This window comes from Cellulosimicrobium sp. 4261, assembly GCF_040546915.1.
Taxonomy (GTDB): Bacteria; Actinomycetota; Actinomycetes; order Actinomycetales; family Cellulomonadaceae; genus Cellulosimicrobium; species Cellulosimicrobium cinnabarinum.
Genome location: NZ_JBEPOQ010000005.1, coordinates 1 through 229660 on the forward strand (window position 1 = coordinate 1; position 229660 = coordinate 229660).

Genomic DNA, 229660 nt, shown 5'->3' on the forward strand with positions numbered 1-229660 from the left:
ACTGCCCTGGAGACGGGGTGGGAGAGTAGGACGCCGCCGGACAACCCTTCACCGAAGGCCCACCCCACACGGGGTGGGCCTTCGGCATTTCCGCATACCCCCACACACCACGACGGATGCACCCGTCACGGGCTCGTGCCACCGCGTCGGTACCCGAGGGTCCTCCGGATCTCCGCTCGGGCGAGGTTCGGTCGTGCTGCGGGCCGGCCGGAGGCGGGCCATGGCGCGCGTCCCCACTAGAATGGGGTCATGTCCACCATCTCCCGTGACGAGGTCGCGCGCGTCGCCGCGCTGGCCCGCATCGATCTGCGACCCGAGGAGCTGGACCGGCTCTCCGGCGAGCTCGACGTGATCGTCGACGCCATCGCCAAGGTCAGCGAGGTCGCGACGCCCGACGTCCCCGCGACGAGCCACCCGATCCCGATGTCGAACGTCTTCCGTGACGACATCCCCGAGCCGCCGCTGCCCGTCGAGGACGTCCTCGCGGCCGCGCCCGCGGCCGAGGACGGTCGGTTCTCCGTACCGCAGATCCTCGGGGAGGAGTGAGATGACGGACCTGACACGGCTCTCCGCAGCCGAGCTCGCCGAAGGGCTCGAGGCGCGTGACTTCTCGAGCGTCGAGGCCACCCAGGCGCACCTGGACCGGATCGGCGCGGTCGAGGGCGCGGTGAACGCGTTCCTCCACGTCAACACGGACGAGGCGCTCGCCACGGCCCGCTCGGTCGACGACCGCCGCGTCGCGGGCGAGCCGGTGCACCGGCTCGCCGGCGTGCCGATCGCGGTGAAGGACGTCGTCGTGACGAAGGGTATGCCGACGACGGCCGGCTCCAAGATCCTCGAGGGCTGGGTGCCGCCGTACGACGCGACGCTCGTCGAGAAGATCCGCGCCGCCGGCCTGCCGATCCTCGGCAAGACGAACATGGACGAGTTCGCCATGGGCTCGTCGACCGAGCACTCCGCCTACGGCAACACCCGGAACCCGTGGGACCTCGACCGGATCCCCGGCGGGTCGGGCGGCGGCTCCGCGGCGGCGGTGGCGGCGTTCGAGGCCCCGCTCGCGATCGGCACGGACACCGGCGGCTCCATCCGTCAGCCCGGGGCCGTGACCGGGACCGTCGGCGTGAAGCCGACGTACGGCGGCGTCTCCCGGTACGGGCTCATCGCGATGGCGTCCTCGCTCGACCAGGCGGGCCCCGTCACGCGCACGGTGCTCGACGCCGCGCTGCTGCACGAGCTCATCGGCGGCTACGACCCGCGCGACTCCACGTCGATCCCCGGCCGCGGGCCGGCGCTCGTCGACGCCGCGGTGCAGGGTGCGACGGGCGACCTGTCCGGCCTGCGTGTCGGTGTCGTCAAGGAGCTCACGGGCGAGGGCTACCAGGAGGGCGTGAGCGCGCGGTTCGCGCAGTCGCTCGATCTCCTGCGCGGGCTCGGCGCGGAGATCGTGGAGGTCTCCTGCCCCCACTTCGAGTACGCGCTCGGCGCGTACTACCTGATCATGCCGTCGGAGGCGTCGAGCAACCTCGCGAAGTTCGACGGCATGCGCTTCGGCCTGCGCGTGGAGCCCGAGGAGGGCCCCGTGACCGCGGAGCGCGTCATGGCCGCCACGCGCGGGGCGGGCTTCGGCGACGAGGTGAAGCGCCGCATCATCCTCGGGACCTACGCGCTCTCGGCGGGCTACTACGACGCGTACTACGGCAGCGCACAGAAGGTCCGCACGCTCATCCAGCGGGACTTCGCCGCGGCCTTCGAGCACGCGGACGTCCTCGTCTCGCCGACGGCCCCGACGACGGCGTTCCGGTTCGGCGAGAAGCTCGACGACCCGCTCGCCATGTACCTCAACGACGTCGCGACGATCCCCGCGAACCTCGCGGGGGTCCCGGGGATGTCGGTGCCGTCGGGCTTGTCGGACGACGGCCTGCCCGTCGGGTTCCAGATCCTCGCGCCGGCCAAGGCCGACGACCGCATGTACCGGGTGGGCGCCGCGCTCGAGGCCGCCCTGGTCGGCTCGTGGGGCGGCCCGCTGCTCGACCGCGCGCCCGCGCTGCCCACGGCCACGAACGCACAGGAGGGCCAGGTCGGATGACCACCACGACCGTCGACCTCGTCGACTACGCCGACGCCACGCGCCGTTACGACCCCGTCATCGGGATCGAGGTGCACGTCGAGCTCGGCACGCTGACCAAGATGTTCTGCCCGGCCGAGGTGAGCTTCGGCGCCGAGCCGAACACCCAGGTGACCCCGGTCTCGCTCGGGCTCCCGGGCGCCCTGCCGGTCGTCAACGGCAAGGCCGTCGAGTACGCGATCCGCATCGGTCTCGCGCTCAACTGCCAGATCGCCGAGACGTGCCGGTTCGCGCGCAAGAACTACTTCTACCCGGACGTCCCGAAGAACTTCCAGACGTCCCAGTACGACGAGCCCATCGCCTACGACGGGTGGATCGACGTCGAGCTCGAGGACGGGACCGTGTTCCGCGTCGAGATCGAGCGTGCGCACATGGAGGAGGACGCCGGCAAGAACACCCACGTGGGTGGAGCGACTGGCCGCATCCACGGTGCCGAGTACTCGCTCGTCGACTACAACCGCGCCGGCATCCCGCTCGTCGAGATCGTCACGCGGCCGATCACGGGCGCGGGCGACCGCGCCCCCGAGGTCGCGCGCGCGTACGTGCAGACCCTGCGCGACATCTTCCGGGCGCTCGACGTGTCCGAGGCGCGCATGGAGCGTGGCAACGTCCGGGCGGACGTGAACCTGTCGCTGCGCCCGACGCCCGAGTCGCCGCTCGGCACGCGCACCGAGACGAAGAACGTCAACTCGTTCCGTTCCGTCGAGCGCGCCGTGCGCTACGAGGTGTCCCGTCAGGCCGCCGTGCTCGACGCGGGCGGCACGGTGATCCAGGAGACGCGGCACTGGCACGAGGACACCGGCATCACGACGTCGGGCCGCGTGAAGTCGGACGCGGAGGACTACCGGTACTTCCCGGAGCCCGACCTCGTCCCGATCGCGCCGCCGCGCGAGTGGATCGAGGAGATCCGTGCGGGGCTCCCCGAGCTCCCGGTCGCGCGTCGTCGTCGACTCCAGGGGGAGTGGGGCTACGCGGACGCCGAGATGCGCGACGTCGTGAACGCGGGCGCGCTCGACCTCATCGAGGCCACCGTCGCCGCGGGCACCAGCCCGGCCGGTGCGCGCAAGTGGTGGATGGGCGAGCTCGCGCGCCGCGCCAAGCAGGACGAGGTGGCGCTCGAGGCGCTGCCCGTCACGCCCGAGCAGATCGCCGCGCTGCAGGGCCTCGTCGACGCGGGCCGGATCAACGACAAGCTCGCGCGCCAGGTCCTCGACGGCGTCCTCGCCGGCGAGGGGGACCCGGAGGCCGTCGTCACCGCCCGAGGCCTCGAGGTCGTCTCCGACGACGGCGCGCTGCTCGCCGCGATCGACGAGGCGCTGGCCGCGCAGCCGGACATCGTGGAGAAGGTCCGGGGCGGGAACCTCGGGCCGGTCGGCGCGATCATCGGCGCCGTCATGAAGGCGACCCGCGGCCAGGCGGACGCAGGCCGCGTGCGCGAGCTCGTCCTCGAGCGGATCGGCTGACCGCCGTGACGCGCGGACCGGTCGTCCTGGGGGAGATGGTGCGCCTGCGCCCGATCGAGGCGCGGGACGCGGACCGCATGTGGGAGTCGCTGCAGGACCCGGAGGCGAACCGCCTCACGGGGACGACGGAGACCTTCACGCGCGACCAGATCGACGAGTGGGCGGCGACCGTCAGCGACCGGGACGGCCGGTACGACTGGGCCATCACGCCGGGCGCGGTGCGTGACGGGCAGCCGGTGAGCGACGAGCTCATCGGCGAGATCGTGCTCAACGACCTCGACGAGCACGCGCGCTCGGCGAACCTGCGGCTCGCGCTGCTCCCGAACTACCGCGGGCGCGGCTACGGTCGCGAGGCGATCTTCGAGGTGCTCCGGTTCGCGTTCGAGGGGTCGACGGACGTGGACGGCGTCCGGCACGAGGGACCGCGCCTGCACCGCGTGAGCCTCGACGTGCTGAGCATCAACCCCCGCGCGCGGATGCTCTACGAGTCGCTCGGCTTCCGCGAGGAGGGCCGCCTGCGCGACGTCTACCGCGACGGCGACGGGTGGGCGGACGCCACCGTCATGAGCATCCTCGAGGACGAGTTCCGGGCTGGGCTCGGCGCACCCTGAGCCGTCCGCGGACGACGCACGCGCACGACCGCACGAAGGGCCCGGCAGCATCCGCTGCCGGGCCCTTCGTCGTCCCCGGCGCCCAGGGCGTCCGGTGGGCGAGGCTCGCCGCCCGGTCCCCGAGCGTCGTCGTGGTTGACATCACCCAGCCCACGACGTACATTCATAAGACGGAAACAAACTTCCGAGATGTGGAATCCACTCCGAAGGTCGCGGCCATGCCGCTCGACCCGGTCGTCGAGAGGGAACGCAGCGATGACGCTGGACGAGTTCAACCGGTGGTCGCCGGACGAGGCGCGGGACGCGCTCCTCGCGTGCGCCCACGTGGGCCGGTGGGCCGAGGAGGTCGCGGCCGGTCGCCCGTACGCGACCGTGGACGCCGCCGCCGCGGCGGCGCTCGCCGCCGCCGACCCGTGGACGGACGACGAGATCGACTCGGCCCTGGCGCGCCACCCCCGGATCGGCGAGCGTGCCGAGGGGCAGGCGGCGGACGCGAGCATGTCGCGCTCCGAGCAGGCCGGCGTCGACACCTCCGACGGCGACGTGGCACGTCGCCTCGTCGAGGGGAACCGCGCGTACGAGGAGCGGTTCGGCCACGTGTTCCTCGTCCGGGCCGCCGGGCGCAGCGCCGAGGAGATCCTCGAGCAGCTCACCGAGCGGCTGGGCAACGACGCCGAGACCGAGCGGGCGAACGCCGCCCGCAACCTGCGCGAGATCGCCGCGCTGCGGCTGAAGGGAATGCTGACGGCATGAGCACCCACGCCAGCCACATCACCACGCACGTACTCGACGCGGCCAGCGGTAGGCCCGCCGAGGGGATCACCGTCCGCCTGGAGGCGGCTCCGGAGATCGCGGAGGGGACGACGGGGCAGGGCTGGTCCCTGGTGGCGTCCTCCCGCACGAACGACGACGGTCGCGTGCCCGAGCTCGGGCCCGAGACCCTCGTCCCCGGTACGTACCGGCTCGTGTTCGACACGGCCGAGTACTTCGACCGGCGAGACACCGTGTCCTTCTACCCGGAGGTCGTCGTCGTCTTCCGGGTGGCGAGCGCCGAGCAGCACTACCACGTCCCCGTCCTGCTCAGCCCGTTCGCCTACTCGACCTATCGAGGGAGCTGACATGAGCACCACCACGACTGCCGAGCAGTCGGCGGCCACGCAGAGCAGCGGGGCCATCGTCCTGGGCGACAACCAGTGGGGCAAGGCGGAGGTGCGCCTCGTGCGCGTCGACCGCTCCACGCCCCGCCACGAGATCACGGACGTCAACGTCTCCTCGCAGCTGCGGGGCGGGCAGGAGGCCACGCACCGCGAGGGGGACAACTCCCGGTGCGTCGCGACCGACACGCAGAAGAACACGATCTTCGCGTTCGCCCGTGACGGCGTCGGCGCGATCGAGGACTTCGCGATCCGCCTCGGGCAGCACTTCGTCGAGGACTTCGAGTGGATCGAGGGCGGGCGCTGGGAGATCGAGCAGTACTCCTGGAACCGCATCGAGACCTCGGACGGCGAGCACGACCACGCGTTCGTGCGCAACAACCAGGAGACGCGGACGACGGTCGTCCAGCGCGACGGCGACGAGGTCTTCGTCGTCTCGGGCCTCACGGACCTCGTCGTCCTCAAGTCGACGGGCTCGGAGTTCCACGGGTTCCCGCGCGACCGCTACACGACGCTCGTGGAGACCGACGACCGCATCCTCGCGACGTCGGTCACCTCGCGCTGGCGCTACACCACGACGGACGTCGACTTCGACGCGGTGTACGCGAAGGTCCGCGCGATCCAGCTCGAGGCGTTCGCGACGACGCACTCGCTCGCGCTCCAGCAGACGCTCTTCGCGATGGGCAAGGCGGTCCTGGAGGCCGTCCCCGAGATCGCGGAGATCAAGTTCTCGATGCCGAACAAGCACCACTTCCTCGTGGACCTGGCGCCGTTCGGCCTCGACAACCCGAACGAGGTCTTCTACGCGGCCGACCGCCCGTACGGCCTCATCGAGGCGACCGTCCTGCGTGAGGACGTCCCGGCCGAGCCGCGCGCCTGGGCGACCGTCACCGGGTTCTGCTGAGCCGACATGACGGACGGACGCGCCCTGCCCGGCCGCGGTGCGCCCGCGGTCCGGCAGGGCGCGCCCGCGTCAGGGCGCCGCGGTGATGAGCTCGCGCGTGAGCTCGCTCGCGACGCGGTGCAGCACCGGGACCGCGTGCTCGCCGAACTCGTACGTCACGCGAGCCGCAGGCCCGGAGACGGACAGCGCGGTGGGGGTCGGGGCGTCGGGCACCGCGACGGCGAAGCAGCGCACGCCGAGCTCCTGCTCGCCGTCGTCGATCGCGTACCCGCGCTCGCGGGTCGCGGCGAGCTCCGCGAGGAGCGCGTCGACGTCGGTGATCGACTGGTCCGTCGCGGGCGGCATGCCGACGCGGCCCATGATCTCGCGCACCGTCTGGTCGGGGAGCTGGGCGAGGACCGCCTTGCCGACGCCCGTGCAGTGCGTGTAGACGCGCCGGCCCACCTCGGTGAACATCCGCATCGAGTGGCTCGACGACGCCTGGGCGACGTAGACCGCCATGTCGCGGTCGATCATCGCGAGGTTCGCCGACTCGCCGAGGTCGTGGGCGAGGCGCTCGAGGTAGGGGCGGGCACCCGCGCCGAGCTGGCGGCCCGCCGACTCGCCGAGCCGGATGAGGCGCGGGCCGAGGGTGTACCGCCGCGACGGCGTCTGGCGCACGTAGCCCTGGGCGAGCAGCGTGCGGAGCAGGCGGTGGATCGTCGGCAGCGGGAGGCCCGCGTGCTGCGCGAGCTCGCTCAGGCCGGACTCGCCGCCGAAGTCGGCGAGCAGCTCGAGCAGCTCGATCGCGCGGTCCACGGACTGCACGCCCCCGGCCGGCTTCGCCGGCCTGGTGCTCGGGGCGGTCTCCGTCGGCTCCGTCGCCGAGGTCTCGGCCATCTCACCATCTCCTGTCCACCAGGTGCCGCCCGACGGCGGGCGCACCTCGCCTGAGCAGTGCGGGAACCTCCCGCGCTCCCTTCCGCATCACGGAAGACACGCATCAGCATACGAGAAGAAGGAACGAACATGACGTCCGAGACGAAGGCCCTGGAGACGCAGGCCGCGACGGCGAAGAGCGCCGCGACCAGCCCGAGCTACTCCATCACGCTCCGCGTCGAGGCCCCGAGCGGTCACCGCACGGCGAGCGACCTCGTCGCGGCGGTGAGCGCGACGGGCGCCTCGATCACGGGCGTCGACGTCTCGGAGTCGGGGGCGGACCGCCTCGTCGTCGACATCACGGCCGACACCGTCGACGCCGCGCACGTGGAGCGCATCCGGGACGCACTGGGTGCGCTCGACGGTCTCACCGTGCGGCACGTGAGCGACGCGACGTTCCTCATGCACCTCGGCGGCAAGCTCGAGGTCAACCCCAAGGTGCCGCTGCGCCACCGCGCCGACCTGGCCCGCGCCTACACGCCGGGCGTGGCGCGCGTGTGCCTCGCCATCGCGGAGCGGCCCGAGGACGCGCGCCGCCTGACGGTCAGGCGCAACACGGTCGCGGTCGTGACGGACGGCACCGCCGTCCTCGGCCTCGGCGACATCGGTCCCGCCGCCGCGCTGCCCGTCATGGAGGGCAAGGCCGCGCTGTTCAAGCAGTTCGCGGGCGTCGACGCCTGGCCGGTGTGCCTCGACACGACGGACACCGAGGAGATCATCCGCACGGTGAAGGCCATCGCACCCGTGTACGGCGGGATCAACCTCGAGGACATCTCCGCGCCCCGCTGCTTCGAGATCGAGCGCCGCCTGCGCGAGGAGCTCGACATCCCCGTGTTCCACGACGACCAGCACGGCACGGCGATCGTCGTGCTCGCGGCGCTGACGAACGCGCTGCGCGTGGTCGGCAAGGCCATCGAGGACGTGCGCATCGTCGTCTCCGGGGTCGGCGCCGCGGGCAACGCGATCATCGCGCTGCTCCAGGGCCAGGGTGCGCGGAACATCGTCGCGTTCGACCGCCAGGGTGCGATCCACCCCGGTGCGAGCCTCACCGACGAGCACCGCCGTCGTCTGGCGGAGACGACCAACCCCGAGGGCTTCACGGGCACGCTGCGCGAGGGCTTGGCCGGGGCCGACGTCTTCGTCGGTGTCTCGGGTCCGAACATCCTCACGGGCGACGACGTCGCGACCATGGCCGACGACGCGATCGTCTTCGCGCTGGCCAACCCGACGCCGGAGGTCGACCCGATCGCCGCCGCGCAGCACGCGACGGTCGTCGCCACGGGCCGGAGCGACTACCCGAACCAGATCAACAACGTGCTCGCCTTCCCGGGCCTCTTCCGCGGCCTGCTGGACGTCGGCGCGAGCGAGATCACCGACGAGATGCTGCGCGCCGCGGCCGTCGCCATCGCCGACGCCGTCGCGCCCGAGGAGCTCAGCGCGAGCTACATCGTCCCGAGCGTCTTCGAGCCGGCCGTCTCGACGGCCGTCGCGCGCGCCGTCGCCGAGGTCGCGGAGCGCGACCGCGCGGGCCAGGCTCAGGGGAGCAGCACGTCGGGCCACCACGTCGTGTCGGCAGCCCGGTCCTGACGCACCCTCGTCAGCCCGGCCCGCCCCGCAGAAAGGACACCACCATGACCACCACCACGGCCGTCGCCGTCCACGGACCCGCCGTCGAGCGGTCCGACGAGATCCTCACCCCCGGCGCGCTCGAGCTCGTCGCCGACCTGCAGCGCCGGTTCGGCGCCCGGCGCGACGAGCTGCTCGTCGCGCGGGCCGAGCGCCGCGAGCAGGTCGCCCGCACGGGTCGCCTCGACTTCCTGCCCGAGACCGCCGACGTGCGCGCGGGGGACTGGACGGTCGCCGGCGCACCCGCGGACCTCCGGGACCGCCGCGTCGAGATCACCGGGCCCCCGACGCCCAAGATGGCGATCAACGCCCTCAACTCGGGCGCGAAGGTCTGGCTCGCCGACCTCGAGGACGCGTCGACGCCGCACTGGAGCAACGTCGTCGGGGGCCAGGTCGCCCTGCACGACGCGACGCGCCGCACGCTCGCGTTCACGTCGCCCGAGGGCAAGCAGTACGCGCTGCGTCCCGAGACCGACGACGACCCGCTCGCCGTCATGGTCGTGCGGCCCCGCGGCTGGCACTTCGACGAGGTGCACCTCACCGTGGACGGGACGCCCGCCGTGGGCGCGCTCGTCGACTTCGGGCTGCACTTCTTCCACAACGCGGCGGAGCTCGTCGCGCGCGGCTCCGGGCCGTACTACTACCTGCCGAAGATGGAGTCGCACCTCGAGGCAGGCCTGTGGGACGAGGTCTTCACGCACGCGGAGCAGGCGCTGGGCATCCCGCACGGGACGATCCGTGCGACGGTCCTCATCGAGACGATCCCGGCCGCGTTCGAGATGGACGAGATCCTCTACGAGCTGCGCGACCACGCGTCCGGGCTCAACGCCGGCCGCTGGGACTACCTGTTCTCCGTGATCAAGTACTTCCGCGACTCCGGGCCGTCGTTCACGCTGCCCGACCGCGGGTCGATCACGATGACCGCGCCGTTCATGCGCGCGTACACCGAGCTGCTCGTGCAGACGTGCCACCGGCGCGGCGCGTTCGCGATGGGTGGCATGGCGGCCGTCATCCCGAACCGTCGTGAGCCCGAGGTCACCGCCCAGGCGTTCGAGAAGGTGCGCGCCGACAAGCAGCGCGAGGCCGGCGACGGCTTCGACGGGTCGTGGGTCGCGCACCCGGACCTCGTGCCGGTGTGCCGCGAGGTGTTCGACGGCGTGCTGGGCGAGCGCCCCAACCAGCTCGACCGGCAGCGCCCCGACGTCCACGTCACGGCCGACCAGCTGCTCGACGTGGCCTCCGCGCAGGGCGACGTCACCGAGGCCGGGCTGCGCAACAACCTGTACGTGTCCGTCGCGTACGTCGCGGCGTGGCTCGCGGGCAACGGTGCGGTCGCGATCCACAACCTCATGGAGGACGCCGCGACCGCGGAGATCTCGCGCTCGCAGGTGTGGCAGTGGGTGCGCTCGGGCGCGTCGTTCACCGCGGGCGAGAGCGCGGGCACGACCGTCACCGCCGACCTGGTCCGCACGCTCCTGCGCGAGGAGACCGCGCGGCTGCGCGACGACGTCGGGCACGAGGCCTACGACGCCGGGCCGTACGACCGGGCGGCGGCGCTCGTCGAGGACATCGCGCTCAACGAGCACTACGTCGACTTCCTCACGCTGCCCGCGTACGAGGACGTCGTCGCGCACGAGCGGGACGCGTCCTGATGCCGGCCGGTGGTGAGGCGGGCTCCGTCCGCGGCTTCAGCGAGGACGGCGTGGCGGCGCTGCACGCGTCGCTCGACGGGCTGCTCGCGCCCTGGGACGCCGAGCTCGCGGCCCGCTACCCGGGCGACGACGGCTCGCGCCAGCCCGTGCACACCGTCTACGTGCCCGGCGACCGGTACGCGGCCGGCCTCGCGCCGGAGTGGGCGGCCCGGGCGCGCGATGCGGTCGACGGCGCGGGCGGCGTGCGCCGGCTCGTGGATCTGCTGGGCGTCGGGGAGGGGGCCGGGGGCGACCTCGCGGACGCCGTCGCGGAGCGCGTGAGCGCGAAGCTCGCGGTCGAGGCGATCGAGGACCTCCGGATCGACTTCGAGGACGGGTTCGGCGACCGCGGCGACGCGGCGGAGGACGCCGCGGTGATCGCCGCGGCGCGCGAGCTCGTCCGGGCCGAGGCGCAGGGCACCGCGACGCCGTTCGCGGGCATCCGGATCAAGTGCCTCGAAGAGGCGACGCGCCGACGCGGCGTGCGCACCCTCGCGCTGTTCGTCGCGGAGCTCGTCGCGGGCCGCGCCGCGGCCGGCGCGCCCCGCGCCCTGCCGGACGGGTTCGTCGTGACGCTCGCCAAGGTCACGGCCCCGCAGCAGGTCGAGGCGATGGCGCGCGCGTGCGAGCACGTCGAGGACGCGAACGGCCTCGAACCGGGCACCCTGCGGTTCGAGGTCCAGGTCGAGACGCCGCAGGCGCTGCTCGCGGCCGACGGCACGGCGACGGTCGCACGCCTCGTGCACGCCGCGCCGGGCCGCGTCACGGCGCTGCACTACGGCACGTACGACTACTCGGCGTCGCTCGGCATCGCCGCGGCCTACCAGTCGATGGAGCACCCCGCGGCCGACCACGCGAAGTCGGTCATGCAGCTCGCCGTCGCGGGCACGGGCGTGCGGCTGTCGGACGGGTCGACCAACGTCCTGCCCGTCGGCGACCCCCAGGCCGTCGACGCGGCGTGGCGCCTGCACGGACGGCTCGTGCGCCGCTCGCTCGAGCGTGGCTACTACCAGGGCTGGGACCTGCACCCCGCGCAGCTCCCGAGCCGGTTCGCCGCGACCTACGTGTTCTACCGCGAGGGGGCGGCGTCGGCGCTCGCGCGCCTCGCGGCGTACGTCGGGTTCGTGCCCGACGGCGGGGGCGTCCTCGACGAGCCGGCCACCGCGAAGGCGATGGCCTGGTTCCTCGGCCGCGGCGTCGACTGCGGCGCGCTCACCGAGGCCGAGGTCCGCACCGCGACCGGGCTCGACCGCGCCGGGCTCGACGCGGTCCGCGTCTCCGGGCGCGCGCCGCAGCCCGTCGCGGGCTGAGCGCCCGCCCTCCCCACCCTCCCCGCCGGGCGCCGCGGCACCGCCGCCGGCCCGGCCCACGACCTCCGAGGAGCGACCCCATGACCCAGACCACCCCCTACTACACCCCGCAGGGTGGCCTGCCCGGCCAGACCGAGCTGCTCACCGACCGTGCGATCGTCACCGAGGCGTACACGGTGATCCCGCGCGGCGTGCTGCGCGACATCGTCACCAGCAACCTGCCCGGCTGGGAGAAGACCCGGCTGTGGGTGCTCGCCCGGCCGATCGAGGGCTTCGCGACGACGTTCGCGCAGTACGTCATGGAGGTCTCGCCCGGCGGCGGGTCGGACCAGGGCGAGGACGAGGAGACCGTGCAGTCCGTCGTCTTCGTCACCGAGGGCACGCTCGTGCTCACGCTCGCCGGGGTCGAGCACGTGCTGGAGCCGGGCGGGTACGCGTACCTGGCGGCGGGGGAGCGGTGGGCGCTGCGCAACCGCTCGGACGCGAAGGCCGCGTTCCAGTGGATCCGCAAGGTGTACGAGCCGATCCCGGGACACACCGCGTCGTCGTTCGTCACGCGCGAGCAGGACGTCGAGCCGCGCGCGATGCCGGACACCGACGGCGTGTGGGTGACGACGCGGTTCGTCGACCCCGACGACCTCGCGCACGACATGCACGTCAACATCGTGACGTTCCAGCCCGGCGGGTCCATCCCGTTCGCGGAGACGCACATCATGGAGCACGGGCTCTACGTGCTCGAGGGCAAGGCGGTCTACCGCCTCAACGGCGACTGGGTCGAGGTGCAGGAGGGCGACTTCATGTGGCTCCGGGCGTTCTGCCCGCAGGCCTGCTACGCGGGCGGCCCCAAGCCGTTCCGCTACCTGCTCTACAAGGACGTGAACCGGCAGGTCAGGCTCGACCGTCGGCGCTGACGGCCGTCTGACGGCCGTCGTCGACGTCACGCGAAGGGCCCGGTCTCCTGGAGGGACCGGGCCCTTCGTCGTCCGTGCGCACCAGGTCGACGACGGCGAGCGCTGTTGACGCCCGAGGAGTGCCGTGCCTACACTTCCATACAGCAGAAGAAAAGTTCCGCAGAATGGAATCGCAACGCAGCGAGACGCGGACGGACCCAGGGAGACGACGATGAGCCCCGCACCGACGTACACCGTCAACTGCTCGATCCTGCTCACGGACCTGCCGCTGCTCGAGCGGCCGGCCGCCGCCGCGGCGGCGGGGTTCCGGGGTGTCGAGTTCTGGTGGCCGTTCGCGTCGCCCACGCCAGCCCGCGACGAGGTCGACGCGTTCGTCGGCGTGATCGAGGCGGCGGGCGTGCAGCTCACCGGCCTGAACTTCGACGCCGGGAACATGCCGGGCGGCGACCGTGGTCTCGTGTCGTGGCCCGCGCGCTCGGCCGACCTGCGCGCGAACCTCGACGTCGTCACCGCGATCGGGGAGCGCACCGGCTGCCGCGCGTTCAACGCGCTCTACGGCAACCGCCAGGAGGACGAGACGCCCGAGGTGCAGGACGAGCTCGGCGCCGAGAACCTCGCGCTCGCGGCCCGGGCGGTGGGTCGCATCGGCGGCACGGTGCTCGTCGAGCCCGTGAGCGGCGCGCCGGCGTACCCGCTGAAGACGGCGGCCGACGCCGTGCGCGTCATCGACCGGGTCGCCGCCGACCACGGCGAGACGAACCTCGGCCTCCTGTTCGACGTCTACCACCTGGCCGTGAACGGCGACGACGTCGACGCGGCCCTGTCGACCTACCGCGGCCGCATCGCGCACGTGCAGGTCGCGGACGCGCCAGGGCGTGGCGAGCCCGGCACGGGCGACCTGCCGATCGAGCGCTGGACCAAGGACCTGCGCGCCGGCGGCTACGACGGCTGGATCGGCCTCGAGTACAAGACCGCAGCCGCCGACCCGTTCGCGTGGCTCCCCGTCGCCGAGCGCTGACGCGACCCCCGGCCGTCAACCGGCCGCGCGCCGACCGTCCGTCGGCCGCCCCGACCCCCGACCTGAACCACCCAGAGGAGCACACCATGGCCTCCATCGCCTTCATCGGACTCGGCATCATGGGCAGCCCCATGGCCGTCCACCTGCAGAACGCCGGGCACGACGTCGCGGGCTACAACCGCAGCCCCGAGAAGACCGCGCCGCTCGTCGAGGCGGGTGGTCGCGCGGCCGCGTCGGTCGCCGACGCGGTCTCGGGCGCGGACGTCGTCGCGATCATGGTCCCGGACTCGCCCGACGTGGAGGCGGTGCTCACCGGCGACGACGGCGTCCTCGCGAACGCGAAGCCGGGCGCGCTCGTCGTCGACTTCTCCTCGATCCGCCCGGACGTCACGGTCGCGCTCGCGCAGCAGGCGAAGGACGCGGGCCTGCGGATCGTCGACGCCCCCGTCTCGGGGGGCGAGCCGGGCGCGATCAACGCCGCGCTGTCGATCATGGTCGGCGGCACGCCCGAGGACTTCGAGGCGGCGAAGCCGTTCCTCGACGTCGTCGGCAAGACGGTCGTGCACGTGGGCCCGAACGGCTCCGGCCAGACCGTGAAGGCCGCGAACCAGCTCATCGTCGCCGCGAACATCCAGGCGCTCGCCGAGGCGGTCGTCTTCCTCGAGGCGTACGGCGTCGACACCGAGGCCGCGATCGAGGTCCTCGGCGGCGGCCTCGCGGGCTCGGCGGTGCTGAACCAGAAGGCGCGCAAGATGCTCGACCGCGACTTCGGCCCCGGGTTCCGGATCGAGCTCCACCACAAGGACCTCGGCATCGTCACCGCCGCCGCCCGCGAGGCGGGCGTCGTCGCGCCGCTCGGCGGCCTCGTCGCCCAGCTCATGGCGTCCGCCCGCGCGAACGGCGACGGCGGTCTCGACCACTCGGGCCTGTTCCGCGGCGTCGAGCGCCTGTCCGGCCGCGACGGCTCCTGACCTTCCCCCTGACGACGACGTCACCTCCAGCAAGGAGAGAAACCATGCCTCGTATGCGTGCGGTGGACGCCGCAGTGGCGATCCTCGAGATCGAGGGCGCGACCCAGGCCTTCGGCCTGCCCGGCGCCGCCATCAACCCCTTCTACTCCGCGATGCTCGCGCACGGCGGGATCGACCACGTGCTCGCCCGCCACGTCGAGGGCGCGTCGCACATGGCCGACGGCTACTCCCGTGCCAAGCCGGGGAACATCGGCATCTGCATCGGCACGTCGGGCCCCGCGGGCACCGACATGATCACCGGGCTCTACGCCGCGTGGGCCGACTCGATCCCCATGCTCTGCATCACGGGACAGGCGCCGGTCGCCAAGCTCGACAAGGAGGACTTCCAGGCCGTCGACATCGCGAGCATCGCCGCTCCGGTGACGAAGATGGCCAAGACCGTCCTCGAGGCCGGGCAGGTGCCGCAGGTCTTCCAGCAGGCGTTCCACCTCATGCGCTCGGGCCGCCCGGGGCCGGTGCTCGTCGACCTTCCGATCGACGTGCAGCTCACGGAGATCGAGTTCGACCCGGCGACCTACGAGCCGTTGCCCGTGCACCGCCCGACGGCGACGCGCGCCCAGGCCGAGAAGGCGATCGACCTGCTGCTCGCGGCGGAGCGTCCGCTGCTCATCGCGGGCGGCGGCATCGTCAACGCGGGCGGCGAGGACCTGCTCGTCGAGCTCGCCGAGACGCTCGGCGTCCCCGTCATCCCGACGCTCATGGGCTGGGGCGTGATCCCGGACGACCACGCGCTCATGGCCGGCATGGCCGGGCTCCAGACGTCGCACCGCTACGGCAACGCGAACCTGCTCGCGTCCGACTTCGTGCTCGGCATCGGCAACCGCTGGGCCAACCGCCACACGGGCGGTCTCGACACGTACCGGGCGGGCCGCACGTTCGTCCACGTCGACATCGAGCCGACGCAGATCGGTCGCGTGTTCGCGCCCGACTACGGCATCGTGTCCGACGCGAAGGCGGCCCTCGAGCTGTTCGTCGAGGTGGCGCGCGAGCGCCGCGACGCCGGCCGCGCGCGCGACTACGCGGGCTGGGCGGCTGAGTGCGCCGAGCGCAAGCGGACGCTGCAGCGCAAGACGCACTTCACCGAGATCCCCATCAAGCCGCAGCGCGTGTACGAGGAGATGAACAAGGCCTTCGGCCCCGAGACGCGCTACGTCACGACCATCGGGCTCTCGCAGATCGCCGGCGCGCAGTTCCTCCACGTGTACCAGCCGCGGCACTGGATCAACGCGGGCCAGGCCGGACCCCTGGGCTGGACCGGCCCCGCGGCGCTCGGCGTCGCGAAGGCCGTGCCGGGCGAGCCGGTCGTCGCGCTCTCGGGCGACTACGACTTCCAGTTCATGATCGAGGAGCTCGCGGTCGGCGCGCAGTTCAACCTGCCGTACGTGCACGTCGTCGTGAACAACTCCTACCTGGGCCTGATCCGCCAGGCGCAGCGGGCCTTCGACATGGACTACCACGTCCAGCTCTCGTTCGAGAACGTCAACTCGCCCGAGCTGGGCGGCTACGGCGTCGACCACGTCAAGGTGGCCGAGGGCCTGGGCTGCAAGGCGATCCGCGTGACCGACCCCGAGGGGCTCGGCGAGGCGTTCGCGAAGGCGCAGGCCATGGCGGCGGAGTTCCGCGTGCCGGTCGTGGTCGAGGTCATCCTGGAGCGCGTCACGAACATCGCCATGGGCGTCGAGCTCACGGGCGTCAACGAGTTCGAGGACCTCGCGATCTCGGCCGAGGACGCCCCCACCGCCACCGCGCTGCTCGACTGAGCACGCCGCACCCAGGGAGCAGGAGACATGACGGAGGGCGCGATGGGCACGGGTGAGGTGAGCGGTCGCGAGCACGAGTACGACCTCGTCGTGCGCGGCGAGCGCGTGCTCGTCGCCGGCGGGGAGCACCCCCGCGAGGTGGGTGTCGTCGGGGGAGTGGTCCGCGCGATCGAGCCGCTCGGCGCCGGGCTCGACGGCGCGCGCGTCGTCGAGCTGGAGCCGCACCAGGTGCTGGTCCCCGGGCTCGTCGACACGCACGTGCACGTCAACGAGCCGGGGCGCACCGAGTGGGAGGGCTTCGCGTCCGCGACGCGGGCCGCCGCCGCGGGCGGGGTGACGACGATCGTCGACATGCCGCTCAACTCGATCCCCCCGACGGTCGACGTCGAGGCGCTCGAGACCAAGCAGGAGGTCGCGCGCGACCAGGCGTTCGTCGACGTCGGGTTCTGGGGTGGGGCCGTGCCCGGCAACGCGGACGAGCTGCGGCCCCTGTGGGACGCGGGCGTGTTCGGGTTCAAGTGCTTCCTGCTGCACTCGGGGGTCGAGGAGTTCGGGTACCTCGAGCCCGACGAGCTCGAGGCCGACCTGCGCCTGCTCGCCGACTTCGACGGCCTCATGCTCGTGCACGCCGAGGACTCGCGGGCGATCGAGCGGGCGCCCACCCCGCACGGCGACCACTACGACACGTTCCTCGCGTCGCGCCCGCGCGGCGCGGAGAACGTCGCGATCGCGGCGGTGATCGAGGCGGCGCGCTGGACCGGGGCGCGCGCGCACGTGCTGCACCTGTCGAGCTCGGACGCGCTGCCGATGATCCGGAGCGCGAAGCGCGAGGGTGTGCGCCTCACGGTCGAGACGTGCCCGCACTACCTGGCGCTCGCGGCCGAGGAGATCCCCGACGGCGCGACGCAGTTCAAGTGCTGCCCGCCCATCCGGGAGATCGACAACCGCGAGCTGCTCTGGGAGGGCCTGCTCGACGGCACGATCGACTGCATCGTCTCGGACCACTCGCCGAGCACGCCCGACCTCAAGGAGCTCGACACGGGCGACTTCGGGACGGCGTGGGGCGGGGTGTCGTCGCTCCAGCTCGGGCTCGCGATCGTGTGGACGGAGGCGCGGACGCGCGGCGTGCCGTTCGCGCGCGTCGTCGAGTGGATGTCGGCTCGCCCGGCGGCCGTCGCGGGACTCCGGCGCAAGGGCTCGATCGCGCTCGGCTTCGACGCGGACCTCGCGGTGGTCGAGCCGGACACGGCGTTCGTCGTCGACCCGAAGGCCCTGCACCACAAGAACCCCGTCACGCCGTACGCCGACCGCGCGCTCTCGGGCGCCGTCGTCGCGACGTACCTGCGGGGCGAGGAGATCACCCTCGACCGCCCCACGGGCCGCCTGCTCGCGCGCGGCGACGCGTGAGGGGCTGAGACTCCCGTGCCCGGCCGCGGGGGCCGGGCACGGGGAACCACCTGATCCCGCACGACGAGGGGCGGCACCGCTGGTGGGTGCCGCCCCTCGTCGTGCACGAGACAGACCACCCCAGTAGGCCGAGGTAGAGCCATGGTCGGCGAAGTAGAGCCGTGGTCGTGACCACGGCTCTACCTCGGCGGACCGGGGCTCTCCCTCGGCGGGGTGGAGGGCGTGGGGGTCAGGACTGCGCGAGGAGCTCGTCGAGCTGCTCGTAGCCCTCGCGGACGCCGACCTCCATGCCGCTCGCGACGAAGCCGTCGCGACCCTCGAACGAGTCGACGAGCGACGTCGCGGTGAGCCGGCTGCGGCCGTCGGGCAGGTCCTCGAACACGAGGCGGTCGAGCGAGACGCCGTCGGGGAAGCCCTCGAACGTGAACGTCTGGACGACGAGCTCGTCCGGGCGCACCTCGTGGACGCTGCCGAAGAACGCGTACTCGTTGCCGTCCGGGTCGACCTGGACGTACCGGTACGCGCCGCCCGTGCGCACGTCCCACAGCTCGTTGCGCTGGGTGAGGTAGCGCGGGCCGTTCCAGCGCGCGAAGAGCTCCGGGTCGAGGTGGGCGCGGAAGACCTTCGCGGCGGGCGCGTCGAACTCGCGCACGATGCGGACGATCGGGAGGTCCGTGGGGACGACGATCTCGGTCTCGTGGGTGCCGGTGGTGGTCATGGTGCTGCTCCTGTCGTCGGGTCGTTCTCGGTGCTGCCCGGTCGGTCGGGCAGGTCGCGCAGGACGTCGTCGAGGCGGCGGTAGCGGTCCTCGGCCTCGCGCCGGTAGCGCTCGATCCACTTCGTCATGAGGTCCAGCACCTCCGCCTCGAGGTGCACGGGGGCGCGCCGGGCGTCCGTCGTGCGGGTCACCAGGCCGGAGTCCTCGAGCACGCGCAGGTGCTTGGACACCGCCTGGACGGACATGTCGTACGGCCGGGCGAGCTCGCCGACGCTGGCGTCTCCCGACGCGAGCCGGGCCACCATGTCGCGGCGCGTGGGGTCGGCGAGCGCCGAGAACACGCGGGAGAGCGGGTCGGCCGTCACGGGACCTCCTCGTGGGGCGCCGGGGTGCGGCGTCCGGTCATCAACTCATCGGTTGACGACGACGCTACGCCGCACACTCGGAGTCGTCAACCTTTTGGTTGATAAAAATGCGTCAGGCGCGCCGGGCCCGCTCGAAGTCGTCGAGCGAGACCTTCCGCTCGACGGCGTGGTCGACGATCCGCTCGGGGTAGCCGGCCGGCTGCTCGCGCAGCGTCCACGGCTCGTGGACCGCCCGGCCCTCGACCTCCCGCAGCTCCGGCACCCACCGACGCACGTACGTGCCGTCGGGGTCGAACTTCCTGCTCTGCGTGACGGGGTTGAAGATGCGGAAGTACGGCGCGGCGTCCCGGCCCGTCCCCGCGACCCACTGCCAGTTGAGCTGGTTCTGCGAGACGTCGCCGTCCGCGAGGTGCGCCATGAAGTGCGCCGCGCCGCGCTGCCACCGCACGTGCAGGTCCTTGACGAGGAACGACGCCACGACCATCCGCACGCGGTTGTGCATCCACCCCTCGGCGAGCAGCTGGCGCATCCCGGCGTCGACGAGCGGGTAGCCCGTGCGGCCCTCGGCCCACGCGGTGAGGTACGCGTCCTCGGCGGCGCCCTCCGCCCATGCGTCCTCGGGCACGACGTCGCGGAGCGACCGCTGCGCCGCCCCCGGGTGGTGGAACAGGACGTCGGCGTGGAACTCGCGCCACGCGAGCTCGGAGCGGTAGGCGAGGGCGTCGTCGGACGGCGCGCGCCCGTCGTGCAGAGCGTCCCGCACGTCGGCGAGGAGCGTCCGCGGGTGCAGCTCCCCCCACTTCAGCGGGATCGACATGCCCGACGTCGCGGGCCGGTCCGGGCGGTCGCGCTCGGTCGCGTAGCCTGCGAGGTGGTCCGCGAGGAAGTCGCGCCAGCGCCGACGGGCCGCGGCCTCGCCCGCCGGGGGGAGCCGGGCGTCGGTGCCGGGGTCGGCGGGGACGCCGTCCGACCGGAGCGTGGCCCACGGCACGTCGCGCGGCCGCGGCGCCGGGTCGCGCCAGCCGTGCTCGACCCACGCGTCACGGAAGGGCGTGAAGACCTGGAACGGGGTCCCGGTGCGCGTGCGCAGACGTCCCGGCGCGACGGCGTAGGGCGAGCCGGTGCGCACGAGGTGGGCGCCGCCGTCGGGCAGGGCCTCCTCGACCGCGGCGTCGCGGGCCACGCCGTACGGCTCGAACGACGCCGTGACGTGCACCTCGCGCGCCTCGACCTCGCGCGCGACGGCGGGCACGACGGCGCGCGGGTCGCCGTGCCGGACGACGAGCCGGCCGCCGGTCGCCTCGTCGAGCGCGGCGAGGCTCCGCGCGAGGTAGGCGCGGCGCGGGTCGCCCGCGGCGCCCCACAGGCGGGGGTCGAGCACGTAGAGCGCGACGACCTCGTCGTCCGCGTCCCGGGCGGCCTGCACCGCCGCCACGAGGGCCGGGTTGTCGGCGAGGCGGAGGTCGCGGCGGCACCACCAGAGCGTCGGCATCCGGCCACGCTAACGGTCGCAGGCGGTGCACGCCGGTGGGAGCATCGCAGGATGGGTGGTGACGACCGACGAGAGCAGGACGACGCGCGACGCCGCGCGCTCGGGCGCGAGGCGCGCACCGAGCCGGAGGCCGGGGCGGCGCCCCTCGGACCGGGGACGGCGGGCGGCGTGGGCGCCGCCGAGGGGCCCGCGGCGGGGGCCATCGAAGGGGATCACGCGTTCTTCGGGCACCCGCGCGGGCTGCTGACGCTCTTCACCACGGAGCTGTGGGAGCGGTTCAGCTACTACGGGATGCGCGCGATCCTGCTCTACTACCTCACGGACACCGTGGCGAACGGTGGCCTGGGCATCGAGGAGACGACCGGGCTCGCGCTCGTGTCGATCTACGGCACGAGCGTGTACCTGCTGTCCGTCGTGGGCGGCTGGCTCGCCGACCGCGTGATCGGGTCCCGGCGCTCGGTCCTGTACGGCGGCATCATCATCGCGGCCGGGCACGTGAGCCTCACGGTCCCCGGCACGGGCTTCTCGATGGTCGGCATCGCGCTCGTGGCGCTCGGCACCGGCCTGCTCAAGCCGAACGTGTCGTCGATGGTCGGCGAGCTGTACGCGCGCGACGACCCGCGCCGCGACTCGGGCTTCTCGATCTTCTACATGGGCATCAACCTCGGCTCGTTCGTCGCGCCGTTCCTCGTGGGTGCCGCGCGGGCCTGGGGCGGGTACCACGCGGGCTTCGCCGTGGCCGCGGTGGGGATGGCGGTCGCGCTCGTGTTCTTCGTCGCGGGCCGGCGCTACCTCGGCGAGGCGGGCGCGCACGTGCCCAACCCCGTCCGCCCCGAGGAGCGCGCGAAGATCGCGCGGATCTTCCTCCTCATCGCGGGCGGCGTGGTGCTCGTCGGCCTGGTCGCCGTCCTCGTCGCCGGCGGGTTCGAGATCTCGACCTTCATCGACACGATGTCCTACCTCGCGTTCCTCGCGCCGATCGCCTACTTCATCGTCATGTACCGCTCGCCGCGCGTGACGGACGCCGAGCGGCCCCGCGTCATCGCGTACATCCCGCTGTTCGTCGCGGCGATGCTCTTCTGGATGATCTTCGAGCAGGCGGCCACGACGCTCTCGGCGTTCGCGAAGGACCGCACCGACCTGACGTTCTTCGGCGTGGGCATCAGCCCCGAGTTCTTCCAGTCGGTGAACCCGCTGTCGATCATCGTCCTCGCGCCCGTGTTCGCGTGGATCTGGCTCAAGACGGGCGACCGCCCGACGACGGCCAACAAGTTCGCGATCGGCCTCGCCCTCGCGTCGGTGTCGTTCCTCTTCCTCGCGGCCGCGTCGGCCGTCGTCGGCGACGGCAAGGCGCCGTCGTGGGTGCTCGTGCTCGTCTACGTGATCCAGACGCTCGGCGAGCTGTGCCTGTCGCCGGTCGGCCTCGCCGCGACGACGCTGCTCGCGCCCAAGGCGTTCCGGTCCCAGGCGATGGCCCTGTGGTTCCTCGCGCCGGCCGCCGGCCAGGCCATCACGGCGCAGGTCGTGCAGGTCACCGAGGGCGCCTCCGACACCGCGTACTTCGGCGGGATCGGGGCGGTCACCCTCGTCTTCGCGCTCGCGCTGTTCGCGCTCGCGCCGTGGGTCACGCGGCACATCCGGCACGCCGACGAGCTCGAGGGCGCGCACACCGCCGGGGCCTGAGGGGCGGCGTCGCACGACGGCGCGGGGCCGCGACGTCGCGGCCCCGCGCTCGTGCTGCACGCGTGGTGGTGCCGGGCCTGTCGTGGTGCCGGGCCTGCGGCGGGTCAGCGCAGCCAGGCGGCCCGGCGCACGAGGGGAAGGGCCGCCCAGCGGCGGCCGAGGCCCCACGTGTCGCCCGCGAGCGTCGTCGCGAGGACGGCGAGGAGCAGGACGACGAGGACGTGCTCGTCGACGACGGGGTTGTTCGAGCCCGGCGCGACCGGCCACTGCGACAGCCACAGCATCGCGAAGAGGACGGTGCCGCTCACCGCGGCGACGCGCAGGCCGATCCCCAGCAGGAGCGCGAGGCCGACGCCCAGCAGCCCCAGCATGAACAGCCAGTCGGTGACGGGGCTCGCCATCGCGGCGAACGTGCTCGCGAGCGGGCCCTGGGCGCCGTTCTCGAGGTAGCCCTGCGTGGGTGCGCCCCCCGCGAGCCACGCGCGCTCGCGCGGGGTCGCGTACCCGAGGCCGACGAGCTTGTCGGTGAACGGCCACAGGAAGACGACGGCCGTGCCGATCCGCGTGAGCGCGAGGGCGTGGCGGGCCGACGAGCGCGTGACGACGTCGTCCTGCGTGACGGGGTCGGTGGTGCGGGCCGACGCGCTGCGCGCCGCCGACCCGGGGGAGGCGCCGGGCGGCGCGGACGTGGTGGACGTGGACATGGAGGTGCCCCCTCGGGGAGAGAAGTGGTCGGGTCGGTGCCGGCGAGGGCCTGCCCCGACCCGAGCGGTGTGCCGCTCCCCGTCGAGGCGTCGCGGTGGTCGTCCGGCCGTGACGTGCTCGCCCACGGTGGCAGGGGTGCGGGAGGCGGTTCAACCCTTACGTCCGGATCGCGTGGACATCCCGTAGGCCCGGCGGGGCTACGTACGTAGGCCCCCCGACCACGAGGCGGACGCCGCGGCCGACCACCCGCGACGAGGCGTAATGTGACCTGGCGGCCGGAGGATCGGTCGCAGCACCCCGTCGAAGGAGCTGACCCGGAATGAGCCGCCCCCTGCGCTCTCGGACGTCCACCCACGGCCGCAACATGGCCGGCGCCCGCGCCCTCTGGCGCGCGACCGGCATGGGCGCGGAGGACTTCGGCAAGCCGATCATCGCGATCGCCAACTCGTACACGCAGTTCGTCCCCGGCCACGTCCACCTCAAGGACATGGGAGACCTCGTCGCGTCCGCGATCCGCGAGGCCGGCGGCGTCTCCAAGGAGTTCAACACCATCGCCGTCGACGACGGCATCGCCATGGGCCACGGCGGCATGCTCTACTCGCTGCCGAGCCGCGACCTCATCGCCGACTCGGTCGAGTACATGGTCAACGCGCACTGCGCCGACGCCCTCGTGTGCATCTCGAACTGCGACAAGATCACGCCCGGCATGCTCAATGCCGCGCTGCGGCTCAACATCCCGGTGATCTTCGTGTCCGGCGGACCCATGGAGGCGGGCAAGGCGGTCGTGGCGAACGGCGTCGCGAAGACCCCGCTCAACCTCGTCAACGCGATCAACTACTCGGCCGACGACGCGGTCTCCGACGCGGCGCTCGCCCAGGTCGAGGAGAACGCGTGCCCCACGTGCGGGTCGTGCTCGGGCATGTTCACCGCGAACTCGATGAACTGCCTCACCGAGGCGCTCGGCCTGTCGCTCCCCGGCAACGGCTCGACCCTCGCGACGCACGCCGCGCGCAAGGAGCTCTTCCTCGAGGCGGGCCGCACGATCGTCGGGCTCGCGAAGCGCTACTACGAGGACGAGGACGACTCCGTCGCGCCCCGGTCGATCGCGACCAAGGCCGCGTTCTCGAACGCGATGGCGCTCGACGTCGCGATGGGCGGCTCGACCAACACCGTGCTGCACGTCCTGGCCGCCGCGCAGGAGGGTGAGGTCGACTTCGACCTCACCGACATCGAGCGCATCAGCCGCCAGGTGCCGTGCCTGTCCAAGGTCGCGCCGAACCACCCGAGCTTCCACATGGAGGACGTGCACCGCGCCGGCGGCATCCCCGCCCTCCTGGGCGAGCTCGACCGCGCGGGCCTGCTCGACCACGACGTCACGAGCGTGCACACGCCGACGCTGCGCGAGTGGCTCGACGACTGGGACGTCCGGGGCGGCAAGGCGACCGAGCAGGCCGTCGAGCTGTTCCACGCGGCCCCCGGGGGAGTGCGCACCACGCAGGCGTTCTCGACGTCGAACCGCTGGGAGTCGCTCGACACCGACGCGGCCGACGGCTGCATCCGCGACCTCGAGCACGCGTACACCGTCGAGGGCGGGCTCGCCGTGCTGCGCGGCAACCTCGCCGAGGACGGCGCCGTGTTCAAGACCGCCGGGGTCGACCCGGACGTCTTCCACTTCGTCGGCACGGCGCTCGTCTGCGAGTCGCAGGACGAGGCCGTCGAGAAGATCCTCACCAAGCAGGTCCAGCCCGGCCACGTCGTCGTCGTGCGCTACGAGGGCCCGGCGGGCGGCCCGGGCATGCAGGAGATGCTGTACCCGACGTCGTTCATCAAGGGCCGCGGCCTCGGCAAGGTCACCGCGCTCATCACCGACGGCCGCTTCTCCGGCGGGTCGTCGGGCATCTCCGTCGGCCACGTCTCGCCCGAGGCCGCCGCGGGCGGCGTCATCGGCCTCGTCGAGGACGGCGACGAGATCGAGATCGACGTCGACACGCGCCTCATCCGCCTCAACGTGCCGGACGACGTGCTCGCCGAGCGCCGCGCCAAGATGGAGGCGCGCGAGAACCCGTGGCAGCCGGTCGACCGCGACCGCTACGTGTCGCCGGCCCTCCAGGCCTACGCCGCCATGGCGACGTCCGCCGACCGCGGCGCCGTCCGCGACGTGTCGCTGATCAAGCGCCGCTGACCCGACGACGACGGGCCCGCACCTCGGAAGGTGCGGGCCCGTCGTCGTGCCCGACCGGGAGCGGCCCCCCGGTGCGGGTGCGGGTCAGCACTCCTCCTCGGACTGCTCCGTGACGACCCACCGTGGCCCGTGCGGCACCATGACGGCCGTGCCGCAGTCGCCGCCGTCGTAGACGACGGACAGCACCGTCGCGTCGGCGCGCTCCTCGCGGACACCGACCTCGACGTCCGGGACGTCGCCCACGGCGGCGTAGAGGCCGGCGGTGGTCGTGATCATCGAGGCGCAGTCCGTGATGCCGGGCCACCCCTGGGACGCCATCTCGGCGACCATCCGGTCGACGAGCTCGGGGGCGAGGTAGCCGCACGCGACGTCCACGTCCGGTGCACGGCTCGCGGCGAGCCACGCGCGGAACGACTCCTCGGGCGTCTCGGCCTGCTCCTGAGGGGCCTCCTCGGCGCGCGCGGTCTCCGTCGCGGCGTCGTCGGGCGTCCTCGTCGTCGCGTCCGGCGCCGGGGCGGACGTCGTGGGTGCGGGTGAGCCGGGGCTCGTGCCCGACGGCGCGGGAGCCGCGCACGCGGCGGTCGCGGCCAGGGCGAGGACGGGCAGGAGGGCTCGAGCGGCCCCGGGGCGTGTGTGCACGGCCCCATGATGCCGTGCGGGGTCGTGCCGCGGTCGGCCCGTCTCGTCCCGCTCGGGCTCGCTCCGGTCCGTGGCGTGCCGCGGCGTGTCCGGCGCGTCCCGCCGCGCCCCCCGCGGGTGCCGTTCCTAGAGTGGGGTCATGACTGGGCACACCTCGGGGTCCGACGCCGGACCCGACCTCAAGCCGCGTTCCCGCCAGGTCACCGACGGCCTGGAGGCGACGGCGTCGCGCGGCATGCTGCGCGCCGTCGGCATGGGCGACGAGGACTTCGCCAAGCCGCAGATCGGCATCGCGAGCTCGTGGAACGAGATCACGCCGTGCAACCTGTCGCTCGACCGGCTCGCGCAGGGCGCGAAGGAGGGCGTGCACGCGGGCGGCGGGTACCCGCTGCAGTTCGGGACGATCTCCGTCTCCGACGGCATCTCCATGGGCCACGAGGGGATGCACTTCTCGCTCGTGAGCCGCGACATCATCGCGGACTCGGTCGAGACGGTCGTCCAGGCGGAGCGCCTCGACGGGACGGTCCTCCTCGCCGGGTGCGACAAGTCCCTGCCGGGGATGCTCATGGCGGCCGCGCGGCTGGACCTGGCGAGCGTGTTCCTCTACGCGGGCTCGATCATGCCGGGCTGGGTCAAGCTCTCCGACGGCACGGAGAAGGACGTCACGCTCATCGACGCGTTCGAGGCGGTCGGCGCGTGCGCGCGCGGGCTCATGAGCCGCGAGGACGTGGACCGCATCGAGCGCGCCATCTGCCCCGGCGAGGGCGCGTGCGGCGGCATGTACACCGCGAACACGATGGCGTCGGTCGCCGAGGCGATGGGCATGTCGCTGCCCGGCTCGGCGGCGCCGCCGTCGGCGGACCGGCGCCGCGACGCGTTCGCGCACCGCTCGGGCGAGGCCGTCGTCAACCTGCTGCGGCTCGGCATCACGGCGCGCGACATCATGACGAAGGAGGCGTTCGAGAACGCGATCGCCGTCGTCATGGCGTTCGGCGGCTCCACCAACGCGGTGCTGCACCTGCTCGCCATCGCGCACGAGGCCGAGGTCGACCTGACGCTCGCCGACTTCGACCGCGTCGCGAGCCGCGTGCCGCACCTCGGCGACCTCAAGCCGTTCGGGCGCTACGTGATGAACGACGTCGACCGCATCGGCGGCGTGCCCGTCGTCATGAAGGCCCTGCTCGACGCCGGCCTGCTGCACGGCGACGCGCTCACCGTGACGGGCCGCACCGTCGCGGAGAACCTCGCCGAGATCGACCCGCCCGACCCGGACGGCAAGATCCTGCGTGCGCTCGACGACCCGATCCACCACACCGGGGGAATCACGATCCTGCACGGGTCGCTCGCGCCCGAGGGGGCCGTCGTGAAGTCCGCCGGGTTCGACGAGGACGTGTTCGAGGGGACGGCCCGGGTCTTCGAGCGCGAGCGCGCGGCGCTCGACGCCCTGGAGGACGGGACGATCACGGACGGGGACGTCGTCGTCATCCGGTACGAGGGGCCCAAGGGCGGCCCGGGGATGCGCGAGATGCTCGCCATCACGGGCGCGATCAAGGGCGCGGGGCTCGGCAAGACGGTCCTGCTGCTCACGGACGGCCGCTTCTCCGGCGGGACGACCGGCCTGTGCGTCGGGCACGTCGCGCCCGAGGCGGTCGACGGGGGACCCATCGCGTTCGTGCGCGACGGCGACCCGATCCGGCTCGACGTCGCGAACAAGACGCTCGACCTGCTCGTCGACGCCGACACTCTCGCCGCGCGTCGCGACGGGTGGGCGCCGCTCCCCCCGACGTTCACGCGCGGGGTGCTCGCGAAGTACGCCAAGCTCGTCCAGTCGGCGTCGCGCGGCGCGATCCTCGAGTGACCGCGGAGCGCGCGGACGTCGCAGGCGCGCACTAGCGTGGTGTCGCACCTCGCCGCAGCGACGCACCCCGGAGGACGGCCATGACCCAGACGGCGGACGACCGCATCACCGCGCGCCAGTTCCACGACAGCGACGGCGTCGAGGACTGGCGGTTCATCCTCAGGACGGTGCAGACGCTGTTCCGCACGGGGTCGTTCACCGCGGGGGTGGAGCTGGTCGACGCGATCGGCGAGCTCGCCGAGGCGGCGAACCACCACCCCGACGTCGACCTGCGGTACGGGTCGGTGACGGTCCGGCTGACGTCGCACGACGTCGGGGGCGTCAGCGCGCGCGACGTGGCCCTCGCCCGGCAGATCTCCGCGGCGGCGCGCGAGCTCGACCTCCGCGCGGACCCGACCGCGGTGCAGGACCTCGAGATCGCGGTCGACACCCTCGTCGGGACGGCGGTGCAGCCGTTCTGGCGCGCCGTCCTCGGGTTCGACGAGGGCGCGCCCGAGCTGCCCGCGCCCGAGCTCCGCGACCCGACCGCGCACGCTCCCGCGTTCTGGTTCCAGCAGATGGACGCGCCGCGCGAGCAGCGCAACCGCATCCACGTGGACGTGACGGTCCCGCACGACGTCGCGGAGGCGCGCGTCACCGCCGCCATCGCCGCGGGCGGGCACCTCGTCTCCGACCGGCGCGCGCCCGCCTTCTGGGTCCTGGCCGACGCCGAGGGCAACGAGGCGTGCGTGTGCACCTGGCAGGCGCGCGACTGACGCGAGGCGTCGCTCCCGGCCCGGCGGCGTGGCCTCCCACAGGGGGTCAGGCGCGCGCGACGACGAGCTCGTCGTAGCCGGGCACGAGCACCCGGCGCTTGGCGCGGCGGGACACGACGCGCAGGGGAGCGCCGTCGTCGTACAGCGCGTGCAGGAGCGCGGCGATCTCGGCGCGGGCGAGCGCGGCGCCGAGGCACAGGTGGCGCCCCGCGCCGAACCAGAGCTGACGCGTCTCGCGCACGTAGGGGCGGTCGGCGCGGAACGGCCCGGCCGCCGCGTTCGCCGCCCACGTGAGGATCATGACGCGCTCCCCGGCGCGCAGGGTGCGGCCCGCGACCTCGACGTCGGCCGACACGCCCCGGCCGATCACCGACGCCGGGCTCGTCACGCGCAGACCCTCGCGCACGGCGTTCTCGACGGCGTCCGGCTCGCCGGCGGCCCGCTCGACGGGGTGGGTGCGCTCGTCGGCCAGGAGCCGGAGCAGGCGGTGCTGCTCGCCGGTGTCGATCAGGAGCGCGGTGGTGCGGGCCATGGCCGACGCCGACGTCTCGGTGCCCGCGACCATGAGCAGGCTCGCGAGCCCGGTCGTCTCCTCCAGCCCGAGGCCGAGCTCGCGGCACCGGCCCAGCAGGCGGTCGGCCGGCGCGTGCCGCCACCCGTCCGGGACGCCCTGGGTCAGCTCGGCGACGATCTCCCGCGCCGCCGCGACCTGGTCCGGCGCGAGGTACGTCGAGCCGGCGCTGCCGAGCGCGATCGACGCGAGCCGCTCGCCCGTCGCGAAGGCCGTGAGCGCGTCGTCGTCCGTCGGGACGGCCTCCGGCGCCGCGCCCCTCCCGGTGCCCGCCCCTGTGCCCGCCCCTGTGCCCGGTACTGTGCCCGCCCCGGTGGCCGCCGAGGACGGGATCCCGAGCAGCGAGATCATCATCCGGCCGACGAGCACGCGCGCGAGCCGGCCGACGTCGACCGACCCGCCCGCGGCGAGGGTGCGGCGCGCGTCGTCGAGCGCGCGCGACCACGCGCCGTCGACCAGCGCCGCGGCGCTCGCCTCGGTGAAGAGCTCGCGCGAGCGGGTGCGCAGGTCGTGGTGGCCCGGGCCGTCGAACAGGTCGAGGACCCAGTCGCCGAGGATCTGGGCCCACAGGTGCCCGACCCCGCCCTCGCCGACGATCGTGAAGTGCCGGTGGTCGGTGAGGATGCGGCGGCCGACGGTCGGGTCGGCCGTCACCCACCCGAGGCCCGGAACCCGGCGCAGCCCTCCGCCCGGGCGCGGGCCGGTGAGCGCGCCGCCCACGAGGAGCACGCCGGCCATCGCGGGGCGCGCGGCGGTGAGGACCTGCAGCTCGCGCCGGGTCGTGGGCAGGGCGCGACGTCGCTCGCGGGTGGGCACGGGGCCGGTCGTGGTCGCAGTCACCGGGTCAGTGTGGCGCACCGGCGAGGCCACGGGGTGGCTGCGCCGCCGTCCGGGGATGGGCACTTCACCCCATCGGAACCTGTGGACGACCGCCGTCCGAGGGGGTCTGCTTGGCTACTGTGTCGCGCGTGCCAGAGAACCCGTCCCACCCGGTGGCCCCCGGGCCCGCTCCCGTGCGTCCTGCGGCGGTGATCGCCGCCGTCGGGGTCCACCTGCCCGAGCGCGTGGTCGACGTGCGCGAGGCGGAGCGCGCGCTCGCGGCGCGCAACCCGGGCGCGGCGCCGCGCGTGCCGATGGTCGCGCGCCTCACGGGCGTGCGCCAGGTCCACGTGCTCCCCGACGACTGGGACGCGTCCGACCTCGCCGTCGCGGCCGCCGAGAAGCTGCTGGCCACCCAGGGCCTCGCGCCCGACGACGTCGACCTGCTCCTCTTCGCGTCGGCGAGCCAGGACATGGTCGAGCCCGCGACGAGCCACATCGTCGCCGCGAAGCTGGGGGTCCGGGCGCCCGTCATGGACGTCAAGAACGCGTGCAACTCGGTGCTCAACGCGATCGAGGTCGCCGAGGCGCTCGTCGCGACGGGCCGCTACGGCACCGTGCTCGTCGCGTGCGGGGAGGCGCCGTCGCGCGCCGTGCGCTGGGACGTCCCCGACCGCGCGACGTACCTGCTCTCCGCCCCGGGCTACACCATGTCCGACGCCGGGGCCGCGGTCCTCGTGCGCCGCGCCACCCCGGCGGAGGCCGACGCGCGCGACGGCTCCGGCGCTCCCGCGCCCCGCGGCATCCTGGCGAGCGCGTTCGGCGCCGAGTCGACGCACTGGGACGTCGGCATGCTCCCCGGCGGCGGCACCGCGCACCCCCGCGACCTCGAGCGCACCTACTTCGAGATCGACGGGTCGCGGCTCCGGGACGCGTTCCTCGCCCTCGGGCCCGGGGTCGTCCTCGACGCGCTCGGCCGGGCGGGGCTCACGTGGGACGACGTCGCGCTCGTCGCCGTGCACCAGGTCGCCGTCGCCTACCTCGACGACGTGCACGCGGCGCTCGGCCTGCCGACCGGCCGCACGCTCGTCACCGTCGCCGACCACGGCAACGTCGCCTCCGCGACGCTCCCGCTCCAGCTCGCGACCGCGCTCGAGACGGGTCGGGTCGGGCCGGGCGACGTCGTCGTGCTCGTCGGCCTTGCGGGCGGCATCAGCATCGGCGCGACGGTGGTCCGGCTGTGAGCGCCCGACGGTTCACGCGCGGCGTGGCCAGCACGCAGCGGCTCGCGGTCGTGGTGCCCGCACGGGACGAGGCGCACGGGATCGTCGCGACGCTGGAGGCGCTGCGCGACCAGCAGGACACGGACTTCGACCTCGTCGTCGTGGACAACGGGTCGTCGGACGGCACGGGCGACCTGGTGCGCGCGACCGCGGCGGCGTGGGGCATGACGCGGTGGCGCGTCGTCGACGAGCCGCGGAAGGGCACGGGCGCGGCGGCCGACACGGGGATGCGGGCGGCGATCGCGCAGGGCGCGACGCACCTCGCGCGGACCGACGCCGACTGCCTGCCGCTGCCCGACTGGACCCGGCGCGTGCGCGCCGCGTTCGCGAGCGGGCACGACCTCGTCGCGGGGCGCCTCGTGCCGCGCACCGACGACCGCCCGGTCTCGCGCGTCCAGCAGGGCGTGCTCTCCGCGGCGGTGAGCGTCGCGAGCACGTTCGGGCGCTTCCGCCCCGGCAACCAGGACCCGTCCTACCTCGGCCCCTACGTCATGGCGCCGGGCTGCAACATGGCGATCACGGCGGCGCTGTACGAGGCGGCGGGCGGGTTCCCGCGCACCGCGATCGAGGACGTCCACGAGGACCGCGCGCTCGTCAACGCGGTGCGCCGCCTCACGCGGCGGTACGGCGCGCACCGCGACGTCGTCGTGCTCGCGTCCACGCGCCGGGCGCACGCGTGGGGCCTCGTCCGCACGCTCGGCTGGTACGCCGACCACCGCTACCGGCCCGAGCTCGTGGACATCCGATGAGCGGCACGGCGCTCGCGCCCGCACGTGCCGGGCTCGCCGCGGCGATGCGCTGGGAGGAGCGGGTCCAGCGCGGGGCGCACCCGCTCGTCTACCCGGCGATCCGGGCCCTGCGGCACCGCGGGCCGGTCGTGCGCGTCCCCGGGATCGGGGTGGTCGTGTCCGACGCCGCGACGGCACGCGCCGTGCTGCTCGACACCGAGCACTTCTCCAAGGTGGGTCCGGGGTCGCCGTCGGACCTGTGGACGCCCGTGCTCGGCCCGTCCGTGCTCCTCAACATGGAGGGCGCCGACCACGCGCGCCTGCGCCGGGCGCTGTCGGGCCTCTTCACGCCCCGCGCGGTGCGCGACCTCGTCGCGGTGAGCGTCCCCGACGTCCTCGCAGGGCTCGCCCCGCGGCTGCTCGCGGGCGAGCGCGTCGACCTCGTGGCACAGACGGCGACCATGGCGGGGACGGTCATCTGCGCGATGACCGGGCTGCCCCCGACGGACTCTGCCGTCCGCGACGCGATGACCGCCGCGCAGTCCGTGGTCGGGCTCGTGCGCCTGCACCGGCGCAGCCTCACGCCCACCCAGGTGCGGCACGCGCGCGCCGTCCTCGCGCGGCTGTCCGCCCCGGCGCGCGACGCCTACCGTGCGGGGGACCCGTCGACCGTGCCCGGGCGCATGCGCGAGCTCGGGCTCTCGGAGGACGAGGCGCTGGGCGCCGTCGGCGCGTTCGTGCTCACCGGCACCGAGACGATCCAGTCGTTCGTGCCGCGCCTCGTGGCGCTCGCCGCCGACACCGGCTGGCTCGACCGGCTCCTCGCGGCCGGTTCGGAGAGCGGGCACGACGCCGCGCTGCGCGGTCGCGTCGTGGAGGAGGCGCTGCGCGTCACGGCCCCCACGCCCGCCATGCTCCGTTCGGTGCGGGCCGGCACGACCGTGGGCGACGTCCGCGTCCGCGCGGGGGACCGGGTCGTCGTCGCGACGGTCTCGTGCTGCAAGGACGCGGGCCCCTTCGACCCGGACGCCCCCGTCGACCCGGCCGTGCGCCACCTGTGGTTCGGCGCCGGGCCGCACTTCTGCCTCGGCATGCCGCTCGCCCTCGCCCAGGTCGACGCGGTGCTGGACGCCCTGCGCCCGGTCGCCGCGGCGGGCCGGAGCCTCGAGGTCACCGACCGCGCCGTCGCGCGCGGCGTGCTCATCCCCGCGTACCGCTCGCTCGTCGTGCGAGCGAGGGAGGCGGCGTGAGCGTGCCCGACGGCGTGCCCCGCCACCTGCTCGCCCCGATCCTCGAGCGTGGCGTCACCGGGCACGCGTCCGCCGATGCCGTCGCCCTCCGGCGCTGGACGCGGCCGGGCCGCCGCGGCGCGCGCGTGCGCGAGGAGGTCACGTACGCCGACCTCGCGCGGCGCGTCGAGGCGACGGCGACGGCGCTCGCGGCCGGCGGTCTCGCGCCCGGGGACCGTGCCCTGTTCTCAGTGCGGCCCCGGCCGGCGGGCGTCGTGCTCGCGCTCGGGGTCGTCCGCGCGGGCAGCACGATCGTGTTCGTCGACCCGGGGTCGACCCCCGATCTCTTCGCGGCGCGCGTGCACGCGGCCGGGCCGTCGCTCGCGACCACCGAGTCGCTGCTCTACGCCGTCTCGCGCGGGCCGCTGCGCCGACTGGCCCGGTCGCGGGGCCTGCTGCTGCCCGACTACGCGAGCCTGCCGCTGCGGCACGTGCACGCGGGGCCGTGGCTCCCCGGGGTGCCGCGCGGCTCGCGCGCCGCGCGTCGCCTCGCCGCGAGCCCGGTCGACCGCGCGGCGCTGCCGCCGCTCGACCCGGACCGTGAGGCGCTCACCGTCTTCACGTCCGGCACGACGGCGCAGCCGAAGGCCGTCGTGCACACGGCCGGGTCGCTGCTCGCCGGCTGCGACCTGCTGCGCGACGTGTTCGCGCTCGCGCCGGGCGACGTCGTGCACACCGACCAGATGCTGCTCGGCGTCCCGGCGCTGCTCGCGGGTGCCACGTGGTCCGTGCCGGCCGACCCGCCGGGCCGCGACATCACGACCTTCGCGCGCCAGCTCGACGGCGCCGCGGGCACGTACCTCGTGCCCGCGGACGCCACGGCGCTGCTCGACGCGGTCGAGGCCGGGAGGGTGCCCGCGCGCGGGCCGCGCGTCGCGCTCGTCGGCGGCGCTCCCGTGACCCGCGCGCTCCTGGAGCGCGCGACGCGCGTGCTGCCCGGCACGCGGTGGGTCGCGGTGTACGGGATGACGGAGATCCTCCCGGTCGCCGTGGTCGAGGCACGGGAGAAGCTCGCGCACGCGGGCGACGGCGACCTCGTCGGCGCGCCGCTGCCGGGCACGGTCGTGCGGCTCGACCCGGTCGAGGGCGAGGAGCCCGAGGGCGGCCGGGACGGCGTGGGCGAGCCCGGGCGCGACGACGTCGTCGGGGAGCTCGTGCTGTCGGGGCCGTCGCTCATGGCGGGCTACCTGCACGACCTCGACGCCCCCGTCCGCGGCGCGGGCGCACGGGCCACGGAGCACCGCTCCGGCGACCTCGCGCGCGTCGATCACGCGGGGCGGCTCGTGCTCGTCGGCCGCACGCGGGACATGATCATCCGCGGCACGACGAACATCTACCCCGGCCTGTTCGAGCCCCGCATCGCCGCGCTCGACGGCGTCGGCGAGGCGCTGCTCGTGGGCGTGCCCCAGGTGGACGGCGACGAACGCGTCGCGCTCGTCGTCACCTCCACGGTGGGCGAGCGGCCGGGCGGGGCGGCCGGGCCCGGTCCGAGGGCCGACGCCGGTGCGGCGGTCCGCCTCGACCCGCACCACCCGCTCGTCGACCGGGTGCGCGCCGCGCTGCCGGGCGTGCTCGACCACGACGCGCTGCCCGACGTCGTGCTGCACGCGGACCGCGTGCCGCTCGCCGGCCGCTCGCGCAAGCCCGACCGCGCCGCGCTCTCGCGCGCCACCGCGACGCTGGTGCCCGCCGCGCCGCTCGCGGTCCCCGATCCGCGCGTGCCCGCCGCGCCGACCCCCGTCGGCCGAGACACCCCCGGCCCCCGCGCGTGAGGGTCGTCGTCACCGGGGCGTCGGGGTTCGTCGGGGGAACGGTCGCGCGCGGTCTGGTCGCCGACGGCCACGAGGTCTGGACGGCGTCCCGCCGCGACGCGACGGTCGACGGCGCCAGACACCTCGCCTGGGACCTCACCACCGGTCCGCTGGTCGACCCGCCCCCGGTGGACGCCGTCGTGCACGCGGGCGCCGCCGTGTCCGACTGGTGCGCGCTCGACGTCGCGCGTGCCACGAACGTCGCCGGGACGCTCGCGGTCCGCGACACGTTCCCCGGCGCCCGGTTCGTGCACGTCTCGTCCGGCAGCGTGTACGACCCGTTCCGCCCGAGCGTCCGCGCCCGCGAGCGCGAGGCACCGGTCGCGCGGTACCTCGACGCCTACGGCACGACGAAGGCGGAGGCCGAGCGCGCGCTGGCCCGTGACGTCGCGCGTCACCCGGAGCGGGGCGCCGTCGTCGTGCTGCGCCCGCACGCGGTCTACGGTCCCGGGGACACGACGCTCCTGCCACGCGTCGAGGCCGCCGTGCGGCGCGGGCGTCTCGTCCTGCCCGGCGGCGGGCGCGTGCTCCAGTCCCTGACCCACGTGGACACGCTGCTCGCCGCGGTGCGAGCCGCCCTGGTGCTGCCCGACGACGCGGCCCGCGCCACCGCGCCCGCCGTGGACCACCACGAGCAGGTCGCGACCCGGGGGCTGCTCGTCGCGAACGTCGCCGACGCCGAGCCGGTCGTGCTGCGCGACGCGCTCGTCGACGCGCTGCGCCGCCGCGGCACCGACGTGCGGGTCGTCGCCGTCCCGGTCCGCCCCGCCTGGGCGCTCGCGGGCGCGGTCGAGACCGTCGCCCGGCTGCTGCGACGCCCTGGGCCGCCGCGCCTCACCCGGTACGCGCTGAGCCACCTCGCGACGGAACGCACCTACGACCTCACGGTCCTGCGGGACGTGCTGGGCGTCGACCCGTCCCCGACGTCGTTCGCCGGGGCGCACGCGTGGTGAGCGCCGCACCGGTGCTCGCCCCGTCCTTCGACCCGGTCGTGGGGGACGTCCGTCCGGCGTGCCGGACGCGCGCCCCGCGGCGCGGTCGGGCAGGGTGAGGGACGAGACGTGGAGCAGAGAGGACCGACGATGTCGCAGCACGCCCGGACCGAGGCCGAGGACGCACGCCGCGGGGGGTGGCCCGGTGCCGAGACGCCGGCGGACGCGCCCTGGTGGACGCGCTCGGTCGTGTACCAGGTGTACCCGCGCTCGTTCCAGGACACCGACGGCGACGGCGTCGGGGACCTCCCCGGGATCACACGGCGCCTCGACCACCTCGAGAGGCTCGGGGTCGACGTCGTGTGGCTGTCCCCGGTGTACCGGTCGCCGCAGGCGGACAACGGTTACGACATCAGCGACTACGAGGACGTCGACCCGCTGTTCGGGTCGCTCGCAGACCTCGACGCCCTGATCGAGGGGCTGCACGCGCGCGGGATGAAGCTCGTCATGGACCTCGTCGTCAACCACACGAGCGACGAGCACCCGTGGTTCGTCGAGTCGCGCTCGTCCGCGCAGAGCCCGCGGCGCGACTGGTACTGGTGGCGCCCCGCGCGCGAGGGCATGGAGCCGGGCGCCCCGGGCGCCGAGCCGACGAACTGGCGCTCGTTCTTCGGGGGCAGCGCGTGGCGGTTCGACGAGGCCTCGGGCGCGTACTACCTGCACCTGTTCGACACCAAGCAGCCGGACCTCAACTGGGAGAACCCCGACGTCCGCGAGGCGGTCTACGCGATGATGCGGCGGTGGCTCGACCGCGGCGTCGACGGCTTCCGCATGGACGTCATCAACCTCGTCTCCAAGGACGTCGCGCCCGACGGCTCGCTGCCCGACGGCGAGGTGCACTGGGGCACCTACGGGGACGGGAGCCCGCACTACACGGACGGGCCGCGCGTGCACGAGTTCCTCGCCGAGATGCACCGCGAGGTGTTCGCGCCCTACCTCGCCCGCGGCCGGGAGATCCTCACGGTGGGGGAGACGCCGGGGGTGACGGTCGAGCACGGCGTGCGGTACACCGACCCGGACCGTCGCGAGGTCGACATGGTGTTCCAGTTCGAGCACATGGGCATCGACCACGGCGCGACCCGCTACGACCCGGTCCGGTGGGACCTCGCCGACCTCAAGGCGACCCTCGGCCGGTGGCAGGCGGGCCTCGCCCACCGGGGCTGGAACGCCCTCTACTGGGACAACCACGACCAGCCGCGCGTCGTCTCGCGGTTCGGCGACGACTCCCCGGAGCACCGCGTCGCCTCGGCGAAGGCGCTCGCCCTCCTGCTGCACCTGCACCGCGGCACGCCCTACGTCTACCAGGGCGAGGAGCTCGCCATGACGAACGCGCCGTTCACGCGGATCGAGCAGTACCAGGACGTCGAGTCGCTCGGGTACTTCCGCGAGCTCACCGGCCGCACGGGTGCTCCGCGCCTGCGGACCGACGGGGGGATGCTCGCCGTGCTGGCGCACGCGAGCCGCGACCACGCCCGCACGCCCGTGCAGTGGGACGCGAGCGCGAACGCGGGCTTCACGACGGGGACGCCGTGGCTCGAGGTGAACCCGAACCACACGACGATCAACGCGGAGGCGGCCTGGGCCGACGAGGACTCCGTGCTGCACTTCTACCGGCGCCTCGTCGCGCTGCGCCGCCAGGAGCCGGTCGTCGCGCTCGGCGACTTCCGCATGCTGCTGCCCGACCACGAGGCGATCTACGCGTTCACGCGCGCCCTCGACGCGCCCGGGCCCGACGGCTCGACCGTCCGGGACGAGCTCCTCGTCCTCGTGAACGTCGGCGGCGTGCCGCAGGACGTCCCGGCCGGGACGCTCACGGGCTGGGAGGAGGCGTCGGTCCTCGTGACCACGCACCCCGGGCGGGCCGACGACGGCACGCGGCCGGGCGTCGTCGGGCACCTGGAGCCGTGGGAGGGGCGGGTGCTCCGTCGCACCGGTCCGCGCACCGCACGTCCCAGTGCGTGAGACGGCCGCCTCGACACGTGACATCACCGGGACATGGGCGTACAGTCCCAGACGTGCAGACGATCCTCCTTGTAGTACTTCCTGAGCGCGCCGGCTGAGGCCACGCCACCAGGCTTCGTCAGCGCGCTCACCCCTCGTCCAGCCCGGCATCCCGGGTCCGAGGGGTTTTTTGTTGCCACCACAACGCCATCAGCACGGCAGACAGACCGCGGCGGGCCCACCCGGCCACCGCGAGCGCCGCACCCGCGAGACCCGCGAGGACCGGCACCCGCACACCGCGACCAGCACGACCGCACCACCACGGTCGGCTCCGGTTCCCGGTGGAGCGCCCCACGGGGCGCCCGCCGGGCCGAGGCCACGACACGCAGGAGACACCATGGCCCAGGGTCCCACCCCGGCACCTCCGCGACAGGGCGCCCCGGCGTCCGCCGCGGCGCCGAAGCCCGCCCCGACACCCGCGTCGGTCGCCCCGCGCGGCGACGTCCGGCGCGCAGCCACGGCTCGCCCGGCCGGCGCCTCGACCGGCGCCCCGACAGGCGAGGAGATGACGGGCGCGCAGTCGATCGTCCGCTCGCTCGAGGAGGCCGGTGCCGAGGTCGTCTTCGGCATCCCGGGTGGTGCGATCCTCCCGACGTACGACCCGCTCATGGACTCCCAGCGTCTGCGCCACATCCTCGTGCGCCACGAGCAGGGGGGCGGCCACGCGGCGCAGGGCTACGCCCACGCGACCGGCCGCGTCGGCGTCACGATGGCGACGTCGGGCCCGGGCGCGACGAACCTGGTGACCCCGATCGCGGACGCGAACATGGACTCGATCCCGCTCGTGGCGATCACGGGGCAGGTCGCCGAGTCGATGATCGGGACCGACGGTTTCCAGGAGGCGGACATCGTCGGCATCACCATGCCGATCACCAAGCACTCGTACCTGGTCACCGACCCGGACGACATCCCGCGCACCATCGCCGAGGCCTTCCACATCGCCTCGACCGGCCGCCCTGGCCCCGTGCTCGTGGACATCGCGAAGTCGGCGATGCAGTCCCGCACCACGTTCGCCTGGCCGCAGGACGTGCAGCTGCCCGGCTACCACCCGGTGACGAAGCCGCACAGCAAGCAGATCAAGGAGGCCGCGCGCCTGCTCGCGTCGGCCCGTCGTCCGGTCCTGTACGTGGGCGGTGGCGTGATCCGCGCGAACGCGTCGCCCGAGCTGCGTCGCCTCGTCGACCTGTCGGGCGCGCCCGTCGTGACGACGCTCATGGCGCGCGGCGCGGTGCCCGACACGCACCCCCAGAACCTCGGCATGCCCGGCATGCACGGCACCGTCCCGGCCGTGGCGGCGCTGCAGAAGGCCGACCTCGTCGTGTCGCTCGGCGCGCGGTTCGACGACCGCGTCACGGGCGCGCTGTCCAGCTTCGCGCCGCACGCGCAGGTGGTGCACGCCGACATCGACCCCGCGGAGATCGGCAAGAACCGCGACGTGGACGTGCCGATCGTCGGCGACCTCAAGGAGGTCATCACCGACCTGCTGCCCGAGCTCGAGCGCGAGCACGCGGCCAAGGGCAAGCCGGACGTCGAGGCCTGGTGGCGCCAGATCGACGACTGGCGCGAGACGTACCCGCTCGGCTACACGGAGCCCGACGACGGCCACCTCGCGCCGCAGCACGTCATCTCCCGCCTGGGCGAGATCTCCGGCCCGGAGTCGATCTACGTCGCGGGCGTGGGGCAGCACCAGATGTGGGCGGCCCAGTTCATCCGCTACGAGCACCCCCGGACGTGGCTCAACTCCGGCGGGCTCGGCACCATGGGCTTCTCGATCCCGGCGGCCATGGGCGCGAAGGTCGGCCGCCCCGACGCCACGGTGTGGGCGATCGACGGCGACGGCTGCTTCCAGATGACCAACCAGGAGCTCGCCACCTGCACGATCAACGAGATCCCCATCAAGGTCGCGCTGATCAACAACAGCTCGCTCGGCATGGTGCGCCAGTGGCAGACGCTGTTCTACGACCAGCGCTACTCGAACACGGACCTGCACACCGGCCACGGCACGGCGCGCGTGCCCGACTTCGTCAAGCTCGCCGACGCGTACGGGTGCGCGGGCATCCGCGTCGAGTCGATGGGCGAGGTGGACGCCGCGATCAAGCGTGCGATGGAGATCGACGACCGCCCGGTCGTCATCGACTTCAACGTCTCGCGCGACGCGATGGTGTGGCCGATGGTCGCCGCCGGCGTGAGCAACGACGACATCCAGTACGCGCGCGGCATCTCGCCCGCGTGGGACCGAGAGGACTGACCCGCCATGTCCCGCCACACCCTCTCCGTGCTCGTCGAGAACAAGCCCGGCGTGCTGACGCGCGTCGCGGGCCTGTTCGCACGCCGCGCCTTCAACATCCACTCCCTCGCCGTCGGCCCCACGGAGCACGAGGAGATCTCGCGCATCACCGTGGTCGTCGACGTCGAGGAGCGCCCGCTCGAGCAGGTGACGAAGCAGCTCAACAAGCTGGTCAACGTCATCAAGATCGTCGAGCTCGACTCGACCGCCTCGGTGCAGCGCGAGCTCCTGCTCGTCAAGGTCCGCGCCGACGGTGCCCACCGCACCGGCGTCCTCGAGGTCGTCAACCTGTTCCGCGCGAAGGTGGTCGACGTCGTGCCCGACGCCGTGACCATCGAGGCGACCGGCACGGGGGAGAAGCTCGACGCGCTGCTCGGAGCCCTCGAGCCCTACGGCGTGCGCGAGATCGTGAAGTCGGGGACCGTCGCCGTCGGGCGCGGGTCCCGTTCCATCACGGACCGCGCGCTGGAACGCGTCGTCCGCTCCGCCTGACCATCGCCTACCCTCGCACCGAGACCCTTGCGGGCGTCGGTGCGCACCGGTCGCCGTTCCGCGCGACACCGCAACAGACCCCTGCACCGCAACGAAGAACCGAGGAGATCCATCGTGGCTGAGCTGTTCTACGACGACGACGCCGACCTGTCCATCATCCAGAGCAAGAAGGTCGCGATCGTCGGCTACGGGAGCCAGGGTCACGCGCACGCCCAGAACCTGCGCGACTCGGGCGTCGAGGTCGTCGTCGCCCTGCGCGAGGGCTCCAAGTCCGTCGCGAAGGCCCAGGACGAGGGCTTCGAGGTCAAGTCCGTGGCGGACGCCGCGGCGTGGGCCGACCTGATCATGATCCTCGCGCCGGACCAGCACCAGCGCTCGATCTACAACGACGAGATCAAGCCGAACCTCGCCACGGGCAAGACGCTCGCGTTCGCGCACGGGTTCAACATCCGCTTCGGCTACATCGAGGCCCCCGAGGGCGTCGACGTCATCCTCGTCGCCCCGAAGGCCCCGGGCCACACGGTGCGCCGCGAGTTCGTCGCGGGTCGTGGCATCCCGGACATCATCGCCGTCGAGAAGGACGCGTCGGGCCAGGCCTGGGACGTCGCGCTGTCGTACGCGAAGGCGATCGGCGGCACGCGTGCGGGCGTCATCAAGACGACGTTCACCGAGGAGACCGAGACCGACCTGTTCGGCGAGCAGGCCGTGCTCTGCGGTGGTGTGTCGCAGCTCGTCCAGTACGGCTTCGAGACGCTGACCGAGGCCGGCTACCAGCCGGAGATCGCGTACTTCGAGGTGCTGCACGAGCTCAAGCTCATCGTCGACCTCATGTGGGAGGGCGGCATCGCCAAGCAGCGCTGGTCCGTCTCCGACACCGCCGAGTACGGCGACTACGTCTCCGGCCCGCGCGTCATCGACGCCCGCGTCAAGGAGAACATGCAGGGCGTCCTCGCCGACATCCAGTCGGGCGCGTTCGCGAAGCGCTTCATCGACGACCAGGACGCCGGCGCGCCGGAGTTCACGGAGCTCCGCGAGAAGGCTGCGCAGCACCCGATCGAGAAGGTCGGCAAGGAGCTGCGGTCGCTGTTCGCGTGGAAGCAGCAGGACGCCGACTACACCGAGGGCAGCGCCGCACGCTGACGCAGGCAGGGCGACGGAGGAGCTCTTGCCGGAGTCGGCGGGAGGTGTCTGCCCGACCGTAGGTACCGAGGGCAGCGCCGCGCGCTGACTCCTCCGCTACACCGGGGGTGGGTGACCGACTCGCGCGTTCCGCGCGAGGGGTCGCCCACCCCTTCGTCGTCCCACCGGTCTGGCCGGCCGTTCGTCGTCGCCGTCGTGACCGGCCGACGACCGGTGGGCGGGCGGTGCGGGTGGTGCGCGGCCCCGTGCGCCAGGATGGGGGCATGACCCGAGAGACGGACGAGGGAGACCCGGTGACGGACGACGTGACGGTGGACGAGCGGGCGGCGGAGATCCTGGCGTTCTGGGAGCTGGCCCGGCCCAGCGCGGGCATGGCGCGGCTCGGCGTCGTCACGGGGACCACGGTGTCCGAGAGCGTCCCGCCCCCGGCGTGGTCGTTCGGGGACAACCCGGCCCTGGCGGACGACCTGCTCATGGCCGTGCTCACGGGCGAGAAGACGGCGACGTCGTCGGCCCTGTGGGAGTACGAGGAGACGGGCGAGGCGGTGCCGCGGGTCGGCGAGCTGTCCATCCTGCTGGACGGTGCGGGCCACCCGCGCGCGCTGATCCGCACCACCTCGGTCGAGATCGTCGCGTTCGAGGACGTCGACGCGGACTTCGCGCACGCGGAGGGCGAGGACGACCGGTCGTTGGAGTCGTGGCGCGTCGAGCACGAGAAGTACTTCCGCCGGGTGCTGTCGCGCGAGTTCGCGCCGGACATGCCGTTGGTGTGCGAGCGGTTCGAGCTGCGCTACCCGCGCTGAGCGTGGCGAGGATGAGCGGTGGCCGGCCGTGCCACGGTCGGCCGGCCACCGCTCGCGAGGTAGGTGAAGAGGACTACCCCGGGACGGAGGGCGCGACGACCGGGTGGTCCGGTCGTCCCGCGGCGGCGAGCAGGAGGGTGCGCACGTCCTGCGCGACGACGGAGCGCGCGCCGCGCAGCACGGCGAGCTCGGGGACGACGCTCGCGACGACCGCTCCCGACCGCTGGTCGGTGCCGCGCAGGACGGCGGCGGTCGCCTCGGCGAGCGGTGCTCCGCAGGCGACGCCCGTGGGCCCGCCCAGCACGACGGCGTCGGGCTCGAGGATGGCGACGACGGGCTGGAGGACGACCGCGACGCGGTGCGCGAGGTCCTGGACGAGCTCGTGCACGGCGGTGCTGTCGCGGTGCGCGGCGAGGGCGGCGACGGCGTCGCCGTAGGAGGAGCCGCCCTCGATGATGCCGGGGACCCCCGCGCGGGCGCACAGCTCGACGAGGCGGAGGCCGCCGACGAGGTCCTGCACGTTGACGGAGTCGTCGATGCCGGCGGCGGGGACCGGCAGGTAGCCGATCTCGCCGGCGCCCCCCGCGGTGCCGTGGTGCACGCGGCCCTCGAGCCACGCGCCCATGCCGATGCCCTCGCCCAGCCACAGGAGCGCGAAGCTCTCCTCGTCGCGGCCGGCGTCGCGCTCGGCGATCGCGGCGAGGTTGACGTCGTTCTCGACGTGGACGTCGATGCCGAGGACGTCCTCGAGGTGCGTGCGCAGCCCGTGGCGCGGCCAGCCGGGGAGCTCGCCGACGAGGGCGATGTCGCCGGTGCGCGGCGCGACGGCGGCCTGCACGCCGACGACCGCGGTCGCGACGCGGGAGACGGGGATGCCGGCGTCGACGCAGGCCTCGTCGCGCGCGGCGAGGACGTCGGCGGCGGCCGAGCGCTCCGGACCGGCCGCCACGGTCGTCTCGCCGAGCGTGCGGCCGAGCGCGTCGACGACGCTGGCGCGCACGCCGGCGGGGACGACGTCGAGCGCGAGGCCCACGACGACGTCGGTCCGGGCGGCGTACTGGGTGGCCTGCGGGCCCCGCGCTCCCTGCACGGAACCGGTGGGCTCGATGAGCCCCGACTGCTCGAGACGTGCGACGATCTGGGAGGCGGTCGGGCGGGAGACGCCGGTGCGGTCGCCGATCTGGGACCGGGTCAGGGGTCCTCCGTCGAGGAGGAGCTCCAAGGCCGCGCGGTCGTTGATGGTGCGCAGGAGTCCGGGGGTCCCCGGAACCCTCGACGTGGCGGGCGCGGTCATGTGGTCGGTCCTTCGACGGGCTTTAGGAAAGTTTACTAATAGTGGACTCTGCGCGCCGGGAACGCAACTCCGCCCGCGTCCGAGACGTGAGACCACCGTCCCGAAGCGTGGCGGCGCGGCGTAGGCTCGCCGGCATGACGCGCACCATTGATCTGGCAGTCGTGGCCGGCGACGGCATCGGGACCGAGGTCGTCGAGCAGGGGCTCGCCGTGCTCGAGGCCGCCGTGGCCGGCTCGGACGTGAAGGTCTCCACGACGCCGTTCGACCTGGGTGCGCGGCGCTGGCACGCCACGGGGGAGACGCTCACCGACGCAGACCTCGACGCGATCCGCGGGCACGACGCGATCCTCCTGGGCGCGATCGGCGACCCGAGCGTCCCGTCGGGCGTCCTCGAGCGCGGCCTGCTGCTCAAGCTGCGCTTCGCGCTCGACCACTACGTCAACCTGCGCCCGGGCAAGCTGTACCCGGGCGTCACGTCCCCGCTCGCCGACCCGGGCGAGATCGACTTCGTCGTCGTGCGCGAGGGCACCGAGGGCCCGTACGTCGGCAACGGCGGCTCGCTGCGCACCGGCACGCCGCACGAGATCGCGACCGAGGTCTCGCTCAACACCGCGTTCGGCGTCGAGCGCGTGGTGCGCGACGCGTTCGCCCGCGCCCAGGCGCGTCCGCGCAAGCACCTCACGCTCGTGCACAAGCACAACGTCCTCGTGCACGCGGGGCACCTGTGGCGCCGCACGGTGGAGGCCGTCAACGCGGAGTTCCCCGACGTCACGACCGACTACCTGCACGTCGACGCCGCGACGATCTTCCTCACGACGAAGCCCTCGCGCTTCGACGTGATCGTCACCGACAACCTGTTCGGCGACATCCTCACCGACCAGGCCGCCGCCATCACGGGCGGGATCGGCCTCGCCGCGTCCGCGAACATCAACCCGGACCGCACCGCGCCGTCGATGTTCGAGCCCGTGCACGGCTCGGCGCCGGACATCGCCGGGCAGGGCAAGGCCGACCCGACCGCCACGGTGCTGTCGGTCGCGCTGCTCCTCGACCACCTGGGCCTCGGCGACGAGGCGCAGCGCGTCGAGGCGGCCGTCGCCGCCGACCTCGCCGAGCGGGGGAGCCGAGTACGCTCGACGGCCGAGGTGGGCCGCGAGCTCGCCGCTCGCGTCGCCGGCTGACACGCCGTCACGGGCCCCCGGTGGGCCCGGGCACCGGTTCGCCGCAGTCCCCGCACCTCGGTCGTCATCGCCCCAGGACCGGATCCCTCCCGTTCTGACCCGGTGACGCCCCGCGTCGTCGTGCCCTCGCGCGGATCCCCGCACGAGCCGCACCGGCGTGGAAAACTAGGCGGAGACCACCCGGGTCGCCAGGTGAAAGGCCTCATGATGAGCACCCTCGCAGCGCAGCACCAGCCGTCCTCCTCGGCGGAGGACCTCGTCGCCCTGTTCGACGTCCGCCCCACGGACAGCCCGACCCCGCCCGCCGAGCGTGAGGCCGCCATCGCGGCCCCGAAGTTCGGCACCGTCTTCACGGACCACATGGCGCGGATCAGCTGGAACTCGACCGACGGGTGGGTCGACCGCCGCATCGAGAAGTACGGACCGCTCCTCCTCGACCCGGCGACCGCCGTCCTGCACTACGCGCAGGAGATCTTCGAGGGCATGAAGGCGTACCGCCACGCCGACGGCTCGGTGTGGACGTTCCGGCCCGAGGCCAACGCCGCCCGGTTCGCGCGCTCTGCGCACCGCCTCGCGCTGCCCGCGCTGTCGATGGACGACTTCGTCGGGTCGATCACCGCGCTCGTGCGCACGGACGTGGACTGGGTCCCGACGGGCGAGGAGGCGAGCCTCTACCTGCGCCCGTTCATGTACGCCTCCGAGGCCTTCCTCGGCGTGCGCCCGTCGCTCGAGGCGGAGTACCTCGTCATCGCGTCGCCCGTCGGCCCGTACTTCTCGGGCGGCGTGAAGCCCGTGTCGATCTGGGTGGACCGCGAGTACAGCCGCGCCGGCGCCGGCGGCACCGGGGACGCCAAGTGCGGCGGCAACTACGCCTCGAGCCTGCTCCCGCAGGTGGTCGCGCAGCAGCACGGGTGCGAGCAGGTGTGCTTCCTCGACTCCGCGACGCGCACCTACCTCGAGGAGCTCGGCGGCATGAACGTGTTCGTCGTCAAGGCGGACGGCTCGGTCGAGACGCCGGAGCTCAGCGGATCGATCCTCGAGGGCGTGACGCGCTCGTCGATCATCCGCCTCCTCACCGACCGCGGGCACGAGGTCGTCGAGCGCCGCATCCCGCTCACCGACGTCCTCGCCGGGATCCGGGACGGTTCCGTGACGGAGGTGTTCGCGTGCGGCACGGCCGCCGTGATCACGCCGATCGGTCGGCTCGCCGGCTCGGACTTCGACCACACGATCGGCACCGGCGAGGCGGGCTCGCTGACCATGACGATCCGCACCGAGCTCACGGACATCCAGACCGGTCGGGCCGCCGACCGCCACGGCTGGCTGCGCCGGCTCGCCTGAGCCGGTCCGCACGACGACGGGGCGCCCCTCCCGCGGGAGGGGCGCCCCGTCGTCGTGCAGCAGCCGGGTGCCGTGCGGGCCCGGGTGCTCCGGGTCAGACGACGGGCGCGGGCCGCGCCACGATCGTCCGGCCCGCGACGCCCGCGAGCAGCGACCACACCGCGACGCCGATGAGCAGGTTGATGAGCCCGGACAGCGCGGCCGCGGTGACGTCGCTCGACCACGCGAACGGCAGGACCGCGATCGCCACGACGACGAGCGCCATGATCCAGCCGAAGAACGCGCGCGGCCGGGGCGTGCTGAGGATGAGCAGGTGCAGCACCCCGGCGGCGAGCAGCGCGAGGATCGCGCCGTCGATCGCCCACGCGGCCTGGCGCGACCCCGTGGCGAACAGGTCGGGCGGCGGGACGAGGGTGATCGCGAAGATGCGCTCGAAGATGATCACGCCGAGCAGCCCGATGAGGGCGGCGACGAGCGCGGTCGCGGCGGCACCCGCCCAGAACCGTCCGGCCTCGACCGTGAGGCGCGGGTCCGCCGGGCTCACCGGGGTGCGGGGCTCGGGGAACTGGGCCTGCGGGTCCGTCGGGCGGATCGCCGGGGGCGGGGACTGCGGGGGGACCGGCGGCTGGCCGTAGCGCCGTGTCGGAGGGTTCTGCGGGTCGTACCCGCCCGGGGTCGGGTCGCTCATCGTCACTCCTCGCTCGGTCGCCGTCGCGCCGACGAGCGGCGGGCGGCTCAGTGGATGGACGCTCTGGTCCATCCTGGCGGAACCTGTGGCACCATGTGCCCTGTGACACACCTCGTCTCCCAGCTCATTATCGAGTAGCGCGCCCGGTAGCACCCACCGGACGCGCAGACCTCCCGCACCCTCGGGGGGTTTTTTTGTTGCTGGGCACCACCTCCGCCCGGCGGCACGGACGCCGGGCCCACCGCCTCACGAGGGCCCCGCCCGGCGTCGGGAGACGCACCGCAGGGGCGGGCGCAGCGACGCCCGCGACACGACGAACGGCAGGAAGAGGCACCATGACCTCGGCGACGACCCCCGTGACCGGCCCCCACGAGCCCCGGGTCTTCCACGTCTACGACACCACCCTGCGCGACGGCGCGCAGCAGGAGGGCATGAACCTCTCCGTCGCCGACAAGCTCGCCATCGCCCCGCTGCTCGACGAGCTCGGCGTCGGCTTCATCGAGGGCGGCTGGCCGGGCGCGGTGCCCAAGGACACCGAGTTCTTCCGCCGTGCGGCCAAGGAGCTCGACCTGCGCCGGGCGGTGCTCGCGGCGTTCGGCGCGACGCGCAAGGCCGGGCTGCGCGCGTGGGACGACCCGCAGGTGCGGGCGCTCGTCGACTCCGAGGCGCCGGTCGTCACGCTCGTCGCGAAGTCCGACGTCCGGCACGTCGAGCGCGCGCTGCGCACGACGCCCGACGAGGGCCTCGCCATGATCACCGACACGGTGTCCTTCCTCGTGAGCGAGGGACGCCGCGTCGTCGTCGACGCGGAGCACTTCTTCGACGGCTACCGGTACGACGCCGCGTTCACGCGCGCGGCCGTGCAGGCCGCGTTCGAGGCCGGCGCCGAGGTCGTCGCGCTGTGCGACACCAACGGCGGCATGCTCCCCACGTGGGTCGCCGAGACCGTGGCGGAGCTGCGCGACGCCGTCGGGCTCCCGCACGGACGCGACGCGCTGCCGGGGGACGCGCTGCTCGGGATGCACGCGCACAACGACTCGGGCTGCGCCGTCGCGAACACGCTCGCCGCCGTCGAGGCGGGCGCCGCGCACGTCCAGGGCACGGTGAACGGGTACGGGGAGCGCACGGGCAACGTCGACCTGCTCACGGTCGTGGCGAACCTCGAGCTCAAGCACGGGGTGCGCACGCTCACGGGCGAGGGCCTGGAGGAGGCGACGCGCATCTCGCACGCGATCAGCGAGATCACGAACATCTCCCCGTACGCGCGCCAGCCGTACGTCGGGGCGAGCGCGTTCGCGCACAAGGCCGGCCTGCACGCGAGCGCCATCAAGGTGGACCCCGACCTGTACCAGCACATCGACCCGACGGCGGTCGGCAACGACATCCGCATGCTCGTCTCGGACATGGCGGGACGGGCGTCGATCGAGCTCAAGGGTCGCGAGCTCGGGTTCGACCTCTCGGGCCAGGGCGACCTCCTCACCCGCGTGACGAACCGCGTGAAGGACGACGAGGCGCGCGGCTACACGTACGAGGCGGCCGACGCGTCGTTCGAGCTGCTGCTGCGCGAGGAGATCGCGGGGGAGCGGCCGCCGTACTTCCGGGTCGAGAGCTGGCGCACGATCGTCGAGCGCGCGGGGTCGCGCGGCACCGAGGCGACGGCGGAGGCGACCGTCAAGCTCCACGCCGGGGGTGAGCGCATCGTCTCCACGGGCGAGGGCAACGGCCCCGTCAACGCGCTCGACCACGCGCTGCGGCTCGCGCTCGGGCGCGTCTACCCCGAGATCGACGTGTTCGAGCTCATCGACTTCAAGGTGCGCATCCTCGACACCGAGCAGGGCACGGACGCGGTCACGCGCGTCCTCATCGAGACGACCGACGGCTCGACGTCGTGGTCGACGGTCGGCGTCGGGCCGAACCTCATCGAGGCGGCGTGGGAGGCGCTCACCGACTCCGCGATCTACGGGCTCGTCCACGCGGGCGTCGAGCCGCGCTGAGCCGGAGGTGCGGGCCGTCGGGCTTAGGGTGGACGCGTGCGTGGTGAGTACAAGGTCCCCGGTGGCAAGCTCGTGGCGGTCGACGTCGAGGTGGAGGCCGAGCGGCTCGCCCGGGTCGCGGTCAGCGGCGACTTCTTCCTCGAGCCGGACGACGCGCTCGAGGACATCGACGGCGCCCTGACGGGCATGCCGGAGACGGCGACGGTCGCGCAGCTCGCGAGCGCCGTCCAGGCGGCGCTGGGCCCCGACGTGACGATGGTCGGGTTCTCGCCCGAGGCGGTCGCGATCGCGGTGCGCCGGGCGCTCGGCCACGCGACGGGCTGGGGCGACCACACGTTCGAGGTCCTGCACGAGGGGCCCGAGGAGCCGGCGATGCACCTGGCGCTCGACCAGGTGCTCACGGAGGAGCTCGACGAGGGCCGTCGCGGCCCCACGCTGCGGATCTGGGAGTGGGCGTCGGCCGCGGTGATCATCGGCTCGTTCCAGTCGCTGCGCAACGAGGTCGACCCGGAGGGTGCCGAACGGCACGGGGTGACGGTCGTGCGGCGCATCTCCGGCGGAGGCGCGATGTTCGTCGAGCCCGGCAACACGATCACCTACTCGCTGTACGTGCCGGGGTCGCTCGTCGAGGGGCTCAGCTTCGAGCGCTCGTACGCGTTCCTCGACGACTGGGTGCTGGGCGCTCTCGCCGACCTCGGCGTGGAGGCGACGTACAAGCCGCTCAACGACATCGCGTCGCCGGCCGGCAAGATCGCGGGCGCGGCGCAGAAGCGGCTGCGCGGGGGTGCGGTGCTCCACCACGTGACCATGGCGTACGACATCGACGCCGACAAGATGACCGAGGTGCTGCGCATCGGGCGCGAGAAGCTCTCGGACAAGGGCACCACGAGCGCCAACAAGCGCGTCGACCCCGTGCGCTCGCAGACGGGCATGGCGCGCGAGGACGTCATCGAGGCGTTCAAGGACCACTTCCGCTCGCGGTACCGCACGGTCGAGGGTGCGGTCACCCCCGAGGAGCGCGAGCGCGCGCAGGAGCTCGCGCGGACGAAGTTCTCCACGCCGGAGTGGACCGCGCGCGTCCCGTGACGCGCGAGTGGTGCGCCGGGACGTGCGCGGCCGGGGCGTGAGGACGACGCCCGCCCGCGCGTCGGGCCCCGCGGCCTGAGCGGTCGCCCGAGCCGGGCCACGCCCGGCGATTGTTAAGAACGTGCAACATCTGCCGTCGTGGCTTCCGTTCGCGCACGCGTGGCAGTAATCTCCACACATACGTCCACTGATGGAAGTAAGTTTCACACCGCGGGAGCCGACCGGCCGCGCGGGACCGTCAGGACACACGACCCGGCCGTTCCCCCGACGGCCGACCAGAAAGGAAGTGTCACGGCATGCAGCGACGCAGCACGGTGGCCGTCACGGGCACCCTCGTCCTCGCGCTCGGCCTGGCCGCGTGCAGCTCCGGCGGCGGGTCCGGCTCCGAGGGGACCGGTGGCGACGACGCGACCGACTTCTCGGGCGAGACCCTCACCGTCTGGATCATGGAGGGCACCAACCCCGACGCGGACGCGTTCTTCGACGAGGTGACGACCGCGTTCAAGGACGAGACGGGCGCCGACCTCCAGATCGAGTTCCAGCCGTGGGCCAGCGCCCACGACAAGTTCACGACCGCCATCGCCGGCGGCACGACGCCGGACGTCGCCGAGGTGGGCACCACCTGGACGGGCGAGTTCGCAGACGTCGGCGCGCTCGCCGACCTCTCCGACCGCATCGCGGACGCCGGCCTCGAGGACGACCTCGTCCCCGGGCTCGTCGAGTCCGCGACCCTCGACGGCGGCGTCTACGGCATGCCGTGGTACGCGGGCGTGCGCTCGGTCGTCTACCGCGCGGACCTCTTCGAGGCGGCGGGCATCGAGACCCCGACGTCGTGGGACGAGCTCGTCGCCGCGGCGGACGCGCTCAAGGCGGCGAACCCGGAGATCATCCCGTTCCCCGTCGCGGGCGACAGCCAGTACGGCGCCATGCCGTTCATCTGGGGCGCGGGCGGTGACCTCGCGGTGAAGGACGGCGACACCTGGACGTCGGAGATCAGCTCGCCGGAGTCGGTCGAGGGCCTCGAGTTCTACACCGGCCTCGCGACCGAGCACGGCTTCTCGACCGCCGCCGCGACGACGTGGAAGGAGACGGACCTCCTCGCCGCGTTCGAGCAGGGCCAGGTCGGCATGATGATCTCCGGCAGCTGGACGCCTGGCAAGATCCTCGCCGACGTCCCGGACATGGAGGGCAAGATCGGCGCCTTCCCTCTCCCGGGCCAGACCGAGGGGCTGTCCGACTCGTTCCTCGGCGGCTCGCACCTCGGCGTCTTCGAGGCCAGCGAGAAGCAGGACCTCGCGTGGAAGTTCGTCGAGATGATGACGACCGGCGAGTTCGCGCAGGCGTGGGGCGAGCAGTCCGGCTACTTCCCGGGCCAGACGTCGCTGCTCGAGAAGGTCATCGAGGAGGACGACCCGATCGTCGCGCCGTTCGCCCAGCAGATGGTGGAGGCCGGCCGCTCGGTCCCGGTCACGCCGCTCTACGGCCAGATCCAGGGCAAGAAGACGCTGGAGACGATGCTCCAGTCCGTCCTGTCGGGCAGTGCGACCGTCCAGGAGGCCGCCGACACCGCGGCCGCCGACATGGACGAGACGTTCGGTTCCTGACCTGACGCGTCCGGCCGCGGGCAGCACGCCCGCGGCCGGACGCCGCCCTCCGCCGGCGCCCCGACCGTCGGCGCCCGCACCACGACCCGCACCCCGCGACAGGACCTCTCCCATGGCAGACCTTCGAGCCGCGCCCGGCGCCTCGCCGGCCCCGGCCGCCCCGGCCGACCGGCCGCCGTCGAGCACCGCGCCGACCGCCGTGCGCCGCCGCCGCACGGGCCTCGGCCACCGTTCCCCGCTGCGCCCCTGGCTGCTGCTGGCCCCGGGACTCGTCGTCCTCGGCGTCCTGCTCCTGTGGCCGCTCGTGCGCGTCGTGCTGCTCTCGCTGCAGGACTACGGCCTGCGGCAGATCGCGAGCGGCGAGTCCAACTGGATCGGGCTCCAGAACTACGCCGACCTGCTCGGCGACAGCTACCTGTGGACGACGGTCCTGCCCAACACCGTGCTGTTCGCCCTCGCGTGCGTCGTGATCACGGTCGCGCTCGGGACCGCGGTCGCGCTGTTCCTCAACACGCTCAGCGGCTTCTGGCGGGGCGTCGGTGCGACGGCGATCATGGTCGCCTGGGCGGTCCCGGCGATCACGGGCACGTACGTGTGGGTGTGGATCTTCGACCCGCTGAACGGCCTCGTCGCCTCGGTGCTCGAGGGCGTGGGCGCGATCGAGCCCGGCACCGTCAACTGGTTCACGGAGCGCCTGTCGTTCTACGCGATCGCGACGCTCAACGTCGTGCACCACGGGTTCCCGTTCGTCGCGATCACGGTGCTCGCGGGTCTCATGACGATCCCGCACGAGCTGCACGAGGCCGCCAAGGTCGACGGCGCGACGGCGTGGCGCCGGTTCTGGGCCATCACCGCGCCCATCCTGCGCCCCGTGTTCGCGGTCGTGACGATCCTGTCGACCATCTGGGACTTCAAGGTCTTCACGCAGATCTACCTCATGCCCGGCGGCAACGGCGGGAACAAGGACGTCTTCAACCTCGGCGTGTGGTCGTACATCCAGTCGTTCGCGCAGGGCAAGTACGGCATGGGCGCGGCCATCGCGGTCCTGCTCACGCTCATCCTGCTCGGCATCACGCTCGTCTACATGCGCACCCTGTTCAAGGAGGAGGAGCTGTGAGCGCCGCCGTCGACACCCGCGCCACCCCCGGGCCCGGCGCCCGCACCGCGCAGGTGCTGCGCGCCCGCCGCCGTCGTCCCGGCGTGGCGGCGGCCAAGACCCTCGGTATCGTCGCCCTCCTCGCCTTCTCGCTCTTCCCCGCCTACTGGATGTTCTCCTCGGCGATCGACCCCGAGGCCGCCACGCGCGGCGCCCGGCTCCTGCCCGCCGGCGTCACGTGGGACAACTTCGTCACCGTGATCGACGACGGCGGGTTCGGCCACTACCTGCGCAACTCCGTGCTCGTCGCGCTCGGCACGGTGCTCGCGTCGTCGGTCGTGGCGCTGCTCGCGGCCGTCGCGGTGAGCCGGTTCCGCTTCCGGTTCCGCAAGGCGATGCTCGTGCTCATCCTCATGGTGCAGATGGTGCCGCTCGAGGCGCTCGTCATCCCGCTGTTCATCCAGATGCGCAACCTCAACATGCTCAACTCCCTCCTGGGCCTGGCGGTCGTGTACCTCGCGTTCGCGCTGCCCTTCGCGATCTGGACCCTGCGCGGCTTCGTCGCCGCGGTGCCGGTCGAGCTGGAGGAGGCGGCGTTCCTCGACGGCGCGTCCTGGGGGCGCATGTTCTGGAAGGTCCTGGTGCCGCTCGTCGCGCCCGGGGTCGTCGCGACGAGCGTCTTCTCCTTCATCACCGCGTGGAACGAGTTCATCTTCGCGCTGACGTTCCTCCAGCAGTCGAGCAAGTACACGGTGCCGATCGGGCTGCAGAAGTTCTTCGGCGAGAACACGACCGACTGGGGCGCCGTCATGGCCGCGTCGACGATCATCACGCTGCCCGTGCTCGTGTTCTTCGTCCTGGTGCAGCGCAACCTGTCGTCGGGCCTCACCGCCGGGTCGGTGAAGGGATGAGCGCCGTGACGCCCCCGACCGCAGGCTCGGGCGCGGCGGAGCGCGCCGTCGACGTCGTGCGCGCCGTGAACGGCGTGCTCCTGCCCGGGTTCACCGGCACCGACGACCTGCCGACGTGGCTCGTCGACGCGGCCCGCGACGGCCTGGCCGGGGTCGTGCTGTTCGGGCACAACACGCCCGACGTCGCGACCACCGCCCGGCTGACCGCGCGCCTGCGCGGCGCGTCGCCCGACCTGCTCGTCGCGGTCGACGAGGAGGGCGGGGACGTCTCGCGGCTGGAGGCGGCGACCGGGTCGAGCCTGCCCGGCAACGCGGCGCTCGGGCTGGTCGACGACGTCGCGGTCACCGAGGAGGTGGGCGCCGCGCTCGGCCGCCTGCTCACCGCGACGGGCGTCGACCTCGACCTCGCGCCCGACCTCGACGTGAACTCCGACCCCGACAACCCCGTGATCGGCGTGCGCTCGTTCGGCGCGGACCCCGCGCTCGTCGCCCGCCACGGCGCGGCGTTCGTCCGCGGCCTGCACGCCGGCGGCGCAGGTGCGTGCGGCAAGCACTTCCCGGGCCACGGTGCGACGAACGTCGACTCGCACCTCGCGCTCCCGGTCGTGGACGCGAGCCTCGACGAGCTCCGCGCGCGCGACCTGCCGCCGTTCGTCGCGACCATCGCCCCGGGCGGCGGGTCCGACGACGCGCTGCTCGACGCCGTGATGACGGCGCACGTCGTCGTCCCCGCGCTCGGCCCGCTGCCCGCGACGCTCGAGCCCGCCGTCGGCGCGCTCGTGCGCGAGCTCGGGTTCGACGGCCCGATCGTCACCGACGCGCTGGACATGGGTGCGGTCGCGACGTTCGCGGCGTCCGGCGCCCCGTCCCGCGCCGTCGGCGACGACACGGCGCCGCACGGCATCGGCGAGGTCGCGGTCCGCGCGGTCGAGGCGGGCGCCGACCTGCTGTGCCTCGGCACGACCGTCGGGCGCGACGACGAGGTCCTGTTCCGCCAGGCGCAGCGCGCGCTCGTGGACGCCGTCGCGTCCGGTCGCGTCGCGGTCGAGCGCCTGCACGCGTCCGCCGCACGCACGGCGCGCACCCTCGCCGCGGTCCGCGCGCGCCAGGCGGCGAGCGGCGTCGTCCCCTCGCCGGAGTCCGCGCACGCCGCGCTCGACGCCCTCGACCGGGTGGGCGCCCGCGTCGCGGCGCGCGCCGTCCGGTTCGCCGGCCCCGCGCCGCAGGATCCGCCCGTGACCGTGGCGCCCGACGTCGTCGACCTGCGCCTGCGGTTCGACCACGCCGCGGGCCGCACCGCGCAGCACGTCCAGCGCGCGCTCGACGACGCGTTCGGGCCCGACGTGCGGCACCTGCGCCCGGCCGACGCCGCGGCGTGGGCGCGCACGCTCGACGCCGTGCGCGCGGGCGATCGCCCGCTCGTCGTCCTCACGCGCGAGCCGGTCCCCGGCTCGGGCGAGCACGAGCGGCTCACCGAGCTGCTCGCCGCGCGGCCGGACGCCGCGGTCGTGCACACCGGGTTCCCCGGCGCCGTCGACGCGTGGTTCGGCGCGGACCGCACGGTCGTGGTCACGTGCGGGACGGGGCGCGCCAACGCGCGCGCCGCCGTCGCGCTCCTGCGGGGGACCGGCGCGGCCGCGGGCACCGAGGCGGGGACATCTCGCGACGACGTGCCCGTCGGCGCGGCAGGGGAGGGGGAGCGATGATCGTCCTGGGACTGTCCTCCGGCACGTCGGTCGACGCGATCGACGCGGCCGCGGCCGACCTCACGCTCGGCGACGACGGCGTGCTGCGCATGCGGCCCCTCGGCCACACGGAGTACGCGTGGCCGCGGGCCCTGCGCGAGCGCATCCTCAAGGCGTTGCCGCCCGCCGCGGTCGACGTGGCCGAGGTGGCCCAGCTCGACACCCTCATCGGGCAGGAGCTCGGCCGCGCCGGCCGGCGCGCGATCGACGACGTCGCCGGCGGCGACGTCGACCTCGTCGCGTCCCACGGCCAGACGATCTACCACTGGGTCGTCGGGGCGCGGGCCCGCGGGACGCTCCAGCTCGGCAACGCCGCGTGGGTCGCCGAGCACGTCAAGCGCCCCGTCATCAGCGACTTCCGCGTCGCCGACGTCGCGGCCGGCGGCCACGGCGCGCCGCTCGTCAGCGTGCTCGACGCGCTCTGGCTCGGGCGTGAGGACACTGACGGCGCGGGCACCGGGCTCACCGCGGCCCTCAACATCGGCGGGATCGCGAACGTGTCCCTCGTGGGGCGCGTCGACGACCCGGTCACCGGCTGGGACACGGGCCCCGGCAACTGCCTGCTCGACGTCGCGGTCGCGGCCCTCACCGACGGCCGTCTCGCGTACGACAGGGACGGCGAGCTCGCCGCGCAGGGCACGGTCGACCCGGTGGCGCTCGCCGCGCTGCTCGACGACCCGTACTTCGCCGCGCCCGCCCCGAAGTCGACGGGCCGCGAGCTCTTCGACACGACGTACACGGCCCGCCGGCTCGCGTCCGTGCGCCCGGGGCTGACGGGCCCCGACCTCGTCGCGACGCTCACCGAGCTCACCGCGGTCAGCGTCGCCGACGCGCTCGCAGGCCGCGACGTGCGCCGCGTCGTCGCGTCCGGCGGGGGAGCGCGCAACCCCGTGCTCCTCGACCGGCTGCGTGCGGCGCTCGCCGAGCGCGTGCCGCACGCGTGCGACGTCGTGACGTCCGAGGCGCTCGGCCTGCCCGTCGACGCGAAGGAGGCGTACCTCTTCGCGCTCCTCGGCTTCCTGTCGGCCCACGGGCTGCCGGGCACCGCCGCCGGCGAGCACCGCCGTCGGGCGACCGGGGCGCGCCGCGCGGTCGTCCTCGGCTCGCTCACGCCGCCCACGCCGCTGCCGTGGCCCGCGGCGAGCGGCCCGGTGCGCCGTCTGGCGCTCGCCAACACCCCGCACGGCCTGCACCCGGGCCCGCGCACCCAGGGTCCGCTGCCGGACCCGACGAAGGGAACCTCCCGATGACCGACCCGACCGTCGCCACGAGCACCGCCTCGAGCCCCGACGAGTGGCAGGAGCTCGTCCGCCTCGCCTCGCCGACCGAGGAGCGCAACCCGCGCACCACCGACGTGGACCTGCTCCCCACCGCGGACGTCGTGCGGCTCATCACCGAGGAGGACGCCGGGGTCGCGGACGCCGTGCGGGCCCAGCGGGACCGCATCGCCGAGGCCGTGGACCTCGCGGTCGAGGCGTTGCGCAGCGGGGGCCGGGTGCACTACGTGGGGTCGGGGACGTCGGGGCGCCTCGGCGTGCTCGACGCCGTCGAGCTCCTGCCGACGTACGGGGTGGGCGAGGAGTGGTTCGTCGCGCACCTCGCCGGCGGCGTGGGCGCGATGATGGTGGCCGTCGAGGGCGCGGAGGACGACGTGGCGCTCGGGCGGTCCGACGTCGACGCGGTCGGGCCGCGCGACGTCGTCGTGGGCCTCGCCGCGAGCGGTCGCACCCCGTACGTGCGCGGCGCGCTCGACCTCGCGCGCGAGCGCGGCGCGCGCACCGTGCTCGTCTCGGCCAACCCCCACGCCCCGCTCGCCGCGGGGGTGGACGTCGCGATCCTCGTCGACACGGGTCCCGAGGTCGTCACGGGCTCCACGCGCATGAAGGCGGCGACCGCCCAGAAGCTCGTGCTCAACACGTTCTCGACCGCGGCGATGATCCGCCTGGGCAAGACGTACTCGAACCTCATGATCGACGTGCGCCCGACGAACCAGAAGCTGCGCGCCCGCATCGTCCGGATGCTCGTCCAGGCGACGGGCCTGCGCGCGGAGGAGTGCGAGGGCGTGCTGCGCGCGGCCGACGGCGAGGTGCACGTCGCGCTCGTCATGCTCCTCGCGGGCGTCGAGGCCGACGCCGCTCGCGACGCTCTGGCCGGCGACGGCGTGGCCGGCGTCCGCGGCGCGCTCGCGCGCCTGGGCGCCCTCCCCGCGCGCTGACGACCCCGGCGAGGGAGAGGCCAGGTACCACGAGGTAGAGCCGTGGTCGGGACCAGGCCTCGACCTCGCCCTACCCGGCCTCTGCCTCGGGCTACCGGGGCTCTACCTCGGCTGACCGGGGCTCTCCCTCGGCGGGGTGGGGCGGGGGCCGAAGACGGCGGTGCCGACGCGGACGATCGTCGCGCCCTCCGCGACCGCGAGCTCCAGGTCGCCGCTCATACCCATGGACAGCGCACGGGCGTCCGCGGTCCCGGGTGCGCCCGAGCCCACGACGGCGTCGCGCACCGCGCGCAGGCGCGCGAAGCCCGCGCGCACCACGGCCTCGTCGGGCGAGTTCGCGCCGATCGTCATGAAGCCCGCGAGGCGCAGCCCGTCGAGCGCGGCGACCGCCGTCGCGAGGGCGGGCGCGTCGTCGGGCCGCACGCCCGACTTCGACTCCTCGCCCGAGACGTTGACCTGGACCAGGACGTCGAGCACGCGGCCGTCCCGCGCGCAGCGCGCCGCGAGCGACTCGGCGAGCGCGAGCGAGTCCACGCTCTCGACGCCGGTCGCGGTGGCGAGGACCTGGTTGACCTTGTTGCGCTGGAGGTGGCCGATCATGTGGACCTCGACCCGACCCGCGGCGACGAGGTCGGCCAGGTCGGGCGCCTTCGCCACGAGCTCCTGGACGCGGTTCTCGCCGATGAGGTCCGCGCCCGCCTCGACCACCGCCCGCACCGCGTCGGCGGTCTGGGTCTTCGTCGCCACGAGCAGCCGCACGTCCGACGCCGCACGCCCGGCCGCGCGCGCGGCGTGGTCCACCCGGGTCCGCACCCGGGCGAGGTTCTGCGCGATCTGCGCGGGCAGCACGGACGACGGCTCGGCGAGGGGCATGCGGCCAGTCTAGGTCGGCCGCACGGTCCGGGATCCGGGTCGTCTCAGGGTGGTCCCCGATCCGCACGGCCGCCCGATCGGCGAGAATGGTGGGGAAAGGACGGTGCCGTGAAGACGCTGCTCAACATCATCTGGCTCGTGTTCGCCGGGCTGTGGCTTGCGCTGGGCTACGTCGTGGCGGGGGTCATCTGCTGCATCCTGATCGTGACGATCCCGTTCGGCATCGCGTCGTTCCGCATCGCGGGCTATGCGCTGTGGCCGTTCGGCCGCACGGTGGTCGACAAGCCGACGGCGGGCGCCTGGTCGACGATCGGGAACGTCATCTGGGTGCTCGTCGCGGGGATCTGGCTCGCGATCGGGCACGTCGTCACTGCGATCCCGCTGTTCGTGTCGATCATCGGCATCCCGCTCGGGATCGCCAACCTCAAGATGATCCCGGTCTCGCTCCTGCCGCTCGGCAAGGACATCGTCCCGACCGACGCGCGGTACACCTTCTACCAGCGCTGAGGTCGGCGCGGGGTCGCGCCCCCCGCGGCGCGGTCCTACCGCGCGACGGGGGCGGCCGTGCCCGCGGTGAGGCGCAGCAGGTCCGCGGGCGCCAGGCCCACGTCGAGCCCTCGGCGCCCGCCCGAGACGTAGACGGCGTCGAACGCGAGCGCGCTGTCGTCGAGGAACGTGCGGTGGGGCTGCTTCTGGCCCAGCGGCGAGATCCCGCCCACGACGTACCCGGTCGCGCGCTCGGCCGCGGCGGGCTCGGCCATGGTCGCCTTCTTGCCGCCCGCGGCCTTGGCGAGCGCCTTGAGGTCGAGCTGCCGGTCGACCGGCACGATCCCCACGACGAGCGGGCCGCCGTCGACCACGGCGAGCAGCGTCTTGAACACCTGCTCCGCGGGCACCCCGATGGCGGCGGCCGCCTCCAGCCCGAAGGACAGCTCGCTCGACGGGTCGTGCTCGTACGGGTGGAGCGTGTGCGCGACCCCCTCGCGCTCGAGGAGGGCGACCGCAGGCGTTCCGGCGTGCGCGGAGGACTTCGACTTCTTGGCCACGTCCCGATTCTGCCGCAGCGGCCGCGGGGGAGCGCTCGCACGGGTCATCGGGGCGCGCGGGCCGTCGCGGGGCCGGTCACGCGACGCAGGACGGCCACCGGCACCAGGGCGAGGGCGGTCGCCGCCACGGCGACCCACACCGGACCCCGGTCGCCGAGCCCGGTGGCGATGGTCGCTGCGGCGGCAGCCGGCCCCACGGCCGCGCCCACGTTGAGCGCAGCCGTGGCGAACGAGCCGCCCAGGGTCGGCGCGCCCGACGCGCCGCGGAGCACCCGCGTGATCAACGTGCTGCCGACCGCGAAGCCCAGGACGCCCTGCACCAGCACGAGGCAGAGCAGCACCCCGGGAACGGCCGCGAAGGCGGCCAGGGCGACCCAGCCCCCGAGCAGCAGCACACCACCCACGCCGACCACGACCCCGGGGATGCGGTCGGACGTCCGGCCCGCGACGGTGACGCCGAGGAACGAGCCGACCCCGAAGAGCACGAGCGCGACCGGGACCCACCACCGGCTCAGCCCGGCGACGTCGGTCACCAGCGGTGCGAGGAACGTGAGCGTCGCGAAGGTGCCGGTGTTGACCAGCGCGGCGGACGCCATCGTGAGGACGAGCGGGGGCGAGACGAGCTGTGCCAGCTCCGCCCGCAGCGTCGGTGCGCCGATGGGCACGAGGTCAGCCCGCTCGGTCCCGCGCGCGGCAGGGAGGCCGCGGGCGATCCCGACCGCAGCGGGCAGGCAGAGGACCGCGACGGCCCAGAAGGTCGACTCCCACCCCCACGCGGCGCCGAGGAGCGCCCCGGCCGGGACGCCCGCGACCATCGCGACCGTGGTGCCCGACAGGAGCACGGCGACGGCACGCCCCGTGCGGTCCGCGGGGACGAGCGTCGTGGCCGTGCTGAGCGCGACGGCGAGGAACCCCGCGTTGGCGAACGCCGCCACCACCCGGGCCACGACGAGCGCCGCGAAGCTCGGGGTCACCGCGCCGACGACGTGGGCGAGGGCGAACAGCGCGACGCAGCCGAGCAGCGTCGCGCGCACCGGCAGGCGGCGGGCCGAGGCCGCCATGACCGGCGCGCCGACGACCATGCCGACGGCGAAGGCCGACGTCAGCAGGCCCGCCGTCCCCACCGGGACGTCGAAGCGGGTGGCGATGTCCGGCACCAGGCCGGCGAGCATGAACTCCGAGGTGCCCATGGCGAAGACCGCCAGGGCGAGCAGGTACAGGGCACGAGGCATCGAGGGCTCCGGGGTGCGAGAGGGTGAGCAGGAGGTGTCTCGTCACCACGGTCAGCACCCGGAGGGCAGCGTCCGGTACGGCACCCGCACGGAGCGGGGGGCGGAAGGCAGCGCTGAGCGGCTCAGCGGTCCTGGGGGCTGACGGTGTGACCGAGAGCCCCCGGAGTGGATGCCTCAGGGGTCGACATGGGCCACACCCTACCCACAGCGCCGGACGCGCGCCCGGAGCGCCCCGACCGTCTCGGTCGGGAGACCGGCTAGACGTTCACGTCGAGCAACGAGCCGATCGCGTACGTCACGCCCATCGCGACGGCGCCCCCGACCACGGTGCGGATCGTCGCGCGGCGCGTCGGCGCGTCGCCGAGCCGGGCCGAGCCCCACCCGGTGAGGACGAGCGCGAGCACGACCGCGACGAAGGTCAGCGGGATGCGGAGGGCCGCCGGGGTGAGGAGGATCGCCGCGAACGGCAGCAGCCCGCCGACGGTGAACGACACGATCGACGCGACCGCGGCCTCCCACGGGCTGGTGAGCTCGTCGGGGTCGATGTGCAGCTCGGCGTCGGCGTGCGCGGCGAGCGGGTCGCGCTCGGTGAGCTGCACGGCGACCTGGCGCGCGAGGTCGGGCGTCAGACCCTTCGCCTCGTAGATGCCGGCGAGCTCGTCGAGCTCCTCGTCCGGCATCTCCGCGAGCTCGCGGCGCTCGGTCGCGAGCAGCGCCTTCTCGGTGTCGCGCTGCGTGCTCACCGAGACGTACTCGCCCGCGGCCATCGACAGCGCGCCCGCGAGCAGCGCCGCGCCCCCCGCCGTCGCGATGACGGGGATCGACGTGCTCGTCGCCGCGACGCCCACGACGACGCCCGCCGTCGACACGATGCCGTCGTTCGCGCCGAGCACTCCCGCCCGGAGCCGGTTGAGCCGCGAGCCCGTGCCCTCCGGGTGATGGGGCTCGCCGGGGTGACGACCGGTACGGGGCGTGTCGCTCATGGTCTCACCGTAGGGCGCCGCCGCCGGAGCGCGACCGGTGGCGCGAGACCGTCGACCACGGCCGGTGCGCGTCCTCTACCCTGCACCGCGTGACGCAGGGGAACTCCACGGACGACAGGCCGACGACGCGCGCGGAGCGCTACGAGCACGGACGGGCGGTGTTCGGCGCGGTCAACGAGGCGGCGCCCGCCGCGATCGCCGAGGCGCTCGCGGACGTCTCGCCCGAGCTCGAGCACCAGATCTCGGCGTGGGCGTACGGCGAGATGTACGCGCGGCCGCACCTGGAGCCGCGCGACCGCCAGCTGGTCACGCTGGGCATGCTCAGCGCTCTCGGCGGGTGCGAGGCCCAGCTCGACATCCACGTGGGCACCGCGCTCGACGTCGGGCTGACGCCCCGGGAGATCGTCGAGGCGCTCCTCCAGTCGGCCGTGTACTGCGGCTTCCCGCGCGCCCTCAACGCGACCGCGGTCGCGAAGGAGGTCTTCGCGCGGCGCGGGCTCCTGCCGGTCGAGTGAGGGCCGGGCCCGGACGCCCGGCCGACCGTGCGCACCCGGCCTACAGCGGCCCGACGGCGAGCACCGTCACCACGGGCTCGCCCGCCTCGTCGCTCGCCGCGAGGTCGACGCTCGCCGTGATCGCCCAGTCGTGGTCGCCCGCCGGGTCGTCGAGCACCTGTCGCACGAGCCACGTGCCCGCCGGTACCACGCCGCCGGGGGCGTGCTCCGCCGTCGGGCCCTCGTGGCCTGCGGGCAGCTCGGCGCCCGCCTCGACGACGCGGAACAGCGCCGCGGAGCGGGCGCCGGGCCCGATGCCGATCGCGTCGTCGCCCTGGTCCTCGAAGAGCGGGTCGAGCGCGTCGCCCCATGCGTCCGCGTCCCAGCCCGCGCCGCCGTCGAGCGCGCCGAGCGCACGGTAGTCCTCGCGCGCGGCGAGCTCGACGCGCCGGAACAGCGCGTTGCGCACGAGGCGGCGGAACGAGCGCGGGTTGCCCGTGACAGGGCGGGTGGGCGCCTCGGCCCCCGCCCCGGAGAGCGGGCCGTCGCCCACCTCGGTGTCCGCGTCGTCGTCGACCGGGTGCGCGAGGCGCTCCCACTCGTCGAGGAGCGACGAGTCGACGCCGCGCACGAGCTCGCCGAGCCACTCGACGATCTCCTGCACCTCCTCGGTGCGGTGCTCCTCGGGGACGACCTGGCGCAGCGCCCGGTAGGCGTCCGCGAGGTAGCGCAGCACCACGCCCTCCGTGCGCTCGAGGCCGTAGACGGACACGAACTCCGCGAACGTCATCGCGCGCTCGACCATGTCGCGGACCACCGACTTGGGGGAGAGCTCGGCGTCCGCGACCCACGGGTTGGACCGCTTGTACATCGCGAACGCGGGCGCCAGCAGCTCCTCGAGCGGCTTGGGCCACGTGATCTCCTCGAGCAGCGCCATGCGCTCCTCGTACTCGTACCCCTCGGCCTTCATCGCGGCGACGGCCTCGCCCTTGGCGGCGTTCTGCTGGGCGTAGAGCACCTGGCGCGGGTCGTCGAGGGTCGCCTCGATGACGGAGACGACGTCGAGCGCGTGGGTCGCGCCCTCGACGTCGAGCAGGTCCAGGGCGGCGAGCGCGAACGGCGACAGCGGCTGGTTGAGCGCGAACTCGCGCGGCAGGTCGCCGACGAGGCGCACGCTCGGGCGGTAGCCCGCGGGGCGCGACGGGTCGGGCACGCGGACGCGCTCGACGATGCCCGCGACGCGCAGCGAGCGGTAGATGCGGAACGTCTGGCGCACGTGCTCGCGGCGCTGCGACTCCGTGTCGTGGTTCGCGAGGAGCAGGTGGCGCATGGCCTCGACGGGGTTGCGGCGCGGGTCGCTCGCGTCGGCCTGCCCGCCGCGACCGTGCTGCGCCGTGCGCGCGAGGACGTTGAGCACCATGGCGTGCGTGACGGTGAAGTGGCTCGTCAGCGGCTCGGGCTCGGCGTCGCGCAGGCGCTCGAACGTCGCGTCGGTCCAGTTGACCGACCCCTGCGGCGCCTTCTTGCGGACGATCTTCTTGAGCTTCTTCGGGTCGTCGCCCGCCTTGGCGAGCATCTTGCGGTTCTCGATGACGTGCTCGGGCGCCATGACGAGGACCTCGCCCACGGTGTCGTACCCGGCGCGGCCCGCGCGCCCCGCGATCTGGTGGAACTCGCGCGCCGTGAGGTGCCGCATGCGCTCGCCGTCGAACTTCACGAGGCTCGTGAGCAGCACGGTGCGGATCGGCACGTTGATGCCGACGCCGAGAGTGTCCGTGCCGCACACGACCTTGAGCAGGCCCGCCTGCGTGAGGCGCTCGACGACGCGCCGGTACTTGGGCAGCATGCCCGCGTGGTGCACGCCGACGCCGTGCCGCAGGAACTTGCTCAGCGTCTTGCCGAACCCGGTGCCGAAGCGGAAGTCGCCGAGCTCGGCGGCGATCGCCTCCTTCTCGGACTTCGTCGCGACGTTCATCGACAGCAGCGACTGCGCGCGCTCGACCGCGTCCTTCTGGGTGAAGTGCACGACGTACACGGGCGCGCGGCGCGTGCTGACGAGCTCCTCGATGACCTCGGTCAACGGTTCGACGACGTAGCTGAAGTGCAGCGGGACCGGCCGCTGGGCGGTGGTCACCTCGGCGACCGGCCGGCCGGTGCGCTCCTCGAGCTCCTCGACGAACCGGGTCGTGTCGCCGAGCGTCGCCGACATGAGCAGGAACTGGGTTCTCGGCAGCTCGAGCAGCGGCACCTGCCACGCCCAGCCGCGCTGCGGGTCCGCGTAGAAGTGGAACTCGTCCATGACGACCTGGGAGATCGCGTCCTCGTCGTCCGCACCGGCGTTCTCGCCGCCCCGGCGCAGCGCGATGTTCGCGAGGATCTCGGCCGTGCAGCAGATGATCGGGGCGTCGGGGTTCACGGCGGAGTCACCGGTCGTCATGCCGACGTTCTTGGATCCGAACGCCGCGACGAGCGCGAAGAACTTCTCGCTGACGAGCGCCTTGAGCGGCGCGGTGTAGTAGGTGCGGCCGCCGCGGCCCGAGCGGTGCGCGGCGAGCGCCGCGAACTGGGCACCCATCGCGACGAGGGACTTCCCCGAGCCGGTGGGCGTCGAGAGGATGACGTGCGAGCCGGTGACCAGCTCGATGAGCGCCTCGCTCTGGTGCGGGTAGAGCTCGAGGCCCTGCTCCGTCGTCCACGTGGTGAACCCCTCGTAGAGCGCGTCCGGGTCGGGGGCCTTGCCCGTCGGGGCGGGCACGTGCGCGAGGAGAGCCGGGGTGCGGCCGGTCGTGGTGGTCACGGGACGAGTCTGTCAGGTGTCGGGGAGGCCGGTCGCCGGACCGGCGCAGCGGGCGTCCCGGGGGACCGAGAAGGGGGTTGATAGCGCTGTCAACCTGTGCGAGGGTAGCCCCGGACGTGCACGGGACGCGCGTCCAGCCTCCGCGTCACCGACGACCACCGAGCCCACGCCGCCGTGGGACGGAGGGAGCACCCCGTGCGGCCACCCGCAGATCACCCGCTCGTCACCTGCCCCTGACAGGGTGGCGCGGGCACCGCCCCGGCCGCCCGCGCCATCCCACCCCCTGACCGACCCTGCCGTCCCGGCGCCCCCGCCGGCGGCCCCTGCCCGAGGACACCATGGCCCCCAGCCTGCCGACCCCCCGATCCCTGCAGCCCAGACCTGTGACCCCCGCGACCCCGGACCGCCCGCGCCGGCCCGCCCCGCGGCTGGTCGCGGGCGCGCTTGCCGTGGCGCTCGCCGTCGTCGGTCTCGCGCCCGCGACCGCCGCGAGCGCCGCCCCCGAGCCGCCGTCGGCCGACTACGCGTCCCTGGTCGACGTCTTCGTCGGCACCGAGGGCGACTACGGCAACGACATGCCCGCCGCGCAGGCGCCGAACGGCCTCGCGAAGGTCAACCCGCGCACGACCCCGGGCCGCAACAACACCGGGTACGACTACGCGCAGTCGAAGATCTCGGGCTTCACGCACACCAACCTCGACGGGGTCGGGGGCTCCGGCGGCGGTGGTGACCTCCTCGTGGTGCCGACGTCCGGGTCGTACACGGCGCGCCCCGGCACGGGCACGTACGCGCACCCGTTCTCGCACGACGACGAGGACGCCGGACCGGGCTTCTACTCCGTCGGGCTCGGCAACGTCGCGGGCAAGGACGGCGCCATCACCGGTGCACCGGGCACGATCGAGGCCGAGGTCGCGGCCACCACGCGCTCGGGCGTGCACCGCTACGCGTTCCCCGCCGGCTCGACACCGAGCCTCGTGGTGGACCTCGAGACGAACAACACGAGCCGCCGGTCGTCGTCGGTGCAGGTCGAGACGCGCGCGGACGGCACCGTGGAACTGTCCGGGCAGGTCACGGGCTACTTCTACAACGCGGCCTACACGCTGTACTACACCGCGCGCACGCTCCAGCCCGCGACGGTCCAGACGTGGGGTGACGACGACCGGCTCGTCGACGCGACCGCCCAGGACGGCGTCGACACCGGCGCGATCCTCACGTTCGACCCGGCCGACGCCGGGGAGGTCGGGCTCCAGGTCACCCTGTCGCCGGTGAGCGTCGAGCAGGCGCGGATCGACCAGCAGGTCGAGCTCGGCGACCTGTCGTTCGACGCGATCCGTGACCGCACCCGCGCGGAGTGGAACGCGACGCTCGGGCGGGTCGCGATCGACGCCTCGACGGCGACGGACCCGACGGGCGAGCTCCAGCGGCTCTTCTACACGCACCTCTACCGCATGTTCGCGATGCCGATGAACGCGACGAGCACCTCGGGCACGTACCGCGGCGTCGACGGGGCGGTGCACGCCGCGCAGGGCTTCACGTACTACGACTCGTGGGCCACGTGGGACGACTTCCGCAAGTTCTCCGTCATCGCGTACATCGACCCGGCGCTGTACCGGGACATGGTGCAGTCGCTGGTCTACCTGTTCGCGGACGCCGAGGCGACGGGCACCGGCGGCGGCCTCGGCGGGTTCGTGCACTCGGTCCCGACGGTGCGCTGGGAGCGGTCGTCGGTCGTGGTCGCGGACGCGATCGCCAAGGGCTTCGACGGGTTCGACCGCCTCGACGAGGCGTACCCGGCGCTCCAGCGGCTCGTCGGGCAGTACAGCGCGGACGAGCTCCGGCGCGGCTACGTGGCGGGCAACCCCGGCGCGTCCGTGCAGCGCGGCTACGACCAGTACGGCCTGTCCGTGATCGCGGACGAGCTCGGCCTGACCGAGGAGGCCGAGACGCTGCGCGAGCAGGCGTCGTGGCCGATCGAGAAGCTCACCAAGCCGGGCGCGTGGACCGCCGCCGACGGCACGCAGGTCGGCCTCCTCACCCCGCGCGCCGCGGACGGGTCGTGGCAGAGCGCCGACCACGCGAAGTTCGAGGCCGCCGGCCTCTACCAGGGCACGCTCTGGCAATACCACTGGTACGACGCGTACGACATGGACGCGCTCGTCGAGGCGATGGGCGGCCCCGAGGCGGCGCGCCTCGCCATGCGCCACATGTTCGGTGAGCACGCGCCGGACGACGGCAAGGCCATGCTCCACTCGAACGCCAACGAGATCGACCTCCAGGCGCCGTACCTCTTCAACTACACGGGCGAGCCGAGCCTCACGCAGAAGTGGGCGCGCGCGATCTACACGAAGGAGACCTGGAACCGGTACATCGCGACCGGCTCCTCCAGCGCCGTGCCGAGCGGCGGCGGCGAGTTCACGCCGCCCGTGAAGACGAAGGTGTACCGGCTCGACCCCCGCGGGATGCTCCCCACGATGGACAACGACGCGGGCACGATGTCGACGATGTTCGTCGCCGCGGCCGTCGGGCTGTTCCCGGTGACCGCGGGCTCGTCCGAGTTCCAGGTCGGGTCGCCGTTCTTCGACTCGACGACCATCACCTACGACGACGGCAGCGCCTTCACGGTCACGGCCGACGGCGTCTCCGAGGACGCGTTCTACGTCCAGTCCGCGACGCTCGACGGCGTGACGTTCGGCAACACGTGGGTCGACTACGCGACCGTGGTCGGCGGAGCCGACCTCGCGTTCCGCATGGGCGAGCAGCCGAGCGACTGGGGCACGGACACGGCGCCCGCGTTCTCGATGAGCACCGCGACCGACGAGCCGGCGGAAGGACCGCGCGTCAGCGCCGACCCGACCACCGTGCGGACCGGCGACGGCGGCGCGCTCGACGCGACCGTAACGCTCACTCTCGACGGCGCCCGCCTCGCCGCGCCCGCCGGCACGGACCTCGTCGCGAGCGGGGCGGCGAGCGTCGTCGGGCTGCCCGACGGCGTCACCGCGGCCGTGACGGTCGCGGCGCCGACCGCGCTGACCGTCTCCCTGACGGGGACGGCGTCCGCCGACGCGCGCTTCTTCGTGCACCTGCGCGACGCCGCGCTCGCCGACGGCGTCCCCGCGGCGTCGCTCCGCGGGCAGGGCGTCTCGGTGCGCTCGCCCCTGCGGCTGTCCGTGGCGTCCGCCGAGCGCGACGCGCTCGCCGCGCTCGTCGACGACGCCGTGCTCGTGCGGCACGGGAACTACTCCTCGGTGACGTTCGACCGGTTCTCGACCGCCCTGACCCGGGCGCAGGAGGCGCTCGCGGACGAGGCGGCGACGAGCATCGCGCTGCGGTTCGCGGCCGACCGGCTCGGTGCGGCGGCCGACGCGCTCGACCTCACGGGCGGCGGGTACCGCACGCTCGAGGCCGAGCAGTCCGAGGCGTGGTCGGGCGGCGAGCTGAAGAACGAGGCGAACAGCTCGTCCGGCAACCTCGGCGGCGTGCGCTCCGGGTCGTGGGTGCAGTACCGCGACATGACCTTCGAGACCGCCGCCGGGGACACCCCGCCGCGCTTCCTCACGGTCCGGTACGACACGAGCTTCGCCCCGACGGACACGCCGAGCACCGTGCGCGTGCACGCCGGCGACGTGAGCGGCCCCGTGGTCGCGACCGTCGACCTGACGGGCACGAGCGGCTGGGGAAAGTACACCGAGGTGACGGCGGAGCTCGGCGACGTGCAGGCGCTCGTCGACGCGCAGGTCGTGACGTTCGAGCTCCTCGCGCCGTCGGGCCGGAGCTGGGTCGGGAACTTCGACTGGTTCCGGTTCAGCGCCGAGGACCCGGGCGCCCCGGGCCAGCCGGGCGAGTCCCCGACCGTGACGATCGAGGCCGAGGACTGGACCGCGAACTCCGGTCGCGGGCTCAAGAAGGAGTCCTCGACGTGGACGAGCGGGCCGGTGACGAACGTCGGCGGCACCGCGGACGGCGACTGGATCGCCTACGGCGAGGTCGACCTCGGTGAGCTGCCGCTCGGCGAGCTGTCGGTCCACTACGTCCACAACTCGAACCGGTCCGGGAAGAACTCGGCGCTGTCGGTGTACCTCGACGCGTTCGACCCGGCGGACCCGGGCGAGCCGTTCGTCACCGTGCCGCTGCCGACCACGGGGTCGACCTGGACCACGGACGGGACGGCGACCGTCGTCCTGCCCGAGACGGTGCAGGGGACGCACGAGGTGTTCGTGCGCCTGACGACCGAGCCGTACGCCGACCACCCGTACGTCGCGAACCTCGACCGCCTGACGTTCGCGCCGGGCGGCCCGACGTCGGTCGTCGTCGAGTCCGAGGCCTGGACCTCGAACTCGGGTCGCGGGCTCAAGAACGAGAGCTCGACGTGGACGAGCGGTCCGGTGACGAACGTCGGCGGCACCGCCGACGGCGACTGGCTCGCGTACGGGGAGATCGACCTCGGCTCCGCCGCGCTCGACCAGCTCTCCGTGCACTACGTGCACAACGCCAACCGGTCCGGGCGGAGCTCCGCGCTGTCGGTCTACCTCGACGCGTTCGACCCCGCGAACCCGGGCGAGCCGTTCGTCACCGTCCCGCTCGCGAGCACCGGGTCGAGCTGGACCACGGACGGGACGGCCGTCGTCGACCTGCCGAGCACCGTGCGCGGCAAGCACCAGGTGTGGGTGCGCCTGTCGACGGAGGCGTACGCCGACCACCCGTACGTCGCGAACCTCGACAGCATGCGCTTCTTCACCGACGCGTACGACGTCGAGGCCCCGCCGACCGACACCGCGGCGCTCGCCGCGGCGGTCGACGCGGCCGGGACGCCCGAGGCGGAGATCGCGCGGTACGGCCGGATCGACGCGCGCGTCTTCACGCGCGAGCTCGCGGCGGCACGGTCCGTGCTCGCCGACGCCGGCGCCACCCAGGCGCAGGCCGACGAGCGGGCGCGGCGCCTCGGCCTGGCGACCGACCAGCTCGTGCCCGCCGAGCGCCGTCGGCTCGAGAACCTCGTGGCGAGCGCCGAGGCCCTGACCGACGAGGGGTACAGCCCCGAGTCCTGGCAGGCCTTCCGCGCGGCGCTCGGCGCGGCGACCGGGACGCTCGACGACGCCGCGGCGTCCGACGCGGCGCTGCGCGACGCGCGGCTCGCGCTCCAGGGCGCGATCGACGCCCTGGAGGAGCCGGCCGACGTCGTGCTCGTCGAGGTCGAGGTCAGCCCGCGCTGCCTCGCAGGCAAGCCCTACGTTGCGGTCCGCGCGGTGAACGTCTCCGACGCGGCCGTCGACGTCGAGCTGGCGTCGTCGCTCGGGACGCGGTCGTTCGCCGGCGTCGCGGCGGGGGCGAGCGCGTACCAGTCGTTCGCCGCGCGGTCCGCGACGGGCGACCTGGACGTCACCGTCACGGCGACGGGGGCGGACGGCACCCAGACGGTCGAGCAGGTCGTCACCGTCCCGTCCTGCTCCTGACCGCAGGACGCACGACCGACCCGGGAGGCGCCGACGGGGCGCCTCCCGGGTCGGCACCCTGGCACCTCCGCGGCGGACCGGGCACGCTGGTGCCCCGACCGACGACGGAGGCGCCACCGTGACCGAGGAGTACCAGGGCCGTCCCGCGTTCCACGCGCAGACCCCCGCGGAGTGGCGGGCGTGGCTCGCCGCGCACCACGACGACCCCGAGCCCGGGGTCTGGCTCCTCACGTGGCGGCGCGAGAGCGGTCGGCCGACGTTCGGGTACGAGCCGTGGATCGAGGAGGCGCTGTCCTACGGCTGGATCGACGGGCAGGCCGCGACCGTCGACCAGGACCGGCACGCGCTGTGGTTCACGCGCCGCCGTCCCGGCTCCCGCTGGACGCGGCTCAGCAAGGAGCGGGTCGCACGCGTCGAGGCGGACGGGCGCCTCACCGACGCCGGGCGCGCCGTCGTCGAGGCCGGCCGGGCGGACGGGTCCTGGACCCGGCACGACGACGCGGAGGCGCTCGTCGTCCCCGACGACCTCGCCGCGGCGCTCGGCGAGCGGCCCGACGTGCGGGAGCGCTTCGACGCCTTCACGCCCGGCGTGCGGCGCTCGATCCTCGGCTGGATCGTCGAGGCGAAGCGGCCCGACACCCGGGCGCGCCGGATCGCGGAGACCGCCGAGCTCGCCGAGCAGGGCGTCGCCGCCCACCAGCCGCGTCGCTGACGGCGCACGGCGCGCCGCACCCCGCCGTCAGGACAGGTCCCAGAGCAGCCGGTAGTACGCGATGCGCTCCGGGTCGGGGTCGATGCCGTAGCCCGCGTAGACGTGGCCGTCGTACCCGGGGCCGTAGTTCCACTCCGTGCTCCACGCCGCGACGGCGAGGTTCGCCCAGCGGTCCGCGACCCCGAGCGACCCGAGGTCGACGTGCGCGGCGAACGTGCCGTCGTCGTGCAGGAGCGTGTTCGGCACGCACGCGTCCCCGTGGCACACGACGAGGCGGTCGACCGGGGGAGCGTCGTCGAGCCGGGCGCGCGCCTCGGCGACGGCCAGACCGCGGTGCTCGGGGAACCACTCGTCGGGCCCGTGCCCCCGTGCGAGCCGGTCGTCGGCGTTCGCGACACGCTGCGCGACGGACCAGGTGAAGGGGCACGAGGCCACCGGGAGCGCCTCGTGCAGCGCGCGCAGCCCGCGGCCGATCGCGGTCGCGGCCACCGCCGGGTCGCCCGCCCAGCGCGCCTCGACCGCCGACCGCCCCGCGACGGCCTGCGTCACGAGCCACGAGCCGTCGTCGTCCGCGCCCTGGTCGAGGACGCGCGGCACAGGGGTCCGGTCGCCGACCCACGCGAGCCGCTCGGCCTCTCCCGCCAGGTCGATCTCCGGGACGCCCGCCGGGACCCACTTCGCGTACCGGACCGGTCCCCCTGCCTCGCCGCCGCGCGGGTCGAGGCGGAACGTCAGCCCGCCGACGGTGTTGCGCCAGACCGGGGTGACGACGTCGTCCCTCGCGAGCGCGCGGACGACGGCGGGGACGGCCACGGGGCCGGTCGGGATCTCGGCGATGGTCTCGGCGCGGCTCACGCGGGCGATCCTCGCACGCGGGCCGGTCGCCGGTCACGGCCGCCGCCGGCGCGACGTCCCTCGTCCGCGCGTCGGATGTCAGGCCTCAGCGGGAGACGTGGGCGGACGCGTCGCCGTCCGGCGGGAGCAGCGCGTCGCACACGGCGAGGAGCCGCTCGCGCAGCACTGCCCCGCGGACGGCGAAGGCGCGCTGGTGCCGCACGTACTCGGCCTTGCCCTCGGGCGTCTCGATCGCGACCGGCTCCAGCCCGTACGACGACACGTCGTAGGGCGACGCCTGCATGTCGACGACGCGGACGTCGCGCGCGAGCTCGAAGGCGTCGAGGACGACGTCGCCGGGGACGGCCGGCGTGAGCTTGAGCGCCCACTTGTAGAGGTCCATCGTCGCGTGCAGGCACCCCGGCTGCTCCAGGGCGGGCTGCGTCTCGCGCGTGGGCCGCAGGCGGTTGAGCGGCCCGGCCTCCGGCGTGAAGAAGCGGAAGGCGTCGAAGTGGGAGCACTGCACGGGGTGGTCCTCGACGACCCGGTCCGTCCCCTCGTGCCCGAGCCGCAGGGGGAGCGGGTGCCGGTGGTCGCGCCCGGCCTCCTTGTCGCGGTAGACCATGGCCCACTCGTGGAGCCCGAAGCAGCCGAACCGGCCCGGGCGCGACGCGGTGGCGTCGAGCAGGGCGCGCAGGTACCGCACGGTGTCGCCGCGGTCGGCGAGGAACGCGTCGGTGTCGAGCGTCAGACCGTCGGGCGTGCTCCGGTACCAGCGCCATCCAGAGCGGTCGGCGTACGGGTCGGGCGCCGCGTCGGTGCCCGGTGCCGCACCGCTCGCGGCGGTCGGGGGAGCCAGCACGACGCCCGGCCCCGGGTGCCAGCGCCGGAGCTGGGCCGGGCGCGTGGGGTAGTAGGTGAAGAGGAAGTCCTCGATCGCGTGCTTCTGCCCGAGCGGCTTGCGGTGCCGCCACCCGGCCGTCAGCGCGTCCGCGCGCTCGGCGTGGGCGCGCTCGCGCTCCGCCCACTCCGCGGCGGGCAGCACGCCGGGGACGACGACGGGCGTCGTCCGGGGGGTCGCGGGGGCGGTCGCAGGCACGCATCCAGGGTACGAGAGCCCGCGGGGGCGTCGGCGCGGCGGACTTTCACCCGCCGCGCGGTTTTCCCGATGTGGGCGCGACCGGGAAGAATGGCCGTGAACGTGCTGTGAAGACCCGGCGCGTCCGGCCGGCCGACCGCGCGTCGGCCGTCCACCCCGACCCGAACGACCGATCTCGCGGCGAGGCCGCGGAGGAGCACCATGTCGCAGCCGCCCACGGCACCGCAGGACCCGTACCAGTTCGACCCCTACCGGCCGCAGGGCTCCGACCCTGCGCAGGAGGGGCACGGACAGGGGCAGGACGCGTGGGCGTCGCAGGGAGAGCCGCAGCCCCGGCCGTACGGCTCGCCCGACGCCGCGTACGGCGCGCCCGGGTACGGCAGCACGCCGGAGCAGGCGCCCTACGGAGACCCCGGCCACCCGCCCTACGGTGCCGATCCTCAGGCCGCGTACGGGCAGCAGGGCTACGGCCAGCCCGCCGGGTCCCCGGCGCAGGGGTACGCGCAGCCCTACCCCGACGCCGGGGCGCAGCAGCCGTACGGCCAGCCCTACGGCGACCCCGCCCAGCAGCCCTACGGGAGCCCGTACGGGAACGGCTACGCCGCGTACACGGCGCCGGCGCCGTCGACCGGGACGATGGCGATCGTCGGCTTCGTGCTGGCGATCCTCGGCTTCCTCGGCAGCTGGATCCCGTTCGTCAACATCTTCGCCGCGGTGATGGGCATCGCCGGCGTGGTGCTCGGCTTCGTCGGGCTGTCGCAGGCGAAGCAGGGCCGGTCGGGCAAGGGCTTCTCGATCGCGGCGATCGTGCTCGGTGTGGTCTCGGTGCTCGTGACCATCCTCGTGTGGGTCCTCTTCGTCGTCGCGGCGAACGAGGCCTCGTCGCAGTACGAGCAGACGCTCTCGGAGATCCAGGAGGACTCCGACCGCGCGCTCGGCGAGTCGACGGACGAGATCCTCGCGAACGACCTCGGTGTCGAGGTCGGCACGTTCGAGGGCACCGCCGACGAGTTCGGCTGGGTCGAGTCCGCCCTGCCGCTCACGCTGACCAACACCTCCGACGAGCCGCTGACGTTCGACCTCGACGTCGACGCCGTCGCGGCCGACGGCACGGTCGTCGAGTCCGACTTCGTCTACACCGACCAGCTCGCCCCGGGCGAGTCGACGACCGTCGAGGCCTTCGACTTCATCGACTCCGAGAACCTCGAGGCCATGAAGACGGCGACCTTCGAGGTCACGCGCGTGAGCGCGTACTGACCGGCGCACGGGACCGAGGGACGGACCGGTGAGCAGAAGCGACCCCAGGACCCCGCCCGACGACGCGGGGCCCGCACCCGCGTGGGGCACGGCGCCCGGCGCGGCGGGGGAGCGCGAGCCCGCGCCGTCGGCACCCGGCCCTGCGGAGCCCTCGCCGCCCGCAGACGGCGGCGAACGCCCGGCCCCCGGCGACCCCGAGCCCGCACCGACGGCGCAGCCCGCGCGGGCCCGACGCTCGGGGACGGGCGTCCTCGTCACGGCGTGCCTCGGCGTCCTGCTCGTCGGGGCCGTCCTCGTCACCGAGGCCATGACGGCGCGCTGGGGCTGGGCGCACGTGGGCTGGCTCTACCCCGTCGCCGGAGCCGTCGTGCTCACGGTCGGCGCCGTCGCCTGGCGTCGGGGCACGCGCGGCGTGCCGGGGGCGACGCGCGCGCTCGTCGCGCTGCTCGCGGGGACGGTCGTCGTCACGACCTGGGTCGCGGTCGACGTCGTGCCCGCGACCGGTCCCGGCTACGGCGTGGGGAGCTCGCTGCGCGGGTACCCGCTCGGCGGCGGGTCCGACGACGGCCCGGAGATCACGGCCGTGTCCGACCGCGTCTGGTTCGGCGAATCGGTCCGGTACGCCGACGGCCTCGTCGTCTCGGTCTCGGCCCCGCAGGCGTACACGCCGAGCGAGCACGCGGCGGTGCGGGACGGCGACCCGCCGGACTCCGTGCGCGTCCGGGTGCGCCTGACGAACGGCACGGGCCGCGCCGTCGACCCCGGGAGCATCGACGTGCAACCGGTGTCGGGCGGCCTCGTGGCCCGCCGGGTGTACGACTACGCGCCGGACGTCCTGCTCGAACGCCCCGATCTCGTGGCCCGGGGGTCGAGCGGCGAGTGGGATCTCGTGTACGCCGTCCACGACCCGGAGGACGTCACGGTGGCGCTGGAGCCGACGTGGGCGAACTACGCGGTGGCCGTCTTCTCCTGGTGACGCCTCTCCCCGCTCGCGCAGCGTCACTCCGTGCGCCGCAGGTACTCCTGCGCGAGGCGGTGCGGGGCGCGGGCGAGCCACGCGTCCTGCACGAGCTCCTCGAGCTCCGGCACGGGGAGCCGGTCGAGCCGCGCGAGCACGACCGGGTACCCGTCGAAGTGGCTCGTCGTGAAGAACGTGCCGGGGTCGTCCTGGACCAGCGCGGACTTCTCGCCCTCGTCCGCGACGCGCAGCGCGACGGGCGGCTCCGCCGGGGCCGCGTCGCCCAGCTCGTCGAGGTCGCGCGGGCGCAGGGGGCGCTCCCACACGAAGAGCTTGCCGTGCACCGTCCACCGGCGCGCGTCCTTGAGGTCCGTGCCCGGCAGCACCGCCACGACCCGTCCGACGTCCTCCCACGAGGCCATGCCCCCACGGTAGGCAGCCGGTCGCGGTCGGGCCACACGACCGGCCGCCGCGCCCGCGGGAGCGCGGCGGGACGGGTCAGAAGGGTGCGACCTTCCCGAGCGGCGGGAAGATCTCGTCGAGCTCCGCGAGATCGTCGGCCGTGGGCCGCCACGCACCCGCGGCGGCGTTCTGCCGCACCTGCTCGGGCTTCGTCGCACCCGCGATGACGCTCGACACCTGGGGCCGGGAGAGCAGCCACCCGAACGCGACCTGCACCTCGGTGATGCCGCGCACCTGGCAGAACGCGCCCAGCCGCGCGAGCGCCTCCCAGGGCGCGGACTCGAGCAGGTGCGGCTTGCTGCGCACGAGCCGGCCGTCGTCGGGCCGCGCGCCGTGCGCGTACTTGCCGGTGAGCAGGCCGTTCGCGAGCGGGAAGTACGGCAGGACGCCGAGCCCGTACGCCGCCGCGGCGGGCAGCACCTCGAGCTCGGCCGCGCGGTCGACGAGGTTGTACTGGTTCTGCGCGGACACGAACCGCACGGTGCCCGCCGCGCGCGCGACGAGCTCTGCCTCCGCGATCTGCCACCCGGCCCGGTTGGAGTGACCCACGTAGAGCACCTTGCCCGCGCGCACGAGGTCGTCGAGCGCCGCGAGCGTCTCGTCGATCGGCGTCTGCGGGTCGGGGGTGTGGAACTGGTAGAGGTCGATGCGGTCGGTGCCGAGGCGGCGCAGCGAGCCCTCGACCGCCCGCACGACGTAGCGGCGCGAGCCGCGCGCGTCGAAGTCCGCCCCCGCGGCCCCGCGCATCGACATGCCGAACTTCGTCGCCACGACGACGTCGTCGCGCCGCGACCCGAGCGCCTGGCCGAGCAGCTCCTCGCTCAGGCCCGGGCGGCCGCCGTACGTGTCGGCCGTGTCGAAGAACGTCACGCCCGCGTCGAGCGCGGCGTCGACGACGGCGCGCGTGCCCTCCAGGGTCTCCGTCGCCGTCGAGGGGCGCCCGAAGTTGTTGCACCCCAGCCCGACGGCGGACACGGCCAGGCCGGACCGGCCGAGACGGCGCAGGGCGGGGCGGGGTGCGGTGTCGTCGCTCGTGGTGGTCATGCGGCCGACCCTACGTCGGCCCGCGCGACGACGTGACGGCGGAGGCGCGCGCCGCGACGGACGCGACGAGCCGTTCCAGCGGGCCGCGGCCGAACGCCCAGCGCCACAGGGTCGCGGCCCCGAGCGTCGCGAGCACGAGCGCGAGGAGCGGGCCGTTCGTCGTCTGCTCGTACGCCGCGTCGCCCCAGGCCCACAGGACGACGATCTGGGCCGAGTAGACCGTGAGCGCCATGGCGCCGACCGCGGCGACGGGGGCGAGCACCCAGCGGCCTACCCGGCCCGCGAACAGGCACAGCCCGAGCACCGCGACGGCGAACCCGCCCGACCCCACGACCTCGGGGAGAGTGTCCGTGTGCGGGCCCGCGAGCCACAGGTACGCGCTCGTCGGCCACGGGTCCGCCCACCCGAGCGGCTCCGGCCGGTACGCGCTCCACCACACCGCGGCCGCGTCCTCCACGGCCTGCGCCCCGCCCAGAGGACCCGTGAGCGCCGCCGAGACGCCGTAGCCGAGCCCCGCCGCGAGCAGCCCGCCGGCGACCAGCGCGACGCGCGTCGTCCTCGCGCCGAGGTCGGACCGACCGATCGCGATCCCGACGAGCACGTACGCCATCCACACGACCGCCGGGTAGTGCCCCGAGACGAGGAAGTCCGTGAGCGCACCCGACCCGTCGTCGGGCAGGTGGAGCCCGGCGCGCGCGAGCACCTCCGGGAGCCACAGCGCGAGCGCCGGGCCCACGACGGCGACCGCCCCCGCGAGGAGCAGGAGGTCCCGGCGCCGCCAGCGCAGGAACGGCAGCGCGAGCACGAAGTAGGCGGCGTAGAAGCCGAGGATCAGCAGGACGCGCGTGCCGAGCAGGTCCAGCAGGCCCGCCAGGGCGACCAGGAGCACCGCGCGCACGAGGACGCGGGTGCGGTTCTGCAGCGCGGGCAGCCCGTCGAGCGGGGTGCGCCCGCCCGAGACGAGAGCGAGCGACACCCCGGCCACGAGCGCGAAGAGGACCGACGAGCGGCCGTGGGACAGCGAGAGCCAGCCGGAGACCTCGCCGAAGTCGTCCGTCGTGAAGCCCACGTGCGCCGTGAACATCCCGAGGACCGCGACCCCGCGCGCGACGTCGAGCCCCGTGACGCGGCCCGGCCCGCCGAGGAGCAGCGCAGCGTGGCGCCGCGCGAAGCCCACGGAGGACCGGGCGGGATCGCCCGAGGCGGAGGTCGTGCCGGTCGCGGCCGTCATGGGGGGATTGTCCGTGCGCGGGCGCGCTCCCACCCCGCCGCCACGCCGGGGACGAGCCGCGCGGGGACCACGCGCCCAGAGTGTGAGAACGGGGTCGAGAACGCCGCAACCGCGGCCTACGGTGCGGGTATGACGCACACCCCCCACGGCGCCGACGAGGCCGCCGACCACCACGCCGACGCCCCCACCGGGGCAGGCAGCGACCCCGCGCAGGAGTCCGAGTCGTACACCCACGGCCACCACGAGTCCGTGCTGCGCTCGCACCGCTGGCGCACGGCCGAGAACTCGGCCGGGTTCCTCCTGCCGCACCTGCGACCCGGCATGAGCCTCCTCGACGTCGGCTGCGGCCCGGCCACGGTCACCGTCGACCTCGCCGACCGCGTCGGCGACGGACGGGTCGTCGGCGTCGACGCGTCCGAGGCCGTCCTCGACAGCGCTCGCGAGCTCGCCGCCCAGCGCGGCACCGCGAACATCTCGTTCCAGCACGCGAACGCCTACGAGCTGCCGTTCGCCGACGGCACGTTCGACGTCGTCTACGCGCACCAGCTCCTGCAGCACCTGTCCGACCCGATCGCCGCGCTGCGCGAGATGCGACGCGTCACGAAGCCGGGCGGGCTCGTCGCCGTGCGCGACGCCGACTACGCCGCCATGACCTGGTACCCCGAGTCGCCGGGGCTCACCGAGTGGAACACGCTCTACCACGAGGTCACGCACGCCTACGGGTACGAGGCCGACGCCGGTCGTCGCCTCTTCTCCTGGGTGCAGGACGCCGGGTTCCCGCTCGACGGGATCGAGCCCAGCGCGAGCACCTGGTGCTACGCCACCCCCGCCGACCGCACGTGGTGGGGCGGGCTGTGGGCCGAGCGCTGCGTCGCGTCGAACTTCGCCGTCCAGGCGAAGGAGTCGGCGCTCGCGGACGACGTCGCGCTCGAGCAGCTCGCGCAGGACTGGCTGCGCTGGGCCGAGGAGCCGGCGGGCTGGTTCGCCGTCCTCAACGGCGAGGTCCTCGCCCGCGCGTGATCGTGCGGGCACGGCCGGATAGCCTGGGCCCGTGCGCATCGCGAGATTCACCACCGGAGACGACCCCCGCTACGCCCTCGTCCAGCAGGAGGGGGACCGCACGTACCTCGCGGTCCTCACGGGCGACCCGCTCTACATGCCCGTCACGCCGACGGGTGAGCGCGTCGAGCTGGGCGACGGCGTCCGGCTCCTCGCGCCGGTGATCCCGCGCTCCAAGGTGGTCGCCGTGGGCCGCAACTACGCGGACCACGCGAAGGAGATGGGCAACGACGTCCCGACGAGCCCGCTGCTGTTCCTCAAGCCGAACACGTCGGTCGTCGGCCCGGACGACCCGATCGTCCTGCCCGACTTCTCGCAGGAGGTCTCGTACGAGGCCGAGCTCGCGGTCGTCATCGGTCGCCTCGCGAAGGACGTGTCGCCCGAGGCCGCGCCGGCGTACGTGCTCGGGTACACGGTCGCGAACGACGTCACCGCGCGCGACGCGCAGCGCACCGACGGCCAGTGGGCGCGCGCCAAGGGCTTCGACTCCGCGTGCCCCCTCGGGCCGTGGATCGACACCGACCTCGACCCCGAGGACGTCGGCGTCCGCAGCCGCGTCAACGGCGAGGTCAAGCAGGACGGCCGCACGAGCGACATGATCTTCGACATCCCGTTCCTCGTGTCGTACGTCTCCGAGGCGATGACCCTGCTGCCCGGCGACGTCATCCTCACCGGCACGCCCGCCGGCGTCGGGCTGATCGACGTCGGCGACCGCGTCGAGTGCGAGGTCGAGGGGCTGGGCGTCCTGAGCAACCCGGTCGTCCGGCGCGGCTGATCGTGGGACGCGGTCCGGGCCGCGCCGTCGCGCGGTGGGCGGGCTGGGGTGCCGTCGTCCCGTGCGTGGTCGTCCTCGTGCTCGCGGTCCTCGCGATCGCCTCGGGGAACGTGCCCCCGGGCGAGGTGCTGGCGTACGCCGTCGTCCTGGCGATCATCCTGGTCCCGGGGTGCGCGCTCGCGGGCGCCGCCCTCGGGGCGGCGGTCGTGGCGACGCGGTCGTGGCGGGCCGGTCGCGCGGGAGGCGCGGCGGAGACCGTCCCGGACTGAGACGAGGACGGGCCCGACGCCGGACGCGCGGGTGCCGGGCGGCGTCGGGCAACTAGGCTGGGAGCCGTGATCCCCGCACCTGGTTCCTCGCCCGTCCGCGTCCGCTTCTGCCCGTCCCCGACCGGGACGCCGCACGTCGGGCTCATCCGCACCGCGCTGTTCAACTGGGCCTACGCGCGGCACACCGGCGGCACGTTCGTGTTCCGCATCGAGGACACCGACGCGGCGCGCGACAGCGAGGAGAGCTACCAGCAGCTCCTCGACGCGCTGCGCTGGCTCGGGCTCGACTGGGACGAGGGCGTCGAGGTCGGCGGCCCGCACGAGCCGTACCGGCAGTCGCAGCGCGCGGACATCTACCAGGACGTCATCGCGCGGCTCGTCGAGGGCGGGTACGTCTACGAGTCGTTCTCGACCCCGGAGGAGTCCGACGCGCGCAACGCCGCCGCGGGGCTCAAGACGAAGGGTTACGACAACTTCGACCGCACCCTCACGGACGAGCAGAAGGCCGCCTTCCGCGCCGAGGGCCGTGAGCCGGTGCTGCGCCTGCGGATGCCGGACGAGGACATCACCTTCACCGACGTGGTGCGCGGGGAGATCACGTTCAAGGCGGGCTCGGTCCCGGACTACGCGCTCGTGCGCGCGAACGGGCAGCCGCTCTACACGCTCGTGAACCCCGTCGACGACGCGCTCATGGGCATCACGCACGTGCTGCGCGGCGAGGACCTGCTGTCCTCGACGCCGCGCCAGATCGCGCTGTACCGGGCGCTGCTGGAGATCGGCGTCGCGCACGTCATGCCGGAGTTCGGCCATCTCCCGTACGTCATGGGGGAGGGCAACAAGAAGCTCTCCAAGCGCGACCCCGAGTCCAACCTGTTCCTGCACCGTGAGCGCGGGTTCACGCCCGAGGGCCTGCTCAACTACCTCGCGCTGCTCGGCTGGTCCATCTCGCCGGACCACGACATCTTCACGGTCACCGAGATGGTCGAGGCCTTCGACGTGCACGACGTGCTGCCGAACCCGGCGCGCTTCGACCTCAAGAAGGCCGAGGCGATCAACGCGACGCACGTGCGGATGCTCGCGCCGGAGGACTTCCGCGACCGCCTCGTCCCGTACCTGCACGCGGGCGGGCTCGTGCCGGCGGACTCGTTCGCCGACCTGTCGCCCCGCAACCAGGAGATCCTCACGGCGGCCGCGCCGCTCGTCCAGGAGCGCATGGTGCTGCTGAGCGAGTCGGTCGGGATGCTGGGCTTCCTCTTCACGGCCGACGACGCGCTCACGGTCGAGGACGACGCGCGCGGCGCCCTGCGCGACGACGCGAAGGACATCCTCGCCGCGGCGATCGCCGCGCTCGACGTGCTGCAGGACGACGAGTTCGTCACCGCCGCCATCGAGGAGCGCCTGCGCGACGCGATCGTCGAGGGCATGGGCGTCAAGCCGCGGTTCGCGTTCACGCCGCTGCGCGTCGCGCTCACGGGCCGCCGCGTCTCGCCGCCGCTGTTCGAGTCGATGGAGCTGCTCGGCAAGGGCTCGACGCTGGAGCGCCTCGTGCGCCTGCGGGACGCGCTGTGACCGACGCCGCGGCCTCGGCGGCCGCGCTCCTCGAGGGTGTCCTGTTCGACGTCGACGACACGCTCGTCGACACGCGCGCCGCCTTCGCCGAGGCCATCGCCGCCGCGTCGCGGGTGTGGTTGCCGCACCTGCCCGAGGAGCGCTACGACGACGTCCTCGCGCTGTGGCGCGCCGACCCCAACGGGCACTACCGCGCGTACACGCGCGGCGAGGTCGACTTCGACGCCCAGCGCATGGCGCGCGCCAACGAGCTCCAGGCGGCGTTCGGCGGCGAGCTGCTCGACGACGCGGCGTACGTCGACTGGAAGGACCTCTTCTGGGGCACGTTCGAGGCGTCGTGGACGGCGTTCGCCGACTCCCGTGGGGTGCTCGACGCGCTCGCAGGGGCCGGGGTGCGCGTCGGCTCGCTGACGAACGCGCGCGTCGAGCTCCAGACCCGCAAGCTCGCGGCCGCGGGCCTGGCCGACGTGCCGCTGCTCGTCGGGGTGGACACGCTCGGCTTCGGCAAGCCCGACCCGCGCGTGTTCGCCGAGGCGTGCCGTCGTCTCGGCACCGACCCGGCCCGCACGGCGTACGTCGGCGACGAGCTCGACGTCGACGCGCGCGGCGCGCTCGCGGCGGGCCTCGTCGGGGTGTGGCTCGACCGCCCCGGCACCCGCCGCGGCGGCCCGCACCCGGAGGACCCGGCGTCCGCCCGCGCGTCGGGCGTGCACGTCGTCCACGGCCTCGACGACCTCCCCGCGACGCTCGGCGTCGCGGCCGCGCAGACCCCCGCGCCGAGCTAACCCCCGGCCCTGCGAGGCACAGCCCCCGCCCGCGAGGCAGAGCCCCGGTCCTGCGAGGTAGAGCCCCTGGTTCCTCGCGGGACCGGGCCGCTTTATCGTGGGCTGTCAGGCGAGGAGCAGGAGGCCCACGAGGGCCGTCGCGGTGACGAGCACCGCGGACAGCGCACCCAGCACGAGCGACCGCCGCCCGGTGCGCACGAGCGTCGGCACGTCCACGCCGAGCCCGAGGGCGAACATCGCCGCGACGAACGCGAGCGTCGAGGCCGTGACGAGGACGGCGAGCACCGGCGCGGGCACGACCCCGAGGCTGCGGAGCGCCACCGCCGCCACGAACCCCACGACGAACCACGGCACCGGGGCGACGCGTCGCTTCTCGGCCTCCGCACCCGCGCCCACGCCGCGGGGCTCGCCGTCCTCCGCACCGGTCGACGGCGCGGTGCCCGGCGTCCCGAGCGTGCTCGTGCTCGCGAGCGCCGCCGCGCGTCGGGCCCCGCGTGCCACGACGACCCCGGCGACGGCGACGAGCGGCGCGAGGAGGGCCACGCGCGCGAGCTTCGCGACCGTCGCGGTGGCGAGCGCCGGCGCGGAGATCGTCCCGGCCGCGGTGACGACCTGCGCGACCTCCTGGACGCTCGCGCCGATCCAGAGCCCGGCCCGGTCGTCGGTGAGCCCGAGCAGCCCTGCGAGCCAGGGCAGCACGACGATCGCGAGGGTGCCGTAGACGGTGACGAGCGCGAGCGCGGTGGCGACGCCGTCGTCGTCCTCGCGCACCTCGTCGGGCGTGCGGCCCGGCCGGTCCACGACGCCCTGCATCGCGGAGATCGCGGCCGCCCCGCACACGGAGAAGCCGGTCGCGACGAGCAGCGTCGTCACGCGCGGCACGCGCAGCACGCGGCCGAGCGCGAGCGTGCCCGCGAACGTGACGGCGAGCGTCGTCGTGACGACGACGAGCCCGCGCCAGCCGAGCCCCAGCACCTCCGGGAGGGAGAGCTGGAAGCCGAGCAGCACGACGCCCACCCGGAGCACGACGCGCGACGTCCACGCGACGCCGGGACGCGTGGCGGCGACCGTCGCCGCGCCCCGCCGGGTCGTCGCGAGCCGGCCGAGCGCCGGGGCGACGAGGGCGCCCAGGACGAGCGCGACGACGAGCGGGGAGACCGTCGGGACCAGGCGCGCGCCCGCGAGCACGAGGAGCGTCGCCGCGCCGACGAGCACGAGGCCGGGGACGAGGTCGCGCGGTCCGCGCGGTGCGTCGGGGCGCCGGTCGGGTGCGGGCGCCGGGGGAGCGGCCGTGACCGCCGGGACGCCTCGGGTCGCGAGGGCCTCCGTGCGGGTCGAGGGAGGTGCAGGCTGGGTCATGCTTCCAGCGTGCTGCGGCCGGTGCGGCGGCAGAAGAGCGACTTCCCTCGCGAGGCATAGAGTGGGCCTATGGCCCCGACCGCCCGCGACCGGACGTCCCTCTCCGCGCTCGAGCTGCTCGTCGCGACCGACTCGCACGGGTCGATCAGCGCGGCGGCCCGCGCGCTCGGCGTCGCCCAGCCCACGGCGTCGGCGGGCCTGCGCGCGCTGGAGCGCCGTCTCGGCCTCGACCTTCTCGAGCGCACGACGCGCGGGTCCCGGCTCACGGAGACCGGCCGCGCGACGGCGGCGTGGGCGCGCGAGGTGATCGAGGCCTCGGACCGCTTCGAGACCTCCGTCGCGGCGCTGCGCGACGCCCCGGCGGCCCGGGTGCGCGTCGCGGCGAGCCTCACGGTCGCGGAGTACCTCGCGCCGCGCTGGCTCGCGCGGCTCGCGCTCGAGGGGGCGCCGGGCGGCGGGGCTCCCGACGTCGAGCTCGTCGTCCGCAACTCGCGCGAGGTGACGGACCTCGTCCTCGACGGCGGGGTGGAGCTCGGGTTCGTCGAGAGCGCGACGCTGCGGCGCGGGCTGCGCAGCCGCACCGTCGCGCACGACCGGCTCGTCGTCGTCGTCGGCCCGGCGCACCCCTGGGCGCGCCGCAGCGCCGTGCGCGTCGACGAGCTGCTGTCCGGGGGGCTCGTCGTGCGCGAGCGCGGCTCCGGGACGCGCGAGACGCTCGAGCGCGGCCTCGCGGCGCTCGGGGAGCGCCTGCCGGACCACCTGCCCTACCTCGGCTCCACGGCCGCGCTGAAGACGGCTGTGCAGCACGGCGGGGCGGTCGCCGTGCTGTCGAGCCTCGCCGTCGCCGACGACGTGGCCCGGGGTGCGCTCGTGCGCGTCGCGGTGCCGGGGCTCGAGCTGGACCGTCGGCTGCGGATGGTCTGGAAGGACGGCACGGCGCTCTCCTCGGCCGCGCGCCGCATCGCGGCGGCGGCCGCCGCGTCGTCGGGCTGACGGACCGGCTCAGCCCGGCGCGTCCGCGCGCACGGTCGCGTCCCAGCGCCAGCGCGTGCGCCGCGGTCGGCCCGGGAGCTCGCCTCGGCCTGTCGCCCAGAGGAGCACCGCGTCCGGGTCCTCGTCCGGGCTGGTGTCGACGTCGGGGAACAGGCGGGCCAGCGCCCGGGCTGCCAGCCCCGGGGGGAACGGGCTCGGTGCGTCCGTGAGCCCGAGGAGCACGTCGTGGCCGTGCACGAGGACCTCGACGACCCCCATCGCCGCGAAGCCGTCGGCGTCCGAGACCCCGTACGGGTGGAAGGCGCGCGCGTCCGCGGGCCGCGTCTCGGCGAGCGTCGCGAGCAGCTCCCCGCCGCCGACGAGCGCCTCGACGAGCCCCGCCGTCCCGGCCGCGCGGTCGACGTGCGCGATCTCGCCCTCGCCCTTGGGCCCGACGAGCGGCACGTACGCGAGCGCGGGGAGTGCCGCGAGCTGGAGCGCGTAGGCGAGGAGGTCGTCCACGACGTGCTCCGTCGTCGTCCAGCACGACCAGCGGACCGGGCCTGCCTGTGCGTCGAACGCCGACACGGGCTGGCCCGCGAGGCGGTCGGCGAGCCATCGGACGGCCATCCGGACGTCGTCGCCCGTGACCGCGCCGTGGGCGCCGCGGCCGGTCACGCTGCACCCGGTGCGTCGGGGCGCACGTCCGCGCGCCAGCACTGGGCGAGGTAGGGGAGGTCCACCTCGGTGCGGCCGGCGAGGTCGGGATGGGTCGCGACGAGCCGATCGATCTCGTCCAGCAGCTCCTCGCGCCGCGCGGGCGGGAGGGTCAGGAGGTAGCTGCGCGACGCGGCGAGCGGGCGCAGCGAGGACGTGGTGACCCGGTCGGCCCACGGCACCGTGCGGTGCTCGGGCGTCGTGAAGAGGCGCTCGGAGAGCGCGGGCTCCCGGTAGCTGTGCTCGAGCGTGTCGCCCCGGTGGATGATCTCGGTGAACCGGCCCACCCAGTCCACCGAGCTGTCCCGGACGTTCCACACGATGCCGAGCCGGCCGCCGGGCCGCAGCACGCGCGCGATCTCCGGCTGGGCAGCGGGAGAGAACCAGTGCCACGCCTGGGCGACCAGCACGGCGTCGACGCTCGCGTCCGGCAGCGGGACGGCCTCCGCCGATCCGGGGAGCGCCTCGGCGTCGGGGACGGTCTCCGCGAGACGGTCGCGCATCGCGTCCGACGGCTCGACGGCGACGACGTCGAGGCCGCGCGCGACGAGCCGCTCGGTGAGCTTCCCGGTGCCGGCGGCGAGGTCGAGGACGCGGTGGGCGCCGTCGGGCACGAGCCAGTCGACGGCCGCGTCCGGATAGGAGGGCCGGGTGGAGGCGTACTGCGCGGCGCCGTGCTCGAACGACGCGGCCCGGTCGGCGCGCGAACCGGGGTCGAGGGAGTCTCCAGGGCTCATGGCCTGACGGTGCCAGACGGCGGCCGTGCGCGTCGACCGCGCCACGCGGAGGTCGGGGGACGGCTCGGGTGCGCGAGGCGCATTTGGTCCGCGTCGGCATGTCCGGTAATGTTCTCGGCCGGTGGGACCTCCACGGGAGGGAGCCAGGGGACGGGTCTATGACTCGTCGTCACGGCTTCCTGACGCGGATCGGTTACCCCCTTGGGGTATGGTGTAATTGGCAGCACGAGTGATTCTGGTTCACTTAGTCTAGGTTCGAGTCCTGGTACCCCAGCGAAGAGCTCCGGCTCTGGATCGAGCGGTCAAGACCGCGAGAAACATGAGGTAGAGTTCTCACCGGAGAAACGGACCGGAAACGGTACGAAGCTCCACAGGCCCCCATCGTCTAGCGGCCTAGGACGTCGCCCTCTCACGGCGGTAACACGGGTTCAAATCCCGTTGGGGGTACAGAAGAAGGCCCGGTCACCATCACGGTGACCGGGCCTTCGTCGTTTCTTCAGCCGCTTGTTCGATCTCCGGGTGATCGCGGCGCCGCGGCCGGGCCCGCCCGGTGTGACGCACGTCGCGGGGCCACCGGTGCCGGTGGAGAGGCCCGTGGCGGGAGCTCGTGCGGGCAGGGTCAGGGTGCGCCGTCGCGCCCCGGGCCGGGCTCGTACGGCTTCGGGATGGGCGTCGACGACGGGCGTGCCGGCGTGACGGGGACGTACGTCGCGCGGTGCTCCCCGGACACGGTCCAGCCCGGCTCGCCCTCGTCGGGGGCCGCCGGCCCGCCGTCGGGGCGCGGGGCGACCTGCCCCGCGTGGGCGTCGCCCGTGGCGGGGATCGGCTGCGTCGGCCCGCTCGACACGCCGGCGGACCGGCCGGGCACGACGACGACCCGCGGGTCCGTCGGGAGCGGCGCCGGGGGCGGTGGGGTCGTGGCGGCCCGGCTGTGGCCGTCCCACGCGGGCGCGGGCTCGACCGGTGGGGGCTCGGCGGGCTGCGGCGGTCGCGGCGCGGGCGGCGGGACGGTCGCGGGCAACGGGCCAGCGGTCGTCGCGGCGGCTCCGCCCGGTCCGACCGGCGCTCCGCCCGGGCGGGCACCCGGGATGAACAACGTGTCGCACAGCAGGCGGTAGGTCCGGTCGGGGCGCGCGACCCAGTCGATCTGGCGCAGCGCCTGGTCCTGCCCGGCGGACTCGAGCAGGAACTGCCCGTAGCCCAGGACGCGCCCGACGAGCGAGCGCCCGTAGTTCATGTCCGTCACCTTGGTGAGCGGCATCATCGCCACCTTGTGCGTGATGAGGCCGTAGAGCAGGAGCAGGCGCTTGTCCGTGGCGACGAACCACTCGTTGCGCCACTCGAAGACCTTCCACACCAGTCGGGCGGCGAGGATCAGCCACAGCCACCACAGCACGAGCACGCCGTCGCCCACCGCGGGGCCGGCCTGCACGACGAGCCAGGCGATCACGGCCGCGCCCGCGACCGTCGTCGCGACGGGCTCGACGAGCATCCCCCAGTGGTGGCGCGTCGCGATGACGACGCGCTCGCCGTTGAGCACGTAGCGGTCCAGGATCCTGCTGCGAGGTCCGCCGCGGGCCACGGTCAGTCCAGGAGCGAGCTGAAGAACTGGCCGATCGAGCGGAACGCCCCGACGATCACGTCCCAGACGCCCTCGACGATGTCGGCCGCGCGGGCCGGGCTCGTGACGATCGCGTACACGGCGAAGATCACGAGGACCCAGATCAGGGCGGCCTTCAGCTTCGGGTGCATCGGAACTCCTCGTGTCTCGGGATCGGACGGTCAGCGGTCGCCCCCGCGACCGCTGCGCTGTCCGGGCGTCGGGGCACGCACAGCATGGCAGCAGCCGGGGACATTTTGACAGGGCGCGTCCCGTTTGCGGCCCGCGGCACGCCGACGCCGACCCGGTACGGGCCGGCGTCGGCCCGGCTCACTCGCCGGCGCGGCGCAGCACCTCGGTGAGGCGGTTCGCGGCGGCGACGACTGAGCCGGAGTGCAGCCGCCCGGGCTGACGGCTGAGGCGCTCGACCGGGCCCGAGATGGAGACGGCGGCCACGACCCGGCCGGACGGGCCGCGCACGGGCGCCGACACCGACGCGACGCCGAGCTCGCGCTCGGAGACGGACTGCGCCCACCCGCGGCGTCGGACGCCGGAGAGGATGGTCGCGGTGAAGACGGCCTCGCGCAGCCCGCGGTGCAGCCGGTCCGGCTCCTCCCAGGCGAGCAGCACCTGGGCCGCAGAGCCGGCGTTCATCGTGAGCGTCGCGCCGACGGGGATCGAGTCCCGCAGGCCGACCGGGCGCTCGGCGGCCGCGACGCAGATGCGGTGGTCGCCCTGGCGGCGGTAGAGCTGGGCGCTCTCGCCCGTGTGGTCGCGCAGCGCCGTCAGCACGGGGTTCGCGGCGGCGAGCAGCCGGTCCTCGCCGGCCGCGGTCGCGAGCTCGTTGAGCCGGGGGCCGAGGACGAACCGGCCCTGCATGTCGCGCGCGACCATGCGGTGGTGCTCGAGGGCGACGGCGAGGCGGTGCGCCGTCGGGCGGGCCAGGCCCGTGGCCGTGACGAGCTGGGCGAGGGTGGCAGGTCCGGACTCCAGGGCGCCCAGGACGGAGGCCGCCTTGTCCAGCACTCCGACTCCGCTAGTATTGTCCATAGGTCGATATTGACGTCTCACGCACTGAGATGCAAGTCCGGCACGGATGTTCCACCCGCTGGACGTCTTCCCCGGCAGGATGCCGGACGGCGGACCATCGACCCAGGCGGCTCTCCGTACCCCCCAGGAGGACCGTGACAGACGACGAGGAGATGAGCTACATGGCCGGCACGCTGGCGGAGAAGGTCTGGGACGCGCACCTGGTGCGACGAGGCACCGACGGGTCGCCCGACCTCCTCTACATCGACCTCCACCTCGTGCACGAGGTCACCAGCCCCCAGGCGTTCGAGGGGCTGCGCCTCGCGGGCCGCCCGGTCCGCCGCCCCGACCTCACCATCGCGACCGAGGACCACAACACCCCGACGCTCGACATCGACCTGCCGATCGCGGACCTCACGAGCCGCACGCAGATCGACACGCTGCGCAACAACGCGCGCGAGTTCGGCGTCCGCATCCACTCGCTCGGCGACGCCGACCAGGGCATCGTGCACCAGGTCGGGCCGCAGCTCGGGCTCACCATGCCCGGCCTGACGGTCGTGTGCGGCGACTCGCACACCTCGACGCACGGCGCGTTCGGCGCGCTGGCGTTCGGCATCGGCACGTCCGAGGTCGAGCACGTGCTCGCCACGCAGACGCTCCCGCTCGCCCCGTTCAAGACCATGGCGATCAACGTCGACGGCGAGCTGCCGCCCGGCGCCACGAGCAAGGACATCATCCTCGCGATCATCGCCAAGATCGGGACCGGCGGCGGCCAGGGCTACGTCCTGGAGTACCGCGGCGAGGCCATCCGCACGCTCTCCATGGAGGCGCGGATGACGATCTGCAACATGTCGATCGAGGCGGGCGCGCGCGCCGGCATGATCGCCCCGGACGACACGACGTTCGAGTACCTCAAGGGCCGCCCGCACGCGCCCGAGGGCGCCGACTGGGACGCGGCCGTCGAGTACTGGCGCACGCTGCGCTCCGACGACGACGCCGTGTTCGACACCGAGGTCACGCTCCGCGCGTCCGACCTCGAGCCCTTCGTCACGTGGGGCACCAACCCCGGCCAGGGCCTGCCCATCTCCGCGACCGTGCCCGTCCCCGAGCAGATCGCGGACGAGAACGAGCGCGTCGCCGCCGAGCGCGCGATCGAGTACATGGGCCTCACGCCGGGCCAGCCGCTGCGCGAGATCCCCGTCGACACGGTCTTCATCGGGTCGTGCACCAACGGCCGCATCGAGGACCTCCGCTCGGTCGCGAAGGTCGTGCAGGGCAAGAAGAAGGCCGACGGCGTCCGCGTCCTCGTCGTCCCGGCGTCCGCGCGCGTGCGCCTCCAGGCCGAGGCCGAGGGCCTCGACCAGATCTTCCTCGACTTCGGTGCGGAGTGGCGCAACGCCGGCTGCTCGATGTGCCTCGGCATGAACCCCGACCAGCTCCAGCCGGGCGAGCGCGCCGCCTCGACGTCCAACCGCAACTTCGAGGGGCGCCAGGGCAAGGGCGGCCGTACCCACCTCGTGTCGCCGCTCGTCGCCGCGGCCACCGCGCTGCGGGGCACGCTGTCGTCGCTCAGCGACCTCGACCTGCCCGAGGGCACCGACATCACGTCCTTCGACGGCACGCCGCTCGCGCCGCTCGACCCGCGCGTCCTCGTGCAGGTCTGAGCCCGCCGCACCGCGCCGCCCACCCGTCGCCCCGAAGACCCGAAGAGGTTCCGTCATGGAGAAGTTCACGACCCACACCGGCGTCGGCGTCCCGCTGCGCCGCAGCAACGTCGACACCGACCAGATCATCCCCGCCGTCTACCTCAAGCGCGTGACCCGCACCGGGTTCGAGGACGCGCTGTTCGCCGCGTGGCGCGGCGACCCCACGTTCGTCCTCAACCAGGACGCCTACCGCGCGGGCTCCGTGCTCGTCGCCGGCCCCGACTTCGGCACGGGCTCGTCGCGCGAGCACGCTGTCTGGGCACTCAAGGACTACGGCTTCCGCGTCGTCCTCGCGTCCCGCTTCGCCGACATCTTCCGCGGCAACTCCGGCAAGCAGGGCCTCGTCGCGGGCATCGTCGCGCAGGAGGACGTCGAGCTCCTGTGGAAGATCCTCGAGACCAACCCGGGCACCGAGGTGACCGTCGACCTGGTCGCCCGCACCGCGTCGGCGCTCGACGTCACCGTGCCGTTCCAGATCGACGACTACACGCGCTGGCGCCTCATGGAGGGCCTCGACGACATCGGCCTCACGCTCCAGCACGCGGACGAGATCTCCGCGTTCGAGGCGACGCGCGCGTCGTGGCGGCCGAAGACGCTGCCGGCGAAGACGCTGCCCAAGGTCGAGATCGAGGCGGCGCGGCCGGTCTGACTCGTCGGGTCCGTGGTCGGGGGCGGGCTCTGGGGTGGTGACGACGGGTCTACCATCCGCAGGGCTCGTCCCTCGCCCTGCTCCCGCCAGGCCCGCCACGACCCGTCGTCACCACCCCAGAGCCCGCCCGTGATCGTGTCCCCGACACGTCGCGCGGTGAAGCCTGCGCATACGCCGCCTGGGTCCGTCCCTGCTCAGGGACGGGGCGGGCCTGCGTGGATCGTGGCAAGGAGCGAGTCCGGGGTCGCGGTCTCGGGGTTCCAGCGGGACTCGACCCACCAGGTCGCTCCGGCGTCGGCGAGGCCCGCGAGCTGGTCGGCCGCCGCGGAGCGGTCCGCCGGGAGCTCGCCCTGGACGACGACGTCGAACGGCTGGGCCGCGTCGAGGCCCAGCTCGGCGCGACGCGTGGTGAGCCAGCCGACGAGGGCGGAGACGTCGTCGGGCGTGGGCACGTCGAAGCCGCGGTCGCCGCGGAGCTGGAGCACGATCCCGTCGGCGCGCAGGGTGCGGTCGAGCGAGCGCACCGGCGGGCGCTCGGCGTCCCACACGCCGACCGGCCACACCGGCACGTGGTAGCCGACGACAGGGCGCTCCACCGGCTGCGGGAGGAACTGCATCTCCCCGGTCCGCACGTGCGTCCCCTCGAACGTGAACCGCTCGCCGGTCCACGCGCGGTCGAGATAGGCGAGCGCGTCGTCGAGCAGCTCGGCGCGCTCGCGCAGCGACTGCGGCTGACCCGGCACCGCGGAGAACCCACCGTCGTCGAGCACGCCGACGCCGACCGGCAGCACGAGGCGGCCGCCCGACAGGTGGTCGACCGTCAGCGCCTGGCGCACCACCTCCCACGGCTTGCGGCGGGGGAGCGCGAAGACCATCGCGCCCAGCGTGATCCGCTCGGTCCGGACCGCCGCCGCCGCGAGCACCGCCCACGGGTCGAACGTGTTGACCGGCATGGACAGCAGGCTCAGCCCGTCCCACGAGAAGAACCCGTCCCAGCCGGCGTCCTCCGCCCCGACCGCCATCTCCAGCACCTGGGCGGCGGAGCCGAAGCTCCCGACCACCCCGACCTTGATCCCTGTCCCCGTCGTCGCTGCGCTCATCCACCGGACGCTACGCGCCCCCACCCACACCCCTCAGTGCAGGAAGAAGTCGCGTCCGAGGTGCCGGGACGCGACTGTCTCCTGCACTCAGCGTCGTGCGGTCAGGGGAGCGGGACGACGTCCACGCGGACAATGCGGCGCCGCGCGACGTCGGTCACCGTGAGCCGGTGGCCGTCGGTGTCGACGTGGTCGCCCACGACGGCGAGCCGGCCGAGCTGCGCCAGGACGAAGCCGGCGACGGTCTCGTACGGGCCGTCGGGCAGCTCGACGCCCGTGCGGCGCGCGAACTCCTCGATCGTCTGGCCGGCGTCGACGCTCGTCGTCGCGCCGTGCTCGCGCGCGGGCGACGGCTCGTCGGCGTCGTACTCGTCGCGGATGTCGCCCACGAGCTCCTCGACGAGGTCCTCGAGCGTGACGATCCCGTCGGTGCCGCCGTACTCGTCCACGACGACGGCGATGTGCACGCCCTCGCGCCGCATCTGCGACATCGCGGGCAGCACGGTGTTCGTCGCGGGCAGCGCGAGGATGGGCCGCACGACGTCGCGCACGGTGAGGGTGCGCCCCGTCGTCGGGTCCGTCGGCGGGTGGTCGGGGCAGTCCCGCCCGAGCAGGTCGCGCACGTGGAGGAAGCCGACGACGTCGTCGAAGTCGTCGCCCGTCACCGGGTAGCGCGAGTACGGACCCGCCGCGACCGTCTGGGCGGCGTCCGCGAGCGGGGTGTCGGCCGCGAGGAACGCGACCTCGCCGCGCGGCGTCATCGCCTCGGCGAGCGAGCGGTCGCCCGCCGCGAACACGTCGTCGAGGATGCGGCGCTCGTCCTCGGGCAGCGACTCGTGCGCGAGCACGATCTCGCGCAGCTCCTCCTCGCTCATCTCCTCGCTGCGCGCCGAGGGGTCGCCGCCGAGCAGCCGCACGACGCCGTCGGTCGAGCGCGACAGCAGCCAGATGACGGGCCGCATGAGGGTCGCGAAGCGGTCCAGGGGAGGGGCGACGACGAGCGCGACGCCCGCCGAGCGCTGGAGCGCGATGCGCTTGGGCACGAGCTCGCCGAGCACCAGGGAGAGGTACGCGATGACGAGCGTGAGCCCCACCAGCGCGACGGTGTCCGCGAGCCCGCTCGACAGCCCCAGGTCCTCGAGCGCGGGCGCGAGGTCCGGTGCGAGCGTCGACGCGCCGTACGCGGCCGAGAAGAACCCCGCGACGGTCACGCCGATCTGCACGGCGGCGAGGAAGCGGTTGGGGTCGCGCGCGACCGCCGCGACCCGCGCGCCGCGCGCCGACTGCTTCTCGATGCGGGCGACCTGGCTCTCACGCAGCGAGACGAGCGCGATCTCGGTCCCGGCGAACACGCCGCCGACGAGGATGAAGAGCAGGACGAGGCCGATGTTGGTCCAGGTGCCGGAGTCCATGCCTCATCCAACCAAACCGCCCGGCCCGGCGTGGGCTCAGCCGGCGGTCGGGGCGGGGCCCTCGGGCGTCGTCGCCTCCGTCGCGCCGGGCTCGCCGTGCTTGCGGCGCGGGACGAGGTGCGCCACGAGGACCACCACGCCGCCGACCACGATCCCGACGACGGCGGAGCACGCCGTGTTGACGAGCCAGCCGAGGAACCCGCCCACGCCCGCGACGCCGGTCACCGCGTGCTCGAGGTGGTGCACGACGTCGTACGGGCCGTGCCAGCCGAGGTCGTACGTGCCCTGGAGCAGGATGTGCCCGCCGACCCAGAGCATCGCGACGATCCCGACGATCGAGATGACGGACATGACCTTGGGCATCGCGCCCACGAGCCCGCGCCCGAACGACTGGACCCACGGCGTGTCGCGCTTCGCGAGGTGCAGGCCGATGTCGTCCATCTTCACGATGAGCGCCACGACGCCGTACACGAGGACCGTGATGAGGATCGCCACGATCACGAGGATGATCAGACGCGACCAGAAGTTCTCCGACGCGACCTCGTTGAGCGCGATGACCATGATCTCCGCGCTGAGGATGAAGTCGGTGCGCACCGCGCTCGACACCACCGAGTCCTCGTCGACCGCCTTCTTCTCGGTCTTCGTCTCGACCTCGGCGTGGTGCCGCCCCGAGACGAGCTCCCACAGCTTCTCCGCGCCCTCGAACGCGAGGTACGTGCCGCCCAGCATGAGCAGCGGCGTGAGCAGGAACGGCAGGAACTGGCTCAGCAGCAGGATCGCCGGGAGGATGAAGAGCAGCTTGTTGCGCAGCGACCCCGTCGCGATGCGCTTGATGACCGGCAGCTCGCGCTTGGCCGCCAGACCCTCGACGTAGCGGGGCGTGACGGCGGTGTCGTCGATGACGACGCCCGTCGCCTTCGCGCTCGCGCGCCCGGCGGCGGCGCCGACGTCGTCGATCGAGGCGGCCGCGAGCTTGGCGAACGCCGCGATGTCGTCCAGGAGGGCAGCGAGTCCGAAAGCCATGGGTGGGTGCTCCGTGCGCCGGCCCGTGTCGCCGCGCACGGGCCTGCTGGTCGAGTGGACGCGGCCGCAGCATCGTAGCGACTTCATCCCCGCTCGCGTCGGGCGGTCAGGACGTCGCGGCGCGCGTCACGACGTTCACGACGTGCGGCGCGCGCACGACGACGCGCACGACCTCGCGGCCCGCCGTCGCCCGGGACGACGCCGGTCGCCGCGAGCGCCAGGTCCCGCGGCCACTTCTCTAGGTCCAGGTGGGGTCGCGCCTGTGCGATTGATCACAGTCGTGTGTTTGCGCAGGCCACCCGAGCGGTTGGTCTGCCATGTTCGGGGCGAGTTCGCCCGCAGGGGGATCGGACTCGTGAGCAGAGGAGCAACCGATGAGTGGTGTCTCGAGACGTGTGCGGGGCCTGGCGAGCGCGGTGGGTGCGCTCCTGGTGGTCGGGGCCGTGGCCCCAGGCGCGTGGGCTGAGGATGCCCCTGTGATGACTGGGGATGAGATCGAGGTCGTCACGCCGGCTGGGATGCCTGCGGATGAGGTGCAAGAGCTCATCGAGGAGGCCTTTGCCGCTGAGGCGGCTGGCACCCTGATTCAGCCAAGGGCAGCCGTCGCAACGGTGTCGTACCGGTGGAAGGACCACGCTGCGCGCAACGTGGTTATTCGTTCCGACGTGGTGACGAAGCTGCGCACGAAGCACGGACTGACCTCGACGTCTCCGACCCGGGTCTCGACCCAGTTCCCCGACGGGAACAAGTCGATCGCGCAGGGCACCGCCCGCGTGTACTACGCCACGATGCAGAAGCGTTCGTGCTCGACGATCGTGACGTGCCGGGTCACGGCATCGGTGCGGATGAAGACAGTGGTGGAGTACAAGATCCAGGTGCCGCTGGCGGAGCCGAAGGGTGTGATCACGTCCTATTGCGAGGGCACGACCGTGTGCCCGTCGTGGGTCAACGCCGTCATCTGAGAAACCTGGGAGGGTCGTGAGCGACATCGGAGGGCTGATCGTCGCGGTCGGGCAGGTCGAGGCAAGCCAACCGGGGCTTGTCCCGGTCACACGCTCGCTAGAACTGCTCGCCGGTGGGCTGCGAGTGCAGACCGTTGGGGGAACGAGTGTGGATCTGCTTCTTGGACAGAGTCTGGACACGGTCTGGACTGCGCTCGCACGGAACATCTCGGGGCTGAACCCGATCAACCCCATGGCGCAGGTAGGGGGCTTCACACCCTGGTCGTGCAGGCTCGGATGGGCGAACTACCTGATCGACCTGGGTACGTGGGAAGACATGCTCCGCGACTTCGAAGAGCCACTGGCCTACGAACGGATCCGTTGGAACGAGGACACTCTCCACGTGGGCATCACGAACGGTGCGCGAGCCGAGGAGTTCACGAGGCCGTTGGACGGTACCGGGTTCACGGGCGCGACACCCGCCGAGCTCGCCGCAGACTTCCTCCGACCGGCAACCTAGCGACCGCATTCGGTGAGTCCGACGAGCTGGCGCCCTCCGCGAAGGAGGGCGCCAGCTTCGTGCCTTCTGACTCTGACCGCCCTCACCCTCGATACCCGAACAGAGTTGGGAGTTGTGAGTGACGTGGTCGGTGGTGCGCCCGCAACCCGCGCGCCGCCGCCGAGCCGACGCGACCAAGCGCCGAGGTATCGGGCGTCGAGCCGCCTGAGCCACCTACCCTCGGGTGCAGGAAGGAAGACGCCCTCGTGCGCGCCCAGTGACACGTGGACGCCTTCGTCGTGCGGGCCGGCCGCGTCGCCGCCCACTCGTTCGTGCAGGGCCGGGAGGCGCTCAAGCGGCTGGCCGACGACACCGACGAGATCGGCGTGGACCCGGTCACCGGAGTTGGGGTAGTGCTTCGAAGTTCGTATTCATCCGGGGAGGTCATCGAGTCCGCCGCGGCGCGCGTGCGGCCGATCATCCTCGAACGCAAGGACTGCTACTACCGCAAGGCCCTCTCGGCGCTGGGGCCGAGCGGCGAGCGGCTCCGGGGGAGCAGGTCGTCGCCGGCCAGGTCGGGCAGCCGCACGGGCAGCTCGTCGTCGGAGACGGGCACGGCGCCGCAGCCCGGGACCGGTGCTCCCTCGTAGCGCTGTCGCGAGACCAGCCAGTCGCGCAGCCGGTACGACGTCGCGCGCTCGCCCGCGCCGTCGTCCTGCAGCAGGGCGATCGCCTCGTCCACGCCCGGTCGCGTCTCGCCCGACCCCGTCGGCAGGCCGTGCGCGGCGGCGAAGAGCGCGTCGCGGTCGTCGGGCGCGGGCACGCCCATGACCGCACCCGTCCCGTAGTGGGGCAGCACGTGGTCGGCGGCCCAGACCGGCCGCTCGTCGGTGCCGGGACGGCGGACCCAGGCGCCAAAAAACGTCCCGGCGCTCGGGCGCTGCGCGCTCGTCCGCTCGATCTCCCCGGACGCTAGCGCGGTCCTCGATCTCTCGCGACGACGCGCCGAGCATGCGGCTGTCGCCCGAGCTCGGCTCGGCATGGTCGATACCCGCATCGTCGACGGGGACGGTCGGGACGGTGGGGACAGAAGGGTGGGGTAAGGGTGCGGCGTGCATCGGGAGGGCTCCTCGAGAGGTGGGCTCGTCGTCGGGCACTCGCCGTGCGGCCCCTCGGGGACGCGCAGGCACCGCCGCGCTGAGCGTGCCCGCCCGGCGGGCTCAGCGCGGCCGACGAAGGAGGAGCCGCAGGTGTCGCATCCCGGCCATCGTCGCCCGGGCGCCGACGCGCGGTCAATACCGGGACGGCGCAGGACCGGGGCGGGGCCGGGTGTGGCGGACGTCGCGCACGCGGGCGCGCCACGGCCGATGCTGCCCCAGTAGGCTTGAGGCCATGGCATCCCACTACGACGTCGTCGTCCTCGGTGCAGGTCCCGGTGGTTACGTGGCCGCGATCCGTGCAGCCCAGCTGGGTCTGTCGGTCGCGGTCGTGGAGGAGAAGTACTGGGGTGGGGTGTGCCTCAACGTGGGCTGCATCCCGTCCAAGGCGCTCCTGCGCAACGCCGAGCTCGCGCACATCTTCCAGCACGACGCGAAGACCTTCGGCATCTCCGGAGAGGTCAGCTTCGACTTCGGCGCGGCGTTCGACCGCTCGCGCACCGTTGCGGAGGGGCGCGTCAAGGGCGTGCACTTCCTCATGAAGAAGAACAAGATCACCGAGTACGACGGCCGCGGCACGTTCCGCGACGCGCACACGCTCGACGTGAAGCTCGCCGACGGCTCGACCGACCAGGTGACGTTCGACAACGTCATCATCGCGACCGGCTCGAAGGTGCGCCTGCTCCCCGGCGTCGAGCTGTCCGAGAACGTCGTCACGTACGAGAAGCAGATCCTCACGCGCGACCTGCCCCGCTCCATCGCCATCGTCGGCGCGGGCGCGATCGGCATGGAGTTCGCCTACGTCCTCAAGAACTACGGCGTGGACGTGACGATCATCGAGTTCCTCGACCGCGCGCTGCCCAACGAGGACGCCGACGTGTCGAAGGAGATCGCCAAGCAGTACAAGAAGCTCGGCGTCAACCTGCTCACCTCGACCGCCGTCCAGACGGTGAAGGACAACGGCGCCGACGGCGTCACCGTCAGCTACAAGGGCGTCAGGGACGACAAGCCGGGCGAGCTCGTCGTCGACAAGGTCCTCATGGCCGTCGGCTTCGCGCCCAACGTCGAGGGCTTCGGCCTCGAGAACACCGGCGTCCAGCTCACCGAGCGCGGCGCCATCGCGATCGACGACGTCATGCGGACGAACGTCGAGCACATCTACGCCATCGGCGACGTCACCGCGAAGCTCATGCTCGCGCACGTCGCGGAGGCGCAGGGCGTCGTCGCGGCTGAGACCATCGGCGGCGCCGAGACCCTCACGCTTGGCGACTACCGCATGATGCCGCGTGCGACGTTCTGCCAGCCGCAGGTCGCGAGTTTCGGCCTCACCGAGCAGCAGGCGCGCGACGAGGGCTACCAGGTCAAGGTCGCGACCTTCCCGTTCATGGCGAACGGCAAGGCGCACGGCCTCGGCGACCCGGTCGGCTTCGTCAAGCTCATCTCCGACGAGACCTACGGCGAGCTCCTCGGCGGCCACCTCATCGGCCCCGACGTCTCCGAGATGCTGCCCGAGCTCACGCTCGCGCAGAAGTGGGACCTCACCGTCAACGAGGTGGCGCGCAACGTGCACACCCACCCCACGCTGTCCGAGGCAGTCCAGGAGTCGATCCACGGTCTCGCGGGGCACATGATCAACTTCTAGGACCCATGCCGCAACCGGCGGTGTGGGCGGCCGCCGCGTCGGCGGGTCATCGCGGAACGGGCTGCGCTCTCCACGTGTGAGGGCGCAGCCCGGCATCGTAGAGGATGAAAATCCCGCGATACGAGAATGAGCTTCGCGGTTGCGGTACTGTCGCTGAACGCCCGGAGACCCGGGCTCAACGGCGAGTCGAGGTAGAGGCCAATGAGTGGTGCCGTCCTTCCCAAGTTCGAGCGTCTGAACTTCGGCGAGATCGATGCAGCACTGGAAGCCGCCGAGATGCCAGCCCTCTTGCGGGATGGGTATTACGACTACAATCAGGCGGTCCAGCGCGTTCTGAACGGACGAACGTGGCTGATTCTGGGGTCAAAGGGTAGCGGAAAATCTGCGGTCCTCGAGCATATTCGGCTCCGTTGGGAAGGGCGATGGGACAGATTTTTCGCCCCATGGGAGCTTGCCGGTTTTCCGGTCGGCAACGTTCAGACGATTTGGTCTGAGCAGACAGGGGCCTCCTCCAGGAGCCAAGCGGCGTGGGAGTTCCTCCTTCTCCTGCGGGTTTTGGATTCATTGACCCGAGACAATGGCCTCACTCGTGGATCGACCTTCGACACCGTGGTCGGGAGGCTGCGCAACGAGGGTTTCCTCGGCAACGACATGATGTCGGCGGTAGGCGCCTGGACCACAACTTCAGTACGAATTGATGCGAAGTTGTTTTCCGTGGAGCGGGCTCCGGTATCACGGGAGCTTAGTGCATATGAAGTGAATGAGAGGATTCGCTCGCTCATTCGCGATTGTCGCAGTGAGAGCCGTCACCTAGTGGCCCTCGATGGCCTGGACTCGTTTTTCTTTGAGCAAGATGACGAATGGAGTTCGCTCGCGGGTCTTATGCAGGCGTGCTTCGCTACGAACAGGTTCCTGATGAACTGCGAGGTCCTTGCCTCAGTTGTGATCGCCGCCCGGTCCGACATTCTCGACGTTCTGCCGGGGCCGGAGATCAACAAGTTAAAGACGCACTCGGTATACCTGGACTGGCATGCGTACGGCATTGGCGCACAGAATCACCTTTGGCAGCTGCTCACAAACAAGGCCGCTGTTGCGCATCCGGAAGTCAAGAGTGTTCTCGGCCAGTACTTGAAGCGCGACGTCAAAATAGGCCCGCACTCGGACATGGCTGAGTATCTTCTCGATCACACCCGTCTCTTGCCGCGCGACGCGGTAGCGCTGATGCGACATCTCCAGCGAAATTATGGTGGTAACGGAAGGGTGCCTGAGTCAAATGCGCAGACGGCCGTACGCAAGTACTGCGAGGAGTATTTTGTTGGTGAGATATTCGACAATCTTGCTGGCGTGCTTCCCGCCAGGCGTGCTCGCAGTCTGAGCGCCTTTAAAGACGCGCTGCGCACTTCGCCGTCACGCTTCTTTACCTACCAGTTTGTATGCGATGAAACTGCAGGCGAGCTCGCGTCGTCGGAAGTTAAACTCCTACTTCGGCAGATGTTCGAGGTTGGGGGCATTGGGATTCGCAATGGAGGGCACACCGACTTTGTATTCAGGCGCACAGCTGGTGGTGGATTCTCTGTCCGGGGCGAGTTTATACTCCATGATGCGCTGACGAGAGCGTGGAATCGGCCCTGGAGGTAGTTCTCTGCGGCGTAACTTATCTGCGCTCTAGGCGAAGCGGTTTTTGGCGGTTTGGGGTGCGGAGGATTGCTTCTTGCTTTTGTCGGCGTTGACGGAAGTGAGATTTCGAAAGATGGAGAGTACCCTTTCGCTGTTCGCGTCGGCGTGTGAACGGCCAATGAGCAAGTAGCGGTCCGGCACAGGCGACGACCGACTCTGCCGAGCCGCGGGCGTCCGGTGCACGGCGCGATGGTCTATTGGATCCTGCAGGACACGGGGTGGCCGACCGGATGTCCGCGCTTCGGACGTGGTCGCCGTCCTCGTCGCTCCGAATCCCGGCAGCCGTGCGCCCGGCGAGCCGACGTCGGCGCGCTGCGAGCGCGCGCGGACGCCCCCATGCTGGACGTTCCGCCGAACGATGACAGGGGAGTTGCTCATGTCCGACCAGACCACGCCGCAGGACCCCACGACGCAGGAGCCGCAGCCGGAGCAGCCCGCCGACCAGCTCCGGCCGCCGGGACGCACGGGCGACATGTCGCAGGAGCCGGACCACGGGGAGACCACCTACCGGGGGTCGGGCCGGCTCGACGGGAAGCGGGCGCTGATCACCGGCGGCGACTCGGGCATCGGCCGGGCGGTCGCGATCGCCTTCGCGCGCGAGGGCGCGGACGTCGCGATCTCGTACCTCCCGGAAGAGGAGGAGGACGCCCGCACGACGGCCCGGTGGATCGAGGACGCGGGCCGCACGGCCGTGCTGCTGCCGGGCGACATCCGCGACGAGGAGTTCTGCCGGCAGCTCGTCGCGGACGCCGTCGCGGGCCTCGGTGGGCTCGACGTGCTGGTGAACAACGCCGCGTACCAGATGGCGCAGGACGAGGGTCTGCGGGGGATCACGACCGAGCAGCTCGACCGGGTCCTCAAGACGAACGTCTACGCGCTGTTCTGGATCACGCAGGCGGCGCTCGACCACCTGCCCAGCGGCGGCGCGATCATCAACACGACCTCCGTCCAGGCGTTCGACCCGAGCCCTCCGCTGCTCGACTACGCCAGCACCAAGGCGGCGATCCTCAACTTCACCAAGGGGCTGGCGCAGCAGCTCGCGCCCGAGGGCATCCGCGTCAACGCCGTGGCGCCCGGGCCGATCTGGACGCCCCTCATCCCGGCGACGATGCCGGAGGAGAAGGTCGAGCAGTTCGGCGCCGACACGCCGCTCGGCCGCGCCGGGCAGCCCGCCGAGCTCGCGCCGGCGTACGTGTTCTTCGCCTCGCAGGAGTCGAGCTACATCACGGGCGACCGCATCGGCGTGACCGGCGGCCGGCTGCTCTGACGGCGCTCGTCCCCGGCGCGACCAGGCGGCGGCCACCCCACCCGGGTGCGCCGCCGTCGTCGTGCCCGGGAGAAGATGGTCCCGGGGGACACCGACCGAGAAGGAGACCCATGCCCGCGCCCACGACGCCCACCCGCGAGTTCGTCACCGGCCTGCCGAAGGCCGAGCTGCACCTGCACCTGGAGGGCACGCTCGAGCCCGACCTCAAGCTGCGCCTCGCGCAGCGCAACGGCATCGACATCGGCCAGTCGACGGTCGAGGAGGTGCGCGCGACGTACGCGTTCGACTCCCTGACGAGCTTCCTCGCCGTGTACTACCCGGCGATGGAGGTGCTGCAGACCGCGGACGACTTCTACGAGCTCGCCGACGCCTACCTCGCGCGCGCGGCGGCGGACGGCGTGAAGCACGCCGAGATGTTCTTCGACCCGCAGGCGCACACGTCGCGCGGCGTGCCGTTCGAGGCGGTCGTGACCGGGTACCACCGCGCGGCGGCCGAGGCGCCGAGCAAGCACGGCATCGACGCGCACCTCATCCTGTGCTTCCTGCGCGACCACTCCGCGCAGAGCGCGGCCGAGACGCTCGAGGCGTCGGTGCCGTTCCGCGACAAGATCCTGGGCGTCGGGCTCGACTCCGACGAGCGCGACAACCCGCCGCAGAAGTTCGCCGACGTGTTCGCGCGCGCCCGCGAGCTCGGGTACCGGCTGACGATGCACTGCGACATCGACCAGGTCGGCAGCATCGACAACATCCGGACCGTGCTCGACGAGATCGGCGTCGACCGCGTGGACCACGGCACGAACGTCGTGGAGGACCCGGCGCTCGTCGACGTCGTGCGCGAGCGCGGGCTGGGCCTCACCACCTGCCCGATCTCGAACTCGTTCGTGACCGACGACATGAAGGCGACCGAGATCGCGGGTCTGCTGCGCTCGGGCGTGCGCGTCACCGTGAACTCCGACGACCCGGCGTACTTCGGCGGTTACGTCGCGGAGAACTACGTGGCGCTCGCGGAGGCCGCGGGCCTCACGACGGAGGAGGTCGTGCAGCTCGCGAGGAACTCGTTCGAGGCGTCGTGGCTCGGCGACTCGCAGCGCGCGGCCTACCTCGCCGAGATCGACCGGTACGTCGCGGCGTTCGACGCGACCGCCGTCTGACCCGGCCACCCACCCTGCCGAGGTAGAGCCCCGGTCCCCCGAGGTAGAGGCGTGGTCACGACCACGCCTCTACCTCGCGGGACCACGCCTCTACCTCGCGGGACCCGGGGTCTGACCCCGCGAGACCACGCCCTCACCTCGCGGTTCTGGGCAGCAGTCCCGCGCGGACGTACCGGGGAGTAACGTGTCGGGGACGGCCGCCGCCGTCGGCTCGGCGGCGAGCACCCCCGCAGGGGGTGAATAATCTCCGGGTGCCGCACGTTGGCACGCACGGGACCCGCGCGCGCGGAACGGCCGTCCGCGGCCCCGCACGCGGGCCCCTGCCCGCAGGGGCACCACCACCACCGGCTTGGCGAGAGGGCGACCAGAGCTCATGAAGGATGTGCTGTACGTCGACGGCGGGACCCCGCTGGACGGGACGATCACCGTGCGCGGCGCGAAGAACTTCGTGTCGAAGGCGATGGTGGCGTCGTTGCTGGGGGAGTCGCCGAGCGTGCTGCGCAACGTGCCGCAGATCCGCGACGTCGGCGTCGTGACGGGGCTGCTGGAGCTGCACGGCGTGACCGTGAAGTCCGACCCGGACGCGGGGATCCTCGACCTGGACCCGTCGAACGTCGAGTCGGCGCACGTCGCGGACATCGACGCGCACGCGGGCTCGAGCCGCATCCCCATCCTGTTCTGCGGCCCGCTGCTGCACCGTCTCGGTGAGGCGTTCATCCCCGACCTGGGTGGCTGCCGGATCGGCGACCGGCCGATCAACTACCACCTGGACATCCTGCGCCAGTTCGGTGCCGTGGTGGACAAGCGGGAGAACGGTATCCACATCCGCGCCCCGCGCCGCCTCCAGGGCACGAAGATCGCGCTGCCGTACCCGTCGGTGGGCGCGACCGAGCAGCTCCTGCTGACGGCCGTGCGCGCCGAGGGCATCACGGAGCTCGCGAACGCCGCGATCGAGCCCGAGATCATGGACCTCATCGCGGTGCTCCAGAAGATGGGCGCGATCATCTCGGTCGACACCGACCGCGTGATCCGCATCGAGGGCGTCGACCGCCTCGACGGCTACACGCACACCGCGCTCGGCGACCGCATCGAGGCGGCCTCGTGGGCGTCGGCCGCGCTGGCGACGGGCGGCGACATCACGGTGAAGGGCGCGACGCAGCCCGAGATGATGATGTTCCTCAACACGTTCCGGAAGGTCGGCGGCCGCTTCGACGTCCAGGACGACGGCATCCGGTTCTGGCACCCGGGCGGCGACCTGACGCCGATCGTGCTGGAGACCGACGTGCACCCGGGCTTCATGACGGACTGGCAGCAGCCGCTCGTCGTGGCGCTCACGCAGGCGAAGGGCCTGTCGATCGTGCACGAGACGGTCTACGAGAACCGCTTCGGCTTCACGGACGCGCTGCGCGGCATGGGCGCGACCATCCAGGTCTACAAGGAGTGCCTGGGCGGGCGCGACTGCCGGTTCGGGCAGCGCAACTTCCACCACTCCGCGGTCATCTCCGGCCCGACGCCCCTCACCGCGGCCGACATCGAGGTGCCCGACCTGCGCGGCGGGTTCTCCCACCTCATCGCCGCGCTCGCCGCGAAGGGCACGTCGACCGTGCGCGGCATCAGCCTCATCGATCGCGGCTACGAGAACTTCCAGGACAAGCTGGTCGCGCTCGGCGCGGACGTCCGCCGGGACTGACGCCGCCACGGGTGCCCTGGGGACCCACGTCATGACGACTGTCACGGCCTCGCACGCGGTCCGCGTGCGAGGCTGGACGTCGTGATCACCCGACCGCGCACGTTCCTCGACGTGTGGAGCCGTCGGACCGGCCCCGAGCGGTTCGACTCCTACACCCGATGGTCGCTCTACTTCCTCTCGGGCACCGAGCCCTTCATCGCGCTCGCCCTCATCGGGAGCGACCGGACGTTCGAGCCGTCGGCGGCGCGGTTCTGGCTGGCGCTCGTCCTCGTGCACACGGTCGTCTGCATCCTCGCACTGCGCGCCGGGATCGGGCACTTCCTCGGCGGACGCCGCGTCCACCCGGTGCTGCTCGCGTCCCTCGGGGTCCTCTCGCTCGCGGTCTCCGCGCTCGCCGTCGGCACCTTCCCCGTGGACGGTGCCGACGACGTCGCCGCGAGCGGTCGCTACTACGCGATGCTCCTGGGCCTCGGCTACGGGGTGCTGGCGCTCGTCCCCTTGCTCACCTTCCGGCGGGTCGCGCTCGTCGCGCTGGTCCTCGCCGTCGTCACCGGGTGCTCCGTGTGGATGGGCACCGGGCCCGTGACCGCGAGGACGGCGGGCATGGCGGTGGGCCTCGGCCTCTCGGTCCTGGTCATGCTGCTCGGCGTCTTCGGCTCGTACCGCGCCTCGGTCTGGATGCTCGGCGTCGTGTGGGAGCAGGAGCGCACGCGCGTGCTCCACGCGCGCCTCGCCGTCGCCGAGGAGCGGCTGCGGTTCTCGCGCGACCTGCACGACGTCTTCGGGCGCACCCTGTCCGTGGTCGCCGTGAAGAGCGAGCTCGCCGCGGAGCTCGCGGCCCGCGGCCGTCCCGGCGCGGAGGAGCAGATGCTCGAGGTCCGCCGCATCGCGCAGGACGCGCTGCGCGAGGTGCGCGCCGTCGTCGCGGGCTACCGCACGGCCGACCTCGGCGCCGAGCTGGGCGGCGCGCGCTCCGTCCTGCGGTCCGCCGGGATCGAGACGACCGTGCACGGTGACGAGACCCCCGTCGGCGAGGACGCGCAGGAGGCCCTCGCGTGGGCGGTCCGGGAGGCCGTGACGAACGTCGTGCGGCACTCGACCGCGCGCACGTGCGTCATCACCGTCCACCGCGACGGCGCGTGGAGCGTCGTGGAGGTCGTCAACGACGGCGTCCCCACGACGCCGCGCACCGGCGGCGGCTCGGGCCTCGTCGGGCTCCGCGAACGGCTGGAGGGCGCCGGCGGTCGCCTCGAGACGTGGGTCGACGACGGCCGCTTCGGGCTCGTGGCCCGCGTGCCCGACGCCACCCGGCCCCACCGCTCGTCCCCGTCCCCGCTCCCCGAGAGGACCACCCCCGCGTGATCCGCATCCTCCTCGCCGACGACGAGAACCTCATCCGCGACGCCGTCGCGTCGCTCCTTGCGCTCGAGGACGACCTCGAGATCGTGGCGCAGGCGGCGTCCGGCCCCGAGGCCGTCGCCGCCGCGCTCAAGCTCCGGCCCGACGTCGCCGTGCTCGACCTCCAGATGCCGGGGCTCGACGGCGTCGAGGTCGCGCAGCGGCTCGCCGGCGAGCTGCCGTCGTGCGGCGTCGTCATCGTCACGAGCCACGGCCGCCCGGGCTACCTCAAGCGCGCGCTCGAGGCGGGGGCGCGGGGGTTCCTGCCGAAGACCGTCTCGGCGCGCGTCCTCGCGGACGTCGTGCGCCAGGTGCGCGACGGCGGCCGGTACGTGGACCCGGAGCTCGCCGCGGAGGCGATCGCCGCGGGCGCGAGCCCGCTCACGCCGCGCGAGGCCGACGTGCTCGAGCTCGCCGCCGACGGCGCCCCCGTCGAGGAGATCGCGACGCGCGCCCACCTCGCGCCCGGCACGGTGCGCAACTACCTCTCGTCCGCGGCGGCCAAGCTGGGTGCCGCGAACCGGCACGAGGCCGCGCACGCGGCGCGGCGGCACGGCTGGATCTGAGGCCGGGCTCCGCCCGGTAGGCTCGGTGACCGTGCCGAGCCAGCCCCAGACCCCGCGCGCGTACAAGACCCTGGCGTTCCTGCTGCGCCCGATCCTGTTCGCGATCACCCGACGCGACTGGCGGGGTGCCGAGAACCTGCCCGACGGCGGGTTCATCGCCGCGGCGAACCACGTCACCGAGGTCGACCCGGTGACGCTCGCCCACTTCCTCTACGACCAGGGCCGCGCCCCCAAGATCACGGCGAAGGCCTCGCTCTGGAAGGTGCCCGTGCTCGGCGGCCTCCTCACCCGCACCGGGATGATCCCCGTGCACCGCGGGACCGCGGGCGCCGCGCAGTCGCTCGTGGACTCCACCGCGCGGCTCGACGAGGGCGAGTGCGTCGTGTTCTTCCCCGAGGGCACGCTCACGCGCGACCCGGACGGCTGGCCCATGGTCGGCAAGACGGGCGTCGCGCGCCTCGCGCTCGCGAGCCGGGCGCCCGTCGTCCCCATCGCCCAGTGGGGCGCGCACCGGCTCCTGGCGCCCTACGGCAAGGTGTTCAAGCCGATCCCGCCCAAGCAGGTCGCGGTCCACGCCGGGCCGCCCGTCGACCTCTCCGACCTCTACGACCGCCCGCAGGACACCGCGACGCTGCGCGAGGCGACCGAGCGCATCATGGCCGCGATCACGAGCCAGCTCGAGGAGATCCGCGGGGAGCAGGCGCCCGCCGAGCGGTTCGACCTGCGCCGTCGGCCTGGGACGGAGGACCGCGCGTGAGCGCCGAGCGCATCGTCGCCGCCGTCCTCGGGTCCGGCAGCTGGGGCACCACGTTCGCCGCCGTGCTGGCCGACGCCGGGTGCGAGGTGCGGCTCTGGGGCCGTGACGCCGAGGTCGCCGAGCAGGTGAACTCCTCGCGCCGCAACGAGAAGCGGCTGCCGGGCATCGACCTCCCGGAGGGGATCCGGGCCACGACCGACGCCGCGGAGGCCCTCGCGGGCGCCGGGCTCGTCGTCGTCGCCGTGCCCTCGCAGGTCGCGCGCGAGACGCTCACGGAGCTCCGCCCGCACGTGGCGTCCGACGCCGTCGCGGTCTCGCTCATGAAGGGCGTCGAGCTGAGCACCGACCGGCGCATGAGCGAGGTCGTCGCGGAGTCGCTCGGTCTGCCGCCCGAGCGCGTCGCCGTCGTCTCGGGGCCGAACCTCGCGCGGGAGATCGCGCACCGGCAGCCGACCGCGACCGTCGTGTCGTGCGTCGACGACGACGTGGCCCGCTACGTGGCACGCGCGTGCTCGTCGTCGTACTTCCGCCCGTACACCAACCGGGACGTGGTCGGCGTCGAGCTGTGCGGCGCGGTGAAGAACGTCATCGCGCTCGCCGTCGGCATCGCCCAGGGCCGCGGGTTCGGCTACAACACGACGGCCACCGTCATCACCCGCGGCCTCGTCGAGATCACGCGCCTCGGGCTCGCGCTCGGTGCCGACGCCGAGACGTTCCCCGGTCTCGCCGGCATGGGCGACCTCGTCGCGACGTGCTCGTCGCCGCTCTCGCGCAACCACACGCTCGGCAAGCACATCGGCCAGGGCCTGAGCCTCGACGACTCGATCGCCGCGACCGGCGGCACGGCGGAGGGCGTGAAGTCGTGCCGCTCGGTGCTCGAGCTCGCGCGCAAGGTCGGCGTCGAGATGCCCATCACGGCGGGCGTCGTCGCGGTGCTGCACGAGGGCATGCCCGTCGACGAGATGGCGCGCGGCCTGCTGTCCCGGCCGCAGAAGGCCGAGGGCGTCGCGGCAGAGCGCTGAGGCCCTCGGCCTTCTGCGGCGGGCCGTCAGCCGTCGTCGCGGACGTCGACGACGACGCGGGCCGGGTCCTCGAGCGAGAACACCCGGAACGGGCGCCGCTCGTCGTCGACCCCGACGAAGGCCTGCGTGTACCCCTCGAACACGCCGCGCAGCAGCACCTCCTCGACCTCGCCGTCGTCCCCCGCCCGGACGGGGTTCGGACCGGCGTACTCCTCGACCCCGGTGTCCATGGGGTACCCCGAGCCGGAGATCATGACCTGCAGGTACGCGTCGCCGTCGACGGCGACGACGTCGCCCTTGCCGTCGTCGACCGGCTGGTCGACGTACTCGACCCGCCACCCGGGCGTGCCCGTGCCGCCGAGCTCGAACACCACACGGTCGAACCCGTCGTGGTGGCCGACGCGGACGTCCGTCACCGTGAGCGCCGCGTCCGCGGACGGGTCCTGCGTGTCCGGGTCGGTGTTCGCGGGGAACGGCAGCGGCGCCTCGGTCGCGTCGTCCGACGGCGTCGACGTGCCGTCGGTCGGCTCGGTACCGGGCTCCGGGGTGGTCGGGGAGTCGGTGGGGGTGGGGGACGCGCTCGTCGCGGTGCTCGACGGCGAGGGGGACTCGTCCGTCCCGCCGGGGCTGCACGCGGCGAGGGCGAGGACGAGCAGCCCGGTGGCGATCGCCACCGGGCCTCCGGGCACCGCGCCGCCCGTCGTTCGTACCTGCCGCGTCCGCACCGCTCGTCGTGTCGTCATGCCGTCGATCCTAGAAAGCCCAGGTCACGCGCGCGCGGCGGGTGGGCCACGGTCCGACGACGGTCGTGTCACAGCCCGGTCTCGCACGCCCTGCACCCTGTCCCGGCGACGTCCCCGCCGCTACCCTCGGGGGATGTCGCAGGGGATCGGTGGTGCGTTGTCGCGGTCGCGCTCACGGGACTGGTCGTGGTGGGGATCGAGCGCTTCATGTCCGGGGCAGACTCGCGGGCCCGGCGCTCGGAGCGAACGGGTGAGAGTGCGTCGTCCGGCATGTTCGGCGAGATCGTCCAGCCGAACCGCACGCACCTCACCGAGGAGAAGGAACGTCAGCGGCTCGACGTCGTGCAGGCGTTCGCGGAGTACCTGAGCTCCGGGCCGCCTGCTCCGGGGCCGACGACGATGACGGCCGAGCAGGCCGCGGAGCGGCTGCGTGCCTTCCGGGCGGGCGAGGTCCGTCCTCGGTCCCGCCCGTCCGGGCACGGGGCGCTCTCGCACGGCGCGCGGTTGCGGACGCTCCGCACGAGGCTGCGCGCCGTCGACAGCACCGCGACCGGGCCGGACTCGTGGTGGAGCGGCCCCGTCGAACAGGCGGAGGACGACCTGCTCTGAGGCAGCGTCGGAGCGTGCGGGTGCGAAGCCGGGTGCGCGTGTCCGACTGCTCGCCGATCGAGCGCCGCCGCGCGCGTCGGCGTCAGTCGGCCGCGCCGCGCAGCGCCCGGTCCAGGTCGCGCCAGAGGTCCTCGACGTCCTCGACGCCGACCGAGAGCCGCAGCAGGTCCTCCGGGACCGTGCGCGACTCGGTCGCGAACCGGCGTCGGCGCTCGAGGCTCGACTCGACCCCGCCCAGGCTCGTCGCGGGTACCCACAGCCGGACCGCCGCGACGACGGCGTCCGCGCCCGCCGCACCACCCCGCGGGCGCACGCCGAGGATCGAGCCGTACCCGGTCATGAGGCGCGTCGCGCGCTCATGACCGGGGTCGTCGGGCAGGCTCGGGTGCCGCACCTCGACGACGTCCGGGTGCTCGGCGAGCCGGCGCGCGAGCTCCGCCGCGTTCTGCTGGGAGCGCTCGACGCGCAGGGCGAGCGTGCGCAGGCCGCGCAGCGCGAGCCACACCTCGAACGGCCCGGGGATCGAGCCGTGGAGCGTGCGGTAGGCACGCAGCGTCGCCGTGAGCTCCGGGGTGCGCGCGACGGCCGCCCCGAGCACGACGTCGGAGTGCCCGGCGAGGTACTTCGTCACCGAGTGCACGACGACGTCCGCGCCGTGCGCGAGGGGTTGCTGGCCCAGCGGCGTCGCGAACGTGTTGTCGACGGCGGACAGCACCCCGCGCTCGCGCGCCGCCGCGAGGAGGGCGGGCAGGTCGGCGACCTCGAGCATGGGGTTCGTCGGGGACTCGACGAGGAGGAGCGACGCGCCGTCGAGGGCCGCGACGACCTGGTCGGTGTCGGCGACGTCGACGCGCACGACCTCGACTCCGGCCCGGGCCGCGAGGTCGTCCGCGAAGCCCAGCGACACCTGGTAGGCGTGCCGCGGGAGCACGACCTTCCCGCCCGCAGACACGGACGAGAACACCGCGGCGATCGCCGCCATCCCGGAGCCGAACACCACGCCCGGGTGCTCCGCGCCCTCGAGCGCGGCGAGCGCCTCCTCGAAGGGGTGCCACGTCTCGGTGTCCATGCGGGTGTACAGGAGCTCGCCCGGCTGCTGGAACCCCTGCGACACGTACGTCGAGGACAGCACGATCGGGGGGTTCACGGGCGCGCCCTGCGACCGCTCGGGGCGCCCTGCGGCGACGGCGACGGTCGCGGGGGACAGGGCGTCGGGCACGTGCGGGTCGGTCATGGCGGCAGCGTACGCCCGGCCGTGCGACGAGTGCCCCGGGCGACCGCCACCCGACCGCGCGACCAGGCGATCACGGTCGACCGAGCAGGCCGTCCTGGCTCGTCCTGCGGCCGGGACGAGCCAGGACCACCTGCTCGGCGTCGGGCGGGGTGGTCAGGGGAGGGGGCCGAGGAGCGACTGGGCGACGGTCGAGTGGGCGGACTCGTCGTCGGACGGGTGGAAGATCCCGGCGAGGACGTCGCGGTAGAGGCGGCCGAGCTCGTTGCCGGCGAAGTAGCTGGAGCCGCCCGCGACCCGCACCATCTGGTCGACGACGGTCTTCGCCGTCTCCGTCGCGCGCACCTTGAGCCCCGCGGTCGCGCGGAACCAGCCCGCGCCACGGTCGACGAGGGCGTCGAGCTCGGCCGCGACGGTGTCGATCTGCGGCCAGACGGCGTCGAGCGCGAGCGCGGCGTCCGCGAGGCGCCAGCGGACGTCCGGGTCCTCGGAGAGCGGCGCGCCGTCGTTCTTCATCGACGTCCGACGGCGGGCCGCAGCGACGCCGAGCTCGAGCGCGCGCTCCGCGATGCCCGTGTACACCGACGCGAGCAGCGTCTCGAACGTCGTGAAGATCCCGACGACGAGGGGGTCCAGCGTCGGGCCCGGCGGGAGGCGCCGGACGACCCGCTCGGCGGGGGCGAACGCGCCGTCGAGCACCGTGGAGCGCGACTGCGACGCGCGCATGCCCATCGTGTCCCAGTCGTCGAGCACCTGGACCCCGGCGTCGCGCGGGACGAACGCGTGCACCAGGCGCGGGGCGTCGGCCGACAGGGTGTCGAGACCCAGCACGCCGAGCCGCGTCCACGCGGGCGAGTTCGACGTGAAGATCTTGCGGCCGTGGAACGTGTACCCGCCCCGCTCGTCGGGACGGGCCTCGGTGCGCGAGCCCAGCAGCACGAGGTCGTTGCCGCCCTCGGAGTAGCCGAAGCCGAAGACCTCGCCGCGGCCGGCCTCCTCGAGCAGCCAGTCGAGCGACGCGTCGCCGCGCTCGTGGAGGTAGCGCGCGACGCCCGTCCACACGTGGTGCATGTTCACGGCGAGCGCCGTCGCGGGGGCTGCGCCCGCGAGCCGCGCCTGCTCGTGCGCCACCTCGCGCAGGGTGAGGCCCGCGCCGCCGAACGACTCCGGCACGAGCGCGCGCAGGTACCCGGCCTCGGTGAGCGCGGCGAGGTCCTCGGTGAAGAACGCGTTGTCGCGGTCGTAGCCCGCGGCCCGGCCGCGGATCTGCTCCAGCAGGTCGTCGGAGAGCAGCGTGCGCGGTGCGGGGAACGGGGCGGGGGACGGGACGGGCGTGGGCATGGCCTGCCTTCGGTCTCGGGACGGACGGTGGAGGGTGGACGGCGAGGGGCCCCGGCGACCTGCGTCGCCGGGGCCCCTCCACCGTACGGCGGCCGGTAGCCGGCCGTCAGCCCACGAGGACGGGCACCGGGTCCTCCGGGTGGGGGAGGATGCGGCGCAGGACGTCGGCGAGCGTCACGACGCCGACGAACCGCTCGCCGTCCATGACGACCGCGAGCTGCTCGCTCGACTCGCGCATGCGCGCGAGCGCGGCGTGCACCGTGGTGCCGGACTCCAGGACGAACCCGGGGCGCGCGAGCTCCTTGGCGGGCCGGTCGTCCGGCTCGAGGAGCGTGTCGCGCACGTGCACGACCTTCGGGACCACGCTCCCGTTCTGGACGAGGATGCGCAGGTGGCCCGAGCGGGCCGACGCGCGTCGCACGTCGGCCGCGGTCGCGTCGGCGGGCACCGACGTCGGCCGGCTCCCGGTCGGGACGAGCGCGTCGACCGTGAGGGTCTCGAGCTCGATCACGCCCGAGATCTGCACGCGGTACGACGCCTCGAGCGCACCGACGTTCGCCGAGTGCTCGACGAGGTGCCGCAGGGTCGCGGCGTCCTGCCCGCCCACCTCGACGTTCTCCACCGGCTCGACCCCCACGGCCCGCACGCAGCGGTTCGCGAGCTCGTTGAGCCAGCGCAGCAGCGGGCGGAACGCCCACATGAACCCGCGCATCGGCAGCGCGAGGAGCGTGGCCGACCGCTCGGGGTGGGCGATGGCCCACGACTTCGGGGCCATCTCGCCGATGACGAGGTGCAGGAACGTGACCACGACGAGCGCGAGCACGAAGCCCGCGACGTCGGCGGCCCACAGGGGCGCCCCCCACGTCTCGAAGACGGGTGTGAGCCAGTGGTGGACGGCGGGCTTGGTGATGGCACCGAGCGCGAGCGTGCACGCGGTGATGCCGAGCTGGGCGCCGGCCATGAGGAGCGTGAGCTCGTTCGAGCTGCGCAGCGCGGCGCGCGCGGCGCGGCTCGTGGGCGCGGCGTCCTCGAGGCGGTGCCTCTTGGCGCCGAGGAGCGCGAACTCCACGGCGACGAAGAACGCGCTGAGCGCGATGATCGCGACGGTCGCCGTGACGACGACCCAGGGGTTGCTCATCGGGTCTCCTCCGCTGCGTCCGTCGGGCGGGCAGCCTCGCGTGCGGTCGCGTGCACGACCACGTCGACGGGGACGTCGCCGCGCCGCTCGACGAGCCGCACGCGCACGAGGCGCGGCACGTGCCGCTCGACCGACAGGACGTCGACGAGGAGCGCGCGGTGCACGGGCTCGTCGTGCACGAGGTCGGCCGGGTCGTCGGGGAGCGGCACCTCGATCTGGTCGCCCGCGCGCGGCAGGGCGCCGTGCTGGGCGATGAGGAGGCCGGAGACGGTCTCGTGGTCGCCGCGGGGCAGGTCGTGCCCGAGGGCGCGCTCCGCCTCGTCGACGTGGACGTCGCCGCCCATGACCCACACGCCGTCCTCCTCGGCCGTGACCGTGGCGGGCTGCTCGGGGTCGTGCTCGTCGGTGATCTCCCCGACGAGCTCCTCGGCGAGGTCCTCGACCGTGAGCACGCCGGTGAAGCCGCCGTACTCGTCGATGACGCACGCGAGCTGGTTGCGCGTGGAGTTGAGCTGCGCGAGGGCGTCCGGGAGGGTCATGGCCGTCGGCAGCACCACGGCCTGGCGCATGAGCGCCGTGACGGGTGCGTCCGCGGGCAGGTCGGTCGCGAGGACGTCGGCGAGCTGGACGACGCCGAGCGGCTGGTCCGTGTCGTCGACCACCGGGTACCGCGTGTGGGCCCGGGCCATGAGCTCGCGCACCTCGGCGACGGTCGCCTCGGGCCGGACGGTGCCCACGCGCGAGCGCGGGATCATCGCGTGCTCGACGTCGCGCTGCGGGAAGTCCAGCACGCGGTCGAGGAGCACGGACAGCTCGTCGGGCAGGTCCCCGCTCTCGCGCGAGTCGGCCACGATGTGCTCGAGGTCGCGCGCGGTCGCGGTGTTGTCGACGTCGTGGACGGGCTCGATCTTGAGCATCCGCAGCAGCGCGTTGGACGCCTTGTCGAACACCGCGATGAGCCAGCCGAACACCGTGAGGTACGCCGACGTCGAGCGCGCCAGGCCCTTCGCGAGCGGCTCGGGCCGCGCGATGGCGAGGTTCTTGGGGAACAGCTCGCCGAAGAGCATCTGGATGATCGTCGACAGCACGAGCGCCAGGACGGTGCCCACCGCGACGCCGACACCCGTCGGGACGCCGACGCCACCGAGCATGGTGCCGAGCGACTGCCCGATGAGGGGCTCGGCCACGTAGCCGACGAGCAGGCCCGTCACCGTGATGCCGAGCTGCGCGCCGGACAGGACGAAGGAGGTGCGCCGGGTCACGGCGAGCGCGCGCCGGGCCGACTCGTCGCCGGCCTCCGCCTTGGCCCCCAGCCGGGAGCGGTCGACGGTCATGTAGGCGAACTCCTGCGCGACGAAGTAGGCCGTCGCCGCCGTGATCGCGAGGACCACGAGGAGCCCGAGGAGGAGGGAGAGGAAGGTCGTCATCGTGCCCGCACCGCCCTTCGGTCGTCGGGGACGCGTGGGTGCGTCCGCTCGCTGCCGGGGCCGGTGCGGCCGGGACTATGGTCGGGGTCGTCGGCCGCGGGGGCCTCGAGAGTCGTGTCTTCCACGGCACTCCCAACGCCGGAGCCTCCCGGATCGTTCCCGGGATCTCGCACCGGTGCGCGTCCGCGCGCGAGCAGGCGTCCGGTAGGGTCGTCGGCGATGTCCAGCCAGAGCCCCGACCGGTCCGTGCCGTCCACCGACGAGCACCCCACCGGCGCCCCCCGCAAGCCCCGCGTCCTCGTGCTGTTCGGCGGGCGCTCGGGCGAGCACGCCATCTCCGCCGCGACCGCCGCGGGCGTCCTGCGCGCCATCGACCGGTCGCGCTACGACGTCGTCCCGGTCGGGATCACGCCGTCGGGCGAGTGGGTCCTCGCGGCCGACGAGCCCGCGCGCTGGGAGATCACCGCGGGCCGGCTGCCGCAGGTCGAGCCGACGGGCGAGGAGGTCCTCCTCCCGCTGTCGACCGGTCGTCGGGACCTGCGCGTGCTCGCGCCGGGCGAGGTGCCGCGCGTGCTGGGCGAGGTCGACGTCGTCTTCCCGCTCCTGCACGGGCCCTACGGCGAGGACGGCACCCTCCAGGGCATGCTCGAGCTCGCGGACGTGCGCTACGTGGGCGCCGGCGTGCTCGCGTCGGCGGTCGGCATGGACAAGCACTTCATGAAGCTCGTGCTCGCGGGCGAGGGCCTGCCGATCGCGCCGTACACCGTCGTCAAGCCGGGGGCGTTCGAGCGCGACCCGGAGGCCGTGACGCAGGCCGTGGCCGCGCTCGGCCTGCCCGTCTTCGTCAAGCCCGCGCGCGCCGGGTCGAGCCTCGGCATCTCCAAGGTCGACGACCTCGCCGACCTTCCCGCGGCGATCGCCGCCGCGCAGGAGCACGACCCGAAGGTCGTCGTCGAGGCCGGCGTCGTCGGCCGAGAGATCGAGTGCGCCGTCCTCGGCGGACGCGGGGGCGGGCGGCCCCGGGCGTCCCTGCCGGGGGAGATCGTCGTCACGGGCGAGCAGCACGACTTCTACGACTTCGAGGCCAAGTACCTCGACGAGGCCGGGGTCGAGCTGTCGTGCCCCGCAGACCTGCCGGAGCACCTCGTCGAGCGCGTGCGCGAGATCGCGGTCCGCACGTTCGAGGCGGTCGGCGCGGAGGGCCTCTCGCGCGTCGACGTGTTCGTCACGCCCGACGAGCAGGTCGTCGTCAATGAGATCAACACCATGCCCGGCTTCACGCCGTTCTCGATGTACCCCCGCATGTGGGAGAAGTCGGGGCTCAGCTACCCCGACCTCATCGACGAGCTCGTCGCCCTCGCGCTCGAGCGGCCCACCGGCCTGCGCTGAGCGCACCGGCGACGGGCCGGAGGCCCGCCTCGGGACGGGCTCCGGCTCAGCCGGCGTCGCCCGCCCCGACGCACGCGCGCGTCTGCGGGACCTCCATGACCGCGCGGCCCAGGTCCGCGATGAACGACGTCGAGTGCCCCTCCGTCACGGCGGGCGGGACGACGACCTGCACCGCGGGGTCGCGGCCGTAGGTCGTGAACGACCACGTGCCCTCGTCCTCCACGACGAGCCAGTCGACGCTGCCCCCCTCGGACACGACGCTCTGGCACGTCGTCGTCGTGGGCCCGGGCACCTCGACGCCGCACCGCAGCGTCACCGCGGCACCGGGTTCGCCCCACGCGGCCGTGGCCTGGCTCGTCGTGCCGACCTTCGGCAGGTCCTCGCCCAGCGAGTCGGGCAGCGCGAGCACGACGTCCGCGCACAGCGGGTTCTGGGCGTCGTCCGCCACGGGCACGCCGACGCGCGGCGCGCACGCGGCGGTGGTGGCCACGACGCCGAGCAGCGCGGGCACCGCGAGGGCGCGGACGAGCCGGCGCCCCGACGGCCGGGGGGACCCCGGGAGGGTGGAGGGGGAGCGGGGAGGGACGACGTCGAGCACGCGACCACCGTAGCCGCCCGCGACCGGTGCCCGTGACCGCCCGGGCGGCGACTAGGGTGGCCGCGTGAGCGAGACGCCCCTGCTGGTCCGCGACGTGCCCGAGGAGGCGCTCCTCGCCCGGATCCTCCCCCTGCTGCCCACTTCCCCCTCGACGATCGTCGGGCCCGGGGACGACTGCGCGGTCGTGGCCGCGCCGGACGGCCGCTACGTCGTGTCCACGGACGTCCTCGTCGAGGACCGGCACTTCCGTCGGCGCTGGTCGACGGGGTACGACGTCGGTCGGCGCGCCGCGGTGCAGAACCTCGCCGACGTGGTGTCCATGGGCGCGCGCCCTGCGGCGCTCGTCGTCTCGCTCGTCATGCCGGGCGACCTGCCGGTCGACTGGGTCACGGGGCTCGCGCGCGGGCTGGCCGACGCGTGCACCCCGCTCGGTGCCGCGGTCGTCGGCGGCGACCTGTCCGGAGGGGACCAGGTCGTGGTCGCCGTGACCGTCCACGGGGACCTGGAGGGCCGGGATCCGGTGCTGCGCGGCGGGGCCCGTGCGGGCGACGTCGTCGCGCTCGCCGGGACCCTCGGACGGTCCGCCGCGGGTCTCGCGCTGCTCGACGCCGGTCGCCCGGACGTCGACGACGCGCTCGTCGCCGCCTACCTGCGTCCCGACCCGCCGCTCGCCGCGGGCCCGGTCGCGGCCGTCGCCGGGGCCACGGCGATGATGGACGTCTCGGACGGCCTGCTGCGCGACGCGGGCCGGGTCGCGCGGGCGAGCGGCGTCGTCGTCGACCTCGGCACGGGCGCGCTCGACGCCGACCGTTCCCGGCTGCGTGACGCGGCCGTCGTGCTCGCGGGCGAGGACGACGGGGCTGGACTGGTCGACGAATGGGTCCTGTCCGGGGGAGAGGACCACGGCCTGCTCGCCACGTTCCCCGCGACGACGCCGCTCCCTGCCGGGTTCCGACCGCTCGGCACGGTGCGTCCGGCGGGCGACGACGGCGCGGGCGTGCGCCTGGACGGCACGGTGCCGCGCCGGCCGTCGGGGTGGGACCACTTCCGCGCCTGAGCGCGGGCGTCAGCTCCGGCGGTAGCGCACCGCGGTGAGGTCCTTGCCGCCGATGTCGTCGCGGCGCTCGACCCCGTCCGGGCTGAACCCGTGCCGGCGGTAGAACCGGCGCGCGCGCTCGGCGTCCTCGAGGACCCAGAGCGTCACGGTGGTGCCCGGGCCCACCTCGCCGAGCATGGTGCGCATCAGGTCGCGCGCGACGCCGCGGCCCCAGGACTCGGGGTCGAGGTAGATGGCGTAGATCTCGAGGTCCCCGGGCTCGGCGTCCTCGTCGCGGCCGGGGCCGAGGGTGGCGAAGCCGATGGTGCGGCCGTCGGCGTCGGCGAGCCACGTGCGCGCGCCGGCGGTGCCGAGGCTCTGGACCCAGTGCTTCTCGCGCTGGTCGTGGTCGAGCGAGGCGAGATACTCGTCCGGCACGATGCCGGCATAGGCGCCGCGCCACGACGCGATGTGCACGGCTGCGATGGCGCGCGCGTCCGCGGGGCCGGCCGGGCGGATCGTTACCTCGCTCAGTTCCGTCACCATGTACAAAGACTGCCACCCGGGCGGAGATACACCAAGCCCGTTTGTCCGGATCTTCAGGAGATCTCCGGAGGTCGGACGACCGTTCGACGGGGGTGCAGACGACGAGAGCGCCCGCCGGGGACCGGCAGGCGCTCTCGTGGAGGAGTCGCGCGACTCAGGCGGGGCGGGTGACCTTGCCGGCCTTGAGGCACGAGGTGCACACGTTGAGGCGCTTGGGCGTCCCCGCGACCACGGCGCGCACGCGCTGGATGTTCGGGTTCCAGCGGCGCTTCGTGCGGATGTGGGAGTGCGAGATGCTGTGCCCGAAGCCCGGGCCCTTGCCGCAGACGTCGCAGTTGGCAGCCACGGTTTCTCCTGATCGTCGTGCACGTCGCGCACGCAGCGGCGACGTCCTGAATGGTCTGTAGGGTGTCCGGCCCGGTGTCCCTCGGCGGCTCCTCGACGGTGTCGAGGGCGCGCGAAGCACCCGGGCAACCTCGTCAGGGTAGCCGATCCGAGGGCCTCAGCTCAAACCGGGTCCGCGTCGCACGGATCACGCCGGACCCCGGGGCGCCTCTGCCCACGACCGCGGGCCGCGTTGACTACCGTGGTCCCGACGACCGCCGGGTCGTCCGACCCGCCGCGCGCGGCCGGGCCGTCCCCCAGCGTACGAGGAGCCGTCCCGAGGTGAGCCCCGGAGCCGACGTGGTCGACGCCGCCGTCGTCGTCGCGTGGGGTCGTGGTGGCGTCCACGCCCTCGCCCAGGCGCGTACGTCTCTCGACCGCGTGAACGTCTTCCCCGTGGCCGACGCGGACACCGGCACGAACATGTACCTCACGCTGCTCGACGCCGTCCGGGCGCTGCCTGCCGGGGCGGCGGCCGGGAGCGGCGCGGGCGACCTTCTCGTGCGTCTCGCGCGCGGGGCGCTCGTCGGGGCCCGGGGGAACTCCGGCGTCATCCTCAGCGAGTACCTGCGCGGGCTCGCGCTCGAGCTCGCCGAGCACCGGAGCGTCTCGGGCGCGGCGCTGGCCGCCGGCCTGGACCGTGCCGCGCGCACGGCCCGTGGCGCTGTCGCGCGCCCGGCGCCGGGCACGATCCTCACCGCAGCCGACGCGGCGGCACGCGCAGCCGCGGTCGTCGTCACCGACGGCGACGCCTCGCCGGGAGCCGTCGCGGCGGCGGCGCGGGACGGAGCCCGTGCGGCGGCGCTGCGCAGCACCGACGAGCTCGACGTGCTGGCGCGGGCGCAGGTGCTCGACGCCGGCGCCCTCGGCCTCGTCCTCGTGCTCGGCGCGCTCGTCGCCGCGCTCGACGAGCGGACCGGCGAGCCGGACCGCGGGCACGTCGACGAGCGGACCGACGAGGCGGGCGACAGGAGCGCCGACGAGCGGCTCGACGAGCAGATCGGCGGGCTCGGTACGGCCCCGGCGGCCACCGCGCCGGTCGTGTCGGAGGTGCTGGGCATGATGTCCGGCATGACGCCGGTCACCGGGTCGTCCGCGGCGGCGCCGGGGACCTCGGCCGCGCACGAGGGGGGCGAGTTCGAGGTGATGTACGTGGTCGACCTGCCGGGCGGCGCTCTCGGCGACGCCGCCGGCCTGTCCGCGGGACCGGGGGAGAGGCTGCGGTCCGACCTGTCCGGCATCGGGGACTCCGTCGTCGTCGTCGGCGGTGCGGGCGAGGACGGGTCGGGGCTCTGGCAGGCGCACGTCCACACCGACGACCCGATGGCCGCGGTCGCGGCCGGGCGGGCGGTGCTCGCCGACGCCTCCGGCCGGGACTCGCAGGGTCACGCGCAGGAGCCTGCCGCGCTGCGGCAGGTCCGCGTGCGCCACCTGACCGGCGCGCACGGGGACGGGCACCTTCCCGAGACCGGTGACGCGTCGGCGGACCGTGGCCGGTCCGACGAGGCGGGGATCGTCGCGGTGACCACCGCGCCGGGGCTCGTCGCGGACCTCGCGCGCGCGGGCGCCGTCGTGCTCCTGCGCGAGGCGCCCGGCGCGCCCGACCTCGCGGCGCTGCACCGCGTCGCCGTCGACGCGCGCGCGGCGCACGTCGTGGTGCTGGCCGGCGGCGACCTCCCCGAGCGGGACGTCGCGACGCTCCGAGCGGCCCTGCGCGAGGACGGCGTCGAGACGCTCGAGGTGCTCCCGGCGCCGACGGACCTGCACGTGACGGTCGCCCTCGCCGCCGCCCAGCTGGCCGACGGCCCCGCGCGCGTGGACGCCGTCCGGTCGGCGCTCGACACGGTGCGCACGTCCCGAACGACGACGGCCGGTGCGCACGGTCCTGAGGTCGCGGCCCGGCTCGTCGGGCTCCTGGAGGCGCTGCTCGCGAGCCCCGCCGAGGTCGTCACGGTCCTCGCGGACGACGACGTCCCGCTCCCGGCGCTCGACGAGCTCGCCCCCGCGGCCGCCCGGTCCGGGGCCGAGCTGGTGCTCCTGCGCTCGGGCCGGGACGGCGGCACCGTCGCGCTCGCGGCGGAGGGCGCCGTCGTCCACCACGGCACGGACGAGGCGGTGGGGGCATGACGGACCGTCTGGCCGAGCCGCTGACCCGGGCCGTCGGGACGCGCAGCGCGGGGCCGCTCGCGAAGCTCGGCCTCGAGACCGTGGGCGACCTGCTGCGCCACTACCCACGCCGCTACGGCGACCCCGGCCGGCTGACGGACCTCGGCGGGCTCGCCCTCGGCGAGCACGTGACGATCGTCGCCCAGGTCCGCAGCGCCACCGTCCGGCGCATGCGCAACCGCGCGGGCGCCATCCTCGAGGCCGTCGTGACGGACGGCCCGCAGCAGCTCTCGCTGACGTTCTTCGCCAAGAGCCCCAACGTGCTGCGGTACCACGAGCAGCGGCTCGCGCCGGGTCGGCACGGCCTGTTCACGGGCGTCGTCGGCCTCTACCGGGGCACGCGCCAGCTCACGCACCCCGACTACAAGATCATCGGCATGGACGACGACGCCGAGGACGCCGAGAGCGCCGTCCTCGAGGCGAGCCGGCCCATCCCCATCTACCCCGCGAGCGGGAGCATCCCGAGCTGGAAGATCCAGCCCGCCGTGCGGACCGTCCTCGACCCGCTGCGCGAGGAGGACGTCCCCGACCCGCTGCCCGACGCCGTCCGCGAGCGGCACGGGCTCGGCACCCGGCTCGAGGCGCTGCGCGACGTCCACGAGCCGTACGACGAGAAGCAGTGGCGCCGAGGTCGCGACCGCCTGCGGTACGAGGAGGCGTTCGTCCTCCAGGCCGCGCTCGCGCAGCGGCGCGCGCGGGCCGCCGCCGAGCCCGCGACCGCCCGCCCGCCGCGCCCGGAGGGCGAGCCCGGGATCCTCGCCGACTTCGACGCGGCGCTGCCCTTCACGCTCACCCAGGGGCAGCGCGACGTAGGCCGCGAGATCGCCGACGACCTCGCGCTCGCGCGACCGATGCAGCGGCTCCTCCAGGGCGAGGTCGGCTCCGGCAAGACCGTCGTCGCGCTGCGCGCGATGCTCCAGGTGATCGACGCCGGCGGACAGGCGGCGCTCCTCGCGCCGACCGAGGTGCTCGCCGCGCAGCACGCGCGGACCCTGCGGGCGCTCCTCGGTCCGCTCGCCGAGGGCGGGTTCCTCGGGGGCGCCGAGCACGGGACGCGCGTCGCGCTCCTCACGGGCTCGCTCGGCGCCGCCGCGCGCAAGGAGGCCCTGCTCGACGCCGCGAGCGGCGCGGCGGGGATCGTCGTGGGCACGCACGCGCTGCTCTCCGAGAACGTGCAGTTCGCCGACCTCGGGCTCGTGGTCGTCGACGAGCAGCACCGGTTCGGCGTCGAGCAGCGCGACGCGCTGCGGGCGAAGGCCCGCACCGCCCCGCACCTGCTGGTCATGACGGCGACGCCGATCCCGCGCACCGTCGCGATGACCGTGTTCGGCGACCTGGAGACGTCGTCGCTCACGGAGATCCCCGCCGGGCGGTCGGGCATCACGACGCACGTCGTGCCCGCCGGGAACCCGGCCTGGATGGAGCGGACGTGGGCACGCGTGCGCGAGGAGGTCGACGCCGGGCACCGCGCGTACGTGGTGTGCGCACGCATCCACCCGGACGAGCCGGACGCCGGCGCGGGCGGCACGGGGGACGACGACTTCGACGACGTCCCCGACTTCCTGCTCGACCCCGAGGAGCCCGACGCCGTCGAGCGGGCACCGCTGCGGGCCGTGCTGGAGGTCGCGGAGGAGCTCCGCGCCCACCCGCGGCTCGCCGGGCTCGCGATCGGCGTGCTGCACGGGCAGATGCCTCCCGCGGACAAGGACGCCGTGATGGCCGACTTCGCGTCGGGTGCGGTCCAGGTGCTCGTCTCCACGACGGTCGTCGAGGTCGGCGTCGACGTCCCGGAGGCCACGGCGATGGTCGTGCTCGACGCTGACCGGTTCGGCATCTCCCAGCTCCACCAGCTGCGCGGGCGCGTCGGGCGCGGTTCCGCCGCCGGGCTGTGCCTGCTCGTCTCGACCGCGCAGCCGGGCACGCCCGCCGCGACGCGCGTCGAGACGCTCGCCCGGACGACGGACGGGTTCGAGCTCGCCACCGTCGACCTCGAGCTGCGCAGCGAGGGCGACGTCCTGGGCGCCGCGCAGTCCGGGCGGGCCAGCTCGCTGCGGCTCCTGCGGGTCGTCAAGGACGCGGACGTCATCGAGACCGCGCGCGCCGACGCGGCGCAGGTCGTCGCGCAGGACCCGGACCTCGCGGACCACCCGGCGCTCGCCGCCGCGATCCGCGAGCAGCTCGACCCCGAGCGCGAGGAGTTCCTCGAGCGTGCGTGACGGCCGGGCGCCGCGGCCTCTGCGTAGGGTGGGCGCGTGACGAGGATCGTGGCGGGAACAGTCGGTGGGCGCACGCTGCAGGTCCCGCCCCGCGGCACGCGGCCGACGAGCGAGCGCGTGCGCGAGGCGATCTTCTCCCGGCTGGAGCACCTCGGCGTCGTGGACGACGCGCACGTCCTCGACCTCTACGCGGGCTCCGGCGCGCTCGGCCTCGAGGCGGCGAGCCGCGGGGCGGCCGACGTGACGCTCGTCGACTCCGCCCGGGTCGCGGCCGACGTCGCGCGGCGCAACGTCGCCGCGCTCGGTCTGCCGAACGTGCGCGTCGTCGCGCAGCCCGCCGAGGCGTTCGTCGCCGGCGTGGCGGCGGCCGCGGCGCAGCGGACGGCGGCCGGAGACGCGGTCGGAGCGGCCGGGGCGCCGACGCCGGGGCGTGCGGGCCACGGCCCCTACCACCTCGTGCTCGTCGACCCGCCCTACGACGTGACGGCCGAGGCGCTCGAGCGCGTCCTCGCCCACCTCGCGGTGCCCGGCGTGCTCGACGCGTCGGCCGTCGTCGTGGTCGAGCGCTCGACGCGCACGCCCGAGCCGACGTGGCCCGCCGGCTGGGAGCTGGTGGCGCACAAGGACTACGGCGAGACCGCGGTGTTCTTCGTCGGCCCCGAGCTCCCCGACGACGTGTAGCCCGTCGACGGTTCTGGCTCGTCCGGGTCGGCTGACGCACCTGGACCGCCTGCTCGGCCGGGGCTGCCTGGTCAGGTCGTCGGGGCGCGGGTCTCGGCCGGGGCGAGCGTGCCGACGGGCACGGTCGCGAGGGCGGCGGGGTCGTCCGGGTCGACGAGGCGGACGCTGTCCCCGCCCGCGGCGTCGAGCAGGCGGCGGGCCGCGGCGTCGTCGGCGAGCGTGCCCTCGCTCTCGCGGAGGTTCTCCGCGAGGAAGGCGCGCAGCGGTGCGGCCGGGACGTCGTCGCCGGCGGTGTGCGGCCCGAGGGGGAACGACACGAGGAGGAGCGCGGGCACGCGCTCGCCGCCCGGGCCGTCGCCGGGCTGGAAGTAGGGCAGCGCGAGGACGCGGGCGCCGAGCCGCGCGTAGAACCGGAGCCGCGCGACGGGGTCGCCGTAGGCCTCGCTGCCGGCGTGGTGCGCGGGGTGCTCGACCTCGCCCACGACGACGAGCGGGTCGAGCGTGCGCCAGTCCTCGAGCGCGGCGGTGACGAGGCGGCCACCGACCCCGCCGCCGCGGCGTCCGGGGGCGATCGCGAGGTAGAGCACGAGGAGGACCCGTGCGTCGGCGAACCACTCGCCGACCACCCCGGCGACGACGCGGCCCTCCTCGACGACGCCGAGGCTGCGCAGCCGCCCGCTCGCGTGGGCGTCGAGCAGCTCCTGCTCGTCGACGAGCTCGGCCGGAGGGAACGAGGGCGCGAGGACGTCGCGGTGCAGCGAGCGCAGCAGATCCGGGTCGGTGAGCGGCACGACGGCGGGGGTGGTCACGCCGACCATCGTCGCGCCCGACGGCGGTCGGCGCGCGCCCGGCCGCGCCGCCGGGGTCCGGCGGCCCCCGTGTACTACCGTGACGAGGTGACCACAGCCGTCTGTCCCGGGTCGTTCGACCCGATCACCCTGGGCCACCTCGACATCGTCCGCCGTGCGCGCGCCCTCTTCGACGAGGTCGTCGTCGGCGTCGCCCGGAACGCGTCGAAGTCGGCGCTCCTGAGCGTCGACGAGCGCGTGGACCTCGCCCGGTCCGCGGTGCGGGACGCGGGGCTGGACGGCGTCCGCGTCGAGGTCGTGCCGGGGCTGCTCGTCGACTTCTGCCGGGAGGCGGGCGCGACGGCGGTGGTCAAGGGCCTGCGCGGTGGCGCGGACTTCGACGCGGAGCTGCCGATGGCGCTGATGAACCGGCACCTCGCGGGCGTCGAGACCGTGTTCGTCGCGGGCGACGCCGCGCTCCTGCACGTGGCGTCGTCGCTCGTGAAGGACATCGCGCGGCACGGGGGACCGGTGGACGACCTCGTCCCGCCGGGGGTGGGCGACGCCGTCCGGGCGGCGCTGGCACGGACGCAGGGGACCAGCAGGTGAGCACGACGGGAAGGACCGGGTACGTGAGCGAGCAGCAGGGCCGACGGACGACGCACGAGGACCACGCGGGCGAGGAGGCGCAGGTCGGGTTGAACGCGATCCTCGACGACCTCACGCACCTCGTCGAGTCGGCGCGCACGATGCCGATGTCCGCCTCGGTGCTGGTGCACAAGGGCGACGCGCTCGCGCTCCTGGACGAGCTGCGGGGCGCGCTGCCGGAGCAGCTCGCGCACGCGGACGAGGTGCTCGCGCAGGCGGACGCCGTGCTCGAGGACGCGCACCGGCAGGCCGAGGAGATCCTCACGACGGCGCGCGCCCGCGCGATCGAGCTGGTGCAGACGGAGCAGGTCGTGGTCCAGGCGGAGGCGCGCGCCCGCGCCATCGTCGACGAGGCGGACGAGGCGGCGGCCGTGCTGCGGCGCGACGCCGACGACTACTGCGACCGGCGGCTCGCGGACTTCGAGGTGGACCTCGGCAAGCTGCTCGCGCAGGTCCAGGCGGGCCGCGCGAAGCTCGCGGACCGGCTCGGCGACCGCTTCGGCGACGCCGACGAGTCGCCGTTCCCGGCGACGATGCGCGAGCGCGGCGGCGAGCGCGCGGCCCGCTGACGACCGGCGGGCCGGCGTCCCCGACGGCCGCCGCGGCCGGCACCGCGACGGTGGCGACCACGGCGTCCGGTGACGTAAGATCGATGTTTGGGCTCGTCGCGTCACGCGTCGACCCGTGCCTGGCACCCGCCGTCGAGCGGTCGCCGGCCCCCCGACCATCGTTGACCACCGTCCGCGGGCACCCACGCCTGCGGGCTCCGATCCTGGAGCGCACCATCACCGCCGAGAAGACGTCGCCGCTCGTGCTCGACACGCACGAGCTCGGTCGGCGACCCGGGAGCATGCTGACGGTCCGTCGGACCGTCCCCGCGCCGGCCGACCTCGGGACCGCCGTCATCGGCATCCCCGAGGGCAGCGAGCTCGAGCTCGACCTGCGTCTCGAAGCCGTCATGGAGGGCGTGCTCGTCTCCGGGACGGTGACGGGCCACGCGGTCGGGGAGTGCGTGCGCTGCCTCGACACGGTGCACGAGGACGTCTCGGTCGAGCTCGGCGAGCTGTTCGCCTACCCGGAGCGCGCCAAGGCCGCCCAGGAGTCGGGCGACGACCTGGAGGACGCCGAGGACGTCTACGAGCTGGACGGCGACCTCGCGGACATCGAGCCCGCGCTACGGGATTCGGTCGTCACTGCACTACCATTCAGTCCGGTGTGCCGAGCGGACTGCCCGGGGCTGTGCTCCGAGTGCGGTGCGCGCCTGGCGGACGACCCGGGCCACACCCACGAACTTGTCGACCCTCGGTGGTCGGCGCTGGAGAGCATGTTCGACACCTCGAACGTGTCCGACGAGACGAAAGAGAGCTAGCCGTGGCTGTTCCGAAGCGCAAGATGTCGCGCAGCAACACCCGTGCGCGTCGTTCGCAGTGGAAGACGACCGCCGCGAACCTCACCACCTGCCCGCAGTGCAAGGGCGACAAGCTGTCGCACGCGGCGTGCCCGACGTGCGGTACCTACAAGGGCCGCCAGTACGCCGAGGCGCTGCGCACCGAGCACGCAGGCTGAGGCGCGTGGCACCGGCTGCACCGGCATCCGGTCTTCTCGAGAAGCTCGGGGTCCATCTGGACCCCGAGCTTCTCGTGCTTGCGCTCACGCACCGGTCGTTCGCGCACGAGAACGGCGGCATCCCCACGAACGAGCGTCTCGAGTTCCTCGGTGACACCGTCCTGGGCCTCGTCGTCACGGAGACCCTCTACCGCCGCCACCCCGACCTGTCCGAGGGCGAGCTCGCCAAGATGCGGGCCGCGACCGTCTCGCAGAAGTCGCTCGCCGCGATCGCGCGCCGGCTCGGCCTGGGGCAGTACGTGCTGCTCGGCAAGGGCGAGATCCGCACGCGCGGCAACGACAAGGACTCGATCCTCTCCGACACGGTCGAGGCGATCATCGGCGCGGTCTACCTGAGCCACGGCCTGGAGCCGGCCCGCGGGCTCGTGCTCGAGCTCGTCGAGCCGACGCTCTCGGCGGCGGCCGGTCTCGGTGCCGGGCTCGACTGGAAGACGTCGCTCCAGGAGGCCGCGGCCGCGGCCGGGCTGAGCGCGCCCTCGTACTCGAGCGACGCCGTCGGGCCGGACCACGCGCGGGTCTTCACGTCGTACGTGCACCTCGACGGCCGCCTCTACGGGACGGGCAGCGGGACGGCGAAGAAGTACGCCGAGCAGGAGGCCGCGGAGCGCGCGTACCGCGCGCTGGCGACGGAGCAGGCCGAGCGCGAGCGCGAGAAGGGGAGCGAGGACGGGGACGCAGCCCCGGCCTCGCCGGTCGCGACCGAGGACGCCGGTGCCTGAGCTGCCCGAGGTCGAGACCGTCCGCGACGGTCTCGCCCGCCACGTCGTGGGCGCTCGCGTCGTCGACGTGGAGGTGCTCCGGGACTACAGCGTGCGGCGACACGACGGCGGGCCGGCGGGCTTCCGCGACGAGCTGCTCGGTCAGCGGTTCGGCGCCGCGGTGCGGCGCGGCAAGTTCCTCTGGCTCCCGCTCGAACCCGCTGCCGGGTCCGACGACGGCCCCGCCGCCGCCCTGCTGGCCCACCTCGGGATGTCGGGCCAGCTCCTCGTCCGCTCGGGCGTCGCGCTCGCCGACCGCTCGCCGCACCTGCGGGTGCGCGTGGTGCTCGAGCACGACGACCGCACCGCGTACGGCGCGCAGGCGCTCGACTTCGTCGACCAGCGCACGTTCGGGCACCTGTCCGTCCAGGACCTCGTCCCGACGCCCGACGGCGCCCCCGGCGGCCTCGGGTCCGACCTCGCCGCGGTCCCGTCTCCGGTCGCGCACATCGGCCGGGACCTGCTCGACCCGTCGCTGCGGCGCGACGACGTGGTGGACGCGATCCGGCGTCGTCGGACGGGCGTCAAGCGCGCGCTGCTCGACCAGACCGTCGTGTCCGGCGTCGGCAACATCTACGCGGACGAGGCGCTGTGGCGCGCCCGGCTGCACTACGCCCGCGCGACGGACACGCTGCGCCGTCCCGAGGCCCACCGCCTGCTCGACGCGGCGGCCGAGGTCATGACGGAGGCCCTGGCGCAGGGTGGCACGAGCTTCGACGCCCTCTACGTCAACGTGAACGGGCAGTCGGGCTACTTCTCGCGGTCGCTCGCGGTGTACGGGCAGGAGGGCGAGCCGTGCCCCCGGTGCGGCACACCCGTGAGGCGCGACGAGTTCATGAACCGCTCGTCGTACACGTGCCCGCGCTGCCAGCCGCGCCCCCGCAACGGCCGCTGGTAGGGCCCCGGACAGCGCCCCCGACTCAGCGGGGGACGACGTTGCGGAGCTCGCGGCCCCCGCGCAGCGCGTCGAGGTTGGCGTTCACCAGCTCCGACGCGCGCTGCGGCCGGTTGCCCGCGACGTGCGGCGTGAGGATCAGGCGCGGCGCGTCCCACAGGAGTGACTCCGCGGGCAGGGGCTCGGACTCGGTGACGTCGAGCGCGGCGCCGCCGAGCCGACCGTCGTGCAGCGCGGCGACGAGCGCGCCCTCGTCGACCGTGGCGCCGCGGCCCACGTTGACGAAGACCGCGTGGTCGGGGAGCTGGTCGATCCGCGCGGCGTCGAACGCGTGCCGCGTCGTGCCGAGGGCGGGCAGGAGCGAGACGAGCACGTCGGTCGAGGCGAGCACGTCGGGGAGGTCGTCGTCGGTCACGACGGGGAAGCCGTGGCGCTCGCCCCGGCGGCTCGCGACGCCCGTCACGTCCGCGCCGAGCGCCGCGAGCAGCGGCGCGAGCCGGGCCGCGATCGAGCCGAAGCCCCACACGGTCACGCGCGCGCCGTCGAGCGTGTAGCGCGCGGCCGTCACCGGGTCCGCCTGCGCCCGGTTCACCGCGGTGTCCCACCGGTGCTCGCGCTGCGCCGCCCCGAGCACGTCGAGCCGGCGCACGGCCGCGAGGACCAGCGCGAGCGCGTGCTCGGCGACGGGGCCGTCGTGCAGGGACCGGCCCGACGTGATCGTCACGTCCGGCCCGAACCCGGCCGCGAGCACGGCGTCGGGGCCGGCGGCGAGCGTCTGGACCCAGCGCAGGCGCGTGAGCCGCGCGGCGGCGTCGGCCAGGTTCTCCGGGGAGGCGCCCCACACCACGAGCACCTCGGCGTCGGCGTCCTCGGGGCGGAACGGGGCCGCGGCGTCGTACACGACGACCTCGTCGTCCGGTCCGGCGTGCACGTCGAGGGCGATGGTGCCGGGCACGAGGATCTTCAACGCTGCTCCCAGGGGGTGGTCCGTGGTGTGGTCACGGCCCCGGCGCTGCGCGGGCGGGCCGCCTCGCGAACGTATCACCGCGTTCGTGGTGGCCCCGTGCCGGCCCGCCGCCGGCCCGCTGCCTGCCCGGCGCCGACCCCGCGCCCGTGCAGCTCCGGTCCGCGCCCCCGGCAGGGGCCGGACCACTCCCCAGGCGCGACCTGCCCCGCGGCGATATGTTCGCGGTGTTCCGACGACGCGCCGGCCGCGCGCCGGCCGCGCGCCGTCCCGGTCGGCCCCGGCGGGGGTCACGGCTTCGGGGGTGGGGATGGGCTCGTCCACCGGCGCGCCGACGCACGCTGACGTGCGCGCGGCGATCACGGCGCGGACACCGAAGAACTACATCACGTGGCTCACGCTCGCGTTCATGATCACGTCGTCGGTCGCGAGCCTGCGCGCGGCGCCGACCATGGCGGTCTACGGCCTCGCGGCCGTGTTCCTCTACGTGGTCCCGGCGCTCGTGTTCCTGCTCCCGACGTCGCTCGTGTCCGCCGAGCTCGCGTCGGGGTGGTCCGGCGGCGTGTACCGCTGGGTCGCGGACGGTATCTCGAAGCCGCTCGGGTTCCTCGCGATCTGGTGCCAGTTCGCGATGACGATCTTCTACTACCCGAGCCTGCTCGGGTACGTCGCGAGCACGTTCGCCTACGTCATCGACCCCAGCCTGGCGAGCAACGGGCTCTACGTGGCGATCGTCATCGTCGTGCTCTTCTGGACGGGCGTGTGGCTCTCGTCCCAGGGCACCAAGACGGTCGCGGGGCTGTCGAGCTGGGGTCTCGTCATCGGGACGCTCGTCCCGGCGGCGATCCTCGTCGTGCTCGGCATCGTCTTCCTCGCCCAGGGCAACCCCTCGGCCGCGCCCATGGACGCGCAGCACCTGCTGCCGGCCTGGACCGGGCTCGCGTCCCTGGTGCTCATCGTCAACAACTTCCTGTCGTACGCGGGCATGGAGATGAACGCGGTGCACGTCACGAGCCTGCGCAAGCCGGCGACGGAGTTCCCGCGGTCGATGTTCCTCGCGATCGGGCTCGTGCTCGTGATCTTCATCCTCCCGGCCGTCGCGATCAGCTGGGTGATCCCCGCCGACCAGCTCAGCCTCACCGCCGGCGTCATGCAGGCCTTCGACGCGTTCTTCGCCAACTTCGGCGTGAGCTGGCTGACGCCGGTCCTCGGTCTCATGCTCATCGCGGCGTCGCTCGGCGGCATGCTCACGTGGCTCGCCGGGCCGTCGAAGGGCCTGCTCACCGTCGCGCGCGAGGAGGGCTACCTCCCGCCGTTCCTGCAGCGGCTCAACAAGCACGGCGTCCAGCAGAACATCCTCGTCACGCAGGGTGTCATCACGACCGGTATCGCACTCCTCTACGCGTTCATCCCGAACGTCTCGAGCGCGTACTGGATCCTGTCCGTCATCACGACGCAGGTGTACCTCGTCATGTACCTGCTGCTGTTCGTCGCGGCGGTACGGCTGCGCCGTCGGGCACCCGACCACCCGCGCGGCTACCGCGCGCCCGCGCTGACGCTCCTGTGCGTCGTCGGGTTCTGCGCCTCGGTGGCCGCGATGATCATCGGGTTCGTGCCGCCCGCGCAGTTCTCCAGCGGGAACGTGGGCGTCTACGTGCTGATTGTCGGCGGCGGTCTCGGGATCATCGGCATCCTCGTCCCGGCGCTCTTCTACCTGCTGCGCAAGCCGTCCTGGAAGGACCCCGAGGCCGCGGCGCTCGCGGCGGCGGACGAGGCGGGGGAGGGCGACGCGGCATGACCACGACCCGTCCCTCCCACGTCCCCGAGCACGAGCCCGAGCCGGTCTCGTCGAAGCGGTGGGTCACGTACACCGCCGTCGCGCTGCTCCTCGTCGCTCTCGGCGCAGTCATGCTGATCGTCTTCGACAACGTGCGGTCCAACCGCGACGCGCGCGAGGCCGAGCAGAAGGCCGCGGAGCTGCACGAGCGGTTCGCCGCGATCGGGATCACCGCCTTCAGCGAGGAGACGATCGCCGACGTCCTCGGCGACGACGGCGGCGGCTTCTGCGCCGACCCGGCCGCGCTCGTCGAGGCGACGGCGAACCTCGGCGCGGCGAACGGGGCCGCCGGCCCGGGTCTGCGGCCCTCCGTGCTCGACGAGCGCCGCCTCGCCGGCGACCGGCTCGTCATCGAGGTCTACTGCCCCGACCAGCTCGACGCGTTCGACGCCTACGTGGACTCGCTCGACCTCGACCCCGGCCGCACCACCGAGCAGGGCAGCGAGGGCACCGACCCCACCACCGCGACCACGACCGAGGAGGACGCGTGAGCCAGCCGAGCACCGGAGCACGACCCGACGCCACCGGGCACGTCGAGGAGGTGCGCGCCGCCGTGCAGGGCCTCCTGCCGCGCGCGCTCGACGACCTGCGCACGCTCGTCGCCATCCCGTCCGTCGCCGACGAGCGCCTCTACCCCCGCGCCGAGTGCGAGCGCGCCGCGCGGTGGGTGGCCGACGCGTTCCGCGCCGAGGGGATCGACACGCGCCTGGAGGTCACGCCCGACGGGTCGCAGGTCGTCCTGGGCCACCGTCCCGCGCCCGACGGCGCACCCACCGTCCTGCTCTACGCGCACTACGACGTCCAGCCGCCCCTCGACGACGCCGCGTGGACGAGCCCGCCCTTCGAGCTCACCGAGCGCGGCGGCCGCCTCTACGGCCGCGGCGCCGCGGACTGCAAGGGGAACGTCGTCACCCACCTCACCGCGCTGCGGGCCCTGCGCGCCCTCGGTGGCGACGACCTCCCCGTCGGGGTCCGGCTCGTCGTCGAGGGTTCCGAGGAGCAGGGGACGGGCGGCCTCGACCGGTGGGTCGAGGCGAACCCCGGGGCGCTCGCGGCCGACGCGATGCTGGTCCAGGACACCGGCAACGCCGAGCTCGGCCTCCCGACGCTCACCGTGACCCTGCGGGGCGCGGCGAACGTCGTCGTGCACGTCGAGGCGCTCGAGGGCGAGATCCACTCCGGCATGTTCGGCGGCGCCGCCCCCGATGCGCTCGCGGCCCTCGTCGCGATCCTCGCGAGCCTGCGCGACGAGCACGGCGACACGACCATCGACTGCGTGCCGCCCGCCGTCGCGCACGGCACGTGGGACGGCGTCGCGTACGACGAGGACCAGTTCCGTCGCGACGCGGGCGTGCTCGACGGCGTCGGGCTCGTCGGGACCGGCAGCGTCGCCGACCGGTTGTGGGCGCGGCCCGTCGTGACGATCCTCGGGATCGACGCCCCGAGCGTCGTCGGCTCGGCGGCCGCGATCCAGCCGCGCGCGTCCGCCCGCCTCAACCTGCGCGTGCCGCCCGGTGCAGACGCCCAGGAGCTGCAGGACAGGCTGGTCGCGCACCTCGCGGCCCACGCTCCCTGGGGGGTCCGGGTGCGGGTCGAGCGCGACGCCGTCGGGCAGCCGTTCGCGGCCCGCACGAGCGGGCACGTGTTCGACACGCTCACGAAGGCGCTCGCGGACGCGTACGGGCGCGAGACGGTCACGGCGGGCCAGGGCGGCTCGATCCCGCTGTGCAACGTGCTCGCGGGCCAGTACCCGGACGCGGAGATCGTGCTCCTCGGCGTCGAGGAGCCCGCGTGCCTCATCCACGCGCCGAACGAGTCGGTCGCGCCCAGCGAGATCGAGAACCTCGCGGTCGGCGAGGCGCTGTTCCTCGCGCGCCTCGGCGAGGGCTGACCTGCGGGATCACCGCACCGCGGGGGCCTCCTGGTCGAGCGCCCAGCGGTAGACGGGGAGCGCGAGCAGCTCGGCGTGCGTCCCGCGCGCGACGACGCGTGCGGGCGCGCCGTCCGGCGCGCCGTCGGGGACGCCGAGCAGCAGCACCTCGTCGACCGCCTCGAGCGCGCTCAGCCGGTGCGTCGCGAGGACGACGCCGCGCCGGTCCTGCGCGGCGCGCGTCGTCGCGACGAGGTGCCGCACGAGCGCGTCGGCGCCGGCGGCCTCGAGGTGCTCCACGGGCTCGTCCAGCAGCAGCAGCGGCGCGGGGGACAGGAGCGCGCGGGCGACGAGCAGACGGCGGCGCTCGCCGCCCGAGACCGTGGTCGCGTCCGGGCCGAGCAGCGTCTCCAGGCCGTCCGGCAGCGCGGCGAGCCACGGGTCGAGCCCCACGGCCCGCAGCGCGGCCTCGGCTTCCTCGGTCGTGACGTCGCCGCGCGCGACGCGCAGGTTCTCCAGCACGGTCGTGTCGAACACGTGCCCGTCCTCCGCGACGAGCACGACGCCGTGCGCCGCGTCCTCGCGCGGCAGGTCGGCCGTCGGGGCGCCGTCGAGGAGCACGCGCCCCGCGACCTCCGGGACGAGCCCGGCGGCGGTCGCGAGCAGCGTCGTCTTGCCGACGCCCGACGGCCCGACGACGGCGACCGCGCGCCCCGGCGCCAGCGTGAGGTCCACGCCCTCGACGACGGTGCGTCCCGTGCCCGGCCAGCCGGCCGCGACGTCGTCGAGCACGAGCGACGTGCGCGGGTCCCGGGCCCGGCCCGGGGCGTCGCCGTCGCCGTCGCCGTCGTCGTCGCCCTCGCCGACACCGTGCGCCGGGGACGCGGTCCGGCCGGGCACGGTCGCGGGCGCGTCGAGGAGGCCGACCACGCGCGCGGCGGCCTGCCGCGAGCGGTGGAGCTGGACGGCCGCGGCGGGCAGCGTGTTCGCCGCCTCGAACACGGCGAGGGGCGTGAGGACGATGACCGACAGCTCGACGGGCGCGAGCGTGCCGGCGGTGACGGCCGGGATGCCGAGCAGGAGCGACGCGAGCACCGCGAGGCCGACGGCGAGCGCGGCGATCCCGGCCGCGACCCCCGCGGGGCGGGCGCCGTCGTCGGTCACGCGGGCCAGCGCCCGGTCGGTCGCGCGCAGGGCGTCGAGGCGCGTGCCGAGGCGCCCGGACACGGCGAGCGGCCCGGACTCCTCGAGAATCTCCAGCGTGGTGGCGGTCATCGCCGCGCGCGTCGTGGCGCCGCGCGCCTCGACCTCGCGCGCCGACCGGGCGGAGAGCCACGGCGCGACGACGGCGGCGAGCAGCAGGCACAGCGCGAGCGCGACCCCGGCCGCGGGCAGGAACGCGCCCACGAGCACGACGGACCCGACCGACACGGCGAGCGCGACCCCGGCGGGCACGAACGCACGCACGACGACGTCGCCGACCGCGTCGACGTCCGCGCCGACGCGCGCCAGCAGGTCACCGCGCCGCAGCCCGACGAGCGCGGCGGGCGAGCCCTGCGCGAGCGCGGTGTAGAGGTTGGCGCGCAGGGACGCCATGCCGCGCAGCGCGACGTCGTGCGAGGCGAGTCGCTCCAGGTACCGGAAGACGCCGCGCGAGATACCGAACGCGCGCACGCCCACGACGGCGACGGACAGCGTGAGGACCGGTGGCATCTGCGAGGCGCGCGCGATGAGCCACGCCGCGGCGGCGGCGAGACCGACGGCGCTCCCGAGCGAGAGCGTGCCGAGCACGACCGCCCACACGACGCGGCGCCAGCGCACGTCGAGCAGCCCGACCGCCCGCCACAGCGGGTCGGCGGTGACGCGGGCACGAGGTCCGGTCACGGGACGCTCCCCTCGGGGGTCGTGGAGGTGGGGGAGCCGACCGCCACGGCGGAGTCGACGGCATCGGCCGGGGCGTCGTCGGTGCCCGCCGGGGGCGGGTCGAGCGGAGCGGAGCGGACCTCGACGACGTCGTCCGCGGCGCGCACGAGCGAGGCGCGGTGCGCGACCACGACGACGGTGCGCCCCTGGTCGCGGAACGCGCGCACGGCGTCGAGCACGACCTGCTCGCCCCGTGCGTCCAGGTGCGCCGTCGGCTCGTCGAGCACGACGAGCGGGACGCGCGCGGGGTCGCCGAGCAGCGCCGCGGCGAGCGCGACGCGCTGGCGCTGGCCCACGCTCAGCCCGACGCCGCCGCGCCCGACCTCGGTGTCCCAGCCTGCGGGCAGCGTGTCGAGCACCGTGTCGAGACCGGCGGTGCGCGCCGCGCGGTCGAGGTCGGCGTCGGTGACGTCCAGGCCGCCGGCGACGACGTCGCGCAGCCGTCCCGGCGCGAGCACGGGGCGCTGGGGGAGCCACGCGACCTGGGGCCAGTACGTCTCGGGGTCGACGTCGGCCAGGTCGAGCCGGGCGCCGTCCGGCGCGGTGAGGGTCGCGGTGCCGCGGTCGGGCCGCACGAGACCGAGCAGGACCATCGCCGTCGTGGTCTTGCCCGCGCCGCTCGGCCCGGTGAGGGCCACGACGCGGCCCGACGACGTCCCGAGCCGGAGCTCGAGGTCGAGGTCGGCGGGCGCGAGCACGTCGCGCTCCCCGGCCCGCACGCTCACGCCGCGCAGGGCGAGCGTCGTCCCGGCGAGCGCGGGCGCGGACGCGGTGCCTCGCGCGGGCGCGTCCTCGTCGAGGACGGCGAAGGCCTGCTCGGCCGCGGCGATGCCGTCGGTCGAGGCATGGAAGTGCAGGCCGACCTGGCGCAGCGGGAGGTAGACCTCGGGCGCGAGCACGAGCACCGCGAGCGCCGGCTCGAGCTCCATGCCGCCGTGCACGAGTCGCAGGCCCACGCCCACGGCCACGACGGCCACGGACAGGGTCGTGAGGAGCTCGAGCACCATGCCGGAGAGGAACGCGACGCGCAGCGTGCCCATCGTGGCGCGACGGTTGGCCTCGCCGAGCGCGCGCACGCGCCGCTCGGGGCCGCGGGCGCGGCCGAACGCGAGGAGCGTCGGCAGGCCGGCGAGCAGGTCGAGCACCTGCGCGCCGAGCCGCTGCATGACGACGAGGCGCCGCTCCGACGTCCCCGCGGTGAGGCGCCCGACGAGCGTCATGAAGATCGGGACGAGCGGGATGGTCACGGCGATGATCACGGCCGAGACCCAGTCCAGGCCCAGCACGACGGCGAGCGTCGCGGGCGTGACCGTGGCGGCGAGCAGGAGCTGGGGCAGGTACCGCACCATGTAGGGCTCGAGCTGGTCGAGCCCGCGGGTCGCGAGCGTCGCGACCTCGGGGCCGCGTCCCGACGCGAGCCAGCGCGGGCCGAGCGCCACGGCGTGCGTGACGACCTGCTCGCGCAGCTCGGCGACGGTACGCGTCGCGGCACGCAGCGCGAAGCGCTCCTGCGCCCACGAGGTGCCGGCGCGCGCGGCGACGACGGCGGCGAGCAGCCCGACCCGCGGCCCCAGGTCGGCCAGGTCGGCCGTCCCCTGGACGGCCGGCGCGAGGACCGACGCGAGGACGAGGGCCTGGGCGACGACCAGGGCCGCCGTGGCGAACCCGAGCACCGCCGTCAGGACGACGTACCCCCGCGCGGCCCGCGCGTGGCGCAGGAGCCGCGGGTCGAGCGGCTTCACGAGCCGGAGCCTCCGCCGTCGGTCAGGCCGCGGCCGGTCGAGCCGCCCGAGGACGCCCCGCCGAACGCCGCCTCGCGGACCTTCTTGAGCGACAGGCCCGCGGGCGCGGGGATGTCCTTCGTCGACAGGCGGCGGCGGAACACCCAGTACGTCCACGACTGGTAGGCGATGACGAGCGGAGTGAGGATCACGGCGACCCACGTCATCACGGTGAGCGTGTAGTCGGTCGACGACGCGTTGTGGACCGTCAGCGAGTTCGCCGGGTCGACGGCGGGCATCACGTCGGGGTACATCGAGCCGAAGATCAGCACGACGGCGGCGACGATCGTCAGGGCCGACGCCGTGAACGCGCGTCCCTCGGAGCCCTTGCGGTTCGCGAGGAGCGTCGTCACGAGCCCGGCGGCGGCGAGCACGACGGCGGCCCACGTCCAGGGCACCGAGTACGCGACCTGGGCCCAGACGGCCCAGCCGCCGGCGAGCACGAGCGCGGCCACGCCGAAGACCGAGGCGTGCTGACGGGCGCGGGCGCGGATCTCGCCGTCGGTCTTGAGCGCGACGAAGACCGAGCCGTGCAGCAGGAACAGGCTCAGCGTGACGAGACCGCCGAGGAGCGCGAACGGCGACAGGAGCGAGAAGAAGCCGCCGACGAACTGGTGGTCGGCGTCGAGCTGCACGCCGCGCACGAGGTTGGCGAACGCGACGCCCCACAGCACGGCCGGGACCCACGACCCGACCTGGATCGCGACGTCGCAGCGGCGCGCCCAGCCCTCGTCGCGGATCTTGCCGCGGTACTCGAACGCGACGCCACGCACGATGAGCGCGACGAGGATGAGCAGGAGCGGCAGGTAGAAGCCGGAGAAGAGGGTCGCGTACCACTCGGGGAAGGCGGCGAACGTCGCGCCGCCCGCGGTGAGCAGCCACACCTCGTTCCCGTCCCAGACGGGGCCGATGGTGTTGATGAGGACGCGACGCTCCTTCTCGCGGTGCTCCTTGTCACCGCGGGGGAGGATCGACAGCAGCATGCCGACCCCGAAGTCGAAGCCCTCGAGCACGAGGTAGCCGGTCCACAGGACCGCGATGAGCACGAACCAGACGACGGCGAGATCCACGATGTCTCCTGAGTTTTCTGGGCGGGTTCAGGCGCGTCGGGTCAGTACGCGAAGGACAGCGGACGGTCGGCGGCCTCGGAGCCCTCGTCCGGCGGCTCCTGCGCCTCCGGGGACTCGTCGCGGACCGTGAGCGGGACGCCCTCGATCGCGTAGCGCCGCATGAGCGTGAACCAGACCGCGGCCAGCGCCCCGTAGACGAGCGTGAAGACGATCATCGACGTGAGCACGACGCCCGGGCTCACCACGGTGGAGACGCCTCGCTCCGTGAGCAGCCGGATCTGGTCGATGCCCGTCGGGTTCGGCGCGACGACCCAGGGCTGGCGGCCCATCTCGGTGAAGATCCAGCCGAACGAGTTCGCGAGGAACGGCATGGGGATGGCGATGAGGCCGACGCGTGCGAACCACTTGTTGTCCGTGACCCGGCCCTTGCGGGTGAGCCACAGCGCCATGAGCGCGAGGAGCACGGAGCCGGCCGCCATGCCGATCATGAGCCGGAAGGACCAGTAGGTCATCGCGAGGTTCGGCGTGTACGTGACGGGGTCGCCGGACGCGGTGACGTCGCCGTAGCGCTCGGTCATCTGCTCCTGGACGTCCTCGACGCCGGGCAGGTAGGACTCCGGTCCGGAGAAGTGGCCCGTGCCGAGGTAGGACGCGAGGCCGGGGATCTCGATGAGGTGCGTGACGTTCTCGCACGAGTTCGACAGGTCGCCGATCGTGAGGATGGAGAACGCGGCACCTTCCGAGCCCTGGCACAGCGCCTCGGCCGACGACATCTTGCCGGGCTGCTGCTCGTACATGATCTTGCCCTGGATGTCGCCGGAGACGGCGACCCCGAGCCCGCCGACGAGCATGGCGACGACGCCGAGGGTGACGGCCGGGCGGTAGACGTCGCGCGCGAGCTCGACGTTCTCCGCCTTGCGGGTGCGCACGAGGCGGACCATCCACCAGGCGGCGATGCCCGTGACGAACGTGCCGGCCGTGAGGAAGGTGGCCGTGATCTGGTGCGGGAACGCGGCCCAGAGGGTGTTGTTCGTGAGGACGGCGCCGATGTCGTTCATCTCGGCGCGCCCCGTCTCGGGGTTGTAGATCGCGCCGACCGGGTGCTGCATCCACGAGTTCGCGGCGAGGATGAAGAACGCGGAGAGGTTGGTCGCGATCGCGACGGCCCAGATGCACGCGAGGTGCACCTTCTTGTTGAGACGGTCCCACCCGAAGATCCACAGGCCGAGGAACGTCGACTCGATGAAGAACGCGGCGAGCGCCTCCATGGCGAGCGGGGCGCCGAACACGTCGCCGACGAAGCGCGAGTACTCGCTCCAGTTCATGCCGAACTGGAACTCCTGCACGATGCCGGTCACCACGCCGAGCGCGAAGTTGATGAGCAGCAGCTTGCCGAAGAACTTCGTCAGGCGCAGCCACCGCTCGTTGCCGGTGCGGACCCACGCCGTCTGCATGATCGCGACGAGGGGCGACAGGCCGATCGTCAGCGGGACGAAGATGAAGTGGTAGACGGTCGTGATGGCGAACTGCCACCGCGCCAGGGCTAGGGCATCCACGTGCGCTCCTCGGGGGGCCCGACCGGGTCGGGGAAGGACAACGGAGTCTGGGGAGTGTTGTCGGAGCAGGCGGTCGGGCGACCGGCCGTCTCCTCCGACGGTAGTTCCAATCTGCCGCATCGGCAGGCGCGGAAATGACGCTGAGTGCTGAAAACACGCCGCTTGTGACTATGTTCACAAGGTCCCGGGACGTTGGTCCCGGGCCGACGGGACCGGCGGCCCGGGGCGCGGTGCGTGTCGCCCGGGTTCGTCCGTACCCCTGTGCGATACTGGGCGGAGCCGGGAGGGCTCCGCATCGCTCACCCGGCGAGCACGAGATCGCGGCACCAGCGGACCGCGGCAGTCGGCGCGCCGACCGGGGCGAAGGGCCCGGTGGCAGGCGCCCGCGCCGCGCACGCGGACCGCGGCCGTGACCGACGACTTCCGTCGCCGGACGACGCGCTCCGGTGCGCTCGTCCCGAGCGACGACCGACCGCCCGACGGGCCGCACGGTGCGGGGCGGTCCCTGTGGCAGCAGGAGCACGACGCGTGACGCTCGACAGCACCTCCGACAGCACCCCCTCAGAGCCGACGGCGGACTCCGTCGCGGACCGGGCCGAGAGCCCGACGACCCCGGCGCGCAAGCCCGCCCGCCGCCGCGCGACGCGCAGCGCGGCACCGCCGCAGACGCCGCCTGCGCCGGCGGCCGCGCCCACGGCGGCATCCGCCGTCGACGCGACCCCCGCGCCCGAGGCCCCGGTGGACGCCCCGGCGGCCGAGGCCGCGACCAAGCCCGCGCGCCGGTCGCGCCGCGCGACCCGCGCCACGCCGTCCGTCGCCGCTCCGGTGGCTGACGCGGCCCCCGCCGCTGCGGCGGCTCCGGCGACCGGCGACGTCCCGGCGGGACCGTCGGCGACGGAGCCCGCCCCGCGCGCCCGCACGACGCGCCGCGCCCAGACCGGCGGCAAGAAGGCGAAGGCCCCGGCGGCCGACGCGCCGCTCGACGTCCTCTCCGAGTTCGGCCTCAGCACACCGCCCGCTGCCGAGCAGGCCCCCGCCCCGGCCGTCGCGCCCGACGCCGACGCCCTGCTGGGCGCCGCAGACGCTCCGCGCCGCGCCAAGCGCACCCGCGCGACGCGCACGACCACGTCCGCCCCGGCCGTCGAGGCCGCGCCGGTCACGGAGCCGGACGCGCTGACCGCCGACGCTGCGCCGTCGGCCACCGAGCCCGCGCCTGTCACCGAGCCCGCGCCTGTCACCGAGCCCACGGCGGCCGAGCCGGTCGAGGCTCCCGCCGCGAAGAAGCCCGCGCGCCGGTCGCGCCGCGCGACCTCCGCGGCGGCTCCGGCCCCCGAGGCGCCGGCCGCCGAGGCCCCGGCCCCGGCGGTGGAGGACGCGCCGTCGGCTGCTGAGCCGACGCCTGCCGAGGCGGAGGCGCCGGCCTCCGCGGAGCCCGCGAAGAAGCCGGCGCGCCGCTCGCGCCGCGCCACCTCGAAGCCCGCCGCCGAGGCGGCACCGGAGGCGACCGGCGCGGCCGAGAGCCCGGCCGCGTCCGAGAGCCCGGCCGCGTCCGAGGGCCCGGCTGCGCCCGCGTCGTCGGCCCCGGCCGACGGCCCGGCGTCGCCCGCCGCGACGGGCGCGGGGACCAGCACCCCGCGCCTCGCGACGACCGCGCTGCTGTTCCAGGCGCCCGACCCGGCCGCCGCGCCGCGCCGGCCGCGCCGTGCGCAGAGCCCGGCAGGGCCCCCGCGCCACGTCGAGCCCGCCGCCTCGGCGCCCGCGACGACGGAGCCGACCGCGGCTGAGCCGACCGCAGCGACGGAGCCGACGGCGACGCCCGAGCCCGCCACCGCGACCCGCGGCCGCCGGGGCCGGAAGGCGTCGGCGCCCGAGTCCCGCGCGGCCGAGTCGCGGACGGCTGCTGAGCCGTCGACCCCGGCCGCAGAGCCCACCGCCGCCGAGATCGTCCTCACGGGCGAGGACGCGGCCGCGGTCGAGGAGATCGAGGCCATCGAGTCCGAGCTCGTCGCCGAGGGCGTCGAGGTCCCCGAGGACGCGTTCGGGCCGGAGGACTTCGTCGAGCTCGACGAGGCCGAGGAGCCCGAGGAGCAGCCGTCGGCCGACGACGCCGACGCCGAGTCCGGCCCGCGCCGCCGTCGCCGCCGTGGTGGCCGCGGGCGTCGCGGTCGTCCGGACGGGGCGCGCGACCAGGACCGCGAGCAGGAGCGCGACCAGGACGAGGACGACGCCACGCCGTCCGCGCAGGACGACGAGCCGGTCGACGCCGGCGCGTCGGCCGACGCGGAGGAGAGCGACCAGGAGCCCGGGGACGCCGACCAGGGCGACGACGAGGCCGGCGGGAGCCGTCGCCGTCGCCGTCGCCGCCGGGGCAGCCGGAGCGAGGGCGAGGCGACCACGACGCGCTCGCGTCCGCGCGAGCGCAGCCTCGCCGACGAGGTCACCGCGCTCAAGGGCTCCACGCGTCTGGAGGCGAAGCGCCAGCGCCGCCGCGAGGGCCGCGACGCGGGCCGTCGTCGTCAGATCATCACCGAGGCGGAGTTCCTCGCGCGCCGCGAGTCGGTCGAGCGGTCGATGGTCGTGCGCGAGCGCGACGGTCGCACCCAGATCGCCGTGCTCGAGGACGGCGTGCTCGTCGAGCACTACGTCTCGCAGCAGTCGCAGGCGTCGATGGCGGGCAACGTGTACCTGGGCCGCGTCCAGAACGTGCTGCCCAGCATGGAGGCCGCGTTCATCGACGTCGGCAAGGGCCGCAACGCCGTCCTGTACGCCGGCGAGGTGAACTGGGACGCGGCCGGGCTCGAGGGCCAGCCGCGCCGCATCGAGCAGGCGCTCAAGTCGGGCGACTCCGTGCTCGTGCAGGTCACCAAGGACCCGATCGGGCACAAGGGCGCACGCCTCACGTCGCAGATCACGCTCGCGGGCCGCTACCTCGTGTTCGTCCCCGGCGGCGGCATGACCGGCATCAGCCGCAAGCTCCCGGACACCGAGCGCAACCGCCTGAAGAAGATCCTCAAGGAGGTCGTGCCCGACGGCGCGGGCGTCATCGTGCGCACCGCCGCCGAGGGCGCGAGCGAGGAGGAGCTGCGCGCCGACGTCGAGCGCCTGCGCGGCCAGTGGGAGGCCATCGAGAAGAAGTCGAAGAGCGCGTCGGCGCCCGCCCTGCTCCAGGGCGAGCCGGACCTCGCGATCCGCGTCGTCCGCGACATCTTCAACGACGACTTCAGCTCGCTCGTCGTCGAGGGCGACGGGGCGTGGTCGGAGATCTCGACGTACGTCGAGGAGCTCGCTCCCGACCTGCGCGAGCGCGTCTCGAAGTGGACGGGCACGCAGGACGTCTTCACGGTGCACCGCGTCGACGAGCAGCTCGCGAAGGGCATGGACCGCAAGGTCTGGCTGCCCTCGGGCGGGTCGCTCGTCATCGACCGCACCGAGGCGATGACCGTCGTCGACGTCAACACCGGCAAGTTCACCGGCTCGGGCGGCACGCTCGAGGAGACCGTGACGCGCAACAACCTGGAGGCGGCCGAGGAGATCGTCCGCCAGCTCCGGCTGCGCGACATCGGCGGCATCATCGTCATCGACTTCATCGACATGGTGCTCGAGTCGAACCGCGACCTCGTGCTGCGCCGCCTCGTCGAGTGCCTGGGCCGTGACCGGACCAAGCACCAGGTCGCGGAGGTCACGTCGCTGGGCCTCGTCCAGATGACCCGCAAGCGCGTGGGCCAGGGCCTCGTCGAGGCGTTCAGCGAGACGTGCGAGCACTGCCACGGGCGCGGGTTTATCGTGCACACCGACCCGATCGAGAAGTCGGGCGGCAACCGGGGCAACCACGACCACGGCAACCACGGCAACGGCAACGCCGGGGGCAGCGGGGGCGGTGCCGCCGCCGACGAGCCCGCCGAGGGCGGCCGCTCGCGGTCGCGCCGCAAGCGCGGCTCCGGCTCCGGCTCGGTCGCCGCGGCGCCGAAGGACACCGGGATCACCCTCCCGCAGCCGGCCGTCCCGGTCCTGCCGGAGGTCACGTCGGAGGCGCGGGCCGCGGTCAAGGCCACGCTCGCGACGATCGCGGCGGCCGCGGCCCACGCCCACGAGCACGACGGCGCCGAGGCGCCGGCGGACGGCTCGGCGCAGGCCGCACCGGTGGCGGGCGACGACGGCGGGTCGGAACCGGCCGAGAGCTGAGCGGTGCGGCAGGGGCGGGGGTCTGCGGACCCCCGCCCCTGCGGCGTCTCCCCGGCTGGTCCTGCCGCACCCTCTCCCGGGGGGAGCGGGGCGGAACGCTCCCTCCCGGCGCCCGTCCCGGGCCGTCTTCGTGCACGTCACCCGCACCTGGCATCATGCGCGCATGGGTTACGACCTCTCGGGCCGCCTCGTCGTCGGCGTCGCCTCGTCCGCACTGTTCGACCTCACCGAGTCCGACCGCGTGTTCCGCACGCAGGGGGAGGCGGCGTACCGCGACTTCCAGGAGCGCCACCGCGACGACGCGCTGGCCCCCGGCGTCGCCTTCGGGTTCGTGCGCCGCCTGCTCGCGCTCAACGACCTCGCGCCCTCCGCCGACGACCCGCTCGTCGAGGTCATCGTCATGTCGCGCAACTCCCCGGAGACCGGCCTGCGCGTCATGCGCTCCGTGCGGCACCACGACCTCGACATCACGCGCGCCGTGTTCCGCCAGGGGCGCAGCCCGCACGAGTTCATCCGTCCCCTGCACGTGGACCTCTTCCTCTCGGCCGACGAGCGCTCCGTGCGCGACGCCGTCGACCTGGGCCTGCCCGCGGGGTACGTGCTCGACCCGACCTTCGCGGACGAGGAGGGTGACGAGCTGCGCATCGCGTTCGACTTCGACGGCGTCCTCGCCGACGACTCCTCGGAGCGCCGCTACCAGGACGGCGGGCTCGCGTCGTTCCGCGAGCACGAGGCGCTCAACGCCGACGTGCCGCTCGGCCGGGGTCCGCTGCGCGAGCTCCTCGTCGGCATCCACCGGGTGCAGGTCGTCGAGCGGGAGCGGCACGCAGCCGACCCGTCGTACCGGCCGCGCGTGCACGTCTCGCTCGTCACGGCCCGCTCGGCCCCGGCGCACGAGCGCGCGGTCGCGACGCTCTCCTCGTGGGGCGTGACGGTCGACGACGCGTTCTTCCTCGGGGGCGTGGACAAGGGCGGCGTGCTCGAGGTGCTGCGGCCGCACATCTTCTTCGACGACCAGCGCGCCGTGGTCGAGGCGGCGCGCCGGGTCGCGCCGTCGGTCCACGTGCCGTACGGCGAGCTGAACCGCGGCGTGCTGCCGACCGACCCGGCCCTCGACGCGCGGCCGACGCGCGCGGCCGACGTCGCGCCGCCCGCGCCCGGTCGCCGCGAGGCGGCCACCCCGCCCGCGCCCGGTGCGTCGGCGGAGCGCGACGCGGACGACGAGCGGCCGGGCCGCGGCCCGGCCGGGGAGAAGCCGAGCGAGCCGGCCGAGGAGCGGCCCGAGCAGGCCGGTCGCCCGTCGGGCACCGGGACGCGCGAGCTCCCGCTCGTCCGGTCCGTCCCGGGGATCGGCGGGCCCGGGCTCGCCGGGATCGCGGCGGGTTCGCCGACGGTCGAGCCCGCGCCCGAGCCCGTGCCGGAGGGGGAGCAGGGGGCGCCGGTCGCCCGGGCCGACGACGGCGGCGCCGCCCCGGAGGCGTCCGCCGGCGAGCGGGCAGACGCCCCGGCCGACGCGGGTACTCCCGCCCCGTCCGGCACGACGCTCCTCAGCCGCCGGGACGCGCGGCCCGGCGCCCCGGACCGTGTCTCCGTCCTCGGCCCGGCCGGCGAGCCGAAGCCGCTGCCGGTCCGGCCGTCGTCGAACGGTGGCGCGCGCCACCACTGAGCCGGTGGTTCACTGCTCGCATGAGCGACGCGGCACGCCCGGTCGGCCCCGGGACCGTCACGGACACCGCATCCGGTCCCGGTGACGGGCGGGCCCCGACGGCCCGCCCCGGCGGGCGCGTCGAGGTCGTGTGCGGCCCGATGTTCGCCGGCAAGACGGAGGAGCTCCTGCGCCGTGTCCGGCGCGCCGAGGTCGCCGGGCGCCGCGTCGAGGTGGTCGGGCACGTCCTCGACACGCGGCGCGGCACCGGGACCGTGAGCTCGCACTCGGGCCTCGCGATCCCCTCGCGCACGGCGCGCGACGCGCCCGACCTCGAGCGGATCGTCCGCGGCGCCGGGGCGCTCGACCTCGTCGCCGTCGACGAGGCGCACTTCTTCGGGCCGGGGCTCGTCGACGTCGTCCAGCGGCTCGCCGACGGCGGGCTCGTCGTGGTCGTCGCGGGGCTCGACGTCACGTTCGACGCGCGACCGTTCGAGCCCCTGCCCACGCTCGCGGCGCTCGCCGAGCGCGTCGACAAGCTCACGGCGGTGTGCGCGGTGTGCGGCGAGGACGCCGCGTTCCACGTGCGCGTCGTCCGGGAGCCGGATCCCGACGGCCGCGGGCCGGGTGACCCTCTCGCGCCTGTCGCGGAGCACGTGGGCGGCGCGGAGAGCTACGAGGCGCGCTGCCGGGTGCACCTCCCGGCCGCGCCGTGGCGCCCTCAGAGCGGCGGCGACCCGGGCCCCGGCGTGTCCTCGACGAGCGGGACGAACGAGTAGGAGCCGTGCTCGCTCACCCGCGCCCCGTCCGGGGCGTCGGGGTCGCGCACGACGACGAGCATCGTGTGCCGCACCGGGACGACCATGCGCCCGCCGGGCACGAGCTGGTCGACGAGGGCGCGGGGGAGGGCGTCGGCGGCGGCGGACACGAGCACCCGGTCGTACTGCTCGCCCGGCGTGCCGAGGACGCCGGGCGTCGCCAGGACGAGGCGCGCCCACGGCGCGCGCACGGCGGCGAGGTTCGCCGCGCCCCACGCGGCGAGGTCGGCGTGGCGCTCGACGCCCAGCACGTGCCCGGTCGGTCCGACGAGCCGCGCGAGCAGCGCCGTCGTCCAGCCCGACCCGGCGCCGACGTCGAGCACCCGGGCACCGGGGACGACGTCGAGCAGGCGCAGCATCGCCTGCACCGTCGACGGCTGCGAGCTGGTCTGGCCGTGGCCGATGGCGAGCGGTCGGTCCTGCGCGGCCCAGCGCCGTTGCGCGCGGGGGAGGAAGCCGCGGCGGTCCACCGCGCGCATCGCCGCAGCGACGGCGTCGTCCGGGCGCGCGTCGTCGGGCGGGACCGCGGGGTGCATGCGACCACCTCCACCGCCAGCGTAGGCACGACGGCGGACCCGCGCGCCCGGGTGGGCCGGGCCGGGTCCGGAGCGGGAGGCGTCCCGGTGGCGCGGCCGCGCGGACGGCGGGATGCTCGACGGGTGCGCGGGCGCGCCGGTGCGCCCGCCCTGGACCGGGGAGCCGGCATGAGCGGAACGGTGGCACGGATCACGCACATCAGCGCGCGGTCGGACACGAGCTTCGAGGACGCCGTGCGGATCGGCGTCGAGCGCACCGCGAGCACGCTGCGCAACGTCTCGGGCGCGTGGGTCAAGGAGCAGAAGGTGGACGTGGCCGACGGCCGCATCACGGCCTGGCAGGTCGTGCTGGAGGTCACGTTCGTCCTCGAGTAGGGTCGGCCGACGGCCTCGTCGCGCGGAGGCGCCGCCGTCCGCGGTCCTCGGCGCGACGCCTGGTACGGGCCCCGGAGCGGTCGCCCGCGCCGGGACCCGTGGGCGCCATTTGACCAGGACGCCCTGCGGTCCGTAATCTTGGACGTCGGCGCGCCCAGGCGCGCCGGTCCCGTGTGCCCACGGACGACTCGCACTCGCACGCCGCGGCGTGGTCGGAGTCTCCAAGACGAACTCGCCGTGACGAGCACGCCAAGACTAGGAGAGATGAGCAGCAACGTGGTGTACGCGATCGTCAAGGCCGGTGGCCGGCAGGAGAAGGTTTCCGTCGGCGACATCGTCGTGGTGGACCGGGTGTCCGCCAAGGCCGGTGAGTCCCTCGAGCTGCCCGCTCTCCTGCTGGTGGACGGGGAGAAGGTGACCACCGACGCGGCGAAGCTCGCGAAGGTCAAGGTCACCGCCGAGGTCGTGCGGGACGAGAAGGGTCCGAAGATCACGATCCTGCGGTACAAGAACAAGACCGGTTACCGCCGCCGCCAGGGTCACCGTCAGCAGCTGACCCGCCTCAAGGTCACCGGCATCAAGTGATCTCGCCCGGCGCGAGCTAGCGGCCCCGGGCCGCGCCGCGCCGACGGCACCCTCCCTCAGCAGACCAGCACGAAAGCAGGTTCGTCATGGCACACAAGAAGGGCGCGAGCTCCTCGCGCAACGGTCGCGACTCGAACGCCCAGCGCCTCGGCGTGAAGCGCTTCGGCGGGCAGGTCGTCAAGTCGGGCGAGATCATCGTCCGCCAGCGCGGCACCCACTTCCACCCCGGTGAGAACGTCGGCCGCGGCAAGGACGACACGCTGTTCGCCCTGGCCGCCGGCGCGGTCCAGTTCGGCACCCGTCGCGGCCGCAAGGTCGTCGACATCGTCTCCGCCGAGGGCTGAGCGACAGCCACAGAGGCTTCGAGCAGGAGGGGCGCACCGACGCGGTGCGCCCCTCCTGCCGTTTCCGGCGCCCGCCCCCGCGGGCCGCACCACCCGCCGCGACCGCGGCACCGCACGACCCACCTCTGAGAGGATCCCTCCATGGCCAGCTTCGTCGACCGTGTCGTCCTGCACGTCTCCGGCGGCGACGGGGGGAACGGGTGCGCCTCGGTCCGGCGCGAGAAGTTCAAGCCGCTCGCCGGCCCCGACGGCGGCAACGGTGGTGACGGCGGCACCGTCCGGCTCGTCGTCGACGCGCAGACCACGACGCTGCTCGAGTACCACCACTCGCCGCACCGGCACGCGACGTCGGGCACCCAGGGCATGGGCGACGACCGCGACGGCGCCAACGGCGAGGACCTCGTCCTGCGCGTCCCGGACGGCACGGTCGTCAAGTCGCCCGACGGCACGGTGCTCGCCGACCTCGTCGGCGAGGGCGCCGAGTACGTCGTGGCCGAGGGCGGCCGCGGCGGTCTCGGCAACGCGGCGCTCTCGTCCCCGCGCCGCAAGGCGCCGGGCTTCGCCCTGCTCGGCGAGCCGGGCGAGGAGCGGGACGTCGTCCTCGAGCTGAAGACCATCGCGGACGTCGCGCTCGTCGGGTACCCGAGCGCGGGGAAGTCCTCGCTCGTCGCCGCCATCTCGGCCGCGCGCCCCAAGATCGCCGACTACCCGTTCACGACTCTCGTGCCCAACCTGGGGGTCGTGCAGGCCGGCTCGGCGCGCTTCACCGTCGCGGACGTCCCCGGCCTCATCCCGGGCGCGAGCGAGGGCAAGGGCCTCGGCCTGGAGTTCCTGCGCCACATCGAGCGCACCGCGGTGATCGTGCACGTGCTCGACTGCGCGACGCTCGAGCCCGGCCGGGACCCGATCAGCGACCTCGACGTCATCGAGGCGGAGCTCGCCGCCTACGCGCAGGACCTCGAGATCGAGGGCGGGCGCGTGCCGCTCACCGAGCGTCCGCGCCTCGTCGTCCTCAACAAGATCGACGTCCCCGAGGCGCGCGACCTGGCCGAGCTCGTCAAGCCCGACCTCGAGGCGCGCGGCCTGCGCGTGTTCGAGATCTCGACCGCGAGCCACGAGGGCCTGCGCCCGCTGACGTACGCGCTCGCCGAGCTCGTGGAGAAGGCGCGTGCCGAGGCGCCCGCCCCCGAGCCCACGCGCGTCGTGCTGCGGCCGCGCGCGGTCGACGAGGCCGGGTTCACGGTCAAGCGCAAGGGCGGGGCGACCGACTACTGGTTCGAGGTGCGCGGCGCCAAGCCGGAGCGCTGGGTCCGTCAGACGGACTTCTCCAACGACGAGGCCGTGGGCTACCTCGCGGACCGCCTCGCCCGCCTGGGCGTGGAGGACAAGCTGTTCGAGGCGGGCGCCGTCGCGGGCGACGAGGTGCGCATCGGCAGCGACGTCAACGCGGTCGTCTTCGACTGGGAGCCGACGCTCATGACGGGCTCCGAGCTGCTCGGCGGCCCCCGCGGCTCCGACAACCGCCTCGACGAGAGCCTGCGCCCGACCCGGTCGGAGAAGCGGCGCGAGCACCACGAGCGCATGGACGCCAAGGCGGAGGCGCGGCGCGAGCTGTGGACCGAGCGCCAGGCGGGCACCTGGACGGACCCCGAGTCCGACTGACCCGGCGTCGTCCGCGCTGCCGAGGGCCCGGTTCCCCGCGGGGGACCGGGCCCTCGCCCGCGCCCCGGGCCCCGTCGGCGCGGCCCGGGAGCGGGCCGGTCGCGGGCGCAGGCGTCCTGGTCCGTGAAATCGTGCGCGGCGGCGGCCCTCCGGCGGCGATGATGGGCGCGTGAACGCGCTGTCCTCCCGCTCCGAGATCGCCTCCGCCCGCCGCGTGGTCGTGAAGATCGGCTCGTCGTCGCTCACGGGCGCCGACGGCCACCTCGACCTCGCCGCCCTGCGGGCGCTCGTCGACGTCCTCGCGGCCCGACGCGCGGCCGGCGGCCAGGTCGTGCTGGTCACGTCCGGCGCCATCGCCGCCGGGATCGGCCCCCTCGGCCTCGCGACCCGACCGCGCGACCTCGCGACGGCGCAGGCCGCGGCGTCGGTCGGGCAGGGCATGCTCGTCGCCCGGTACGCCGAGGCGTTCGCAGCGCACGGGCTGCGCGTCGGGCAGGTGCTCCTCACCGCGGAGGACACGGTGCGTCGCGGGCACTACCGCAACGCCCAGCGCTCGCTCGAGCGCCTGCTCGACCTCGGCGTCGTGCCCGTCGTCAACGAGAACGACGCCGTCGCGACCGACGAGATCCGCTTCGGCGACAACGACCGGCTCGCCGCGCTCGTCTCCCACCTCGTGCGGGCCGACGCCATGGTCCTGCTCACGGACGTCGACGGCCTGTACGACGGCCCGCCGTCGCGCCCGGGTGCGCGGAGGATCGCCGAGGTGCGCTCGCCGGCCGACATCGAGGGCGTCGAGGTGACGGGACGGGGGAGCGCGGTCGGCACGGGCGGCATGCTCACCAAGCTCGAGTCGGTCTCCATCGCGACCGGCACGGGCATCCCCGTGGTGCTCACCCAGGCGCAGCACGTCGCCGCCGCGCTCGCCGGCGAGCCGGTCGGGACCTGGTTCGCCGCGACGGGCAGGCGGACGACGCGCCGTCGGCTCTGGCTCGCGCACGCCGCCCGCACGCGCGGCCGCCTCGTGCTCGACGACGGCGCGGTGCGGGCCGTGCAGGGCGGGCGCGCCTCGCTGCTGCCCGCGGGGATCACCGCGGTCGAGGGCGAGTTCGACGCCGGCGACCCGGTCGAGCTCGTCGCGTCCGACGGGCGCGTGGTCGCCCGGGGCCTGGTCGCGTTCGAGTCGCGCGACATCCCGGACCTCCTCGGCCGGTCGACCACCGAGCTGCGGGCCGAGCTCGGCGAGGGCTACGACCGCGAGGTCGTGCACCGCGACGACCTCGTCCTCGTGCGGCGGCGCGCGCGCTGACCGCGGGCCGGACGGCGCTCCCGGCGCGACGGCCGCCGACGTAGGCTCGGACCATGACCACCACCGAGGACGCGCCCGTCGTCGCGGGCGCCGCCGAGCCCGGGATCGCCGGTCCCGCCGCAGCCGCGACCGACGCTCCGACCGACGTCGCGGCGGCCGTCGAGGACGTCGCGCGCCGTGCCAAGGTCGCGTCGCGCACGCTCGCGACGGCGACCCGCGCGACGAAGGACGCCGCGCTCCTCGCGCTCGCCGACGCGCTCGTCGCGGCGACGGACGAGATCGTGGCCGCGAACGCCGTCGACCTGGAGCGCGAGCGCGCGCACGGCATGAGCGAGGGTCTGCTCGACCGGCTCGCGCTCGACGCGCCGCGCGTCGCCGCGATCGCCGACGCGCTGCGCGCGCTCGCGGGCCTGCCGGACCCGGTGGGAGAGGTCGTGCGCGGCTCGACGCTCCCGAACGGCCTGCGCCTGCGTCAGCTGCGCGTGCCCATGGGCGTCGTCGGGATGATCTACGAGGCGCGCCCCAACGTGACGGTGGACGCCGCGGGCCTCGCGCTCAAGAGCGGGAACGCGGTGATCCTGCGCGGCGGGTCCGCGGCGGCGAGCTCCAACGAGGTGATCGTCGGCGTGCTGGCCCGCGCGCTCGAGGCGCAGGGGCTCCCCGGCGACCTCGTGCAGTCGATCGACCGGCACGGGCGCCCGGGCGCCGTCGCGCTCATGCACGCGCGCGGGCTCGTCGACGTGCTCGTCCCGCGCGGCGGGGCGGACCTCATCCGTACCGTCGTGCGCGAGTCGACCGTCCCCGTCATCGAGACCGGGGTCGGCAACGTCCACGTGTACGTCGACGCGAGCGCGGACCGGGCCACGGCGCTCGAGATCCTCCTCAACGCCAAGACGCAGCGCGTCGGCGTCTGCAACGCCGCGGAGACGCTCCTCGTGCACGCGGACGCCGCGCCCGAGTTCCTGCCCGCCGCGCTCGCCGCGCTCACCGAGGCGGGCGTCGTCGTGCACGGCGACGACCGCACGGCCGGCCTCGCGCCCGCGGGGACCGACGTGCTCCCCGCGACCGACGAGGACTGGGCGACCGAGTACCTCGCGCCGGAGATCGCCGTGCGCGTGGTCGACGACCTCGACGCCGCGATCGAGCACGTGCGCACGTGGACGTCGGGGCACACCGAGGCCATCGTCACGCGCGACCTGGCGGCGTCGGAGCGCTTCGTCGCGGAGCTCGACTCCGCCGCCATCATGGTCAACGCCTCGACCCGCTTCACCGACGGCGGCCAGTTCGGCCTCGGGGCGGAGATCGGCATCTCGACCCAGAAGCTCCACGCGCGCGGCCCCATGGGCCTCGCGGAGCTCACGACGACGAAGTGGGTCGTGCACGGGGACGGCCACGTCCGCCCCTGACGCACGGCCGCCGGCGGGTACCTGATACCCGCCGGACGAGGTCCCCGGACGGTCGTGAGAGACTGGTCGGCGACCGGCGCCCGTCCGGTCCGCCGTCGGGCCGGTCCCGGCGGGCGTACCGTTCCATCGCACCACCCCGGCCTGCGGCACGTGCCCGTCCGGCCCGGGGACGACCTTCGAGGAGGACGTCGTGATCTCTGCCGTCGTGCTGGCCGCCGAGGAAGGCGCCGAGGCCGCGTCGCACCTGCCCATCCCGCCGCTCGCCTACGGGCTGCTCGGGTTCAGCGGGCTCGTGGCCCTGCTGCTCGTGACCTACGCGTTCCGCAGCGTCGGCACGCGGCACTGACCCGCCCCGGACGACGGAAGCGCCCACGACCGATGACGCGTCGATGATCCCGCGCCGGCCCCGCCTGGGGGTGATGGGTGGCACGTTCGACCCCATCCACCACGGCCACCTCGTCGCCGCGAGCGAGGCCGCGGCGCGGTTCGACCTCGACGAGGTCGTGTTCGTGCCCACGGGCAAGCCGTCGTTCAAGCAGCACCAGACCGTCAGCCCGGCGGAGCACCGCTACCTCATGACCGTCATCGCGACCGCGTCGAACCCGCGGTTCACGGTGAGCCGTGTGGACGTGGACCGCCCCGGGCTGACCTACACGGTCGACACGCTGCGCGACCTGCGGGCCGCGCGACCGGACGCCGAGCTGTTCTTCATCACGGGTGCGGACGCCGTCGAGCAGATCCTCACCTGGAAGGATGCCGACGAGCTGTGGAAGATGGCACACTTCGTGGCTGTCTCCCGCCCGGGTCACCAGCTGAGCGTCGAGGGCCTGCCTCCGGGCGTGGTCACGACGCTCGAGGTCCCCGCCCTCGCGATCTCGTCGACGGACTGCCGTCGGCGCGCGGAGGCCGGACAGCCGGTGTGGTACCTGGTTCCGGACGGCGTGGTCCAGTACATCGCCAAGCACGGTTTGTATCGAGGTCAGCACGATGAGTGACAACGGCAGCAACATGCAGCCCGTCCGCCCGCTCACACGGCGCGAGATGCGCGAGCGCGAGCAGGCGGCGGCCGCCGAGCGGTCCGGGCAGGGCGCCCCGCCCCCGCCGGCCCCGGCACCCGGTGCGGGCGGCTGGCAGCAGCCGGCGCGCCCCGCGGCGCCGTCCGGCCCGCCGCCGTCGCGCCGCACCCTGCGCGAGACGACCGGCCCCGCCGACCACCCGCCGCAGCCCTCCGTCGTGCGGCCACCGGCCGCCTCGGGCGGCATGCGCGGCCTGGACGAGACCGGGCGCCTCACGCCGGTCCAGGAGACCGCCGAGCGCGTCGCGATCCGCCCCCCGGCCCCGACGCCGGTCGTGCCGACGCGCACGTCCTCCCGCCCGCCCGCCGGGGCCCCGCGCCCGTCGGTGCCCGGCGCCCCCGGGCCCGTGCGTCCCGCGACGCCGTCCGCGCCCGTCGGCGGCCTCGGCGCGGGTGCCGCGCGCCCCGAGCCGACGCAGCCGCCGCGCCTGTCGGCGTTCTCGGCCCCGCCGACCAGCCCGGCCCCGCCGGGAACGCCCGCGCCGGCGCCGGCACCCTCCCCGTGGGGAGGCACGCCTGCGCCCGCTCCCGAGCGGACCCCCGCTCCCGCGCCGCCCGCCGAGGCGGCCGGCGCGGCCCTGCCGTGGTCGGCGATCACGGCCGGCTCGGCGCCCGAGCCCGCGAGCGCGGCGCCGCAGACGTCGCCCTTCGGCGGCGTACGCGAGACCGCACCCGCTCCCGCCGGCGGGTCGGACGAGCTCTTCCCCCGCGTGCGCGGTCGTGCCGCCGAGCCCGAGGAGTCGGACGACGACGACCTCGAGGACGAGCGGCGGGGCCCGTCGTACACGTGGCTGCACTACCTGATCCTCGTCGCCGTCGCGTTCGTCCTCGGCCTGCTCGTCTGGACGCTCGTGTCCCGCGACGACCCGGGCCTGGCCGTGGAGGACGCGAGCGCCTCGGCCGCCGCCGTGCGGACGTGGGACGACCCCGGCACCCTCGACACCGGCCGCTGAGCGGCCGCACCACGAACGGAGACACGTGACCGCCACCGACCGAGCCCTCGAGCTCGCCGTCATCGCCGCCCGGGCGGCGTCCGACCGCAAGGCCGAGGAGATCATCGCGCTCGACGTGAGCGAGCAGCTCGTCCTCACGGACGTGTTCCTCATCGCCTCCGGGTCGAGCGAGCGCCAGGTCTCGGCGATCGTCGACGCCGTCGAGGAGGCCATGCACAAGGCCGGGTCCAAGCCGATCCGCCGCGAGGGCAAGCAGGAGGCCCGCTGGGTCCTGCTCGACTTCGGGGACGTCGTCGTGCACGTGCAGCACGCCGAGGACCGCGTGTACTACGCGCTCGAGCGCCTGTGGAAGGACTGCCCGGTCGTCGAGCTGCCGGAGGACGCGCGCGGCGGCGACGGCACGGCCGACGACACCGACGACACCACGCGCGGCGACGGCGCCATCCGCCTCTCGGGGGAGCCCCTGGCGTGAGCGCCGGCACCCTCGTCCTCCTGCGCCACGGTCGCACCGCGTACAACGCGTCGATGCGCCTGCAGGGGCAGGTCGACATCCCACTCGACGCCGTCGGGCAGTGGCAGGCGGAGCAGGGCGCGAAGGCCCTCGCGAGCGCGCACCGCGCGACGCGCGTCGTCGCGTCCGACCTCGTGCGCGCCGCCGACACCGCGCGCGCCTACGCGGCCGCGATCGGCGCGGACGTCGCGTACGACCCCCGGCTGCGCGAGCGCGGCTTCGGGGAGTGGGAGGGCCTCACGGGGCCGGAGATCGCGGAGCGCTGGCCCGAGGAGTACGCGGCGTGGCGCCAGGGCGAGGAGCCCGCACGCGCGGGCGCGGAGTCCAAGGCCGACGTCGCGGCGCGCCTCGTCGCGTCCGTCACCGAGCACGTCGAGTCGCTCGAGCGGGACGACACGCTCGTCGTCGTCTCGCACGGCGCCGCGATCACGCTCGCGGTCACCGCGCTGCTCGGCCTCGACCCGGAGGGCTGGCGCGGGATCTCCGGGCTGCACAACGTCCACTGGTCCCACCTGCACCGCTCGGCGCCCGCCGCGACGCCCGCGTGGCGCCTCGTGGCGCACAACGTCGGGGCGGGGTTCCCGCTCGACGAGTGGAACGCGGGGCCGGATTGGAATCTGGAGCCGGTTTCTGCGTAGACTAGCGACGCTCCGCAGGACGGGAAACCGCCCGGAGGAGTGCATGACCTGGATCTTCACGGATCCACGGGGCTGTGGCGCAGCTGGTAGCGCACCTGCATGGCATGCAGGGGGTCAGGGGTTCGAGTCCCCTCAGCTCCACCCGTAGAGCCGGACGGGAGCACGCACCATCGAGAGATGGGCGAGCTCCCGTCCGGCTTTTCTGCGCCCTGCGTGCCGCCCCGCGCGCGTGCAGGCGGGGCGCGGGTCTTGGCGCGGCCTCCCGCGCCTGCCACGCTGGTGCGGTGCGACGGCGCTCCGCCCGTCGCGCGGGTACCTGGGGGAGGGGCACGCGATGAGGCCACTGCGCTACGCGATCAACGTCACGCTCGACGGCTGCTGCCACCACGAGGCGGGCCTGCCGCCCGACGAGGAGTCGATGCGGTTCTGGACCGAGGAGACGGAGCGCGCGGACGCGCTGCTGTTCGGGCGGGTCACGTACCAGATGATGGAGGCGGCGTGGCGTCGTCCGGCGTCGGGCGCGTGGCCGGACTGGATGGGGGAGCGGGACGTCCCGTTCGCCGAGGCGATCGACGGGGCGAGGAAGCACGTGGTGTCGAGCACGCTGCGCGAGGTCGACTGGAACGCCGAGCTCGTCGAGGGCGACCTGGGGGACGCGGTGCGGCGGCTCAAGGAGCAGCCGGGCGGCCCGCTGTTCGTCGGTGGCGTGACGCTGCCGCTCGCGCTCGCGAACCTCGGGCTCGTCGACGAGTACGCGTTCCTCGTGCAGCCGGTCCTGGCGGGGCACGGGCCGACGCTGCTGTCGGGGTTGCGCGAGCACGTCACGCTCGAGCTGGTGGACCGGCAGGAGCTGCGCTCGGGCGCCGTCGCGGTGCGGTACCGGCCCGTGCCGGCCACGACCTGACCGGAGGACGCCGACGCCCGGCGCGGCAGGTGCCGGCCGGGCGTGCGTGCGGGAGAGCGGGGACTACGACGTGCTGACGTGCACGTGGTCGAAGTGGTTGGCGGTCGCGCCGCCGCGGTCCTCCATGCCGGACCACGCGCTCGCCGGGTCGCCGGCCATCCAGATCTTCTGCTGGTAGATGAGGTACGTGATGCCGAGCGAGCCTGCGTTGGCCTGCAGGTAGCGCGCGATGTCCCACCCCGTCTCGCCGCTGATCATGATGTCCACGGCGCGGCCCGTGCCGTGGTCGCCGTCGTCGCCGGGGCGGATGCCGCCGAACGTGGTGACCTGGGGGAAGTTCGCGCACACGGAGCGGTAGACGGCGCGCGCGTTGGCGCGCAGCGACGACTCGATCCCGGTGCTGACCGAGCACGCGGCGTCCGAGACGCCCCCGGCACTCGACCCGCTCGCCGCCGCGGCGGCGACCTGGGGCGCCTCGGGCTGGGACTGCGCGAGGAAGCTCGACTTGATCCAGGCAGCCGCGCCGTCCCACACGACCTGGCTCCAGTCGCCCTCGGTGACGCCCGTGACGTCGACCGCAGCGGCGAACTCGGTCGTCGCGACGCGCTCGGCGTCCGCGGACGGTGCGGAGCGCACGTTGACGGCCTCGGTGGTCCAGAGCTGGCCGGTGACGGGCGGCAGGGGCGGCGGCGTCGGGGCGGCCTGCGCGGCCGGCACGACGGCGATCTCGGCCGCGGTCTCGACGACCGGCGGCTCCTGGGGCGCCGTGGGGGGCGCGACGCGCTCGGACGAGCGGCTGGCGGCTCCCGTGCCACGCTCGACGCTCGCCCCGGCGGTGGGCTCGACGCTCAGCGGAGCGAGGTCGGGGTTACCCTCGGCGGGCTGGGGGCCCGCGCCCACGGCGCCCGCGCCCAGCAGCGTGACGAGCGCCAGCGCGGGGAGCTTGAGCGACCGGACCGGCAGCGTCGGCAGCGCCGGGAGCCGGAAGGAGCGCGCGGTGGCGGGGGCTGCGCTGTGGCGGCCTCGGGACATGGTGCGCTCCGGTTCTTCGTGGGTAGGACGCGCCAATGTAACCAAACCGTGATCTGAGAAGTCCAGTCGGACATTCGGCGCAGCGCACACGTTCGACTCATGAGCGGCAGCGCTGAGTCGTATGCGCCGCAGTCGTTGGACGCGTCCGGAGCGGGTTCCTACGCTGGAAGCATGACCGTTCCCTCTGTACCGACCGTGACGCTCAACTCCGGTCACTCCATCCCGCAGCTCGGCTTCGGCGTCTTCCTCGTGCCGCCGGACGAGGCCGAGAAGGCCGTGAGCGAGGCCCTCGAGGTCGGCTACCGACACATCGACACCGCCGCGATCTACCGCAACGAGGAGGGCGTCGGCGCCGCCATCGCGAAGAGCGGGATTCCCCGCGACGAGCTCTTCGTCACCACGAAGCTCTGGAACGACCGCCAGGCGGGCGAGCAGCCGCACGACGCGATCCGCGAGAGCCTCGACAAGCTCGGCCTCGACCACGTCGACCTGTACCTCACGCACTGGCCCGCGCCCGAGCAGGACCAGTACACGAACGCGTGGGCGAAGCTCGTCGAGATCCGCGACGCGGGCCTCGCGCGCTCGATCGGCGTCTCCAATCACCTGCCCGAGCACCTCGACCGGATCGTCGCGGCCACGGGCGTCGTCCCCGCCGTCGACCAGATCGAGCTGCACCCGGCCTACCAGCAGCGCGACGTGCTCGCGTGGGCCGACGCGAACGGCATGAAGATCGAGGCGTGGGGCCCGCTCGGGCAGGGCAAGTACCCGCTCTTCGAGAAGCAGGCCGTCGTCGACGCCGCGGCCGCCCACGGCGTGACGCCCGCCCAGGCGGTGCTGCGCTGGCACCTGCAGCGCGGCTTCATCGTCTTCCCGAAGTCGTCGCGCAAGGAGCGCATGGCGGAGAACTTCGACCTCTTCGGGTTCGAGCTCACCGCCGACGAGGTCGCCGCGATCGACGCCCTCGACACGGGCGACGGCTCGGGCCGCGTGAGCGCCCACCCGTCCGAGGTCAACTGACCCGGTCGCCTGCGGACTCCCGCGAGGCAGCACGCACGACGAGGGGCGCCGTCCGGTCGGACGGCGCCCCTCGTCGTGCGCAGGTGGAAGGTCGGCTCAGCCGCACTCGTCGCAGATGCCCGTCGCGGGCAGCACCGTGAAGCACGTGGGGCACACGGCCGGCGGCTTCTCCGGCTCCGCGGAGCGGGCCGTCGTGCGGCGCGGCGTGCGCGTCGCGGGCGCGGCCTTCGCTGTGGCCCGACGCGCGGGTGCGGGCGCCGCCGCGGGGGCGGCACCGGGCACGTCGAACCCGCGCTTGCGCAGCAGGTCCGCGACGCCGACGGGGCTGCTGCGGAACTCCTCGGCCGTCGCGACACGGCCGGTCGCGTACCGGTGGGCGACGCCGAGGATCGCCTGCGCGTCGTAGACGCGGTCCTCGTGGACGAGCGGGGTGCCGGGGGACGCGGTGAACCCGTAGACCCCGAGGAACGCGTCCCGGCCCCGGTCGTCCCAGTCCGCGAGGGCCTGGAGGATGTGCTGCCGGGTCACTGCCGAGAAGGTTGCCACGGCACGAGCCTAGACCGCCCCGCGGTACCCCTCGGACGACGGGCGCGTGACCTTCCGCACGCGCTCGCGCCGGGCACTGGGTGCCCGTGGATCAGGGCACGGTGTACCCCGCGGCGCGGAACATCTCGTACCACTCGGCGCGCGTGAGCGGGACCTCCGAACCGAGCGCGGCGCCGGCGACCCGGTCGGGGCTCGTCGTGCCGAGCACGACCTGCATCCGTGCCGGGTGGCGCGTGATCCACGCGGTCGCGATCGCGATCGGCGGCACGTCGTACCGGGCGGCGAGCCGGTCGATCACGGCGTTGAGCTCGGGGTACTCGTCCGAGCCCAGGAACACGCCCGTGAAGAACCCCGCCTGGAACGGCGACCACGCCTGGACGGTGATGTCGTGCAGGCGGCAGTAGTCGAGCGTCCCGACGTCACGGCTGACCGACTGGTCGAGGGCCTGCATGTTCGCCGCGACGCCCTGCGCGACGAGCGGAGCGTGCGTGACGGAGAGCTGGAGCTGGTTCGCGACGATCGGCTGCTCGACGTACCGGCGCAGCAGCTCGATCTGCCCCGGCGTGTGGTTCGAGACCCCGAACGCTCGCACCTTGCCCGTGGCGTGCAGGTCGGAGAACGCGCGCGCGACCTCCTCGGGCTCGACGAGGGCGTCGGGGCGGTGCAGCAGCAGGATGTCGAGGTAGTCGGTGCGCAGGGCCTCGAGCGAGCCCTCGACGGACGCGACGAGGTGCTCGTACGAGAAGTCGAAGTACGGGCCCTCCGGGACGATGCCGGCCTTGGACTGGATGACCCACTCCGCGCGCTCGGCGGGGGAGAGGTCGAGCGCCTCGGCGAAGCGGCGCTCGCAGCCGTGGAGGTCGGAGCCGTAGACGTCGGCGTGGTCGAGGAACGTGATGCCGGCGTCACGCGCGGTGCGCACCAGGGCGCGGATCTCGTCGTCGGTCTTCTCCTGGATGCGCATGAGGCCGAGCGCGACGTTCGGCACCACGAGGTCGGTGCCGGTCAGGGTGAAGGTCTTCATCGGTGGAGCTCCTTCGCGGGGTAGGCGGTCCTGCCCGGGAGCGGCGTGCCGGGTGGTCCGGAGGGCCGGTCAGGGCTGCTCGAGCCTAGGAAGCGATAACCTAGAAGTCCAACAACTAGTAGTTGTCATATAGAGAACTGTGAGTGGTCAATGGATCTTCGGCAGATGGAGTACCTCGTCGCGCTCGCGGACGAGCGTCAGTTCACGCGGGCCGCCCAGCTCGTCGGTGTCTCGCAGTCAGGGCTCTCCGCCGCGGTCCGCAGCCTCGAGGAGGAGCTCGGCGCGAGCCTGTTCACGCGGACGACGCGGCGCGTCGAGCCCACCGAGGCCGGTCTCGCGCTGCTGCCGCACGCCCGTTCCATGCTCGCGCAGGCGGCCGCCGCTCGCGACGCGGTCGTGCGGGCGACGCACGCGCTGTCCGGCTCGCTGCGCGTCGGCTCGGAGCAGTGCCTCGGTGTCCTCGACGTCACCGCCCTGCTCGAGCGCTTCCACCGCCGGTACCCGCAGGTGGAGATCCACTTCGCGCAGGCGGGCTCCCACGACCTCCTCGCGCGCGTGCGGGACGGTGACCTCGACGTCGCGTTCGTCGCGACCACCGAGCACCTTGGGCCGCTGTCCCAGACGGTCCTGGGCAGCGAGCCGCTCGTGCTCGTGTGCGCACCCGAGCACCCGCTCGCCGGGAAGGGCCGGGTCGAGTGGTCCGACCTGGCGGGCCAGGAGTTCGTCGACTTCGACCCCTCGTGGGGCGCACGGCCGGTCAACGACGCGACGTGCGCCGCGCACGGCGTCCACCGGCGTGTGCGGTGCTCGGTCAACGACGTGCACACGCTCCTCGAGCTCGTCGACCGCGGGCTCGGCATCGCGCTCGTGCCCCGCCACGTCGCGGGCAAGCCGCAGGCCGAGCGGCTCGTGACGCTCGCGCTGCCCGAGGGTGGCGCGCCGAGCTGGGTCGTCTCCGTCGTCACGGGAGGCTGGGACCGCTGCGCCTCGGCCGCGCCCCAGCTCCTGGAGCTTCTCGCGGACGCCCCCGCGTGCCGCGGCGTCGAGGTCGCCCGGGCCGACACCGCCGCGTCGCGCGAGAGCGTCGAGGTGCCGAACCCTGCCGTCGAGGCGCCGAGCCCTGCCGTCGAGGCCGTGGCGGAGGCCCGGTGACCGCCCCCGCGGGCACCGACGCACCACTCTTCCCGCTGCGCAGCGTCGTCCTCGGCGCCTTCCTGCCCACGCTCGTCCTCGAGATCGGTGTGGGGGCCATGCTGCCGGTCGTCGCGGTCACGGCCACGGGCCGGGGCGCGAGCCTCACGGTCGCCGGCCTCGTGGCCGCGCTCGTGCCGATCGGCAAGATCCTCTTCGACCTGCCCGCCGGGGCGCTCGCCCAGCGCCTCGGCGACCGCACGGCCATGCTGCTCGCCGGTGGCGTCGCGGCGGTCGCCTTCGCGACGATCGCTCTCACGCCCAGCCTGGGGGGCCTCGCGGCAGGGGTCCTCGCGCTGGGCGCGTCGACCGCCGTCTTCAACCTCGCCCGCCAGGCGTACCTCACGGAGATCACGCCCCCGCTGCGCCGGGCGCGCGTGCTGTCCACGCTCGCGGGCGTGCACCGCATCGGGCTGTTCCTCGGCCCGTTCGCGGGCGCGGCGGTCATCGCCGCGACCGACGTGCGCGGCGCCTACTGGCTCGGGACGGGCGCCGCGCTCACCGCGGTGGTGGTGCTCGCCGTCGTGCGGCCGGACCCCGCAGAAGCCCGGCCCGGGCGTGCGCGACTGCGCGGCGCGCGGGCCGTGCCGCGCGTCGGCATCGTCCGCGTGGCGCGCGACCACCGCCACCTGTTCGCGACGCTCGGCGTGGCGATCCTCCTCGTGAGCGCGGTCCGTGGGGCCCGGCAGACCGTCATCCCCCTGTGGGGCGAGCACCTGGGGCTGGACGCCGAGGTGACGTCGCTGATCTTCGGCGTCTCCGGTGCGCTCGACATGCTGCTCTTCTACCCGGCGGGCAAGGTCATGGACCGGTTCGGGCGCCTGTGGGTCGCCGTGCCGTCCATGCTCACGATGGCCGTCGGTCTCGCGGTGCTGCCGCTCGCGCACACCGCCCCCGCGCTCGCGGTCGTCGCGGCGGTGCTCGGGGTCGGGAACGGCATGGGCTCGGGCATCGTCATGACGCTCGGCGCCGACGTCGCGCCCGCGGACGTGCGCCCGACCTTCCTCAGCGTGTGGCGCCTGTTCCAGGACACCGGCGACGCCCTCGGCCCGCTCGTGCTGTCGGCCGGTGCGGCGCTGGGGTCGCTCGCCGCGGGCGTCTGGGCGACGGCGGCGCTCGGCGCGGGCTCCGCGGCCGCGCTCGCGCGGTGGGTGCCGCGCCACTCGCCGCTCGCGAACCTCGTCCGACGTCGCTAGATCCAGTCGTGCTCGCGGGCGTAGCGGGCCGCCTCGTGCCGCGTGCGCGTCTGCGTCTTCTGCATCGCGCTCGAGAGGTAGTTGCGGACCGTGCCGGGCGCGAGGTGCAGGCGGGTGGCGATCTCCGCCACGGAGTAGCCGTCCCGCGTCACGCGGAGCACGTCGAGCTCGCGGTCCGTCAGGGGCACGTCGTCGATGAGCGCGGCGGTCGACACGTCCTGGTCGACCCAGCGCCGACCCGCGTGCAGCGCCGCGACGACCTCGGCGATGTGCGTCGGGTCCGCCGACTTGCTGACGAACCCCTGCACACCGAGCCGCAGCGCCTTGCGCAGCACGCCCGGGCGCGCGTGGCGCGTGAGCATGAGCACGACCTGGTCGGGCAGCGAGCGGCGGACCTCTGCGACGGCGGCCAGGCCGTCGACGCCGGGCATCTCCAGGTCGACGACCAGCACGTCCGGGCGGTGGGCGAGCGTAGCGCGCACGGCGTCCGCGCCGTCGACCGCCTCCGCGAGCACCGTCACGTCGCCCTCGAGGGGGAGCAGCGCGGCGAGCGCGCGGCGCAGCAGGGCCTCGTCGTCGGCCAGCACGACGGTCGTCACGACGCACCTCCGGGACCTGGCAGCCCGCCTCGGTCCGATGGCGAGAACGTCGCGGCCGTGCGGAACCTGCCGTCCGCCACCTCTGCGGTGAGGACACCGCCCGCGCCCGCGACACGCCGCGCGAGCGTCGACAGGCCCCGCAGGGTCGGCGGGTCGTCCGTCGGCACGCCGTCGTTGACGATCGTGATGCCGCGCTCGTTGAGCGCGACGTGCACGAGGGTCGCGCGCGCGTGCCGCAGCACGTTGGTCGTCGTCTCGCGCAACACCTGGCTCACGAGGTCGTCCGCCTCGTCGCGGACGTCCGCGCCCCGGTCGACGCGGACCTGGATCCCGGCCGCCTCGAACAGCCGGCGGGCGTTCTCGAGCTCGGCGGAGAGGTTGAGCCGGCGCTGCCCGTAGGCGAGGTCGCGCGCCTGGGCGATCGTGTCGCCGACGAGCGCGTACGTCTCGCGCAGCTCTTCCTCCGCCCGCGCCGGGTCCGTCCCGACGAGGCGGCGCGCGAGCGCGATCTTGAGCTTCACCACGTGGAGGGTGTGGCCCTGGATGTCGTGCAGGTCGCTCGCGAACCGCATGCGCTCGCGGACGACGGCGAGCTCCGCCTCGCGCTCGCGCGCCTCCTCGAGCTCGCGCACGAGGTCGTAGAAGCCCTTGTTGGGGAACCGCAGGGCCACGACCACCACCGTGAGACCCGTCGGGACGATGACGAGGGACACCAGCCCGTCGGTCGTCACCGAGCCCGCCGCGAGCAGCCCCCAGGCACCGACGCCCGCCACGTACACGACGAGGCCGACGGCGGCCCCGGCCCGGTGCCGGGGCAGCTCGGGGACCACGAGGCAGCCCACCACGGCGACGGCGTAGTACGCCGCCTGCACCTCGCCGCCCACGACGAGCACCCCGTACGGCCAGACGACGGCGGCGACGGCGAGGCACGGCACCGCGACGCGACCCAGGTCGCCCGCCGTCCACCGCTCGAACGCGACGACCACCGCCACGACCCCCAGCGCCAGGACGAGCGCCTGCTCCCACGTCTGCGCCTGCCGAGCCACGAGCAGCACGCCGACGACGACGAGGACGGGCAGCAGGGTGACGAGGTTGAGGCGGCGGAACCGGTGCGGCGTGCCGCGCAGTGCGGGTCGGGGCGTGGCCGGCGGCAGCGGTCCCGTCGGACGGGCCGGACCGGGCGCGGGGCGCGCCGTGGAGGGCGCGCGCGGCGCGGGCAGGTCGTCCATGGGCGGCTCGCAGGTCGAGGCTGGGTCTGGCTCCCAGTATCCGGGCGGTGCCGGGGCCTCGGCCAGTGACACCGTGTCATGCCCGAGGGGGCAGTACGTCACGGTCCGGACCTGACGGCACGGCACTGGGCGCGCGCCGCCCGCGTGGGTGTGATGGACGCATGACCTCCCACCCCGTCATCGACGTGGACGACCTCGGCGTGCGCTACGGCGACGTCGACGCCGTCACGCACCTCTCGTTCCAGGTCGAGCCCGGCGAGCTCTACGCGCTGCTCGGCACGAACGGCGCCGGCAAGACCTCGACCCTCGAGGTCGTCGAGGGGCACCGCGCGGCGTCGTCGGGCTCCGTGCGCGTGCTGGGGTCCAGCCCCACCGACCGTCGTGCCGTGCGTCCCCGCACCGGGATCATGCTCCAGGAGAGCGGGTTCTCCCCGGACCTCACCGTCACCGAGACCGTCGCGCTGGTCGGTCGGCTCTCCGGCCGCTCCGACACGGTCGACCGTGTCCTCGGGCTCGTCGACCTGCGCCGCGCGGCGCGGACGCGCGTCGCGCAGCTGTCCGGCGGGGAGAAGCGACGGCTCGACTTCGCGACCGCCGTCTACGGCCGCCCCGAGTTGCTGTTCCTCGACGAGCCCACGACCGGTCTCGACATCGCGTCGCGCGACGCGCTCTGGGCCGCGGTGCAGGAGCTGCGCGACGACGGCGCGACTGTCGTCCTGACGACCCACTACCTGGAGGAGGCGCAGCAGCGCGCCGACCGGGTCGGTCTCATGCACCGCGGCCGGCTGCGACACGAGGGGACGGTCGACGAGCTCACGCGCACCCTGCCCGCCTCCATCCGGTTCTCGCTGCCGGCCGACGCGCCGACGCCACCCCGGCAGGCGGCGCCCCTGGCGGACCGGTCGTGGGCGATCGAGACGTTCGAGCTCCAGCGCGACCTCAAGCAGCTCCTCGACTGGGCGGACGCGGGCGGCGTCGAGCTGCACGGGCTGTCCGCCGCACCGACCCGTCTCGACGACGTGTTCCGCGCCGTCACCTCCGACCCGGCGTCGTCGTCCTCCTGACGGCGCGCCCCCCGAACCCGAGAGGACCCGTACCCATGCTCCCCATCGCGCGCAGCGAGCTGGTCCAGCTCGTGCGCAACCGTCCCGTGCTCGTCACGTCGCTGCTCATGCCCGTGGCCGCGAGCGTGTTCTTCATCGGCTTTCGCGACGTCTTCGCCCGCATCGGCAGCCTCGGCTACGTCGCTGCCGTGCTCGTCATGACGATCGCGGCGTTCAGCCTCTACGCGACGACCGTGACCACCCTGGCCTCGCGGCGTCAGAACCTCTTCCTCAAGCGGCTGCGCTCGACCGCGGCGGGGGACGCGGCGATCCTGTCCGGCCTCGTGCTCCCGGTCAGCGCGATCGCCGTCGTCCAGGTGACCGTGATCCTCGCGGTGTTCGCCGCGGTCGGTGGCGCGCCGCACGACGCGCCCCTCCTCGTGGTCGCGGTCCTCGCGACGTTCGCGATGCTGCTCGCCCTCGGTGTCGCGACCGCCGGGATCACGACCTCGCCCGAGCACGCCCAGGTCACGACGCTGCCCCTGAGCCTCGGCACGGTGGTGGTCTCGAGCTGGGTGGGCATCACCGGGACGGAGAGCCTGCCGCTGCTCAAGCGGCTCCTGCCCGGGGGCGCGGCGACCGAGCTCGTCGTGGACGCCTGGAACGGCGGCGCCGCGCTCTCCGACTCGCTCCTCCTGCTCGCTCCCACGCTCGCGTGGGTCGTCGTGGCCGTCGCGCTCGCGGGCCGTATGTTCCGCTGGGAGCCGCGACGCTGACCGCTCCGGACCGATCTCGGCCGTGCGCGCACCCGGCGCTCGCGGCCTCGCCCGACGACCCGTCGCTCGCCGACATCCTGCACGGAAGGACGCACCATGGACGACCGCACGCCCCGCCCTGTACCCGCCATTCCCGCCGACCCGGCCGACCCGGCCGGGGGAGCCGCCCGCGACGACCTGCTCGTCGTCGACGACCTCTTCCTGCTCCTCCTGGACGACGACGGTGCGTCGATCCAGGCGGCCGGGACGCTGTACTACACGCTCGGCGGGGCGGTGCTCACCGAGCTCGCGCTGCTCGGGCGCGTGGAGGTCGACGGCACGGGCGTCCTCAACGGGCCACGCGTCACCCCGGTCGGCGACGGACCGTTGCCCGACCCGCTCCTGCAGGCGGCGTTCGACACGGTCGCGGCGAAGACCCAGCGGGTGCAGCCGCTGCTCGTCGCGCTCGGCGCCGACCTGTGGCGCGAGGTGATCGAGCGGCTCGTCGCGCGGGGCCTCGTCCGCCGGGAGGAGCGCACCGTGCTCGGGCTCTTCCGCACGACGCGGTGGCCCGCGGCGGACGCCGAGCACGAGGCGCGTCTGCGGGCCCGGGTCCGGCGCGTGCTGGAGGACGGCGAGGCGCCCGACGCGCGCACGGCGGCGATCGTCGGGCTGCTCTCGGCGAGCGGGGCGCTCCCGTCGCTCCGGCCGCCCCTGCCGTGGAACTCGGTGACCGCGGCGCGGGCGCAGGAGCTCCAGCGCGGCCAGTGGGGGCCGGAGGCCGTCGCCACGGCGGTCGCGCGCACGGCCGCGGCGATCACGGCGTCGACGGCCGCGGCCGCCGTCGCTGCCGCCGCGGCGGCCGGGCGCTGACCCGGCGGAGGTCCGTCGTCCGCCGACGGCGCGGCCCGGCGACCGTCTCGGGCGACCCGGCGCGGGCGCCCAGGCGCGGGCGGGTCGCTCAGACGAGCGTGAGGACGCCGAGCACGCCGACCGCGAGGGCGAGGAGGAGCGAGACTGCGATGAGGACGACGTGCACGGTGAGGAAGCGCGTCGCGCGACCCTCGGCGTCGCGCGAGCGCGGGTCCTTGGCGATGCGCTGGAGGAAGCGCGGCCAGATGAGCAGGTTCCACGCGGCCGTGACGAGCAGGACCACGGACCAGACGACGGGGATCTCCACGTCCCGAGCATGCCAGGCGGCGGCGGGGGCCTCGGTCGGGGCGACCGCGGGCAGGGTGTGGGATCCAGCACATCGACGCGACCGTGAGGTGAGGCTAACCTTGCCCCTGGTCGACGCGCTCGCGGGGCCGCCGTTCCGCCCGGGGACCCGGGCGCCGCACGAGGAGCCGCCCGTGTCCGTCAAGACGGTCAAGCCCCAGGACGCGCACGTCGTCACGCTGAGCGTCGTCGGGAGCGAACGGGTCAGCCCGAACGTCGTCCGCGTCACGCTCGGGGGACCCGAGCTGGACCTCTTCACCCCGCTGGGGTTCGACCAGTGGTTCCGACTCTTCCTCCCGCGCGAGGACCAGGACGCGCTGCGTCTGCCGACCCGCGCGTCGGGCCTCTGGTACGTCCAGTACCTGGCGACGCCCAAGGCGCGGCGGCCCTGGGTGCGGAACTACACCGTGCGCGCCGTGCGCCCGGACCTGCGCGAGCTCGACGTGGACTTCGTCGTGCACGGAGACGCGGGTCCCGCGTCGTCGTTCGCGCTGTCCGCCGAGCCGGGGGACCGGGTCGGACTGCTCGACCAGGGGATCGGCTACCACCCGCGCGTTCCGCACGACTGGACGCTCCTCGTCGCGGACGAGACCGGGATGCCCGCGGTCGCCGGCATCTGCGAGTCCCTGCCCGACGACGCGCGCGGCCTCGCGGTGGTCGAGGTCCCGGAGGCTGCGGACGTCCAGGAGTTCCGCGTGCCCGCGGGCGTCGAGCTCCGCTGGCTCCCGCGGGACGGTGCCCGACCCGCGGGCGGCGACCCCCACGACCTGCTTCCGGGCCGTCTCGCGCTCGACGCCGTGCGGTCGGCCGATCTGCCCGGCGGCCCCGTCTACGCGTACGCGGTCGGCGAGTCGGGGCTCGCGACGGGCGTGCGCCGCCACCTCGTCAACGACCGGGGCGTGCCGAAGGCGCACGTCGACTTCGTCGGGTACTGGCGCCACGGCCACGCGGCGTCCGCCTGACGGGACCCGCGCGCACCGTCGCGCGTCGGGTCGTCGTGCGGCGGGACGGGTCGGTCAGACCCGGCGGAGCTGACGGAACATGGGGCAGTCGAACGGGTCGCGCGCCGAGAGACCGACGCGGTTGAGGTACTGGACGACGATCGCGTACGACTGCACGAGGCTCGTCTCCGTGTACGGCAGGCCGAGGTGCGCGCAGTGCTCGCGCACGATCTCGCGTGCCCGGGCGAGGTGCGGGCGCGGCATGCTCGGGAACAGGTGGTGCTCGATCTGGAAGTTGAGCCCGCCCATGAGGATGTTCATCCACCAGCCGCCGCGGATGTTGCGCGACGTGAGGACCTGCTTGGACAGGAAGTCGATCTTGCTGTCGGCGGGGATGATCGCCATGCCCTTGTGGTTGGGGGCGAACGACGCCCCCATGTAGACGCCGAAGACGGCGAGCTGGACGCCCAGGAAGGCGGCCGCGAGGCCGAGCGGCAGGAACCAGACGACCGCGCCGACGTAGAGCGACAGGCGCAGCGTGATGGTGACGATCTCGATGACGCGCGTGCGGACGTCGCCGCGCGCGCGGCCGCCGGCGAGGAGCGAGCGGAACGCCTGCACGTGCAGGTTCACGCCCTCGAGCGTCAGGAGCGGGAAGAACAACCAGCCCTGGTAGCGGTTGATGACCGCCCGGAAGCCCTTCGCGACCTCCGCGTCCTCCTCGAGGAACACGACGACGTCGGGCGCGATGTCCGGGTCCTTGCCGCGGCGGTTCGGGTTCGCGTGGTGGCGCGTGTGCTTGTTCATCCACCACGAGTGGCTGATGCCGACGACGCCGTTGGCGAGCACCTTCCCGAGGCGGTCGTTCGCCGGGCCGGACGCGAAGACCTGGCGGTGGGACGCCTCGTGCGCGACGAACGCGAACTGGGTCAGGATCAGGCCGAGCGCCCCGGCGACGAGGAGCTGGAACCACGAGTCGCCCAGGAGCACGAACCCGGCGACGGCGCCGCCGAGCGCGAGCGTGAGGATCCCGAGGGTCCACAGGTAGTAGGCGTGCGTGCGGCGGAGCAGGCCCGCGTCGCGCACCGTGCGCGACAGCGCGCTGTAGGTGCTGGTGACGGCGCCGGGCTCGTCGGTCCGGGGGCGGGTGGCCCGGAAGCCCGGGCGCACTGCGGCAGAGGTCATGTGTCCTCGCAGGGGTGTCGGTGTCGACTTCCCAGCCGCGGAGGTGAGCAGGTGCCCGTCGTGCAGATGACCCCACCCTACGGGACCGTAGGTTGCGCGCGCGAGGGGGGCGGGTGAAGGAGTCGCGAAGGAGCGACACGTCTCCGACGGCGTCAGGCGGCGAACCGGAAGGTCTGGCGGTACTCCGTCGGCGTGATCCCGACCGCCCGGCGGAAGTGGTGCCGCAGGAGCGCGGCCGACCCGAAGCCGCTGCGGCGCGCGACCTCCTCCAGGTCCAGCGACGACTCCTCGAGCAGCGACTGTGCGTGCGCCACGCGCTGCGACGTGAGCCACGCGAGGGGGGTCGTCCCGGTCTGCGCGACGAACGCGCGCGCGAACGTGCGCTCGGAGGTGTGGGCCCGGCGGGCGAGGTCGCGCACCGTGAGCGGCTCGTCGAGGTGCTCGGTCATCCACTCCAGCAGCTCCCCGAAGGAGTCCTCCTCGCACTCCGGGACGGGGCGCTCGATGAACTGGCGCTGCCCGCCGTCGCGCTGGGGCGGCACGACCATGCGCCGGGCGATCGTGTTGGCCACCCGTGCCCCGAGCTCGCGGCGCACGAGGTGCAGGCACGCGTCGATGCCCGCCGCCGTGCCTGCGCTCGTGATGAGGTTGCCGTCGTCGACGAAGAGCACGTCGGGGTCGATGTCGAGGCTCGGGTAGCGGCGGCGCAGCTCGTCGGCGTGCATCCAGTGCGTCGTCACCCGCCGCCCCTCGATGACGCCCGCGGCCGCGAGCACGAACACGCCCGAGCACACGCTGAGCAGCAGGGCGCCGCGGTCCGACGCGCGGCGGACGGCGTCGAGCACCTCGGGCGGGTAGGCGGTCCCGATGCGGATCGCGGGCACGACGACGAGGTCGACGTCGTCCGTCGCGGACAGGTCGTGGTCGGGCACGACGTGCGCGCCCACCGACGTGCGGACCGGGCGTCCCGCGACCGGCCCGCACACGCGGAAGTCGAACGACGGGACGCCGTCGTCGCTGCGGTCGAGGCCGAAGACCTCGCACACGACGCCGAACTCGAACGGGGCCAGGCCGTCGCACACGACGGCCGCGACGGATCGCACCATGCTCGGCACGCTACGCCGCTGGCAGGATCTTGTCGAGAGGTGTCGGTGCTGCCACTCGTCGGTCCGCTCGTGCGCCGGGAGGGTGGAGCCATGGACATCTTCTGGGGTGTGATGGTTCTTCTCCTCGTCGTCGGCCCGACGGTCGCGGCCCTCGCGGTCCGGCGTGAGGACCCGGCCCGTCCGTGGTTCCCCGCCGGGTCCGACGGCGCGTGGCCCGGTGGTGCCGCGTGGGACGCTCGCGGGGACCGGTCGGTGCACGGCGAACGCTGGGACCGCGACGCGCAGCGGCTCGACGCCGACCTGCGCGCCGCCGCGTCGCGCCCGGTCGAGCCGGGGGCCGTCGTCGACCCGCACGAGGTCGCGGCCGAGGTCGTGCTGCGGCGCGTCGTGCCGAACCCCGCCGTGCGCGACGGCGTGCGCGCCGCTCCTGCCGTGCCGGGCGGGCGTCCCGGGGCGAACGCGCCCGCCGCGCCGCGGCGGCCGGGGACCCGGGGAACGCCGCTCGCGCGCTGAGTCCCCGCGTGCGCAGCGGCGCGGCCACGCGCCGCTCGATCGCGTGCGGCGTCTCCGGACGCACGAACGGCCCGGACCTCGTGGAGGTCCGGGCCGTTCGTGGGGGAGAGGGTAGCGCTCTGGTCAGGCGCGCGAGCCGACCGCGTCGACGTCCGCGTCGCCTGTGAGCTGGTCCAGGCCCTCGAGCTCGTGCGCCTCCCACGGGGCGTGGCCGAGGCTCGGGATCATCGTCGCGAGCTCGGGGCGCCACTTGGTGAAGCGGGCGGGGAAGCAGCGCTCGAGCAGGTCGATCATCGCGGGGACGGCCGTCGAGGCGCCCGGCGAGGCGCCGAGCAGGCCGGCGATCGAGCCGTCGGCCGCCGCGATGACCTCGGTGCCGAACTCGAGGACGCCCTTGCCGTCCTTGTCCTTCTTGATCACCTGGACGCGCTGGCCCGCCGTGATCGTCTCCCAGTGCTTGGGGTGCGCCGTCGGCATGAAGCCCTGGAGCGCGGTGAACTTGGTCTCCGGGCTCGCGAGGAGCTGGCCGACCAGGTACTGGGTGAGGTCGAGGTTCTTCAGGCCCGCGCCGACCATCGAGCCGAGGTTGTGCAGGCGCAGCGACGTGAACAGCCCGAGGTACTTGCCCTTCTTGAGGTACTTGGGGCTGAACCCGGCGTAGGGGCCGAACATGAGGTACGTCTTGCCGTCGACGACGCGCGTGTCCAGGTGCGGGACCGACATGGGCGGCGAACCGACGTCGGCTTTGCCGTAGACCTTCGCCTGGTGCTGGGCGACGAGCGCCGGGTCGTCCGTGCGGAGGAACTCGCCGCTGATCGGGAAGCCGCCGTAGCCCTTCGCCTCGGGGATGCCGGCCGCCTGGAGGAGCGGCAGCGCGCCGCCGCCGGCGCCGACGAACACGAACCGGGCCTCGACCGTCGAGCGGCGCTTCGGGGCGTTCCACGAGCGGTCCTTGACCGTCAGGCGCCAGCGGCCGTCCTTCGTCTTCTTGAGGTTCTTCACCTCGTGCTCGAGGTAGAGCTGCGTGCCCTCCGAGACGAGGTAGTCGACGAGCTGCTCGGTGAGGGCGCCGAAGTCGACGTCCGTCCCGCTCGTCGCGCGCGTCGCCGCGACCGGCTCGTCACCGTCGCGCTCGGCGACCAGGAGCGGGGCCCACTCGGCGATGACCGCCGGGTCGTCCGTGAACTCGAGCTCGCTGAACAGCGGGTGGCGGCGCAGGGTCTCGAAGCGGCGACGCAGGTAGTCGACGTTCTCCGCGCCGCGCACGAACGTCATGTGCGGGGTGCGGGAGATGAAGCTCGCGGGCTGCGGCAGGGCGCCCGTCGTGAGCAGGTGGTGCCAGAACTCGCGCGACACCTCGAACTGCTCGTTGATCTTCACCGCCTTGGTGATGTCGATCGAGCCGTCCGGCTTCTCCGGCGTGTAGTTCAGCTCGCACAGGGCGGCATGACCCGTCCCGGCGTTGTTCCACGGGTTCGACGACTCCTGCGCCACGGCGTCCAGGCGCTCGTAGATGCGCACCGTCCAGGTGGGCTCCAAGACCTTCAGGAGTGCCCCGAGCGTGGCGCTCATGATGCCACCGCCGATGAGGGCTACGTCGATCTGGTCTGCGCTGCTTGCGGGGTTGCTCGCTCGACTCGACACATGTCGATCCTACGCTTGTGAAAGAGTGCACTAACTGTGCGGTGCGTCACGGGCGTGCGTCACACTTTCGCGGGACCTCGGTCCCGACCCGGGCAGGTCGGACGTCTCGTACCGCGCGATCCGCCGCGTCCGCCCAGGTAGAGCCCTGGTCCCGCGAGGTAGATCCCTGGTCCCGCGAGGTAGAGCCGCGGTTCCCTCGGTGAGTCGACTACGGCTCTACCTCGGTGCACTGAGGCTCTACCTCGCGGGGGCGGGGGTGTCCTGCTGCGGGGAGTACGGGGAGGGCCAGGGGCCGATCTCGGGGAGGCGCACGGGCTCGCCCGCGAGGCGGGCGGTGGGCTCGGTGGTGGGAGCCCGGCCGGCGAGCCAGGCGGCGACGTCGGTGAGGCTGCCGTGGACGACGACGGCGCTCCGGCCGGGCGCGGGCGCCGCCCCGGACACGGCCCCGGGCCCGGGTTCGGCAGCCATGCGGAGGCCGTCCGGTCCCCCACGGAGGCCGCCCGGTCCCACACGGAGACCGCCGGGGCCCACGACGAGCTCTCCCGGTTCTCCGGCGAGCTCGACCACGACGTCGTCCGCGAGCCGCACCCCGAGGAAGTCGAGCAGGTGGAGACCGAGCGCGGGAGGCCACGTGTCGAGCCCGACGCCCGCGTCGAGGTCGACGGCGTGGATCCGCACCTCGCGCCACCAGGCCACGAGCGCGTCCGTGACCGTGCCGTCGCGGTAGGTCACCGGCGCGGCCCACCCGGCAGACCCGGCGGCGGGCCACGCGGCGTCGAGGCGGTCCGCCAGCGCGTCGAGCGCCGCGACGTGCTGCGCGCCCGAGCGCAGTGCGCCCGCCCGGATGCCGTCCTCACGCCCGGCCGCGCCGCCGTCGTACACCTCGACGAGCTCACCGTCGGCGGCGCGCTCGGCCTGCCGTGCCATGGCCTCGCCGATGGCGGTGACGTGCGCGAGCACGTGGCTGCGCGACCACCCGGGCAGGGCCGACGGCGCGTCGAGCCCGGCGGCGTCGAGCCCGCGCGCCGCGTCGGTCACCGCGTCGAGAGCGGCGCGCGCGTCGCTCCGGACCTCCTCGACGTCGGGCGGGGTGAGGGCGGGGGTGTCGGTCAGGGCCACAGCAGCTCCTTCGTCCAGGTGGTCGGCGCGCCGGACGCCGCGGTGTAGCGCAGGCGGGTCTGGCCCGCGCCCGACGACGCCCAGAACTCCACGCTCGTCGCTTCGAGCGCGTAGGCGGTCCACGCGTCGAGGACGAGCCCGGGCTGCGCCCGCACGCGGTCGAGGGCGGCGTCCCACGCCTCGCGGTACGTGGCGCGGGACGGGAGCGGGGTGCTCTGCGACCCCGCCAGGGCGGTCGCGCGGGAGAAGTCGGACCGGTCCCGGAAGTCCGCGGCGGACGTCTCGGCGTCCAGGGGCACGACGGGTCCGCGCACGCGGACCTGTCGCCCGTGCTCGCGCCAGAGGAACGTCAGCGCGGCGTTCGGGTTCTGCGCGAGCGCGACGCCCTTGGGGGAGTCGGCGCGCGTGGCGAAGACCCACCCGTCGCCGTCGACGTCCTTGAGGATCAGGGTCCGGGCGTCCACCCGGCCGCTCGCGTCGGCGGTCGAGAGCGTGGCGGCGTGCGGCGCGGGCAGCCCGGCGTCGATCGCGTCGTCGAGCCAGCGGACGAAGAGTGCGCCCGGCTCGTCGGGTGCGGCGTCGACGTCGAGACCGGGGAGGTCGGGGCCGAAGACGGGCAGGGCCCGCAGGCGTTCGCGCAGGGACGGGCGGTCGGCGTCGGTCATGCGTCCTCCGGGGTGGTCGGGAGCGGGTCGAGCAGGGCGGCGAAGCCCCGCGCGGCGGCGGACATCGCGCCCGGGTCGTCGAGGGCGCGCGCGAGGACGTACCCGCCCTGCACGACGGCGACGGCGGCGTGCGCGCGGTCGCGCGCCGCGTCGTCGGGCAGCCCGCCCTCGACGAGGACGGCGGCGGCCAGGTCGACGAGCCCGCGGAAGTAGGTGCGGACCTCTGCGGCGAGCGCGGGGTCGTCCATGACGGCCTGGTCGCTCACGAGGCGCCCGACCCTGCAGCCGGCGAGCGCGGGCCGCGGCCGTTCGAGATAGCGGACGAGACGCTCGACGGCGGAGCCCTCCGCGCCGAGGTCACGCCGCGCTGCGTCGAGGCCCGCGGTCGTCGTGGCGTGCACGGCCGCCGCGGCGAGGTCGTGCTTCGTGGGGAAGTGGTGGTAGAGGCTGCCCTGCCCGACGCCGCTCGCGGCGAGGACCTGACGCGGGCTCGTCGCGCCGACGCCCTGGGCCCAGAACAGCTCCTGCGCGGCGGCGACGAGGCGCGTCCGGGCGTCGGTCGACGTCATGCGAGCACCATACCTACCTCAAGGTATGGCGTCGAGCCGACGAGGCGTCCCACAGGCAGCACGGAGCCCGTGGTCCCTCGGTCGGGACGGCAGCGGGACCGAGTCGTACGGTGGGTCCGTGACGGTGCAGCAGCGGGTGCTGGTGGTCGCGGTCCTCGCGTCGTTCGTGTCGTTCCTGGACGGCTCGGTGGTCAACGTCGCGCTGCCCGCGATCTCCGCCGAGCTCACCACCGGGCCGGTCACGGGTCTCGCGCTGCAGCAGTGGGTCGTCGACGCCTACATGATCACGCTCGGCGCGCTCATCCTCCTGGCCGGGTCGCTCTCCGACGTCCACGGGCGACGCCGCATCATGGCGATCGGGCTCGTCGGGTTCGCCGTGACGTCCGTGGCGTGCGCGCTCGCACCCGACGGCCTCGTCCTCGTCGTCGCCCGCGGCCTCCAGGGCGTCGCGGGCGCCCTGCTCGTGCCCAGCTCGCTCGCCATGATCATCTCCACGTTCGACGGCGAGCGGCAGGCCCGGGCGATCGGCTCCTGGACCGCGTGGACCAGCACCGCGTCGCTCGTCGGGCCGCTGCTCGGCGGCATCCTCATCGACGCGATCTCGTGGCGCTGGGTCTTCTGGATCAACGTGCTGCCCGTCGCGGTCACGCTGTGGCTGCTGCGCGGCGTCCCGCGGTCCGCGGCGGAGGAGCCGGGCGTCGCGGTCGGCCCGGGCGGCCGACGGCGCATCGACACGCTCGGGGCGACACTCGCCGCCGTCGGGCTCGCGGGGACGGTGTTCGCCCTCATCGAGCAGGGCCGCTTCGGGTGGGCGAGCCCCGTCGTGTGGGCGCCGTTCGCCCTCGGGGTCGTGTGCCTGGCCGCGTTCGTGGGGTGGGAGCGCCGCGCTCCGGACCCGATGCTGCCGCCGCGCCTGTTCCGGGTGCGCAACTTCGCGTGGGGCAACCTCGCGACCGCGGCGATCTACGGCGCGCTGTACTTCGGCGGGTTCGTCGTCACGCTCTTCCTCCAGCAGGTCGGCGGGTACAGCGCGACCGCCGCCGGGCTCGCCCAGCTCCCCGTCACGCTCGTGCTCCTCGCGCTCTCGACGCGGTTCGGGGCGCTCGCGGGCCGCTACGGCCCGCGCCTGTTCATGACGCTCGGCCCGATCGTCGGCGGTGCGGGCTACCTCCTCCTGCTCACGACGACCGACGACGCCGTCTACGTCACCCAGGTCCTGCCGGGCCTCGTGCTCTTCGGCCTCGGCCTCGCGATGACGGTCGCACCGCTGACGTCGGCGATCCTCGGCTCGATCCCCGCAGCCGACGCCGGCATCGGCTCTGCGGTGAACAACGCGGTCTCGCGCGTCGCGGGGCTCGTCGTCATCGCGTTCGCGGGGGTGATCGTCGGCGGCGTGCTCGACCTCGACGGCTTCCACCGCTCGCTCCTCGTCACGGCGGCCCTGCTCGTCCTCGGCGGCGTGCTCAGCTGGGTCGGCATCCGCAACGACCGCGTGCGCGCCGCCGGCGCCGGGCAGGCCGGGAGCGGCTGAGGCGGGGTGCCGACTCGAGGTCTCGGGCCCGTGCCGTCGGCTAGCGCACCGTCTGCAGGTCGTGGGTCGAGGTGTTGAGGCGACGTGCGCCGTCGGGCACGTCCGGCGGGAACGCGACGACGATGTCCTCGATCCGCACGCCGAAGCGGCCGGGCAGGTAGACGCCCGGCTCGACGGAGAAGCACATGCCGGGCTCGATCGGGCGGTCCTCGCCCTCCACCATGTACGGCGGCTCGTGCGTCGTCGTGCCGATGCCGTGACCGGTGCGGTGCACGAACTGCTCGCCGTAGCCCGCGTCGACGATGACGGCGCGCGCGGCGCGGTCGACGTCCTGGCACGTGGCGCCCGGGCGCACCGTGTCGACCCCGGCCTGCTGCGCGCGCCGCACGACGTCGTAGACCTCGCGCTGCTGGGCCGCGAGGCCGTCGTCCGTGCCGCCTGCGACGAGCACCGTCCGGGAGGTGTCCGACCCGTACCCGTCGCGCAGCCCGCCGAAGTCGAGCACGACGAGGTCGCCGGGCTCGATGACGCGGTCGCCCGCGTCGTGGTGCGGGTCGGCGCCGTTCGGGCCGGAGCACACGAGCGTGAAGTCGACCTGCTCGTGCCCGTGCTCGCGGAGGAACCGGTCGAGGTCTGCCGCGACGTCCCGCTCGCGCCGGCCCGCGAACGCGACGCCCAGGACGTCCGCGAACGCGGCGTCGGCGGCCGCGCCCGCCGCGGCGAGGCGCTCCACCTCCGCGGCGTCCTTGACGGCCCGCAGCGTCGGGACGGCGTCGGAGAACGCGGTGAGGCGGGCGCCCGGCAGCGCGCGCTGGAGCCCGAGCACGTGCAGCGCCCACGTGGCGTCCGAGACGGCGTAGGTGCCGTCCGCGGCGAGGAGTCGCGCCGCGGCGTCGTGCTCGTCGTCGCCGTCGCGCCACGTCACGACGTCGAGGCCCTTCGCCCCCGGGGCGGAGGCCAGGTCGCCCCGCTCCAGCAGCGGCACGACGACGGACGCGCCGCCGGTCGTCCCGGTCCCCTCGGCGGGGATCGTGAGCAGCGTCAGCCGCTCCGTCTCCGGCGGCGCGTACCCGGTGAAGTACGCGAGGTCGGGGCCGGGGGAGACGAGCAGCCCCGTGAGACCGGCCTCGCGCGCGTGCGCGGCGGCGCGCTCGCGACGCGCGGCGTAGACCTCGGGACCGAACGCGGCCCCCGGACGTGCGGCATCGGTGCTCGACATGAGCCCAGCGTGGCACCGCTCGCCGCCGAGATCGACCCGAGCGGCTCGACGTCGGTCCTGTGCAGGTCTGCTCGGGCGGCCGGGTCGGGTCCTGGAGTGGCAGGCTGCTCGCATGACCGACGTGCGCAACCTCCTCGCCGCCCTCGACACGTTCGACGGGCACTGGCAGCCGCACCGCGTGGCGAGCCTCAACGACGCCGACGTCAAGGTGGTGAAGGTGCTGGGCGAGTTCGTCTGGCACACGCACCCCGAGACCGACGAGCTGTTCCTCGTGCTCGACGGCGAGCTGACGATCGACCTGCGCGACGGCGGCATCGAGCGCGCGGTCGTGCTGGGCCCGCACGACGTGTTCGTGGTGCCGCGGGGCGTCGAGCACCGGCCGCGCGCCGCCGTCGAGACCTCCGCGGTGCTCGTCGAGCGGCAGGGGACGGTCAACACGGGCGACGCGGGCGGCGACCTCACGTCGCCGCTGCGGGAGCTGCCGGGCGAACCGCCCACCGCCTGACGGCCAGCCCGACCGGCCCGGACGTGCCGGACCGGCCCGCGGCGGGTCGATCGGGCGCCGCCCGGGCCGGTCTCGGAGGGTCAGACCCGCACGACGACCTTGCCGCGCACGTGCCCGGACTGGCTCGCACGGTGCGCGTCGGCGGCGTCGGCGAGGTCGAAGACCTCGGCGATCTCCGGGCGCAGCAGGCCCTCGTCGCCGAGCCGCGCGAGCTCGGCGAGGTCGGCCGCGTCGGGGCGCACCCACACGTAGTGCCCGCCCAGCTCGTCGCGGGCCCGCGCGTCCGTGATCGAGGCGACCGTGCCGCCGTCGCGCAGCACGTGCGAGACCGAGTCGAGCGCGTCGCCGCCCACGTAGTCGAGGACGACGTCCACGCCCTCGGGCGCGAGCGCGCGGACCCGCTCCGCGAGCCCGTCGCCGTACGTCACCGGCTCCGCGCCGAGCGAGCGCAGGAAGTCGTGGTTGCGCTCCGACGCCGTCCCGAGGACGCGCGCCCCGAGCGCCTTCGCGATCTGGACGGCGAACGAACCGACGCCGCCGGCGGCGGCGTGCACGAGCACCGTCTGGCCAGCGGCGAGCCCGGTGCGTCGGATGGTCTGGTACGCCGTCAGCCCCGCGAGGGGCACCGCCGCCGCCTCCTCGAACGACCACGCCGTCGGCTTGCGCGCCAGCGTCCGGACGGGCGCCGCGACGAGCTCGGCGAACGTGCCGCCCGAGACCTCGCCGCCCACGACGTCCTTGCGCACGTACCCGTACACCTCGTCGCCGACCTGGAGCTCGGGGGTGTCCAGGCCCACGCGCTCGACGACGCCCGCGACGTCCCAGCCGGGCACGACGGGGAAGACGGCGTCCATGAGCTGGTCGAGGTACCCCTCGCGGACCTTCCAGTCCACCGGGTTCACGCTCGCCGCGCGCACGCGGACGAGGACGGAGTCGGGCCCGACCTTGGGGGTCGGGAGGTCGGTCGTCTCGAGGACGTCTGGGCCGCCGTAGCGGGAGTAGGTGATGGCTCGCATACGGGCGGCAACCCCGCGGACGCTCGACGGATTCCCGCGGCGCGGTCAGCCCTCGAACGCCGTGGGGTCCATGAAGAGGACCTCCCACTGGTGCCCGTCGAGGTCGGCGAAGCTCCGCGAGTACATGAAACCGCCCTCCTCCTGCGGTTCCTTGACCGCCGTCGCACCGGCGGAGAACGCGGCGTCGGCGAGCCGGTCGACCTCGGCGCGCGAGCCCACGCTCAGCGCGTTGATGACCTCGGTCGTGGCGGTCGCGTCGGCGATCGCCTTGTTCGTGAACCGCTGCGCGAACTCCGCGGTGAGGAGCATCACGTAGATCGTGTCGCTGAGGACGATCGAGGACGCGTTCTCGTCCGTGAACTGCTCGTCCACCGTGTACCCCAGCGCGGTGTAGAACGTCTTGGCCGCCTCGAGGTCCTGGACGGGCAGGTTGACGAAGATCTGGGTGCTCATGCGGTCCTCCGGAGTGGCGGGCGGGTCGCCCGGTGCGGGTGTCGTCGGGGTAGACGACGGCCCGCCCGGGAACTCATCGCCCGGCCGCGCGGTGGCCGCGACCGGGCGACGCCCCGCTCCGGCACGGCTCAGACGAGCACGTCGCCGTCACGGGCCACGACCCGGCCGCCCGCGACGACGAGCGCCCGGCGCGGGGCGCGCACGACGGCGTCGGGCACGTTCTCCGCGTCGACGAGCACCACGTCCGCGGGCGCGCCGACGACGAGGTCGTGGACGTCGCGGCCGACGAAGCGCGCGGCGTCGGACGTCGCGACGCGCGCGGCGGTGACGAGCTCGTCGTCGTGCCGGAAGCGCGAGAGGCGGGCGAGCTGGGTGGTCAGCGCGAGGAGGTCGCCGGTCCCGTAGGGGGACCACAGGTCGCGGATCCCGTCCGTGCCGAGCCCCACGGCGACGCCCGCCGCCCGCAGCGCGTGCACCGGGAGGGGAGCGGCGCCGATCGGCGCGACGGTGGTCATGGTGATGCCCGCCTCGCCCATCGCGGCGACGAGGTCCGCCTGCCGTGACGGGGGGACCTCGCCGACCGCGAAGCCGTGCGCCACGTTGACCTTGCCCTGGAGGCCGGCGCGCAGGGTGCGGTCGATCATGAGCTCGACCTGGAACGCGCCGAGGTCGCCGCCGTCGTGGAGGTGCACGTCGATCCCGACGCCGCGGCGCTCGGCGATCGCGAACAGCCCGTCGAGCTGGCCGACGGGGTCGCGGTCGATCGACGCCGGGTCGAGCCCGCCGACGTGCTCGGCGCCCGCGGCGGCGGCCGCGTCGAGCAGGTCCAGCACGCCGGGTCGGCGCAGCACGCCGTCCTGCGGGAACGCGACGATCTCGGCGTGCACGGCGCCGTCCAGCGCGGCGAGCGCCTCGCGCACCACCTCGATGCCGCGCAGCCCCAGGCCGAGGTCGACGTCGACGTGGGTGCGGATCGCCGTCGTGCCGTGCCGCACGAGCTCGCGCAGCACCGTGAGCGTCACGTCGACGCCCGGGATGCCGAGCTCGTCGCGGTGCGCGCGCTCGTGCGCGATGCGGCCCTGCGTCGTCGCCTCGCCGCCGTAGCTCACCCAGGGCCGGCCCCACCAGCTCTTGTCGACGTGCGCGTGGGCGTTGACGAGGCCCGGGAGCGCGAGCAGGCCCCGGCCGTCGACGACGCCGTCGTCCGTCGCCGTGCCCGACGACGCGGGTGCGACCGACGGCGCGGACGCGGCCGGGTCGTGCGGCGTCACCGCCGCGATGCGGCCGTCCGCGACGTGCAGGTCGACCGGCTCGCCGCCCCAGGGGCGGACGTCGCGCAGGACGGTGACGGTCTCGGGGGTGCGGGCGGTGGTCATGCGGCGGGTCCTTCCGGGAGCGGGACGACGACCTGGGGTCGCCCGGGGATCTGGATCTCGTACGTGTCGAGCGTGGCGAGGTCGACGACGGTCGCGCCGTCCCACGCCTCGGCCTGCGTGTACCCGCCGGCGAGCACGGCGCTCGGTCGGCCGGTCGCGGGGTCGGTCCACGTCGTCACGGTCTCGTGGCGGCGCGTGAGCGGGGTGACCTCCTCGGTGCCGGTCGCCGGGTCGAGCACCGTCACGTTCGGCCCGCCCGTGGCGTTGCCGAACGGGCCGTTGCCCACGACGACGACGCGGCCGTCGGGAGCGCGCGCGACGCCGTGCTGGTGGCTGTCCGCGGCCGAGGCCACGGTCGTCGTCGTGCCGGTGGCCGGGTCGAGGCGGACCAGCACGCGGCCCTGGTAGGGCAGCAGGAGCGAGCCGTCGTCGTCGAGCACCGCGTAGTGGGGCTTCTCGAACGACGCCAGGCCGCCGTCCGTGCCGAACGGCGCGACCTCGATCCGCCGGGCCCCGAACGTCGTGGTGTCGACGACGTGCACGGAGAAGGCGTCGTGGTCGACGGTGTAGACCTCGCGGCCGTCGGCGGCGACGAGCACGTCGAACGGCCGCAGCCCCACGGGGGTGCTCGCGACGACCTCGCGCGACGCGACGTCGATCGTCTCGAGCGTCGACGAGTCGCCGCGGTGGACGGCGACGTGGACGCGGGTGCCGTCGGGCGAGACGGCGATTCCCATGCCACCGCGGCGGTACTCGCCGAACGCGACGCGCGCGGGCGCGTCCCGGTAGGGGAGGAGGTCGACCCGCGCGCGCGTCGCGAGGTCCACGACGGCGACGCCCTGCGCCGTCGAGACGTAGGCGCGCATCGTCGGGGCGTGCACGGCGACGCCCCAGGGCGCCGCCCCGACCTCGATGCGGTCCACGACGGCGCTGCCCTCCCGGATCGTCGGGTCGACGACCGCGAGACCGTCGGACTCCGCCTCGGTCGCGAGCAGGAACCGCGAGGTCTCGGCGGCGGGGGTGGTGCCGGCAGGGGCGTCGGGCACGGGTGTCGTCGGCTCGTCCCCGGGCGTCGTCTCCGGTGCCTGCGCGGAGGCGGCCGGGCTCCGGGGTGCGGAGAGCGTGGCGTCCGCGCCCGTTCCGCCGGGCGTGCACGCGGCGAGGACGGCGACGCCGAGCGCGGTGACCCATGCCGCCGCACGTCGCGGCCGACGGATACGGGGCCGGCCGGCACCGCGGAGGGAGGGAGGGGCGACCATGGCCAAATGGTATACCAATCGCTCTTCGTGTCCCGGGCGCTGCTCTCCCCAGCGCGCGAGGGAGCCGGTCAGCCGTCGAGCGTCGCGGGCGCCTCCAGCACGACCTCGTCCGGCGACCTGTCCCGGCGCCATCCCTTCCACACGGGGTGGCGCAGCTTGCCGAACGGGACGTCGTCGCCCTCGCCCTCCCCGGCGCCCGTCCACTCGGCGTAGACCACCTCCGCGACCCGGCGGGGTGACACCCAGTGCGCGTCGCGCGCGTCCTCACGCGGGACGCCCACCGCGGGCGGCGTCGTGCGCCCGATCCGGTCGAGCTCGGCGACCAGGTCGCGCCGCTCGGCGTCCGTGAAGCCCGACCCGACCCGGCCCACGTAGACGAGCCGGCCGTCGTCGGGCACGGCGAGCAGCAGGGACCCGACGAGGTGCGTCCGCTCGCCGTGGCCCGGCCGCCACCCCACCACGACGACCTCCTGCGACTGCGCGTGCTTGAGCTTCAGCCACAGCGCCGAGCGGCGGCCCGACGAGTACGTCCCGTCGCGCCGCTTCGCGACGACGCCCTCGAGCCCCAGCCGCCTCGACGTCTCCATCGCGGCCTCCAGGTCCCCGTCGAAGACGGGCGGCACGTGCACCGGGGCGACGGCGTCGCGCAGCACGTCCTCCAGCACCTCGCGCCGCTCGTCGTACGGGCGCTTCGCGAGCGACCGCCCGCCGGTCTCCAGGACGTCGAACACCATGAGGTCGACCGTGACCCGCCGCCGTGCCGCGGCGACGTCCCCGGGCTTGGCGATGTTCGCGCGCTGCTGGAGGCGCCGGAAGCTCGGCCGCCCCCGCGCGTCGAGCGCGACGATCTCCCCGTCGAGCACCACGGGCAGCGCGTCGGCCGGCACCTGCTCCGCGAGCGCCTGCAGCTCCGGGTACGTCACCGTCATGTCCTTGCCCGAGCGGCTCACGAGCCGCACCCGCCCCTGCGACACGTGCGCGAGCGTCCGGAACCCGTCCCACTTCATCTCGAACGCCCACGCGTCGCCGTCGTGCAGGTCGCCCGCCGACGCGGGCGACGCGAGCATCGGCCGCCAGTCCGTCCGCGCCGGTCGCGGCTCCGGGGTGCCGTCGTGGTCCGTGCGCTGCTCGTGGTCGCGTCGGGTGGCGGGTGCGGTGCTCGCGCCGGGTCTGTCGTCCGCGCCTCGTTCGTCGGCGCTCCCGGCGGACCCGCCACGATCCGGCGCCTCCTCCCCACCCCCGGCGCCCCGGCCCCGCGCGCTCTCGCCCGGACGGCTCGGCCTCGGTGCCATGAGGTGGATCAGCCAGTTGTCCTCGTCGCGGCCGTCGCGGCCGCCCGTGTGGATGAGCGCGAGGCGGCGGGTGCCGTGCTGCTCGCCGTGGAGCGTGACGATGACCTCCTCGCCGTCGCGCCACTTCTCCAGCTCGTACGTGCCGGCGTCCCAGATGGTCACCTCGCCGGCGCCGTACTCGCCCTTCGGGATCGTGCCCTCGAACGACCCGTACGCGAGCGGGTGGTCCTCGGTCTGGACCGCGAGGTGGTTCTTCTTGGGGTCGGTCGGCTCGCCGCGGGGCAGCGCCCAGCTCACGAGCACGCCGTCGTGCTCCAGCCGGAAGTCCCAGTGCAGGCGGCGGGCGTGGTGCTCCTGGATGACGAAGCTGTTGCCCGCGCTCGGCGGCGGCGGCTCGTCCGGGACGGGCTCGGGCGTGCGCCCGGCGTCGCGCATGGAGCGGTACCGGTGCAGGCGGTCGGGCCGCTCGTCGTCGTCCGGCCCGCCGTCCGCGGTGCCGCTGCCCGACGCCGCGCCCCCCTTCCGCTCGAACGTCGCCATGCGCTCGGGCGTGGGCTCGAGCGCGGAGAGGTGCCCCTGCGTGAGCGCGGCGAGCGGGTCGCCCAGGGTGCGCACACGCTCGACGACCTCGTCGAGGTCGAGGTGGCGCAGGTCCGGGTCGTCGAGCTCCTCCCAGGTGCGTGGCGCGGCGACGGTGGGGTGCTCGCGCCCGCGCAGCGAGTAGGGCGCGATCGTCGTCTTGTTGCCGTTGTTCTGGCTCCAGTCCACGAGCACCTTGCCGCCGCGCAGCGACTTCTTCATGTCGCTCACGACGAGGTCGGGGTGCTCGGCCTCGAGATAGCGCGCGAGCTCGTGCGCGACGGCGGAGACGGCCGCCGCGTCCTGCTTGCCGTCGAGCGCGGCGTACAGGTGGATGCCCTTGGACCCGCTCGTCACCGGCAGGGGGTCCAGGCCCATGCCCTGGAGGATCTGCCGCGCCTGGCGGGCGACCTCCGCGCACTCGGGCAGCCCGGCACCCGGGCCGGGGTCGAGGTCGAGGACCAGCCGGTCGGGGTCGAGGTGGACCCCGGTACGACCGAACCGCCACTGCGGCACGTGGAGCTCGAGCGACGCCGTCTGGCCGAGCCACGTGAGGGTCGCGAGGTCGTTGACCAGCACGTAGTCGTTGGAGCTGCTCTTGTGCTGGATGCGGCGCGTGCGCACCCAGGACGGGACGCCCTGGCCCGCGTTCTTCTGGAAGAACACCTGGCCGTCGACGCCGTCGGGCCAGCGCTTGCGCGTCGCGGGACGGTTGGCGCAGTGGGGGAGCATGACGTCGGCGACGGCCGCGAGGTACGCGAGGACGTCGGCCTTCGTCGTGCCGGTGGCGGGGTAGAGGACCTTGTCCAGGTTGGTGAGCCGCAGGCGGTGACCACCGACGTTCACCGTCTCGCCCGCCCGGCTGGATGTGGTGGCCATGGGCCCATCGTGGCGCGGGCCCGACGGCGTCGCCCGCCGTGGCGGGAACTTCTCGGCGTCCTCGACCGTGGACACTGGGGGAGGCTGTCCGACCGGCCGGGCAGCCCGCCCGGGGTCGATGCCGGACCGAGAGGATCACCGTGACGCACCTGACGACCGACGACGTCCCGCTCCCTGCGGAGATCGGTCCCCGCGTCCGCGAGTTCCGTCGCCTGATGATGAACTACAAGTTCGGCATCGACGAGGTGATGACGAAGATCACCGTGCTCCGCGACGAGTTCCGGCACGTGCACGACGACAACCCGATCGAGCACCTGGGCTCGCGCCTGAAGTCGCTCGAGTCGATCGTCGCGAAGGCGCGGCGCAAGGGGATCCCGCTCACCCCGGAGGGCGTGCGGGAGAACATGTTCGACGTCGCGGGCGTCCGGGTCACGTGCGCGTTCGTCTCCGACATCTACCGCGTGCGCGACCTGCTCGTGGGCCAGCGCGACCTCACGGTCCTCGAGGAGCGCGACTACATCGCGCACCCGAAGGGCAACGGCTACAAGAGCCTGCACCTCATCGTCGAGGTGCCGGTGTTCCTCTCCGACCGCGTCGAGGACGTCGTCGTGGAGATCCAGCTCCGCACGATCGCCATGGACTTCTGGGCGAGCCTGGAGCACAAGATCTACTACAAGTACCAGCGGGACGTGCCTCAGCACCTGACGGACGCGCTCAAGCTCGCGGCGGACGTCGCCGCGACCCTCGACACGACGATGGAGCGCATCCACGACGAGGTCCGCAGCCTCGACGGCGTGCCGGAGCCGGTCGAGAACACCGACGAGCTCGCCACGCCGCGCGAGGTGATGGAGAGCTTCATGCGGACGGCGCAGGTCGCCGACGAGGCGTTCCACGAACGCCGCCACGACGGCTGAGGCGACGCGCCTGCACGGGCCGCGCGACGACGTCGGGCCGCTCAGACCAGCGTCTCGACGCCGATCCGCACCCGGTCGCCGACGTCGACGCCCTCGGCGCGGCGGACCGCGGCCTTGATCGGCACGACGAACGTCTTGCGCTGCGCGTCGGGGAACACCGACGTGGACCAGCGCTGCGCCCCGAGCGTCACCTCGACCTTGACCGAGCCGAACCCGGCGGGCGGGAGCGGCAGCTCCGCGATCTCGTCGCTCACGTCCTCCGGGAGCGCGGCGAACACCCAGCTGTCGGTGCGCGCCTCCCACCGCCACAGCTCGGCCTCGAACTCGAACCTCGTCCCCGCCACCCCACCATCGTGCCGCGGGCCACCCACACGCGGGTGCCGTCGTCGCGCGCTCGCCGGGGCGGCCCGGGCGCCGGGCGCACGCCGTACGCCGCCGTACCCCTCGCGGGCGGACGCCGGTGACGCCACCATGGACGGATGAGGGCCATCTGGAAGGGCGCGATCACGTTCGGCCTCGTCAACGTGCCGGTCAAGGTCTACTCCGCGACGGAGGACCACGACGTGCCGCTGCACCAGGTCCACGACAAGGACGGCGGCCGCATCCGCTACCGGCGCGTGTGCGAGATCGACGGCGAGGTCGTGCCGTACGAGCACATCGACAAGGCGTACGACGACGGCGAGCGGACCGTCGTGCTGACCAGCGAGGACTTCGCCGCGCTCCCCGCCGAGCGCAGCCGCGAGATCGAGGTCGTGGAGTTCGTCCCGAGCGAGCAGATCGACCCGCTCCTGCTCGACCGCAGCTACTACCTGGAGCCCGACTCGAAGTCCAACAAGGCGTACGTGCTCATGCGGCGCACGCTCGAGGAGACCGACCGCACGGCGATCGTGAAGTTCGCGCTGCGCCAGCGCACGCGGCTCGCGGCGCTGCGCGTGCGCGACGACGTGCTCGTCCTCCAGACGCTGCTGTGGGCCGACGAGGTGCGCGAGGCCGCGTTCCCGTCGCTCGACGACGAGGCGAGGGTGACCGACAAGGAGCTCGCCATGTCGGCGCAGCTCGTCGCGAGCTTCGAGGCCGACTTCACCCCCGAGGAGTACGAGGACGACTACCAGGCGCAGCTCCGCCAGCTCATCGAGGCGAAGCTCGAGCAGGGCGACGCGCTCGACACCGCCGAGACGTTCGGCGAGCAGCCCGAGGAGAGCGAGGGCGCCGAGGTCATCGACCTCATGGAGGCGCTGCGCAAGTCGGTCGCGTCGTCGAAGAGCTCGCGTGCGGGCGGGGGGAAGGGCTCGGGTTCAGGTTCAGGTTCAGGGTCCCGGTCCGGGTCGACGGCGAGGTCCGGCTCCGGCCGCGCGAGCGCGTCGTCGGGGAAGGGCTCGAGCGGCTCCCGGTCGACGAGCGCGAGCAAGAGCTCGGGCGCGAAGGAGAAGTCGCCGTCGAAGCCGGCCGCGAAGAAGAGCACGAGCCGCGCCGCCTCCTCGAAGGAGAAGGCGACGACCTCGAAGACCACCCGGAAGAAGGCGTCCGCCTAGAGCCAGGCCGCGGGCGGGGCGCGCACGGCGCGACCTGCGCCGCGCTGGACGAGGGCCGGCGCGCGATGAGTTCCGCACCCGGCGCCCGTCGGAACCGGTGGGCGGTCGACCGGCCGCCCGCGAGACCCTGCGAAGGAGACGACGATGCGCGCGATCGTGCCCAGCCTGTGGTTCGACGGCAACCTCGAGGAGGCCATCACCTTCTACTCGAGCGTCTTCCCCGACGCGAAGGTCGGCGAGGTGTTCCGCCAGCCCGACGGCACCGCCGTGTCGGCGGACTTCGAGCTCGCCGGCCAGCGGTTCGACGCCATCAACGGCGGTCCGCAGTTCCCCTTCACCGAGGCGGTGTCGTTCGTCGTCGAGTGCGAGTCCCAGGACGAGGTCGACGAGTACTGGGCGGCGCTCACCGACGGCGGCCAGGAGTCGCAGTGCGGCTGGCTCAAGGACCGGTTCGGGCTGTCGTGGCAAGTCGTGCCGCTCGAGTTCCTCGCGATGCTGCAGGACCCCGACCCGGCGCGCGTGCAGCGCGTCGTGGACGTGATGATGACGCAGTCCAAGCTCGACCTGGTGCCGTTGCGCGCCGCCTACGAGGGCTGAGCCGGGTCAGGCCGCGTCGGGCAGGGACGGCCCGGGGCCGCGTTTCACGGGTTGAGGCCGAGGACCGTCACACCGCGCGCCCGAGCGGCGTTCGCCAGGCGGGAGTCGAAGGTGGCGAGAGGGACACCGAGGAGCTCGGCGAGCGCGAGCACGCAGGCGTCGGGCATCTTCAGCGCGGCGGTGGCACGGACGAGCGCGAGGTCGTCGGGCGTGGGCTCGCCCTGCGCGGAGAGGCCGAACCCGGCCGCCTCCAGGCGGTGACGTGCCTGTGCCTGGGCGCCTGCTCGCGCCGGACCGACCAGCACCTCGGCGAGGGTGAGGGAGTGGAGGACGATCCCGTGCTGTCCGTGCTCGAGGACGAGCGACGTCGCCTCGGTGTGGTGCACGTCGGAAGGGTTGGACGCAGCGATCACGACGTTCGCGTCGGCGACGATCACTCGTCCCAGCCCGCCCGGACGTCGTCGAGGTAGTCGGGCGCCGCGTAGTGCTCCGAGAGCGTCGTGAGCGCCGCCACTGCCCGGCGGCGCTCGGCCTCGGCGACGTCGTCCTCGTGCTCGAGGGCCGAGGCTCCCTCCTCGATCAGGTGGGTGAGGAGTCGCGTCGCGGGCTCACCGGGCCACCGGCGTCGGGCGACCGCCAGCGCGCGGGCGACGGCGTCCGTCTCCGTGATCGCGTGGCGCGGCTTGAGCGTGGGCATGGATCGAGAGTAACACCGAGAGTTCTGGTGTCACACCGGATCGCGGGACTTCCGCTGGGCGGGGCGCCGGGGATTCGTGGCGCTCGTCGGCAGGGCCAGGAGTCAGTCAGGATCTCTGGCGCTACCGCGCTCCGCCCGGGCGTCGCAGCGCGACGAGCTCGCCGATGAGGCCGAGGAGGTCGTCCACGTCGTCGCCGGGGCGGGGGCCGCGGAAGGCGAGATCCTCGCCCGGGGTGCCGTCGCCGTCGTCCCCCTCGTCGCCGCCCGTGACGCGGCCGAGCACGTCGCTGCTCAGCGCGGCGTGCGCGTAGAGGCCGTCGCTGAGCAGGACGATCGCGTGGGCGACGACGGGGTCGCCGACCTCGTCGAGCACGGCGCGGGTCCACGCGTCGTGCGCGCCGTCGAGCGCGGCACGGGCGCGCGGGTACGACCCCTGCGCGAGCCGGGACACGGCGAGGTAGACGAGCTCGAACTCCGTGTCGACGAGCGTCGAGGTGCGGATGAGGTAGTCGACGGCCCCCGCGGGGGCGGCGCGCATGGCCTCCACGTCGGCGGCGGTGAGCTCCCGGAGGTGCTCGGTGAGGCCGTCGGCGAGCGCGTCCTTGGAGCCGAAGTGGTAGAGCAGCCCGCCCTTCGACACCCCGGCGCGCTCGGCGACCGCCTCGAGCGTGGCGGCGCGCTCGCCCTGCTCGACGAGCAGGGACGCGAACGCCCGCAGGACCTTGGCGCGAGCAGCGGGGGGCGGCGGCATGGCACCGAGGGTAGTCGGCCCGCGCGGACCCGCAGGCCGGTGGGCGGCGAGCCCGCGGCCGGCGCGGGGACGCCGAACGGGGGAGGCGACGCGGTGCGGAGCGTCACAATCGCGGGCGGGATGACGGTGGCCTGTCTCGTCGTTACTATACCGTCTGGACGGTCTGGAAGTTCGGCGCCACCGCGTCGCCCCGGCCGCCCGGAAGACGTGGAAGGACCCTCGCCGTGACGACCCCCGTGACGACGACCCCGACCGGGATCGCCGCCCAGCACGAGCCCGCGACGCGCGGACCCGCGCGCGGCGCCGCCGGCCGTTGGTTCGCGCTCGCCGTGCTCATGCTCCCGGTGCTGCTCGTGTCGGTCGACAACACCGTGCTCAGCTTCGCGCTGCCCCAGATCTCCGAGTCGCTGCGCCCTACCGGGACGCAGCTGCTGTGGATCATCGACATCTACCCGCTCGTGCTCGCCGGCCTGCTCGTGCCGATGGGCTCGTTCGCCGACCGCGTCGGCCGCCGTCGGCTGCTCCTCACCGGCGCGGTGGGCTTCGCCGCCGTCTCCGTGGTCGCGGCCTACGCGCCCAGCGCCGGCGCACTCGTCGCGTCGCGCGCCGCGCTCGGCTTCTTCGGCGCCATGCTCATGCCGTCGACGCTCTCGATCCTGCGCAACGTCTTCACCGACCGCGAGGAGCGCCGGCTCGCCATCGCCGTCTGGGCCGCCGGGTTCGCGGCCGGGTCCGCGCTCGGGCCGATCGTCGGCGGCTTCCTCCTCGAGCACTTCTGGTGGGGCTCGGTCTTCCTCCTCGCCGTCCCGGTGCTCGTGCTGCTGCTCGCGCTCGCGCCGTTCTTCGTGCCCGAGTCGCGCGACCCCGCGCCGGGCCGGATCGACGTCCTGTCGATCGTGCTTGTCATGGCGACCATGACGCCGGTCGTCTACGGCATCAAGACCTTCGCGAAGTCCGGCCCGAGCGTGGTCGCGCTCGTGAGCGTCGCCGTCGGGCTCGCCGCGGGCGTGCTGTTCGTGCGCCGTCAGCTCCACCGGTCCGACCCCATGATCGACGTGCGCCTGTTCACGCGCGGTGCCTTCAGCGGCGCGGTGCTCGTCAACCTGCTGTCCGTGTTCTCGCTCGTCGGCTTCCTGTTCTTCGTGTCGCAGGACGTCCAGCTCGTGCTCGGGCTCGGCCCGATGCAGGCGGGCGTCGCGCTCCTGCCGGGGCTGGTCGTCATGATCGTCGCCGGGCTCGGCGTCGTCCGGGTGGTGCGGCGCGTGCGCTCGGCGCACGTCGTCGCCGTCGCGCTGCTGTTCTCCGCGACGGGCTACGCGATCGTCGCCGCGGGCGCCGGGCAGAGCACGCTCGCCCTGCTCATGGTCGCGTTCGTCGTGCTCTCGCTCGGCGTGGGCGCGGCCGAGACCGTGTCGAACGACCTCATCGTGTCGTCCGTCCCCGCCGCGAAGGCGGGTGCCGCGTCGGCGATCTCCGAGACCGCGTACGAGGTGGGCGCCGTGCTCGGCACGGCCGCCCTGGGGAGCATCCTCACGGCGTCGTACCACGCGAACGTCGTGGTCCCGGCGGGCGTCCCCGCGGCCGACGCCGTCGCTGCGGCCGAGACGCTGGGCGGCGCGACCCAGGTCGCCTCGACCCTGCCTGCCGGGCAGGCGCAGGCGCTGCTCGACTCCGCGCACGCCGCGTTCGGCAGCGGCGTCGGCACGACGTCGCTCATCGGCGTGGTGCTCATGCTCGTCGCCGCGGGCGTGGCGCTCGTCACGCTCCGCGGCGCCAGGTCCTGACGCCGCGCCGCTCCGTGCGCCCCGCCGGTCCCGACCGGCGGGGCGCACGGCGCCCGCGGTTGGCGGTGGAGCGCCGGATCGGCAAGGCTGTGCGGTGATGAGCCGTCCGCACCGCACCCCGCCCCGCTGGGTCCGCTGGACCCTCGGCATCCTGCTCGCCCTCGTGCCGTGCGTCGTGTGGGGGGTCACGACGGCGACGGCCGAGCGCAGCCTCGGCCCGCACGAGGCGCTGTACGAGGTCACGACGAACGGCCTCGTCACCGTCGACCTCGGCCCGCTCGGGACCATCCAGATCGACTCGCCGCTGCCGCTCGGCCTGGGCGCCGACGTCACGGTCGAGGAGATCCCCGCCGACCTCACGGCCGTGGGGCAGGCGGACACGCTCGAGGGCCTGTCCCAGGACCTCGAGGACTACCTGCGCTTCTTCGGCGGCCCGCAGGAGACGATCGGCTCCGTCGCGCGCGCCCTCGTCGTCGACGCGCTGCGCCGCACGGGGTTCGCGGTCCTCGTCGTCGCGGCCGTCGGTGCCGGTCTCTACCTCCTGCTCGGTCCGCCGCGCCGACGCGAGCTCAGCGAGCGGGTCGCGCCGCGGACGTACGAGATCACCGCGGGCGTCGTGCTCGTCTCGCTCGTCGGTGCGTCGCTCGTCGCGAGCGACCCGGGCACGACGTCCGGGCCGGCCCAGCGCGCGTCCGCGGTGTTCGACGGGACCCCGCTCGAGGGCGCGCGCATCACCGGACGGCTCGCGGGCGTCGTCGACACCTACGGCGCGATGCTCATCGACCTCTACCGCGAGAACGAGGACTTCTACGCGCGCGCGGACGCCAACCTCGTCGCAGCCTGGGACCGGCGCGACCGGATCCAGCGCCTCACCGCACCGCGGCCCGCCGCGGCGGCCACGTCCGACGACCGGCCGTCCGGCGAGCCGTCCGACGGTGCGTCGCCCGACGCCCCCGACGCGACGGGTGACGCCCCGGACGCGACGGACGCGCCGTCGTCGGGCGCCGACGACGCGCCCGACGCGGGCGCCGAGGAGCCCGGCGCGCCCGACGGCGCGTCCGACACCGAGGACGGCGACGAGGCGCGCGACGCGCCGACGCCGCAGCCCGCCCCCGCGGCGGAGGAGGACCTCGTCACGCTCCTCGTGGTGAGCGACCTGCACTGCAACACCGGCATGTCCCCGCTCATCCGGACCGCGGTGGAGCGGTCGGGTGCGTCGGTCGTCCTCAACGCCGGCGACACGACGATGAACGGCACGGCCGTCGAGTCGTTCTGCGTCGACTCGTTCGCGTCCGCGGTGCCGAAGGGCGTGACGATGGTCGTCGCCGACGGGAACCACGACAGCGTCGAGACCTCGGCGCAGGAGCGCGCGAACGGCCAGACCGTGCTGGACGGCAAGGTCGTGGAGGTCGAGGGGATCCGCATCCTCGGCGACCGCGACCCGCTCGAGACGCGGCTCGGGCTCGGCAGCCAGCCGCCCCGCGAGGAGACGCCGGAGGAGTACGCGGCCCGGCTCGCCGAGGTCGCGTGCACCGAGCAGGAGGACGGGGACGGCATCGACCTCCTCCTCATCCACACGCCCCGCATGGGGAACGAGGCGCTCGACTCCGGCTGCGTCCCGAACCAGGTCTCGGGGCACATGCACACCCGGTCCGGGCCGGAGCGCACGGGCGGCGGCGTCCGGTACGTGAGCGGGAGCACCGCGGGCGCGGTCAAGGACCAGCTCCGCATCGGCCCCCTCAAGGGCACCGCGGAGATGACGGTGCTGCGCTTCGACCCCGAGCGACGGCGCATCGTCGACTGGCAGCTCGTGCAGATCGGGACGGACGAGTCCGCGAAGGTCTGGCCGCGGATCGCGTGGCCCACGCCGTCCGGGGAGCCGGTCGTCGAGGAGCCCGACGAGGTCGGTACCGAGGACGGCACCGAGGGCGACCTGCCCGGCGGCGACGCACCCGCGGGCGCCTCGGTCGGGGACGAGCCCGAGGGCGAGGGCTGAGCCGCTGCGCGTCGGTGCTCGCCGCGCGCTGCCCGGCACGGCAGGATGGGCGTATGAGCAGGTCGACGCGCTGGATCGTCGTGTCGGTGGTCCTCGCGCTCGTCGTGGTGCTCCTCGCCCCGTTCGTGTACTCCGAGGTGCAGGAGGGTCGCACGCCGCCCCCGCTGGGTCTGCAGTCGCCGGGGGAGGAGACGGCGTCCGCCGCTCCCGCCGAGCCGGGGCCCTTCGACGTGGACGGGGAGTGGGTCGTCGCGCCGGGCTCCGAGGCGGGCTTCCGCGCGGACGTCCTCGACGTCCCGGCGGAGGAGGCGGTGCTCCTCGGCACCACGCCGGACGTCACCGGCACGCTGCGCGTCGTGGACGGCGAGCTGGAGACCGCGACGGTGACCGTCGCGACGACCGCGCTCCGCACCGGGTCGTCCGTGGCGGACCGCCAGCTCCAGCAGGCGCTCGAGGCGGACCTGTACCCGACCACGCTCTTCTCCCTCACGTCGCCGCTCGACGTGAGCGAGCTGGCGTCCACCCGGGAGGCGGTCCGGCTCCAGGCCGCAGGGGCGCTGACGATCCGCGACGAGACCCAGCCCGTGACGGTCGCGCTCGACGTCCGCCGGTCGGGCCAGGGGGTGCTCGCGACCGGGGCGATCGGTGTGCGCTTCTCCGACTTCGGGATCGCGGTGCCGCCCGACGCCCCCGTGCAGGTGCGCGACCAGGGCGCGGTGGAGGTGCGGCTCGAGCTCGTCCGGTCCGCGACCCCCTGAGCCCCCGCCTGACCTGGTGACCTAGGGTGGTCGGGTGGACCACCCGACCGACCTGACGCCCGTCGCCCAGGACTACCTCAAGGTCGTCTGGGCCGCTCAGGAGTGGGCGGACGAGCGCGTGACGACGAAGCTCCTCGCCGAGCGGATCGGCGTCGGGGCGTCCACGGTCTCCGAGACGGTCCGGCGGCTCAGCGCGCAGGGCCTGCTGGAGCACGCGCCGTACGGCGCGATCACGCTCACCGAGCGCGGCCGCAGCCTCGCGCTCGCGATGGTGCGCCGCCACCGGCTCCTCGAGACGTACCTGGTGTCCGAGCTCGGCTACGGGTGGGACGAGGTCCACGACGAGGCGGAGGTGCTCGAGCACGCGGTCTCCGACCTGCTCATCGAGCGCATCGACGCGCGCCTCGGGCACCCCACGCGCGACCCGCACGGCGACCCGATCCCCGGCGCCGACGGTTCCGTCGTCCGCCCCCCCGCGGTCCCGCTCGCGGAGCTCGTCGTGGGGGACCGCGGCACCGTGGTGCGGATCTCCGACGCCGACCCGGACGTGCTGCGCTACCTCGCCGAGATCGGCGTCGGCCTCGACACGGGGGTCGAGGTCCGCGAGCGCCGCGAGTACGCGGGCATCCTCTCGGTCGTCTGGTCGCCGCCCGCGGAGGGTGTCGCACCGGCGCCGGACGCTCGCCCGGCGCCGCCCGCCCAGCTCGGCCTGCGCGCTGCGGACCACGTGTGGGTCGTGCGCGCGGAGCCCGTCTCCGCCTAGACTGGCCGCCTGCCCCGACTTCTCGTCGCCGATGTCGCCGACCTGGCTCGAATCGATTCGACACCCGGTCCGAGCCGCTCGACCGCCCCGCCCGACCGACGCACGAGGACACCATGACCGACGCCACCCCGCCCGCACCGCCGTCGGACGACCCCACGCCCCGCGACACCGGCCGCTTGCGCGGCGCCTGGCCCGCGCTGCTCGCGCTCGCGATGGGCGGCTTCACCATCGGGACGACCGAGTTCGCGACCATGGGGCTCCTGTCCGACATCGCGACCGACCTCGGCACGTCCATCCCGACCGCGGGTCACGCGATCACGGCGTACGCCGTCGGGGTCGTCGTGGGCGCGCCGCTCCTCACCGTCGCCGCGGCACGCGTGCCGCGCAAGACGCTCCTCGTCGCGCTCATGGCGTTCTACACGCTCGGGAACCTCTTCTCCGCCACCGCGGGGAGCATCGAGACCCTCGTCGCCGGTCGCTTCCTCGCCGGGCTGCCCCACGGCGCGTTCTTCGGCGTCGGGGCGGCGGTGGGCGCGGCCGTCGCCGGTCCCGGCCGCCGCGGCCGCGCCGTCGCGACGATGATGGCCGGCCTGACGATCGCCAACGTCGTCGGCGTGCCCCTCTCCACGTTCGCCGGGCAGCAGCTCGGCTGGCGGGCCGCGTTCGTCGTGGTCGGCGCGCTCGGGCTCGTGACGCTCCTCGCGCTGTGGCGGCTGATCCCCGCCGGGGCGGGCAACGAGGACACGAGCGTGCGGCGCGAGCTCGGCGCCCTGCGCAACGGCCCGCTGTGGACCGGTTTCGTGGGGGCCGCGATCGGGTTCGGCGGCATGTTCGCCGTGTACTCCTATGTCGAGCCGACCGTCACGCGCGTCACCGGGCTCGCGTCCGGTGCGGTGCCGCTCGTGCTCGCGATCTTCGGCGTCGGCATGACCGTCGGGACGGTGATCGGCGGCCGGCTCGCCGACCGCTCGGTGATGCGCACCGTGTACCTCGGGTTCGTGTCGACCGGGGCGATGCTCGCGCTCTTCGCGCTCACGGGGCAGCACCCCGTCCCGGCGGTGCTGTCGCTGTTCCTCCTCGGCGTGACGTCGCAGATCCTCGGCCTGTCGCTCCAGACGCGGCTCATGGACCTGTCGCCGTCCGCGCCGTCGCTCGGCGCGGCGCTGTGCCACTCCGCGCTCAACGTCGGCAACGCCAACGGGGCGTTCCTCGGCGGGCTCGTCATCGCCGCCGGCTGGGGCTACCTCGCCCCCGCCTGGACGGGGGTCGTGCTCACGGTGGCCGGCCTGGCCATCATCCTCGTCGTCGGGCGCCGCCCCGCGGGCGTCGTCGTCGCCACGCTGCCCGACGGCGCGCGCTCGCCCTCCGCGGCCGCCGCGCCGCCGCGGTAGTCCCCGCCTCGCTCCAGGTCGCGCGCGTGCGGAGGTCCGGCGGCTCCCAGCCGGGTCCCAGCGGGGCGCGGTAGGTTGTGCCGTGCGTGCACCGCCGTGCGCGCCGTCACGTCCGGCGCGAGCCGGTGACCCACGAGGAGCGTCCCCGTGAGCAAGAGCGCCACCGCCGGTGCGAACGTGTCCGCCGAGCCCGACGACGAGCTGCTGCCCACGTCCGGCCCTCGCCCGATCAGCCCGCGCACGATGGGCTGGCTGCTCGTCGTGCTGGGCGCGATCGGCCTCGCCGGCTCGGCGGCGCTCGCGATCGAGAAGTACCTCAAGCTCGCCGACCCGAGCCACGTCGCCTCGTGCAGCGTCAACGCCCTGCTCGACTGCGGCGACGCGATGGACTCGTGGCAGGGCGCGCTCCTGGGCTTCCCCAACCCGCTGCTCGGCATCGCGGCGTTCCCCGTGGTCATCACCACGGGCGTCGTCCTGCTCGCGGGCGCCCGCCTGCCGCGCTGGTACTGGCTCGCGCTCCTCGCGGGGACGACGCTCGGCATGGGCCTGATCGTCTTCCTCATGTGGACGACGATGTACGCGATCTCCGCGATGTGCCCCTACTGCATGGTCGTGTGGTTCGCCATGATCCCGCTGTTCTGGTACCAGGTGGTCCACGCGGTGCAGGAGGGCTACCTGCCCGCCGGGGCCGGCGTGCGCCGCGCGCTCGTGGGCAACCGGCACCTGTTCCTGGCGATCGGCTACGTCGCGCTCGTCGCGTGGATCCTGCTGGTCAAGGGCCCCATCATCGTCTCGTTGTTCTGACGGTCGTCCCTCGGCCGGTGGTGCCGGGCCGGGGTGTCGGGTCGCGTCAGCGCCAGGCGGGCTGGTCCGGCGCGGCGTCCTGCGGGAAGGCCTGGCCGCCCGGCTGCGGGGCGGACGGCGCGCCCTGGGCCTGGTGGGCGGACTGCGCCGTCGCGCCGGGCTGGCCCGCGGCGAGCGGGCTGACGACGACGGCCGTGCCGTACGCGCACACCTCGGAGAAGGACGCCGCGATCTCGCCCGTGTCGAAGCGCATCCCGACGACGGCGTTGGCCCCGCGGCGCTGCGCCTCCTGCACCATGCGGTGCATGACCTCCTGCCGCGACTCGTAGACGAGCTGCGTGTACTCCTTGACCTCCCCGCCGCCGATCGAGCGGAAGGACGCGACGAAGTTCGCCCCGAGGTTGGCGCTGCGCACGGTCATGCCCATGACCTCGCCGAGCACCGCGTCGATGCGGTAGCCGGGCACGTCGTTGGTCGTCACGATGATCACGCCGCACATCCTCGCACGGGGCGGACGGCCGCCGTCGGGCCGCGCGGCGGCCGGTAAACTCGGCCGGGTGACCACGCCTGACACGACCTCGATCCCGCACGCCCCGGACGCCCCCGCCGCGGGCGGCCCCGCCCACCGCTACACGCCGGCGCTCGCGGAGCAGATCGAGCTCAAGTGGCAGGAGCTCTGGGAGCAGCGCGGCACGTTCTGGGCCGCGAACCCCACCGGCGACCTCACGGACGGCGACGGCGACCGGCCCCAGGGCGCGAGCCCCTACTTCATCATGGACATGTTCCCGTACCCGTCGGGCGCGGGCCTGCACGTCGGGCACCCCCTGGGGTACATCGCGACGGACGTCGTGGGCCGGTTCCGGCGCATGCGCGGCGAGAACGTGCTGCACGCCCTCGGCTACGACGCGTTCGGCCTGCCCGCCGAGCAGTACGCGGTGCAGACGGGACAGCACCCCCGCGTGACCACCGAGGCGAACATCGCCAACATGCGTCGGCAGCTGCGCCGCCTCGGGCTCGCGCACGACTCGCGCCGCTCGTTCGCGACGATCGACCCCGAGTACGTGCGCTGGACGCAGTGGATCTTCCTGCAGATCTTCGACTCCTGGTACGACCCCGAGGCCCTGCGTCCCGACGGCGGTCGTGGTCGCGCGCGCCGCATCGCCGAGCTCGAGGCCGAGCTCGCGTCGGGCGCGCGGCCGGTGCCGGGCGGCGTCGAGGACGTCGAGGAGGGTGCGGACTGGGCGACGCTCACGCCCCAGCAGCGCCGGGCCGTCGTCGACTCGCAGCGTCTCGCGTACGTGGACGAGTCGCCGGTGAACTGGGCCCCCGGCCTGGGCACGGTCCTCGCGAACGAGGAGGTCACCGCCGACGGCCGCTCCGAGCGCGGCAACTTCCCCGTGTTCCAGCGCAGCCTGCGGCAGTGGAAGATGCGCATCACGGCGTACGCCGACCGCCTCGCGGACGACCTGGACCTCATCGACTGGCCCGAGAAGGTCACCGCGATGCAGCGCAACTGGATCGGGCGCAGCGAGGGCGCGCTCGTGCGGTTCCCCGTGCTCGGCACGCCCGACGGCGCGAACGACGCCGCGGCGGAGTCCGGCGCCGAGGTCGAGGTCTTCACGACGCGCCCCGACACGCTGTTCGGCGCGACGTTCATGGTCGTCTCGCCCGAGCACCCGCTGCTCGACGAGGTCCCTGCGCACTGGCCGGACGGCACGTCGAGCGCGTGGACGGGCGGGCACCGCTCGCCGGTCGAGGCCGTCGCGGCGTACCGGCGCGAGGCCGCCGCGAAGACCGCCGTCGAGCGGCAGGCCGACGCGGGCAAGAAGACGGGCGTGTTCACGGGGCACCTCGCGGTGAACCCGGTGAACGGTCTGGCGATCCCGGTCTTCACCGCCGACTACGTGCTCATGGGCTACGGCACGGGCGCGATCATGGCCGTCCCCGGCGGCGACGAGCGCGACTTCGCGTTCGCCGAGGCGTTCGGGCTGCCGGTCGTGCGCACGGTCGAGCCCGCGGACGGGCTGCCGGAGGACTTCACCGGCCCGTACACGGGCGACGGCGTGGTCGTCGGCTCGGCCAACGACGAGATCTCGCTCGACGGGCTCGACGTGCCCGAGGCGAAGCGCCGCATCACCGAGTGGCTCGTGGGCAAGGGCATCGGCGAGGGCACCACGACGTACCGCCTGCGCGACTGGCTGTTCAGCCGCCAGCGCTACTGGGGCGAGCCGTTCCCCATCGTGTGGGACGAGAACGACCAGCCCGTCGCGATCCCCGACGCGCTGCTGCCCGTCGACCTGCCGGACGTCCCCGACTACGCGCCCCGCACGTTCGACGCGGACGACGCCGACTCGTCGCCCGAGGCGCCGCTGGGCCGCAACGACGAGTGGGTCAACGTCACGCTCGACCTCGGCGACGGGCCGAAGCAGTACCGCCGCGACACGAACACGATGCCCAACTGGGCCGGGTCGTGCTGGTACTACCTGCGCTACCTCGACCCGCAGTGGGACGGCGGCGAGCAGGACACGGTCGTCGACGCGGAGCTCGAGCGCTACTGGATGGGCCCGGAGCACAACCCGAGCGCGGGCCGCGCCGGCGGCGTGGACCTGTACGTGGGCGGTGTCGAGCACGCCGTGCTGCACCTGCTCTACGCGCGGTTCTGGCACAAGGTCCTCTACGACCTGGGCCACGTGTCGAGCGTCGAGCCGTTCCACAAGCTGTTCAACCAGGGCTACGTCCAGGCGTACGCGTTCACCGACGCGCGCGGCCAGTACGTGCCCGCCACGGAGGTCACGGAGGAGCCCGCGCCCGACGGCTCGGGCGAGGTCGTGTACCGCTGGAACGGCGAGGTCGTGCAGCGCGAGTACGGGAAGATGGGCAAGTCGCTCAAGAACGTCGTCACGCCCGACGAGATGTACGCCGAGTACGGTGCCGACACGTTCCGCGTCTACGAGATGTCGATGGGCCCGCTGGACCTGTCGCGCCCGTGGGAGACGCGCGCCGTCGTCGGGTCGCAGCGCTTCCTGCAGCGCCTGTGGCGCAACGTCGTCTCCGAGGAGACGGGCGAGGTGACGGTCGTCGACGAGCCGGCGTCGCCCGAGACCCTGCGCGCCGTGCACCGTGCGATCGCGGACGTGCGCGTCGAGATGGAGCACATGCGCCCGAACACGGCCATCGCGAAGCTCATCACGCTGAACAACCACCTCACGTCGCTCGACCGCGTGCCGCGCGAGGCCGTCGAGCCGCTCGTGCTCATGACCGCGCCCGTCGCGCCGCACATCGCGGAGGAGCTGTGGGAGCGCCTGGGGCACGACCGCTCGCTCGCGCACGAGCCCTTCCCGACGGCGGACGAGCGCTACCTCGTCGAGGACACCGTGACGTGCATCGTGCAGGTCAAGGGCAAGGTCCGCGGGCGGGTCGAAGTGCCGCCGTCGATCTCGGAGGAGGACCTCACGGCCGCCGCGCTCGCCGAGCCGAACGTCGTGCGCGCGATCGACGGCGCCGAGGTCCGCAAGGTGATCGTCCGCGCCCCGAAGCTGGTCAACATCGTCGTCTGACGACCCGACACGCTGACTGCGGGAGATCGTCGCGTCCGAGGCCCTCAGGCGCGACGATCTCGTGCACTCAGCGGGTGCCCGCGGTGCGGGGTCAGCGGCGGCGGGTGCCGAAGATGGTGCGGGTGAGCTCGCGGCCGAGCTGGGTGCCCGCCGAGCGGAGGAACGAGTCGAGCGGGCTCGACGACCGCGAGCGTGACGACCCCGACGACGGCGGGCGCCCCGTCGCGGCCTCGCGCTCGAGCTTCGCCCGCATCTTCTCGAGCTCCGCCTGCTCCTTCTTCGCCGCGCGCTCGGCCTCCTTGGCGGCCTCCTTCGCCGCCCTCTCCTGCGCGGCGGCCTCGACCTCGGCGGCCTCCGCGGCGGCGCGCGCCGCCGCCTGCTCCTGGACGCGCACCTGGAGGAGCTCGAACGCGGACTCGGCGTCGACGGCGGTGCCGTACCGGGCCGTCGCGGGCGACGCCGCCACGATGCCCTCGAGCACGGACGCCGGCGCGGGGTCCATCGACGACTGCGGCGCGCGGACCCGCGTCCACGCCACCGGGGCCGGCGCGCCCTTCTCGGTGAGCACCGTGACGACGGCCTCGCCCGTCCCGAGCGACTGCAGCAGCCGCTCGAGGTCGTACGGCGACGTGGGATAGGTGCGTACGGCCGCCCGCAGGGCCGCGGCGTCGTCGGGCGTGAAGGCGCGCAGCGCGTGCTGGACGCGGTTCCCGAGCTGCGCGAGCACGTCGGCGGGGACGTCCTTCGGGCTCTGCGTCACGAAGAACACGCCGACGCCCTTGGACCGCACCAGGCGCACCGTCTGCACGACCTGCTGGAGGAACTCCTTCGACGCGCCCGTGAACAGCAGGTGCGCCTCGTCGAAGAAGAACACGAGCCGCGGCTTCTCGACGTCGCCCACCTCGGGCAGCTCCTGGAAGAGGTCGGCGAGCAGCCACATGAGGAACGTGGAGAACAGCGCCGGGCGGTCCTGCACCGCGGGGAGCTCGAGCACGGAGACGACGCCCCGCCCGTCGGCCGTCGTCCGCAGCAGCTCCGCCGTCGCGAACGCCGGCTCGCCGAAGAACACGTCCGCGCCCTGCGCCTGGAGCGCGACGATCTCGCGCAGGATCACGCCGGCCGTCGCGGTCGACACGCCGCCGATGCCCCGGAGCTCGGCCTTGCCCTCGTCGGACGTCAGGTACGCGAGCGTCGCCTGGAGGTCCTTGAGGTCGAGCAGCGCGAGACCCTGCGCGTCCGCCCAGTGGAAGACGAGGCCGAGGCTCGACTCCTGCGTCTCGTTGAGGCCGAGCACCTTGGCGAGCAGGAGCGGGCCGAAGTCCGTCACGGTGGTCCGGATCGGCACCCCGGTGCCGAGGCCGCCGAGCGAGTACACCTCGACGGGGTACGCCGTCGGGCTCCAGTCCTGGCCGATCGACGCCGAGCGCTCCACGATCTTCGCGGACGACGTCCCCGCGACGGCGAGCCCCGACAGGTCGCCCTTGACGTCGGCGAGGAACACCGGGACGCCCGCCGCCGACAGGCCCTCCGCCATGCCCTGCAGCGTCTTCGTCTTGCCGGTCCCCGTCGCGCCCGCCACCAGCCCGTGCCGGTTGAGCATCGAGAGCGCGAACCCCACCTGGACGTCGGCGCGGGGGGACGGGTCGCCACCCTCCGCGCCCTCCAGCAGCGCGCCGAGCGGGAGCGTGCCACCGGCGTACGCGTAGCCCGCCGCCACCTGCGCGGCGTACCCGTCGCCGGGGGACGACGGCGCGTCCTGGGCGGGGCCGGTCGGCGCCGGCTCCGGCGGTGCGTCCGTCGGGGACGGCTCGGCCGCGGGAGCGTCCCCGGGCGTCGCGTCGGCAGGGGTCGCGTCGGTCGGGGGAGCGGAGGCCGGGGGAGCGGGGGCGTCCCGCTCGGGGGCGTCGCCGCGCGCCGCCGCCTCGGCGGCCTCGAGCGCCGCCCGCGCCGCGGCGGCGCGGGCCTCGGCGGCCTCCGCGGCGGCCTGCGCGGCGGCCGCGCGCAGGGCCAGGATCTCCGGGTCGGTCGGTGCGTCGTCGCCCATGCCTCGGATCCTAGGGCGCGGCGCGGGCGGCCGCCCGGCCGCGCCCGGACGGTCGTCACGACCCTCGGGGACCTTCGTCCCCGAGGCGCCCGGCTTTATTGACGATGTGTCAATAGCGGTCCTAGCGTGAAGACGTCCCCCTGACGAAGGAGCTTCCATGAGCGCCACGACACCGACGCGGCGACGTCGGTCCGCACCCGAGGTGCGGGCCGAGGAGATCGTCCGCGCCGCCCGTGAGCCCTTCGTCGAGCGAGGCATCGCGAAGACGTCCACCACGGACGTGGCGGAGCGCGCCGGCGTGGCGCGCGGGCTCGTCTACTACTACTTCGCGGACAAGGACGCGCTCGTCGACGCCGTGCTCGACGAGTACGTCGAGGAGTTCACCACGGCGGTCCGCGCCTGGGACGCCGCTCGCGAGACGGGCGACATCGACACCGCGCTCGTCGACTGCGTGGCGATGTTCCGCACCTACCTGCGCGCGATCGACCCGCTGCGCGACGACCTCCGGCGCCCCGAGAACGGTGGGCTCTACGACCGGTTCCTCGACCGCGCCGTCCGCGCGGTCGTCGCGAGCCTGGAGGCCACCACGGTCGAGGCCTACGCGGCACGGCACCGCGTCCGGATCACGCACGTCGCGGAGACGTTCTACGTGCTCGTCTACGGGCTCGTCGGACTCGTCCGGAGCTCCCCGGACGTGGACGACGCGGTCCTCGCGACGATCGTGCGTCAGACGCTGCACCTGGACGAGGAGAGCTCCTCGGACGGGTGATCCCGGGTCCTCCGGCGCGCCGGGACCCGGAAGCCCTCCGAGCGCGCACCGTCCCCGGGCGGCGTGGGACCGCCCGGTCGTCCCCCAGGAGAAGACGACATGTTCTTGTTCGACTCGATCCCGTGGCAGGCAGCCGTCATGTGGTTCGTCGTGCTGGCCGCGCTCATCGCGCTCAACGAGCTCGTGCGCTGGTCGAAGACCGCGGCCGTCGGGATCTTCGTGGTCCTGCCCGTGGTGCTGACGATCTTCGTCTGGCCGCAGACGGCGGGCGCCGGCTCCTCGACCGGCACGTGGTTCCACTGGGTCAAGGTCTACTCGGCCCTCGCGGGCTGCATCGGCTTCATGCTCCTGCGCTACAGCCCTCGGCTGCGCGCCATGCGGTACGCCCTGCTGTTCCCGCCCGCGATCCTCGGGCTCAACATCCTCGAGGCCGTCATCCGGGACTTCCAGGTCACGGGGATGGACGGCGTGGTCGACGGCGTCGTCATGGTGGGCGGCCCGTGGAACGTCATGAACGGGGTCGCCGGCATCCTCAACCTCGTCACCATCTGCGGGTGGGTCGGGATCTTCGTGACCCGTGACCGGTTCCAGGACATGATCTGGCCCGACATGATGTGGTTCTGGATCATCGCCTACGACCTCTGGAACTTCGCCTACGTCTACAACTGCGTCGGTGACCACGCGTTCTACGCCGGTGCCGCCCTGCTGATCTCGTGCACCATCCCCGCCTTCTTCCTGCGCAAGGGTGCCTGGCTCCAGCACCGTGCCCACACCCTCGCGTTCTGGATGATGTTCACCATGGCCGTCCCGGCGTTCGTCTCCGACTCGCCGTTCGCGGTGCAGTCCTCCCACGACCCGACGGCGCTCTTCGTGGTGAGCCTCGTCTCGCTCCTCGCGAACGTCGCCGTCGCGGTCTACCAGGCGTACGTGATCGTCTCGCGGCGTCGCAACCCGCTGCGCGACGAGCTGTACGTCGACCACGCGTCCTACCGTCGGCTCGCCGCGGAGCGGCCTGCGCCGCGTCCTGCGGAGCAGGCCGTGCCCGCGGGCGTCGCGGCCACCTCGGCCTGACGCACCGGCCACCGGCCCGCGGCGCCGCTCCGGCGTCGCGGGCCGGTCGCGTCCCTGCGTGGCCGGGGTGCGCGACGACGCGTGGTCGCCGTAAGGTGGCGCGGCCATGACCGACCACCGCGTGCACGTCGTCACCGACTCCACGGCCTCCCTGCCCGCAGGATCCGACGAGCGGCTGCGTGCCGTCCCCCTGCACGTCGTCGTCGACGACGAGTCGTACCTGGAGGGCGTCGGCCTCACCGCCGAGGACGTCGCGGCGCACCTCCAGGCCGGTCACCGGGTGACCACCTCGCAGCCGACGCCGCGGGCGTTCGGCGAGGCGTACGCTGCGGCGGCCGCCGCAGGCGCGCGCGAGATCGTCTCCGTCCACCTCTCGGGCGAGCTGTCGGGCACGGTGCACGCGGCGGCGCTCGCAGCCGCCGACGCGCCGGTCCCCGTGCGGGTCGTGGACTCGCGGACCGTCGCGATGGGGCTCGGCTTCGCCGCGCGCGAGGCCGCGGCGGCAGCGGCAGCCGGGGCCGGGACGGACGTGGTCGCGCGGCGGGCGATCGAGGTGGCCGACGCGAGCCGTGCCGTCTTCCTCGTCGACTCGCTCGACCACCTGCGCCGGGGCGGCCGGCTCAGCGCGGCCTCGGCCGCGCTCGGGACGGTGCTGGGCGTCCGTCCGCTGCTGACGGTGCGTGACGGCAGGATCGAGGTCGTGCAGAAGGTCCGGACCCGGTCCGCCGCCGTCGAGCGGCTCACGGCGGTCGCCGTGGAGTCCGCGGCCCGCCGCGCGCGGCCCGCGCTCGCGGTCCACCACGTGGGGGACGACGACGGCGCCGACCGTCTGGCGGTGACGCTCACCGAGCGCACCGGCCTGGACGTCGTCGCGACGCCCGTGAGCGCCGTGCTCGGGGCGCACGTCGGCCCGGGGGTGCTCGCCGTCGTGGTGGCGGACCTCGCCGACCGCGGCTCCGGGGTGGGAGACCTCTCGGCGACGATCTGAGGTCCCCGACGCCAGGGGCGCCGGTGCGTGGCCGTGCACAGCCGCGCACCTGGTCGCCTCCTCCACAGGCCGGGCAGCGGCGTCGGCAGGGTGCACCGGCCGCGCCCTAGCGTCCACGGCGTGAGCACACCTCGGCACGAGCCCCGACAGCACGCCCGCCCCGGCCGCGACCCCGGGAGGGACGGCGCCGTCGTCCGGCAACGCCTGCGGGCGGTGGCCGGGTCCGGGCGGCCCGCCCTCGCGTGGCACCCGGCGACCGCCGCGCTGCCCCGGGTCGACCCGCCGGGCGCGACACCGACGCGAGACGAGCGATGGTCGTGGGAACAGCCGGAGGTGGTGGACGGCCCCGCGCCGGACGCCGTCCCGTCCTGGCACCGGCGCCCCGGAGCGCCGAGCGACCCCGGCTCGCCCGGCGCCCACGGCTGGCTGCCGTCGCGGCCGGAGCCGGAGGAGCGTGCGCCGTCCCTGCCGTCCGAGGTGCCGAAGGCGGACGAGGCCGCCGGTCTCGCCCCCAGCGGGGGTACGGCGTGGTCCGACGACGAGGCGCTCGACACCGTGGCGGACGCCGACGTGGAGGGGGAGGTGGATCGCCTCCGGCGGCGCGCGGCGCAGACCGCGGCGAGCGCGTACACGGCCGCGCACGGGCACCCGACGGCCCACTCCGGGTTCGGTGACCTCGCTGAGGAGGGCGGCAGGCGGTGGGCGCTACGACCGCGGACCGCGGTCGTCACGCTCGTCGTCGTGCTGCTCCTCGCGGCCGGTGTCGTCGTGCTGCGGGCGCCGGCCGGGGGCGTCGAGCCCGTGGCGCGCGTGGGCGCCGCTGCCTCTCCCGCCGCGGCGGCATCGGGCGATGGGGTCGCGGCCGACGCCGACGCGTCGCCCGGCGCGGCGGGTGCGTCGGCCGCCGACGGCGTCGAGGCCCAGCCCGCGCCCGGTCCTGGCGGGGCGGCCGCGGCGCCGGGCGGGGTGGTCGTGCACGTCGTCGGGCAGGTGGCGGCGCCCGGCCTGGTGACCGTCGCGACGGACGCCCGCGTCGCCGACGCGCTCGACGCGGCCGGGGGAGCGACCCCCGACGCCGACCTCGCAGCGCTCAACCTCGCGCGCGCCGTGACCGACGGCGAGCAGATCCACGTCCCTCGGCCGGGCGAGGCGGTCGCCGCACCGCCGTCCGCCGCCCCGGGGGCGGCCTCCGCGGGTACCGGGGGCGCGGGTGGCGCGGTGGTCGACCTCAACGCCGCCGACGCCGCCGCGCTCGACACGCTGCCCGGTATCGGCCCCGTGCTCGCCGAGCGCATCGTCGCGTGGCGCGACGAGAACGGGCCGTTCACCGCCGTCGACGAGCTCGGCGAGGTCAGCGGCATCGGCCCCGCCGTGCTCGAGGACGTGCGCGACCTCGTCCGCGTGTGACCGACCTCCGGCTCGTCCCGGCGGCGCTCGCGGCGTGGGCCACCGGGTTCGTCGCCGTCGGGGCCTCGGCGGCGGACACGCTGCTCGTGGCCCGTGCCACGGCCGTCGTGCTGGGCGTCGTGCTTGTCGCAGGCCTCGTCGCGCTGCGCCGCGCTGCGATCTACTCCAGGGTGTCCGGCGCAGACGCCGTCGCCGCGCCCTGCGGCCCGGAGCCCGGTTCGAGGGCCCGGAGAGCGGACGGACCGCGGCTCGGCCCACCCGTCCGGCCGCGGGCCGGAGTGCCGGTCGGGTCACGGGCCGGGTCACCGATCGGCGTGCGCGTGGTCGGGCAGGTGGTGGTCGTTCTCGCGTGCGTGACCGCCGTCCTCCTCTCGGGCGGGGTCCAGCTCGCCGCGCGGGCCCCGCTCGGGGCGCTGGCTGACGAGCGCGCGACGGCGACCCTCGTCGGGACGGTGCGCTCCGCCGTCGAGCCGCGGACCGACCCGTGGTCGGGATCGACCGACCGGCACGAGGTGCGCGTCACGGTCGATCACCTCACCGCACGCGGTGCCACCGTCCCGGCGGCGGGGCCGGTCGTCGTGGCGGGGGCGGGGGACGGTTGGACCGACCTCGCCTACGGGGCGGACGTCGTGGTCACCGGTCGGCTCGACGTGCACGGGGACCGGACGTTCCTGCGCGCGGACGCCGCGCCGCGCGTCGTCGACGACCCCGACCGGTTCCTCCAGGGCGTGCACACCATGCGGCAGAGCCTGCTCGACGCGACGGACGGGCTCAGCCCGCAGGCACGCGGGCTCGTGCCGGGGGTGGCGGTGGGGGACACCTCGCGGCTCGACCCGGAGCTCGACGAGGCGATGCGCACGACGTCGCTCACGCACGTCACGGCCGTGTCCGGCGGCCACTTCGTCATCGTCGTCGCGTGCGTCGCGGCGCTGTGCGTCCTGCTGCGCGCGCCGCGAGCCGTCCGCGTCGTCGTGACGGGCGCGGTGATGGTCGGGTTCGTGGCGCTGGTCCACCCGGAACCGAGCGTGCTGCGGGCGGCGGCCATGGGGGTGGTCGGGGTGGTGGGCATCGCGCTCGGGCGCCCGTCCCGCGCGGTGGCGGCTCTCGGTGCGGCCGTGGTCGTGCTCCTCGTCGTCGACCCGTGGCTGGCGCGGTCGTACGGCTTCGTCCTCTCCGTCGCCGCGACGGCCGGGCTGGCGCTGCTCACGGCGCCGATCGCCCGGCGTCTGGCGCCGTGGTGCGGGCGGGCGGCCGCGCACGTCGTCGCGGTACCGGTGGCAGCGCAGGCGGCGTGCGCCCCGATCGTCGTGCTGCTCGACCCGAGCGTGAGCACGTGGGCCGTCCCGGCGAACCTCGTGGCGGCGCCGGCACTGGGGCCGGCGACGGTGCTCGGCGTCCTCGCGACCCTCGTCGCGCCGTGGTGGCCCGGTGCCGCGACCGCGCTCGCCTGGACGGCGGGTCTCTTCACGGGCTGGATCGCGGGTGTCGCCCAGGTCTTCGCGGCCACGCCCGGCGCGCGGGCGCCCTGGCCGGGAGGTGTCGGAGGAGCCGCGCTGCTCGCCGCGCCGACCGCCGTCGGGCTCGCCGTGGTCCTCCGCTCGCGCGCCCTGCAGGACGCGGGGGAGCGTCGCACGCTGCGCCGCGCCACGTCGCCGCCGCTGCGGGCGCGCCTCACCGGGCAGTGGCGTCGCGCCACCCGGTCGTCCGGCGTCGGGGACGGTCGCGTCGGACAGGCTGCGGGTTCGCGTCAGGTCCGGTCGCCCCAGGGACAGGGACAGGGACAGGGACAGGGACAGGGACAGGGACGACCGCACGCTCGTGTCCGCGTCGTGGCCGTGGTCGTCGCGGTCGTCGCCATGTGCGTCCTCCTCGTCGTGGTGCTCCGGCCGCTCGGCGTGGCCGCAGGCCCGGTCCCTGCGGACTGGGCGGTCGTGGCGTGCGACGTGGGGCAGGGCGACGCGCTCGTCATCCGCTCCGGGCCGCGCGCTGCGGTGGTCGTGGACGTAGGCCCCGCCGGTGCTGCGGCGGGATCGTGCCTCGACGACCTCGGGGTCGAGCGGGTCGACCTGCTCGTCCTCAGCCACTTCCACGCGGACCACGTCGGCGGTCTGGAGGCGGCGCTCCGCGGCCGAGAGGTCGAGCGCGCGCTCGTGAGCCCGGCCGCGGAGCCCGAGGCGCAGGCCGAGCGCGTGCTGGGGGACCTCGCGGACGCGGGCGTCCCGGTGCAGGTCGCGCGACCGGGCGACGCCGGTGCGGCGGGCCGGGCGGACGGCGGCGGTACCTTCGACGACGGCGTCTCGTGGGAGGTGCTGCAGGCTGGACCGGGCGACGCGAACGACGCGAGCGTGGCGCTCCTCGTCCGGGTGGCGGGACTGGACGTCGTCGCGCTCGGCGACCTGGAGGACGCAGGGCAGGCCTCGCTCGCGCGCACCCTGGACGCGCAGGGCACGGGCCCGGTCGACGTCGTCAAGGTCGCGCACCACGGCTCGGCCACGCAGTCGGACCGCCTCGCGGAGCTCCTGGCACCGACGGTCGCGCTCGTCAGCTCGGGCGAGAACACCTACGGGCACCCCACCGACCGGGCGCTCGACCTCTACCGCGGGGTGGGGGCCACCGTGCTGCGGACCGACGCGTGCGGCACCGTGGCGCTCGTCGTGCGTGACGGCGTCCTCTCCGCCGCGGGGTGCGCGTGACGGTGCCGTGCGCGTCGGACGGCGCGGCGGGTGGGCGGCTCGTGGCAGGCTGGTGCCATGCCCGCGCCGACCCGCACCGCCCGTCCGTCCGCCGGCCCGTCCCTCGCCTGGGACGACGTCCGGCTCGCGCCCGTGGTGCTCGTCCAGGGGCCCGAGTCGCTCCTCGCGGAGCGCGCCGTCGACGCGATAGCCGACCTCGCGCGGGAGCGCGACCCCGAGGTCGAGAAGGTGACGATCGAGGCCGCGACGTACCAGGCCGGGATGCTCACGGTGGCGGCCAGCCCGTCGCTGTTCGGCGAGGCGAAGGTCGTCGTCGTCGAGGGCGCCGAGTCGGCGACCGACGCGCTCGTCGCCGACGTCGTGGACTACGTGCCGGTCGCCGACCCGGCGACGACGGTCGTCGTCGTGCACGGGGGAGGAGTGCGGGGCAAGCGCATGCTCGACGCGATCAAGGGCAGCGGCGCGCCCGTCGTCACGGTCGAGGCGATCAAGAAGGACTCCGACAAGGTGGCGTTCGTCAACGCCGAGTTCCGCAGGGCCCGTCGCCGCATCGACGCGTCGGGCGTCCGAGCCCTCGTCGAGGCCCTCGGCAACGACCTGCGGGAGCTGGCGGCCGCCTGCAGCCAGCTCGTCACGGACACCGACGGCACCGTGAGCGAGGCCGTGGTGGACCGGTACTACGGCGGCCGGGTCGAGGCGACCGGGTTCCGGGTCGCGGACGCCGCCGTCGCCGGGAACGCGGGGGAGGCCGTGGCGCTCCTGCGGCACGCGCTCGCGACGGGCGCGGACCCGGTGCCGCTCGTCGCGGCGCTGGCGATGAAGCTCCGCGCCCTCGCGAAGGTCGGCGCGATGCGCGGCCGTGGCGGGGTCGCGGCGAAGGACCTCGGGCTCGCACCCTGGCAGGTCGACCGCGCGCGCCGCGAGCTCGCGGGCTGGACCCCGGAGGGGCTCGCGACCGCGATCAGCGCCGTCGCGCAGGCCGACGCCGAGGTCAAGGGCGCGGGGCGTGACCCGGTGTTCGCCGTCGAGCGCGCGGTGCTGACGATCGCGCGGGCCCACGGCCGCTGACCCAGCAGCCGCGCGACCGGGTACCGGGCTCGAGCCCCCGGCGCCGCGCGGCGTCGGGGATCCGACGAGGCGCCCGGCTTCGCTCCCGCTCGCGACCGTCGTCACGCCCAACGACGGCGTCGGCCCGGGCCGGACACCCGGCGCCGGACGCACGAGGGGCGCCGACCCGTGCGGGTCGGCGCCCCTCGTGGGAAACCTGTGCGAGCGTCGCGACGATCAGCGTGTCACGACACCGCGGGCGAACCGTGCGCTCAGAGAGCGTTGACGGACTTCGCGATGGCCGACTTGCGGTTCGCGGCCTGGTTCGCGTGGATGACGCCCTTCGAGACGGCCTTGTCGAGCTTGCGGGACGCCGCCTGGAGCGCGGTGGTCGCCGCGTCCTTGTCGCCCGCCGCGACGGCCTCGCGCACGCGGCGCACGTACGTCTTGAGCTCGGACTTGACTGCCTTGTTGCGCAGACGAGCCTTCTCGTTCGTGCGGATGCGCTTGATCTGGGACTTGATGTTGGCCACGTGTGGACTTTCTGGTTCTGTTCGCCGGAGCGAGCGGATAGGTCGTAGAGGGCGACTCCAGCTCCGGGACTGGGGTGGGGAACCCGTGGAGAGGTGCTGGAGCTGTGCCCGCCGACCTGGGCGGACACGCAGCCATCAAGAATACCAGCGGTCTGGTCGGGACCCTAATCGTCCCGCGCGGCCGCCGCGCCGTCGCCGTGCGGCCCCGCGCGAGGCCCGGAGGCCGGCGCGAGAGCCGGGGCTACCACCTCAAGAGCCGGGGCCACCGCCTCAGCGGTGTCGCGAGATCCCGTCGACCACGCGGTCGAAGACGTCGCGCCCGACGACGGCCCCCTCGCGGCGCACCGCGTCCGGGTCGACGCGCACCACGCGGTCCAGCCGGACCTCGCTGTCGCGCCCCTTCGCGTCCCACGGTCCCGACCCGATGTCCAGCCAGTACCGTCCCCAGCGCGCCTCGTCCTGGGCGTCGCGCGAGTGGTCCTTGCTCGTGAGCATCACGCCGAGGAGCCATGCGCCGTCCGATCCGACGAGCAGCACCGGCCTGTCCTTGCCCTGCGAGTGGTCCTCCTCGAACGGGACCCACGTCCAGACGATCTCACCGGGGTCCGGGTCGCCGTCGGGCCGCGGCGCGTACCGCGCGCGCACGGTGCCCTCGAAGTCGCCCGGGTACGCGCCCCGGCCGCCCGCCGTCCCGGCTTGGCCCGGTCGCCCGCCCGCCGCGGGGCGGGGACGAGGGCCCGGTGCAGCACCGGGACGCGGCCCGGGCCGAGGGGAGGGCGTGCGGTCGCCGCGGCCGCGGCCCGACGGCGTCCGCTCACGCCCCGGGGCCCGCGTCGCCGCGGTGCCCTGGCTCGCGCCACCCTGCCCCGCGCCCTGCGAGCGCGTGAGCCCGGAGACCACGGCGCGCGCCGCGTCGGTCAGAAGTCCCAGCCATCGGTTGCGTGCCACGCGCGCACCCTACCGGGCAGACGCGCGTCCGCCCGGGTGCCCCGGACGCCCGGCCGGCCGGACCTTGGCGCGCCGAGGTAGAGCCGTGGTCACCCCACCTCGCCGGACCAGGGCTCTGCCTCGCGGAACCAGGGCTCCACCTCGCGGGGCCGGGCCTCTACCTCGCGGGACCGGGGCTCCACCTCGCGGGGCCAGGGCTCTACCTCGCGGGACCGGGGCGCTACCTGGGCGGGCGCGCGGCGGATGACCCGCCGGTGCGGGTCACCCGGCGCGGACGGTGCGCGTCACCCGGCCAGGACCGCGTCCACCTCGCGCAGGAAGTCGTCGAGGTCCCCGGGGTCGCGCGACGTGACGAGCGTGTACCCCTCGTCGTCGCGCACGACGGACCGGTCGACCCAGGCGCCGCCCGCGTTGAGCACATCCGTCTCGAGGGACGCGTAGCTCGTCAGGGTCTTGCCCTCGACGGCGGCCGCCTCGACGAGCGCCCACGGGCCGTGGCAGATCGCCGCGACCGGCTTGCCCGCGGCCGTGAACGCGCGCACGAGGCTCACCGCGTCGTCCTGGAGGCGCAGCGCGTCGGCGTTGATCGTCCCGCCCGGCACGAGCAGCAGGTCGTACTCGGCGGGGTCGGCGTCGGCGTGCGTGAGGTTCGGGGTCACGGTGCGGCCGGGGTCCTTGTCGCCCACGAGGGTCTGCACGTCGTCGGCGGACGTGGCCGCGACGTCGACCTCCACCCCCTCGCCGCGCAGGTGCTCGAGCGGGACCACGAGCTCGTCCTGCTCGACGCCGTAGTTCGTCACGATCGCCAGCACGCGGCGCCCGCCGGGGCGGCCGGAGGTGCGGTGCTCGGTGTCCTGGGCCATGAGCGCTCCTCTCGTCGCCGGTCGACCCGGTGCGGCCGGCCGGTCCTCCACGCTAGGTCGGCTCGCGGCGCCCCGCAGGGCGGGCGGGTACCCGACGCCGGACGTGGGACAATGGTCGTTCCCGCCCGCCCGAGAGCGACCGTCGGCGCGCCGCCCCCGAGCGCGCGGCCCGACCCGCACGCCACTCCCAGGAGCGCACCCGCGTTGTCCCCGATCCCCAGTGCCCAGCTGAGCACCCGCATCCAGCCCGCGGCCACGCCGCCCGAGCTGATCCGGAACTTCTGCATCATCGCGCACATCGACCACGGCAAGTCGACCCTGGCCGACCGCATGCTGCAGCTCACCGGTGTCGTCGAGCCGCGCGCCATGCGCGCGCAGTACCTCGACCGCATGGACATCGAGCGCGAGCGCGGCATCACGATCAAGTCGCAGGCCGTCCGCATGCCGTGGGCCGTCGTGGCGGACGGCGTGGAGACGCCGCACGCGCTGAACATGATCGACACCCCGGGGCACGTCGACTTCACGTACGAGGTCTCGCGGTCGCTCGCGGCGTGCGAGGGCGCGGTGCTGCTCGTCGACGCCGCGCAGGGCATCGAGGCGCAGACCCTCGCGAACCTGTACCTCGCGATGGAGAACGAGCTCGAGATCATCCCCGTGCTCAACAAGATCGACCTCCCGGCGGCGCAGCCCGAGAAGTACGCGGAGGAGCTCGCGAACCTCGTGGGCGGCGACCCGGACGACGTGCTCAAGGTCTCCGGCAAGACGGGCGCGGGCGTCGAGGTGCTGCTCGACCGCATCGTCGAGCGCGTGCCCGCGCCGGTCGGCGACGCCGACGCCCCGGCGCGCGCCATGATCTTCGACTCGGTCTACGACACCTACCGCGGCGTCGTGACGTACGTGCGCGTCGTCGACGGCAACCTCAACCCGCGCGAGCGCATCGTCATGATGTCGACGCGCGCGACCCACGAGCTGCTCGAGATCGGCGTCATCTCGCCGGAGCCGATCGTCACGAAGGGCCTCGGCGTCGGTGAGGTCGGCTACCTCATCACGGGCGTGAAGGACGTGCGCCAGTCGAAGGTCGGCGACACGGTGACGAACGCGGCGAAGCCCGCCGCGGACGCGCTCGGCGGCTACTCGGACCCGAAGCCCATGGTCTTCTCGGGCCTGTACCCGATCGACGGGACCGACTACCCGGTCCTGCGCGACGCGCTCGACAAGCTCAAGCTCAACGACGCCGCGCTCAACTACGAGCCGGAGACGTCGGTCGCGCTCGGCTTCGGCTTCCGCGTCGGGTTCCTCGGCCTGCTGCACCTGGAGATCGTGCGCGAGCGGCTCGAGCGCGAGTTCGACCTCGACCTCATCTCGACCGCGCCGAACGTCGTCTACGACGTGACGCTCGAGGACGGGACGCTCGTCAACGTGACGAACCCGTCGGAGTTCCCGGGCGGCAAGATCAAGCAGGTCAGCGAGCCGGTCGTGCGGGCGACGATCCTCGCGCCGAGCGAGTTCGTAGGCACCGTGATGGGCCTGTGCAACGACCGTCGCGGCCAGATGCTCGGCATGGACTACCTGTCCGAGGACCGCGTCGAGCTGCGCTTCACGCTCCCGCTCGCCGAGATCGTGTTCGACTTCTTCGACCAGCTCAAGTCCCGCACGCGCGGGTACGCGTCGCTCGACTACGAGCCCTCGGGCGACCAGGTGGCCGACCTCGTGAAGGTCGACATCCTGCTCCAGGGCGAGCAGGTGGACGCGTTCAGCGCGATCGTGCACAAGGACAAGGCGTACGACTACGGCGTCATGATGACGGCGAAGCTCAAGGAGATCATCCCGCGCCAGCAGTTCGAGGTGCCGATCCAGGCGGCCGTCGGCGCGCGCGTCATCGCGCGCGAGACGGTGCGCGCGATGCGCAAGGACGTCCTCGCGAAGTGCTACGGCGGCGACATCAGCCGCAAGCGCAAGCTGCTCGAGAAGCAGAAGGAGGGCAAGAAGCGCATGAAGAACATCGGGTCCGTCGAGGTCCCGAAGGACGCCTTCATCGCCGCGCTCTCCTCCGACGCCGCGGGCGGCAAGGACGCCAAGGACAAGTCGAAGAAGTGAGCCCGGCGCTGCCCGAGGGCGAGCCGGTCCCGCCCGACGGCTCGCTGCCCTCCTGGGTCGGGGGAGGCACGGGCGGCACGGAGCCCGCGGCCCGCGGGTTCGGGGTCTACCTGCACGTCCCGTTCTGCTCGGTGCGGTGCGGGTACTGCGACTTCAACACCTACACGGCGTCCGAGCTCGGCGGGGGTGCGAGCCAGGCGTCGTACGCGAGCACGGCGCTGCGCGAGATCGACCTCGCCGCGCGCGTGCTGCACGACGCCGGGCTGCCCGCGCGTCCGGTCTCGACGGTCTTCGTCGGCGGCGGCACGCCCACGCTCCTGCCTGCGGGCGACCTCGTCCGCCTGCTCGACGGCGTCCGCGAGGCGTGGGGGCTCGCCGCGGACGCCGAGGTGACGACGGAGGCGAACCCGGACTCCGTGACGCCCGAGTCGCTCGCCGAGCTCGCTGCGGCCGGGTTCACGCGCGTGTCGTTCGGCATGCAGTCCGCCGTGCCGCACGTGCTCGCGACGCTCGAGCGCACGCACGACCCGCGCCGCATCCCGGACGTCGTGCGCTGGGCGCGCGACGCCGGCCTCCAGGTCTCGCTCGACCTCATCTACGGCACGCCGGGGGAGAGCCTCGACGACTGGCGGGCCAGCCTCGAGGCCGCGCTCGCGACCGGCGTCGACCACGTGTCCGCGTACGCGCTCGTCGTGGAGGCAGGGACGAAGATGGCCGCCCAGGTGCGGCGCGGCGAGGTCGCGCTCCCGAGCGAGGACGACCAGGCCACGAAGTACGAGCTCGCCGACGAGCTGCTCACGGCGGCGGGCCTCACCTGGTACGAGGTGAGCAACTGGGCGCGCACCGACGCCGACCGCTGCCGCCACAACCTCGCCTACTGGCGCGGCGACGACTGGTGGGGGATCGGTCCCGGCGCGCACTCCTACGTCGCGGCGACCGGTGCCGGGTCCGCGGTGACGTCGCCCGAGGACGCCCGGGTCGGGGTGCGCTGGTGGAACGTCAAGCACCCGCGCCGGTACGCGGCGCTGCTCGAGGCGGGCACGAGCCCGGCGGCGGGACGGGAGCTCCTCACGCGGGCGGAGGGCCGGCTCGAGCAGGCGATGCTCGGCGTGCGGCTGCGCGAGGGTCTCGACCTCGCGGTCCTCGCCCCGTCCGGCCGGCGTGCGGTCGCCGGGCTCGTCGCGACCGGGCTCCTCGACGGCCGCGCGGCGGTCACCGGCCGTGCCGTGCTGACCCTGCGGGGGCGGCTGCTCGCCGACACGGTGGTGCGCGCGATCACGGACGAGTGACGTCGGTGCCGGGGCCGCCTCGACCCGGCACGCGCTCGGCGACCACCGGTGCGCGACGGCGGCGGCGGGCCCGGCGTCGTGCCGTGCTCCCGGCTCTCGCCGCGCGGTCCTGGCCACGAACCGCCAAGGTGGACCCAGCACGTCGACGGAGCGTGCGGCCCGCAGCACGTGACGACGAGGAACGAGGTGCACGATGACCGACCCCACGAACCCGGGCGGCGAGCCGCCCCGCGACGACGAGCACACCCCCGCCGACGGAGCGGGCGGCCCGCCGCCGGACGCCACGCCGCCGTCGGGCCCGGGCCCCGACCGGCCCGACGCCGCGGCGTCCGGGGGCGACGTGCCACCCGCCTCGCCGTACGGCCCGGGCGGTGGAGCCCCGCGCGACCCGGCCGCCCCGCACGACCCGGCCGCCCCGCCGGCGGGCCCGCCCGCGTACGGGGCACCGGGTGCCTACGGCGCCCCGTCCGGTGCGCCGGGCGGCGCGACCGGGGGACCGACCGCACCCCCGCCGGGCGCGTACCCGCCCCCGTCCGGCGCGTACCCGCCGCCCGCCGGCGGATACCCGCCCCCGGCCGGGGGGTACCCGCCGCCGCCCGGGTCGTACCCGGGCGCCGCCGGAGGGTACGGCGGCCAACCGGGCTACACGGGCCCGGCGTTCGGCGTCGGCGACGCGATCTCCTACGGGTGGCGCCGCGTCACGTCGAACCTGGGGCCGTGGATCCTCGTCGCGCTGATCTTCCTCGCGGTCAACGTCGCGTGGAGCTGGATCACGGGCGGGTTCGACCAGTTCCAGGACCAGTTCGACTACTCCGACACGAACTTCGCCGCCCTCGGCGGGCTCACCTTCACGAGCGTGCTGCTCGGGATCGTCGGCACCGCCATCGGCTATCTCATCACCGCGTTCTTCACGCGCGGCGCGCTCGACGAGGTGGACGGGCGTCGGCCCGACGTCGCCGCGTTCTTCCGCATCGGCAACGTGCTCAACGTGCTGCTCGCCGCCCTCATCGTCGGCGTCCTGTCCGGGATCGGGTTCTTCCTGTGCGTCCTGCCCGGGCTCGCGATGCTGCTGTTCTCGGCGTTCGTGTACTACGTCGCGCTCGACCAGGGCGTCGACGCGATCACGGCGATCCGCACGAGCTTCTCGCTCGTCGCGAAGAACTTCGGGCAGGTGTTCCTGCTCCTGCTCGCTCTCGTCGGGATCAACATCCTCGGCGCGATCCCGTGCGGGCTCGGGCTCTTCGTGACGATCCCGCTGAGCTACGTCGCCGTCGGCTACGCCTATCGCCGTCTCACGGGTGGGGTGCCGGCCGCCTGACACCCGGCCGCAGCCCTCGCCGCGCCCCGGTGCCGCCCGTCGGTGCCGGGGCGCGGTGCGTCTCGGGCGGGGTGCGTCCCGGGCGCCGGGCGACCGGTCAGGGCGCGGTGACGAAGTCGATGAGCTCCTCGACGCGCCCGAGCAGCGACGGCTCCAGGTCGGCGTACGTGCGCACCGTGCCGAGGATGCGCTGCCACGCGCGGCCGACGTCCTCCGGGGTCTCCGCGGGCCAGCCGAGCTCGCGCAGGATCCCGCGCTTCCACTCGGTGCCGCGCTCGATCACGGGCCACCGCTCCAGGCCGATCCGGGCCGGCTTCACCGCCTGCCAGACGTCGACGTACGGGTGCCCGAGCACGAGCACCGTGCCCGCGGGCGAGCGTCGCAGCGCCTCGTCGGCGATCCGTCGCTCCTTGCTGCCGGGCACGAGGTGGTCCACGAGCACGCCCACGCGCCGCTGCGGCGTCGGGCCGAAGTCGGCGAGCGCGGCCGCGAGGTCGTCGACGCCGTGCAACGGCTCGACGACGACCCCCTCCACGCGCAGGTCGTCGCCCCACACCTTCTCGACGAGCTCGGCGTCGTGCTTGCCCTCGACCCAGATGCGGCTCCCGCGCGCGACGCGCGCCCGCTGCCCGACGACGGCCCGCGAGCCCGACGCGGTGCGCGTCGGGGCGGCGGGGGCGCGGGAGGTGACGGGCGGGGTGAGCTCGACGGGCGCGCCGTCGACCCAGAACCCGGGCCCGAGCGGGAACGTGCGGGTCCGGCCCGCACGGTCCTCCAGCACGACGACGTGCATCCCGCCCGACTTCTCGACCCGTACGACGGCGCCGACCCACCCGGTCTGCACCTCCTCGACGACGAGGCCGCGCTCCGCGGGCTGCGGGCGCGACACGGGTCGCGCGCGGTGGTGGGAGGGGGCGGGCGTGCCGCCGAGGACGTCGGAGCCGTAGCGGTCGAAGGACACGGCGTCACCCTAGGCCAGCGTCCGCCGTGCGCCGCCGAGATCGCCCCGTGCGTCGCCGGATCGGCCTCTCGAGGGTCGACCTCGGACCCTCGGGCCGACCTCGGACCCTCGGGCCGACCTCGGGCGACGGCTCCCGGCGCGCGCGCTCCCGGGGCGGGGTGGTACCACGGACCGATGAGCCAGGAGCGCGCCGAGCCGGACCCGAACCGCTGGCGCGTGCTGCCGGTCTGCCTCGCGGTCGGCTTCATCACGACGCTCGACGTGTCGATCGTCAACGTGGCCCTGCCGTCGATCGAGTCGTCGCTCGACGCGGGTCCCACGGAGCTGCAGCTCGTCGTCGCGGGCTACACGCTCGCCTTCGGGCTCGCCCTGGTGCCCGCCGGGCGCCTGGGCGACGCCGGCGCTCGGCGCGCGCTGTTCATCGCCGGGCTCGTGGGCTTCGCGCTCATGAGCCTCGCGTGCGGGCTCGCGCCCACCGACACGTGGCTGGGCGTCGCGCGCCTGCTCCAGGGCGTGAGCGCCGGGGTGCTCAACCCGCAGGTCGTCGGCCTGATCCAGCAGGAGTTCCGCGGGTACGAGCGCGGGCGCGCGTTCGGCATGTTCGGCGCGACGATCGGTGTCTCGACCGCGCTCGGGCCCCTGCTGGGCGGCCTCATCATCGCGGCCGCCGGCCCCGAGACGGGATGGCGCTGGGTGTTCCTCGTCAACATCCCCGTCGTCGCCGTGCTCCTGCCGTTCGCGTGGCGTCTCGTGCCCGGGCCGCCGCGCACCGGCTCGGGCGCTGCGCGCGGGCCGCGCCGGCTCGACCTCGTCGGGCTCGGCCTGCTCGGCGCCGCGACCCTCGGCGTGATGATGCCGTTCGTCACGACGACGGGCCGCGGCGACGACGTGTCCCGCTGGTGGTGGCTCGTGCCGGCCGTCGGCGCGCTCGTGGCCGCCGTCGCGTGGGAGCGGCGCTACCAGCGCCGCACGGGCGAGGCCGTGCTCGACCCGCAGGTCGTGGGGCTCGGGTCCTTCCGCAACGGCGCGCTGCTCGGCCTCGCGTACTTCGCGGGGTTCACGGGCATCTTCCTCGTCGTCACGCTCTACCTCCAGGACGAGCTCGGGTACACCCCGCTGCAGGCGGGGCTCGTCGGCACGCCGTTCGCGGTCGCGTCGGGCGTGTCGGCGTGGTTCTCGGGCCGCTGGGTCGCGCGCTGGGGCCGCGAGCTCGTCGTCGTCGGCGTGGTGCTCGTGCTCGTCGGGGTGGTCGCCGCGGAGGTCGTCGTGCGCACGCTCGGGAACGACCCGGGCGCCGTCGGCCCGGCGCTCGCGGTCGCGCTGCTGGTCGCCGGTGCGGGCAGCGGGACGGTCATCGCGCCGAACCAGACGCTCACGCTGTCCGAGGTGCCGGTGAGCCGGGCCGGGGTGGCGGGCAGCATGCTGCAGCTCGGCCAGCGCATCGGGTCGGCCGTCGGGATCTCCGTCGTCCTGTCCGTGTACTACGGCGGCCTCGCGGGCGGCGACTCGGCGGCGGACGCGACCGGGCGCGCCCTCCTGGTGACGATCGGCCTCGTCACGGTCGCGCTCGCCGTCGGGCTCCTCGACCTGCGTTCGCGACGAGCGGAGGACCGCCGGACGGGCCGCGCGGACGCGTAGGATTGGCACTCGGAGGTCGAGAGTGCCGACGCCCGCACGCCCGCCCGGGCGGCGACGGTGCGGCACGCGGGAGGTGGACGTGAGCGAGGAGCGCCGGCTCGAGGTGCTGCGGGCCATCGTCGAGGACTACGTCCTGACGCGTGAGCCCGTGGGGTCGCGCGTGCTCACCGAGCGCCACAGCCTCGGCGTCTCGCCCGCCACGATCCGCAACGACATGGCCGCCCTCGAGGACGCGGGGTACATCGCGCAGCCGCACACGTCCGCGGGCCGCATCCCGACGGACAAGGGCTACCGGCTCTTCGTGGACCGCCTCTCGGGCGTCAAGCCGCTGTCCGCACCGGAGAAGCGCGCCATCGAGACCTTCCTGTCCGAGGGCGTGGACCTCGACGACGTCATCGCGCGCGCCGGGCGGCTGCTCGCGCAGCTCACCGGGCAGGTCGCCGTCGTGCAGTACCCCTCGCTGAGCCGGTCGGGCCTGCGCCACCTCGAGCTCGTGCCCGTCGGCGAGTCGCGCCTCCTGGTCGTCATCATCACGGACACGGGCCGCGTCGAGCAGCGCACGCTCGAGGTCGCGAGCCTGCCGGACGAGGGGACCCTCGTCGAGGTGCGCGCACGGCTCAACGCCGCGGCCGCGGGCAAGCGCCTCTCGGACCTCGCGCCCGGTCTGGCCGCCGTGACCGAGAGCTTCCACCCCGACGACGCCCCGCTCGTCCGCGCGGTGGGCGACCTCGTCGCCCAGACGCTCGCGGAGGAGAGCGAGGAGCGCCTCGTCCTCGCAGGCACGGCGAACCTCGCCCGCGCGGGCATGCGGTTCGAGCACGCGCTGCGCCCCGTCCTCGAGGCGCTCGAGGAGCAGGTCGTCCTGCTCGGGCTGCTCACCGAGATGGCCGCCGAGTCGGGCGTGAGCGTCCGGATCGGTCGCGAGACCCAGCTCGAGGGCCTCGCGGAGACCTCCGTCGTGACGACCGGTTACGGTAACGACGGTGACACGGTCGCGCTCGTCGGCTCGATCGGGCCGACCCGCATGGACTACCCCGGCACCATCGCGGCGGTGCGCGCGGTCGCGCGCTACCTGTCACGGGTGCTCGGCACGTGAGCCCCGCGGTCTCCCCGCCCGCGGCGGGCCCGCTCGACGACCACCCCCGACCCCTCCCGACCGGCCCCGCGCCGGCCTCACGACCCGCACCAGCAGAGAGTGACGTGTGAGCGACTACTACGAGATCCTCGGCGTGGCCCGTGACGCCAGCCAGGACCAGATCAAGAAGGCGTACCGCAAGCTCGCGCGCGAGCTGCACCCGGACGTCGCGGGCGAGGAGGCGGGCGACCGCTTCAAGGACGTCGCGCGCGCGTACGAGGTGCTGTCCAACCCGGAGAAGCGCCAGCAGTACGACCTCGGCGTCGACCCCAGCGCCCCCGGTGGCGGAGGCGGCGGCCCCATGGGCGGCGGGTTCGGCTTCCAGGACATCTTCGAGACGTTCTTCGGCGGCGCCCAGGCGCAGCAGGGCCCGATCCCGCGCGCCCGCCGGGGCCAGGACGCGCTCGTGCGGCTCGACATCGACCTCTCCGAGGCGACGTTCGGCGCGCAGCGCGAGCTCCAGGTCGACACGGCGGTCGTCTGCGGTACGTGCGGCGGCACCTGCTGCCGCCCGGGCACCTCGCCCCGCACGTGCGAGGTGTGCCACGGCCGCGGCACGGTCCAGCGCGTCGCGCGCTCGTTCCTCGGCCAGGTCATGACGAGCGCGCCGTGCGCCGCGTGCCAGGGCTTCGGCACGGTCATCCCCGAGCCGTGCGCGGAGTGCTCGGGCGAGGGCCGCGTGCGCAGCCGCCGCAGCATCACGGTCAACGTCCCGGCGGGCGTCGACACGGGCACGCGCATCAAGCTCACCGCGCAGGGCGAGGTCGGCCCGGCCGGCGGCCCCGCGGGCGACCTGTACGTCGAGATCCGCGAGCGCAACCACGACACGTTCGTGCGCCGCGGCGACGACCTGCACTGCACCCTCCAGGTGCCCATGACGGCGGCCGCCCTCGGCACCGTGCTCGAGCTGGAGACGCTCGACGGGCTCCAGGAGATCGACCTGCGCCCCGGCACGCAGCCGAACCAGATCGTCACGCTGAAGAACCTCGGCGTCGGGCACCTGCACGGCAGCGGGCGCGGCGACCTCAACGTCCACATCGAGGTCCAGGTGCCGACGGCCCTCGACCCCGAGCAGGAGCAGCTCCTGCGCTCGCTCGCCGCGCTGCGCGGCGAGGAGCGCCCCGAGCCCCGGCTCGCCGCCGCGCACCCGGGCGTCTTCTCGCGCCTGCGCGACAAGCTGTCCGGCCGCTGAGCGGGGCGCGCGCATGAGTGCTCCGGTGTTCCTCGCCGAGACGGGGACCGACGGCGTCGCGCCCGGCGACCGGTACGTGCTCGACGGCGCGGAGGGCCGGCACGCGGGCGTCGTGCAGCGCCGCGGCGCGGGCGAGCGCGTGGACGTCGTCGACGGCGACGGGCTCCGGCTGCGGTGCGTCGTCGAGCACGCCGAGTCGGGCCGCGTGACGCTCCTCGTGCAGGAGGTGGACCGCGAGCCGGCGCCGGACGTCGTCGTGACGCTCGTCCAGGCGCTCGCCAAGGGCGACCGCGACGAGATGGCGATCGAGGCGGCGACGGAGATCGGCGTCGACGTGGTCGTGCCGTGGCAGGCGGAGCGCTCGGTCGTCGTGTGGCGCGGCGAGCGCGCGGCGAAGTCCCGCGCGCGGTGGCTCGCGACGGTCCGCACGGCGACGAAGCAGGCCCGGCGCGCGCGCCTGCCCCGCGTCGAGGTCGCGCTCGACTCGCGCGGCCTCGCGGCGCGGGTCGTCGACGTCGTCGCCGCGGGCGGTCGCGCGATCGTCCTGCACGAGGAGGCGACGACGCCGCTCGCCGACGTCGCCCTGCCCGCCGGTCCGGCCACGGACGGCGCGCCCGCGCCCGAGGTGCTGGTCGTCGTCGGCCCGGAGGGCGGGATCTCCGACCGCGAGCTCGCCGACCTCACGGAGGCCGGCGCGGTCGCGGCGCGGCTCGGGCCCCACGTCCTGCGCACCTCGACCGCCGGTCCGGTGGCCGTGGCGCTGCTCGCCGAGCGGCTCGGCCGCTGGGGCGTGGCCGGGACGCGTGGTCTAGCCTCGGGGTCATGACGAGCACCGACCTGCGCACCGACCCGGACTGCCTCTTCTGCCGCATCGTCGCGGGGGAGGTGCCCGCCGACGTCGTGGCGACGAGCGAGCGCTCGATCGCGTTCCGCGACATCGACCCGCAGGCTCCCGTGCACGTGCTCGTGGTCCCGCGCGACCACCACGGCGACATCGCGCAGCTCGCGGCGGCGGACCCGGAGCTGCTCGGCGACGTCGTCGCGCTCGCGGACGAGGTGGCGGGCGACCTGGCCGACGGCCAGTTCCGGCTCATCTTCAACTCGGGGCCGCGCGCCGGCCAGAGCGTGTTCCACGTGCACGGCCACGTCATCGCGGGCGCCGAGCTCGGCTGGTCGCCCGCCTGAGCCCTGCGCGAAAGCGCGTGTGACGCCCGGCCGCTCTCGGTACGATGGAAGCGATCTGCGGGGCGGTGGCCGTCCCGGACCCACTGCCCGACCGAAGGAGCGCAGCGGCGCAAGCCGGCTCATGACCTCTCTGTCCCGAGAACCCGACCCCTCGTCGCACCGGGTCGAGCACCGCATCGTCATCCCGAACCACGTGCCGATGGTGGCGCTCCTCGGTAGCCGCGACTCCGTGCTCCGGGCCGTCGAGGAGGGGTTCCCCGCCGTCGACGTGCACGTGCGGGGCAACGAGATCGCGGTCGGCGGGCCCCCGGGGGACGTCGCGCTCGCCGCGCGCCTGCTCGACGAGCTCGTCGAGGTCGTGGAGGCCGGCACCCAGCTCACGGCCGACGTCGTCTCGCGGTCCATCGCGATGCTCACCGCCGCGACGGTGTCGCGGCCGGCCGAGGTGCTGACGCTCAACATCCTGTCGAGCCGTGGCCGCACCATCCGGCCGAAGACCGTGGGGCAGAAGCGCTACGTCGAGGCGATCGACGCGAGCACCATCACGTTCGGGATCGGCCCCGCGGGAACGGGCAAGACGTACCTTGCGATGGCCAAGGCCGTGCAGGCGCTGCAGTCGAAGCAGGTCAACCGCATCATCCTCACGCGCCCGGCCGTCGAGGCGGGGGAGCGGCTCGGGTTCCTGCCCGGCTCGCTGACGGAGAAGATCGACCCGTACCTGCGCCCGCTGTACGACGCGCTGCACGACATGATCGACCCCGACTCGATCCCCAAGCTCATCGAGGCCGGGACGATCGAGGTCGCGCCGCTCGCGTTCATGCGCGGGCGCAGCCTCAACGACTCGTTCATCATCCTCGACGAGGCGCAGAACACGACCACCGAGCAGATGAAGATGTTCCTCACGCGCCTCGGCTTCGGGTCCCGCATGGTCATCACGGGCGACGCGACGCAGGTCGACCTGCCGGGCGGCACACAGTCGGGGCTGCGCGTCATCGAGGACGTCCTCACCGGTGTCGACGACGTCGAGTTCTGTCGCCTCACGTCCTCCGACGTGGTGCGGCACCGGCTGGTGAGCGACATCATCGACGCGTACGCGCGCTGGGACCTCGCGACGGCGCCGGCGTCGCGACAGGGGACGAGCGGCGGCGCTCGCCGCCGCGACGACGACCGCCGCGGACGCCCCGCGGCACGAGACCGACGGACGAGGGACGACGCGTGAGCATCGAGGTCAACAACGAGACCGAGGCCGAGGTCGACGAGGCCGAGTTCGCGGCGCTGGCACGGTACGTGCTCGACGCGATGCGCGTGCACCCGCAGAGCGAGCTGTCGATCCTCTTCGTCGACACGGACGTCATGAGCGAGCTGCACGTGCGCTGGATGGACGAGCCCGGCCCGACGGACGTGCTGTCGTTCCCCATGGACGAGCTGCGGCCCGGGCGCGACGGCGAGGTCGCCGGCCCCGGCCAGCTCGGCGACGTCGTGCTGTGCCCGGAGGTCGCCGCCCAGCAGGCGGTGACGGCGGGCCACTCGACCGCGGAGGAGATGCTCCTGCTCACGACGCACGGCATCCTGCACCTGCTCGGCTACGACCACGCCGAGCCGGAGGAGGAGAAGGAGATGTTCGCGCTGCAGCGCAAGCTGCTCCTGACCTTCCTCGCAGGCCGGTGAGCGGCGAACCCGTCGCGCTCCTGGCGGCCCTGACCGTCCTGACGGTCGTGCTCGCGGCCGCGCTGAGCGCGGGCGAGGCCGCGGTGCTGCGCGTGACGCGGGCCGCCGTCACGGAGGCAGCCCTGGGCGACGACGCGTCCGTGCCCGCCCGCCCGGAGGGCCGTCGGGCGCTCGCGCTGCTCGCGGACCCGGCGGCGACCGTGCGCTCCGTCGGCTTCGTGCGCGTCGTCGCGGAGGTCGCGGCGGTCACGTGCCTCACGCTGCTCGTCGCGGCGTGGATCGAGCCGTGGTGGCAGGTCCTGCTCGTCGCGCTCGCGGTGAGCGTCGTCGTCGGGCTCCTCGTGGTGCGCGTGAGCCCGCGGTCGCTGGGTCGTCGGCACGCCGTGCGCGTCCTGCTGAGCCTGTCGCGCCTGCTCGCGGTCGTCGTCGGGGCCACGCGCTGGCTCACGCGGCTCGCCCCGGCGCCCGACGAGGGGGCGCACCAGCGCGAGCTCCAGGACATGGTGGACCGCGTCAACGAGTCCGAGGTCATCGAGGAGGAGGAGCGCGAGCTCATCCGCTCCGTGTTCGAGCTCGGGAGCACCCTCACGCGCGAGGTCATGGTGCCCCGCACCGACATGGTCACGACGTCGCGCGACACGCCCCTGCGCAAGACCCTCTCGCTCTTCCTGCGCTCCGGCTTCTCCCGCATCCCGGTGACGGGCACCTCCGCGGACGACCTCGTGGGCGTCGCCTACTTCAAGGACGTCGTGCGCGTCCTGCAGGGCGGCCCCGGGACCGACGCGCGGCCCGTGGGCGAGGTCGCGCGCCCCGCGATCTTCGTGCCCGAGTCCAAGCCGGTGGACGACCTGCTGCGCGAGATGCAGGCGTCGTCGTCGCACATCGCGATGGTCGTCGACGAGTACGGCGGCGTCGCGGGTCTCGTGACGATCGAGGACGCGCTCGAGGAGATCGTGGGCGAGCTCACGGACGAGCACGACCGCCCGGAGCCCGAGGTCGAGGACCTGGGCGACGGCGTCCTGCGCGTGCCCGCCCGCCTCGGCGTCGAGGAGCTCGGCGAGCTCTTCGGCCTCGGCCTGGACGACGACGACGTGGACACCGTGGGCGGCCTGCTCGCCAAGGCGCTCGGCAAGGTCCCGCTGCCCGGCTCCGTGGCGGAGGTCCACGGTCTGCGCCTCGAGGCCGACCGCGTCCAGGGCCGCCGCAAGCAGCTCGCGACCGTCCTCGTCTCCGCCGCGACCTCGCCCGACGCCCCGGACGCCGAGCCGGACGATCCCCACCCCGCGGCCGACACCCGTCAGCCCCTCCCCACCGTGAAGGACACCCCGTGAGCACGACCACCCCCGAGCACCGCTCCGGCTTCGCCTGCCTCGTCGGGCGGCCCAACGCGGGCAAGTCGACCCTGACGAACGCGCTGGTCGGCCAGAAGGTGGCGATCACCTCCGGGCGCCCCCAGACGACGCGCCACACGATCCGCGGGATCGTGCACCGCCCCGACGCGCAGCTCGTCCTCGTGGACACCCCGGGGCTGCACCGCCCCCGCACGCTGCTCGGGGAGCGTCTCAACGACCTCGTGCGCGAGACCCTCACCCAGGTCGACGTCATCGCGTTCTGCCTGCCCGCCGACCAGAAGATCGGCCCGGGCGACCGCTTCATCGCGAACGAGCTCGCGGAGCTCATGCGGGGTCGCCGCGGCACGCCCGTGGTCGCGGTCGTGACGAAGGCCGACCTCGTGGACCGCGGCACGCTCGCCGCGCACCTGCTGGCGGTCGACCGGCTGGGGGAGGCGGCGGGCGGCTGGGCCGACATCGTGCCCGTCTCCGCCCAGGACGGCTACCAGGTCGACGTGCTCACCGACGTCCTCGTCTCCCACCTGCCCGAGGGCCCCGAGCTCTACCCGGGCGGCGAGCTCACGGACGAGCCGGAGGCCGTCATGGTCGCCGAGCTCGTGCGCGAGGCGGCGCTCGAGGGCGTGCGCGACGAGCTGCCGCACTCGCTCGCGGTCCAGGTCGAGGAGATCGTGCCCCGCGAGGGCAGCGGCGACGAGACCGCGGGGCGCCCGCCGCTGCTCGACGTGCGCGTCAACCTCTTCGTCGAGCGCGACTCGCAGAAAGCGATCGTCATCGGCCGGGGCGGGTCGCGGCTGCGCGAGGTCGGGACGCGCGCACGGCACGGCATCGAGGCGCTGCTGGGGGCGAGGGTCTACCTCGACCTGCACGTGAAGGTCGCCAAGGACTGGCAGCGCGACCCCAAGCAGCTCCACCGGCTCGGCTTCTGACGCGGGGGGACGTCCCCCGTGCCGTCGTCGGGACGGCATCAGGGACCGGCCGGCGGCCCGCGACGTACGATTCCTCGGTGATCTTCCGGACCGCCGCGACGACGGCAGCCCTCGCGATCGTCCTCGCGATCGTCGGAGCGGTCACCGGGCCGCAGTGGGACCCGGTGCCCGTGACCGAGCACCTCGTCCCCGAGACGCCCGACACGACCGTCGGCGGGCAGCCGCCCGGCGGGGCCGCCCCGGTCGGCACCTACGACGTGCGCGAGACGGACGTGACGGTCCGGCTCGACGGCGCGACGGTCGGGGGCGTGCTGCGCGAGCCCGTCGACGCGGGCGACGACCTCCCGGGCATGGTGTTCGTGCACGGGGCAGGGACCGGCCTGGCGTCGGAGGCGTTCGTGGACGTCGCGACCGACCTCGCGAGCGCGGGCGTCGTGACCCTCGTCCCGGACAAGCGCCTGGACACCTACACCACGCGTCACCGTGACTACGAGGCGATGGCGCGCGACTACGCCCACTCCGTGGACCTCCTGCGCGCCCGCCCGGGAGTGGACCCGGGACGCGTGGGGCTGTACGGGGAGTCCGAGGGCACGTGGATCGTGCCCGTGATGGCCGCCGACGACCCGACCATCGCGTTCACCGTCCTGGTGTCCGCGCCCGTCGTGCCGCCGCGCCAGCAGGCCGCGTTCGCGGTCGACAGCTACCTGCGCAACACCGACGTGCCCCACGGGGTGTTCCGGGCGATCCCGCGAGCCGTCGGGATGGCGATCCCCGGCGGCGGGTTCGAGTACGCGGACTTCGACGTCGAGCCGTTCCTCGAGCGGCTCACGCAGCCGGTGCTCGTCGTGTACGGCACGGCGGACCCGTCGATGCCCGTCGAGCAGGGGGCGCGGCAGATCCTCGACGCCACCGGGCCGTCGTCGCAGGTGCCGGGCGGGGCGGACGTCACCGTGCGCTACTACGCGGACGCGAACCACGGGATCAAGATCGACGACGTGCTCGTGCCCGACTTCCCGCGGGACGTGAGCGCCTGGGTGACGTCCCTGCCCGCGAGCGCGACCGCGCTGCCGCAGGTCGCGGGCGCGGAGCCCACGCAGCAGTACCTCGCCGGGCCGGTCCCGTCGCCGCGCTGGCTGGGCAACGGCGACCTGTTCGTCGGCCTCGTCCTCGCCGCCGTCGGGCTGCTCGTGCTCGGCCCGCTCGTCGGCCTCGTCGGCGGTCTCGTGCGCCGGCTGCGGCGGGTGGCGGGCCGGCCGGGCGCCCCCGCCGGCCTCGCCCCGGGCTTCCGGGTACCGCTGCTGGGCCTCGGGGTCGGCGCGTTCGCGACGACGGTCGCGCTCGTCGTGTACCTCGTGGCGACGGCGCGGCTCGCGCTCGACTACGAGAAGGACGCGTGGGTCGTGCAGGGCGGCTGGATCGGGGTGCGGCTCGTCGGTCTC

Annotated in this window: 206 protein-coding genes and 3 tRNA genes (1 of these 209 cut by a window edge); 137 read left to right on the forward strand and 72 right to left on the reverse strand. The window is 74.4% G+C overall.

The window, feature by feature from the left end; all coding sequences use genetic code 11:
* The first annotated feature begins 249 nt into the window (after positions 1-249).
* From gatC to pucL, 7 genes are all read left to right on the forward strand, one after another.
* A complete protein-coding gene (gene gatC, locus ABIE39_RS08020) occupies positions 250-546 on the forward strand; it encodes an Asp-tRNA(Asn)/Glu-tRNA(Gln) amidotransferase subunit GatC (RefSeq protein ID WP_034652217.1) in 297 nt (98 codons plus the stop codon).
* Between the two features lies 1 nt (position 547).
* Positions 548-2086 (forward strand): Asp-tRNA(Asn)/Glu-tRNA(Gln) amidotransferase subunit GatA, encoded by a 1539-nt coding sequence (gene gatA, locus ABIE39_RS08025; protein ID WP_043654206.1) that lies wholly within the window; start codon positions 548-550, stop codon positions 2084-2086.
* Entirely contained in the window at positions 2083-3588 is a 1506-nt protein-coding gene (gene gatB / locus ABIE39_RS08030; RefSeq protein WP_354051252.1) for an Asp-tRNA(Asn)/Glu-tRNA(Gln) amidotransferase subunit GatB, read from the forward strand. The genes gatA and gatB overlap by 4 nt, the downstream gene beginning before the upstream one ends.
* Before the next feature lie 5 nt (positions 3589-3593).
* Positions 3594-4199 (forward strand): GNAT family N-acetyltransferase, encoded by a 606-nt coding sequence (locus ABIE39_RS08035; protein ID WP_175008229.1) that lies wholly within the window; start codon positions 3594-3596, stop codon positions 4197-4199.
* A 255-nt stretch (positions 4200-4454) separates the two neighbouring features.
* Positions 4455-4952: a 2-oxo-4-hydroxy-4-carboxy-5-ureidoimidazoline decarboxylase gene (gene uraD, locus ABIE39_RS08040; protein WP_354051254.1), complete on the forward strand. Its 498-nt coding sequence runs from the start codon at positions 4455-4457 to the stop codon at positions 4950-4952.
* Entirely contained in the window at positions 4949-5317 is a 369-nt protein-coding gene (gene uraH, locus ABIE39_RS08045; protein ID WP_074809875.1) for a hydroxyisourate hydrolase, read from the forward strand. Before uraD ends, uraH begins: the two co-directional genes overlap by 4 nt.
* A 1-nt stretch (position 5318) precedes the next feature.
* Positions 5319-6257 carry a factor-independent urate hydroxylase gene (pucL, locus tag ABIE39_RS08050; protein ID WP_175008231.1) on the forward strand — a complete coding sequence of 313 codons (939 nt, stop codon included), beginning with the start codon at positions 5319-5321 and terminating at the stop codon, positions 6255-6257.
* 69 nt (positions 6258-6326) lie between these two features.
* Here pucL and ABIE39_RS08055 read toward each other — a convergent pair whose 3' ends face one another.
* Entirely contained in the window at positions 6327-7136 is an 810-nt protein-coding gene (locus tag ABIE39_RS08055; protein ID WP_175008232.1) for an IclR family transcriptional regulator domain-containing protein, read from the reverse strand.
* A 129-nt stretch (positions 7137-7265) separates the two neighbouring features.
* Between ABIE39_RS08055 and ABIE39_RS08060 the strand changes: the two genes are divergently transcribed.
* The 8 genes from ABIE39_RS08060 to allB all read left to right on the forward strand — a co-directional run bounded on the left by ABIE39_RS08060 (position 7266) and on the right by allB (position 17929).
* A complete protein-coding gene (locus ABIE39_RS08060) occupies positions 7266-8762 on the forward strand; it encodes an NAD-dependent malic enzyme (protein WP_354051257.1) in 1497 nt (498 codons plus the stop codon).
* 44 nt (positions 8763-8806) lie between these two features.
* Complete coding sequence (gene aceB, locus ABIE39_RS08065) at positions 8807-10453, forward strand: malate synthase A (protein WP_354051259.1); 1647 nt, start codon at positions 8807-8809, stop codon at positions 10451-10453.
* The gene (locus ABIE39_RS08070) at positions 10453-11802 is read left to right on the forward strand and encodes a DUF6986 family protein (RefSeq protein WP_354051261.1); all 1350 of its coding nucleotides are present in this window, start codon (positions 10453-10455) and stop codon (positions 11800-11802) included. The genes aceB and ABIE39_RS08070 overlap by 1 nt, the downstream gene beginning before the upstream one ends.
* Before the next feature lie 80 nt (positions 11803-11882).
* Positions 11883-12713, forward strand: coding sequence for a bifunctional allantoicase/(S)-ureidoglycine aminohydrolase (locus tag ABIE39_RS08075; RefSeq protein ID WP_354051264.1), 831 nt, complete (start codon positions 11883-11885; stop codon positions 12711-12713).
* Positions 12714-12924: 211 nt separating this feature from the next.
* Positions 12925-13731 (forward strand): TIM barrel protein, encoded by an 807-nt coding sequence (locus ABIE39_RS08080; RefSeq protein ID WP_175008237.1) that lies wholly within the window; start codon positions 12925-12927, stop codon positions 13729-13731.
* A gap of 86 nt (positions 13732-13817) precedes the next feature.
* Entirely contained in the window at positions 13818-14702 is an 885-nt protein-coding gene (locus ABIE39_RS08085) for a 2-hydroxy-3-oxopropionate reductase (RefSeq protein ID WP_021481126.1), read from the forward strand.
* Positions 14703-14746: 44 nt separating this feature from the next.
* Complete coding sequence (gene gcl / locus ABIE39_RS08090) at positions 14747-16522, forward strand: glyoxylate carboligase (RefSeq protein WP_354051267.1); 1776 nt, start codon at positions 14747-14749, stop codon at positions 16520-16522.
* Positions 16523-16549: 27 nt separating this feature from the next.
* Complete coding sequence (gene allB, locus ABIE39_RS08095; RefSeq protein ID WP_354051269.1) at positions 16550-17929, forward strand: allantoinase AllB; 1380 nt, start codon at positions 16550-16552, stop codon at positions 17927-17929.
* A gap of 229 nt (positions 17930-18158) precedes the next feature.
* Here the strand turns inward: allB and ABIE39_RS08100 are convergent, their stop codons facing one another.
* The 3 genes from ABIE39_RS08100 to ABIE39_RS08110 all read right to left on the reverse strand — a co-directional run bounded on the left by ABIE39_RS08100 (position 18159) and on the right by ABIE39_RS08110 (position 20504).
* Positions 18159-18647 carry an SRPBCC family protein gene (locus ABIE39_RS08100; RefSeq protein ID WP_354051271.1) on the reverse strand — a complete coding sequence of 163 codons (489 nt, stop codon included), beginning with the start codon at positions 18645-18647 and terminating at the stop codon, positions 18159-18161.
* Complete coding sequence (locus ABIE39_RS08105; protein WP_354051273.1) at positions 18644-19012, reverse strand: ArsR/SmtB family transcription factor; 369 nt, start codon at positions 19010-19012, stop codon at positions 18644-18646. Before ABIE39_RS08105 ends, ABIE39_RS08100 begins: the two co-directional genes overlap by 4 nt.
* 112 nt (positions 19013-19124) lie before the next feature.
* Positions 19125-20504: a cryptochrome/photolyase family protein gene (locus tag ABIE39_RS08110; RefSeq protein ID WP_354051275.1), complete on the reverse strand. Its 1380-nt coding sequence runs from the start codon at positions 20502-20504 to the stop codon at positions 19125-19127.
* A gap of 51 nt (positions 20505-20555) precedes the next feature.
* On the opposite strand from ABIE39_RS08110, the gene ABIE39_RS08115 reads away from it, so the two are divergent.
* The gene (locus tag ABIE39_RS08115) at positions 20556-22187 is read left to right on the forward strand and encodes a peptide MFS transporter (RefSeq protein ID WP_354051277.1); all 1632 of its coding nucleotides are present in this window, start codon (positions 20556-20558) and stop codon (positions 22185-22187) included.
* Between the two features lie 104 nt (positions 22188-22291).
* Here ABIE39_RS08115 and ABIE39_RS08120 read toward each other — a convergent pair whose 3' ends face one another.
* Positions 22292-22891: a DoxX family protein gene (locus tag ABIE39_RS08120; protein ID WP_186810373.1), complete on the reverse strand. Its 600-nt coding sequence runs from the start codon at positions 22889-22891 to the stop codon at positions 22292-22294.
* A gap of 320 nt (positions 22892-23211) precedes the next feature.
* Here ABIE39_RS08120 and ilvD (ABIE39_RS08125) point away from each other — a divergent pair, with 320 nt between their 5' ends.
* Positions 23212-25074 carry a dihydroxy-acid dehydratase gene (gene ilvD / locus ABIE39_RS08125; RefSeq protein WP_175008243.1) on the forward strand — a complete coding sequence of 621 codons (1863 nt, stop codon included), beginning with the start codon at positions 23212-23214 and terminating at the stop codon, positions 25072-25074.
* Between the two features lie 84 nt (positions 25075-25158).
* Here the strand turns inward: ilvD (ABIE39_RS08125) and ABIE39_RS08130 are convergent, their stop codons facing one another.
* Positions 25159-25713 (reverse strand): hypothetical protein, encoded by a 555-nt coding sequence (locus ABIE39_RS08130; protein WP_354051279.1) that lies wholly within the window; start codon positions 25711-25713, stop codon positions 25159-25161.
* 139 nt (positions 25714-25852) lie between these two features.
* Here ABIE39_RS08130 and ilvD (ABIE39_RS08135) point away from each other — a divergent pair, with 139 nt between their 5' ends.
* Entirely contained in the window at positions 25853-27571 is a 1719-nt protein-coding gene (ilvD, locus tag ABIE39_RS08135) for a dihydroxy-acid dehydratase (protein ID WP_021482630.1), read from the forward strand.
* 80 nt (positions 27572-27651) lie between these two features.
* Complete coding sequence (locus tag ABIE39_RS08140) at positions 27652-28326, forward strand: 4a-hydroxytetrahydrobiopterin dehydratase (protein ID WP_354051281.1); 675 nt, start codon at positions 27652-27654, stop codon at positions 28324-28326.
* Positions 28327-28372: 46 nt separating this feature from the next.
* Here ABIE39_RS08140 and ABIE39_RS08145 read toward each other — a convergent pair whose 3' ends face one another.
* Positions 28373-29737: a cytochrome P450 gene (locus ABIE39_RS08145; RefSeq protein ID WP_354051283.1), complete on the reverse strand. Its 1365-nt coding sequence runs from the start codon at positions 29735-29737 to the stop codon at positions 28373-28375.
* Positions 29738-29865: 128 nt separating this feature from the next.
* On the opposite strand from ABIE39_RS08145, the gene ABIE39_RS08150 reads away from it, so the two are divergent.
* The 10 genes from ABIE39_RS08150 (at position 29866) to ABIE39_RS08195 (ending at position 42542) form a co-directional block, all read left to right on the forward strand.
* Entirely contained in the window at positions 29866-30960 is a 1095-nt protein-coding gene (locus ABIE39_RS08150; protein ID WP_255437063.1) for a 3-oxoacyl-ACP synthase III family protein, read from the forward strand.
* Positions 30957-31748, forward strand: coding sequence for a glycosyltransferase family 2 protein (locus ABIE39_RS08155; RefSeq protein ID WP_255437065.1), 792 nt, complete (start codon positions 30957-30959; stop codon positions 31746-31748). Before ABIE39_RS08150 ends, ABIE39_RS08155 begins: the two co-directional genes overlap by 4 nt.
* Positions 31745-32977, forward strand: a complete 1233-nt coding sequence (locus ABIE39_RS08160; protein WP_209829699.1) for a cytochrome P450 — start codon at positions 31745-31747, stop codon at positions 32975-32977. Before ABIE39_RS08155 ends, ABIE39_RS08160 begins: the two co-directional genes overlap by 4 nt.
* Positions 32974-34788: a class I adenylate-forming enzyme family protein gene (locus tag ABIE39_RS08165; protein ID WP_354051286.1), complete on the forward strand. Its 1815-nt coding sequence runs from the start codon at positions 32974-32976 to the stop codon at positions 34786-34788. The genes ABIE39_RS08160 and ABIE39_RS08165 overlap by 4 nt, the downstream gene beginning before the upstream one ends.
* Complete coding sequence (locus ABIE39_RS08170; protein ID WP_354051288.1) at positions 34785-35780, forward strand: NAD-dependent epimerase/dehydratase family protein; 996 nt, start codon at positions 34785-34787, stop codon at positions 35778-35780. The genes ABIE39_RS08165 and ABIE39_RS08170 overlap by 4 nt, the downstream gene beginning before the upstream one ends.
* Positions 35781-35909: 129 nt before the next feature.
* Positions 35910-37781 (forward strand): alpha-glucosidase, encoded by a 1872-nt coding sequence (locus ABIE39_RS08175; protein ID WP_354051519.1) that lies wholly within the window; start codon positions 35910-35912, stop codon positions 37779-37781.
* A 376-nt stretch (positions 37782-38157) separates the two neighbouring features.
* Positions 38158-40068 (forward strand): acetolactate synthase large subunit, encoded by a 1911-nt coding sequence (locus tag ABIE39_RS08180; protein ID WP_175008249.1) that lies wholly within the window; start codon positions 38158-38160, stop codon positions 40066-40068.
* Between the two features lie 6 nt (positions 40069-40074).
* Complete coding sequence (gene ilvN, locus ABIE39_RS08185; protein ID WP_074809857.1) at positions 40075-40599, forward strand: acetolactate synthase small subunit; 525 nt, start codon at positions 40075-40077, stop codon at positions 40597-40599.
* Positions 40600-40713: 114 nt separating this feature from the next.
* Entirely contained in the window at positions 40714-41739 is a 1026-nt protein-coding gene (ilvC, locus tag ABIE39_RS08190) for a ketol-acid reductoisomerase (RefSeq protein ID WP_074809856.1), read from the forward strand.
* A 263-nt stretch (positions 41740-42002) separates the two neighbouring features.
* Positions 42003-42542 carry an ASCH domain-containing protein gene (locus ABIE39_RS08195; protein ID WP_175008252.1) on the forward strand — a complete coding sequence of 180 codons (540 nt, stop codon included), beginning with the start codon at positions 42003-42005 and terminating at the stop codon, positions 42540-42542.
* A gap of 73 nt (positions 42543-42615) precedes the next feature.
* On the opposite strand, the gene ABIE39_RS08200 is transcribed toward ABIE39_RS08195, so the two are convergent.
* Complete coding sequence (locus tag ABIE39_RS08200) at positions 42616-43836, reverse strand: ROK family protein (protein WP_175008253.1); 1221 nt, start codon at positions 43834-43836, stop codon at positions 42616-42618.
* Positions 43837-43970: 134 nt separating this feature from the next.
* Between ABIE39_RS08200 and ABIE39_RS08205 the strand changes: the two genes are divergently transcribed.
* Together ABIE39_RS08205 and ABIE39_RS08210 are read left to right on the forward strand one after the other, a co-directional pair.
* Complete coding sequence (locus tag ABIE39_RS08205; protein WP_034654425.1) at positions 43971-45014, forward strand: 3-isopropylmalate dehydrogenase; 1044 nt, start codon at positions 43971-43973, stop codon at positions 45012-45014.
* Positions 45015-45221: 207 nt separating this feature from the next.
* A complete protein-coding gene (locus ABIE39_RS08210) occupies positions 45222-46355 on the forward strand; it encodes a branched-chain amino acid aminotransferase (protein ID WP_061268764.1) in 1134 nt (377 codons plus the stop codon).
* A 94-nt stretch (positions 46356-46449) separates the two neighbouring features.
* Here the strand turns inward: ABIE39_RS08210 and ABIE39_RS08215 are convergent, their stop codons facing one another.
* Positions 46450-47043: a hypothetical protein gene (locus ABIE39_RS08215; protein WP_051028087.1), complete on the reverse strand. Its 594-nt coding sequence runs from the start codon at positions 47041-47043 to the stop codon at positions 46450-46452.
* A 335-nt stretch (positions 47044-47378) separates the two neighbouring features.
* On the opposite strand from ABIE39_RS08215, the gene cimA reads away from it, so the two are divergent.
* The 8 genes from cimA (at position 47379) to murQ (ending at position 57694) form a co-directional block, all read left to right on the forward strand.
* Positions 47379-49037 (forward strand): citramalate synthase, encoded by a 1659-nt coding sequence (gene cimA / locus ABIE39_RS08220; RefSeq protein ID WP_354051290.1) that lies wholly within the window; start codon positions 47379-47381, stop codon positions 49035-49037.
* Positions 49038-49073: 36 nt separating this feature from the next.
* A complete protein-coding gene (gene lplAB / locus ABIE39_RS08225) occupies positions 49074-50123 on the forward strand; it encodes a lipoate-protein ligase LplAB (RefSeq protein ID WP_354051292.1) in 1050 nt (349 codons plus the stop codon).
* Between the two features lie 296 nt (positions 50124-50419).
* A complete protein-coding gene (locus ABIE39_RS08230) occupies positions 50420-51727 on the forward strand; it encodes a sugar ABC transporter substrate-binding protein (RefSeq protein WP_354051294.1) in 1308 nt (435 codons plus the stop codon).
* Positions 51728-51839: 112 nt separating this feature from the next.
* A complete protein-coding gene (locus ABIE39_RS08235) occupies positions 51840-52844 on the forward strand; it encodes a carbohydrate ABC transporter permease (protein ID WP_354051296.1) in 1005 nt (334 codons plus the stop codon).
* Between the two features lie 53 nt (positions 52845-52897).
* Positions 52898-53734: a carbohydrate ABC transporter permease gene (locus ABIE39_RS08240; RefSeq protein WP_370670903.1), complete on the forward strand. Its 837-nt coding sequence runs from the start codon at positions 52898-52900 to the stop codon at positions 53732-53734.
* Positions 53731-55440, forward strand: a complete 1710-nt coding sequence (locus ABIE39_RS08245; RefSeq protein WP_354051297.1) for a glycoside hydrolase family 3 N-terminal domain-containing protein — start codon at positions 53731-53733, stop codon at positions 55438-55440. The genes ABIE39_RS08240 and ABIE39_RS08245 overlap by 4 nt, the downstream gene beginning before the upstream one ends.
* A complete protein-coding gene (locus ABIE39_RS08250; protein WP_354051298.1) occupies positions 55437-56729 on the forward strand; it encodes an anhydro-N-acetylmuramic acid kinase in 1293 nt (430 codons plus the stop codon). Before ABIE39_RS08245 ends, ABIE39_RS08250 begins: the two co-directional genes overlap by 4 nt.
* Entirely contained in the window at positions 56726-57694 is a 969-nt protein-coding gene (murQ, locus tag ABIE39_RS08255; RefSeq protein ID WP_061266861.1) for an N-acetylmuramic acid 6-phosphate etherase, read from the forward strand. Before ABIE39_RS08250 ends, murQ begins: the two co-directional genes overlap by 4 nt.
* A gap of 102 nt (positions 57695-57796) precedes the next feature.
* On the opposite strand, the gene ABIE39_RS08260 is transcribed toward murQ, so the two are convergent.
* Positions 57797-58567: a YggS family pyridoxal phosphate-dependent enzyme gene (locus ABIE39_RS08260; RefSeq protein ID WP_175008261.1), complete on the reverse strand. Its 771-nt coding sequence runs from the start codon at positions 58565-58567 to the stop codon at positions 57797-57799.
* Positions 58568-58675: 108 nt separating this feature from the next.
* Between ABIE39_RS08260 and ABIE39_RS08265 the strand changes: the two genes are divergently transcribed.
* Complete coding sequence (locus ABIE39_RS08265) at positions 58676-59074, forward strand: YccF domain-containing protein (RefSeq protein WP_061266859.1); 399 nt, start codon at positions 58676-58678, stop codon at positions 59072-59074.
* Positions 59075-59109: 35 nt separating this feature from the next.
* Here the strand turns inward: ABIE39_RS08265 and ybaK are convergent, their stop codons facing one another.
* The 3 genes from ybaK to ABIE39_RS08280 form a co-directional block, all read right to left on the reverse strand.
* Positions 59110-59613, reverse strand: coding sequence for a Cys-tRNA(Pro) deacylase (gene ybaK, locus ABIE39_RS08270; protein WP_108048507.1), 504 nt, complete (start codon positions 59611-59613; stop codon positions 59110-59112).
* A 44-nt stretch (positions 59614-59657) separates the two neighbouring features.
* A complete protein-coding gene (locus tag ABIE39_RS08275; protein WP_175008262.1) occupies positions 59658-60845 on the reverse strand; it encodes a Cmx/CmrA family chloramphenicol efflux MFS transporter in 1188 nt (395 codons plus the stop codon).
* A 257-nt stretch (positions 60846-61102) separates the two neighbouring features.
* A complete protein-coding gene (locus ABIE39_RS08280) occupies positions 61103-61828 on the reverse strand; it encodes a VIT1/CCC1 transporter family protein (protein WP_209829706.1) in 726 nt (241 codons plus the stop codon).
* 89 nt (positions 61829-61917) lie between these two features.
* On the opposite strand from ABIE39_RS08280, the gene ABIE39_RS08285 reads away from it, so the two are divergent.
* Positions 61918-62343, forward strand: a complete 426-nt coding sequence (locus ABIE39_RS08285) for a carboxymuconolactone decarboxylase family protein (RefSeq protein WP_175008264.1) — start codon at positions 61918-61920, stop codon at positions 62341-62343.
* 40 nt (positions 62344-62383) lie between these two features.
* On the opposite strand, the gene ABIE39_RS08290 is transcribed toward ABIE39_RS08285, so the two are convergent.
* Complete coding sequence (locus tag ABIE39_RS08290; protein WP_354051301.1) at positions 62384-65119, reverse strand: DEAD/DEAH box helicase; 2736 nt, start codon at positions 65117-65119, stop codon at positions 62384-62386.
* Between the two features lie 383 nt (positions 65120-65502).
* Between ABIE39_RS08290 and ABIE39_RS08295 the strand changes: the two genes are divergently transcribed.
* Both ABIE39_RS08295 and ABIE39_RS08300 read left to right on the forward strand, forming a co-directional pair.
* Positions 65503-70569 carry a glycoside hydrolase domain-containing protein gene (locus ABIE39_RS08295; RefSeq protein WP_354051303.1) on the forward strand — a complete coding sequence of 1689 codons (5067 nt, stop codon included), beginning with the start codon at positions 65503-65505 and terminating at the stop codon, positions 70567-70569.
* Between the two features lie 118 nt (positions 70570-70687).
* The gene (locus ABIE39_RS08300; protein ID WP_209829709.1) at positions 70688-71281 is read left to right on the forward strand and encodes a YdeI/OmpD-associated family protein; all 594 of its coding nucleotides are present in this window, start codon (positions 70688-70690) and stop codon (positions 71279-71281) included.
* A gap of 27 nt (positions 71282-71308) precedes the next feature.
* Here the strand turns inward: ABIE39_RS08300 and ABIE39_RS08305 are convergent, their stop codons facing one another.
* Both ABIE39_RS08305 and ABIE39_RS08310 read right to left on the reverse strand, forming a co-directional pair.
* On the reverse strand, positions 71309-72136 hold the full coding sequence (locus ABIE39_RS08305) for an aminoglycoside 3'-phosphotransferase (protein WP_354051305.1): 828 nt from the start codon (positions 72134-72136) through the stop codon (positions 71309-71311).
* Between the two features lie 85 nt (positions 72137-72221).
* Positions 72222-73214 (reverse strand): 3-methyladenine DNA glycosylase, encoded by a 993-nt coding sequence (locus ABIE39_RS08310; protein ID WP_502914840.1) that lies wholly within the window; start codon positions 73212-73214, stop codon positions 72222-72224.
* 201 nt (positions 73215-73415) lie between these two features.
* Here ABIE39_RS08310 and ABIE39_RS08315 point away from each other — a divergent pair, with 201 nt between their 5' ends.
* Positions 73416-74471, forward strand: a complete 1056-nt coding sequence (locus tag ABIE39_RS08315) for a DUF4190 domain-containing protein (protein WP_175008269.1) — start codon at positions 73416-73418, stop codon at positions 74469-74471.
* 28 nt (positions 74472-74499) lie between these two features.
* Positions 74500-75447 (forward strand): hypothetical protein, encoded by a 948-nt coding sequence (locus ABIE39_RS08320; protein WP_186810375.1) that lies wholly within the window; start codon positions 74500-74502, stop codon positions 75445-75447.
* Positions 75448-75470: 23 nt separating this feature from the next.
* Here ABIE39_RS08320 and ABIE39_RS08325 read toward each other — a convergent pair whose 3' ends face one another.
* From ABIE39_RS08325 to ABIE39_RS08335, 3 genes are all read right to left on the reverse strand, one after another.
* Positions 75471-75851 carry an MmcQ/YjbR family DNA-binding protein gene (locus ABIE39_RS08325; RefSeq protein WP_175008271.1) on the reverse strand — a complete coding sequence of 127 codons (381 nt, stop codon included), beginning with the start codon at positions 75849-75851 and terminating at the stop codon, positions 75471-75473.
* Positions 75852-75927: 76 nt separating this feature from the next.
* Positions 75928-76935, reverse strand: coding sequence for an aldo/keto reductase (locus ABIE39_RS08330; RefSeq protein WP_175008272.1), 1008 nt, complete (start codon positions 76933-76935; stop codon positions 75928-75930).
* Between the two features lie 10 nt (positions 76936-76945).
* A complete protein-coding gene (locus ABIE39_RS08335) occupies positions 76946-78166 on the reverse strand; it encodes a heparan-alpha-glucosaminide N-acetyltransferase domain-containing protein (protein WP_354051307.1) in 1221 nt (406 codons plus the stop codon).
* A gap of 129 nt (positions 78167-78295) precedes the next feature.
* On the opposite strand from ABIE39_RS08335, the gene ABIE39_RS08340 reads away from it, so the two are divergent.
* The 5 genes from ABIE39_RS08340 to ABIE39_RS08360 all read left to right on the forward strand — a co-directional run bounded on the left by ABIE39_RS08340 (position 78296) and on the right by ABIE39_RS08360 (position 82623).
* On the forward strand, positions 78296-79186 hold the full coding sequence (locus tag ABIE39_RS08340) for a methyltransferase domain-containing protein (protein ID WP_175008274.1): 891 nt from the start codon (positions 78296-78298) through the stop codon (positions 79184-79186).
* Between the two features lie 31 nt (positions 79187-79217).
* Positions 79218-80000: a fumarylacetoacetate hydrolase family protein gene (locus ABIE39_RS08345; RefSeq protein WP_108048496.1), complete on the forward strand. Its 783-nt coding sequence runs from the start codon at positions 79218-79220 to the stop codon at positions 79998-80000.
* Between the two features lie 2 nt (positions 80001-80002).
* Complete coding sequence (locus tag ABIE39_RS08350) at positions 80003-80269, forward strand: hypothetical protein (RefSeq protein WP_175008275.1); 267 nt, start codon at positions 80003-80005, stop codon at positions 80267-80269.
* A gap of 66 nt (positions 80270-80335) precedes the next feature.
* A complete protein-coding gene (gene gltX / locus ABIE39_RS08355) occupies positions 80336-81838 on the forward strand; it encodes a glutamate--tRNA ligase (RefSeq protein ID WP_186810376.1) in 1503 nt (500 codons plus the stop codon).
* Positions 81835-82623, forward strand: coding sequence for an HAD family hydrolase (locus tag ABIE39_RS08360; protein ID WP_354051309.1), 789 nt, complete (start codon positions 81835-81837; stop codon positions 82621-82623). The genes gltX and ABIE39_RS08360 overlap by 4 nt, the downstream gene beginning before the upstream one ends.
* A gap of 105 nt (positions 82624-82728) precedes the next feature.
* Here ABIE39_RS08360 and ABIE39_RS08365 read toward each other — a convergent pair whose 3' ends face one another.
* On the reverse strand, positions 82729-83982 hold the full coding sequence (locus ABIE39_RS08365) for a YeiH family protein (protein WP_354051311.1): 1254 nt from the start codon (positions 83980-83982) through the stop codon (positions 82729-82731).
* A 69-nt stretch (positions 83983-84051) separates the two neighbouring features.
* On the opposite strand from ABIE39_RS08365, the gene ABIE39_RS08370 reads away from it, so the two are divergent.
* Positions 84052-84975 carry a LysR family transcriptional regulator gene (locus ABIE39_RS08370; RefSeq protein ID WP_354051313.1) on the forward strand — a complete coding sequence of 308 codons (924 nt, stop codon included), beginning with the start codon at positions 84052-84054 and terminating at the stop codon, positions 84973-84975.
* A gap of 9 nt (positions 84976-84984) precedes the next feature.
* On the opposite strand, the gene ABIE39_RS08375 is transcribed toward ABIE39_RS08370, so the two are convergent.
* Together ABIE39_RS08375 and ABIE39_RS08380 are read right to left on the reverse strand one after the other, a co-directional pair.
* On the reverse strand, positions 84985-85632 hold the full coding sequence (locus tag ABIE39_RS08375; RefSeq protein WP_354051315.1) for a hypothetical protein: 648 nt from the start codon (positions 85630-85632) through the stop codon (positions 84985-84987).
* Complete coding sequence (locus ABIE39_RS08380) at positions 85629-86408, reverse strand: class I SAM-dependent methyltransferase (RefSeq protein WP_354051317.1); 780 nt, start codon at positions 86406-86408, stop codon at positions 85629-85631. The genes ABIE39_RS08375 and ABIE39_RS08380 overlap by 4 nt, the downstream gene beginning before the upstream one ends.
* 202 nt (positions 86409-86610) lie before the next feature.
* Between ABIE39_RS08380 and ABIE39_RS08385 the strand changes: the two genes are divergently transcribed.
* Positions 86611-86682: transfer RNA gene (locus ABIE39_RS08385), tRNA-Gln, on the forward strand.
* Between the two features lie 100 nt (positions 86683-86782).
* A tRNA-Glu gene (locus ABIE39_RS08390) sits at positions 86783-86855 on the forward strand.
* A gap of 172 nt (positions 86856-87027) precedes the next feature.
* On the opposite strand, the gene ABIE39_RS08395 is transcribed toward ABIE39_RS08390, so the two are convergent.
* From ABIE39_RS08395 to ABIE39_RS08405, 3 genes are all read right to left on the reverse strand, one after another.
* Entirely contained in the window at positions 87028-87990 is a 963-nt protein-coding gene (locus ABIE39_RS08395) for a PH domain-containing protein (protein WP_354051318.1), read from the reverse strand.
* A 2-nt stretch (positions 87991-87992) separates the two neighbouring features.
* Positions 87993-88160, reverse strand: coding sequence for a hypothetical protein (locus ABIE39_RS08400; RefSeq protein ID WP_354051320.1), 168 nt, complete (start codon positions 88158-88160; stop codon positions 87993-87995).
* 178 nt (positions 88161-88338) lie between these two features.
* Positions 88339-89058 (reverse strand): IclR family transcriptional regulator, encoded by a 720-nt coding sequence (locus ABIE39_RS08405; RefSeq protein ID WP_034654517.1) that lies wholly within the window; start codon positions 89056-89058, stop codon positions 88339-88341.
* A gap of 161 nt (positions 89059-89219) precedes the next feature.
* Between ABIE39_RS08405 and leuC the strand changes: the two genes are divergently transcribed.
* Positions 89220-90701, forward strand: coding sequence for a 3-isopropylmalate dehydratase large subunit (gene leuC, locus ABIE39_RS08410; protein WP_354051523.1), 1482 nt, complete (start codon positions 89220-89222; stop codon positions 90699-90701).
* Between the two features lie 55 nt (positions 90702-90756).
* Positions 90757-91392 (forward strand): 3-isopropylmalate dehydratase small subunit, encoded by a 636-nt coding sequence (leuD, locus tag ABIE39_RS08415; RefSeq protein WP_074809827.1) that lies wholly within the window; start codon positions 90757-90759, stop codon positions 91390-91392.
* A 194-nt stretch (positions 91393-91586) separates the two neighbouring features.
* Here the strand turns inward: leuD and ABIE39_RS08420 are convergent, their stop codons facing one another.
* From ABIE39_RS08420 to ABIE39_RS08430, 3 genes are all read right to left on the reverse strand, one after another.
* A complete protein-coding gene (locus ABIE39_RS08420; RefSeq protein WP_354051322.1) occupies positions 91587-92492 on the reverse strand; it encodes an LLM class flavin-dependent oxidoreductase in 906 nt (301 codons plus the stop codon).
* A gap of 101 nt (positions 92493-92593) precedes the next feature.
* Positions 92594-93901: a CNNM domain-containing protein gene (locus ABIE39_RS08425; RefSeq protein ID WP_175008282.1), complete on the reverse strand. Its 1308-nt coding sequence runs from the start codon at positions 93899-93901 to the stop codon at positions 92594-92596.
* Positions 93902-93937: 36 nt separating this feature from the next.
* Entirely contained in the window at positions 93938-94924 is a 987-nt protein-coding gene (locus ABIE39_RS08430) for a DUF808 family protein (RefSeq protein ID WP_175008283.1), read from the reverse strand.
* A gap of 479 nt (positions 94925-95403) precedes the next feature.
* On the opposite strand from ABIE39_RS08430, the gene ABIE39_RS08435 reads away from it, so the two are divergent.
* Positions 95404-95886, forward strand: a complete 483-nt coding sequence (locus tag ABIE39_RS08435) for a hypothetical protein (RefSeq protein ID WP_354051324.1) — start codon at positions 95404-95406, stop codon at positions 95884-95886.
* A 16-nt stretch (positions 95887-95902) separates the two neighbouring features.
* Positions 95903-96385, forward strand: coding sequence for a hypothetical protein (locus ABIE39_RS08440; RefSeq protein WP_086151185.1), 483 nt, complete (start codon positions 95903-95905; stop codon positions 96383-96385).
* Between the two features lie 481 nt (positions 96386-96866).
* On the opposite strand, the gene ABIE39_RS08445 is transcribed toward ABIE39_RS08440, so the two are convergent.
* Entirely contained in the window at positions 96867-97763 is an 897-nt protein-coding gene (locus tag ABIE39_RS08445; RefSeq protein ID WP_354051326.1) for a hypothetical protein, read from the reverse strand.
* Between ABIE39_RS08445 and lpdA the strand changes: the two genes are divergently transcribed.
* The 9 genes from lpdA (at position 97757) to ABIE39_RS08490 (ending at position 108691) form a co-directional block, all read left to right on the forward strand.
* Positions 97757-99163, forward strand: coding sequence for a dihydrolipoyl dehydrogenase (gene lpdA, locus ABIE39_RS08450; RefSeq protein WP_354051328.1), 1407 nt, complete (start codon positions 97757-97759; stop codon positions 99161-99163). The genes ABIE39_RS08445 and lpdA overlap by 7 nt on opposite strands.
* A gap of 201 nt (positions 99164-99364) precedes the next feature.
* Entirely contained in the window at positions 99365-100801 is a 1437-nt protein-coding gene (locus ABIE39_RS08455) for a P-loop ATPase, Sll1717 family (RefSeq protein WP_354051329.1), read from the forward strand.
* Positions 100802-101216: 415 nt separating this feature from the next.
* Positions 101217-102107, forward strand: coding sequence for an SDR family oxidoreductase (locus tag ABIE39_RS08460; protein ID WP_354051331.1), 891 nt, complete (start codon positions 101217-101219; stop codon positions 102105-102107).
* A 110-nt stretch (positions 102108-102217) separates the two neighbouring features.
* On the forward strand, positions 102218-103258 hold the full coding sequence (locus tag ABIE39_RS08465; protein WP_074809821.1) for an adenosine deaminase: 1041 nt from the start codon (positions 102218-102220) through the stop codon (positions 103256-103258).
* 373 nt (positions 103259-103631) lie between these two features.
* A complete protein-coding gene (gene murA / locus ABIE39_RS08470; protein ID WP_175008285.1) occupies positions 103632-104948 on the forward strand; it encodes a UDP-N-acetylglucosamine 1-carboxyvinyltransferase in 1317 nt (438 codons plus the stop codon).
* 81 nt (positions 104949-105029) lie between these two features.
* A complete protein-coding gene (locus ABIE39_RS08475; RefSeq protein ID WP_354051334.1) occupies positions 105030-106310 on the forward strand; it encodes a sensor histidine kinase in 1281 nt (426 codons plus the stop codon).
* Positions 106307-106912 carry a response regulator transcription factor gene (locus tag ABIE39_RS08480; RefSeq protein WP_043654878.1) on the forward strand — a complete coding sequence of 202 codons (606 nt, stop codon included), beginning with the start codon at positions 106307-106309 and terminating at the stop codon, positions 106910-106912. Before ABIE39_RS08475 ends, ABIE39_RS08480 begins: the two co-directional genes overlap by 4 nt.
* 31 nt (positions 106913-106943) lie before the next feature.
* Entirely contained in the window at positions 106944-107669 is a 726-nt protein-coding gene (locus ABIE39_RS08485; protein WP_175008287.1) for a 1-acyl-sn-glycerol-3-phosphate acyltransferase, read from the forward strand.
* Positions 107666-108691 (forward strand): NAD(P)H-dependent glycerol-3-phosphate dehydrogenase, encoded by a 1026-nt coding sequence (locus ABIE39_RS08490; protein ID WP_354051336.1) that lies wholly within the window; start codon positions 107666-107668, stop codon positions 108689-108691. The genes ABIE39_RS08485 and ABIE39_RS08490 overlap by 4 nt, the downstream gene beginning before the upstream one ends.
* 26 nt (positions 108692-108717) lie before the next feature.
* Here the strand turns inward: ABIE39_RS08490 and ABIE39_RS08495 are convergent, their stop codons facing one another.
* Positions 108718-109434, reverse strand: coding sequence for an AMIN-like domain-containing (lipo)protein (locus ABIE39_RS08495; protein WP_255437069.1), 717 nt, complete (start codon positions 109432-109434; stop codon positions 108718-108720).
* Between the two features lie 270 nt (positions 109435-109704).
* Here ABIE39_RS08495 and ABIE39_RS08500 point away from each other — a divergent pair, with 270 nt between their 5' ends.
* Positions 109705-110043, forward strand: a complete 339-nt coding sequence (locus ABIE39_RS08500; RefSeq protein WP_354051338.1) for a hypothetical protein — start codon at positions 109705-109707, stop codon at positions 110041-110043.
* Between the two features lie 82 nt (positions 110044-110125).
* Here ABIE39_RS08500 and ABIE39_RS08505 read toward each other — a convergent pair whose 3' ends face one another.
* From ABIE39_RS08505 to ABIE39_RS08520, 4 genes are all read right to left on the reverse strand, one after another.
* Positions 110126-111277 (reverse strand): aminotransferase class I/II-fold pyridoxal phosphate-dependent enzyme, encoded by a 1152-nt coding sequence (locus tag ABIE39_RS08505; protein WP_175008289.1) that lies wholly within the window; start codon positions 111275-111277, stop codon positions 110126-110128.
* 153 nt (positions 111278-111430) lie between these two features.
* Complete coding sequence (locus ABIE39_RS08510) at positions 111431-112615, reverse strand: acyl-CoA dehydrogenase family protein (protein ID WP_175008290.1); 1185 nt, start codon at positions 112613-112615, stop codon at positions 111431-111433.
* Positions 112616-112721: 106 nt separating this feature from the next.
* The gene (locus ABIE39_RS08515; RefSeq protein WP_175008291.1) at positions 112722-113753 is read right to left on the reverse strand and encodes a CNNM domain-containing protein; all 1032 of its coding nucleotides are present in this window, start codon (positions 113751-113753) and stop codon (positions 112722-112724) included.
* Entirely contained in the window at positions 113750-115180 is a 1431-nt protein-coding gene (locus tag ABIE39_RS08520; protein ID WP_175008292.1) for a CNNM domain-containing protein, read from the reverse strand. The genes ABIE39_RS08515 and ABIE39_RS08520 overlap by 4 nt, the downstream gene beginning before the upstream one ends.
* 219 nt (positions 115181-115399) lie before the next feature.
* On the opposite strand from ABIE39_RS08520, the gene ABIE39_RS08525 reads away from it, so the two are divergent.
* Entirely contained in the window at positions 115400-116569 is a 1170-nt protein-coding gene (locus ABIE39_RS08525; protein ID WP_074809813.1) for a D-alanine--D-alanine ligase family protein, read from the forward strand.
* A 46-nt stretch (positions 116570-116615) separates the two neighbouring features.
* On the opposite strand, the gene ABIE39_RS08530 is transcribed toward ABIE39_RS08525, so the two are convergent.
* Entirely contained in the window at positions 116616-117167 is a 552-nt protein-coding gene (locus ABIE39_RS08530; protein ID WP_255437070.1) for a DUF3515 family protein, read from the reverse strand.
* A gap of 64 nt (positions 117168-117231) precedes the next feature.
* On the opposite strand from ABIE39_RS08530, the gene ABIE39_RS08535 reads away from it, so the two are divergent.
* The gene (locus ABIE39_RS08535; protein WP_175008294.1) at positions 117232-118224 is read left to right on the forward strand and encodes a thiamine-phosphate kinase; all 993 of its coding nucleotides are present in this window, start codon (positions 117232-117234) and stop codon (positions 118222-118224) included.
* A gap of 9 nt (positions 118225-118233) precedes the next feature.
* Here the strand turns inward: ABIE39_RS08535 and ABIE39_RS08540 are convergent, their stop codons facing one another.
* Entirely contained in the window at positions 118234-118749 is a 516-nt protein-coding gene (locus ABIE39_RS08540; protein WP_021483587.1) for a GNAT family N-acetyltransferase, read from the reverse strand.
* Between the two features lie 154 nt (positions 118750-118903).
* On the reverse strand, positions 118904-119095 hold the full coding sequence (gene rpmB / locus ABIE39_RS08545; RefSeq protein WP_024840757.1) for a 50S ribosomal protein L28: 192 nt from the start codon (positions 119093-119095) through the stop codon (positions 118904-118906).
* Positions 119096-119415: 320 nt separating this feature from the next.
* On the opposite strand from rpmB, the gene ABIE39_RS08550 reads away from it, so the two are divergent.
* Genes ABIE39_RS08550 through rsmD form a run of 3 tightly spaced genes read left to right on the forward strand, consistent with a single transcriptional unit; the run spans position 119416 to position 124196 of the window.
* Positions 119416-121260 carry a DAK2 domain-containing protein gene (locus ABIE39_RS08550; RefSeq protein ID WP_354051341.1) on the forward strand — a complete coding sequence of 615 codons (1845 nt, stop codon included), beginning with the start codon at positions 119416-119418 and terminating at the stop codon, positions 121258-121260.
* Positions 121257-123515 (forward strand): ATP-dependent DNA helicase RecG, encoded by a 2259-nt coding sequence (recG, locus tag ABIE39_RS08555; RefSeq protein ID WP_175008296.1) that lies wholly within the window; start codon positions 121257-121259, stop codon positions 123513-123515. The genes ABIE39_RS08550 and recG overlap by 4 nt, the downstream gene beginning before the upstream one ends.
* Positions 123516-123551: 36 nt before the next feature.
* Positions 123552-124196, forward strand: coding sequence for a 16S rRNA (guanine(966)-N(2))-methyltransferase RsmD (rsmD, locus tag ABIE39_RS08560; protein WP_175008297.1), 645 nt, complete (start codon positions 123552-123554; stop codon positions 124194-124196).
* A 71-nt stretch (positions 124197-124267) separates the two neighbouring features.
* On the opposite strand, the gene ABIE39_RS08565 is transcribed toward rsmD, so the two are convergent.
* Positions 124268-125005 (reverse strand): GNAT family N-acetyltransferase, encoded by a 738-nt coding sequence (locus tag ABIE39_RS08565; protein WP_175008298.1) that lies wholly within the window; start codon positions 125003-125005, stop codon positions 124268-124270.
* A gap of 87 nt (positions 125006-125092) precedes the next feature.
* On the opposite strand from ABIE39_RS08565, the gene coaD reads away from it, so the two are divergent.
* The 6 genes from coaD (at position 125093) to mutM (ending at position 128914) form a co-directional block, all read left to right on the forward strand.
* A complete protein-coding gene (gene coaD / locus ABIE39_RS08570; RefSeq protein ID WP_354051344.1) occupies positions 125093-125593 on the forward strand; it encodes a pantetheine-phosphate adenylyltransferase in 501 nt (166 codons plus the stop codon).
* A 23-nt stretch (positions 125594-125616) separates the two neighbouring features.
* A complete protein-coding gene (locus tag ABIE39_RS08575) occupies positions 125617-126201 on the forward strand; it encodes a hypothetical protein (RefSeq protein ID WP_354051345.1) in 585 nt (194 codons plus the stop codon).
* Positions 126202-126482: 281 nt separating this feature from the next.
* Complete coding sequence (locus ABIE39_RS08580) at positions 126483-127001, forward strand: YceD family protein (protein ID WP_186810393.1); 519 nt, start codon at positions 126483-126485, stop codon at positions 126999-127001.
* Positions 127002-127003: 2 nt separating this feature from the next.
* Complete coding sequence (rpmF, locus tag ABIE39_RS08585; protein ID WP_021482203.1) at positions 127004-127198, forward strand: 50S ribosomal protein L32; 195 nt, start codon at positions 127004-127006, stop codon at positions 127196-127198.
* Between the two features lie 5 nt (positions 127199-127203).
* Positions 127204-127977 carry a ribonuclease III gene (rnc, locus tag ABIE39_RS08590; protein ID WP_255437073.1) on the forward strand — a complete coding sequence of 258 codons (774 nt, stop codon included), beginning with the start codon at positions 127204-127206 and terminating at the stop codon, positions 127975-127977.
* The gene (gene mutM, locus ABIE39_RS08595) at positions 127970-128914 is read left to right on the forward strand and encodes a bifunctional DNA-formamidopyrimidine glycosylase/DNA-(apurinic or apyrimidinic site) lyase (protein ID WP_175008299.1); all 945 of its coding nucleotides are present in this window, start codon (positions 127970-127972) and stop codon (positions 128912-128914) included. The genes rnc and mutM overlap by 8 nt, the downstream gene beginning before the upstream one ends.
* Positions 128915-128936: 22 nt before the next feature.
* On the opposite strand, the gene ABIE39_RS08600 is transcribed toward mutM, so the two are convergent.
* Positions 128937-129878 (reverse strand): NAD(P)-dependent oxidoreductase, encoded by a 942-nt coding sequence (locus ABIE39_RS08600; RefSeq protein ID WP_175008300.1) that lies wholly within the window; start codon positions 129876-129878, stop codon positions 128937-128939.
* A gap of 307 nt (positions 129879-130185) precedes the next feature.
* Between ABIE39_RS08600 and gadC the strand changes: the two genes are divergently transcribed.
* From gadC to ABIE39_RS08615, 3 genes are read left to right on the forward strand one after another with little or no spacing between them, the layout of a single operon-like run.
* Positions 130186-131673, forward strand: a complete 1488-nt coding sequence (gene gadC / locus ABIE39_RS08605; protein WP_354051348.1) for a glutamate/gamma-aminobutyrate antiporter GadC — start codon at positions 130186-130188, stop codon at positions 131671-131673.
* A complete protein-coding gene (locus tag ABIE39_RS08610; RefSeq protein WP_209829733.1) occupies positions 131670-132203 on the forward strand; it encodes a hypothetical protein in 534 nt (177 codons plus the stop codon). Before gadC ends, ABIE39_RS08610 begins: the two co-directional genes overlap by 4 nt.
* Complete coding sequence (locus ABIE39_RS08615; protein ID WP_354051351.1) at positions 132200-133603, forward strand: dipeptidase; 1404 nt, start codon at positions 132200-132202, stop codon at positions 133601-133603. The genes ABIE39_RS08610 and ABIE39_RS08615 overlap by 4 nt, the downstream gene beginning before the upstream one ends.
* A 9-nt stretch (positions 133604-133612) precedes the next feature.
* Here the strand turns inward: ABIE39_RS08615 and cydC are convergent, their stop codons facing one another.
* The 4 genes from cydC to ABIE39_RS08635 are packed head-to-tail and all read right to left on the reverse strand — an operon-like array spanning position 133613 to position 139912.
* A complete protein-coding gene (gene cydC / locus ABIE39_RS08620) occupies positions 133613-135466 on the reverse strand; it encodes a thiol reductant ABC exporter subunit CydC (protein WP_354051353.1) in 1854 nt (617 codons plus the stop codon).
* Positions 135463-137247 carry a thiol reductant ABC exporter subunit CydD gene (gene cydD / locus ABIE39_RS08625; protein ID WP_175008305.1) on the reverse strand — a complete coding sequence of 595 codons (1785 nt, stop codon included), beginning with the start codon at positions 137245-137247 and terminating at the stop codon, positions 135463-135465. Before cydD ends, cydC begins: the two co-directional genes overlap by 4 nt.
* Complete coding sequence (gene cydB, locus ABIE39_RS08630; RefSeq protein ID WP_085387659.1) at positions 137244-138356, reverse strand: cytochrome d ubiquinol oxidase subunit II; 1113 nt, start codon at positions 138354-138356, stop codon at positions 137244-137246. Before cydB ends, cydD begins: the two co-directional genes overlap by 4 nt.
* Positions 138357-138397: 41 nt before the next feature.
* Positions 138398-139912, reverse strand: coding sequence for a cytochrome ubiquinol oxidase subunit I (locus ABIE39_RS08635; protein WP_043659283.1), 1515 nt, complete (start codon positions 139910-139912; stop codon positions 138398-138400).
* 409 nt (positions 139913-140321) lie between these two features.
* On the opposite strand from ABIE39_RS08635, the gene ABIE39_RS08640 reads away from it, so the two are divergent.
* The 4 genes from ABIE39_RS08640 (at position 140322) to ABIE39_RS08655 (ending at position 146518) form a co-directional block, all read left to right on the forward strand.
* Complete coding sequence (locus tag ABIE39_RS08640; protein WP_255181389.1) at positions 140322-140444, forward strand: hypothetical protein; 123 nt, start codon at positions 140322-140324, stop codon at positions 140442-140444.
* Positions 140441-144094: an Rne/Rng family ribonuclease gene (locus ABIE39_RS08645; protein ID WP_354051356.1), complete on the forward strand. Its 3654-nt coding sequence runs from the start codon at positions 140441-140443 to the stop codon at positions 144092-144094. Before ABIE39_RS08640 ends, ABIE39_RS08645 begins: the two co-directional genes overlap by 4 nt.
* Before the next feature lie 163 nt (positions 144095-144257).
* Positions 144258-145760, forward strand: a complete 1503-nt coding sequence (locus tag ABIE39_RS08650; RefSeq protein WP_354051358.1) for a 5'-nucleotidase — start codon at positions 144258-144260, stop codon at positions 145758-145760.
* 20 nt (positions 145761-145780) lie between these two features.
* Entirely contained in the window at positions 145781-146518 is a 738-nt protein-coding gene (locus ABIE39_RS08655; protein WP_209829739.1) for a thymidine kinase, read from the forward strand.
* Here the strand turns inward: ABIE39_RS08655 and ABIE39_RS08660 are convergent.
* The gene (locus ABIE39_RS08660) at positions 146461-147093 is read right to left on the reverse strand and encodes a protein-L-isoaspartate O-methyltransferase family protein (protein WP_209829740.1); all 633 of its coding nucleotides are present in this window, start codon (positions 147091-147093) and stop codon (positions 146461-146463) included. The genes ABIE39_RS08655 and ABIE39_RS08660 overlap by 58 nt on opposite strands.
* Before the next feature lie 168 nt (positions 147094-147261).
* On the opposite strand from ABIE39_RS08660, the gene ABIE39_RS08665 reads away from it, so the two are divergent.
* The 13 genes from ABIE39_RS08665 (at position 147262) to ABIE39_RS08725 (ending at position 156852) form a co-directional block, all read left to right on the forward strand.
* Positions 147262-147468, forward strand: coding sequence for a dodecin family protein (locus tag ABIE39_RS08665; RefSeq protein WP_354051360.1), 207 nt, complete (start codon positions 147262-147264; stop codon positions 147466-147468).
* A gap of 276 nt (positions 147469-147744) precedes the next feature.
* On the forward strand, positions 147745-148053 hold the full coding sequence (gene rplU / locus ABIE39_RS08670; RefSeq protein WP_198285668.1) for a 50S ribosomal protein L21: 309 nt from the start codon (positions 147745-147747) through the stop codon (positions 148051-148053).
* Positions 148054-148139: 86 nt separating this feature from the next.
* Entirely contained in the window at positions 148140-148397 is a 258-nt protein-coding gene (gene rpmA / locus ABIE39_RS08675; protein ID WP_021482383.1) for a 50S ribosomal protein L27, read from the forward strand.
* 141 nt (positions 148398-148538) lie between these two features.
* Positions 148539-150059, forward strand: coding sequence for a GTPase ObgE (gene obgE / locus ABIE39_RS08680; RefSeq protein WP_175008308.1), 1521 nt, complete (start codon positions 148539-148541; stop codon positions 150057-150059).
* A gap of 178 nt (positions 150060-150237) precedes the next feature.
* The gene (proB, locus tag ABIE39_RS08685; protein ID WP_354051526.1) at positions 150238-151365 is read left to right on the forward strand and encodes a glutamate 5-kinase; all 1128 of its coding nucleotides are present in this window, start codon (positions 150238-150240) and stop codon (positions 151363-151365) included.
* 53 nt (positions 151366-151418) lie between these two features.
* Positions 151419-152771, forward strand: coding sequence for a glutamate-5-semialdehyde dehydrogenase (locus tag ABIE39_RS08690; protein WP_354051362.1), 1353 nt, complete (start codon positions 151419-151421; stop codon positions 152769-152771).
* 190 nt (positions 152772-152961) lie between these two features.
* A complete protein-coding gene (locus ABIE39_RS08695; RefSeq protein WP_186810379.1) occupies positions 152962-153117 on the forward strand; it encodes a hypothetical protein in 156 nt (51 codons plus the stop codon).
* Between the two features lie 43 nt (positions 153118-153160).
* Positions 153161-153766, forward strand: a complete 606-nt coding sequence (gene nadD / locus ABIE39_RS08700) for a nicotinate-nucleotide adenylyltransferase (protein ID WP_175008310.1) — start codon at positions 153161-153163, stop codon at positions 153764-153766.
* A complete protein-coding gene (locus ABIE39_RS08705; protein WP_354051364.1) occupies positions 153759-154799 on the forward strand; it encodes a hypothetical protein in 1041 nt (346 codons plus the stop codon). Before nadD ends, ABIE39_RS08705 begins: the two co-directional genes overlap by 8 nt.
* Positions 154800-154824: 25 nt before the next feature.
* Entirely contained in the window at positions 154825-155271 is a 447-nt protein-coding gene (rsfS, locus tag ABIE39_RS08710; RefSeq protein WP_021482244.1) for a ribosome silencing factor, read from the forward strand.
* Positions 155268-155948, forward strand: a complete 681-nt coding sequence (locus ABIE39_RS08715; protein WP_175008312.1) for a histidine phosphatase family protein — start codon at positions 155268-155270, stop codon at positions 155946-155948. Before rsfS ends, ABIE39_RS08715 begins: the two co-directional genes overlap by 4 nt.
* 68 nt (positions 155949-156016) lie before the next feature.
* Positions 156017-156089: transfer RNA gene (locus ABIE39_RS08720), tRNA-Ala, on the forward strand.
* Positions 156090-156282: 193 nt separating this feature from the next.
* Positions 156283-156852, forward strand: a complete 570-nt coding sequence (locus ABIE39_RS08725) for a dihydrofolate reductase family protein (RefSeq protein WP_209829744.1) — start codon at positions 156283-156285, stop codon at positions 156850-156852.
* 63 nt (positions 156853-156915) lie between these two features.
* Here ABIE39_RS08725 and ABIE39_RS08730 read toward each other — a convergent pair whose 3' ends face one another.
* On the reverse strand, positions 156916-157884 hold the full coding sequence (locus ABIE39_RS08730; protein WP_175008314.1) for a VldE C-terminal domain-containing protein: 969 nt from the start codon (positions 157882-157884) through the stop codon (positions 156916-156918).
* A gap of 171 nt (positions 157885-158055) precedes the next feature.
* Here ABIE39_RS08730 and ABIE39_RS08735 point away from each other — a divergent pair, with 171 nt between their 5' ends.
* On the forward strand, positions 158056-158901 hold the full coding sequence (locus ABIE39_RS08735; protein WP_175008315.1) for an aldo/keto reductase: 846 nt from the start codon (positions 158056-158058) through the stop codon (positions 158899-158901).
* A 96-nt stretch (positions 158902-158997) separates the two neighbouring features.
* Here ABIE39_RS08735 and ABIE39_RS08740 read toward each other — a convergent pair whose 3' ends face one another.
* Complete coding sequence (locus ABIE39_RS08740; RefSeq protein ID WP_034651120.1) at positions 158998-159447, reverse strand: ScoMcrA-related endonuclease; 450 nt, start codon at positions 159445-159447, stop codon at positions 158998-159000.
* 91 nt (positions 159448-159538) lie between these two features.
* Positions 159539-160471: an aldo/keto reductase gene (locus tag ABIE39_RS08745; protein ID WP_354051368.1), complete on the reverse strand. Its 933-nt coding sequence runs from the start codon at positions 160469-160471 to the stop codon at positions 159539-159541.
* A gap of 165 nt (positions 160472-160636) precedes the next feature.
* Here ABIE39_RS08745 and ABIE39_RS08750 point away from each other — a divergent pair, with 165 nt between their 5' ends.
* Together ABIE39_RS08750 and ABIE39_RS08755 are read left to right on the forward strand one after the other, a co-directional pair.
* Positions 160637-161623 (forward strand): LysR family transcriptional regulator, encoded by a 987-nt coding sequence (locus ABIE39_RS08750; RefSeq protein ID WP_354051370.1) that lies wholly within the window; start codon positions 160637-160639, stop codon positions 161621-161623.
* Positions 161620-162858, forward strand: a complete 1239-nt coding sequence (locus tag ABIE39_RS08755; RefSeq protein WP_354051372.1) for an MFS transporter — start codon at positions 161620-161622, stop codon at positions 162856-162858. The genes ABIE39_RS08750 and ABIE39_RS08755 overlap by 4 nt, the downstream gene beginning before the upstream one ends.
* Here ABIE39_RS08755 and ABIE39_RS08760 read toward each other — a convergent pair.
* Positions 162855-163457 carry a response regulator gene (locus ABIE39_RS08760; protein WP_175008320.1) on the reverse strand — a complete coding sequence of 201 codons (603 nt, stop codon included), beginning with the start codon at positions 163455-163457 and terminating at the stop codon, positions 162855-162857. The genes ABIE39_RS08755 and ABIE39_RS08760 overlap by 4 nt on opposite strands.
* Complete coding sequence (locus ABIE39_RS08765; RefSeq protein WP_175008321.1) at positions 163454-164686, reverse strand: histidine kinase; 1233 nt, start codon at positions 164684-164686, stop codon at positions 163454-163456. The genes ABIE39_RS08760 and ABIE39_RS08765 overlap by 4 nt, the downstream gene beginning before the upstream one ends.
* A gap of 161 nt (positions 164687-164847) precedes the next feature.
* Between ABIE39_RS08765 and ABIE39_RS08770 the strand changes: the two genes are divergently transcribed.
* The 3 genes from ABIE39_RS08770 (at position 164848) to ABIE39_RS08780 (ending at position 167357) form a co-directional block, all read left to right on the forward strand.
* A complete protein-coding gene (locus tag ABIE39_RS08770) occupies positions 164848-165750 on the forward strand; it encodes an ATP-binding cassette domain-containing protein (protein ID WP_175008322.1) in 903 nt (300 codons plus the stop codon).
* A 35-nt stretch (positions 165751-165785) separates the two neighbouring features.
* Positions 165786-166505 carry an ABC transporter permease gene (locus tag ABIE39_RS08775; protein ID WP_175008323.1) on the forward strand — a complete coding sequence of 240 codons (720 nt, stop codon included), beginning with the start codon at positions 165786-165788 and terminating at the stop codon, positions 166503-166505.
* A gap of 96 nt (positions 166506-166601) precedes the next feature.
* Complete coding sequence (locus ABIE39_RS08780) at positions 166602-167357, forward strand: GPP34 family phosphoprotein (RefSeq protein WP_175008324.1); 756 nt, start codon at positions 166602-166604, stop codon at positions 167355-167357.
* A gap of 88 nt (positions 167358-167445) precedes the next feature.
* Here the strand turns inward: ABIE39_RS08780 and ABIE39_RS08785 are convergent, their stop codons facing one another.
* Positions 167446-167664: an SCO4848 family membrane protein gene (locus ABIE39_RS08785; protein WP_074809782.1), complete on the reverse strand. Its 219-nt coding sequence runs from the start codon at positions 167662-167664 to the stop codon at positions 167446-167448.
* Positions 167665-167836: 172 nt separating this feature from the next.
* Between ABIE39_RS08785 and ABIE39_RS08790 the strand changes: the two genes are divergently transcribed.
* Positions 167837-168664 (forward strand): siderophore-interacting protein, encoded by an 828-nt coding sequence (locus tag ABIE39_RS08790; RefSeq protein ID WP_255437076.1) that lies wholly within the window; start codon positions 167837-167839, stop codon positions 168662-168664.
* 54 nt (positions 168665-168718) lie between these two features.
* Here ABIE39_RS08790 and ABIE39_RS08795 read toward each other — a convergent pair whose 3' ends face one another.
* Together ABIE39_RS08795 and ABIE39_RS08800 are read right to left on the reverse strand one after the other, a co-directional pair.
* The gene (locus ABIE39_RS08795) at positions 168719-169828 is read right to left on the reverse strand and encodes a fatty acid desaturase family protein (protein WP_354051375.1); all 1110 of its coding nucleotides are present in this window, start codon (positions 169826-169828) and stop codon (positions 168719-168721) included.
* Between the two features lie 152 nt (positions 169829-169980).
* Positions 169981-170934 carry a helix-turn-helix domain-containing protein gene (locus ABIE39_RS08800; protein ID WP_354051377.1) on the reverse strand — a complete coding sequence of 318 codons (954 nt, stop codon included), beginning with the start codon at positions 170932-170934 and terminating at the stop codon, positions 169981-169983.
* 90 nt (positions 170935-171024) lie between these two features.
* Between ABIE39_RS08800 and ABIE39_RS08805 the strand changes: the two genes are divergently transcribed.
* Positions 171025-171447, forward strand: a complete 423-nt coding sequence (locus tag ABIE39_RS08805; RefSeq protein ID WP_175008328.1) for a hypothetical protein — start codon at positions 171025-171027, stop codon at positions 171445-171447.
* A gap of 123 nt (positions 171448-171570) precedes the next feature.
* Here ABIE39_RS08805 and mqo read toward each other — a convergent pair whose 3' ends face one another.
* The 4 genes from mqo to ABIE39_RS08825 form a co-directional block, all read right to left on the reverse strand.
* Positions 171571-173091, reverse strand: a complete 1521-nt coding sequence (gene mqo, locus ABIE39_RS08810; protein WP_175008329.1) for a malate dehydrogenase (quinone) — start codon at positions 173089-173091, stop codon at positions 171571-171573.
* Positions 173092-173328: 237 nt separating this feature from the next.
* On the reverse strand, positions 173329-174210 hold the full coding sequence (locus ABIE39_RS08815; protein WP_354051379.1) for a maleylpyruvate isomerase family mycothiol-dependent enzyme: 882 nt from the start codon (positions 174208-174210) through the stop codon (positions 173329-173331).
* Positions 174201-174875 (reverse strand): pyridoxal 5'-phosphate synthase, encoded by a 675-nt coding sequence (locus ABIE39_RS08820; RefSeq protein ID WP_175008331.1) that lies wholly within the window; start codon positions 174873-174875, stop codon positions 174201-174203. The genes ABIE39_RS08815 and ABIE39_RS08820 overlap by 10 nt, the downstream gene beginning before the upstream one ends.
* Positions 174872-175444: a TetR family transcriptional regulator gene (locus ABIE39_RS08825; RefSeq protein ID WP_175008332.1), complete on the reverse strand. Its 573-nt coding sequence runs from the start codon at positions 175442-175444 to the stop codon at positions 174872-174874. Before ABIE39_RS08825 ends, ABIE39_RS08820 begins: the two co-directional genes overlap by 4 nt.
* 118 nt (positions 175445-175562) lie before the next feature.
* On the opposite strand from ABIE39_RS08825, the gene ABIE39_RS08830 reads away from it, so the two are divergent.
* Positions 175563-176975, forward strand: coding sequence for an MFS transporter (locus tag ABIE39_RS08830; RefSeq protein ID WP_354051382.1), 1413 nt, complete (start codon positions 175563-175565; stop codon positions 176973-176975).
* A 40-nt stretch (positions 176976-177015) separates the two neighbouring features.
* On the opposite strand, the gene ABIE39_RS08835 is transcribed toward ABIE39_RS08830, so the two are convergent.
* On the reverse strand, positions 177016-178194 hold the full coding sequence (locus ABIE39_RS08835; RefSeq protein ID WP_354051383.1) for a M24 family metallopeptidase: 1179 nt from the start codon (positions 178192-178194) through the stop codon (positions 177016-177018).
* Between the two features lie 112 nt (positions 178195-178306).
* Here ABIE39_RS08835 and ABIE39_RS08840 point away from each other — a divergent pair, with 112 nt between their 5' ends.
* Positions 178307-178699 (forward strand): cupin domain-containing protein, encoded by a 393-nt coding sequence (locus ABIE39_RS08840; protein ID WP_354051385.1) that lies wholly within the window; start codon positions 178307-178309, stop codon positions 178697-178699.
* An 80-nt stretch (positions 178700-178779) separates the two neighbouring features.
* Here the strand turns inward: ABIE39_RS08840 and ABIE39_RS08845 are convergent, their stop codons facing one another.
* From ABIE39_RS08845 to ABIE39_RS08865, 5 genes are all read right to left on the reverse strand, one after another.
* A complete protein-coding gene (locus tag ABIE39_RS08845; protein WP_354051387.1) occupies positions 178780-179715 on the reverse strand; it encodes an NADP-dependent oxidoreductase in 936 nt (311 codons plus the stop codon).
* 45 nt (positions 179716-179760) lie between these two features.
* Positions 179761-180168 carry a VOC family protein gene (locus ABIE39_RS08850; protein WP_354051389.1) on the reverse strand — a complete coding sequence of 136 codons (408 nt, stop codon included), beginning with the start codon at positions 180166-180168 and terminating at the stop codon, positions 179761-179763.
* A 128-nt stretch (positions 180169-180296) separates the two neighbouring features.
* Positions 180297-181544 (reverse strand): amidohydrolase, encoded by a 1248-nt coding sequence (locus ABIE39_RS08855; RefSeq protein ID WP_354051391.1) that lies wholly within the window; start codon positions 181542-181544, stop codon positions 180297-180299.
* Complete coding sequence (locus tag ABIE39_RS08860; protein ID WP_354051393.1) at positions 181541-182803, reverse strand: YncE family protein; 1263 nt, start codon at positions 182801-182803, stop codon at positions 181541-181543. Before ABIE39_RS08860 ends, ABIE39_RS08855 begins: the two co-directional genes overlap by 4 nt.
* A gap of 68 nt (positions 182804-182871) precedes the next feature.
* On the reverse strand, positions 182872-185553 hold the full coding sequence (locus tag ABIE39_RS08865; protein ID WP_175008339.1) for an ATP-dependent DNA ligase: 2682 nt from the start codon (positions 185551-185553) through the stop codon (positions 182872-182874).
* 215 nt (positions 185554-185768) lie between these two features.
* Here ABIE39_RS08865 and ABIE39_RS08870 point away from each other — a divergent pair, with 215 nt between their 5' ends.
* The gene (locus ABIE39_RS08870) at positions 185769-186467 is read left to right on the forward strand and encodes a GTP pyrophosphokinase (protein ID WP_209829692.1); all 699 of its coding nucleotides are present in this window, start codon (positions 185769-185771) and stop codon (positions 186465-186467) included.
* 41 nt (positions 186468-186508) lie between these two features.
* On the opposite strand, the gene ABIE39_RS08875 is transcribed toward ABIE39_RS08870, so the two are convergent.
* Entirely contained in the window at positions 186509-186811 is a 303-nt protein-coding gene (locus tag ABIE39_RS08875; protein ID WP_031315545.1) for a DUF1905 domain-containing protein, read from the reverse strand.
* A gap of 135 nt (positions 186812-186946) precedes the next feature.
* On the opposite strand from ABIE39_RS08875, the gene ku reads away from it, so the two are divergent.
* Complete coding sequence (gene ku, locus ABIE39_RS08880; protein ID WP_175008340.1) at positions 186947-187999, forward strand: non-homologous end joining protein Ku; 1053 nt, start codon at positions 186947-186949, stop codon at positions 187997-187999.
* Positions 188000-188143: 144 nt separating this feature from the next.
* On the forward strand, positions 188144-188596 hold the full coding sequence (locus tag ABIE39_RS08885; RefSeq protein ID WP_175008341.1) for a VOC family protein: 453 nt from the start codon (positions 188144-188146) through the stop codon (positions 188594-188596).
* 44 nt (positions 188597-188640) lie between these two features.
* On the opposite strand, the gene ABIE39_RS08890 is transcribed toward ABIE39_RS08885, so the two are convergent.
* The 3 genes from ABIE39_RS08890 to ABIE39_RS08900 form a co-directional block, all read right to left on the reverse strand.
* A complete protein-coding gene (locus tag ABIE39_RS08890; protein WP_222592366.1) occupies positions 188641-189033 on the reverse strand; it encodes a type II toxin-antitoxin system VapC family toxin in 393 nt (130 codons plus the stop codon).
* Positions 189030-189293 carry a hypothetical protein gene (locus ABIE39_RS08895; RefSeq protein WP_175008343.1) on the reverse strand — a complete coding sequence of 88 codons (264 nt, stop codon included), beginning with the start codon at positions 189291-189293 and terminating at the stop codon, positions 189030-189032. Before ABIE39_RS08895 ends, ABIE39_RS08890 begins: the two co-directional genes overlap by 4 nt.
* A 121-nt stretch (positions 189294-189414) precedes the next feature.
* Positions 189415-190044, reverse strand: a complete 630-nt coding sequence (locus ABIE39_RS08900; protein ID WP_228485007.1) for a TetR/AcrR family transcriptional regulator — start codon at positions 190042-190044, stop codon at positions 189415-189417.
* A gap of 257 nt (positions 190045-190301) precedes the next feature.
* On the opposite strand from ABIE39_RS08900, the gene ABIE39_RS08905 reads away from it, so the two are divergent.
* The 6 genes from ABIE39_RS08905 (at position 190302) to ABIE39_RS08930 (ending at position 197540) form a co-directional block, all read left to right on the forward strand.
* Positions 190302-191828 (forward strand): MFS transporter, encoded by a 1527-nt coding sequence (locus ABIE39_RS08905; RefSeq protein WP_354051528.1) that lies wholly within the window; start codon positions 190302-190304, stop codon positions 191826-191828.
* A gap of 97 nt (positions 191829-191925) precedes the next feature.
* A complete protein-coding gene (locus ABIE39_RS08910; protein WP_209829681.1) occupies positions 191926-193824 on the forward strand; it encodes a metallophosphoesterase family protein in 1899 nt (632 codons plus the stop codon).
* A gap of 53 nt (positions 193825-193877) precedes the next feature.
* The gene (locus ABIE39_RS08915; protein ID WP_175008345.1) at positions 193878-194582 is read left to right on the forward strand and encodes a YceI family protein; all 705 of its coding nucleotides are present in this window, start codon (positions 193878-193880) and stop codon (positions 194580-194582) included.
* A gap of 34 nt (positions 194583-194616) precedes the next feature.
* Entirely contained in the window at positions 194617-195345 is a 729-nt protein-coding gene (locus ABIE39_RS08920; protein ID WP_354051397.1) for a metal-dependent transcriptional regulator, read from the forward strand.
* Positions 195346-195458: 113 nt separating this feature from the next.
* On the forward strand, positions 195459-196736 hold the full coding sequence (locus tag ABIE39_RS08925; RefSeq protein WP_354051399.1) for an MFS transporter: 1278 nt from the start codon (positions 195459-195461) through the stop codon (positions 196734-196736).
* Positions 196737-196883: 147 nt separating this feature from the next.
* A complete protein-coding gene (locus ABIE39_RS08930) occupies positions 196884-197540 on the forward strand; it encodes a vitamin K epoxide reductase family protein (protein WP_354051401.1) in 657 nt (218 codons plus the stop codon).
* Positions 197541-197586: 46 nt separating this feature from the next.
* Here the strand turns inward: ABIE39_RS08930 and ABIE39_RS08935 are convergent, their stop codons facing one another.
* Positions 197587-198030, reverse strand: a complete 444-nt coding sequence (locus ABIE39_RS08935) for a heavy metal-binding domain-containing protein (RefSeq protein WP_175008348.1) — start codon at positions 198028-198030, stop codon at positions 197587-197589.
* A 67-nt stretch (positions 198031-198097) separates the two neighbouring features.
* On the opposite strand from ABIE39_RS08935, the gene leuS reads away from it, so the two are divergent.
* Positions 198098-201097, forward strand: coding sequence for a leucine--tRNA ligase (gene leuS / locus ABIE39_RS08940; RefSeq protein WP_502914841.1), 3000 nt, complete (start codon positions 198098-198100; stop codon positions 201095-201097).
* A 91-nt stretch (positions 201098-201188) separates the two neighbouring features.
* On the opposite strand, the gene ABIE39_RS08945 is transcribed toward leuS, so the two are convergent.
* Positions 201189-203141 carry a helicase HerA-like domain-containing protein gene (locus tag ABIE39_RS08945; protein WP_209829679.1) on the reverse strand — a complete coding sequence of 651 codons (1953 nt, stop codon included), beginning with the start codon at positions 203139-203141 and terminating at the stop codon, positions 201189-201191.
* Positions 203142-203298: 157 nt separating this feature from the next.
* Between ABIE39_RS08945 and ABIE39_RS08950 the strand changes: the two genes are divergently transcribed.
* The 6 genes from ABIE39_RS08950 to holA all read left to right on the forward strand — a co-directional run bounded on the left by ABIE39_RS08950 (position 203299) and on the right by holA (position 211137).
* Positions 203299-203910, forward strand: coding sequence for a TetR/AcrR family transcriptional regulator (locus tag ABIE39_RS08950; RefSeq protein WP_354051404.1), 612 nt, complete (start codon positions 203299-203301; stop codon positions 203908-203910).
* A 99-nt stretch (positions 203911-204009) separates the two neighbouring features.
* A complete protein-coding gene (locus tag ABIE39_RS08955; RefSeq protein ID WP_171468086.1) occupies positions 204010-204981 on the forward strand; it encodes a DUF5692 family protein in 972 nt (323 codons plus the stop codon).
* A gap of 106 nt (positions 204982-205087) precedes the next feature.
* Positions 205088-205969 carry a DegV family protein gene (locus ABIE39_RS08960; RefSeq protein ID WP_175008352.1) on the forward strand — a complete coding sequence of 294 codons (882 nt, stop codon included), beginning with the start codon at positions 205088-205090 and terminating at the stop codon, positions 205967-205969.
* Positions 205970-206089: 120 nt separating this feature from the next.
* On the forward strand, positions 206090-207376 hold the full coding sequence (locus ABIE39_RS08965) for a ComEA family DNA-binding protein (RefSeq protein WP_255437084.1): 1287 nt from the start codon (positions 206090-206092) through the stop codon (positions 207374-207376).
* A gap of 353 nt (positions 207377-207729) precedes the next feature.
* The gene (locus ABIE39_RS08970; RefSeq protein ID WP_354051406.1) at positions 207730-210069 is read left to right on the forward strand and encodes a ComEC/Rec2 family competence protein; all 2340 of its coding nucleotides are present in this window, start codon (positions 207730-207732) and stop codon (positions 210067-210069) included.
* Between the two features lie 57 nt (positions 210070-210126).
* On the forward strand, positions 210127-211137 hold the full coding sequence (gene holA, locus ABIE39_RS08975; protein WP_074809752.1) for a DNA polymerase III subunit delta: 1011 nt from the start codon (positions 210127-210129) through the stop codon (positions 211135-211137).
* A 251-nt stretch (positions 211138-211388) separates the two neighbouring features.
* On the opposite strand, the gene rpsT is transcribed toward holA, so the two are convergent.
* The 3 genes from rpsT to ABIE39_RS08990 all read right to left on the reverse strand — a co-directional run bounded on the left by rpsT (position 211389) and on the right by ABIE39_RS08990 (position 213460).
* Entirely contained in the window at positions 211389-211649 is a 261-nt protein-coding gene (gene rpsT / locus ABIE39_RS08980; protein WP_043659362.1) for a 30S ribosomal protein S20, read from the reverse strand.
* A gap of 270 nt (positions 211650-211919) precedes the next feature.
* The gene (locus tag ABIE39_RS08985) at positions 211920-212597 is read right to left on the reverse strand and encodes a type II toxin-antitoxin system PemK/MazF family toxin (RefSeq protein WP_209829677.1); all 678 of its coding nucleotides are present in this window, start codon (positions 212595-212597) and stop codon (positions 211920-211922) included.
* A 284-nt stretch (positions 212598-212881) separates the two neighbouring features.
* Positions 212882-213460: a type 1 glutamine amidotransferase domain-containing protein gene (locus ABIE39_RS08990; protein WP_108051312.1), complete on the reverse strand. Its 579-nt coding sequence runs from the start codon at positions 213458-213460 to the stop codon at positions 212882-212884.
* 204 nt (positions 213461-213664) lie between these two features.
* Here ABIE39_RS08990 and lepA point away from each other — a divergent pair, with 204 nt between their 5' ends.
* The 3 genes from lepA to ABIE39_RS09005 all read left to right on the forward strand — a co-directional run bounded on the left by lepA (position 213665) and on the right by ABIE39_RS09005 (position 218164).
* Complete coding sequence (gene lepA, locus ABIE39_RS08995; protein WP_074809749.1) at positions 213665-215557, forward strand: translation elongation factor 4; 1893 nt, start codon at positions 213665-213667, stop codon at positions 215555-215557.
* Entirely contained in the window at positions 215554-216846 is a 1293-nt protein-coding gene (gene hemW, locus ABIE39_RS09000; RefSeq protein ID WP_354051409.1) for a radical SAM family heme chaperone HemW, read from the forward strand. The genes lepA and hemW overlap by 4 nt, the downstream gene beginning before the upstream one ends.
* A gap of 193 nt (positions 216847-217039) precedes the next feature.
* A complete protein-coding gene (locus tag ABIE39_RS09005; RefSeq protein ID WP_354051411.1) occupies positions 217040-218164 on the forward strand; it encodes a DUF2189 domain-containing protein in 1125 nt (374 codons plus the stop codon).
* A 97-nt stretch (positions 218165-218261) separates the two neighbouring features.
* Here ABIE39_RS09005 and ABIE39_RS09010 read toward each other — a convergent pair whose 3' ends face one another.
* Positions 218262-219125 (reverse strand): DUF3097 domain-containing protein, encoded by an 864-nt coding sequence (locus ABIE39_RS09010; RefSeq protein WP_209829674.1) that lies wholly within the window; start codon positions 219123-219125, stop codon positions 218262-218264.
* A gap of 174 nt (positions 219126-219299) precedes the next feature.
* Between ABIE39_RS09010 and ABIE39_RS09015 the strand changes: the two genes are divergently transcribed.
* The 10 genes from ABIE39_RS09015 to ABIE39_RS09060 form a co-directional block, all read left to right on the forward strand.
* Positions 219300-220763 (forward strand): MFS transporter, encoded by a 1464-nt coding sequence (locus tag ABIE39_RS09015; RefSeq protein WP_354051413.1) that lies wholly within the window; start codon positions 219300-219302, stop codon positions 220761-220763.
* Between the two features lie 79 nt (positions 220764-220842).
* The gene (hrcA, locus tag ABIE39_RS09020; protein ID WP_175008359.1) at positions 220843-221859 is read left to right on the forward strand and encodes a heat-inducible transcriptional repressor HrcA; all 1017 of its coding nucleotides are present in this window, start codon (positions 220843-220845) and stop codon (positions 221857-221859) included.
* Positions 221860-221965: 106 nt separating this feature from the next.
* Positions 221966-223090: a molecular chaperone DnaJ gene (gene dnaJ, locus ABIE39_RS09025; RefSeq protein WP_043651775.1), complete on the forward strand. Its 1125-nt coding sequence runs from the start codon at positions 221966-221968 to the stop codon at positions 223088-223090.
* Between the two features lie 13 nt (positions 223091-223103).
* The gene (locus ABIE39_RS09030) at positions 223104-223916 is read left to right on the forward strand and encodes a 16S rRNA (uracil(1498)-N(3))-methyltransferase (RefSeq protein ID WP_175008360.1); all 813 of its coding nucleotides are present in this window, start codon (positions 223104-223106) and stop codon (positions 223914-223916) included.
* On the forward strand, positions 223913-224275 hold the full coding sequence (locus ABIE39_RS09035) for an HIT domain-containing protein (RefSeq protein WP_021482946.1): 363 nt from the start codon (positions 223913-223915) through the stop codon (positions 224273-224275). The genes ABIE39_RS09030 and ABIE39_RS09035 overlap by 4 nt, the downstream gene beginning before the upstream one ends.
* A 121-nt stretch (positions 224276-224396) precedes the next feature.
* A complete protein-coding gene (locus tag ABIE39_RS09040; protein ID WP_354051415.1) occupies positions 224397-225494 on the forward strand; it encodes a PhoH family protein in 1098 nt (365 codons plus the stop codon).
* Positions 225491-225943 (forward strand): rRNA maturation RNase YbeY, encoded by a 453-nt coding sequence (gene ybeY, locus ABIE39_RS09045; protein WP_021482948.1) that lies wholly within the window; start codon positions 225491-225493, stop codon positions 225941-225943. The genes ABIE39_RS09040 and ybeY overlap by 4 nt, the downstream gene beginning before the upstream one ends.
* Positions 225940-227274 (forward strand): hemolysin family protein, encoded by a 1335-nt coding sequence (locus ABIE39_RS09050; RefSeq protein ID WP_354051417.1) that lies wholly within the window; start codon positions 225940-225942, stop codon positions 227272-227274. Before ybeY ends, ABIE39_RS09050 begins: the two co-directional genes overlap by 4 nt.
* A complete protein-coding gene (era, locus tag ABIE39_RS09055) occupies positions 227271-228221 on the forward strand; it encodes a GTPase Era (protein ID WP_175008363.1) in 951 nt (316 codons plus the stop codon). The genes ABIE39_RS09050 and era overlap by 4 nt, the downstream gene beginning before the upstream one ends.
* Positions 228222-228298: 77 nt before the next feature.
* Positions 228299-229660: the 5' portion of an acyl-CoA thioester hydrolase/BAAT C-terminal domain-containing protein gene (locus ABIE39_RS09060; RefSeq protein WP_175008364.1), read on the forward strand. The gene runs 237 nt beyond the window's last position; only the first 1362 of its 1599 coding nucleotides appear in the window; it begins with the start codon at positions 228299-228301; the stop codon falls past the right edge of the window.

Coding starts and splice junctions, on each gene's coding strand:
- ABIE39_RS08370 (WP_354051313.1), top strand. CDS start 84,052: ATGGCCCCGACCGCCCGCGACCGGACGTCCCTCTCCGCGCTCGAGCTG.
- ABIE39_RS08115 (WP_354051277.1), top strand. CDS start 20,556: ATGGGTGGTGACGACCGACGAGAGCAGGACGACGCGCGACGCCGCGCG.
- ABIE39_RS08960 (WP_175008352.1), top strand. CDS start 205,088: ATGACCGACCACCGCGTGCACGTCGTCACCGACTCCACGGCCTCCCTG.
- ABIE39_RS08825 (WP_175008332.1), bottom strand. CDS start 175,444: ATGACGTCGACCGACGCCCGGACGCGCCTCGTCGCCGCCGCGCAGGAG.
- ABIE39_RS08405 (WP_034654517.1), bottom strand. CDS start 89,058: ATGGACAATACTAGCGGAGTCGGAGTGCTGGACAAGGCGGCCTCCGTC.
- ABIE39_RS08510 (WP_175008290.1), bottom strand. CDS start 112,615: ATGCCCACGCCCGTCCCGTCCCCCGCCCCGTTCCCCGCACCGCGCACG.
- ABIE39_RS08840 (WP_354051385.1), top strand. CDS start 178,307: ATGACCGACGTGCGCAACCTCCTCGCCGCCCTCGACACGTTCGACGGG.
- ABIE39_RS08140 (WP_354051281.1), top strand. CDS start 27,652: ATGACCCAGACGGCGGACGACCGCATCACCGCGCGCCAGTTCCACGAC.
- leuD (WP_074809827.1), top strand. CDS start 90,757: ATGGAGAAGTTCACGACCCACACCGGCGTCGGCGTCCCGCTGCGCCGC.
- ABIE39_RS08850 (WP_354051389.1), bottom strand. CDS start 180,168: ATGAGCACCCAGATCTTCGTCAACCTGCCCGTCCAGGACCTCGAGGCG.
- ABIE39_RS08525 (WP_074809813.1), top strand. CDS start 115,400: ATGTCCAGCCAGAGCCCCGACCGGTCCGTGCCGTCCACCGACGAGCAC.
- cimA (WP_354051290.1), top strand. CDS start 47,379: ATGACCTCGGCGACGACCCCCGTGACCGGCCCCCACGAGCCCCGGGTC.
- ABIE39_RS08260 (WP_175008261.1), bottom strand. CDS start 58,567: ATGCCCCTCGCCGAGCCGTCGTCCGTGCTGCCCGCGCAGATCGCGCAG.
- ABIE39_RS08465 (WP_074809821.1), top strand. CDS start 102,218: ATGCCCGCGCCCACGACGCCCACCCGCGAGTTCGTCACCGGCCTGCCG.
- ABIE39_RS08795 (WP_354051375.1), bottom strand. CDS start 169,828: ATGACCTCTGCCGCAGTGCGCCCGGGCTTCCGGGCCACCCGCCCCCGG.
- ABIE39_RS08060 (WP_354051257.1), top strand. CDS start 7,266: ATGACGTCCGAGACGAAGGCCCTGGAGACGCAGGCCGCGACGGCGAAG.
- ABIE39_RS08330 (WP_175008272.1), bottom strand. CDS start 76,935: ATGACCACCACGAGCGACGACACCGCACCCCGCCCCGCCCTGCGCCGT.
- ABIE39_RS08515 (WP_175008291.1), bottom strand. CDS start 113,753: ATGAGCAACCCCTGGGTCGTCGTCACGGCGACCGTCGCGATCATCGCG.
- murA (WP_175008285.1), top strand. CDS start 103,632: ATGAAGGATGTGCTGTACGTCGACGGCGGGACCCCGCTGGACGGGACG.
- ABIE39_RS08870 (WP_209829692.1), top strand. CDS start 185,769: ATGATGAACTACAAGTTCGGCATCGACGAGGTGATGACGAAGATCACC.
- ABIE39_RS08430 (WP_175008283.1), bottom strand. CDS start 94,924: ATGGCTTTCGGACTCGCTGCCCTCCTGGACGACATCGCGGCGTTCGCC.
- ABIE39_RS08730 (WP_175008314.1), bottom strand. CDS start 157,884: ATGTCCCGAGGCCGCCACAGCGCAGCCCCCGCCACCGCGCGCTCCTTC.
- ABIE39_RS08365 (WP_354051311.1), bottom strand. CDS start 83,982: ATGACCCAGCCTGCACCTCCCTCGACCCGCACGGAGGCCCTCGCGACC.
- ABIE39_RS08915 (WP_175008345.1), top strand. CDS start 193,878: ATGAGCAGGTCGACGCGCTGGATCGTCGTGTCGGTGGTCCTCGCGCTC.
- ABIE39_RS08735 (WP_175008315.1), top strand. CDS start 158,056: ATGACCGTTCCCTCTGTACCGACCGTGACGCTCAACTCCGGTCACTCC.
- ABIE39_RS08855 (WP_354051391.1), bottom strand. CDS start 181,544: ATGACCACCGCCCGCACCCCCGAGACCGTCACCGTCCTGCGCGACGTC.
- ABIE39_RS08610 (WP_209829733.1), top strand. CDS start 131,670: ATGACCACGACCCGTCCCTCCCACGTCCCCGAGCACGAGCCCGAGCCG.
- ABIE39_RS08770 (WP_175008322.1), top strand. CDS start 164,848: ATGACCTCCCACCCCGTCATCGACGTGGACGACCTCGGCGTGCGCTAC.
- ABIE39_RS08335 (WP_354051307.1), bottom strand. CDS start 78,166: ATGACGGCCGCGACCGGCACGACCTCCGCCTCGGGCGATCCCGCCCGG.
- ABIE39_RS08200 (WP_175008253.1), bottom strand. CDS start 43,836: ATGACCGCGCCCGCCACGTCGAGGGTTCCGGGGACCCCCGGACTCCTG.
- ABIE39_RS08845 (WP_354051387.1), bottom strand. CDS start 179,715: ATGCGAGCCATCACCTACTCCCGCTACGGCGGCCCAGACGTCCTCGAG.
- ABIE39_RS08380 (WP_354051317.1), bottom strand. CDS start 86,408: ATGAGCCCTGGAGACTCCCTCGACCCCGGTTCGCGCGCCGACCGGGCC.
- recG (WP_175008296.1), top strand. CDS start 121,257: ATGACGGACCGTCTGGCCGAGCCGCTGACCCGGGCCGTCGGGACGCGC.
- ABIE39_RS08435 (WP_354051324.1), top strand. CDS start 95,404: ATGACTGGGGATGAGATCGAGGTCGTCACGCCGGCTGGGATGCCTGCG.
- ABIE39_RS08885 (WP_175008341.1), top strand. CDS start 188,144: ATGCGCGCGATCGTGCCCAGCCTGTGGTTCGACGGCAACCTCGAGGAG.
- allB (WP_354051269.1), top strand. CDS start 16,550: ATGACGGAGGGCGCGATGGGCACGGGTGAGGTGAGCGGTCGCGAGCAC.
- obgE (WP_175008308.1), top strand. CDS start 148,539: ATGGCCAGCTTCGTCGACCGTGTCGTCCTGCACGTCTCCGGCGGCGAC.
- ABIE39_RS08505 (WP_175008289.1), bottom strand. CDS start 111,277: ATGACCGACCCGCACGTGCCCGACGCCCTGTCCCCCGCGACCGTCGCC.
- ABIE39_RS08725 (WP_209829744.1), top strand. CDS start 156,283: ATGAGGCCACTGCGCTACGCGATCAACGTCACGCTCGACGGCTGCTGC.
- ABIE39_RS08750 (WP_354051370.1), top strand. CDS start 160,637: ATGGAGTACCTCGTCGCGCTCGCGGACGAGCGTCAGTTCACGCGGGCC.
- ABIE39_RS08180 (WP_175008249.1), top strand. CDS start 38,158: ATGGCCCAGGGTCCCACCCCGGCACCTCCGCGACAGGGCGCCCCGGCG.
- ABIE39_RS08340 (WP_175008274.1), top strand. CDS start 78,296: ATGACGCACACCCCCCACGGCGCCGACGAGGCCGCCGACCACCACGCC.
- ABIE39_RS08195 (WP_175008252.1), top strand. CDS start 42,003: ATGACCCGAGAGACGGACGAGGGAGACCCGGTGACGGACGACGTGACG.
- gadC (WP_354051348.1), top strand. CDS start 130,186: ATGGGCTCGTCCACCGGCGCGCCGACGCACGCTGACGTGCGCGCGGCG.
- gcl (WP_354051267.1), top strand. CDS start 14,747: ATGCCTCGTATGCGTGCGGTGGACGCCGCAGTGGCGATCCTCGAGATC.
- ABIE39_RS08690 (WP_354051362.1), top strand. CDS start 151,419: ATGACCACCACCGAGGACGCGCCCGTCGTCGCGGGCGCCGCCGAGCCC.
- rpmA (WP_021482383.1), top strand. CDS start 148,140: ATGGCACACAAGAAGGGCGCGAGCTCCTCGCGCAACGGTCGCGACTCG.
- ABIE39_RS08425 (WP_175008282.1), bottom strand. CDS start 93,901: ATGGACTCCGGCACCTGGACCAACATCGGCCTCGTCCTGCTCTTCATC.
- ABIE39_RS08540 (WP_021483587.1), bottom strand. CDS start 118,749: ATGGTGACGGAACTGAGCGAGGTAACGATCCGCCCGGCCGGCCCCGCG.
- ABIE39_RS08275 (WP_175008262.1), bottom strand. CDS start 60,845: ATGCCTCGTGCCCTGTACCTGCTCGCCCTGGCGGTCTTCGCCATGGGC.
- ABIE39_RS08055 (WP_175008232.1), bottom strand. CDS start 7,136: ATGGCCGAGACCTCGGCGACGGAGCCGACGGAGACCGCCCCGAGCACC.
- ABIE39_RS08075 (WP_354051264.1), top strand. CDS start 11,883: ATGACCCAGACCACCCCCTACTACACCCCGCAGGGTGGCCTGCCCGGC.
- murQ (WP_061266861.1), top strand. CDS start 56,726: ATGACCGACCCGACCGTCGCCACGAGCACCGCCTCGAGCCCCGACGAG.
- nadD (WP_175008310.1), top strand. CDS start 153,161: ATGATCCCGCGCCGGCCCCGCCTGGGGGTGATGGGTGGCACGTTCGAC.
- ABIE39_RS08865 (WP_175008339.1), bottom strand. CDS start 185,553: ATGGCCACCACATCCAGCCGGGCGGGCGAGACGGTGAACGTCGGTGGT.
- pucL (WP_175008231.1), top strand. CDS start 5,319: ATGAGCACCACCACGACTGCCGAGCAGTCGGCGGCCACGCAGAGCAGC.
- ABIE39_RS08655 (WP_209829739.1), top strand. CDS start 145,781: ATGAGCGACGCGGCACGCCCGGTCGGCCCCGGGACCGTCACGGACACC.
- lpdA (WP_354051328.1), top strand. CDS start 97,757: ATGGCATCCCACTACGACGTCGTCGTCCTCGGTGCAGGTCCCGGTGGT.
- ABIE39_RS08800 (WP_354051377.1), bottom strand. CDS start 170,934: ATGGTGCGATCCGTCGCGGCCGTCGTGTGCGACGGCCTGGCCCCGTTC.
- ilvD (WP_175008243.1), top strand. CDS start 23,212: ATGAGCCGCCCCCTGCGCTCTCGGACGTCCACCCACGGCCGCAACATG.
- aceB (WP_354051259.1), top strand. CDS start 8,807: ATGACCACCACCACGGCCGTCGCCGTCCACGGACCCGCCGTCGAGCGG.
- ABIE39_RS08945 (WP_209829679.1), bottom strand. CDS start 203,141: ATGGGCGACGACGCACCGACCGACCCGGAGATCCTGGCCCTGCGCGCG.
- ABIE39_RS08070 (WP_354051261.1), top strand. CDS start 10,453: ATGCCGGCCGGTGGTGAGGCGGGCTCCGTCCGCGGCTTCAGCGAGGAC.
- ABIE39_RS08100 (WP_354051271.1), bottom strand. CDS start 18,647: ATGACCACCACCGGCACCCACGAGACCGAGATCGTCGTCCCCACGGAC.
- ABIE39_RS08205 (WP_034654425.1), top strand. CDS start 43,971: ATGACGCGCACCATTGATCTGGCAGTCGTGGCCGGCGACGGCATCGGG.
- ABIE39_RS08520 (WP_175008292.1), bottom strand. CDS start 115,180: ATGACGACCTTCCTCTCCCTCCTCCTCGGGCTCCTCGTGGTCCTCGCG.
- ABIE39_RS08215 (WP_051028087.1), bottom strand. CDS start 47,043: ATGAGCGACCCGACCCCGGGCGGGTACGACCCGCAGAACCCTCCGACA.
- gatC (WP_034652217.1), top strand. CDS start 250: ATGTCCACCATCTCCCGTGACGAGGTCGCGCGCGTCGCCGCGCTGGCC.
- ABIE39_RS08110 (WP_354051275.1), bottom strand. CDS start 20,504: ATGCCGACGCTCTGGTGGTGCCGCCGCGACCTCCGCCTCGCCGACAAC.
- ABIE39_RS08455 (WP_354051329.1), top strand. CDS start 99,365: ATGAGTGGTGCCGTCCTTCCCAAGTTCGAGCGTCTGAACTTCGGCGAG.
- ABIE39_RS08925 (WP_354051399.1), top strand. CDS start 195,459: ATGACCGACGCCACCCCGCCCGCACCGCCGTCGGACGACCCCACGCCC.
- ABIE39_RS08080 (WP_175008237.1), top strand. CDS start 12,925: ATGAGCCCCGCACCGACGTACACCGTCAACTGCTCGATCCTGCTCACG.
- ABIE39_RS08580 (WP_186810393.1), top strand. CDS start 126,483: ATGCTGACGGTCCGTCGGACCGTCCCCGCGCCGGCCGACCTCGGGACC.
- ABIE39_RS08835 (WP_354051383.1), bottom strand. CDS start 178,194: ATGTCGAGCACCGATGCCGCACGTCCGGGGGCCGCGTTCGGTCCCGAG.
- ABIE39_RS08120 (WP_186810373.1), bottom strand. CDS start 22,891: ATGTCCACGTCCACCACGTCCGCGCCGCCCGGCGCCTCCCCCGGGTCG.
- ABIE39_RS08160 (WP_209829699.1), top strand. CDS start 31,745: ATGAGCGGCACGGCGCTCGCGCCCGCACGTGCCGGGCTCGCCGCGGCG.
- uraD (WP_354051254.1), top strand. CDS start 4,455: ATGACGCTGGACGAGTTCAACCGGTGGTCGCCGGACGAGGCGCGGGAC.
- gatB (WP_354051252.1), top strand. CDS start 2,083: ATGACCACCACGACCGTCGACCTCGTCGACTACGCCGACGCCACGCGC.
- ku (WP_175008340.1), top strand. CDS start 186,947: ATGAGGGCCATCTGGAAGGGCGCGATCACGTTCGGCCTCGTCAACGTG.
- ABIE39_RS08805 (WP_175008328.1), top strand. CDS start 171,025: ATGGACATCTTCTGGGGTGTGATGGTTCTTCTCCTCGTCGTCGGCCCG.
- ABIE39_RS08765 (WP_175008321.1), bottom strand. CDS start 164,686: ATGGACGACCTGCCCGCGCCGCGCGCGCCCTCCACGGCGCGCCCCGCG.
- ABIE39_RS08445 (WP_354051326.1), bottom strand. CDS start 97,763: ATGCCATGGCCTCAAGCCTACTGGGGCAGCATCGGCCGTGGCGCGCCC.
- ABIE39_RS09005 (WP_354051411.1), top strand. CDS start 217,040: ATGACCGACCCCACGAACCCGGGCGGCGAGCCGCCCCGCGACGACGAG.
- ABIE39_RS08660 (WP_209829740.1), bottom strand. CDS start 147,093: ATGCACCCCGCGGTCCCGCCCGACGACGCGCGCCCGGACGACGCCGTC.
- ABIE39_RS08420 (WP_354051322.1), bottom strand. CDS start 92,492: ATGAGCGCAGCGACGACGGGGACAGGGATCAAGGTCGGGGTGGTCGGG.
- uraH (WP_074809875.1), top strand. CDS start 4,949: ATGAGCACCCACGCCAGCCACATCACCACGCACGTACTCGACGCGGCC.
- ABIE39_RS09030 (WP_175008360.1), top strand. CDS start 223,104: ATGAGTGCTCCGGTGTTCCTCGCCGAGACGGGGACCGACGGCGTCGCG.
- ABIE39_RS08955 (WP_171468086.1), top strand. CDS start 204,010: ATGTTCTTGTTCGACTCGATCCCGTGGCAGGCAGCCGTCATGTGGTTC.
- ABIE39_RS08895 (WP_175008343.1), bottom strand. CDS start 189,293: ATGCCCACGCTCAAGCCGCGCCACGCGATCACGGAGACGGACGCCGTC.
- ABIE39_RS08860 (WP_354051393.1), bottom strand. CDS start 182,803: ATGGTCGCCCCTCCCTCCCTCCGCGGTGCCGGCCGGCCCCGTATCCGT.
- holA (WP_074809752.1), top strand. CDS start 210,127: ATGCCCGCGCCGACCCGCACCGCCCGTCCGTCCGCCGGCCCGTCCCTC.
- ABIE39_RS08235 (WP_354051296.1), top strand. CDS start 51,840: ATGGCAGACCTTCGAGCCGCGCCCGGCGCCTCGCCGGCCCCGGCCGCC.
- ABIE39_RS08900 (WP_228485007.1), bottom strand. CDS start 190,044: ATGCCGCCGCCCCCCGCTGCTCGCGCCAAGGTCCTGCGGGCGTTCGCG.
- ABIE39_RS08245 (WP_354051297.1), top strand. CDS start 53,731: ATGAGCGCCGTGACGCCCCCGACCGCAGGCTCGGGCGCGGCGGAGCGC.
- ABIE39_RS09015 (WP_354051413.1), top strand. CDS start 219,300: ATGAGCCAGGAGCGCGCCGAGCCGGACCCGAACCGCTGGCGCGTGCTG.
- ABIE39_RS08665 (WP_354051360.1), top strand. CDS start 147,262: ATGAGCGGAACGGTGGCACGGATCACGCACATCAGCGCGCGGTCGGAC.
- ABIE39_RS08775 (WP_175008323.1), top strand. CDS start 165,786: ATGCTCCCCATCGCGCGCAGCGAGCTGGTCCAGCTCGTGCGCAACCGT.
- ABIE39_RS08705 (WP_354051364.1), top strand. CDS start 153,759: ATGAGTGACAACGGCAGCAACATGCAGCCCGTCCGCCCGCTCACACGG.
- ilvD (WP_021482630.1), top strand. CDS start 25,853: ATGACTGGGCACACCTCGGGGTCCGACGCCGGACCCGACCTCAAGCCG.
- ABIE39_RS08250 (WP_354051298.1), top strand. CDS start 55,437: ATGATCGTCCTGGGACTGTCCTCCGGCACGTCGGTCGACGCGATCGAC.
- ABIE39_RS08460 (WP_354051331.1), top strand. CDS start 101,217: ATGTCCGACCAGACCACGCCGCAGGACCCCACGACGCAGGAGCCGCAG.
- ABIE39_RS08990 (WP_108051312.1), bottom strand. CDS start 213,460: ATGGCCCAGGACACCGAGCACCGCACCTCCGGCCGCCCCGGCGGGCGC.
- ABIE39_RS08210 (WP_061268764.1), top strand. CDS start 45,222: ATGAGCACCCTCGCAGCGCAGCACCAGCCGTCCTCCTCGGCGGAGGAC.
- ABIE39_RS08780 (WP_175008324.1), top strand. CDS start 166,602: ATGGACGACCGCACGCCCCGCCCTGTACCCGCCATTCCCGCCGACCCG.
- gatA (WP_043654206.1), top strand. CDS start 548: ATGACGGACCTGACACGGCTCTCCGCAGCCGAGCTCGCCGAAGGGCTC.
- ABIE39_RS09035 (WP_021482946.1), top strand. CDS start 223,913: ATGACGAGCACCGACCTGCGCACCGACCCGGACTGCCTCTTCTGCCGC.
- ABIE39_RS08650 (WP_354051358.1), top strand. CDS start 144,258: ATGGGTTACGACCTCTCGGGCCGCCTCGTCGTCGGCGTCGCCTCGTCC.
- ilvN (WP_074809857.1), top strand. CDS start 40,075: ATGTCCCGCCACACCCTCTCCGTGCTCGTCGAGAACAAGCCCGGCGTG.
- leuC (WP_354051523.1), top strand. CDS start 89,220: ATGGCCGGCACGCTGGCGGAGAAGGTCTGGGACGCGCACCTGGTGCGA.
- ABIE39_RS08495 (WP_255437069.1), bottom strand. CDS start 109,434: ATGACGACACGACGAGCGGTGCGGACGCGGCAGGTACGAACGACGGGC.
- ABIE39_RS08910 (WP_209829681.1), top strand. CDS start 191,926: ATGAGCCGTCCGCACCGCACCCCGCCCCGCTGGGTCCGCTGGACCCTC.
- ABIE39_RS08315 (WP_175008269.1), top strand. CDS start 73,416: ATGTCGCAGCCGCCCACGGCACCGCAGGACCCGTACCAGTTCGACCCC.
- ABIE39_RS08950 (WP_354051404.1), top strand. CDS start 203,299: ATGAGCGCCACGACACCGACGCGGCGACGTCGGTCCGCACCCGAGGTG.
- ABIE39_RS08745 (WP_354051368.1), bottom strand. CDS start 160,471: ATGAAGACCTTCACCCTGACCGGCACCGACCTCGTGGTGCCGAACGTC.
- ABIE39_RS08400 (WP_354051320.1), bottom strand. CDS start 88,160: ATGCACCCGAAGCTGAAGGCCGCCCTGATCTGGGTCCTCGTGATCTTC.
- ABIE39_RS08175 (WP_354051519.1), top strand. CDS start 35,910: ATGTCGCAGCACGCCCGGACCGAGGCCGAGGACGCACGCCGCGGGGGG.
- ABIE39_RS08325 (WP_175008271.1), bottom strand. CDS start 75,851: ATGGCCTCGTGGGAGGACGTCGGACGGGTCGTGGCGGTGCTGCCGGGC.
- ABIE39_RS08085 (WP_021481126.1), top strand. CDS start 13,818: ATGGCCTCCATCGCCTTCATCGGACTCGGCATCATGGGCAGCCCCATG.
- ABIE39_RS08280 (WP_209829706.1), bottom strand. CDS start 61,828: ATGAGCGACACGCCCCGTACCGGTCGTCACCCCGGCGAGCCCCATCAC.
- ABIE39_RS09040 (WP_354051415.1), top strand. CDS start 224,397: ATGACCTCTCTGTCCCGAGAACCCGACCCCTCGTCGCACCGGGTCGAG.
- ABIE39_RS08820 (WP_175008331.1), bottom strand. CDS start 174,875: ATGACCGACGCCGACCGCCCGTCCCTGCGCGAACGCCTGCGGGCCCTG.
- ABIE39_RS08500 (WP_354051338.1), top strand. CDS start 109,705: ATGTTCGGCGAGATCGTCCAGCCGAACCGCACGCACCTCACCGAGGAG.
- ABIE39_RS08230 (WP_354051294.1), top strand. CDS start 50,420: ATGCAGCGACGCAGCACGGTGGCCGTCACGGGCACCCTCGTCCTCGCG.